This window comes from Telluria sp. GW821-FHT07G12 (genome assembly GCF_059418525.1).
The window spans coordinates 399,776-628,851 of the sequence record NZ_JBWKQA010000001.1 but is presented as its reverse complement, the minus strand read 5'-3'; the positions used below and the strand labels follow the sequence as shown (position 1 = coordinate 628,851).

The 229,076-nt window shown below is 65.9% G+C and carries 202 protein-coding genes, 1 tRNA gene and 1 pseudogene (2 of these 204 running past the window's edge); 115 read left to right on the top strand and 89 right to left on the bottom strand.

What is annotated here, in order from left to right; all coding sequences use genetic code 11:
• Positions 1-32 carry the beginning of an amino-acid N-acetyltransferase gene (argA, locus tag AC07PE_RS02995; RefSeq protein WP_498761438.1) on the bottom strand. The gene continues 1,291 nt to the left of window position 1, outside the view, so only the first 32 of its 1,323 coding nucleotides appear in the window; it begins with the start codon at positions 30-32; its stop codon lies beyond the left edge, outside the window.
• Between the two features lie 46 nt (positions 33-78).
• Between argA and hrpA the strand changes: the two genes are divergently transcribed.
• Positions 79-4,368: an ATP-dependent RNA helicase HrpA gene (hrpA, locus tag AC07PE_RS02990; protein ID WP_498761436.1), complete on the top strand. Its 4,290-nt coding sequence runs from the start codon at positions 79-81 to the stop codon at positions 4,366-4,368.
• Positions 4,365-5,177 (top strand): alpha/beta hydrolase, encoded by an 813-nt coding sequence (locus AC07PE_RS02985; protein WP_498761434.1) that lies wholly within the window; start codon positions 4,365-4,367, stop codon positions 5,175-5,177. The genes hrpA and AC07PE_RS02985 overlap by 4 nt, the downstream gene beginning before the upstream one ends.
• Here AC07PE_RS02985 and AC07PE_RS02980 read toward each other — a convergent pair.
• A complete protein-coding gene (locus AC07PE_RS02980; protein WP_498761432.1) occupies positions 5,164-6,252 on the bottom strand; it encodes a tartrate dehydrogenase in 1,089 nt (362 codons plus the stop codon). The genes AC07PE_RS02985 and AC07PE_RS02980 overlap by 14 nt on opposite strands.
• Positions 6,253-6,348: 96 nt before the next feature.
• Between AC07PE_RS02980 and AC07PE_RS02975 the strand changes: the two genes are divergently transcribed.
• Positions 6,349-7,239: a LysR substrate-binding domain-containing protein gene (locus tag AC07PE_RS02975; RefSeq protein ID WP_498761431.1), complete on the top strand. Its 891-nt coding sequence runs from the start codon at positions 6,349-6,351 to the stop codon at positions 7,237-7,239.
• On the opposite strand, the gene AC07PE_RS02970 is transcribed toward AC07PE_RS02975, so the two are convergent.
• The 6 genes from AC07PE_RS02970 to AC07PE_RS02945 all read right to left on the bottom strand — a co-directional run bounded on the left by AC07PE_RS02970 (position 7,227) and on the right by AC07PE_RS02945 (position 11,151).
• The gene (locus AC07PE_RS02970; protein WP_498761429.1) at positions 7,227-7,793 is read right to left on the bottom strand and encodes a DUF6622 family protein; all 567 of its coding nucleotides are present in this window, start codon (positions 7,791-7,793) and stop codon (positions 7,227-7,229) included. The genes AC07PE_RS02975 and AC07PE_RS02970 overlap by 13 nt on opposite strands.
• 78 nt (positions 7,794-7,871) lie before the next feature.
• On the bottom strand, positions 7,872-8,243 hold the full coding sequence (locus AC07PE_RS02965; protein ID WP_498761427.1) for a hypothetical protein: 372 nt from the start codon (positions 8,241-8,243) through the stop codon (positions 7,872-7,874).
• Positions 8,240-9,100 carry a helix-turn-helix domain-containing protein gene (locus AC07PE_RS02960; RefSeq protein WP_498761425.1) on the bottom strand — a complete coding sequence of 287 codons (861 nt, stop codon included), beginning with the start codon at positions 9,098-9,100 and terminating at the stop codon, positions 8,240-8,242. Before AC07PE_RS02960 ends, AC07PE_RS02965 begins: the two co-directional genes overlap by 4 nt.
• 12 nt (positions 9,101-9,112) lie before the next feature.
• Complete coding sequence (locus AC07PE_RS02955) at positions 9,113-9,955, bottom strand: alpha/beta fold hydrolase (RefSeq protein ID WP_498761423.1); 843 nt, start codon at positions 9,953-9,955, stop codon at positions 9,113-9,115.
• A 10-nt stretch (positions 9,956-9,965) separates the two neighbouring features.
• Positions 9,966-10,325 carry a nuclear transport factor 2 family protein gene (locus AC07PE_RS02950; protein WP_498761421.1) on the bottom strand — a complete coding sequence of 120 codons (360 nt, stop codon included), beginning with the start codon at positions 10,323-10,325 and terminating at the stop codon, positions 9,966-9,968.
• A 112-nt stretch (positions 10,326-10,437) separates the two neighbouring features.
• Positions 10,438-11,151, bottom strand: coding sequence for a PRC-barrel domain-containing protein (locus AC07PE_RS02945; protein WP_498761419.1), 714 nt, complete (start codon positions 11,149-11,151; stop codon positions 10,438-10,440).
• 171 nt (positions 11,152-11,322) lie between these two features.
• On the opposite strand from AC07PE_RS02945, the gene AC07PE_RS02940 reads away from it, so the two are divergent.
• A complete protein-coding gene (locus AC07PE_RS02940) occupies positions 11,323-11,445 on the top strand; it encodes a hypothetical protein (RefSeq protein ID WP_498761417.1) in 123 nt (40 codons plus the stop codon).
• Positions 11,446-11,493: 48 nt separating this feature from the next.
• On the opposite strand, the gene yghU is transcribed toward AC07PE_RS02940, so the two are convergent.
• The 20 genes from yghU to AC07PE_RS02840 all read right to left on the bottom strand — a co-directional run bounded on the left by yghU (position 11,494) and on the right by AC07PE_RS02840 (position 34,404).
• The gene (gene yghU / locus AC07PE_RS02935) at positions 11,494-12,348 is read right to left on the bottom strand and encodes a glutathione-dependent disulfide-bond oxidoreductase (RefSeq protein WP_498761416.1); all 855 of its coding nucleotides are present in this window, start codon (positions 12,346-12,348) and stop codon (positions 11,494-11,496) included.
• Positions 12,349-12,442: 94 nt separating this feature from the next.
• A complete protein-coding gene (locus AC07PE_RS02930; protein ID WP_498761414.1) occupies positions 12,443-12,781 on the bottom strand; it encodes a TfoX/Sxy family protein in 339 nt (112 codons plus the stop codon).
• Positions 12,782-12,828: 47 nt separating this feature from the next.
• On the bottom strand, positions 12,829-13,827 hold the full coding sequence (locus AC07PE_RS02925; RefSeq protein ID WP_498761412.1) for an aldo/keto reductase: 999 nt from the start codon (positions 13,825-13,827) through the stop codon (positions 12,829-12,831).
• Between the two features lie 90 nt (positions 13,828-13,917).
• Positions 13,918-15,012, bottom strand: coding sequence for a protein-glutamate methylesterase/protein-glutamine glutaminase (locus tag AC07PE_RS02920; protein WP_498761410.1), 1,095 nt, complete (start codon positions 15,010-15,012; stop codon positions 13,918-13,920).
• Entirely contained in the window at positions 15,013-15,828 is an 816-nt protein-coding gene (locus tag AC07PE_RS02915; protein ID WP_498761408.1) for a CheR family methyltransferase, read from the bottom strand.
• Between the two features lie 7 nt (positions 15,829-15,835).
• The gene (locus tag AC07PE_RS02910) at positions 15,836-16,324 is read right to left on the bottom strand and encodes a chemotaxis protein CheW (protein WP_498761406.1); all 489 of its coding nucleotides are present in this window, start codon (positions 16,322-16,324) and stop codon (positions 15,836-15,838) included.
• 9 nt (positions 16,325-16,333) lie between these two features.
• Entirely contained in the window at positions 16,334-18,262 is a 1,929-nt protein-coding gene (locus AC07PE_RS02905; protein WP_498761404.1) for a HAMP domain-containing methyl-accepting chemotaxis protein, read from the bottom strand.
• Positions 18,263-18,269: 7 nt separating this feature from the next.
• Positions 18,270-19,913, bottom strand: coding sequence for a methyl-accepting chemotaxis protein (locus tag AC07PE_RS02900; RefSeq protein ID WP_498761402.1), 1,644 nt, complete (start codon positions 19,911-19,913; stop codon positions 18,270-18,272).
• A complete protein-coding gene (locus tag AC07PE_RS02895) occupies positions 19,906-21,891 on the bottom strand; it encodes a chemotaxis protein CheA (RefSeq protein ID WP_498761400.1) in 1,986 nt (661 codons plus the stop codon). The genes AC07PE_RS02900 and AC07PE_RS02895 overlap by 8 nt, the downstream gene beginning before the upstream one ends.
• The gene (locus AC07PE_RS02890; RefSeq protein ID WP_498761398.1) at positions 21,888-22,148 is read right to left on the bottom strand and encodes an STAS domain-containing protein; all 261 of its coding nucleotides are present in this window, start codon (positions 22,146-22,148) and stop codon (positions 21,888-21,890) included. The genes AC07PE_RS02895 and AC07PE_RS02890 overlap by 4 nt, the downstream gene beginning before the upstream one ends.
• A 2-nt stretch (positions 22,149-22,150) precedes the next feature.
• Positions 22,151-22,528, bottom strand: coding sequence for a response regulator (locus tag AC07PE_RS02885; RefSeq protein WP_498761396.1), 378 nt, complete (start codon positions 22,526-22,528; stop codon positions 22,151-22,153).
• Positions 22,529-22,536: 8 nt separating this feature from the next.
• Entirely contained in the window at positions 22,537-23,664 is a 1,128-nt protein-coding gene (locus AC07PE_RS02880) for a methyl-accepting chemotaxis protein (RefSeq protein WP_498761394.1), read from the bottom strand.
• Positions 23,665-23,839: 175 nt separating this feature from the next.
• Positions 23,840-26,695 (bottom strand): Hsp70 family protein, encoded by a 2,856-nt coding sequence (locus AC07PE_RS02875; RefSeq protein WP_498761393.1) that lies wholly within the window; start codon positions 26,693-26,695, stop codon positions 23,840-23,842.
• A gap of 7 nt (positions 26,696-26,702) precedes the next feature.
• Positions 26,703-28,550 carry an Hsp70 family protein gene (locus tag AC07PE_RS02870; protein WP_498762955.1) on the bottom strand — a complete coding sequence of 616 codons (1,848 nt, stop codon included), beginning with the start codon at positions 28,548-28,550 and terminating at the stop codon, positions 26,703-26,705.
• An 8-nt stretch (positions 28,551-28,558) separates the two neighbouring features.
• Positions 28,559-29,149: a DUF2760 domain-containing protein gene (locus AC07PE_RS02865; protein ID WP_498761391.1), complete on the bottom strand. Its 591-nt coding sequence runs from the start codon at positions 29,147-29,149 to the stop codon at positions 28,559-28,561.
• A 73-nt stretch (positions 29,150-29,222) separates the two neighbouring features.
• Positions 29,223-29,687 carry a type VII toxin-antitoxin system HepT family RNase toxin gene (hepT, locus tag AC07PE_RS02860; protein ID WP_498761389.1) on the bottom strand — a complete coding sequence of 155 codons (465 nt, stop codon included), beginning with the start codon at positions 29,685-29,687 and terminating at the stop codon, positions 29,223-29,225.
• Positions 29,688-29,718: 31 nt separating this feature from the next.
• Positions 29,719-30,969, bottom strand: coding sequence for a putative Na+/H+ antiporter (locus tag AC07PE_RS02855; RefSeq protein ID WP_498761387.1), 1,251 nt, complete (start codon positions 30,967-30,969; stop codon positions 29,719-29,721).
• Positions 30,966-32,903, bottom strand: coding sequence for a hypothetical protein (locus AC07PE_RS02850; RefSeq protein ID WP_498761386.1), 1,938 nt, complete (start codon positions 32,901-32,903; stop codon positions 30,966-30,968). Before AC07PE_RS02850 ends, AC07PE_RS02855 begins: the two co-directional genes overlap by 4 nt.
• Positions 32,904-32,968: 65 nt before the next feature.
• Complete coding sequence (locus AC07PE_RS02845) at positions 32,969-33,286, bottom strand: hypothetical protein (protein ID WP_498761384.1); 318 nt, start codon at positions 33,284-33,286, stop codon at positions 32,969-32,971.
• A 104-nt stretch (positions 33,287-33,390) separates the two neighbouring features.
• Positions 33,391-34,404, bottom strand: coding sequence for a GlxA family transcriptional regulator (locus AC07PE_RS02840; protein WP_498761382.1), 1,014 nt, complete (start codon positions 34,402-34,404; stop codon positions 33,391-33,393).
• A gap of 26 nt (positions 34,405-34,430) precedes the next feature.
• On the opposite strand from AC07PE_RS02840, the gene AC07PE_RS02835 reads away from it, so the two are divergent.
• From AC07PE_RS02835 to AC07PE_RS02810, 6 genes are all read left to right on the top strand, one after another.
• Positions 34,431-35,003 (top strand): YdcF family protein, encoded by a 573-nt coding sequence (locus AC07PE_RS02835; protein ID WP_498761380.1) that lies wholly within the window; start codon positions 34,431-34,433, stop codon positions 35,001-35,003.
• A 13-nt stretch (positions 35,004-35,016) separates the two neighbouring features.
• Positions 35,017-35,889 (top strand): S66 peptidase family protein, encoded by an 873-nt coding sequence (locus tag AC07PE_RS02830; protein ID WP_498761378.1) that lies wholly within the window; start codon positions 35,017-35,019, stop codon positions 35,887-35,889.
• Complete coding sequence (locus AC07PE_RS02825) at positions 35,889-36,710, top strand: N-acetylmuramoyl-L-alanine amidase (RefSeq protein ID WP_498761377.1); 822 nt, start codon at positions 35,889-35,891, stop codon at positions 36,708-36,710. The genes AC07PE_RS02830 and AC07PE_RS02825 overlap by 1 nt, the downstream gene beginning before the upstream one ends.
• A 61-nt stretch (positions 36,711-36,771) precedes the next feature.
• Positions 36,772-37,497 carry a translesion DNA synthesis-associated protein ImuA gene (imuA, locus tag AC07PE_RS02820; protein WP_498761375.1) on the top strand — a complete coding sequence of 242 codons (726 nt, stop codon included), beginning with the start codon at positions 36,772-36,774 and terminating at the stop codon, positions 37,495-37,497.
• A complete protein-coding gene (locus tag AC07PE_RS02815; protein WP_498761373.1) occupies positions 37,427-38,917 on the top strand; it encodes a Y-family DNA polymerase in 1,491 nt (496 codons plus the stop codon). Before imuA ends, AC07PE_RS02815 begins: the two co-directional genes overlap by 71 nt.
• Before the next feature lie 93 nt (positions 38,918-39,010).
• Positions 39,011-39,655 carry a YidC/Oxa1 family membrane protein insertase gene (locus AC07PE_RS02810; RefSeq protein ID WP_498761371.1) on the top strand — a complete coding sequence of 215 codons (645 nt, stop codon included), beginning with the start codon at positions 39,011-39,013 and terminating at the stop codon, positions 39,653-39,655.
• Here AC07PE_RS02810 and AC07PE_RS02805 read toward each other — a convergent pair.
• The 3 genes from AC07PE_RS02805 to AC07PE_RS02795 all read right to left on the bottom strand — a co-directional run bounded on the left by AC07PE_RS02805 (position 39,588) and on the right by AC07PE_RS02795 (position 42,214).
• Positions 39,588-40,772 carry an SGNH/GDSL hydrolase family protein gene (locus tag AC07PE_RS02805; protein ID WP_498761369.1) on the bottom strand — a complete coding sequence of 395 codons (1,185 nt, stop codon included), beginning with the start codon at positions 40,770-40,772 and terminating at the stop codon, positions 39,588-39,590. The two genes, AC07PE_RS02810 and AC07PE_RS02805, sit on opposite strands and share 68 nt — an antisense overlap.
• A 10-nt stretch (positions 40,773-40,782) precedes the next feature.
• On the bottom strand, positions 40,783-41,355 hold the full coding sequence (locus tag AC07PE_RS02800; protein WP_498761367.1) for a DUF308 domain-containing protein: 573 nt from the start codon (positions 41,353-41,355) through the stop codon (positions 40,783-40,785).
• A 127-nt stretch (positions 41,356-41,482) separates the two neighbouring features.
• The gene (locus AC07PE_RS02795) at positions 41,483-42,214 is read right to left on the bottom strand and encodes an aspartate/glutamate racemase family protein (protein WP_498761365.1); all 732 of its coding nucleotides are present in this window, start codon (positions 42,212-42,214) and stop codon (positions 41,483-41,485) included.
• An 87-nt stretch (positions 42,215-42,301) separates the two neighbouring features.
• Here AC07PE_RS02795 and AC07PE_RS02790 point away from each other — a divergent pair, with 87 nt between their 5' ends.
• Positions 42,302-43,057 (top strand): alpha/beta hydrolase family protein, encoded by a 756-nt coding sequence (locus AC07PE_RS02790; RefSeq protein WP_498761363.1) that lies wholly within the window; start codon positions 42,302-42,304, stop codon positions 43,055-43,057.
• Positions 43,050-43,700: a CatA-like O-acetyltransferase gene (locus tag AC07PE_RS02785; RefSeq protein ID WP_498761361.1), complete on the top strand. Its 651-nt coding sequence runs from the start codon at positions 43,050-43,052 to the stop codon at positions 43,698-43,700. The genes AC07PE_RS02790 and AC07PE_RS02785 overlap by 8 nt, the downstream gene beginning before the upstream one ends.
• A 4-nt stretch (positions 43,701-43,704) precedes the next feature.
• Here AC07PE_RS02785 and AC07PE_RS02780 read toward each other — a convergent pair whose 3' ends face one another.
• Positions 43,705-44,481: a UCP032817 domain-containing protein gene (locus AC07PE_RS02780; protein ID WP_498761359.1), complete on the bottom strand. Its 777-nt coding sequence runs from the start codon at positions 44,479-44,481 to the stop codon at positions 43,705-43,707.
• A gap of 89 nt (positions 44,482-44,570) precedes the next feature.
• Positions 44,571-46,496 (bottom strand): M61 family metallopeptidase, encoded by a 1,926-nt coding sequence (locus AC07PE_RS02775; RefSeq protein ID WP_498761357.1) that lies wholly within the window; start codon positions 46,494-46,496, stop codon positions 44,571-44,573.
• Between the two features lie 233 nt (positions 46,497-46,729).
• Between AC07PE_RS02775 and AC07PE_RS02770 the strand changes: the two genes are divergently transcribed.
• The 7 genes from AC07PE_RS02770 (at position 46,730) to AC07PE_RS02740 (ending at position 53,625) form a co-directional block, all read left to right on the top strand.
• Complete coding sequence (locus tag AC07PE_RS02770) at positions 46,730-47,200, top strand: Hsp20 family protein (protein ID WP_498761355.1); 471 nt, start codon at positions 46,730-46,732, stop codon at positions 47,198-47,200.
• Between the two features lie 207 nt (positions 47,201-47,407).
• Positions 47,408-48,940 (top strand): Do family serine endopeptidase, encoded by a 1,533-nt coding sequence (locus tag AC07PE_RS02765; RefSeq protein WP_498761353.1) that lies wholly within the window; start codon positions 47,408-47,410, stop codon positions 48,938-48,940.
• 117 nt (positions 48,941-49,057) lie between these two features.
• Positions 49,058-49,720 (top strand): response regulator, encoded by a 663-nt coding sequence (locus AC07PE_RS02760; RefSeq protein ID WP_498761351.1) that lies wholly within the window; start codon positions 49,058-49,060, stop codon positions 49,718-49,720.
• Positions 49,717-51,066 carry an ATP-binding protein gene (locus tag AC07PE_RS02755; RefSeq protein ID WP_498761349.1) on the top strand — a complete coding sequence of 450 codons (1,350 nt, stop codon included), beginning with the start codon at positions 49,717-49,719 and terminating at the stop codon, positions 51,064-51,066. Before AC07PE_RS02760 ends, AC07PE_RS02755 begins: the two co-directional genes overlap by 4 nt.
• A gap of 99 nt (positions 51,067-51,165) precedes the next feature.
• Complete coding sequence (locus tag AC07PE_RS02750; protein WP_498761347.1) at positions 51,166-51,738, top strand: TetR/AcrR family transcriptional regulator; 573 nt, start codon at positions 51,166-51,168, stop codon at positions 51,736-51,738.
• A complete protein-coding gene (locus AC07PE_RS02745; protein WP_498762953.1) occupies positions 51,738-53,045 on the top strand; it encodes an MFS transporter in 1,308 nt (435 codons plus the stop codon). The genes AC07PE_RS02750 and AC07PE_RS02745 overlap by 1 nt, the downstream gene beginning before the upstream one ends.
• Before the next feature lie 106 nt (positions 53,046-53,151).
• On the top strand, positions 53,152-53,625 hold the full coding sequence (locus AC07PE_RS02740) for a GNAT family N-acetyltransferase (RefSeq protein WP_498761346.1): 474 nt from the start codon (positions 53,152-53,154) through the stop codon (positions 53,623-53,625).
• An 8-nt stretch (positions 53,626-53,633) separates the two neighbouring features.
• On the opposite strand, the gene AC07PE_RS02735 is transcribed toward AC07PE_RS02740, so the two are convergent.
• Positions 53,634-55,109, bottom strand: a complete 1,476-nt coding sequence (locus AC07PE_RS02735) for an argininosuccinate lyase (RefSeq protein WP_498762951.1) — start codon at positions 55,107-55,109, stop codon at positions 53,634-53,636.
• Between the two features lie 59 nt (positions 55,110-55,168).
• Positions 55,169-56,269, bottom strand: coding sequence for a porin (locus AC07PE_RS02730; RefSeq protein ID WP_498761345.1), 1,101 nt, complete (start codon positions 56,267-56,269; stop codon positions 55,169-55,171).
• A gap of 110 nt (positions 56,270-56,379) precedes the next feature.
• On the opposite strand from AC07PE_RS02730, the gene AC07PE_RS02725 reads away from it, so the two are divergent.
• Together AC07PE_RS02725 and AC07PE_RS02720 are read left to right on the top strand one after the other, a co-directional pair.
• The gene (locus AC07PE_RS02725; protein ID WP_498761343.1) at positions 56,380-57,291 is read left to right on the top strand and encodes a LysR family transcriptional regulator; all 912 of its coding nucleotides are present in this window, start codon (positions 56,380-56,382) and stop codon (positions 57,289-57,291) included.
• On the top strand, positions 57,292-58,494 hold the full coding sequence (locus AC07PE_RS02720; protein WP_498761341.1) for a cation:dicarboxylate symporter family transporter: 1,203 nt from the start codon (positions 57,292-57,294) through the stop codon (positions 58,492-58,494).
• A gap of 12 nt (positions 58,495-58,506) precedes the next feature.
• Here the strand turns inward: AC07PE_RS02720 and AC07PE_RS02715 are convergent, their stop codons facing one another.
• Together AC07PE_RS02715 and AC07PE_RS02710 are read right to left on the bottom strand one after the other, a co-directional pair.
• Positions 58,507-59,484 carry an alpha/beta hydrolase gene (locus AC07PE_RS02715; RefSeq protein WP_498761339.1) on the bottom strand — a complete coding sequence of 326 codons (978 nt, stop codon included), beginning with the start codon at positions 59,482-59,484 and terminating at the stop codon, positions 58,507-58,509.
• Between the two features lie 172 nt (positions 59,485-59,656).
• Positions 59,657-62,038, bottom strand: a complete 2,382-nt coding sequence (locus tag AC07PE_RS02710; RefSeq protein WP_498761337.1) for a TonB-dependent receptor plug domain-containing protein — start codon at positions 62,036-62,038, stop codon at positions 59,657-59,659.
• 186 nt (positions 62,039-62,224) lie between these two features.
• Between AC07PE_RS02710 and AC07PE_RS02705 the strand changes: the two genes are divergently transcribed.
• The 4 genes from AC07PE_RS02705 to AC07PE_RS02690 are packed head-to-tail and all read left to right on the top strand — an operon-like array spanning position 62,225 to position 64,180.
• Positions 62,225-62,611: a hypothetical protein gene (locus AC07PE_RS02705; RefSeq protein WP_498761335.1), complete on the top strand. Its 387-nt coding sequence runs from the start codon at positions 62,225-62,227 to the stop codon at positions 62,609-62,611.
• The gene (locus AC07PE_RS02700; RefSeq protein WP_498761333.1) at positions 62,604-62,873 is read left to right on the top strand and encodes a hypothetical protein; all 270 of its coding nucleotides are present in this window, start codon (positions 62,604-62,606) and stop codon (positions 62,871-62,873) included. The genes AC07PE_RS02705 and AC07PE_RS02700 overlap by 8 nt, the downstream gene beginning before the upstream one ends.
• A gap of 39 nt (positions 62,874-62,912) precedes the next feature.
• On the top strand, positions 62,913-63,704 hold the full coding sequence (locus tag AC07PE_RS02695; protein WP_498762949.1) for a M15 family metallopeptidase: 792 nt from the start codon (positions 62,913-62,915) through the stop codon (positions 63,702-63,704).
• Positions 63,704-64,180, top strand: coding sequence for a hypothetical protein (locus AC07PE_RS02690; RefSeq protein ID WP_498761331.1), 477 nt, complete (start codon positions 63,704-63,706; stop codon positions 64,178-64,180). The genes AC07PE_RS02695 and AC07PE_RS02690 overlap by 1 nt, the downstream gene beginning before the upstream one ends.
• 1 nt (position 64,181) lies before the next feature.
• On the opposite strand, the gene AC07PE_RS02685 is transcribed toward AC07PE_RS02690, so the two are convergent.
• From AC07PE_RS02685 to AC07PE_RS02675, 3 genes are all read right to left on the bottom strand, one after another.
• On the bottom strand, positions 64,182-65,252 hold the full coding sequence (locus AC07PE_RS02685) for an AI-2E family transporter (protein ID WP_498761329.1): 1,071 nt from the start codon (positions 65,250-65,252) through the stop codon (positions 64,182-64,184).
• A gap of 4 nt (positions 65,253-65,256) precedes the next feature.
• Positions 65,257-68,520, bottom strand: coding sequence for an EAL domain-containing protein (locus tag AC07PE_RS02680; RefSeq protein WP_498761327.1), 3,264 nt, complete (start codon positions 68,518-68,520; stop codon positions 65,257-65,259).
• A gap of 123 nt (positions 68,521-68,643) precedes the next feature.
• Entirely contained in the window at positions 68,644-69,414 is a 771-nt protein-coding gene (locus AC07PE_RS02675; RefSeq protein ID WP_498761325.1) for a DJ-1/PfpI family protein, read from the bottom strand.
• A 97-nt stretch (positions 69,415-69,511) separates the two neighbouring features.
• Here AC07PE_RS02675 and AC07PE_RS02670 point away from each other — a divergent pair, with 97 nt between their 5' ends.
• Genes AC07PE_RS02670 through AC07PE_RS02660 form a run of 3 tightly spaced genes read left to right on the top strand, consistent with a single transcriptional unit; the run spans position 69,512 to position 70,643 of the window.
• Positions 69,512-69,829: an ArsR/SmtB family transcription factor gene (locus tag AC07PE_RS02670; RefSeq protein ID WP_498761323.1), complete on the top strand. Its 318-nt coding sequence runs from the start codon at positions 69,512-69,514 to the stop codon at positions 69,827-69,829.
• On the top strand, positions 69,826-70,260 hold the full coding sequence (locus AC07PE_RS02665) for an SRPBCC family protein (RefSeq protein WP_498761321.1): 435 nt from the start codon (positions 69,826-69,828) through the stop codon (positions 70,258-70,260). The genes AC07PE_RS02670 and AC07PE_RS02665 overlap by 4 nt, the downstream gene beginning before the upstream one ends.
• Positions 70,257-70,643: a DUF1801 domain-containing protein gene (locus AC07PE_RS02660; RefSeq protein ID WP_498761319.1), complete on the top strand. Its 387-nt coding sequence runs from the start codon at positions 70,257-70,259 to the stop codon at positions 70,641-70,643. The genes AC07PE_RS02665 and AC07PE_RS02660 overlap by 4 nt, the downstream gene beginning before the upstream one ends.
• Here the strand turns inward: AC07PE_RS02660 and AC07PE_RS02655 are convergent.
• On the bottom strand, positions 70,640-71,170 hold the full coding sequence (locus tag AC07PE_RS02655) for a hypothetical protein (RefSeq protein WP_498761318.1): 531 nt from the start codon (positions 71,168-71,170) through the stop codon (positions 70,640-70,642). The two genes, AC07PE_RS02660 and AC07PE_RS02655, sit on opposite strands and share 4 nt — an antisense overlap.
• 55 nt (positions 71,171-71,225) lie before the next feature.
• Here AC07PE_RS02655 and AC07PE_RS02650 point away from each other — a divergent pair, with 55 nt between their 5' ends.
• Positions 71,226-71,837, top strand: a complete 612-nt coding sequence (locus AC07PE_RS02650) for an alpha/beta fold hydrolase (RefSeq protein ID WP_498761316.1) — start codon at positions 71,226-71,228, stop codon at positions 71,835-71,837.
• A 20-nt stretch (positions 71,838-71,857) separates the two neighbouring features.
• Here AC07PE_RS02650 and AC07PE_RS02645 read toward each other — a convergent pair whose 3' ends face one another.
• The gene (locus AC07PE_RS02645) at positions 71,858-72,628 is read right to left on the bottom strand and encodes a PhzF family phenazine biosynthesis protein (protein ID WP_498761314.1); all 771 of its coding nucleotides are present in this window, start codon (positions 72,626-72,628) and stop codon (positions 71,858-71,860) included.
• Positions 72,629-72,714: 86 nt separating this feature from the next.
• Between AC07PE_RS02645 and AC07PE_RS02640 the strand changes: the two genes are divergently transcribed.
• On the top strand, positions 72,715-75,903 hold the full coding sequence (locus tag AC07PE_RS02640; RefSeq protein WP_498761312.1) for an error-prone DNA polymerase: 3,189 nt from the start codon (positions 72,715-72,717) through the stop codon (positions 75,901-75,903).
• A gap of 72 nt (positions 75,904-75,975) precedes the next feature.
• Here the strand turns inward: AC07PE_RS02640 and AC07PE_RS02635 are convergent, their stop codons facing one another.
• Entirely contained in the window at positions 75,976-77,685 is a 1,710-nt protein-coding gene (locus AC07PE_RS02635; RefSeq protein WP_498761310.1) for a methyl-accepting chemotaxis protein, read from the bottom strand.
• Positions 77,686-77,901: 216 nt separating this feature from the next.
• Here AC07PE_RS02635 and AC07PE_RS02630 point away from each other — a divergent pair, with 216 nt between their 5' ends.
• Entirely contained in the window at positions 77,902-79,227 is a 1,326-nt protein-coding gene (locus AC07PE_RS02630) for an amidohydrolase (RefSeq protein WP_498761308.1), read from the top strand.
• 65 nt (positions 79,228-79,292) lie between these two features.
• On the opposite strand, the gene AC07PE_RS02625 is transcribed toward AC07PE_RS02630, so the two are convergent.
• The 6 genes from AC07PE_RS02625 to AC07PE_RS02600 form a co-directional block, all read right to left on the bottom strand.
• Entirely contained in the window at positions 79,293-79,802 is a 510-nt protein-coding gene (locus tag AC07PE_RS02625) for a hypothetical protein (protein WP_498761306.1), read from the bottom strand.
• 32 nt (positions 79,803-79,834) lie between these two features.
• Positions 79,835-80,236: a PRC-barrel domain-containing protein gene (locus AC07PE_RS02620; RefSeq protein ID WP_498761304.1), complete on the bottom strand. Its 402-nt coding sequence runs from the start codon at positions 80,234-80,236 to the stop codon at positions 79,835-79,837.
• A gap of 106 nt (positions 80,237-80,342) precedes the next feature.
• The gene (locus AC07PE_RS02615; protein ID WP_498761303.1) at positions 80,343-82,034 is read right to left on the bottom strand and encodes a methyl-accepting chemotaxis protein; all 1,692 of its coding nucleotides are present in this window, start codon (positions 82,032-82,034) and stop codon (positions 80,343-80,345) included.
• A 153-nt stretch (positions 82,035-82,187) separates the two neighbouring features.
• Positions 82,188-83,201, bottom strand: coding sequence for a cupin-like domain-containing protein (locus AC07PE_RS02610; RefSeq protein WP_498761301.1), 1,014 nt, complete (start codon positions 83,199-83,201; stop codon positions 82,188-82,190).
• The gene (locus AC07PE_RS02605) at positions 83,191-83,895 is read right to left on the bottom strand and encodes a SapC family protein (protein WP_498761299.1); all 705 of its coding nucleotides are present in this window, start codon (positions 83,893-83,895) and stop codon (positions 83,191-83,193) included. The genes AC07PE_RS02610 and AC07PE_RS02605 overlap by 11 nt, the downstream gene beginning before the upstream one ends.
• An 84-nt stretch (positions 83,896-83,979) precedes the next feature.
• Positions 83,980-86,991 carry a TonB-dependent receptor gene (locus AC07PE_RS02600; protein ID WP_498761297.1) on the bottom strand — a complete coding sequence of 1,004 codons (3,012 nt, stop codon included), beginning with the start codon at positions 86,989-86,991 and terminating at the stop codon, positions 83,980-83,982.
• A 470-nt stretch (positions 86,992-87,461) separates the two neighbouring features.
• On the opposite strand from AC07PE_RS02600, the gene AC07PE_RS02595 reads away from it, so the two are divergent.
• Positions 87,462-88,730: an ROK family transcriptional regulator gene (locus AC07PE_RS02595; RefSeq protein WP_498761295.1), complete on the top strand. Its 1,269-nt coding sequence runs from the start codon at positions 87,462-87,464 to the stop codon at positions 88,728-88,730.
• 2 nt (positions 88,731-88,732) lie between these two features.
• On the opposite strand, the gene AC07PE_RS02590 is transcribed toward AC07PE_RS02595, so the two are convergent.
• Positions 88,733-89,782: a M48 family metallopeptidase gene (locus AC07PE_RS02590; RefSeq protein WP_498761293.1), complete on the bottom strand. Its 1,050-nt coding sequence runs from the start codon at positions 89,780-89,782 to the stop codon at positions 88,733-88,735.
• A 5-nt stretch (positions 89,783-89,787) separates the two neighbouring features.
• On the bottom strand, positions 89,788-90,909 hold the full coding sequence (locus tag AC07PE_RS02585; RefSeq protein ID WP_498761291.1) for a YjgN family protein: 1,122 nt from the start codon (positions 90,907-90,909) through the stop codon (positions 89,788-89,790).
• Positions 90,910-91,102: 193 nt separating this feature from the next.
• Here AC07PE_RS02585 and pyrG point away from each other — a divergent pair, with 193 nt between their 5' ends.
• The 8 genes from pyrG to AC07PE_RS02545 all read left to right on the top strand — a co-directional run bounded on the left by pyrG (position 91,103) and on the right by AC07PE_RS02545 (position 98,262).
• Complete coding sequence (pyrG, locus tag AC07PE_RS02580; protein WP_498761289.1) at positions 91,103-92,782, top strand: CTP synthase; 1,680 nt, start codon at positions 91,103-91,105, stop codon at positions 92,780-92,782.
• Positions 92,779-93,630, top strand: a complete 852-nt coding sequence (kdsA, locus tag AC07PE_RS02575; RefSeq protein ID WP_498761287.1) for a 3-deoxy-8-phosphooctulonate synthase — start codon at positions 92,779-92,781, stop codon at positions 93,628-93,630. Before pyrG ends, kdsA begins: the two co-directional genes overlap by 4 nt.
• Before the next feature lie 134 nt (positions 93,631-93,764).
• Entirely contained in the window at positions 93,765-95,051 is a 1,287-nt protein-coding gene (gene eno, locus AC07PE_RS02570; RefSeq protein ID WP_498761285.1) for a phosphopyruvate hydratase, read from the top strand.
• A 71-nt stretch (positions 95,052-95,122) separates the two neighbouring features.
• Entirely contained in the window at positions 95,123-95,488 is a 366-nt protein-coding gene (gene ftsB / locus AC07PE_RS02565; protein ID WP_498761283.1) for a cell division protein FtsB, read from the top strand.
• A 13-nt stretch (positions 95,489-95,501) separates the two neighbouring features.
• Entirely contained in the window at positions 95,502-95,744 is a 243-nt protein-coding gene (locus AC07PE_RS02560; protein ID WP_498761281.1) for a helix-turn-helix domain-containing transcriptional regulator, read from the top strand.
• A gap of 169 nt (positions 95,745-95,913) precedes the next feature.
• The gene (locus AC07PE_RS02555) at positions 95,914-96,393 is read left to right on the top strand and encodes a hypothetical protein (RefSeq protein WP_498761279.1); all 480 of its coding nucleotides are present in this window, start codon (positions 95,914-95,916) and stop codon (positions 96,391-96,393) included.
• Positions 96,394-96,448: 55 nt separating this feature from the next.
• Positions 96,449-97,333: a hypothetical protein gene (locus AC07PE_RS02550; protein ID WP_498761277.1), complete on the top strand. Its 885-nt coding sequence runs from the start codon at positions 96,449-96,451 to the stop codon at positions 97,331-97,333.
• A gap of 191 nt (positions 97,334-97,524) precedes the next feature.
• Positions 97,525-98,262 carry a hypothetical protein gene (locus tag AC07PE_RS02545; protein ID WP_498761275.1) on the top strand — a complete coding sequence of 246 codons (738 nt, stop codon included), beginning with the start codon at positions 97,525-97,527 and terminating at the stop codon, positions 98,260-98,262.
• 66 nt (positions 98,263-98,328) lie between these two features.
• Here the strand turns inward: AC07PE_RS02545 and AC07PE_RS02540 are convergent, their stop codons facing one another.
• A complete protein-coding gene (locus AC07PE_RS02540) occupies positions 98,329-98,700 on the bottom strand; it encodes a PAAR domain-containing protein (RefSeq protein ID WP_498761274.1) in 372 nt (123 codons plus the stop codon).
• Positions 98,701-98,969: 269 nt separating this feature from the next.
• Between AC07PE_RS02540 and AC07PE_RS02535 the strand changes: the two genes are divergently transcribed.
• The gene (locus AC07PE_RS02535; RefSeq protein WP_498761272.1) at positions 98,970-99,236 is read left to right on the top strand and encodes a UBP-type zinc finger domain-containing protein; all 267 of its coding nucleotides are present in this window, start codon (positions 98,970-98,972) and stop codon (positions 99,234-99,236) included.
• A gap of 25 nt (positions 99,237-99,261) precedes the next feature.
• Here the strand turns inward: AC07PE_RS02535 and AC07PE_RS02530 are convergent, their stop codons facing one another.
• The 4 genes from AC07PE_RS02530 to AC07PE_RS02515 form a co-directional block, all read right to left on the bottom strand.
• Complete coding sequence (locus tag AC07PE_RS02530; RefSeq protein WP_498761270.1) at positions 99,262-100,032, bottom strand: DUF3108 domain-containing protein; 771 nt, start codon at positions 100,030-100,032, stop codon at positions 99,262-99,264.
• 139 nt (positions 100,033-100,171) lie between these two features.
• On the bottom strand, positions 100,172-100,594 hold the full coding sequence (locus AC07PE_RS02525) for an acyl-CoA thioesterase (protein WP_498761268.1): 423 nt from the start codon (positions 100,592-100,594) through the stop codon (positions 100,172-100,174).
• 9 nt (positions 100,595-100,603) lie between these two features.
• The gene (gene hslO, locus AC07PE_RS02520; protein ID WP_498761266.1) at positions 100,604-101,560 is read right to left on the bottom strand and encodes an Hsp33 family molecular chaperone HslO; all 957 of its coding nucleotides are present in this window, start codon (positions 101,558-101,560) and stop codon (positions 100,604-100,606) included.
• A gap of 3 nt (positions 101,561-101,563) precedes the next feature.
• Positions 101,564-102,088 (bottom strand): gamma carbonic anhydrase family protein, encoded by a 525-nt coding sequence (locus AC07PE_RS02515; protein ID WP_498761264.1) that lies wholly within the window; start codon positions 102,086-102,088, stop codon positions 101,564-101,566.
• Between the two features lie 159 nt (positions 102,089-102,247).
• On the opposite strand from AC07PE_RS02515, the gene AC07PE_RS02510 reads away from it, so the two are divergent.
• The 8 genes from AC07PE_RS02510 (at position 102,248) to bamC (ending at position 109,246) form a co-directional block, all read left to right on the top strand.
• Positions 102,248-103,126, top strand: a complete 879-nt coding sequence (locus tag AC07PE_RS02510; protein ID WP_498761262.1) for an alpha/beta fold hydrolase — start codon at positions 102,248-102,250, stop codon at positions 103,124-103,126.
• A 56-nt stretch (positions 103,127-103,182) separates the two neighbouring features.
• Positions 103,183-104,016: a 3',5'-nucleoside bisphosphate phosphatase gene (locus AC07PE_RS02505; RefSeq protein WP_498761260.1), complete on the top strand. Its 834-nt coding sequence runs from the start codon at positions 103,183-103,185 to the stop codon at positions 104,014-104,016.
• 13 nt (positions 104,017-104,029) lie between these two features.
• Positions 104,030-104,653: an L-threonylcarbamoyladenylate synthase gene (locus AC07PE_RS02500; protein ID WP_498761259.1), complete on the top strand. Its 624-nt coding sequence runs from the start codon at positions 104,030-104,032 to the stop codon at positions 104,651-104,653.
• A 20-nt stretch (positions 104,654-104,673) separates the two neighbouring features.
• Complete coding sequence (locus AC07PE_RS02495) at positions 104,674-105,327, top strand: site-2 protease family protein (protein ID WP_498761257.1); 654 nt, start codon at positions 104,674-104,676, stop codon at positions 105,325-105,327.
• A 15-nt stretch (positions 105,328-105,342) separates the two neighbouring features.
• Positions 105,343-106,545, top strand: a complete 1,203-nt coding sequence (locus AC07PE_RS02490) for a tryptophan--tRNA ligase (RefSeq protein ID WP_498761255.1) — start codon at positions 105,343-105,345, stop codon at positions 106,543-106,545.
• Entirely contained in the window at positions 106,545-107,090 is a 546-nt protein-coding gene (locus tag AC07PE_RS02485) for a class I SAM-dependent methyltransferase (RefSeq protein WP_498761253.1), read from the top strand. Before AC07PE_RS02490 ends, AC07PE_RS02485 begins: the two co-directional genes overlap by 1 nt.
• Before the next feature lie 102 nt (positions 107,091-107,192).
• On the top strand, positions 107,193-108,086 hold the full coding sequence (gene dapA / locus AC07PE_RS02480; protein WP_498761251.1) for a 4-hydroxy-tetrahydrodipicolinate synthase: 894 nt from the start codon (positions 107,193-107,195) through the stop codon (positions 108,084-108,086).
• Between the two features lie 23 nt (positions 108,087-108,109).
• Positions 108,110-109,246 (top strand): NlpB/DapX family lipoprotein, encoded by a 1,137-nt coding sequence (gene bamC / locus AC07PE_RS02475; RefSeq protein ID WP_498762946.1) that lies wholly within the window; start codon positions 108,110-108,112, stop codon positions 109,244-109,246.
• 221 nt (positions 109,247-109,467) lie between these two features.
• Here bamC and AC07PE_RS02470 read toward each other — a convergent pair whose 3' ends face one another.
• From AC07PE_RS02470 to AC07PE_RS02460, 3 genes are all read right to left on the bottom strand, one after another.
• Positions 109,468-109,737 (bottom strand): hypothetical protein, encoded by a 270-nt coding sequence (locus AC07PE_RS02470; protein ID WP_498761249.1) that lies wholly within the window; start codon positions 109,735-109,737, stop codon positions 109,468-109,470.
• A gap of 239 nt (positions 109,738-109,976) precedes the next feature.
• On the bottom strand, positions 109,977-110,447 hold the full coding sequence (locus tag AC07PE_RS02465) for a DUF7931 domain-containing protein (RefSeq protein ID WP_498761247.1): 471 nt from the start codon (positions 110,445-110,447) through the stop codon (positions 109,977-109,979).
• Between the two features lie 4 nt (positions 110,448-110,451).
• The gene (locus AC07PE_RS02460; protein ID WP_498761245.1) at positions 110,452-111,573 is read right to left on the bottom strand and encodes a ribosomal protein uL16 3-hydroxylase; all 1,122 of its coding nucleotides are present in this window, start codon (positions 111,571-111,573) and stop codon (positions 110,452-110,454) included.
• A 79-nt stretch (positions 111,574-111,652) separates the two neighbouring features.
• On the opposite strand from AC07PE_RS02460, the gene AC07PE_RS02455 reads away from it, so the two are divergent.
• Complete coding sequence (locus AC07PE_RS02455; protein WP_498761244.1) at positions 111,653-112,195, top strand: FKBP-type peptidyl-prolyl cis-trans isomerase; 543 nt, start codon at positions 111,653-111,655, stop codon at positions 112,193-112,195.
• Positions 112,196-112,270: 75 nt separating this feature from the next.
• Here the strand turns inward: AC07PE_RS02455 and AC07PE_RS02450 are convergent, their stop codons facing one another.
• The 7 genes from AC07PE_RS02450 to AC07PE_RS02420 all read right to left on the bottom strand — a co-directional run bounded on the left by AC07PE_RS02450 (position 112,271) and on the right by AC07PE_RS02420 (position 122,008).
• Positions 112,271-113,281 (bottom strand): hypothetical protein, encoded by a 1,011-nt coding sequence (locus AC07PE_RS02450; protein WP_498761243.1) that lies wholly within the window; start codon positions 113,279-113,281, stop codon positions 112,271-112,273.
• Positions 113,281-115,980, bottom strand: a complete 2,700-nt coding sequence (mutS, locus tag AC07PE_RS02445) for a DNA mismatch repair protein MutS (protein ID WP_498761241.1) — start codon at positions 115,978-115,980, stop codon at positions 113,281-113,283. Before mutS ends, AC07PE_RS02450 begins: the two co-directional genes overlap by 1 nt.
• Positions 115,981-116,073: 93 nt before the next feature.
• Entirely contained in the window at positions 116,074-116,292 is a 219-nt protein-coding gene (locus AC07PE_RS02440; RefSeq protein ID WP_498761239.1) for a hypothetical protein, read from the bottom strand.
• A gap of 147 nt (positions 116,293-116,439) precedes the next feature.
• Positions 116,440-116,697, bottom strand: coding sequence for a hypothetical protein (locus AC07PE_RS02435; protein ID WP_498761238.1), 258 nt, complete (start codon positions 116,695-116,697; stop codon positions 116,440-116,442).
• A 78-nt stretch (positions 116,698-116,775) separates the two neighbouring features.
• Complete coding sequence (locus tag AC07PE_RS02430) at positions 116,776-117,129, bottom strand: hypothetical protein (RefSeq protein WP_498761236.1); 354 nt, start codon at positions 117,127-117,129, stop codon at positions 116,776-116,778.
• 130 nt (positions 117,130-117,259) lie between these two features.
• Positions 117,260-119,836 carry a cyanophycin synthetase gene (gene cphA, locus AC07PE_RS02425; protein WP_498761234.1) on the bottom strand — a complete coding sequence of 859 codons (2,577 nt, stop codon included), beginning with the start codon at positions 119,834-119,836 and terminating at the stop codon, positions 117,260-117,262.
• A 15-nt stretch (positions 119,837-119,851) separates the two neighbouring features.
• Positions 119,852-122,008, bottom strand: a complete 2,157-nt coding sequence (locus AC07PE_RS02420; protein WP_498761232.1) for a cyanophycin synthetase — start codon at positions 122,006-122,008, stop codon at positions 119,852-119,854.
• A gap of 228 nt (positions 122,009-122,236) precedes the next feature.
• Between AC07PE_RS02420 and AC07PE_RS02415 the strand changes: the two genes are divergently transcribed.
• Both AC07PE_RS02415 and AC07PE_RS02410 read left to right on the top strand, forming a co-directional pair.
• On the top strand, positions 122,237-124,519 hold the full coding sequence (locus AC07PE_RS02415) for a cyanophycin metabolism-associated ABC transporter (RefSeq protein WP_498761230.1): 2,283 nt from the start codon (positions 122,237-122,239) through the stop codon (positions 124,517-124,519).
• A 5-nt stretch (positions 124,520-124,524) separates the two neighbouring features.
• Positions 124,525-124,992, top strand: a complete 468-nt coding sequence (locus AC07PE_RS02410; RefSeq protein WP_498762944.1) for a cyanophycin metabolism-associated DUF1854 family protein — start codon at positions 124,525-124,527, stop codon at positions 124,990-124,992.
• A gap of 16 nt (positions 124,993-125,008) precedes the next feature.
• On the opposite strand, the gene AC07PE_RS02405 is transcribed toward AC07PE_RS02410, so the two are convergent.
• Positions 125,009-125,422 (bottom strand): GNAT family N-acetyltransferase, encoded by a 414-nt coding sequence (locus tag AC07PE_RS02405; RefSeq protein ID WP_498761228.1) that lies wholly within the window; start codon positions 125,420-125,422, stop codon positions 125,009-125,011.
• Positions 125,423-125,477: 55 nt separating this feature from the next.
• Positions 125,478-127,082, bottom strand: a complete 1,605-nt coding sequence (locus AC07PE_RS02400; protein ID WP_498761226.1) for an ATP-binding cassette domain-containing protein — start codon at positions 127,080-127,082, stop codon at positions 125,478-125,480.
• Positions 127,083-127,252: 170 nt separating this feature from the next.
• Between AC07PE_RS02400 and AC07PE_RS02395 the strand changes: the two genes are divergently transcribed.
• From AC07PE_RS02395 to AC07PE_RS02320, 16 genes are all read left to right on the top strand, one after another.
• On the top strand, positions 127,253-128,539 hold the full coding sequence (locus AC07PE_RS02395; protein WP_498761224.1) for a glycosyltransferase: 1,287 nt from the start codon (positions 127,253-127,255) through the stop codon (positions 128,537-128,539).
• 79 nt (positions 128,540-128,618) lie between these two features.
• On the top strand, positions 128,619-129,698 hold the full coding sequence (locus AC07PE_RS02390; protein ID WP_498761222.1) for an SDR family oxidoreductase: 1,080 nt from the start codon (positions 128,619-128,621) through the stop codon (positions 129,696-129,698).
• 82 nt (positions 129,699-129,780) lie between these two features.
• Positions 129,781-132,324 carry an excinuclease ABC subunit UvrA gene (locus AC07PE_RS02385; RefSeq protein WP_498761220.1) on the top strand — a complete coding sequence of 848 codons (2,544 nt, stop codon included), beginning with the start codon at positions 129,781-129,783 and terminating at the stop codon, positions 132,322-132,324.
• Positions 132,325-132,416: 92 nt separating this feature from the next.
• Positions 132,417-135,884 (top strand): response regulator, encoded by a 3,468-nt coding sequence (locus AC07PE_RS02380; RefSeq protein ID WP_498761218.1) that lies wholly within the window; start codon positions 132,417-132,419, stop codon positions 135,882-135,884.
• Positions 135,857-136,714 (top strand): CheR family methyltransferase, encoded by an 858-nt coding sequence (locus AC07PE_RS02375; protein ID WP_498761216.1) that lies wholly within the window; start codon positions 135,857-135,859, stop codon positions 136,712-136,714. The genes AC07PE_RS02380 and AC07PE_RS02375 overlap by 28 nt, the downstream gene beginning before the upstream one ends.
• The gene (locus AC07PE_RS02370) at positions 136,711-137,316 is read left to right on the top strand and encodes a chemotaxis protein CheB (protein ID WP_498761214.1); all 606 of its coding nucleotides are present in this window, start codon (positions 136,711-136,713) and stop codon (positions 137,314-137,316) included. Before AC07PE_RS02375 ends, AC07PE_RS02370 begins: the two co-directional genes overlap by 4 nt.
• A complete protein-coding gene (locus AC07PE_RS02365) occupies positions 137,313-138,530 on the top strand; it encodes a hybrid sensor histidine kinase/response regulator (protein ID WP_498761212.1) in 1,218 nt (405 codons plus the stop codon). Before AC07PE_RS02370 ends, AC07PE_RS02365 begins: the two co-directional genes overlap by 4 nt.
• A 187-nt stretch (positions 138,531-138,717) precedes the next feature.
• Positions 138,718-139,281, top strand: a complete 564-nt coding sequence (gene ahpC / locus AC07PE_RS02360; RefSeq protein ID WP_230025919.1) for an alkyl hydroperoxide reductase subunit C — start codon at positions 138,718-138,720, stop codon at positions 139,279-139,281.
• Between the two features lie 294 nt (positions 139,282-139,575).
• Positions 139,576-141,159 (top strand): alkyl hydroperoxide reductase subunit F, encoded by a 1,584-nt coding sequence (gene ahpF, locus AC07PE_RS02355; RefSeq protein WP_498761209.1) that lies wholly within the window; start codon positions 139,576-139,578, stop codon positions 141,157-141,159.
• Between the two features lie 91 nt (positions 141,160-141,250).
• Positions 141,251-141,715: a hypothetical protein gene (locus tag AC07PE_RS02350; protein ID WP_498761207.1), complete on the top strand. Its 465-nt coding sequence runs from the start codon at positions 141,251-141,253 to the stop codon at positions 141,713-141,715.
• 455 nt (positions 141,716-142,170) lie between these two features.
• A complete protein-coding gene (locus tag AC07PE_RS02345) occupies positions 142,171-143,883 on the top strand; it encodes a RecQ family ATP-dependent DNA helicase (protein ID WP_498761205.1) in 1,713 nt (570 codons plus the stop codon).
• Between the two features lie 9 nt (positions 143,884-143,892).
• Entirely contained in the window at positions 143,893-144,960 is a 1,068-nt protein-coding gene (locus AC07PE_RS02340; protein ID WP_498761203.1) for a ligase-associated DNA damage response exonuclease, read from the top strand.
• Positions 144,953-146,584, top strand: coding sequence for an ATP-dependent DNA ligase (locus AC07PE_RS02335; protein ID WP_498761201.1), 1,632 nt, complete (start codon positions 144,953-144,955; stop codon positions 146,582-146,584). Before AC07PE_RS02340 ends, AC07PE_RS02335 begins: the two co-directional genes overlap by 8 nt.
• Complete coding sequence (locus AC07PE_RS02330) at positions 146,581-149,076, top strand: ligase-associated DNA damage response DEXH box helicase (protein WP_498761199.1); 2,496 nt, start codon at positions 146,581-146,583, stop codon at positions 149,074-149,076. The genes AC07PE_RS02335 and AC07PE_RS02330 overlap by 4 nt, the downstream gene beginning before the upstream one ends.
• 8 nt (positions 149,077-149,084) lie before the next feature.
• Positions 149,085-149,741 carry a ligase-associated DNA damage response endonuclease PdeM gene (gene pdeM / locus AC07PE_RS02325; RefSeq protein ID WP_498762942.1) on the top strand — a complete coding sequence of 219 codons (657 nt, stop codon included), beginning with the start codon at positions 149,085-149,087 and terminating at the stop codon, positions 149,739-149,741.
• A gap of 69 nt (positions 149,742-149,810) precedes the next feature.
• Positions 149,811-150,935, top strand: a complete 1,125-nt coding sequence (locus AC07PE_RS02320; RefSeq protein WP_498761197.1) for a glycine zipper 2TM domain-containing protein — start codon at positions 149,811-149,813, stop codon at positions 150,933-150,935.
• A gap of 73 nt (positions 150,936-151,008) precedes the next feature.
• Here the strand turns inward: AC07PE_RS02320 and AC07PE_RS02315 are convergent, their stop codons facing one another.
• From AC07PE_RS02315 to AC07PE_RS02305, 3 genes are all read right to left on the bottom strand, one after another.
• Positions 151,009-151,803 carry a Crp/Fnr family transcriptional regulator gene (locus tag AC07PE_RS02315; protein WP_498762940.1) on the bottom strand — a complete coding sequence of 265 codons (795 nt, stop codon included), beginning with the start codon at positions 151,801-151,803 and terminating at the stop codon, positions 151,009-151,011.
• Between the two features lie 475 nt (positions 151,804-152,278).
• The gene (locus tag AC07PE_RS02310; protein WP_036232923.1) at positions 152,279-152,923 is read right to left on the bottom strand and encodes a response regulator; all 645 of its coding nucleotides are present in this window, start codon (positions 152,921-152,923) and stop codon (positions 152,279-152,281) included.
• Positions 152,924-153,048: 125 nt separating this feature from the next.
• A complete protein-coding gene (locus AC07PE_RS02305) occupies positions 153,049-153,513 on the bottom strand; it encodes a universal stress protein (protein ID WP_498761195.1) in 465 nt (154 codons plus the stop codon).
• 368 nt (positions 153,514-153,881) lie between these two features.
• On the opposite strand from AC07PE_RS02305, the gene AC07PE_RS02300 reads away from it, so the two are divergent.
• The 24 genes and pseudogenes from AC07PE_RS02300 (at position 153,882) to AC07PE_RS02185 (ending at position 178,379) form a co-directional block, all read left to right on the top strand.
• Positions 153,882-154,745, top strand: a complete 864-nt coding sequence (locus AC07PE_RS02300; protein ID WP_498761193.1) for a protein phosphatase CheZ — start codon at positions 153,882-153,884, stop codon at positions 154,743-154,745.
• Positions 154,745-156,634, top strand: a complete 1,890-nt coding sequence (locus AC07PE_RS02295) for a chemotaxis protein CheA (protein ID WP_498761191.1) — start codon at positions 154,745-154,747, stop codon at positions 156,632-156,634. The genes AC07PE_RS02300 and AC07PE_RS02295 overlap by 1 nt, the downstream gene beginning before the upstream one ends.
• A gap of 209 nt (positions 156,635-156,843) precedes the next feature.
• On the top strand, positions 156,844-158,244 hold the full coding sequence (gene leuC, locus AC07PE_RS02290; RefSeq protein ID WP_498761190.1) for a 3-isopropylmalate dehydratase large subunit: 1,401 nt from the start codon (positions 156,844-156,846) through the stop codon (positions 158,242-158,244).
• Positions 158,245-158,334: 90 nt separating this feature from the next.
• The gene (locus AC07PE_RS02285; RefSeq protein ID WP_109370449.1) at positions 158,335-158,457 is read left to right on the top strand and encodes an entericidin A/B family lipoprotein; all 123 of its coding nucleotides are present in this window, start codon (positions 158,335-158,337) and stop codon (positions 158,455-158,457) included.
• 107 nt (positions 158,458-158,564) lie between these two features.
• Positions 158,565-159,212, top strand: coding sequence for a 3-isopropylmalate dehydratase small subunit (gene leuD / locus AC07PE_RS02280; protein ID WP_498761188.1), 648 nt, complete (start codon positions 158,565-158,567; stop codon positions 159,210-159,212).
• Between the two features lie 11 nt (positions 159,213-159,223).
• Complete coding sequence (gene leuB, locus AC07PE_RS02275; protein ID WP_498761186.1) at positions 159,224-160,294, top strand: 3-isopropylmalate dehydrogenase; 1,071 nt, start codon at positions 159,224-159,226, stop codon at positions 160,292-160,294.
• A gap of 40 nt (positions 160,295-160,334) precedes the next feature.
• A complete protein-coding gene (gene asd, locus AC07PE_RS02270; RefSeq protein ID WP_498761184.1) occupies positions 160,335-161,459 on the top strand; it encodes an aspartate-semialdehyde dehydrogenase in 1,125 nt (374 codons plus the stop codon).
• Positions 161,460-161,734: 275 nt separating this feature from the next.
• Positions 161,735-164,794: a motility hub landmark protein FimV gene (locus tag AC07PE_RS02265; RefSeq protein ID WP_498761182.1), complete on the top strand. Its 3,060-nt coding sequence runs from the start codon at positions 161,735-161,737 to the stop codon at positions 164,792-164,794.
• Between the two features lie 10 nt (positions 164,795-164,804).
• On the top strand, positions 164,805-165,605 hold the full coding sequence (gene truA, locus AC07PE_RS02260; RefSeq protein WP_498761180.1) for a tRNA pseudouridine(38-40) synthase TruA: 801 nt from the start codon (positions 164,805-164,807) through the stop codon (positions 165,603-165,605).
• A gap of 12 nt (positions 165,606-165,617) precedes the next feature.
• Positions 165,618-166,379: a phosphoribosylanthranilate isomerase gene (locus AC07PE_RS02255; RefSeq protein ID WP_498761178.1), complete on the top strand. Its 762-nt coding sequence runs from the start codon at positions 165,618-165,620 to the stop codon at positions 166,377-166,379.
• Positions 166,363-167,607: a tryptophan synthase subunit beta gene (gene trpB / locus AC07PE_RS02250; protein WP_498761177.1), complete on the top strand. Its 1,245-nt coding sequence runs from the start codon at positions 166,363-166,365 to the stop codon at positions 167,605-167,607. Before AC07PE_RS02255 ends, trpB begins: the two co-directional genes overlap by 17 nt.
• A 17-nt stretch (positions 167,608-167,624) precedes the next feature.
• A complete protein-coding gene (gene trpA / locus AC07PE_RS02245) occupies positions 167,625-168,425 on the top strand; it encodes a tryptophan synthase subunit alpha (protein WP_498761175.1) in 801 nt (266 codons plus the stop codon).
• Between the two features lie 109 nt (positions 168,426-168,534).
• Positions 168,535-168,807, top strand: coding sequence for a hypothetical protein (locus tag AC07PE_RS02240; RefSeq protein WP_498761173.1), 273 nt, complete (start codon positions 168,535-168,537; stop codon positions 168,805-168,807).
• The gene (locus tag AC07PE_RS02235; RefSeq protein WP_498761171.1) at positions 168,807-169,610 is read left to right on the top strand and encodes a DUF6624 domain-containing protein; all 804 of its coding nucleotides are present in this window, start codon (positions 168,807-168,809) and stop codon (positions 169,608-169,610) included. The genes AC07PE_RS02240 and AC07PE_RS02235 overlap by 1 nt, the downstream gene beginning before the upstream one ends.
• On the top strand, positions 169,607-169,999 hold the full coding sequence (locus tag AC07PE_RS02230) for an ASCH domain-containing protein (protein ID WP_498761170.1): 393 nt from the start codon (positions 169,607-169,609) through the stop codon (positions 169,997-169,999). The genes AC07PE_RS02235 and AC07PE_RS02230 overlap by 4 nt, the downstream gene beginning before the upstream one ends.
• A 132-nt stretch (positions 170,000-170,131) precedes the next feature.
• Positions 170,132-171,004 (top strand): acetyl-CoA carboxylase, carboxyltransferase subunit beta, encoded by an 873-nt coding sequence (gene accD / locus AC07PE_RS02225; protein WP_498761168.1) that lies wholly within the window; start codon positions 170,132-170,134, stop codon positions 171,002-171,004.
• Between the two features lie 73 nt (positions 171,005-171,077).
• A complete protein-coding gene (folC, locus tag AC07PE_RS02220; RefSeq protein WP_498761166.1) occupies positions 171,078-172,370 on the top strand; it encodes a bifunctional tetrahydrofolate synthase/dihydrofolate synthase in 1,293 nt (430 codons plus the stop codon).
• An 11-nt stretch (positions 172,371-172,381) separates the two neighbouring features.
• Positions 172,382-173,392, top strand: a complete 1,011-nt coding sequence (locus AC07PE_RS02215; RefSeq protein WP_498761165.1) for an SPOR domain-containing protein — start codon at positions 172,382-172,384, stop codon at positions 173,390-173,392.
• A 4-nt stretch (positions 173,393-173,396) separates the two neighbouring features.
• Positions 173,397-173,885, top strand: a complete 489-nt coding sequence (locus AC07PE_RS02210) for a CvpA family protein (protein ID WP_498761163.1) — start codon at positions 173,397-173,399, stop codon at positions 173,883-173,885.
• Between the two features lie 9 nt (positions 173,886-173,894).
• Positions 173,895-175,418: an amidophosphoribosyltransferase gene (purF, locus tag AC07PE_RS02205; protein ID WP_498761161.1), complete on the top strand. Its 1,524-nt coding sequence runs from the start codon at positions 173,895-173,897 to the stop codon at positions 175,416-175,418.
• Between the two features lie 48 nt (positions 175,419-175,466).
• Positions 175,467-176,705, top strand: a complete 1,239-nt coding sequence (locus tag AC07PE_RS02200) for a cystathionine gamma-synthase family protein (protein WP_498761159.1) — start codon at positions 175,467-175,469, stop codon at positions 176,703-176,705.
• A gap of 72 nt (positions 176,706-176,777) precedes the next feature.
• Complete coding sequence (locus tag AC07PE_RS02195) at positions 176,778-176,903, top strand: hypothetical protein (RefSeq protein WP_498761157.1); 126 nt, start codon at positions 176,778-176,780, stop codon at positions 176,901-176,903.
• 33 nt (positions 176,904-176,936) lie between these two features.
• A pseudogene (locus AC07PE_RS02190) lies at positions 176,937-177,560 on the top strand (hypothetical protein); the annotation flags it as partial.
• Positions 177,561-177,623: 63 nt separating this feature from the next.
• Positions 177,624-178,379, top strand: coding sequence for a tetratricopeptide repeat protein (locus AC07PE_RS02185; protein WP_498761155.1), 756 nt, complete (start codon positions 177,624-177,626; stop codon positions 178,377-178,379).
• A 73-nt stretch (positions 178,380-178,452) separates the two neighbouring features.
• Here AC07PE_RS02185 and lexA read toward each other — a convergent pair whose 3' ends face one another.
• Positions 178,453-179,094 (bottom strand): transcriptional repressor LexA, encoded by a 642-nt coding sequence (gene lexA / locus AC07PE_RS02180; protein WP_498761153.1) that lies wholly within the window; start codon positions 179,092-179,094, stop codon positions 178,453-178,455.
• A gap of 280 nt (positions 179,095-179,374) precedes the next feature.
• On the opposite strand from lexA, the gene rpsF reads away from it, so the two are divergent.
• The 8 genes from rpsF (at position 179,375) to pulA (ending at position 187,516) form a co-directional block, all read left to right on the top strand.
• Positions 179,375-179,758: a 30S ribosomal protein S6 gene (gene rpsF / locus AC07PE_RS02175; protein ID WP_036232978.1), complete on the top strand. Its 384-nt coding sequence runs from the start codon at positions 179,375-179,377 to the stop codon at positions 179,756-179,758.
• A 29-nt stretch (positions 179,759-179,787) separates the two neighbouring features.
• Positions 179,788-180,072: a primosomal replication protein N gene (priB, locus tag AC07PE_RS02170; RefSeq protein ID WP_498761151.1), complete on the top strand. Its 285-nt coding sequence runs from the start codon at positions 179,788-179,790 to the stop codon at positions 180,070-180,072.
• Between the two features lie 20 nt (positions 180,073-180,092).
• Positions 180,093-180,383, top strand: coding sequence for a 30S ribosomal protein S18 (rpsR, locus tag AC07PE_RS02165; protein ID WP_056332995.1), 291 nt, complete (start codon positions 180,093-180,095; stop codon positions 180,381-180,383).
• A gap of 33 nt (positions 180,384-180,416) precedes the next feature.
• Positions 180,417-180,869, top strand: a complete 453-nt coding sequence (rplI, locus tag AC07PE_RS02160) for a 50S ribosomal protein L9 (RefSeq protein WP_258845624.1) — start codon at positions 180,417-180,419, stop codon at positions 180,867-180,869.
• A gap of 235 nt (positions 180,870-181,104) precedes the next feature.
• Complete coding sequence (locus AC07PE_RS02155) at positions 181,105-182,490, top strand: replicative DNA helicase (protein ID WP_047823886.1); 1,386 nt, start codon at positions 181,105-181,107, stop codon at positions 182,488-182,490.
• 74 nt (positions 182,491-182,564) lie between these two features.
• Entirely contained in the window at positions 182,565-183,191 is a 627-nt protein-coding gene (locus AC07PE_RS02150; RefSeq protein WP_047823888.1) for a DUF47 domain-containing protein, read from the top strand.
• Positions 183,192-183,212: 21 nt separating this feature from the next.
• The gene (locus tag AC07PE_RS02145; RefSeq protein ID WP_498761148.1) at positions 183,213-184,223 is read left to right on the top strand and encodes an inorganic phosphate transporter; all 1,011 of its coding nucleotides are present in this window, start codon (positions 183,213-183,215) and stop codon (positions 184,221-184,223) included.
• A 206-nt stretch (positions 184,224-184,429) separates the two neighbouring features.
• Positions 184,430-187,516: a pullulanase-type alpha-1,6-glucosidase gene (pulA, locus tag AC07PE_RS02140; RefSeq protein ID WP_498761146.1), complete on the top strand. Its 3,087-nt coding sequence runs from the start codon at positions 184,430-184,432 to the stop codon at positions 187,514-187,516.
• A 66-nt stretch (positions 187,517-187,582) separates the two neighbouring features.
• Here pulA and AC07PE_RS02135 read toward each other — a convergent pair whose 3' ends face one another.
• The 3 genes from AC07PE_RS02135 to AC07PE_RS02125 form a co-directional block, all read right to left on the bottom strand.
• Positions 187,583-187,810, bottom strand: a complete 228-nt coding sequence (locus AC07PE_RS02135; protein WP_498761144.1) for a hypothetical protein — start codon at positions 187,808-187,810, stop codon at positions 187,583-187,585.
• Between the two features lie 35 nt (positions 187,811-187,845).
• Positions 187,846-189,600, bottom strand: a complete 1,755-nt coding sequence (locus tag AC07PE_RS02130; RefSeq protein WP_498762938.1) for a GspE/PulE family protein — start codon at positions 189,598-189,600, stop codon at positions 187,846-187,848.
• A 569-nt stretch (positions 189,601-190,169) separates the two neighbouring features.
• Positions 190,170-191,072 carry an MBL fold metallo-hydrolase gene (locus AC07PE_RS02125; RefSeq protein ID WP_498761142.1) on the bottom strand — a complete coding sequence of 301 codons (903 nt, stop codon included), beginning with the start codon at positions 191,070-191,072 and terminating at the stop codon, positions 190,170-190,172.
• 173 nt (positions 191,073-191,245) lie between these two features.
• Here AC07PE_RS02125 and AC07PE_RS02120 point away from each other — a divergent pair, with 173 nt between their 5' ends.
• The 5 genes from AC07PE_RS02120 to AC07PE_RS02100 all read left to right on the top strand — a co-directional run bounded on the left by AC07PE_RS02120 (position 191,246) and on the right by AC07PE_RS02100 (position 200,949).
• Positions 191,246-192,865 carry a GAF and HD-GYP domain-containing protein gene (locus AC07PE_RS02120; protein ID WP_498761140.1) on the top strand — a complete coding sequence of 540 codons (1,620 nt, stop codon included), beginning with the start codon at positions 191,246-191,248 and terminating at the stop codon, positions 192,863-192,865.
• Between the two features lie 3 nt (positions 192,866-192,868).
• On the top strand, positions 192,869-195,148 hold the full coding sequence (locus AC07PE_RS02115; protein WP_498761138.1) for a CHASE2 domain-containing protein: 2,280 nt from the start codon (positions 192,869-192,871) through the stop codon (positions 195,146-195,148).
• Between the two features lie 149 nt (positions 195,149-195,297).
• Positions 195,298-196,878 (top strand): ShlB/FhaC/HecB family hemolysin secretion/activation protein, encoded by a 1,581-nt coding sequence (locus AC07PE_RS02110; protein WP_498761136.1) that lies wholly within the window; start codon positions 195,298-195,300, stop codon positions 196,876-196,878.
• A 17-nt stretch (positions 196,879-196,895) separates the two neighbouring features.
• Positions 196,896-200,066, top strand: a complete 3,171-nt coding sequence (locus AC07PE_RS02105; RefSeq protein WP_498761134.1) for a two-partner secretion domain-containing protein — start codon at positions 196,896-196,898, stop codon at positions 200,064-200,066.
• A gap of 13 nt (positions 200,067-200,079) precedes the next feature.
• On the top strand, positions 200,080-200,949 hold the full coding sequence (locus AC07PE_RS02100; RefSeq protein ID WP_498761132.1) for a FecR family protein: 870 nt from the start codon (positions 200,080-200,082) through the stop codon (positions 200,947-200,949).
• Positions 200,950-201,027: 78 nt separating this feature from the next.
• Here AC07PE_RS02100 and AC07PE_RS02095 read toward each other — a convergent pair whose 3' ends face one another.
• From AC07PE_RS02095 to AC07PE_RS02050, 10 genes are all read right to left on the bottom strand, one after another.
• Positions 201,028-202,839, bottom strand: a complete 1,812-nt coding sequence (locus tag AC07PE_RS02095) for a PhoH family protein (protein WP_498761130.1) — start codon at positions 202,837-202,839, stop codon at positions 201,028-201,030.
• 217 nt (positions 202,840-203,056) lie between these two features.
• Positions 203,057-203,536, bottom strand: a complete 480-nt coding sequence (locus AC07PE_RS02090; protein ID WP_498761128.1) for a peroxiredoxin — start codon at positions 203,534-203,536, stop codon at positions 203,057-203,059.
• A 19-nt stretch (positions 203,537-203,555) separates the two neighbouring features.
• A complete protein-coding gene (locus AC07PE_RS02085) occupies positions 203,556-204,491 on the bottom strand; it encodes a polysaccharide deacetylase family protein (protein WP_498761126.1) in 936 nt (311 codons plus the stop codon).
• Positions 204,492-204,500: 9 nt separating this feature from the next.
• A complete protein-coding gene (locus tag AC07PE_RS02080) occupies positions 204,501-205,541 on the bottom strand; it encodes a bifunctional UDP-4-keto-pentose/UDP-xylose synthase (protein ID WP_498761124.1) in 1,041 nt (346 codons plus the stop codon).
• A gap of 10 nt (positions 205,542-205,551) precedes the next feature.
• Complete coding sequence (locus AC07PE_RS02075; protein ID WP_498761122.1) at positions 205,552-206,466, bottom strand: formyltransferase; 915 nt, start codon at positions 206,464-206,466, stop codon at positions 205,552-205,554.
• Positions 206,467-206,625: 159 nt separating this feature from the next.
• Positions 206,626-207,609, bottom strand: a complete 984-nt coding sequence (locus tag AC07PE_RS02070) for a glycosyltransferase (protein ID WP_498762936.1) — start codon at positions 207,607-207,609, stop codon at positions 206,626-206,628.
• Positions 207,610-207,620: 11 nt separating this feature from the next.
• Entirely contained in the window at positions 207,621-208,760 is a 1,140-nt protein-coding gene (locus tag AC07PE_RS02065) for a DegT/DnrJ/EryC1/StrS family aminotransferase (protein ID WP_498761120.1), read from the bottom strand.
• Positions 208,761-208,832: 72 nt separating this feature from the next.
• Entirely contained in the window at positions 208,833-209,207 is a 375-nt protein-coding gene (locus AC07PE_RS02060; RefSeq protein WP_498761118.1) for an EamA family transporter, read from the bottom strand.
• A gap of 19 nt (positions 209,208-209,226) precedes the next feature.
• A complete protein-coding gene (locus AC07PE_RS02055; protein WP_498761116.1) occupies positions 209,227-210,894 on the bottom strand; it encodes a glycosyltransferase family 39 protein in 1,668 nt (555 codons plus the stop codon).
• Positions 210,891-211,262: an Mth938-like domain-containing protein gene (locus AC07PE_RS02050; protein ID WP_498761114.1), complete on the bottom strand. Its 372-nt coding sequence runs from the start codon at positions 211,260-211,262 to the stop codon at positions 210,891-210,893. Before AC07PE_RS02050 ends, AC07PE_RS02055 begins: the two co-directional genes overlap by 4 nt.
• A 138-nt stretch (positions 211,263-211,400) precedes the next feature.
• On the opposite strand from AC07PE_RS02050, the gene AC07PE_RS02045 reads away from it, so the two are divergent.
• Entirely contained in the window at positions 211,401-212,627 is a 1,227-nt protein-coding gene (locus AC07PE_RS02045) for a pyridoxal phosphate-dependent aminotransferase (RefSeq protein WP_498761112.1), read from the top strand.
• A 24-nt stretch (positions 212,628-212,651) separates the two neighbouring features.
• Positions 212,652-213,971 (top strand): homoserine dehydrogenase, encoded by a 1,320-nt coding sequence (locus AC07PE_RS02040; RefSeq protein WP_498761110.1) that lies wholly within the window; start codon positions 212,652-212,654, stop codon positions 213,969-213,971.
• Here the strand turns inward: AC07PE_RS02040 and AC07PE_RS02035 are convergent.
• From AC07PE_RS02035 to AC07PE_RS02025, 3 genes are all read right to left on the bottom strand, one after another.
• Positions 213,968-214,204: a hypothetical protein gene (locus tag AC07PE_RS02035; protein WP_498761108.1), complete on the bottom strand. Its 237-nt coding sequence runs from the start codon at positions 214,202-214,204 to the stop codon at positions 213,968-213,970. The two genes, AC07PE_RS02040 and AC07PE_RS02035, sit on opposite strands and share 4 nt — an antisense overlap.
• Positions 214,205-214,406: 202 nt before the next feature.
• Positions 214,407-215,867, bottom strand: coding sequence for a sensor histidine kinase (locus tag AC07PE_RS02030; RefSeq protein ID WP_498761106.1), 1,461 nt, complete (start codon positions 215,865-215,867; stop codon positions 214,407-214,409).
• Between the two features lie 2 nt (positions 215,868-215,869).
• On the bottom strand, positions 215,870-216,562 hold the full coding sequence (locus AC07PE_RS02025) for a response regulator (RefSeq protein ID WP_498761104.1): 693 nt from the start codon (positions 216,560-216,562) through the stop codon (positions 215,870-215,872).
• 176 nt (positions 216,563-216,738) lie between these two features.
• Between AC07PE_RS02025 and AC07PE_RS02020 the strand changes: the two genes are divergently transcribed.
• From AC07PE_RS02020 to AC07PE_RS01985, 8 genes are all read left to right on the top strand, one after another.
• Positions 216,739-217,800 carry a porin gene (locus tag AC07PE_RS02020; protein WP_498761102.1) on the top strand — a complete coding sequence of 354 codons (1,062 nt, stop codon included), beginning with the start codon at positions 216,739-216,741 and terminating at the stop codon, positions 217,798-217,800.
• A 34-nt stretch (positions 217,801-217,834) separates the two neighbouring features.
• Positions 217,835-218,812 (top strand): tripartite tricarboxylate transporter substrate binding protein, encoded by a 978-nt coding sequence (locus AC07PE_RS02015; protein WP_498761100.1) that lies wholly within the window; start codon positions 217,835-217,837, stop codon positions 218,810-218,812.
• 37 nt (positions 218,813-218,849) lie between these two features.
• Positions 218,850-219,950, top strand: a complete 1,101-nt coding sequence (locus AC07PE_RS02010; RefSeq protein WP_498761099.1) for an ABC transporter substrate-binding protein — start codon at positions 218,850-218,852, stop codon at positions 219,948-219,950.
• Between the two features lie 74 nt (positions 219,951-220,024).
• Entirely contained in the window at positions 220,025-221,839 is a 1,815-nt protein-coding gene (locus AC07PE_RS02005; RefSeq protein WP_498761098.1) for an ABC transporter permease, read from the top strand.
• Between the two features lie 25 nt (positions 221,840-221,864).
• Positions 221,865-222,941, top strand: a complete 1,077-nt coding sequence (locus AC07PE_RS02000; protein WP_498761096.1) for an ABC transporter ATP-binding protein — start codon at positions 221,865-221,867, stop codon at positions 222,939-222,941.
• Positions 222,942-224,003, top strand: a complete 1,062-nt coding sequence (locus tag AC07PE_RS01995) for an AbrB family transcriptional regulator (protein ID WP_498761094.1) — start codon at positions 222,942-222,944, stop codon at positions 224,001-224,003.
• A 122-nt stretch (positions 224,004-224,125) separates the two neighbouring features.
• Complete coding sequence (locus AC07PE_RS01990; RefSeq protein WP_498761093.1) at positions 224,126-226,012, top strand: MFS transporter; 1,887 nt, start codon at positions 224,126-224,128, stop codon at positions 226,010-226,012.
• Between the two features lie 48 nt (positions 226,013-226,060).
• Positions 226,061-226,137, top strand: a tRNA-Pro gene (locus AC07PE_RS01985).
• A gap of 62 nt (positions 226,138-226,199) precedes the next feature.
• Here the strand turns inward: AC07PE_RS01985 and AC07PE_RS01980 are convergent.
• Positions 226,200-229,076 carry the 3' portion of an efflux RND transporter permease subunit gene (locus AC07PE_RS01980; protein WP_498761091.1) on the bottom strand. Its footprint extends 243 nt past the window's final position, so the window shows 2,877 of its 3,120 coding nt (coding positions 244-3,120); its start codon lies beyond the right edge, outside the window — the gene reads right to left on this strand; the stop codon is at positions 226,200-226,202.

The following is a 229,076-nucleotide window of genomic DNA, read 5'->3' as shown; positions in this document are numbered from 1 at the left end:
ACGAATTGGGTAGGGTTTTCCATTTGCCGCATTATAATTGGCTGCGCGACTTGCGCACCAAATACCTTGTAAAAATCAATGTCTGAACAGAGTAACAAGCCTTCGCCGAGCCCGGCGCGCGCAGCTTCCCCCGACCGCAATCCGAACCAGCCACGCAAGGATGCCGGCGGCGCCGACATGCGCGCGCCGCTGACTAAGACGCCGGAGCTGCAGGCCAAGCCGGAACGCGTGCACCGCGAGGCGGGCGAGCGCCGTGGCGGCGATGGTCGCCAGGGTGGTGGACGCAGCCCGCAAGGTGCGCTGGCGAACGCGCTCGCGCAGGCGAAGGTGCGTGCGCCGGCCGCCGCGCCGCAAGGCGGTGAACGTGGCCAGCAACGCAAGGCCGGTGAGGGTGAGCGTCGTCCGCGTGAAGAAGGGCGCAAGGAGCAGCCGCGCGGCGAACGCAAGCCGCCGATGCGCACGCCGCTGCCGACGATTACCTTCCCCGAAGACCTGCCGGTCTCCGGCCGCCGCAAGGAGATCGCCGAGGCCTTGTCGAAGCACCAGGTCATCATCGTCTCCGGCGAAACCGGTTCCGGCAAGACGACCCAGCTGCCGAAGATCTGCCTGGAGCTGGGCCGCGGCGAGAAGGGCATGATCGGCCATACGCAGCCGCGCCGTATCGCCGCATCGAGCACCGCCAAGCGCATCGCCCACGAACTGGGCACGCCGCTGGGCGAGCACGTCGGCTACAAGGTGCGCTTCAACGACACGCTGCAGCCGGGCGCCTGGGTCAAGCTGATGACCGACGGTATCCTGCTGGCCGAGACCCAGACCGACCCGCTGCTGAAAGCCTACGACACGATCATCATCGACGAGGCCCACGAACGCAGCCTGAACATCGACTTCCTGCTCGGCTACCTGAAAGAGATCCTGCCGCGCCGCCCGGACCTGAAGATCATCATCACCTCGGCGACCATCGACGCCGACCGCTTCGCGCGCCACTTCGGCACGCCCGAGAAGCCGGTGCCGGTGATCGAAGTCTCGGGCCGCCTGTACAAGGTCGAGGTGCGCTACCGCCCGGTCGACCGCGACCCGGTGGCCGCCGCTCCTGCCAGCGACGGCAAGGCGGTCTCGAAAGCCCAGGCCGCGCGCGACAAGCGCGACCTGATCGACGCCGTGGTCGATGGCGTGGATGAACTGTGCCGCCTGGGGCAGGGCGACGTGCTGGTCTTCCTGCCCGGCGAGCGCGAGATCCGCGACTGCGCCGAAGCCTTGCGCAAGCAGCATCCGCCGCACGTCGAGATCCTGCCGCTGTTCGCCCGCCTGTCGGTGGAGGAGCAGGACCGCGTCTTCAAGACCACCAACGCGCGCCGCATCGTGCTGGCGACGAACGTAGCCGAGACTTCGCTGACCGTGCCCGGCATCCGCTACGTGGTCGACTCCGGCCTGGCCCGTGTAAAACGCTACAGCTACCGCAACAAGGTCGAGCAGCTGCAGGTGGAAAGCATCGCGCAGTCGGCGGCCAACCAGCGCGCCGGCCGTTGCGGCCGCGTGGCCGACGGCGTCTGCATCCGCCTGTACGAGGAAGACGATTTCCTGCAGCGTCCGAAATTCACGGACCCGGAGATCCTGCGTTCCTCGCTGGCCTCCGTCATCCTGCGCATGAAGTCCCTGCACCTGACGGATGTGGAGACCTTCCCCTTCGTCGAACCGCCGCAGGGCCGCGCGATCGCCGACGGTTACCAGTTGCTGCAGGAACTGGGCGCGGTCGACGATGCCAACGAGCTGACCGCCATGGGCCGCAAGCTGGCCAAGCTGCCGCTCGACCCGCGCGTGGGCCGCATGATCCTGGCCGCCGTGGACAACAACTGCCTGACCGAGATGCTGATCATCGCCTCGGCGCTGTCGGTGCAGGACCCGCGCGACCGGCCGATGGAGTACCAGCAGCAGGCCGACGAGAAGCACAAGAAATTCGCCGACGAGAAGAGCGAGTTCCTCAGCTATATCAAGATCTGGCGCTGGTTCGAGCAGGCCATCGAGCACAAGAAGTCGAACCGCCAGCTGATGGAAACTTGCCGCGAGAACTTCCTCTCGCAGCTGCGCCTGCGCGAGTGGCGCGACGTGCACTCGCAACTGCTCACCATCGTCAAGGAGCAAGGCTGGCGCCTGAGCGACGCCGCGGCTACCTACGAGCAGCTGCACATGGCGCTGCTCACCGGCCTGCTGGGGAACATCGGCTACAAGATGGAAGACGATTCGGGCGCCTACCTCGGCGCGCGCGGCATCAAGTTCCACATCTGGCCGGGTTCCTATCTGGGCAAGAAGGCGGGCAAGTGGGTGATGGCGGCGGAGCTGGTTGAGACCACGCGCCTGTATGCGCGCACGCTGGCGCAGATCCAGCCCGAGTGGATCGAGAAGATCGGCGGGCACCTCCTGAAGAAATCCTGGGGCGAGCCGCGCTGGGAAAAGCGCAGCGCCCAGGTGACGGCGAGCGAGCGCGCGACCCTGTATGGCATCGTCGTCTACAGCCAGCGCCGCATCAACTACGCCAACATCAATCCGCAGGAGGCGCGCGAGATCCTGATCCGCGACGCGCTGGTGGCGGGCGATTACGAAACCCGTGCGCCCTTCTTCGCGCACAACCACAAGCTGATCCGCGAAATCGAGAACCTCGAGCACAAGTCGCGGCGCCTGGACGTTTTGGTCGACGACCAGCTGATCGCGGCCTTCTACGACAAGGAGATCCCGGGCGACATCGTGAACGGCGCCGGCTTCGAGAAGTGGTACAAGGACGCCTCGCGCGACAACCCCAAGCTGCTCTTCCTGAACAAGGAGGAGCTGATGCGTCACGAGGCGGCCGGCGTCACCACCGAGCTGTTCCCGAAGACCATGAACGTGACCGGCATCGAGATGGCCTTGAGCTATCACTTCGAGCCGGGCAGCCCGCGCGACGGCGTCACTTTGAGCGTGCCGCTGTTCGCGCTGAACCAGATCCCGCAGGAGCGCCCGGGCTGGCTGGTGCCGGGCATGCTGAAGGAAAAAGTGCAGCTGCTGCTGAAGTCCCTGCCGCAAAAGCTGCGCCGCCACTGCGTGCCGCTGCCGGACTACGCGGCCGGCTTCTTCGAGCGCAACCAGGACCCGGTGCGCTTCGGCCGCGGCGACCTGATCGACGCCCTGATCGCGGACATCCACCAGCACACCAGCGCGCGCGTGCTGACCACCGACTTCAAGCTGGAGACCCTGCCGGCCCACCTGGCCATGAATTTCAAGGTGGTCGACGAGCATGGCCGCCAGCTCGAGATGGGGCGCAACCTGGCGACCCTGCAGGCGGAGCTGGGCGGCCAGGCGCGCCAGAGCTTCCAGCGCATGGCGGAATCGACGCCGGCGGCCGTGGCCAGCGGGCAGGCGCGGGCGCAGGCGGCGTTTGGCAAGCCCGGTGCCGCGTCCGGCTCGGCTGCTGCCCCGGCCCCGGTTGCGAATGCGCCGGCTGCGAAGGGGAAGGAAGCGCCACAGGCTCCGGCCAACACCGGCGTCAGCCAGCACACCAATATCACCAGCTGGACTTTCGGCGAGCTGCCGGAGCTGCTGGAGATCAATCAGGGCAAGCTGACCCTGATCGGCTTCCCGGCCCTGGTCGACAAAATTACCCATTGCGACCTCGAAGTCTTCGACGACCCCAACGTGGCCGCGCGCACCCACCGCATCGGCCTGCGCCGCCTGTTCGCGCTGCAGTTCAAGGACCAGTTGAAGTTCGCCGAGAAGAACATCCCCGGCCTGCAGCAGATGGGCATGCAGTTCATGTCGGTCGGTTCGCAGGACGACTTGCGCGAGCAGATCGTCAACAAGGCCATCGACATCGCCTGTTTGCAGGACCCGCTGCCGATTGATGCCGCCACCTTCAACAAGCGCAAGGACGAGGGCAAGGGCCGCATCGGCCTCTTGATCAACGAGATCGCGCGCCTGGTGGGGCAGGTGCTGGCCGAGTTCCACGGCATGCCCAAGCGCCTGCAGAACCTGCCGCCGGCGGTGGCTGCGGACATGCAGGCGCAGTTGAAGGAGCTGGTGCACAAGCGCTTCATCGCCGAGACCGAGTACAGCCAGCTGGCCCACTTCCCGCGCTACCTGAAGGCGATGAACGTGCGTCTCGAGAAGCTGCGCACGAATACGGCGCGCGACGCCCAGCTGATGGCGGAGTGGCAGACGGCAGCGACCCAGTTCCAGCGCACCATCAAGAACCAGCCGCTGAAAAACCTGGATCCGCGCATGACGGATTTCCGCTGGATGCTGGAAGAGCTGCGCGTGTCGCTGTTCGCGCAGGAGCTGAGGACGCCGATGCCGGTGTCTTCCAAACGTTTGCAAAAAGTGTGGGAGTCGATGCTGCGATGAAGTTACATACCCTGGCGCTGGCCGCGATGCTGGCCTTTGCGAGTACCGCTGCGCCGGCGGCGCCGGTAACGGCATCCGCAGCCGTGCCGCTCTCGATCGGCGACACCTGGACCATCGCCTCCACCGCGCTCGGCGAGATCCGCCGCATCAACGTCTACGTCCCGGCCGGCATCCCGGCAGGCACGCCGCTGCCGGTGCTGTACATGCCGGACGGCGGCATGCTGGAAGACTTCCTCCACGTGGCCGGCCTGCTGCAGGTCGGCGCCGGCAATGGCACCATGCGGCCCTTCCTGTTGGTCGGCATCGAGAACACCCAGCGCCGCCGCGACCTCACCGGCCCCACCGAGGTCGCGAAGGACCGCACGATCGCGCCCGTGGTCGGCGGCTCGCAGGCCTACCGCAACTTCATCCGCACCGAGCTGATGCCGGAAGTGGAAAAGCGCTACCGCGTCACGGGCGAGCGGGCGATCGTCGGCGAATCGCTGGCCGGGCTGTTCGTGGTCGAGACGCTGGCGCTGGAGCCCGACCTGTTCGACACCTACATCGCCATCGATCCCAGCCTGTGGTGGAACGACCGCCAACTGGCGAAGCGCCTGACTGCGCAAGCGCCCAGGATCACGGGCAGGAAGGCGCTGCACATCGCGTTCAGCGCCGATGGTCTGCCGGACGTCGATCCGGCGATGAGGTCCAGTCTCGGCAAGGCGCCGGGCCTGGACTTCAGCTACGAAGCGTGGCCGGGCGAGACCCATGCCACCATCTACCATCCGGCCGCATTGAAGGCCTTCCGCGCGCTGCTCAAGCCTCGCTGAGCAGGTAGCGGCCGATCGCCTCGCCGACTTCGGTGGTGCTGGCCGCACCTTGCATGTCCGGCGTGCGCGGCCCCTCGACCAGACACCACTCGATGGCGCGCAGGATGGCGTCGTGGGCCGCGGTGTAGCGGGCCTCGCCCTGGCCGAGGAAGTCCAGCATCATCGCGCCGGACCAGATCATCGCGATCGGGTTGGCGATGTTCTTGCCGTAGATGTCGGGCGCGGAGCCGTGCACCGGTTCGAACAGCGAGGGGAAGCGGCGCTCGGGATCGAGGTTGGCCGAGGGCGCGATGCCGATCGTGCCGGTGCAGGCCGGGCCGAGGTCGGACAGGATGTCGCCGAACAGGTTCGACGCGACCACCACGTCGAAGCGCTCCGGCGACAGCACGAAGCGCGCGGCCAGGATATCGACGTGGTACTTGTCCCAGGCGACCTCCGGATAGGATTCGCCCATCGCGGCCAGGCGCTCGTCCCAGTAGGGCATCGAGATCGCGATGCCGTTCGACTTGGTGGCGGCGGTCAGGTGCTTCTTCGGACGCTTTTGCGCGAGCTCGAAGGCGTACTTCAGGATGCGGTCGGTGCCGTGGCGGCTGAAGATGGCTTCCTGCAGCACGATCTCGCGCTCGGTCCCTTCGAACATGCGTCCGCCGACCGAGGAGTACTCGCCTTCGGTGTTTTCACGGACCACGTAGAAATCGATGTCGCCCGGCTGCTTGTTGGCGAGCGGGCAGGGCACGCCCGGCATCAGGCGCACCGGGCGCAGGTTCACGTACTGGTCGAACTCGCGGCGGAACTTGAGCAGCGAACCCCATAGCGAAACATGGTCCGGCACCGTGGCCGGCCAGCCCACGGCGCCGAAGTAAATGGCCTCGAAGCCGTCGAGCTGCTGCTTCCAATCGTCCGGCATCATCTGGCCATGTTTGGCGTAGTAGTCGCAGTCGGCCCAGGCGAAGGTCGTGAGTTCGAGCGGGATATCGAAACGGCGTGCCGCGGCTTCCAGCGCGCGCAAGCCTTCGGGCATGACTTCCTTGCCGATGCCGTCCCCGGCGATCACGGCGATCTTATGCGTTTTCATACTGTTTCCTTCCTGGCGATTGAACGAATATGCTCAGGATAGCCAGAAACGCTGCGTTTATAATCGTGCCAAATGTAGCTTCAGGAAACACGAATCGTGAATAATCTGCTCGAAAACGAAGATCTCAGGGTATTCGTGACCGTGGTGCGCAAGGGAAGCTTCGCCGGCGCGGCGGCCGAACTCGGCATGTCGGCCGCTTATGTCAGCAAGCGCATCGGGGTGCTGGAGGGGCTGCTGGGCGTGCGCCTGTTCCAGCGCACCACCCGGCGGGTCGTGATCACGGAAGACGGCGAGCGGGTCTTCGCGCGCGCCCAGGCCATCCTCGAGAACCTCGACGACCTGGTCGACGAAGTCTCGGAGCGCCGCCGCGAGCCGGCCGGGCGCGTGCGCATCTGCAGCAGCTTCGGCTTCGGCCGGAATATCGTGGCGCCGGCGATCGCGAAGCTGGTCGCCGCCTATCCGGCGCTGCAGATCCGCTTCGAGGTGTTCGACCGCCTGGTCGATCCGGTGGCCGAAGGCTTCGACCTCGACGTGCGGATCGGCGACGATATCGCGCCCAAGCTGATCGCGCGGCGCCTGATGGACAACCACCGCATCCTGTGCGCGGCGCCGGACTACCTGGCGCGCCGTGGCGTGCCGAAGAACCTGCAGGAGCTCACGGGCCACCAGTGCCTGGCCATCAAGGAGCGCGACCATCCCTTCGGCGTGTGGCGCCTGCACGGGCGGCATGGCGAGGAGACGGTCAAGGTGTCGGGGCCGCTGTCCACCAACCACGGCGAGATCGCCCTGCGCTGGGCCGTCGAAGGCGCGGGCATCGTGCTGCGTTCCTTGTGGGACGTCCAGCCGCACCTGGACGCCGGCCGCCTGCTGCCGGTGCTGCCCGAGTACACGCAGGAGGCCAATGTCTGCGCCGTGTATCCGCAGCGTTTGGCCGGTTCGGCCAAGCTGCGGGTGTGTGTGGAGTTCCTGGAAGCTCAGCTGGCCTGAGCCGCGGCGCCTGCAGCCACCGGCATGCCGCGCAAACCCGCCACGTCGCGTGCCAGGCGGCCCAGGAAGCAGCCGCTGAAGACGCCGAACAGGGCGCACACGGCGGCTGCGACCAGCGCATCCTGGCGCGCATGCGGCATTACCGCCAGCAGCACCGAGGCCGCGTACTTGGTGAAGAAGATCGCCATCATCATCGCCAGCGGCACCCAGCTGCCGCGCACCATCACGCTGCCGGGCGTGGCGGCAGGCGCGGTGCGGCTGCGGCCGAACTTCCACACCAGCAGCGCGGTGGCGGCTGCAGCGGCGGCCCATGCTCCCAGCGGCAAGGCGTTCGGGCCGAACTTCGCGACCACGTCCTGCAGCGACAGCGCCAGCATGATGGCCGGGACGATGAACAGGCTGCGGACCGTCATCTCGCGGTCGCGCAGGGCGGCCGTGCCGCGCCAGACCAGAACGGCGAGGATGATCCAGACGTAGGCGGGGGTATGGGTCAGGATTTGCTGCAGCATGGCGTTCTCCGTAGTGTGCGTTGAGGTGCGCCCACTTTGCCCCACGCGGGGCAGCGGTGAGAAGCCATGCGACGAAGCGCAGCCGGGCGGCGCGAGTTGCGCACCGGCGGCGCGAGTTGCGTGTCAGGCAGGGCGCACGTCGCCGAGCCGGCGCCAGACCGCGTAGAACACCAGGGCCCCGGCCAGTCCCTTCAGCCCGGCGAGCAGCACACCCTCGCCATCGCCCAGCCACGCCGGCAGCGCCCCGATGACGAAGCCGCCGATGGCGACCGTGGCCCAGCCGAGGCGTCCCGTGCGGCGCAGTAGCAGGAAGAGCGGCACGCCGACGACGAACACGCAGACGGCGGCAAAGGCGAAGTGCATCGCGAGGACCAGGGCCACCGTCGGCGCTTCCAGGACCGACATAAAATAATGGGCATGCGCCGCGGCGTAGATCAGCGGCTGGATCAGCGTGGCCGCCATGCCGGCGATCCAGAGGCGCAGCGGCGTCTTCATCGTCCGAACCTTTCACGGAACCAGTCGCCGGACGTCGCATCGGCCGGGAAGAAGGACTCCAGCCGCAGCTCGTGCACCGTGACGTCGTGCGGCGTGCCTAGGGTGGTGATGGTGGTGAACAGGTTCAGGCGCACGCCCTCGTGCGCGATCTGCAGCGGCAGGAAGGGTAAAGCGCGCCGCTCCAGGTTCGGAACATGGCCGACGGAAGGCATGCCGGGCAGGCCGGACAGCTCGGCCAGCAGCGCGGTGGCTTCGCTGCCCGGGCCGTCGGCCATGGCCTCCCTCTGGATCCACAGCAGGCTGTCGGCGCACACGGCTTCCCAGTTGAGGAGGCGCGGGCGCAGGCCGTCGGGGCTGAGCATCAGGCGCAGCACGTTGATCGAGCCGTCGCGCGGGATCGCGGCATCCGCGGGCATCCCGAGCAGCCACTTCATCATCCCGGCGGCGGGCTCGTTGAACATCACCAGGTTCCACAGGCGGTCGACCACCAGCGCGGGGAAGGGCGCCTGCTGGCGCAGCATGAATTCGAGGGCCTGCATCACGCTGGCCAGCTCGGGGTCGGACAGGCTGCGTTCCTGGTAGGCGGGCGCGAAGCCGGCCGCCAGCAGCATCGCGTTGCGCTGGCGGAGCGGGACGTCGAGCGCAATGCCGAGCTTCAGGATCAGGTCGCGGCTGGGCTGCGAACGGCCGCTCTCCAGGAAGCTCAGGTGGCGCTGCGAGACCCCGCTGTCCGCGGACAGCCGCAGCTGGCTGACGCCGCGCCGCGTGCGCCAATAGCGCAGCGCGGAGGCGAAGTCGCTGAAGTAACCACTCCCATAGCCGGCGCCGCTGCCGGCGCGGCCGTCCATGTCGTCCATGTGCGCTCCTGTTCAGTCGCGCCCAATGTAACCGGGCTCCTTGATGAACTCAAGCAGATCCGCATTCACGCGCTCCACATGGGTCAGGAACATGCCGTGCGCCGCGCCTTCGATCACGTGCAGGCGCACGTTCGGGATCAGGGCCGCGCTGCGGCGCGCGGTCAGATCGAGCGGGGCCGAGACGTCGCGGTCGCCGGCCACGATCAGCACCGGCACGTCGATCGAGCGTAGTTCATCGGCCATGTCGGCGCCCTGGACCGCGGCGTGGCAGTCGTGCAGGGCCTGCAGCGAGGTATCGAGGGCCATCGCGGCCAGCCAGGCCCTGGTGGTGGCGTTCGCGCCCGGTACGAAACGCTCGATGTTCTCCTCGATCCAGAGCGGAAAATCGCGCAGCAGCTGCAGGCTGCGGAACTGCTCCAGCAAGGTCGGGTCGACGCCCTCCGGGTTGGCCTGCGACAGCGTCACACCCGGCGTCATCGGCCCGAGCAGGGCGATGCGCTCGACGCGGCTGCTGCCGAAGCGGCTCAGGTAGCGGACGATCTCGTTGCAGCCCATCGAGTGGCCGACCAGCGTCACCTTGCGCAGGTTTAGCGCGTCGATGACGGCGGCGATGTCGCCGGCCAGGGTATCGAAGTCGTAGCCGCCGCCCGGATCGCTGGAGCGGCCGTGGCCGCGGCGGTCGAAGGCGATGCAGCGCAGCCCGCGCTGGTGCAGGGCCATCATCTGGTAGCCCCAGGAGCTCGATGCCATGGACCAGCCGCCGACGAACAGGACGGTGCCGGCCTGCGCCTGGCTGCCGGGCCAGTCGCGGTAGAACAGGTGGACGCCATCCGGGGTGGCAACATGTGCATTCATGGCCGTCCCCTCAGGCAGCGTCGAGGAAACCGGTCACCTTGACCAGGCGCCCGTGACCGTCGACGTAGGCGACATCGCTGCCCTTCGCGACCGGCGCGCCGGGACCTTCCGGGGCCAGCGTCCACGAGAAGCGCACGACGTCGTTGTGCCCGTCCGGCGTGCCGTGCAGGCAGAAGCGGTGGCCGGGGAATTGCCGCTGGGCGGCGGCGATCATGCTGTCGATGCCTTCGATGCCGCTGCCGCGCATCATCGGATCGGTGTAGGTGGCGCCGGCCGCGAACAGCTGGGCGATGCGGGCGCGCCGGGTGATGTCGTCGCGCTCATTCCAGACGGCGAGGTAGCGGTCGGCGATGATGGTGGCGTGGTTCATGCTGGTCTCCTGTGGGTGGTGAATCGATGGAGACCAGTGTGCCGGGCAAAGCGCCGCGCGGCGATTACGTCCCAGGTAATCACCGCCGCGCGGCGCCGCCGCGGTTGGCGTGTCAGCCGATATTGCTACCGCGGATCTTGCTTATATCCTTGTCGCCGCCCACGTTGCCGGCACGCGGATCGGTGCTGATGCCGGCACCACTGCCAGCGCTACTCCCGCTGCCGCCGGCGCTGCCGGCCCCGAGATCGCCCGCACCGGCGCCGCCGCCCACGCCCGAGGCAAGGCCCGCGCCCGTGGTACCGGTGCCGCCCGCATGGCCGGCGCCCAGGCCGCCCATGCCCGCGCCCGTCCCGGACATCGAGCCGGCGCCGCCCGGCGTGCCGCGCATGCCGACGTCAGGGCCCATGCTGGGCGCGCCGCTGCGGGTCGGGTCGGTGCCGTAGAAGCTGTGGACCGAGCTGGCCCACCGTTCGTCGGCCATGTCGGGCCAGGCGTCCTTGTTGAAGCCGGGCGCGTTCTGCAGGCTTTCCTTTTCGACGTCCAGCACGAAGCGTTTGTTGACGGTGTCCAGGTGGAGTGCCTGCCAGGGCACGGCGAACAGCTTTTCGCCCATGCCGAGGAAGCCGCCGAAGGACAGTACCGCATAGGCGACCTGGCCGGTGTTCATGTCGAGCATGATTTCCTTGATGTCGCCCAGGTCTTCGTTGGCGGCATTGACGACGCCGTCGCCGAGCAGGGTGTCGGCACCCATCAGCGAGGGGCCGGGGCCGGCGCGGCCGGTGGTGTCCTTGTACATGCCGTATTTGTCGCGTTCCGAATAGGTCATGACAGTTCTCCTGGTGGTGTGGTTGTCGGTACAACCCAATCAGGGTAAGAGGCAGGACTTAAGCGTATCTGAGGAGGATCAATTGTGCCGGGTTGATCTCCTTATGCGAGGTGGCGCACAGAAGGCCTCATGCAGTGTGATTATTCTGATAAGAAATTGGAGACAATCAACATGCCCATCACCCAGCGCTGCAACTACGCCGGCCCACTCGGCCAGGCGATCCCGACCCGTTCGTTCGCCCATACCCTGTACACCCGTCTGCTCGGCGCGCTGATGCCGCGCCGATCCCGCTAGGCCCGCCCAGGACTGCCCGCGAACCCAGCCGGAAACGGGACCGGAAAATCAGTCCAGGTCGGACGCGTCGTGGCGCTCGGCCACCTGCTCCTCGGGCTTGCCGCGCACCCGGTTGACCCTGCGGCCGCGGGCGACCGCCGGACGCTGCGCTACCTCGTCGGCCCAGCGCCGCACCTGCTGGTACTTGTGCACGGACAGGAATTCGCCGGCCTCGTACAGCTCGCCCATCACCATCAAGCCGTACCAGGGCCAGATCGCCATGTCGGCGATGGTGTACTCGTCGCCGGTGATGAAGCGGCGCTCGGCCAGCAGGCGGTCCAGCACGTCGAGCTGGCGCTTGGTTTCCATCGCGTAGCGGTTGATCGGGTACTCCAGCTTTTCCGGCGCATAGGCGTAGAAGTGGCCGAAGCCGCCGCCCACGAAGGGCGCCGAGCCCATCTGCCACATCAGCCAGTTGAAGGTCTCGGTCCTGGCCGGCAGCTCGGTCGGCAGGAAGGCGCCGAATTTCTCGGCCAGGTAGACCAGGATGGAGCCGGATTCGAACACACGCACCGGTTTGTCGCCGCTGCGGTCGACCAGGGCCGGGATCTTCGAGTTCGGGTTGATCTCGACGAAGCCGCTGCCGAACTGCGCACCCTCGTTGATCTTGATGAGCCAGGCATCGTATTCGGCGCCGCTGTGGCCGGCGGCCAGCAGCTCCTCGAGCATGATCGTGACCTTCTGCCCGTTGGGCGTGCCCAGCGAATACAGCTGCAGCGGATGCTTGCCGACCGGCAGTTCCTGCTCGTGGGTGGCGCCGGCGATCGGGCGGTTGATGTTGGCGAAGGCGCCGCCCGACGGCGTGGCGGGCGACCAGACGCGCGGCGGGACATAGGTCGAGAAGGGGTTCGAGCTGCTGGTCATCGATTTCTCCTTGTTGGTGTGCTATCGAGGAGATAAATGATGCCGTAAATCCGGCACGCTTGCCGGAGGCGGCTACGGTGCACGCCTTGTCGTCTCAAGCTGCAGCCTTCCCGGCCTTCTTCTTCGGCTTTGGCAGCGGCATCAGCGCGGCAGTCTCCTCGATCAGGCGGCGCAGCTGCGCGGGATCGTCGAGCAGTTCGTCGGCGATCGGGTAATCCTTGGCGCCGGGGTAGGGCGGACCCTGCGGCAGGTCCGGCGCCAGGCTGGCCACGGCCTTCGAGGGCTTGATGAAGAGGCTGTTGTCGCAGGCGAAGGCGACGACTTTTTCGTCGAGGTAGAGCGCGTATTCGCCGAACAGCTTTTTGTACGTCAGGCGTTCGCCGAGACGCGCGGTTTCAAGGACGTACTCGACGAAACTCAGTTCGGTTGCCATGCTTGCTCTCAAGGATATCGATCCCGAAAGCGTAGCAGATAGCCGGCCTAGGCAACAGCTTTCCGCGGCGGCAGCGGCGCCTCCTGCGGCACCAGCCCCTCGGCGCGCAGCTCTTCCCAGAACGCCGCCGGAATCTCGGTGTGCATCAGGGTCGCATTGCGGCGCAGGTGCTCCGGACTGCTGGCGCCGGGGATGGTCGCCGCCACTACGGGATGCGCGACGCCGAACTGCAGCGCCGCCGCGGCCAGGTCGACGTGGTGGCGGCTCGCGACCTGGCGCATGTGCTCGCGGCGCTGGCGCTGCTCAGGGCTGGCCGGCTGGTAGTCGTAGTGCTCGCCGCCGGCCAGGAAGCCGGAATTGAAGGGACCGCCCAGCACCACGTGGGCGCCTCGTTGGGCGCACAGCGGGAACAGTTCCGCCAGCGGCGTGGTTTCCATCAGCGTGTAGCGGCCGGCCAGCAGGAAGATGTCGGGATCGGAATCGCGCAGCGCGCGCAGGCAGGGTTCGACCGTGTTCACGCCCAGGCCCCAGGCCTTGACGATGCCTTCTTCGCGCAGCTTGACCATGCCCTCGAAGGCGCCGCCCTTGCCGGCCGCGACCCGGTAGTGGCGCTCGAATTCGCTGCCGAACATGTCGGGCGAAAGGTCGTGCACGTAGGCGATGTCGATATGGCCGAGCGCCAGGCGCTGCAGGCTGTCCTCGACCGAGCGGCGCACGCCGTCGGCCGTGTAGTCGATCACGCGTTTGAAGGGCAGGGCGCCGACAAAGGGCGCCTCGATTTCGCCGGGCAGGTGAGGCGCCAGCAGGCGCCCGACCTTGGTCGACAGCGTGTACTCGTGGCGTGGATGGCGGCGCAGGGCCTGGCCGAAGCGGTGCTCGGACAGGCCGGCGCCGTAGTGCGGCGCGGTGTCGAAGTAGCGGATGCCGGCTTCCCAGGCGGCGTCGACGGTCGCATGGGCCGCGGCATCAAGGGTGGTGTGGTACATGTCGCCCAGCCCGGTACCGCCCAGGCCCAGGCGCGTGATCGGTCGATAGCGCTGGTTCACGGTGGATCCTTTCTCGTTCGTCGCCTGCGGTGCATGCTACACCGCGGGCGCGGCCGCACGATTGAAAGGATTTGCCGGGCTGCGCCGGCGCTAGCGCAGTCCCAGCTGCTGCAGGATCTCGCGGCCGATCGCACCCAGCGGCATGCTCTTCTCGACGCCGCCGCGCTTCACGGCTTCCTTCGGCATGCCGTAGACCACGCAGCTTTCCTCGTCCTGGGCCACGGTGCGGGCGCCGGCCTTGCGCATCTCGAGCAGGCCGGCGGCGCCGTCGTCGCCCATGCCGGTCATGATGATGCCGAGGGCATTCGCGCCGGCTTGCTTGGCCACCGAGCGGAACAGCACGTCGACGGAAGGACGGTGGCGGTTCACCAGCGGGCCGTCGATCACGTCCACGTGGTAGTTGGCGCCGTCGCGGCGCAGCAGCATGTGGCGGCCGCCGGGGGCGATCAGGGCGCGGCCCGGGTGCACGCGGTCGCCGTGGCGGGCTTCCTTCACCTCGAGCTGGCAGATTTTGTTGAGGCGCTCGGCAAAGGCGGCGGTGAATTTTTCCGGCATGTGCTGGACGATGACGATGCCGGGCGTGACGCGCGGCAGCGCAGTCAGCACTTCCTCGAGCGCCAGGGTGCCGCCGGTGGAGGTGCCGATGGCGACCACGCGCTCGGTGGTCTTCAGCGGCACACGCGTGTCGGCACCGGGCGGCAGGATCGCATCCGCGCTCAGCTTGGCCGCAACGGCAACCGGCGCCGCCGAAGCCGAGGGCACGCGCACAGCCAGGCGCCGCACGTTGACGTGGCTTGCGGCGCGCACCGCGGCCACCAGTTCGTCGGCGCTCTCGTTGAGGAAGTCCTTCAGGCCCAGCTTGGGCTTGGTGATGATGGACACCGCGCCGGCAGCCATCGCCGCCATGGTCGTCTCCGCCCCTTTTTCGGTGAGCGTGGAGCAGATCACCACCGGGGTCGGGCGCTCCGCCATGATCCGCTTCAGGAAGGTGATGCCGTCCATGCGCGGCATCTCGACGTCCAGCACGATCACGTCCGGCCACGCCTGCTTCATGCGCTCGATCGCCAGCAGCGGATCGGACACCGCATGCAGCAGCTTGATATCGGGCGCGCTTTCGAGGATTGCGCCCACGACCTTGCGGACGACCGCGGAGTCGTCCACCACCATCACATTGATTGTCTTCATTTACTTACGATATACCGAGGGCATCACGGTGGTCAGCGTGTCGTTGATCTCGTGCAGGCTTTCCGAGTGGCCGATGAAGAAGGTGCCGCCGGGCTTGATGTGCGAGGTCACGCGCGCGACCACCTGGCGCTTGGTGTCGCCGTTAAAGTAGATCATCACATTGCGCAGGAAGACGACGTCGTAGCTTCCCAGGTCGGAGGGCAGGTCGGTATTCAGGTTCACCTGGCGGAACTGCACGCGCTGGCGCAGCGCTTTATGTACCAGCAGCGTGCCGGCCTGCTCGCGGATGCCCTTCAGGCAGAACCGGCGCAGGTAGTCCTGCGGCACGTGGGTGGCGCGTTCCATCGGATAGTGGCCGGTCCGGGCGCGCTGCAGCACGCGGGTGCTGATGTCGGAGGCCACGACTTCCCAAGGGGCGTTGCCCAGCACGTCGGCCAGCACCATCGCGATGCTGTAGGGCTCTTCGCCGGACGAGCAGGCCGCGCTCCAGACCCGGAACGGCGCGCCGGCACGCAGATTCGGCCGCGCGCTTTCCGCCGCGTCGCGCAGCAGGTCGAAGTGGCGCGACTCGCGGAAGAAATAGGTCTCGTTGGTGGTCAGGAGGTCAACCGCCAGCTGCACCTCGTTCGCGTGCTGGCCGCTCTGCAGCAGCTTGAAATAGGCGTCGTAGGTCTGCAGCCCGTAGTGCTGCAGGCGCTTGGCGAGGCGGCCGCTGACCAGCGCCTTCTTCGAGTCCGACATCGTGATGCCGGCCATGTCGAAGATGAAGCGTCGGAAGCTGGCGAACTCGCTCTCGTTGATGGCGCAGTGCTGCACGCTGTCCTCAGGCGGCTGCCATTGCGGCTTCGGTGGAGGCCAGGTCCGGCAGGCCGTCCAGCGCCAGTACCTGTTCCACGTTCAGCAGGATCACGAACTTGCCGTTCAGCTTGCCCATGCCGGCGATGAAGTCGCCGCGGATGCGCGTGCCGAACGAAGGCGCCGGTTCGATCTCGGACGCGGGGATGTCCAGCACCGCGCTGACCGCATCGACCACGATGCCGGTCACCTGGCGCTCGCCCTCAAGCTCCAGTTCGACGATGACGATGCAGGTGCGCTTGCCTGGCACCGATTGCGGGCGGCCGAAGCGCGCCGCCAGGTCCATCACCGGCACCACCGCGCCGCGCAGGTTGATCACGCCGCGGATCGAGTCCGGCATCATCGGCACGTCGGTGATGCCGCCGAATTCGATGATCTCCTTCACCGCCATGATGCCGATGCCGAAGGACTCGCCGCCCAGCATGAAGGTCAGGTACTGCTTGATCGATTGTTCCATGTCCAACCCTCAGAAATGGGTGAAGTTGTTTTCGTCAGGCTCGGCCTGGGTGGCGAAGCTGTCGGCCAGGCGCAGGGCGCTGCCGCGGCGCACCGGGCGGACCACGGGCTGGCGCGCTGCGATGACCGGCTTGCGCAGGACATTGGCGGCGGCGTTACCGTCGATGCGGAAGAAGGCCATGGCGGCCTGCAGTTGCTCGGCCTGGCTGCTCATCTCTTCGGCGGTGGCCGCCAATTCTTCCGAACTGGAGGCGTTCTGCTGCGTGGTCTGGCTCATCTGGCCCACCGCGGCATTGATCTGGCCGACGCCGGCCGACTGCTCTTCCGAAGCCGCCGTGATTTCCTGCACCAGGTCCGAGGTCTTGCGGATGTTCGGCACCATGCGGTCCAGCAGCGAACCGGCGCGCTCGGCCAGCTCGACGCTGCTGGTCGCCACTTCGCCGATCTCCTGCGCCGCCACCTGGCTGCGTTCGGCCAGCTTGCGCACTTCGGCCGCAACGACCGCGAAGCCTTTGCCGTGGTCGCCGGCGCGCGCCGCTTCAATGGCCGCGTTCAGGGCCAGCAGGTTGGTCTGATACGCGATGTCGTCGATGATGCCGATCTGCTTGGCAATCTGCTTCATGGCCGTCACGGTCGCCTTGACCGCTTCGCCGCCTTCGGCCGCTTCGCGCGCGGCCTGGGACGCCATGCCGTCGGTGACGCGGGCGTTCTCGGTGTTCTGGGCGATCGAGGCTGTCATCTGTTCCAGCGAGGCGCTGGTCTCTTCGACGCCGGCGGCCTGCTCGGACGCCGCCTGCGACAGCGACTGCGCGGTGGCGCTGACTTCTTCCGATGCCGAGGCCAGCGACTGCGCGCTGCCGTTGACTTCACCGACCACCTGGGACAGCTTGTCCATGGTGTCGTTCGAATAGTCCTTCAGCTGCGCGAAGGCGCCCTGGTATTCCTTGTCGATGCGCTTGGTCAGGTCGCCCTCGGCCAGCGCGGACATCACGCGCACCACGTCGTCGACGCTGGCGCCGGTGGTCGCCACCAGCTGGTTCAGGCCATCGCCCATCTCTTTCTGGAAGCCCTGCATGCCCACGGTGTCGACGCGGACCTCGAAGTTGCCGCGGTTGGCGGCTTCCACCACGGCCCGCTGGCCGGCGATTACCTGGCGCAGCTTGCCGACCATCTGGCCGACCGCGAACAGCATGCTGCTGTCGTCGCCCTTGCGCGTGCTGACTTCGCCGGACAGGTCGCCGTCGGCGATGCGCTTGAGCAGTTCGGCTGCGTAGGCCGGCTCGCCGCCCAGGGTGCGGGTCAGGCTCAGCGTAATCCAGAAGGCCATGACGATGCCGATCAGGACAGCCGCCGCGCCCAGCACGATCAGCTCATTGCGGATCTCTGCGTATTCGATGGTGGTGGCCTTGCCGGTCTGTTCCATCGAGGAGTGCTGGTAGGCGATCAGTTTTTCGATCGCGCGGATGTAGGCGATCTGCTGGCCCTCGATCTGGTTCACCAGCAGCTCGCGCGCTTCCTGCGTCTTGCCTTCGTTGGCAAGGCGGATGAACTGCTCCTGGCCGCCCAGGTATTTATTGCGTTCGTCGACGATGGCGGCAAACAGCTGCTTGCCGTGTTCGGAACGGATGCGCTGCTTCAGCTGGTCCATGCCGTCGACGATTTCCTTGCGCGATTCTTCGATGCGCGCCAGTTCGCGGCGGCTGGTGTCCGGGCTGCTGGACACCACGATATTGCGCATGGCGATGGCGATGTCGTGGAGGTCGCCGATCAGATCGTAGCTGAGCACCACTTTCGGATACTTGTCGCCGACCATTTCGTCGACATTGTCCTTGACGTTGGCCAGGCTGCGGATGCCCAGCAGGACGACGGCCGCCAGCAGCAGGCTGACGACGCCGAAGCCCAGCGCCAGCCGGGTGCTGACTTTCAGATTACGGAACATGCTGTCCTCAGAAATGGGTGAAGTCCGATTCGTCGACCGAGGATTCGGCGGCGAATACCGGATTCTGCATCGCGATGCCCTGGCGCTTCGGCGCCGGATTCGCGCGCGGGGCGTGCAGGCGGGCGGCCGGCTTGCGCGCTGCGCCGCCGTTCGCGCCGTCGATGCGGAAGAAGGCCATGGCGGCTTGCAGTTGCTCGGCCTGGCTGCTCATCTCTTCTGCAGTCGCTGCCAACTCTTCCGAGCTGGAGGCGTTCTGCTGCGTGGTCTGGCTCATCTGGCCGACCGCGGCATTGATCTGGCCGACGCCGGCCGACTGCTCTTCCGAAGCCGCCGTGATTTCCTGCACCAGGTCCGAGGTCTTGCGGATGTTCGGCACCATGCGGTCCAGCAGCGAACCGGCGCGCTCGGCCAGCTCGACGCTGTTGGTCGCGACTTCGCCGATTTCCTGGGCCGCCACCTGGCTGCGTTCGGCCAGCTTGCGCACTTCGGCCGCAACGACCGCGAAGCCCTTGCCGTGCTCGCCGGCGCGCGCCGCTTCGATGGCCGCGTTCAGGGCCAGCAGGTTGGTCTGGTAGGCGATGTCGTCGATGATGCCGATCTGCTTGGCGATGCGCTGCATCGCGGTTACCGTGGCTTTCACCGCTTCGCCGCCTTCGGCCGCTTCGCGCGCGGCCTGGGCCGCCATGCCGTCGGTGACGCGGGCGTTCTCGGTGTTCTGCGAGATCGAGGCCGTCATCTGTTCCAGCGAGGCGCTGGTCTCTTCGACGCCGGCAGCCTGCTCGGAGGCGGCCTGCGACAGCGACTGCGCGGTGGCGCTGACTTCTTCCGAGGCCGAGGCCAGCGACTGCGCGCTGCCGTTGACCTCACCGACCACCTGGGTCAGTTTCGCGATCATGTTCTTCATCGCGGCCAGCAGCAGGCCGGCTTCGTCACGCGAATTGGCGTGGATGTCCACGGTCAGGTCGCCGGCGGCAAGGCGGTCGGCGGCGTCCACCGCCTGGCGCAGCGGGCGGGTGACGGACAGGGTGATCATGGTGGCGATCAGCACTGCCAGCAGCGCGGCGCCGGCAGTGATGCCGATCACCAGCTGGCGCGTGTCGGCATAGGTGCGGTCGGCTTCGTCGGCCAGCTTCTTCATCTTCTCGCTCTGGTGCTTGGCCAGCTCGTTGATGGCTTCCGTGAATTCGCGGTTGGCAGGCATGACGTCCTTGCTGACGAATTCGGCGGCGCGCTGGCGGTCGCTGTCGACCAGGCCGTAGAACTGGGCGTAGGTCGGCTCGAGGGCCGCATGCTTGTCGACGATCTGCTTGAGCAGCTTCTTGCCGCTCTCGCTGGCGACCAGCTTGGTCAGGTCGGCGATGCGGCCGTTGGCATCCGCGCGCAGCTGCTCGATCTGCTTGCGGTAGCGCTGGTGTTCGGCCGCGTCGCTGGTCAGCAGCATGCCGCGCATCTGGCGCGGGATGTCGACCGCATCACGGATCAGGTCCTTGGCCAGCACGACCTTCGGATAAGCGTCGTCCGTGATGTTCTGGGTGGCGTCGTTCATCGACGACATGCGGTTGATGCCCAGCATGGCGATCGCCACCAATAACAAGAGTACCGCGCCAAAGCCAAGGCCCAGGCGGATGCCGATTTTCAGGTTCTTAAGCACGATGGCTCTCCAGGTCAGATAAGGAAGTAAAAAGTGCTGCAATGTCGAGGATCAGGGCGACGTCGCCATTGCCCAGGATCGAGGAGCCGGACAGGAAGCGGGCGCCGGCGAACACCTTGCCGAGCGGTTTGATCACGGTCTGGAATTCGCCGAGCAGGTTGTCGACCACCAGGCCGGCCCTGCTGCTGCCGTAGCGCACCACGACGATGCTCTGGCGCCGCGCCGGCGCGCCGGCCAGGTCGAAGCGTTCGCGCAGGCGCACGTAGGGCAGGGGCTTGCCGCGCAGGTCGACCCAGTCGCAGCCCGGCTGTTCGCGGAATTCGATGCATTCCTCGACCATCTCCATCGGGATCACGAAGGTCGACTTGCCGACACCGACCTGGAAGCCGTTGATGATCGCCAGCGTCAGCGGCAGGCGCACGGTAACCGTGGTGCCCACGCCTTCGCTGCTGCTCATTTCGACGCTGCCGCGCAGGGCGAGGATGTTGCGCTTGACGACATCCATGCCGACGCCGCGGCCGGACAGGTTGGTCACCTGTTCCGCGGTCGAGAAGCCGGGTTCGAAGATCAGGCTGAAGATTTCCTTGTCGGTGTAGCTGCGGCCGGGCTCCGCCAGGCCGCGTTCGATGCCCTTGGCCAGGATGCGGTCCCGTTTCAGACCGCCGCCGTCGTCGGACACTTCGATCACGATGCTGCCGGAGTCGTGGTAGGCGTTCAGCGAGACCAGGCCCTGGGCCGGTTTGCCGCGCGCGGCGCGCACCTCGGCCGGCTCGATGCCGTGGTCCATTGCATTACGCACCAGGTGGGTCAGCGGGTCGCCGATCTTCTCGACCACGGTCTTGTCCAGCTCCGCGTCCTCGCCGTTCACTTCCAGGCGGATGTCCTTGCCCAGCTCGCGCGAGACGTCGTGCACCACGCGCTGGAAGCGCTGGAAGGTGGCGCCGATCTTCACCATGCGCAGCTGCAGCGCGCTGTCGCGCACTTCTTCGACCAGGCCGGACAGGGTCGAGGCGCATTCGAGCAGCTCGGCGTCATGCACGCGGCGCGCCACCACGTTGGTGCTGGCGCCGGCGATGATCAGTTCGCCCACCAGGTCGATCAGGCGGTCCAGCTTGTCGGCGTCGACGCGGACCGTGCGCTTTTCCTGCTGCGGCCTGGCTTCCTGGGCCTGGCGCTGGCGCGCAGGCGGCGCTTCGGCGGCGGGCATGGAAACAGGTGCGGGAGCCGGTTCCGGAGCAGGAGCGGGCGCGGCGGGCTGCTCGGCCGGCGCGACACGGATCTCGCAGTCGTCGCGCACGAAGTCGAACACGCCGTCGATCGTGGCCTGGGTTTCAGTACTGGCAAAGCCGATCTCGAAGCCGAGGTAGCAGGATTCGGGATCGAACTCGTCGGCCGCCGGCAGGCGGTCGGCCAGCAGCTCGATGGAGGTGATGCTGCCCAGCTGGGCGAGGTAGCGGATGAAGGACAGCGGGTCCATGCCGTTGCGCAGCACGTCCGCGCCGAAGCGCAGCGAGATGTTCCATTGCTGCGCGCCGGGTTCCGCCGATGCCGCCGCGGGCGCGGCCTCGGCCTTCGCGGCCGGAGCGGCATCGCCGTCCAGGTAACCCTGCAGCGCGGCGACCAGCGGGCCGCCCGCATCGGCGAGCGCAGCGTCCTGGCCCAGCGTGCCGGTTTCGACGGCATCGACCAGCGCGCCGATGTGGTCGCAGCAGGCCAGCAGCAGCGCCACCAGTTCGTCGCAGAGGGGCACGTGGCCGTCGCGCACCTTGTCGAGGACGCTCTCGGCCACGTGGGTGAAATCGACCACCGGATCCAGGCCGAACATGCCGGCCGAACCCTTGATCGTGTGCGCCGCGCGGAAGATCGCATTGACGGCGTCCGGGCCCTCGTGGGCCACGGCCAGCAGGGCGTTCTCCATCTGCTCGAGCAGCTCTCGGCTCTCGGCGATGAAGGTGTGCATCACCTGGTCGATGTTCATGCCGGCGCTCCCTCGAGATCCATGCCGAGCAGGGCGCATACGTCGCGCACGGCGGGGCTGGCGGCGCAAACGCTCAGGCGGCGGCCGAGGCGGGCCGCTTCCTGGCGCGCCATCAGCAGCAGCTGCAGGCCGGCGCTGTCGAATTCGGTAACGGCCGACAGGTCGAGCGCCGGCGCTTCATGCGCGCGCACGGCGTCCAGCAGCGCGGGCTTGAGCTCCGCGGCGCGGTAAATCGTCATCTCGCCTTCGACCCTCATGATCAGCCCATCGTCAGCTTCTGGACCGCCGCCAGCAGGGCTTCCGGCTTGAAGGGTTTGACCATCCAGGCGCGCGCGCCGGCGGCCTTGCCCTGTTCCTTCTTGTCTTCCTGCGACTCGGTGGTGAGCATCAGCACCGGCGTGAACTTGTAGGCTGGGCGGGTCTTCAGCTCGCGCACGAAGCTGATGCCATCCATGTTCGGCATGTTGACGTCGCTGATGATCAGGTTGATCTTCTGGCCGGTCAGCGCGTTCAAGCGGACCAGGGCATCGTTGCCGTCGCAGGCTTCGATGACTTCATAGCCGGCCTGCTTGAGGGCGATGCCGACGACCTGGCGGATCGAGATCGAATCGTCCACCACCATGATGGTTTTTGCCATTGTTATTCCTAGAAAAAGGTGATTTCTTCGGCCTGCTGCTGGGCAGGCTGCGCGTGGGTTCGATGGAGGCTGCGTTCTTCGGCCATCGCGTAGGTGCTTTCGAGTTCGGCCAGCAGCGCGCGCGCATCGATGGGCTGCAGCGATGCGCCGGACTGGCGCGCATGCTCGTCCAGGTAGGACGGCAGGCGCGCGATGTTCTGCTGGACGTGCGACAGGATCTGGCTGACGCGGTCCTGGAACTGCAGCTGCACCAGGGCTTCGCCCACTTCCGACTGGATGCCGGCGCTCTCGCGCTGCAGCAGGTCGGAGGACTGCACCAGCGCTTCGGTCACGCCGCGCAGCGAGGACAGCACGCTGCCGATCTTCGCTTCCGACGCCTGCACGGCGCAGGTCTCGGCGCGCATCGATTCGCCGGCGGCCTTGCAGGTCGCTTCGATCGCCGCGCTGATCTGGCCGACCTGCTGGGCGATGTGCTTGCCGGCGTCGGCGGAGCGGTTGGACAGGGTGCGCACTTCGTTGGCGACCACGGCGAAACCGCGTCCCGCCTCGCCTGCGCGCGCCGCCTCGATGGCCGCGTTCAGCGCCAGCAGGTTGGTCTGCCAGGCGATGCTGGCGACGTCCGCCGCCATCTTCTGCAGCTGCTCGGTGATCTGCTGCAGGCCTTCGATCTTGCCCAGCATTTGCTGCTTGCTGGCGGCGGCGCTGGCCAGCATGTCGAGCAGCGAGCGCAGTTCCTTCTCGCTGGCCGCGAACACGTCGACCAGGTCGCCGCCTTCATGGCTGCGTGCGGCGCCCGAGGCGGCCAGCGCCTGTTCGAGCTTGACCACGATGCCGGAGAAGCGCTCCACCAGAGCCACGACCGCCGTTTCCATCTGCGAGCGCGAGGCGTCGATGTGCGAAGCCCACACGCCGGCGACTTCTTCGCCGAACTGCTGGCGGCTGGAGAGGTAGCCGTCCGACGAAGCGGCCGGGATAGCACCCTTGGGCGCGAAAGCGACGGCCGCGGCGCCGGCAGCCAGGAGGGCAGCGCCGATCAGCCAGCCATGCCACTGCCAGCCGGCCAGCGGCACGATGGCGCAGGCGGCGAGCAGTGCCACGAACAGGGGGGAATACGAGTGCAGGGAGTGTTGGCGCATGGCGGTCACAATTATCTTTTCTCGTAGGAAATGTCCTACGGAAGAGATCATTGCAGATGGCGTTGCCGTAGCGCAAGCTTTTAGAAAATGATTTGTGGCGCGCGCTGCAAATACGCGACACATTTCTTAGCGATGAGCTAACACATTGTTTTATTTCGAATTTTTTTCGACAACTTCAGCGCAGCAGTTTCAGTCCCGGCGGCAGCGCATCGCCGAACATGCGCGTGGCGCTGGCCTGGTCGAGTTCCACGACCTCGCGCACCATGGCCGCCCAGCTGGCCGGCGCGCCGCTGGCGGCCAGCTTGTGCAGCACCTGCTGGCGGAGTAGTTCGCCGATGTCGCGCGAGCGGTCGCCCGTCTTGCGTGCGATGTGGGCGGCCGCGAAGCCAGCCGGCTCGATGCGTTTCCAGTCCAGCTGCAGCAGGATCTCCAGCCAGCGCTCGGCGGCCGCTATGGTCGCCACCTCATGCGCGCTGGATTGCAGCGACTGGCGCGCGCCGACGCGGGCCAGGGCTGCTAGGAACCGCGCATAGGTGGCGGCGGTCTTCGGATCGGGCTTGGGCATGCTTGGGATGGCCATGATCTGCTGCAGCATCCAGTCGCCGATCTCGACCTTGTAGGCCGAGGGGATGCGCTCCAGCGAGGCGCCCAGGCGCAGCATGTCGTCCTCGCTGCCGTCGACCAGGGTGATGGGACGCTTCGCGCGGTCGGCCGGCTCGGCCTGCAGGTTGAAGGCGAAGTCATCGAGCAGGCGCAGTTGCGACTCGGTCGACAGGCCGCCGGCCACGCGCCGCCACAGGGTCCACCACTCGGCGCGCACCTGGCTGTCCTTTTGGTACTGGACGCCGGTGTCGAACAGGGCCCACAGCTGCTCGATGCGCCATTCGTCGAGCGGGTGGCCGAAGCCCGGCCGCAGGCACCAGCCGGCCAGGTTGAGCCAGACTCTTTCATGTTCGCTGCTGCGGCGCCGGCCTTTCGCGCGCTCCATCAGGGCGTCGAACAGGCGGCGCAGCAGCGGCGTCTCCCAGCGTTCGCGCGCGCCTAACAGGTGTTCCAGCGTGCCGCGCAGCTGGCGCACCTCGCGGCTCTCGACCTGCTGGTTGCGGCTGCCGAAGATGCGGTCGATGCGCTGCAGGGCTTCGTCGAGGCGGGCCGGCAGGGCTGCGTTGTCTTCATCGTTGTCCGGCGTATCGGCATCGAGGCCGCGCAACTGGAATTCCAGCTTCCAGCGCTGGCCGCTGCCGTCTTCGGCCACGCAATGCACCTCCAGCGTGCCGACCTCGGACAGCGAGGCCGCCAGCTGCACCGGCATCTCGGTTTTTGCGCCTGCCGTTTGGGCGCGCAGCACGGTTGCGATGGCCGGCAGGCGCACGACCTCCGCCGGGTCCAGCGCCACCAGGTCGCCGGGCCGCGGCGGCTGGCCTTGCGGATCGGCGGTCGCCGACACCAGATGGAAGCGCACTGGCCTGCCCAGGCGCAGGCCGAAGCTGCGCTCCGTCAGGCGCACTTCGACACCGGGCTTTTCGCCGCGCGGCAGCAGGCAGACGGCGTTCAGCCGGCCGCCCTGCAGGGCGTCGTCCAGCAGCAGGAAATAGCTGCGCGCAGAGCCGCTTTCGATGGCCGGGGCCTGGCCCTGGCGCGCCAGCGAGTAGGCAACCGCGCCGCGCGCCACGGCGACGTCCGGGTTGAGGTTGTGCAGCACGCGGATGGCGGCGCCGCGCCATGCGGACAAGGTATCGGTCAGGCGCTGCGCCAGCGCGGCGCCGCGGAACACGCCGCCGTTCAGTAGCAAGGTGTCGGGGATGGGCAGGCTGCCATCGTCATCGATGACTAGCGCTTCGCGGGCCGCCTGCGCGTGCTGGCGCAGGAAGTCGGCCAGGTGGCGGGTGATGGCCGGATCGCTGGCATAGGGCAGGCCGAATTCGACGATGCCGGCGCGTGCGCGTTTCGCGCCGTCCTGTGTTTCGTTGAGCGGGAAGAAGCCGTCCAGCACGATGCGCGCCATGTCGTCGCGCGTGAGCGGGACCGTGCGGCTGGACCCGATCAGGCGCGAGCCGGCGCCCAGCAGGGTCACGTTGACCTGGTCCGGCGCATCCGGTGCCAGCAGCTGTTCCTTGGCTGCGCGGCAGCGTTCGGTCAGCTGGGCGAGGCGCGCGGCGGACAGGCGCGCCTGCGGCGCCTGCTGGCCGTCCTGTGCGGCCAGGCGCGATTCGACCAGGTGGGCCAGCGCCAGGTCCATGTTGTCGCCGCCCAGGATCAGGTGGTTGCCGACGCCGATGCGGGTCAGTTTGGGGATGCCGTCTTCGAGTTCGACCTTGACCAGGCTGAAGTCGGTGGTGCCGCCGCCGACGTCGGCCACCAGCACCAGGCGCGAGCCCGCCAGTTCGTCGGTGAGGGTATCGCGGTGGCGCTGCAGCCAGTCGTACAGCGCGGCCTGCGGTTCTTCCAGCAGGCGCAGGGAAGGCAGGCCGGCCAGGCGCGCCGCCGCCAAGGTAAGGGCGCGCGCGCCTTCGTCGAAGGACGCGGGCACGGTCAGGACCAGGTCCTGGTTTTCCAGAAACTGCGAGGGATGGCGCGCGTTCCACGCTGCCCGCAAATAAGCGAGATAGCTGGCGCTGGCGGCCAGCGGCGAGACCTTGGGCACGTCCTCGGGCGCGCCCCAGGGCAGGATGGGGGCGGTGCGGTCGACGCCATGGTGGGACAGCCAGCTCTTGGCAGATGCAACTAACCGACCAGGAGTATGGGCGCCCAGCAGGCGGGCAAGCCGGCCGACCACGGCATCCGGCACGCCGGCCAGGTCGGCAGCCTGCCAGGGCAGCTGCAGCGCGCCTGGCGGCAGCTCGCCGGGGGCCGGGTGGTAGCGGCTTGATGCCAGCAGCGGCGCGGGCGCGACTTCACCCGGCGCCACCAGCTGCTCGATGGCGAAGGTCTCGACCTGCTGCGTATTCGGCGCCGCATAGGCCAGCACCGTGTTGGTGGTGCCGAGGTCGATGCCGACCAGCCAGGCCGGCGCTGCTGCCGATGAGCCCACGAGCGCTTTACTGCTGCTCGGTGGCGCGGACGTCGAATTCGACCTTCCAGCGCTGGCCTTCGCGCGAGACCGCGATCAGCTCCAGCGTGCCAGCCTCGGTGGCCAACGCGTGCAGCTTGACCTGGGCGACGTCGCCCGGGGTGCGGCCTTCCGCCGGCAGCTCGGCCTGGATCTCGTTCAGTTCCTGCAGCTCGTCCGGGCCCCAGAACTCCAGCACGTCGCCGATGCGGTCCTGGCGGCGCACCGTCGAACCGAAGAAGCGGAAGTGCACCGGCTCACCGACCACCAGGCCGAATTCCTGGCCCGGCAGTTCCAGCTCGCTGCCTTCTTCCATGCCGAAGGGCGCAACGCACAGGGCCGTGATCGGCGGGGCCAATCCGGGGATGGCCGGCATCGACGATTCCACGCCGACGTAGTAGGAACGGGCCGTGCCGCCGCGGATGCGCACGCCGCCGCCGCGCCGCGCATAGCCGTAATAGGCCGCGCCGCGCGCCACTGCCAGGTCGAGGTCGGCGCCTTCCAGCATGCGCGCCGGCTCCGCGCCCTCCATGTACAGCCAGTCGTTGATGGTGTCCATCACGCGCCGGGACAGGATCTCGGACTTGAACACGCCGCCGTTGAACAGCACCGCAGTCGGGTGCAGGAAGCTGTGCTCCGGATTCACCTGCCCATTGAAGCCTTCCAGCTCCGCGGTGGCGCCGGCCTGGCGGGCCAGGAAGGCGGCCAGGTGGCGGGTGACCGCGGCGTCCTGCGCGTAGGGCAGGCCGAGCTGGGTCAGGCCGGCGCGCGTGCGCACGGCCGGGCGGGCGGACGCTTCCACGCGCGGGAAGAAGCCGTCGGTGATGAAGGCGGTGACTTCGTCGCGCGTGAGTTCGGTGCGGATCGAGCCGCCGATCAGCTTCGAGCCACGGCTTGGCACCACGATCGGCCAGGTCGTGGCATTCGCATCGGCCAGCAGGTGCTCCTTGGCGCCGCGGCAGGCGTAGGTCAGGGCACGCATCTGCCAGGCGTCGAGCTGGGTGCCGCTTGCCTGCAGCTTGCGGGCGACCAGGTGCGCCAGTGCCAGGTCCATGTTGTCGCCACCCAGCAGAATATGGTCGCCGACCGCCACGCGGTGCGGTTCCAGCTTGCCCTCGCGTTCGAGGATGGCGATCAGCGAGAAGTCGCTGGTGCCGCCGCCGACGTCGACCACCAGCACGATGTCGCCTGCCTTGACCTGCTTGCGCCAGCGGCCTTCGCTGCCCTGGATCCAGCTGTACAGGGCCGCTTGCGGTTCTTCGAGCAGGGTCGGCGCGTTGTAGCCGGCGTCGCGGGCGGCTTCGGCGGTGAGTTCGCGCGCCACCGGATCGAAGGAGGCCGGGATGGTGACGGTGACGGCTTGCTGGTCGAAGGGCGCTTCCGGATGCGCGGCGTTCCAGGCGTTGCGGATGTGCTCGAGGTAGCGGGTCGATGCGGCCAAGGGAGAGACGCGTTCGACTTCTTCCGGTGCATCCGGCGGCAGGATCGCGGCGCGGCGGTCCACGCCCGGATGCGAGAGCCAGCTCTTGGCCGACGAGACCAGGCGGATCGGGGTGCCGGCGCCGCGCGAGCGCGCCATTTCACCGACCACCGGGGCGGCCTGGCCATCGGTCCAGGGCAGGGCCAGCTCGCCCGGCGCCAGTTCGTCCGGGTGCGGCAGGTACATGAAGGAGGGCAGCAGCGGCAGCGCCTCGACGGTGCCGGGGGCGCTCAGCTGCGGAATCGGCAGCACGCCCTGGTCGGCCTTTTCGCCGTCGCTGGCCTGCAGGTCGACATACGAGAGGGCGCTGTGGGTGGTGCCGAGGTCGATGCCGATGGCATAGCGCGCGGTTTCCATATTGGCGCTCACAGCTCCACCTCCGCCGGCGCGATGATGCTGGCGTCGTGCTTGTCGGCCAGCTGCGGCAGGCTCACCTTCGAGGCGCGCCAGCCGCGGTGGCTCAGGGTGCCGGTAAAGGGCGCCTTGCCGACTACGTTGCCGGTCAGGCGCACGCTGGCGGCATCGAAGCCTTCCGGCAGGGTCAGGCGCGCGCCTTCGAGCTCGGCGCGCACCGGTTCGATGGTGAAGTGCTCGCGCAGCACGCGGGCGCAGCCTTCGTGCACGACGCGCGCGGCGGCGCCGATGTCGGCGTCGCTGTACACGGTGATGTTTTCGTTGGCGAAGTCGATCAGGCGGGCTTCGCGCTGCAGCAGGGACAGCAGCTGCAGGGCGGCGTCGGGCGTTGCCACGCGCAGCGGGGCAGGTGCGGGCGCCGGGGCTGGTGCCGGAGCCGGGGCGGGCGCGGGTGCAGGCGCCGGGGCAGGCGCGGCGATCGGGCCGATCTGGTCATCGCGCACGCGCGCGGCGAATTCGGCGTCGCCCAGGGTCTTGAATAAGGCGCCGAAGGCGAGGGAAAGCCGGCTCCAGAAGGAGGGCAGGTTGGTCGGTTGGCTCATGTTCTTGTGTTGTCCGGTCCATGAAAGCGCGCATGATACCAGTTAGGCAAACATCGATGGCGCGCTGCGGCAATCAGATGGCAGGGTCGCCTGCAGCCGGCACGTCTGCCTCGGGCGCCGATGGCGTCTCGGCCGCCCTGGCCAGCAGCGCGCGCGCATAGGCGTCGAAGTCGTCGAGCCCGCGCTTGATGATGGTGACCAGGGCCGGCAGCGGCGAGGCCTGGTAATCCCAGTCGGCGCGGCAGAATTCGCCGGTGCGCTTCAGGTCCTCGCCCAGCGCCGGGTCGATCCAGCCATTGTCTTCGAGCAGCGAGATCACCTCGCGCTCGTCGTGGGCCGGGCCCAGGCCCGCGTGGGCGAGCACGTAATCGCCCATCTCCACCGCCGCTTCCCAGGCGCGGATCACGTTCAAGGTGGCCGCGTCCTGGCGCGTGATGTCGCCCACGAAGGTGGTCGGGTCCTTTTCGTACTCGTCGCGGGCACGCTTGATGCAGCGCTCGATGGTGCCCGTCTTGCTGACCAGCAGATCGTTGTCCATCGCTCTTTTCCTTGTTGTCCGACGCTTTACGTTACAACAAGAACATGATGGCTGCCGCACAGGTGGGGCCGAGCGCACCCAGCAGCAGCCAGACGGCGCCGATGGACTCGTCGGCGAAGCCGTGGCGCAGCAGGGCCGCGCCGGCCGGATTCGGGGCGTTGGCGATCACCGTCAGGCCGCCGCCGCCCACCGCCCCGGCCATCAGCATGTACTTCTCGTGCTCGGACAGGCCGGTGATCAGCGAGCCGAGGTAGGTCAGGGCGGCGTTGTCCGTCACGGCCGTCAGGCCGAGGGCGCCGAAGAACAGGGCGGTCGGGCCGAGGCTGGAGACGATGGGCTGCAGCCACCACTGCTGCATGCCGCCCAGTACCACCAGGCCGGCCAGGAAGAAGCCGACCAGCAGGCCTTCCTTCAGGATCAGCGGCGACTGGTAGCGCTCGTAGGCCTGGGTAAAGCCGAGGAAGAGCAGGAACAGGCCGAGGAAGAGCACCGGATGGTGGGCCAGCAGCACGACGGCCGCCAGGAAGGCCAGGTGGATCAGCGCCACCAGCGGCGGCACCGGCGCCGATTCGCCGTCGACGGAGGCATCCAGCGGGCGCAGGTGGGCGCGCAGCAGCAGGGTGATGACGGTGGCGTTGAGCAGCACCGCGAGCAGGGCGCGCCAGCCGAAGTGCGTCAGCATGTAGAGGCTGTCCCAGCCCCAGGTGCCGGCGACCATCAGCACCGGCGGCGCGGCATAGGAGGTCAGGGTGCCGCCGACCGAGACGTTCACGAACAGCACGCCCAGCGCACCGTATTTCAGCCATTCGGGCATACCCTGGCGGAACACGGTGGGCGCCAGCATCAGCGCGGCCAGGGTCATCGCGGCCGGCTCGGTGATCAGCGAGCCGGCCAGCGGCACCAGGGCCAGCGCCAGCCAGGCCTGGGCGACCTCGGATCGCACCGGCGCCAAACGGGCCAGCTTGCGCAGCAGGGCGCGCGCCGCTTCCAGCACGGGGCGCGAAGCGGCCACCACCATCACGACGAACACGAACAGCGGTTCGGTGTAGTGGCGCGACTCGGCGTAGTCGACCGCCGCCGCGCCGCCTTCGACCACGGCCATGAAGATCATCAGCACGAAGGCCCAGAAGCCGAACACGACTTCGACCTCGCCCAGCAGGTGGAACAGGCCGGCATGGCGCGGGTGTTTATGCGCCAGCACCTCGAATAAATGGGTCGAGAAGGTGTGCAGCAGGGCCAGGACGAAGAGGACCAGGCCGATGGTGTGCATGGTGGTGGTCATGGCTGGGCTCCGCTCAGCACGATCCTGGTGACGAAGAATCCGAGCTGCCTGTGATCCGCACTGGCCGGCGCCGGGGCTTTGCCAGGCACCTGGCGCAGCTCGACGATGGATCGTCCTTCCTGGTTCCGCAAAGCGCCTTTCACGGGAATCGGAATGCCGCGGTCCAGGGCAAAGCGTCCCAGGTGGACGCCATTCACCGACACGTCGGTTTCCATGCCGGCGGCGACGTACTGGCCGTGGATGACCAGGGTTTTATAGGGCAGGTTCGAGGGCGGCGTGATGTCGAATGCCGCGACCGGCGCCAAGGTCCAGATGCCGTCCCAGTTGGCGCCGCCGAATTCCACGCTGCCCCAGCCCCTGGTGAATTTGACGGCTGCTGCATCGGCGAAATCCTTGGCGCCATAGACCGCATCTTCGGTCAGGCCCGGCGTGCAGACCGGCGCGGTATTCAGATAAGCCCAGCCATCGTCGACGGGTACAAGGCCTGCGTCGAGGGAGAGCTCCCTGTTCTTGCCGCAGATTGTGAGGGCGGCGTTCTTGTTCTCCAGGTTGAAGGCGATTTTCGTGACCCTGCCTGCGACCGTGTAAAACAGGATGGTGTCCTTGGGCAGCGAGCCTTCGCGGTTGCGCAGGCGCTCCGAAAAGACTTCGAAGACCGGGTTATAGGCTGCCGGGAATTTCGCGAGGAAGAATTTGGCGACGCGGCTGAATTCCACATAACTGTATTGCCGCTCCATCCAGGTGGCCCCGGCCTGCGCCAGCAGCACGGCCAGGATCAGGGCTTTGGGCACCGTGTTTTCCCTGGCGTAGAGCAGGCAGCCGAACAGGATGGGCATGGCGGCCCAGAAAGCGTAGCGCATCATGCCCGATGCGCCGGAATTCCAGTTGGCGGCCGATAGCGCCGGCAGCGCCAGCGCAATCGAAAAGAGTAGGGCGCAGCATGCCAGGAGGCGCATCGATGCGGTGTTCGCGAACAGGACGATCAGCGCCAGCGCGGCAAACAGCGCCGGCACGCCGATGAGCATGCCCTGGTTGAGGTCGAAAAAGAAGGACAGCAGGCGGTTCACGCCGATCAGGCGCGGATCGGTAGCCACCTTCGCAATCAGGCTAGGCACGCCGAATTCGGCCAGGCTGAAGAGAACCGGCAGGGAAAACAGCAGGACGACAATGGCAAGCGAAACGATGTCGCGCGCCGATGGCAGGCTGCGTTGGTGGAAAAACTTGAAGACGGGCGCGAAACCTGCAAACAGCACCAGCGATGGGTTCTGCATGGCCGCGAGTCCGGCCAGCACGGCGGCCGCAATCGGCGATTGCGTGGAATACCGCATCAAGCCTGCGAGGAGGGCCGCGGCCGTCATCGCTTCCGGGCTGCACCAGTCCCAGTAAAGCAGGCCGCCGCAGCAGAAGAACAGCGCAATCGTCAGCGCAGCGCCATTGCGCGACCTGAAAAAGTCGAAGGCAGCCAGGCCGAGAATGAAAATGAAGGCCAGGTTGACGAACTGGTAGCACTTGAAAGGCGGAATGCCGAGTTTGTCGAACACCGCGAACGGGACGGCGGCCAGGGCCGAGTAGGCAAAGAAATGCAGGGAGTAATAGCCGCCATCGTGGCCGCGATACATGGCGGGCGCGGGATTGTCGGCGTTCTTGCGGATGCCGTCTTCGAGTTGCTGGTAGAAGGCGGAAAACGTGGGCTCCGGATTCAGGCGTTTTGCTTCCTGAATATCCGACAGGCGGATCGCTGGCGTGCCATGCGATGCCAGGGCGATGGTCATGACGCCGTATTCGGCAAAGTCGCCGGTCTTGTTTGGCGGCCTGAGACAGAACAGCAGCAGGAAAACGGCGAACAGGGCGATGCCGAATAGGCGCCGCCCGGAAACGGATGGGTGCTCGAGGACTGGGGATGTCTGGTACTGCCTGCTGAGGGTCTTGAACATGGCCTGTGATGACGAAACTGATGCCGTCATCATAACCCGGCAGGGCGGCAATCCCGCCGGAAAGCTTACCTGGCCTGTTTCGGCTGCAGGGTGGCGCCGGCGCCGAGCATCGCCGGGTCGTATTTCGGCACCTGCTTCAGGAATTTGCGCTGGAATTGTTCCTGCGCCGCGATGCAGGCCTTGCCGAAGTGGTCGCGCGTGCAGATCTCATTGATCTTCTGGGTCTCGTCCAGCATTTCCTTGAATGCCGCCTTTTGCTGGCTCTCGGCGCCCCTGGCGGCCGGCGGCGCTTCCTGCCTGAGGGGGGCGGCTTGCGCGGCGGGCGCGAGTGTCGGGTTCAGGCCGAGGAAAGAGGCTATCAGCAGATTGATCAGGGAGGTCATGGGGGATGGGTCCAGGTTGCACGAGGGGATTGCGGCAGTCTAGCCATCCGCTGCGGCGCCGTGCAGCCCCACGGATGGGGGAGCACGATGCTCACATACGATCCTCAGCCCTGGAACTGCTGATCGCGGAGTAATTTGGCCGGCGTGCTGCCGTAGCGGCGCTGGAACGCCTTTGCCAATTGCTGGGGATTGGGATAGCCGCAGGTCGTTGCAATGATCTTTGCAGATAGGCCCGATGACAAGAGCCCATGCGCATGTTGAAGGCGCAAGGTCTCGACAAAGCGCGCCGGCGGCTGACCAAGGCAAGCATTGAACTTTCTTTGGAAGTTACGCGGCGACATCATGGCGCGCGCCGCCAGGGATTCGACGCTCATCGGCTGCGACAGGTGCGCCTTGATCCAGCCGATCAGCTCGGAAAAATCGCTGTCAGCCTTCTTGAGAGCGGCAACCACGCCGCTGACCTGCGTTTGATAGCCGGGCCGCCGCGTATCGAGCACGAGGCGCCTCGCGATTTCATTGGCGACGCTTTCCCCGAGGTCGCGGGCCACCATCTGCAGGGTCATGTCGATGCCGGTGCTGACGCCGGCGGACGTCCACAGCCGCCCATGCTCGATATAGATCGCATCGGCGACGACGCTGATGCCAGGTACGTCGCGGGCCAGGCTGGCGCATGCCGACCAGTGGGCCGTGACACGCGCCCCGTCGAGTAAGCCGAGCCGGCCCAGGGCCAGGGTTGCCGGGGCGCTGCTCGAGCCAAAACGGCGGCAGGCGGCAATCGCGCGGAGCGACCACTCGCGCATGGCCTCGTGTTCGAAGGCGTCGGCCGCGGCATGGTCTCCGCTGCCGGTAAATAACAGGGTGTCGACGCTGTCGGGATCGAGGGTGGCAATCGACTCGGTCGAAATGGTAATTGCCGACATGCTTTTTATCGGCCCACCCGTCGGTGAAAGGATGTGGATGCTGTAGACCGGCTGCTTTACGACGTTATTGGCAGCGGCAAAAACCGCCGCGGAACCGGTGATGTTGAGAATTTGGGCGCCCTCGAAGACCAACAGGGCGATTGTTCTGGGCGACTGCGACATGGCGCAATTTGACCAGAATTTGTCGTTTTTGGCCATCGCCTATGAGGGTTAGACTAAGCGCGATGAAAACAGATCTGTCGGCGATAGCGGATTACGTCATGCCGGACATTCCCGAGAAAAGAGCGGATCTCGGGTTTTTGTTCGGGACGCGCCAGGGCGTCGAGGAATTCTGTTTGACGGCGCATTCGCTCTGGCAGCGCAAGATGTTCGACAGGCTGTTGATATCGGGCGGTGCGACGCATGGAAAACCTGAAACCGAGGCCGAGGTGATCTGCGAGAGGCTGCTCCAGCTGGGCCTTCCCCGGGACGTGATGATCCTGGAGACATCGGCGACGAATACGGGAGAGAACGTCGTGTTCTCGCGGCAGAAGCTTTCCGAAACCATGGCGCTGGACGACATAAAAAGCGTTCTCGTGATCGGCAAGATCTGTTCGCTGCGGCGTTACCTGATGACCCTGGAACGCCATTGGCCCGGCCTCGTGCTGTCTGCCTCACCCGTCAATTTTTTCGGGGTCGGCAAAGAGCACTGGCACACGCATGCGGACTTCCGTGCGAGGGTGCTCGCCGAATTCGAAAAAATACCGGATTACCTGAAACGCGACTTCCTGCGCGAACTTGCAAGCCTTAACCAGTGAAAGAAAGCTCGATATGTTGAAAAGGAATTCCACCATCGCAGTGATTGCCCCGGCGGGCATTCCGGAGATGGAGCAGGTGCAAAAAGGGATAGCGTTGCTGCGCGACTGGGGCTACCGGGTCCGGGAGGGCAGGCACCTGCGCGAGCGCTTTCGCTATAACGCGGGCACTGGGGCGCAAAGGACCGAGGATTTGCAATGGGCGCTGTCCGATCCGGAGATCGACGCGGTATGGCTGGCCCGCGGCGGTTTTGGTTGCATCCACTGCCTGGCGGGGCTTCCCGATACGCTGCCCAGGGAGCGGATCGTGATCGGCTTTTCCGATGCGACGTCCTTGTTCGGCGCCTTGCATCGCAAGGGCCACGTCAGGCTGGTTCACGGGCCAACGCTGGAGAATCTCGCGACCACGATCGACGACCTCAGTCGGCAAAGCGTCCTGGCATTGCTGGCTGGAGAGGAGCGCGTGCCACTTCGCGGCACCCATGTCTGGGGGCCTGCACACGAGATCGCGGCGCCTGTCATCGGCGGTAACCTGACCGTGTTTGCCAGTATCGCGGGGACCGGCTCGGCCATCCGCGCCAAAGACGCGATCCTCGTTCTGGAGGACGTCACCGAGCTCGCGTTCCGAATGGACCGGTCGGTTCACCAGCTGCTCGCCAGCGGATTCTTTGACGGGGTCAAGGCGATTGCGTTCGGGGAGTTCGTCCGGTGCCCCGTGCCTCCGGGCAGCGATTTCACCGTCGAGGAGCTGCTGACGGATCTGCTGAAGCCTCTGGGCGTGCCGATCGTCGCGGGACTGGGTGTGGGGCACGGCGAACGTAATCTTTCGTGGGTCATCGGGGAGCGTGGCACCCTGCGCGACGGCAGCATCTACTTTGAAGAGGCATAATGAAAATTCTTGTATCGCGACTCTTGATTGGCCTCGTTACCGGGGTCCTGCTTGTCGCTTGCGCCAGCGGTCCGCGCATCGACCGTTCGTTGTCCACGCCCGACCAGCGCAGCCGTGTGAAATACCTGGTCCTGCATTACACCGTCACCGACACGCCGCAATCGATCCGTATTTTCACCCACCAGGCCGGGGTCGAAGCCAGCATCCATTACCTGCTCAGCAACGATCCGGAACCCGTCATTTACGGCATCGTGGATGAAAGCCGCGCCGCCTACCAGGCAGGATCGGATTCGGGCTGGAAGGGAGACCGCAATCTGAACAATATCTCGATCGGCATCGAGATCGTCAATGCCGGCTGGGTCGACGGACCGAATGGGCGCAGCTGGGCGCCTTATCCGCAAAACCAGATCGAGACACTGATCCCGCTGATCAAGGACATCATGGCGCGCCACCACATCGCACCCGAGAACGTGGTCGGCCACGCGGACGTCGCCCCCCAGCGTAAGGAGGACCCTGGCGCCCTGTTCCCGTGGAAGCGCCTTGCTGCAGAGGGCATCGTGCCATGGCCGGACGAGGCCCTGGTCGCGCTCAGGCGGGCCGAGTACGAATCGGCGCTGCCCGATATGGCCTGGTTCCAGCGCAAGCTGGCAGCCATCGGCTACGTCGTGCCGCAGGATGGGCTAGCCAGCCAGGAAACGCGCAATGTCCTTATTGCGTTCCAGACCCGCTATCGGCCTTCGAAGATCGACGGCGAGCCGGATGCGGAAACTGCGGCGCTGCTGGATAGTCCCATGCGGGTAGCCGTTCATTACAAAAGATAAACCTTGTCAAAACCTGATGAGAAGAGTACTGTATAAACATACAGTATTTCTTCGCATCACCATGATCAACTGCTCAGATTCCACCTCAGCAGCGCCGGAATCGTTGCATCCGTCGCTCTGGCGCGCCTCGCAGCTGGCGCGTTCTTCAAACCGCTGCGTCGACACCGGCCATGCGGCCCTGTCGGCGCAGCTGCCTGGCGGCGGCTGGCCGACCGGCGCCCTGGTCGACCTGCTGCTGCAGCAGCCCGGCATCGGCGAGATGCGCCTGCTGCGTCCCGCCCTGGCTGAGGTGGCGGCGCGCCGCATCGTGCTGCTGCAGCCGCCGCATCCGCCGCAGGCGCTGGCCCTGGCCGCGCTGGGCGTGCCGCCTTCGCAGCTGATCTGGCTGCGCGCCAGCCGCACGGCGGATGCGCTGTGGGCGGCCGAGCAGGTGCTGCGCAGCGGCAGCTGCGGCGCCATCCTGTTCTGGCAGAACCAGGTGCGCAGCGACAGCCTGCGCCGCCTGCACCTGGCGGCGCAGGGCGGCGAGACCCTGTTCTTCATGATGCGTCCGCTGGCGGCGGGGCAGGATGCCTCGCCGGCGCCGCTGCGCCTGGCGCTGCGGCCCCAGGCCGGCGGCATCGAGATCGACTTCGTCAAGCGCCGGGGGCCGCAGCGCGATGCGCCGCTGTTCCTGCCGCTTTCCTCCAACCTCATTCAAACGCACATTCACCGCCATGCGCCTGTGGATCGGCCTGTCACTGCCCCGGCTCCCGCTGGAAGTATTCAGCCCCAGCTGGTGCACTGACGCCGGCAGCGTCGTGCTCGAGCAGGAGCGCGTGCTGGCGGCGTCCCCGGTGGCGCGTGCCGCCGGCGTGCAGCCCGGCATGCGCCGCGGCGGTGTGCTGATGCTGATGCCCGAGGCCCAGGTCCACGAGCGCTCGCCGCCGCGCGAGGCCGAGGCTCTGTACGCGGTGGCGATGGCGATGCTGCAGTACACGCCGCAGGTGACCGAAGCCGAGGAGGGCACGCTGCTGATGGACGTAGGCGCCAGCCTGCGCCTGTTCGGCGGCGTGCGCGCGCTGTGCCGGCGCGTGCGCGAGAACGTGCGCGCGCTGGGTTTTTCCGCCTCGCTGGGCTGCGCCCCGACGGCGCGCGGCGCCTGGCTGCTGGCGCGCGCCGGTAGCGGGACCATGCCTTACCGGCGCACGGTCAAGATGCCCTCGCTGGTGCGCCGCCTCGACCTGCTGGAGGTGCTGCTGGCGCCGCCGGCGCGCCCGTACGCGGCCTGGTTCGAGGGCATCGGCTGCATCAGCTTCGGCGAGCTGCGGCGCCTGCCGCGGCCCGGCCTGCAGCGGCGCTGCGGGCGCGCGCTGCTCGACCTGGTGGATGCCGCCTATGGCCTGAGCCCGGAGCTCTACGAATGGATCGCCGCGCCCGAAACCTTCAGCGCGCGCATCGAGCTGTTCGACCGCATCGACGACGCCGAACTTTTATTGGCCGGCGCCCGGCGCCTGCTGCTGCAGCTGACCGGCTGGCTGTGCGCGCGCCAGCTGGCGGTCGAGCGCATCGTGCTCAAGCTGGAGCACGAGCGGGGCAGGGAAGCGCGCCCGCCGACCAGCGTCGAGGTGGCGCTGGCCGAACCGGCCTGGCGCGACGAGCACCTGGTGCGCCTGCTGAAGGAGCGCCTGGCCAAGCTGGTGCTGGAGGCGCCGGTGATTGGCATCGGCCTGGAAGCCAGGCAGCTGCAGCCGATGGCGCCGCCGAACGAGTCGCTGTTCCCGGAACCGGGCGGCACCGAGGAAGACCGCATGCGCATGCTGGAGCTGCTGGTGGCACGCCTGGGCGCCGAGAACGTGCTGCAGGCCTTGCCGATGGCCGACTACCGCCCGGAGCAGGCCAACATGTGGGTGCCGGTGCAGCAGAAGGTCAGCGACCGCGCGCGCAATGCGCAGATGCCGCCCGACGTGATGAGCCTGCCGCGTCCGACCTGGCTGCTGGCCAAGCCGATCGCACTGCTGATGCGCGACCACCGGCCCTTCTACGGCTCGCCGCTGCGCATGGCCTCGAACCCGGAACGCATCGAGGCCGGCTGGTGGAACGGGCCGCAGACCCGCGACTACTTCATCGCCGAAGGGCAGGACCATGCGCTGTACTGGGTCTACCGGGAGCGTATCGGGGCCGACGAAGAGGAGCCGCGCTGGTATCTGCATGGCTTGTTTGGCTAAGGAAAAACCGAAGCAAGCTATCGAGAAAAGCTGATAAATTCTGAGCAATTCGTCATTAGAATTCCGGACAGACTTCATCACCTCTGGAACGATATGAACCTTGAAACCCTGATGTCCTTTCTCGCTTCACTGTTCGACGGCAGCATGGGCTGGGCCATCCTGTGCCTGGCGCTGGCGCTGCGGTTTGCCCTGCTACCGCTGACGCTGCACATGGCGCGCAAGGCGCTCGCCAACCAGCAGAAAATGAAAGCCCTGCAGCCGCAGGTTGAGGCGATCAGGGCGCGCCTGAAGGACAAGCCGCAGGAGGCATTCGCAGCCGTCGCCGTGCTGTACAAGGAAAACGGCGTGCGCCTGCTCGACCGTTCCACGCTCCTCGGCGCACTGGTCCAGCTTCCCGTGTTCGGGCTGCTCTACAGGACGGTCAGCCATGCGAGCGCAGGCAGCGGGCCTTTCCTGTGGATGCGTAGCCTGGCATCGCCCGATGCCGCGCTCACGGCGCTCATCCTGCTGCTGACGGGCCTCGCGGCCTGGTACTACCCCTCGGCCTCGGATCCGTCCATGCTGATGGTGGCAATGCAGGTGACGGTGATGGCCTTCATGGTGTGGAAGCTGTCGGCCGGCCTGGGCCTGTATTGGGCGGCATCGTCCGGCGTCAACGCCGTGCAGACCCTCATGCTCCGCCGGGAGCGGAGCCGTTCGCAAGCGCTTGCAGACAGCCGGCAAAGCGCTCGCCGATAAGCCGATGGCTGGCCGCGTCCGGATGCAGTTCGTCCGGCAGCGGCAGCCGCAGGTTGTCGTTCGGGCCGTACAGCTCGAGACCATCGACGTAATGGAGGTTGATGTCGGAGGCGCGCCGCTGTTCGACGATCGCGCGCAGCTGCTCGCGGATCACGCCAAGCGTCAGCTTGCCCTGCCGGACCTCGTCCGCATTGCCGCCCGCCTTGAACAGCAGGCGCCCTTCGGCCAGCGCATCCATGTCGTACACCGAGGGACCGGGCAGGGTTTCGTGGATGGGACAGAAGATCGGCGACATCACAAGCAGCGGCGTGTCGGGATGGCCTTCGCGTATCGTGTCGAGAAAGCCGTGCACAGCCGGGCCGAAGGCGCGCAGGCGCATCAGGTCCTTGTTGACCAGGTTGATACCGATCTTGAGGCTGATGAGGTCCGCCGGCAGCTCGCGGATGCCGCGGGCGACGAAGGGATCCAGCAGGGCGTTGCCGCTGTAGCCCAGATTCAGCAGGTCGTAGCCGGTGCGCAGCGCGGCCACCGCCGGCCAGGTGCCAGAAGGGTGCGTGGTGTTCGAGCCCTGGCTGATCGAGCTGCCATGATGCACCCAGCGCCGCCGTCCCGCCGTCGGTACCGAAGACAGCGGCGCGTCCGAACGCAGGAACACGAGTTCCGTCACTTCGTCGTGCGGCAGCCAGATCTCGATCGTCTTCTGCTTGGGCGGCAGGCCCTCGAAGCGCAGGGTCTGCACCTCGCCTTCGGTGACGCTCGTCGCGCCGGTGGCCATGTCGATCTGCAGGGTCCGGCCGCCCTGCACGCTGCCCTGGCGCGCCAGTTGGCCGCCGATGAACAGGTCGTAGATGCCATCCGGGCGCGGACCCAGGCCGCTGTAGACGCGCTTGGTCGCGAGCACGCCCAGTTCCACGGCCGTCGCCGCGGTCTGGAACAACAGGCGCACGCCGGACGGCTGCGATTCCGCCATCGCCAGCTGCGCATCCGGGCATTGCGCGCGCGCCCAGGCGGGCAGGCGGTGCGGCAGCAGCCCGGCTGGGGTCTGCTCGATGTCGAGCGCGCCGTGGATGAAGTCGCGCGTCAGCGGGGTACCGATAGGAAGAGTGGTCTCATGCATGGATGGCATTCTACGCATTCTTGCCGCGCCACGCCGCCGCGCTCAGCCACAGGGCCGACACCAGGAAGTAGAAGGCGCCGAAGCCGGCATAGCCGATGACGGTGGCGATCGAGGGCATCATGGGCGTACCGGCCTGGTAGATGAAGAAGGCGCCCGCCAGTGCCGACTGCGCGCCGCTCAGGACCATCGCCCATTGCGCGCCCACGCTTTTCCAGCGGCCCAGCGCCGCGCCCAGCTGCAGCAGGCCGGAGAGGATGGCCCAGGCGCCGAACACGGCCAGCACCCGGTGCATGTCCGGCAGCGCGAAGGCCACCGCGGCGGCGACCGCCAGGCTGACGACGACGTTGAAAGCCTGGCTGCGGTTCTTCGCAAGGCCGCCGCTGCGGCTGCCGTCGGCCAGGTTGGCCAGCGCGTCCCAGACCGGGTAGCCGACCAGCAGAATCGCCGCCAGGCTTGGCGACTGTCGTCCCGGCCCCAGGGCCGCAAGCACCCAGACGATCGAGAATGCCGCGCGGGTAAAGTAGTAGCGCTTCAGCCAGGCTTCCTGGGCGGCGTGGTCGATGGCGGTGGAGGAGGTGTTCATGTCGTTTCCTTTGTGGACGAGTATTCTATCTACTAGTTGGTAGATATCTGGCGTAAAAAAATGCGCAAGCCGAGGATGAAGCTTGAGAGACAATGCGCTCCAATCCTACCGACTGGTAGGTTGGCTGTCAAGCGGGGATGCCGAGCGAACGCGCGACCGCCGCTTCCGCATGCAAACCGGTGGTGTCGTACAGCGGCACCGGGCTGTCTTCCGGCCCTATGAGGAGCATGATTTCGGTGCAGCCGAGGATGATGGCCTCGGCGCCGCGCGCGACCAGGCCGGCGATCACCTCGCGGTAAGCCTGGCGCGAGGCGTCCACGATCTTCCCCTGCACCAGCTCTGTATAGATGATGCGGTGGACCGTGGCCCGATCTTCCGCTTCCGGCACCAGCACCTCGAGGCCGTGCTCGTCCTTCAAGCGGCCCTTGTAGAAATCCCGTTCCATCGTGAAGGCCGTGCCGAGCAGGCCGACCCGGCGCAGCCCGGCCGCCTTGATGCGTTCGGCAGTGGGGTCGGCGATATGCAGCAGCGGCAGGCTGGTCGCCGCCTGAACCTGGGGCGCGGCGATGTGCATGGTGTTGGTGGCGATGACGAGGAAATCGGCGCCGCCGCGCTCCAGGCGCTGCGCCGCGTCGACCATCAGGGCGGCGGCTTCATCCCAGCGATCGAGGCGCTGCAGGACCTCGATGTCGGCGAAGTCGAAAGACCACATCAGGCAGCGCGCCGAGTGCAGGCCGCCGAGCCGCGTGCGCACGTCTTCGTTGATCAGGCGGTAGTATTCGGCGGAGCTTTTCCAGCTCATGCCGCCGATCAGGCCGATGACTTGCTGGTTCCTGGTCGATTCGCTGTGTGAGGACATGGCGCATTTCCTGTCAGGGATGGGCTCATGAGTATAGCGCGCGTCGCCAACTTGCACAGGCGGCCGATCCGGTGCAAAGTGGCGCTTATGATTACTGAACGCATGGATTTCCAGGGGCCGCACGGCACGATCTCGGCCAAGCTCGACGCGCCGGACGGCACGCCGCGCGCCTACGGCCTGTTCGCCCACTGCTTCACCTGCAGCAAGGACGTGCTGGCCGCAACCCGCATCTCGCAGGGCCTGGCCGATCTCGGCATCGCCGTGCTGCGCTTCGATTTCGCCGGGCTTGGCGACAGCCAGGGCGAGTTCGCAGACACGAATTTTTCGTCGAACGTGGACGACCTGGTCGCCGCCGCCGACTTCCTGCGCGATAAATTCGCGGCGCCCAAGCTGCTGATCGGCCACAGCCTGGGCGGCACCGCAGTGCTGGCCGCGGCCCACCGCATCCCGGAATCGACCGCAGTGGTGACGATCGCCTCGCCGAGCGAGCCGCACTACGTGGTCGACAAGCTGCTGTCCGAGCACCTCGACACCATCGCGGAGCTGGGCGAGGCGCGCGTAAAACTGGCCGGCCGCGATTTCGACATCCGTCAGCACTTCGTCGAAGACGCGGCCAAACACCAGCTGCACGAGCGGATCGCCAATCTGGGCCGCGCGCTGATGGTGATGCATGCGCCGCAGGACGGCACCGTCGACGTCGACAACGCCGGCCGCATCTTCGGCATCGCCCAGCACCCGAAAAGCTTCGTGTCGCTGGACGGCATCGACCACCTGGTGACGGGCAGGCAGAACGCAGCCTACGTGGCCGGCGTGATCGCGGCATGGAGCGCCCGCTATGTTTGATCATTCGAGTTTTGAACGCCGGCGCGACCGCTTCGATTTCTTCGACCGCATGCAAAGCCCGGCGGTCAACCTGTGCTTCCGCCTGGACCTGCCGGATTTCCGGCCCTGGTGCAAGGAGCAGGGCTTGGCGCCTTTCCACGTGCTGCTGTGCAGCGTGCTGCGCGCCACCCTGCAGGTCGAGAACTTCCGCTACCGCGTGCATGAAGGAGAGGTGATCCGCATCGAGCGCCTGCAGCCGTCCTTCACGGTGGTCAACCAGCACTTCGACCTGAATTTCGCCCAGTTCGACTGGTCCGACGACGTGCGCGAGTTCGTCGCCAGGGGCCTGGCAGCCCGCGAGGCAGCGGGGAACATGCTGGCGCTGAACGAGCATTACCTGCGGATGTCGCCGCGCGACGCCAAGGACCAGGTCTTCGTCACCTGCATGCCATGGCTGGACTTCACCTCGATCCAGCATCCGATGGCCTCGCTGGCCACGCCGGACATCCCGTCCCTGGCCTGGGGCAAATTCCGCGATCGCCCAGATGGCGGCCTGCAGCTGCCGTTCTCGGTGCAGGCTCACCACGGCTTCGTCGACGGCTACCACATCCACCTGCTGGCGCAGCAGATCGCCGCCGAGCTGTCGGCAATCATGGCGAGCTGACGATCTAGTCGCCGCCTCCGCCGCAGCCGCCGCCGCAGGAACTGCCGCAGCTGCTGCCGCCGTCGCCCCCGCCGTCGCCGGCAAAGGCGAAGCCCCCGTCCGCGGAGGAACCGCAGCTGCTGCCGCTGTTTGCCAGCGCGGCCTGCCGCAGCTGCATGTGGGCCAGCACCATGTCGGCATCGACCAGGCCGGCCGCGAGCAGGGCTGAGGTGAGCAGTTCGGGATGGGCCTGGGCCCGCTGCAGGCACAGGCCACGCTTGTTCAACCTGGCGTAGACGATCTCGTCGCCGCGATTCCAGTAGCCATGCCCGCCCGGCATGCGCAGCCGCGCGTCCAGCCCGAACAGCTGCGGCAGGCGCGGACCCAACGGGGTAATCCCTTCCAGCCTGCGGCCTTTCAACAGGGTGTTGCCCAGCGCGCCCGAGCCCAGGCCGGCGCGCTCAACGTGCGGGATCGTGCGTCCGAAGTGCCTGCGGCAGTAGCGTTCCAGGCCGATCGGGTCATGCCGCAGCCAGGCGTGCCAGACCGAGTCCGCCGCTTCCGAGGGAAGGGCGCAGGGCGCTTCGCTGTGCGAGACCGTGTCGAAGAAGCGCAGCAGGCCGTCGGCCGCGCGGACGAAAAAAAAGGCATCCGTGCGGATGCCTGGGTATTCTTGCGGTGCGCTGTCCCGCCAGCTGCGCTCCAGGCCTTCCGGCAGGCCTTCGAGCGCAGTGCAGTACGTTGACGCCCGCATGAAGCGGCGGGCGAGCATTTCCTTGATGCTCCTGCTGATCCAGTTCATTGATGCCTCCTGTCTTGTTATGGTTTTGTCGGCAGCGTCAGCTTACGGTTTCCATATGACAGTTCGATGACATGGATCAGCGCCAGGTGTCACTTCAATGCGGAGTAGATATTCTCCAGGCGATCCTTGGTGCCCGGGATGCGTTCCAGGCGCGGATAGCGCAGGCCGCCGTGGTAGTCGAGCGGGATGGTGCGCAGCACATTGCCCTTTTTGACCAGCAGCTGGATCGGCGCCGATGAGTCCTTGGCCTCCTTGATCGCCTTCTTCAGCAGCTCCGGCTTGAAGGCGCGGTTGTTGACGGCGACGATGCTGGTGTTGGCGGCCAGGCCGGCGCGGAAGCCCGGACCGTCCCAGATCACGTTGCGCACATTGCCTTCCGCGCTCACGGTGAAGCCCACCGAATAGCTCAGGTCCGCGACCTTGTTGCGGTCGTCGGCGCCCTTGATGTAGTCGGTCGGGGTGTCGGTGTAGACCAGCTTCCAGCCGGCGCGCGCCAGGCCGTCCAGCGGTGCGCCCGGGCCGTGGCCGTCGACGCGGGCGCGCAGGAAGCTGGCCCAGTCGTAGGGTACGATCTTGTTGAGCGTCGCGACCACGTCCTCGAAGGTGTAGAAGGCCGGCAGGAAGCTGCCGTCGTTGATGCCATAGAACGCCTTGGCGAAATCGTCCAGCGATTTCTTGTCGCCCGATTTTTCGCGGATCAGGGTGTCGACGTCCAGCCAGATCAGCTGGCCTTCCGAATAGTAGTCTTCGCTGCGCTGCCAGTTGGCCCAGCCGAGCGGACGGCGGGCATTCAGGATCGGGTCGTTGACCGTGTCCTGCATCGCGCGCCAGCTGCGGCCGGCGATGCTGTCGTAGCGCGCGGCGGTGGCGGCCAGCGCATCGCGCGCACCCGCCATCGACACCAGGGTCGAGCGCGCGCCCAGCACGCTGCCCCAGTACTGGGTCTGGCCTTCGTAGACCCACAGCAGCTCGTTCTGCAGCGGGGTATTGAAGTTGGGGACGTTCTGGCCGGCCGGGCGGCGGAACTTGCCGTCCCACGAGTGGGTGTACTCGTGCGGCAGCAGATCGCGGCCCGACTCGCCCTTGGCCCACTCGGTAAAGTAGCCCGGCTTGACGCCGTTCTCGCTCGACTGGTGGTGCTCGCGGCCGATGCCCCCGAATTCGTCGGACAGCGCGAACAGGAAGTCGTAGTGGTTGTAGTGGTGCGAGCCAAACAGTTTATACGCTTGCTTGACCAGCTTGCGGTGGGCTTCGATCTGCTCCGGTTTCGCTTCCAGGCTTTCCGGCGAGTCGGCGAAGACGTTCAGGCGCACCGGCACCTTGGCGCCCGGGTCGAGGTCGAACTGCTTGTAGTAGTGGCCGGCGAACAGCGGCGAGTCCATCAGGGTCTCGAGGTCGTGGGTCTTGAAGTGGACTTCATCGCCCTGGCGGTCATTGGTTTCCAGCGCGGTGGCGTACTGCCAGCCTGCCGGCAGCTTCAGGTTCGGCTGCACGTTGATGCCGCGCGCGACGTAGCCGGCCGGGTACAGCGCCACCGACACCCATTGCACGCCGAGGATCTCGTCGGTCATGGTGATGCGGCCCTGCGAGCTGTCCAGCGGCGACAGGTACTGGTACTCGGCTTCGAGCACGGTCGCGCCTTCGGGCACGTTCACGTGGAAGGCGAACACCTGCACCGGGTCGCGGGTCCATTCGACCGGCTTGCCGTTGGCCGTGAACTTCAGGCCGGCCAGCTGGGTGATCGGGCCGTTCGGGCCGTGATTGGCCGGCAGCCACTGCGGATACAGCAGGGTCAGCGGGCCCGGCTTGACCGGAATGCTCATGCGCATCTGGAAGATCTGCTGCGTCAGATTGGTCGCGTCGACGTTCAGGACGATGGTGCCGGGATAGCTTGGTTGGACAGGCGCAGGGACGTCGGCACGGGCCGGGAAGGCGAGCGTGAGCGCCAGTGCGACGGCAGTGGCGGAACGGGTGGCCAGGGTCTTGAAACGACGATGCGAATGGTGTGCGGTCATGGCTGAGGAAGCGGTCGATGGTGAATCAAAAATGCAACAAACGGCGAGTGTAGCACCCGCTGTGAATTGAAAATGCTCAGCCGCATGGATGCAAATAAAATTTGCAAAACGAGATTAAAAACGATATTTCGTATGCCTTGAAAACGAATGAGGCGGGCATTAGATTGGTCCCAACGGATGCTCACGATGAGGTCCGTCAACTTATCGCTTAACTTTGAAAAGGATATTTCATCATGCGTACTTTTGACCTGACTCCCCTGTATCGTTCCGCCATCGGCTTCGACCGCCTGGTGAATATGCTCGAGCAGCGCGCCGAAACCGCGCCGAGCTACCCTCCGTACAACGTCGAACTGGTCAGCGAAGACAAATACCGTATCGTGATGGCGCTCGCCGGCTTCAGCCGCAGCGAAATCGAGATCGTCGCCGAACGTGACACCCTGCACGTGACCGGCCGCAAGCAGAAGGACGAGGTCCAGCGTCACTACCTGCACCGTGGTATCGCCCAGCGCGATTTCGAGCAGCGCTTCCAGCTGGCCAACCACGTGAAGGTCGTCAGCGCAGGCTTCGACAACGGCATCCTCACCATCGAACTGGTGCGCGAAGTGCCCGAGGCCCTGAAGCCGCGCAAGATCGCGATCGCCGATGCGAACGGCAACACCGACAATGTGCAAGTGCTGGAGCAGCCGCAACAGCAAGCTGCATAATCGGGTAGGGTGGGCTCTCCAAGCCCACGATAAAAAGGCGCCGAGGCGCCTTTTTTTACGTCCGTGGGCACGGGGGTGCCCACCCTACTTAAGTCCGCTGTAAGCATCAATAAGCTCGTCCTTAAGAGTGATTTAAGGGTCTTGCGAGAAACTAGCTACATCAAAAAAGCAGTCATTAAAAACCACTTTCCCAATCTAGGAGTACGTATGGCTAACGAAGGTGCAGTCACCGCCATCACCGCAAAGCGTCTCACCCTGGCCCTGTGCGCGGCCGGTGTCATTGGCGGAGCGGTTGGCGCGGTCGCAGTCAATCACAATAACGCCACCGCTGCCGCCGAAGCTGCCGCGCTGGCGGCGCAGGCCCCGGCCCCGGTGGCAGCTGCCCCGGCCCCGGTGGCGGGCAATCCGGTCGGCACAAGCCTGCCCGACTTTACCAAGATCGTCTCGCACAACGGCCCGGCCGTGGTGAACGTGCGGGTCGTCGGCAGCCACAAGGTGGCGCAGCGCCAGATGCCGCAGTTCGACGAGGACGATCCTTTCTATGAATTCTTCCGGCGCTTCCAGCCGCAGCAGCCCCAGCAGCCGCGCGGCAACGGAGGCGGCCGGGAACTCGTTTTCGGCGCTGGATCGGGCTTCATCGTGAGCCCGGACGGCGTCATCCTGACGAACGCGCACGTGGTGCGCGATGCCGACGAAGTCACGGTCAAGCTGCAGGACCGCCGCGAATACCGCGCCAAGGTCCTGGGTTCGGATCCGAAGACCGACGTCGCCGTGCTGAAGATCGACGCCAAGAATCTGCCGGTGGTCCCGATCGGTAACACTCGCAACCTGCAGGTGGGCGAATGGGTGCTGGCGATCGGCTCGCCCTATGGCCTGGAAAGCAGCGTGACGGCCGGCGTGGTGAGCGCGAAAGGCCGCAACATCGACACCAACGGCGTGCAGTTCATCCAGACCGACGTCGCCGTTAACCCCGGCAACTCGGGCGGCCCGCTGTTCAACACGCGCGGCGAGGTGGTCGGCATCAACTCGCAGATCTACAGCCAGACCGGCGGCTACCAGGGCCTGTCGTTCGCGATCCCGATCGACGTCGCGGTGCGCATCAAGGACCAGATCGTCAGCACCGGCAAGGTGCAGCACGCCAAGCTGGGCATCGGACTGCAGGATGTCGGCCAGGACTTCGCGGATTCGTTCAAGCTGGACTCGCCGGACGGCGCGCTGGTCAGGAACGTCGAGCGCGGCAGTTCGGCCGACAAGGCCGGTCTCAAGTCGGGCGACGTGATCCGCAAGGTCAACGGCCAGCCCATCATCTCCGGCGGCGACCTGAGCGCCATCGTGTCGGTGGCCAAGCCGGGTGACAAGGTGCAGCTCGACGTCTGGCGCGATGGCCGCGCCGTCCAGCTGAACGCGACGCTGGCGAACGCCAACGACAAGCCGGAGCCGGGCGATCGCGACAACCTGGCCAGCGCCGACAAGGGCGCCAAGCTGGGTCTGGCCCTGCGCGCGCTGGACCCGCTGGAACGCCGCCAGTCCGGCATCATGTCCGGCCTGCTGGTCGAGGATGCGGGCGGTCCGGCCCAGGTGGCCGGCGTGCAGCCGGGCGACGTGCTGTTGTCGGTGAACGGCAAGCCGGTGACCTCGGTCGAGCAGGTGCGCGAGATGGTCGGCAAGTCGAGCAAGTCGGTTGCCTTGCTGATCCAGCGCGGAGATGACAAAATCTTTATTCCCGTGCGGATTGGCTGAGAAGCGGGTTAAGGATGGCCTAAGGGTATGTTTAAGGGGAGTTTAAGCTCCCCTTAGTACACTAAAAGCTCGAAAGATTCTTCTATCCGCATGGTTTTCTGAGAATCGGGGGATTTGATGCGGCTGTTGCTGGTGGAAGACGATACGATGATCGGCGAAGTGGTGCTCGACCTGCTGAGGGCCGAGCACTACGCCGTCGATTGGGTCAAGGACGGCGAGATGGCCGACACGGCCCTGATGCAGAACCAGAACTACGACCTGGTCCTGCTCGACCTGGGCCTGCCGCGCAAGGACGGCCTCGAAGTCCTCCGCTCGATGCGGGCCCGCAAGGACCGCACCCCGGTACTGGTCGCCACCGCACGCGATTCCGTGGCCCAGCGCATCGCCGGGCTCGATGCCGGCGCCGACGACTACGTCCTCAAACCCTACGACCTCGACGAACTTCTGGCGCGCATCCGTGCGCTGCTGCGGCGTTCCGCCGGGCGCGCCGAACCCATCTTCGAATACAAGAACATCTCCATCAATCCCGCCACCCGCGAGACCCTGGTCGACGGCCAGCCGGTCGTGCTGTCGGCGCGCGAATGGGCGGTGCTGGAAGCGCTGGTGGCCCGCCCGGGCGCGGTGCTTTCGCGGGCCCAGCTCGAAGAAAAGCTGTACAGCTGGCGCGATGAAGTCAGCAGCAATGCGGTGGAAGTCTACATCCACGGGCTGCGCAAGAAGCTGGGCAGCGACCTGATTCAAAACGTGCGCGGCGTCGGCTACATGGTGCCGAAGGTATGAGTCCCAAGAAGGCGAGATCCCGGCTTACTCACTCCTTGCGCGGCCGCCTGCTGTGGTACCTGATGGCCGCCATCACCATCGCCGCCGTGGCCCAGGCCTCGATCGCCTACCGCACGGCGCTCGCCGACGCCGACCAGATCTTCGACTACCACATGCAGCAGATGGCGCTGTCGCTGCGCTCGCGCGTCCCGCTGGCCAACAGCGAGGAAGCCGGCAACGTCGACACGCCGCTGAGCGGCAGCGACGACCTGGTGGTGCAGGTGTGGTCGCCGGACGGCGTGCAGGTGTTCCGCAGCGCTTCGCATGCGCGCCTGCCGCAGCGCGCGGTGCTCGGCTTTTCCAACGTGCGCGCCAACGGCACGACGTATCGCATCTTCTCGATCCAGACCAGCGCCCAGACCGTGCAGGTGGCCCAGGACCTGGCCGTGCGCAAGAGCATGGCCAGCAACCTGGCCTTGCGCACGCTGGGGCCGATCGCGGTGATGATGCCGATCCTGATGCTGGTCGTGTGGTGGGTGATCAGCGGTTCGCTGGAGCCGGTCGCACGCGTGCGCAAGCAGCTGGCCTCGCGCCAGGCGGACGATCTGTCGCCGGTGTCGGACGCCGGCCTGCCGGACGAGGTGCGCCCGCTGGTGCAGGAACTGAATCTGCTGTTCGGGCGCGTGCGCACGGCCTTCGACACCCAGCAGAACTTCGTCGCCGATGCCGCCCACGAGCTGCGCACGCCGCTGGCCGCGCTCAAGCTGCAGGTGCAGAGCCTGGAGCGTTCCGAGCAGCGTGCCGACAGTCTTGACGCGCGCAAGCTGGCGATCTCCCGCCTGTCGGCCGGCATCGAGCGCGCCACCCGCCTGGTCGAGCAGCTGCTGGTGCTGGCGCGCCAGGAAGCCAGCGCCGCGCCGCGCCAGCCGGTGGTGCTGGCCGACCTGGCCAAGCGCGCGGTGGCCGACCTGATCGGGGTCGCGCAGAACAAGCATATCGACCTCGGCCTGCAGCGCGCCGACGGCGGCGAGGTCGAAGGCCAGCCGGAAGCGCTGATGATCCTGTTGCGCAACCTGATCGACAACGCGATCAAGTACACCCCGACCGGCGGCACGGTCGACGTCTCGGTGCTGGCGGACCAGGGCGGCATGAGCGTCACGGTCGAGGACAGCGGTCCCGGCATCCCGGCGGAAGAACGCGAGCGCGTGTTCGACCGCTTCTACCGCGTGCCCGGCAGCGAGGCCGCCGGCAGCGGCCTGGGCCTGGCCATCATCAAGTCGATCGCCGAGCGCCATGGCGCCGTGCTGGAGCTGGGCGCATCCGAGCGCCTTGGCGGCCTGGCAGCCACCGTGCGCTTCCCTGCCTGAATCCGAAAAACCGGCCCGTTTGCATTTGGATGTCGACCGACATATAATCGCCTGAATAGATGTCGATCGACATCTAAATCAGACAGGGCGGAGGTCGTCATGCGGGTCAGTCGTGAACAAGCCGAGGAAAACCGGCGCAAGGTGGTGGAGGCCGCGGGGCGGCTGTTCAAGGAACACGGTTTCGACGGCGTCGGGCTGAACGAGCTGATGCAAGCCGTCGGCCTGACCCGGGGCGGCTTCTATAAACAGTTCGCGTCGAAGGAAGACCTGGTGGTCGAGGCCTGCGAGTGCACGCTCGCCGCCGGCGCCGAGCGCTGGCGCCAGACCGCGGACGCCAATCCCGCCGATCCCTTCGAGGCCTTGGTCGCGCGCTACCTGACGCCGTCCCACCGCGACCGCATCGGCGAGGGCTGCGCCTTCGCCGCCCTCGGCTCGGATACCGGCCGCCACAGCGAGGCCTTGCGCGCCAGCTTCGGCGCGGGTGTCAAGGAACACCTGGCGATCCTCCAACAGGCGGCCGGGGCTTCGCCACCCCATCCCGGCGCACCGGATGCGCTGGCCGCATTCTCGACCATGGTCGGCGCCCTGGTCCTGTCGCGCATGGTCGACGATGAAGCGCTGTCGCGCCAGCTGCTCGATTCAGCCGCCGCCAGCCTGCTCGGGAGCCCATGATGCTCTCACATCGTCTTGCCAGATGGATGGCGGCGCGCGGCCTGCACTACGGCTGGGTCGTGGTTGCGGTCACCTTCTGCACCGCCTTGTCCTCGTCGGCGGCGCTGGGCCTGCCCGGTGCGCTGCTGCAGCCCTTGAGCCGCGAATTCGGCTGGAGCGTCGACCAGATCTCGACCGCGCTGGCGGTGCGCTTCGCCCTGTTCGGTCTCCTCGGTCCCTTTGCCGCGATCCTGATCGAGCGCTTCGGTCTGCGCCGCGTGATGGCGACCGCGCTGGCGCTGATCGCCACCGGCCTCGCGGCCGTACGCCACGTTCAGGCCTTCTGGCAGCTGGTGCTGCTGCTCGGCGTGGTGCTGGGCATGGGCTCCGGCATGACGGCGCTGGTGCTCAACGCGGTGGTTGCCAACCGCTGGTTCGAACAGCGCCGCGGCCTGGTGATGGGATTGCTGACCGCGAGTTCGGCGACGGGCCAGCTGATCTTCCTGCCGGTCGGCACCTGGCTGATCGAACACGCCGGCTGGCGCATGGCCCTGCTGCCGGTCATGGCCAGCTGCCTGCTGGTCGGCATACTGGCGCTGCTGCTGGTGCGCGACCATCCGCAGGAGCTGGGACTCGCTCCCTTCGGCGCCGCGCCTTCGCCGGCTCCGGTCACGCTGCCGGCGCGCGCCCCGGTTTCGGCCTGGACCCCGTTCGCCGTCCTCGCCAAGGCGCGCGGCGACCGCGTGTTCTGGGTACTGTTCGCCAGCTTCTTCATCTGCGGCCTGAGCACCAATGGCCTGATCCAGAGCCACTTCATCTCCCTGTGCGGCGACGCCGGCCTGGGCCCGGTGCCGGCGGCCTCGGTGCTGGCGATGATGGGCGCCTTCGACCTGATCGGCACCATCCTGTCCGGCTGGCTGTCCGACCGCTACGACAGCCGCTACCTGCTGTGCTGGTACTACGCGCTGCGCGGGCTGTCGCTGGCCTGGCTGCCGTCCGCCGACTTCACCCTGTACGGCCTGTCGATGTTCGCCGTGTTCTATGGCCTGGACTGGATCGCGACCGTGCCGCCGACGGTGCGCCTGGCCGGACAAGCCTTCGGCAAGGAGCGCGCGCCGATGGTGTTCGGCTGGATCTTCGCCGGCCATCAGCTGGGCGCGGCGGTGGCGGCCTATGGAGCAGGGCGGATCCGTACGCTGACCTTGAGCTACGATCCGGCGGTCTACGCCGCGGCCGCAGCCTGCGCAGTCGCCGCGTTGCTGGTATTGATGGCGCGGCGCCGCGCGACTGGCGCCGCGGCAGTGGCCTCGGGCGCCCTGCAACCCTGATGGCATCGGCGTCACACCACGGGTGGGGGAAAGGCCGGCAGCGGTGTCCGCCCAGGGAAAAGCGGCCGTAGAATCGCGCCTTTCCCTGAACCGAACCAGTACAGCCATGACCATCCACCGCTACCGGCGCGAACTCGCCCATCCCCTCGCCGACACCACTTCCATCCAGCCTTACGTGCTGCGGACCTTCCGTTCGCGCGCCGACGTGCCGGCCCTGCATGCGCTGCTGCAGGAGAGCTATGCGATGCGCGGCGCCATCCTCGGACCCTGCGACGAGTGGTGGCAGATCCTGTCTTCCGATCCGGAATTCGACGTGCGCCTGGTGTTCCTGGCCGAGACGCCGGCCGGCACGCTGGCGGCCGCCGCCATCGCCTGGAACTCCGGCTTCGTCAAGGACCTGGCGGTGGCGCCGGCATTCCGCCGCCAGGGCCTGGGCACGGCGCTCATGGGGCACGTCTGCCGCGTCTTCGAGCGCCAGGGTGCGCATGCGGTGGACCTGAAGGTGGAGGCGGGCAACCAGGCCGCGATCGCGCTGTATGAGGCGATCGGAATGCGGCGCGTGGAGACCATGGCGGCCTGAGGCGGCTGTTATTTTGCTTGCGGAGCCGCCTTGCGCTCCTGCGGCAGGAGCTTGTCGAAGTCGCTGTCCAGCCTGGCCAGGGAAGCGTCGATCCGGCTGCGCTTTTCCTTGATCCATGCATCCTGCTGCGCCAGCCTTTGCTGCGCCTCCTTGCGCATGCGCGCCATTTCGGCGGGCTGAGGCCCACCGGCGGTAGCGCGGTGGCTGACGATGGCAACCGGATCCAGCGCCGCACGGAATTCCTTTTCGCTCATCGGCAGTTCGCCGCTCGCGTAATCCCTGGTCGCCTCCTTGTAGATGCGGCGCGCCTGAGCATACGGAAAATCGCTGGGCCGGAAGTTGTGCGCCTTGGCGTAATCGACGATCTCCGACGCAAAATGGTGGCCCTCGCGGAAGGGCAGCTTGTAATTGCGCATCAGCAGATCGGCGAGTTCCTGCGATGCGGTCCAATCGCTGTTCAGCTCTTCCAGCGCGCGGTCCTTGTCGATGACGAGCGACTTCAGGATCCTGTCCCAGTTGGCCAGGACCTTGACCGCGCTGTCCACCATCTCCGCGTTCGGCTTCACCTCCTTGGCGTCGCTCATGCCCGGCGGGATGTTGTGCGCTTCCAGGACCGGCGCCATGGCCAGCGTGATCGCCATCGATGCCTCGCGGCGGGTCGAATTGAGCAGGCCCGGATTGCGCTTCTGCGGCATCGCGCTCGACACATAGGTGTTGCCGCCGCCTTCGCGCAGCAGGATCCAGGGCCTGGCCTGGCCGTATTGCGCCATCACGTCCTCGATGAAGCTGCCGGCATGCAGGGCGATGCCGGTGACGATGGAACCCACCTCCACCGGATAATCGGCGGCCGCGATCTGGTGCGCATCGTAGGCGTTGTCGACGATGCCTGCGAAGCCCAGGTAATCCGCCATCCTGCCGCGGTTCAGGGGCCAGCTGCTGCCATTTAGTACCGTGGTGCCCATCGGCGACTGGTCGATGCGGGCATAAGCCTCGCGGATGCGCTGGGCGTCGCGATCGAGGCCGGCGGCATAGCCGAGCAGGTAATGGCCGTAGCTGTTCGGCTGCGCCGCGACGCCGTTGGTGTAGTTGGGGACGACGGTCTTTTCATGCTGCCCGGCCAGCTGAACGATCGTGCCGGCGGTCCGGTACAACTGCTCCGCCAGTTTCAGCATGTTGTCGCGCATGATCGCGGCGCGGTAGGTCGCATGCATGTCCTGGCTCGAGCGGCCGGCGTGCAGCAGGGTCACGTCCGGGCCCGCGGCCTTGATCATCAGCGGCTCGAAGCTGATCACGGTCGACGGCCGCTTGGCGCCCGGCTGCTTGCCGGCTTCGATCACCTCGTTCAGGCCGGCGGCAATGCCCGCCACCTTCGATTTATCCAGCAGGCCTTCCTGCGAATTGATGACCGCCGAGGCCTTGTTGATCTCGCCGAGCCAATAGAACTCGTCGCGCTCGTTCTGCTGCTGCGCCTGCGCCTGCGCCATATTGGCAAGCAGCAGGACGGCGATGGGAAGAATCTTCAGTTTGAACATGGTGGGCTGTCTTAGAACATGTGCATGATGCCGGCCGCCATGCCGCTCTGGCGGGTCTGGTTCAGCTTGGTCGTGCCGCCGGTGGCGAAGCCGCCTTTCAGCTTGGTGCGGTCGACTTCGGCGTACAACGTGGTGCGCTTGGACAGCAGATAGGTAATACCGGTGATCAGCATATCCTTTTGCGCATCGCCGAGCGCCGCCGCGGCGCTCGCCTTGGCGTTATACGCCTTGTTGCGGTACCAGGCGGCGGTCAGGTCGAAGCGCGGCGTGAACTGCCAGCTGCCGCCGAACCAGTCCCAGGTCGAGGTCGTGTCGCGCGTGGTCGTTTCCTGGGTCTGCTTGATGTGGCCGACCGCCAGCGACAGGTCGCCGAAGTCGTAGGACGCGCCGAGCGCCACGTGGTCGTAGTCGCGGTAGTTCGGCGCGCTGCTGGTGCCGACGTTCTGCTTGGCGATCGAATAGCTGGCGCCAGCCTTCAAGCCGCCGTGGGCGTAGTTGGCGCCCACCGCCTTGGTGGTGCCGTAGTCGGCGTCGCCGGCGACTTCGCCGAGCGCCCATTCGGCGCGCGCGGTCCAGTCGCCGAAGCGGCCGGTGTACTGGACATCGTTGTCCTTGCGGATGCCGTTGGTGGAGGACAGGACGTAAGTGATGCTCGGGTAGCGGAACTTGAAGGGATCGAAGGCGAGAATCGTGCGGTAGGCCACCGTGTAGTTGCGGCCGGCGTCGAGCGAACCCCATGCCCCCGACATGCCGACGTGCGCTTCGCGCTGGAAGATCACGTTGTTGGTGTTGTTCAGCGCGCCGGTGCCGGAATTGAAGCCCATCTCCAGCACGTAATTGACCTTGTTGCCGCCGCCGATGTCCTCGCTGCCTCGGAAGCCCAGGCGGTTGGAGCGGAAGGTGCCGTTCGAGCTGATGGTCGTGTCGCTGTTGCCCTCGGGGTCGACATTGGTTTCGTGGCGCAGGCCGCCATCGATGGAACCGTAGATGGTGACGGCGCTGCTGCCGGCGCCGGCGCCCGTCTTGGGCGTTTCGGCCGTGCCTTCCTCGGACTGGGCATGGGCGTGCAGGGACAGGGCGGCCAGGGCGGCCGCCAGTAAAGTGTGTTTCATGGATGTCTCCGGGTTGTGATTATTTGTGTACGAAGATGCTACCGAGAAGCTTCTTCAATGTAAAATATCTCGAAACAGCATTCTCAATACTTAATAAATATAGACATTGCATGGAACTGAGACACCTGCGCTACTTCGTCGTCGTCGCCGAAGAAGGCCATTTCACCCGCGCGGCCGAACGCCTGGGCATGCAGCAGCCGCCCTTGAGCCAGCAGATCCGGGCGCTCGAGCAGGAGCTCGGCTTCGAGCTGTTCCGCCGCCACCCGAAAGGCGCGACGCTGACCGCGGGCGGCGAAGCCTTTCTGCTCGAAGCGCGCGCCATCCTCGACAACGTCGATGCGGCCGTGGTGCGCGCGGAGCGCGCCAGCAGCGGCACCGTCGGCCGCCTGTCGGTCGGGCTCACCAGTTCGGCGGCCGCCCACCGCTTCATCCCGGAAGTGATGCGCGCCTACCGTGACGCCTGGCCGCAGGTCGAGCTGGAATTCCGGGAAGGGAATGCGGCCGAGCTGACCGATGCGCTGGTACAGAACCAGCTGGACGTGGCCTTTCTGCGGCGCCCCGTCAGCCAGCCCGAAGGCTTGTCCTTCGAATGCCTGCTCGAAGAAGAACTGCTGCTGGTGCTGCCGGTCGGCCATCCGGCGCTGCCGCGCAAGCCTGGCCGCGGCCTGCCGGCGGTGCCGCTGTCGGCCTTGCGCGACGAGCGCTTCATCCTGGTGCGGCGCAGCGGCGCGCCCGGCATGTACGCGAACCTGGTCGAAGCCTGCGTACAGGCCGGCTTCGTGCCGAACGTGGCGATCGAGGTCGAGCGCATGCTCACGAATATAAGCCTGGTCGCCGCCGGCGCCGGCGTATCCGCGGTGCCGGCGTCGATGCAGGGCTTCCATGCCGACAATGTCGTGTATTGCTCGATCAAGAATGCGCCGCCTGCGCTCTCCGCGCCCTTGACGCTGGCCTGGCGCGCCGAAGCGGAACGGCCCACGCTGCGCCACTTCATCGCGCTTGCACGCAAGGGACAGGCATAGGTGAAGGGCTTCCTGCCGCTGGCAATGCCAGTCGCTGCGGGCCTGGGCCTGGGCTTGTTCGCGCCCTCGCTCGCGGTGCAGATGCAGCCCCTGGCCCAGGCATTCATTCACCTGCTGGGCTGGCTCACTTATCCGCTCATTTTCTGCATGCTGGTGTCCAGCGCCTCGACCCTCGGCCGCCATCGCGAACTGGGACGCATCGGCGCGCTGGCCTTTGCCTATTTTGCGGCGTTGTCCGTGTTGTCGATGCTCTTCGGGCTGGCTGCCGGCTGGGCGCTCGAACCGGGCGCCGGCGCGGTGTTCGCGAGCGGCCCTTTGCCGGCCACGGCGCCGCCTGCAGAAACGTCGGCCTCCATGCTCGGCTGGCTGGACCGGCTGCCCGCACTCAAGGCCAACAACCTGCTCCTGCTGGCAGCAGCCTTGCCCGCCGGCCTGCTGCTCGGCCGCTTTCCGGGCACACGCGCGCCGGCATTGGTAGAGCGTTGCCGCTTCCACCTGTTCGGCGCCATCAAGCTCCTGCTGATGCTTGCGCCGCTGGCAGCCTTCGGCGCCATGGCGGCCGCGGTGGGGCGCCATGGCCTGGCGCCGCTGCTGCCGCTGCTGAAGTTCATTGCCGCCATCAACTTCGCCAGCGCCTTGTTCGTGCTGGTCGTGCTGGGCGGCGCGGCCTGGCTGGCGGGCATGTCGCTGCTGCGCTTCATCGCCTACATCAGGGCCGAACTCTATCTCGTCTTTTTCACGAGTTCCTCGCTTGCCGGCCTCGTGCCCCTGAGCGAAAAGCTCGAAGGCCTGGGCTGTCCGCGCCCGGTCACCGACGTGGTGCTGCCGTTCTCGTATTCGCTGAACCTGGCCGGCACCTATCTCTACATCGCCATGGGCCTGACTTTCCTTGTCCAGGCTGCGCAAGTGCGGCTGGGCTGGCAGGAACTGGCGTGGATGCTGGGTGTGGCGCTTATCAGCAGCAAGGGCGCCGTCGGCGTGGCGGGATCGGGCGCGGCGACGCTGGCGGCAACCGTCGCGCTGCTTCACGTGGTGCCGCCGGAGATGATGGCCATCCTGTTCGCGATCGACAGGACCATGAAGTGCCGGCTGCTGACGAACGTGATCGGACATGGCGTCGCCTGCGTCGTGGTCGCCGCCGGCGACAAGAGCCTGGACCGCAAGGCGCTCGCGCAGGCGCTGTCGGCGCCACGTTCGCTGTGATTCAGGCTGGCATCAGGCGACGAAGCCGCGTTCACGCAGCCAGCGTTCGAACCAGGCGGGCCATTCTGCGCTCGGCGCACCAGGCTTGCCCATCCCGAATCCGTGCCCGCCAGCCGATAGCGGATGTGATTCGATAGTCACACCCGCCTGGCTGGCCGCTTGCGAGAGGATGGCCAGGTTCGCAGGATCGGCGATCGGATCGTCCTGGGCCTGCACGGCGAACAACGGGGGCATCTGCTTGCCGATCCAGGTTTCGACCGACCAGTCCGCGCTTTCCCTGGCGGTCGGATGATTACCGATGAGTACACGCCTTGTGGATGTGCGGTCATAGGGCGGGCGCAGGGTCACGACCGCATAGATCAAGGCCGCCGCCGACACCTGGGCCGACAGCTTGTCGATATCGTCTTGCGGGGGATAGGCGGCGAAGTCCGGACGCGCAGCCGCCATGCCCATCAAGTGGCCGCCGGCCGAAAACCCGAGCGCCAGGATCCGGGATGGATCGAGTCCATCTGCGTGCGCACGGGCGCGGATCACACGAATGGCGCGCTGGGCATCCTGTAAAGGCGCAATCGGCCCGGCAGTCCAACCGTCGCCGGGCAAGCGGTAATCGAGCACGAAGGCAGTAATGCCTCTTTGCGCCAGCCAGCGCGCGGCCGGATACGCTTCCGACTCCATCTGGATGCGCTTGTAGCCGCCGCCGCCCGCGATCAGGGCCGCGCTGCCGTTCGGCCGCGCCGGTTTGAATACCTCGAGCATCGGCGTCACGACGTGGCTCAAGGCTCCCTTTGCCGAGCGCTCGGACGCGCCGGCGATCGTTTCGCCGCCGGGCATGCTGTGGTCCCACAGCGGCAGGGTAAAGGTGGCGGCTGCAGGCGCAGTCGCTTCGGCTGCGGCAAGGCGCAGCGGTCGCGCGAGGGTCAGAGCCGAACAGGCAAGGAGATGGTGAATCAGAATGCGGCGCTTCATGATGTAGTCCAGGAGACGTGTCACATCATGGTATGAGGAGAGTTCATATATGTAAAATATTTAAAACTATAGTTTTTAATACTTTTTGTATATCGGACTTCCCGGTGATCGCCGCGTGTGTGCAGGGCTAAAAGAAACAGGCGGGATAGTGCGGGACACTATCCCGCCTGCGCGGGTGGCGATAGAGCGGGGCAGCTTAGAACTTGTGCGACACGCGCGCAAAATACGCCGCGCCATTCAGGCCGAACTGCACGCTCTCATACTTGAAGCCATTGTCCGTCTCGTCCGGATTCTGGGCCGTCGGATGCACGTTGAAGATGTTCGTGCCGCCCACGGTCAGCTTGGTCTTGTCCGTGAAGGACCAGGTGAAGGACAGGTCGGCCGAGGTTTTCGATTCGTAGTGCTGGTTCGGCACCGGCGGACCCGAGAAGGTGCCCAGGGTCTGCGGACCGTAGTGAACGATGCGGAAGTCGGTTTCCAGCTTGCCCTGGGTGTAGTCGAAGTCCAGCGTGGCCTTGCGGCGCGGGCCGCCCTGTTCGATGAACAGGCGCTCGCGCTCGGACAGCAGCACGTCTTCGAAGCCGGCCAGCGCGCTGGGTGCGTGCACGCCGGTCACTTCGGTGCGGCTGAAGTTCATCGCCAGGTAGGTGGCCAGCTTGCCGGCGCCGAGGCTCATGCGGTGCGAGGCGGTCAGGTCCAGGCCCTGGGTGCGGGTGTCGATCGAGTTCACGAAGAACTGCGCCTGGCCCACGCCCAGCTTCTGCAGGGTGGCGCCGAGGGCAGGGTAGTTGTCGGCGTCGAAGCGGCCCGACAGCACGATGCGGCCGTCGATGTCGATGTGGTACAAGTCGGCCGTCACCGAGATCGATTTGTCCGGGGTCCAGGTCAGGCCAAAGGTGTAGCTCTTCGACTTCTCTTCCTTCAGCTGCGGGATGCCGGCTGCGTTGGCGACCGGGCCGCCGTTCGGCGCCAGCACCACGTCCATCGGCACGCCGCTGATGAAGTCGGTGAAGGTGGACGAGAAGAAGACCTGCTGCAGCGAAGGCGCGCGGAAGCCGGTGCTGGCGGAGGCGCGCAGCAGGACGTCCTTGTCGACCTTGAAGGAGCCGGCCAGCTTGCCGGTGGTGGTCGAGCCGAAGTCGGAGTAGCGTTCGTGGCGGAGGGCGGCCTGCAGCTTGGTGCGCTCGTTCAGGTCGGCCTCGAAGTCGAGGTAGGCGGCGCTGCTGTGGCGGTTGCGGTCGGCCGCATCGCCCGGCTGGAAGCCCGGGAAGCCCTGGCTGCCGGCATTGCCGCCCACGCCCACGCCGTCGGCGTCGATGTAGGAGCCCGGTTCACCGGCGAAGATCTTGTAGTTCTCGGCGCGGTATTCGAAGCCGAAGGCCGCGTTCAGGCCGCCCAGGACTTCAGGATAGTAGCGGCTGAAGTCGGCGTTGGTGGTCAGCTGGCGGAAGGAGAAGCCGCCGGCGTCGAACTGCGAGGGGCTGATGCCCTTCGGGTCGAGATCCGCGATCGAGGCGTTCAGCGTGTGCGCGATGGTGTAGCGCATACGGTTGTAGCCGTAGGTCTGCGAGAAGTCGCCGGCCCATTCGCCGAGGCGGGTGCGGTAGCCGATGATGCCGTAGCGGTCGTCGATGTCGCCGTTGATGTAGGGGACGAAGCCGGCCGGGTACATGGCGGCCGAGTTACGCGAGGGGATGTCGTCGGAGCCGATGCCGCCGCGCGCCCAGGCGGCCGAGGAGGCGTCGCGGGTCTGGGCGCCGGCCGTCAGGTACAGCTTGCCCGGACCGGCCGGGAATTCGCCGTTGACGTAGACGGTCTTGTTCTGGCTCTTGGTGTCGCCGATGGTGCGCGGGTTATCCGGCTCGGCGCGGTTGGAGCGGCCGCGGTCGTAGTATTCGCCGGTGATGCCCAGCACGCCATCCGCCACTGCGACGCCGCAGTAGGCCGAGGCCAGCCAGTTCTTGCCGTCGTGCTTGGAGTACTCGCCGAAGCCGGCGATCGATTCGCAGCCCAGGCTCTTCTTCAGTTCGACGTTGATCACGCCGGCGATGGCGTCGGAGCCGTATTGCGCGGCGGCGCCGTCGCGCAGCACCTGCACGTCCTTGATGGCCAGCAGCGGCAGCGCGTTCATGTCGGTGCCGGTGTTGCCGCGGTTGCGCGCGCCGAACAGGTTCACCAGCGCCGTCGTGTGGCGGCGCTTGCCGTTCACCAGCACCAGGGTCTGGTCCGAGCCCAGGCCGCGCAGCGCAGCCGAGTCGACCAGGTCGGCGCCGTCGGCGCCCGTCTGGCGGGTCGAGTTGAACGAGGGCGAGATGTTGGTCAGGGTCTGCGCCAGGTCGAACTGGCCGCCTTGCTCGGCCGCCTTGTTCAGCGGGATGTAGTCGACCGGGACCGGGGTGTCGGTGGACGAGGTGTTGCCAACGCGGCGCGAGCCGACGATGTTCACGCTCTGGATGCTGCTGTCGGCGGCGCTTGCGGGCGCCGTGGTCTGCGCGATTGCGCCGGACGGGAAGGCGGCAAGGGCGGCGCTGCCGTACAGGGCGAGCAGAAGGGATTGACGGATCGCGGTGGGTTTCAAGTGCTGGCTCCTAGGGGGAAAATGTCACTTCCATGAATTTACCAGTTGGCAACCTTGTACAAGAAGTTAAACGTCTCATAACTACAACATTGATAACCATAATCGGTATTCATACGTAGAGACACCATAGTATTGACGTTATTTTGGTACATTGGTAACATGCGCAGCCATATTCAGAGGTATGCCATGACCGACCAGGAATTCATCGCCGCGTTCACCGCCGGACGTCTCGCACCCGACGGATTCGACCATCGCGCCCACCTGCGCGCCGCCTTCATGCTGCTGCGCTCGCGCCCCTTCCTCGAAGCCTGCATCGCCATGCGCGATGGCCTGCAACTGCTCGCGGCCAGGCTGGGCAAGCCGGACCTGTATCACGAGACCGTCACGGTGGCTTTCATGGCGCTGGTGGCGGAACGAATGCCCGCGGGAGACTGGGATAGCTTCATCACCGCGCATCCGGAGCTGTGCGAGCGCGGCCTGCTGGACGGCTGGTATTCGAAAGCGCTGCTGGCTTCCGGCGCCGCGCGCAAGACCTTCGCCATGCCGGATTTGAATGGAGGACGCCATGGCTGAAAAGCTGACGGTAGAGCGCGTGCAGACCGGCCTGCGCATCGAGAAGCAGATGCTGAAGGTGCTGAAGGGGCTGGCCGAGTACCACGACATGAGCCTGGGCGACCTCGTGGAGGGGATCGTCCTGCACGCCTTCGAAGGGAAGAGCGCGTTCGGCGAGGAGAGCCTGGCGCGCATTCAGGATTTGAAGCGGATCTACGGGATGAAGCTGGAGGCGAAGGATGCGCACCGGCTGCAGGAAAGCATTCGCCTTGCAAAACCATGATCCGCCGCTAAGCTGATTAGTGGAAGGAGTCTTCAAGTGATGACACCACTGAGCGCACCGGTCGGCCGAGGCGGCATGAACCGCCTTGACGACATCATCCGGGTACAGCGGGTTCTATTGCGCCGAGGTTTTCGCATTGGCACGGCGGATGGGAAATGCGGACGCCGGACCCAAGCTGCCATCGACACCTTCCAGCGGGGATTCATGCAAGCCCCGGACGGCCGGATCGACCCCGACGGTGTCACCTGGCGACGCCTCAGCGACGAGCCGGAGCCCATTGCACCTGTCGACGCCAGCCTCACGCGGCTGGTTCCCACGCCGGACAAGTCCACGCTCAATAAGGGGCTGACACCGGTCAGCAATGCTTTGATGACCCGCCTGCTCGGCAATCCTCGCGACACGTACAGCAGCAACTGCCAGTCCATTACGGAGCCGCGTCTGCGACGCAGCATGCAGCGAGCGAACGTCGGTCCGTTCACGGTGACCGGGCTGCGACCCGCGGTGGAGAGCCTGGCGACGGTCCTGTCCGATGTAAGGTCTCTGCTGCCCGATGTGTATCAGGCGCTCGGTACAGCGGGGATGTTGTGTTGCCGCTATGTCCGTGGATCGAGCTCTACCATCTCCAACCACTCATGGGGAACCGCCATCGACCTTACGCTCAATGGCAAGCTGGACATACGAGGCAACGACATGGTGCAGCATGGGCTGTGCCTTATTGCTCCCGTATTCAACAAGCATGGCTGGTATTGGGGAGCCTCGTTCCGCACCGAGGATGCGATGCACTTCGAGGCCGGCAGATCTCTTGTGGAAAAATGGAGCGGCTCCCTTTGATGGCGCTCGCCCGCGCCGCAGCCCGATCGCTGGCAGTGGTCGCCGCGGCTGCGGCCTGCAGCCTTTCGGCCGCGGCCGACACACCGTTCTCGGCCGCGCCCTGCGATTTCAGCGCACCCGCCGAATGGCAGGGGTACAGCGTGCGCTGGGCCGGCACATGTGCGAACGGCAAAGCAGAGGGCTTGGGCGTCCTGCGCGCCTATCGCGACGGGCAGGTCCAGCAGATCTACTTTGGACGCTTTGTCCAGGGCGAACCCACCTCCGGCGTCATCGACCATCCCGAGGGCTTCATCGCTGGCCGTTTCAAGAACGGAAAGGTGGTCGCTAACGAGGAGCGACAGGACGTGATCTCGGCCTTCCGGGCCGGCGAAGCCGCCGCCATCGCCTTTGCACAGCAACTAAAGCGCAACGGCAACGCCGCATCGGCCCGGTTCTACCAGGACAAGGCTCACCAACTGGCGACACAGATGGAGTGAGCTATTCCTGATGAAACTCCTCCGCCGAAGCGAACAAATCCCACGAGGCGATAAATAAAGCCGCAATCACCGGCCCGATCACGAAGCCATTCAAGCCGAACAAGGCCATGCCGCCAACGGTCGACAGCAGCACCACATAATCCGGCATCTTGGTGTCCTTCCCGACCAGCACAGGGCGCAGGATGTTGTCGACCAGGCCGATCACGAACACGCCGAACAGGATCAGCACCACGCCCTGCCACACCGAACCGGTGACGAGGAAGTAGACCGCCACCGGCGCCCACACGATGGCGGCGCCGACCGCCGGCAACAGCGACAGGAAGGCCATCACCACCGCCCACAGCAGCGGCGCCTGCACGTGCAGGATCCAGAAGATCAGGCCGCCCAGCGCACCCTGCGCGATCGCCACCAGCACATTGCCCTTCACGGTGGCGCGGATCACGGTGGTGAAATTGCTGAACAGGCGCTTCTTGTAATTCATGCTCAGCGGTACCGCGGTCTTGATGCGTCCCGCCAGCGAATGGCCGTCGCGCAGCAGGAAGAACAGCAGGTAGAGCATGATGGTCATGCTGACCAGGAAGTCGAAGGTATTGCTGGCGAAGTTGATGGCGTACTTGGCCGCGACCTGGCTGACCTGCGACGCGGTGCTGGTGAGCTTGGCCTGCAGCGAGGCGATGCTGGTGAGGTCGAAGCGTTCCAGCAGGCCGACCAGCCAGTTCGGCAGCGCGCCCATGATCTGGCTGAAGTAGCGGCCGAAATCGATGTGGCCGGACTTCATCATGTCGTAGACCCCCACAGCCTGCTGCACCAGCGAGGCGCTGATCAGGGCCACCGGAATGATCACCATCACCACGATGGACAGCAGCGTGAGCAGGGCCGCGACGTTGGGCTTCTGATTCGTCGCGCGCAGCAGGCGCCGGTACAGCGGAATGAACAGGATCGCCAGCACGATGCCCCAGAATACGGCGCCGGAATAGGGCGTCAGGATCCAGAGGAATCCAATGGTGACGATCGTCAGGAGAAAGAGGAAGACTTTTTGCTGGAGGGTGTATTGGCTGGCAGGTGGGTTCATGTTTTCATGATAACGCCAACTGCCTTTCGATGTAATCCTCGAAAGCGTCGCGCGACAGCGCCTTCGAGTAGTACCAGCCCTGGATGAAGTCGCAGCCGAAGGCCGCCAGCGTGTCGCGCTGGGCGCCGTGCTCGACGCCCTCGGCAATCACTTCGATGCCGAGGCGGTGCGCCAGGCCGATGATCGCTTCCGTCAGCGCCTTGTCGCTGCCGTCCTCGGCCAGGTGCTTGATGAAGGATTTGTCGATCTTGAGGTAGTCGACGTCGAAATGCTTCAGGTAGGCCAGCGAGGAGAAGCCGGTGCCGAAATCGTCGATCGAGACCTTGGCGCCGACGCTGCGCAGCGCGCCGAGGCAGCGCGCGACCTGGTCGGCGTCGCTCACCAGCACGCCCTCCGTGATTTCGATCGTGAGGCTGTTGCTCGTCGGGCCCGTGTGCAGGATACGGTCCAGCCAGGCGAGACGGCCCTGCCGCTCGAACTGCATCGGCGAGATGTTCACGCTCAGTTCGATCGTGCAATCGTATTTCTGGCGCCAGCGCTCGATGCTGGCGATGGCTTCGCTCAGCACCCATTCGCCGAGTTCGTCGATCAGGCTGCTTTCCTCGGCCAGCGGGATGAAGCTGGCCGGACTGATCGGGCCGAGCTCGGGATGGTTCCAGCGCAGCAGCGTCTCGGCCTTGCGCAGGCGCCCGGTGGCCGCCTCGACGATGGGCTGGTAGAACACCTGCAGCTGCCGGCGCGCCAAGGCGGTGCGCAGGTCGTTGCTGAGCCGCAGCTTGAGGGAAGCCTGCTGCTGCAGGTTGGCAGTGAAGTACTGGAAGTGGCCGCGCCCGGCGCGCTTGGCCAGGTACATGGCTTCCTCGGCGTGCGCCAGCAGCTCCTCCGCTTTGACGTCCGTGGCATCGGCCACATCCTCGGGATACAGGCTGATGCCGATGCTGGCGGACGGGTAGGCCAGCGCGTCGGCGCCGAGCCGCAGCGGCGCCGCCACCGCCTCGATCAGCGCGCCGGCGATGGTCTCGAGGTGCAGTCCCTGTTCGCCTTCCGCAATCGCGATCGCAAACAGGCCGCCGCCCAGGCGCGCGACGGTGGCGTCGGCCGGGACGCAGCTCGCCATGCGCCGGGTCAGCTCGACCAGGGCCTCGTCGCCTCTGGCGTAGCCGTAGCTGTCGTTGATGTCCTTGAAGCGGTCGATGTCGAGCAGCAGCACGCCCAGCCGGCGGCCGGCGCCCTGGGCTTTCTTCATGTCCTGCTGCAGGCGGTCGAGGAACAGGCGGCGGTTCGGCAGCCCGGTCAGCGGGTCGAAGTTGGTCTGGCGCCAGATCACCTCGTCCTTTTGTTTCTGCTCGCTGATGTCCTGGAACTGGATCACGTGGCGGTAGATCCGGCCGTCCGGATGGCGGATCACGCGGACGTTCACGAACTTGGCCGTGAAGCGGCCGTCCTTGTTGCGGTCCTGGATCTCGCCCTGCCAGTGGTCGTGGTCGGCCAGGGCCTTCTGTATGGCTTCGTAAAAACCGCTGTCGTGCATGTCCGAATCGAACAGGCGGGGCGAATGGCCGCTCACTTCTTCCAGCGTGTAGCCGGTCTGCGCGGTGAAGGCCGGGTTGGCGTCGACGATGCGGTTGTTTTCGTCTGTGACCATGACCGCTTCCGAGCTGGTCCGGTAGATCAGATTGGCCATCCGCATCGATTCTTCGAGGTCTCTGCGCTGGGTCACATCCTGTACGGTGCCGCTCAGGATACGCCGGTCATCGACCACGATGGGATTGCAAAGCATCCTGATCCACTTGCGCTTGCCGGCCGGCGTCACGATCTGGATCTCCAGGTCGAAGGTTTCGCCATGGAGCGTCGCCATGCGCAGTGCATGCTCGGCTTCGTCACGGTCTTCGCCCAGGCAACAGTCCAGGCAGTCGCTCATCACCAGCGCCTGCGATGGCGGAAAGCCGTAGATCTGCAATACCTCGTCGGTCCACTCCAGACGGCCGGCGGCGCAGTCCAGCTCCCAGGCGCCGATCTGCGCCAGGGCGCTCATATCCTTCAGCATCCGCGCCTGCTGGCGCATCATGCGCTCCTGCTCGATGCGCGCGGTCAGGTCGCGGGCCACGCCCAGTACGCCCAGCACCTTGCCATCCGGCTGGGCAATTGCGGTCTTGATCGATTCATACACGTGCAGCCTGCCATCGCCCGGCTTGGTCAGGCGCTGTTCATGGGCCAGGGGCTTGCCGCTCCTGAGCGCCGCGAGGTCGGAATCGCGCATGTGTTCGACGTGGGCAGGCGCAAAAAAATCTGCGTCATGCTTGCCGATAATCTCCCGTCGCGGCTTGCCTACCAGCTCTTCAAAGCGCGCATTGCAGGTAAGGTAGACGCCATCCGGATCCTTTAGCCAGATCACGTCGGGGCTGCTTTCGACCAGGGTGCGCAGATGGACCTTCTCGCGCTCCAGCTCGGCAGTGCGTACGCGAACGGCCTTGCGCACCGAGCGCAGCCAGACTGCCAGCAGCAAAACCACCACGCCCAGGACGAGCAGAGCTTCCAGCAGCCGCTCGGTGTAGCGCAAGAAGGGCAGGGGCTGGCCCATCCATTTGTCGCGCAGCGCATCGAGCTCGGCGGGTTCGATTCTGTCCATGCCTTCTTCGACCATGGCGAGGGTAGCGCTGTCGCCTTCGCGCACCGCGCGCCTCAGTTCATTGTGCGTAACCTCGAAGGCCTTCACGTATTGGCGTTGCAAGCCGAGCTGGTAGAGACGGTAATCGGCCGAGTTCTGGTCCATGCACAGCAGCTTGACCGACTGGCTCGCGGCGGCGTCGACGAGGGCTCGGTAGGTCGGGTAGATGCGCACGCCGGTAATGCCTGCGCGTAGCAGCTCTTCGGCACAGGCGTCGCCGGCCTGTACGGCCACTTCGAAGCCTTTCAGGTTGGCAATGTCGTGGATGCCGCGCAGCGAAGCGTCGGCATAGACGGCGGTGGCGACCGTGCCGTAAGGTGCGGAGAAATCGAGGGTCGCGGTGCGCCCCGGCGTACGGAAGATCGGATCGATCACGTCGGCCCGGCCGCTGATCAGCATCGGCTGGACCTCGGACCAGTTGGCGGCGATGAGCTCCACCGGCCGGCCGGTTTTTTTCTCCCACAATCGCCAGAGGTCGACCGTATAGCCTTCCAGCTTGCCGTCCGGGTTGCGGTAGACGTAGGGCGGGTAGTTCTCGTCCATGACAACGCGCAGCGGTGCAGCCCCGGCAAGCAGCGGGACGCACAGAAGCACGAGCATCAGAACGCGCACGACAGGCATGAACATGACTCCGATGGGAGGGTCGTTAGCAAGATATCACGAAGTGTTTGGAGCGGTCCGGCGCACGCGCGCGCAAGCGCTTCGGACACATAATTGCCACGCTCAATTGTCCTGGACGGCTTCCAGCGGACCCGATGCGCTGTCCTTGCCACTTCGTTTGCGCAGGCTGCGATTGGCGGCCACCACGCCCACGCCGACGATCGCCAGGCTCAGCATGGCGCCGAGCGAGGGCGCGGCCAGCCAGCGCAGCGACTGGTCGGGCAGTTCGGACGGCGCCTGCTGGGGCGGGTCGGAATCGGCCTGCAGCACGGGGTCGTCTTCGTCGAGCTCGCCGGCAAGCAAGGGCAGCAGGGCGCGCACGAAGGCGGCGGCGTCCTGCGGGGTCCGGCTGGTCAGGACGCGGCCGTCGCGCACGGCTTCCTGGTTGCACCAGACCGCGCCGGCGTTCACCAGGTCGTCGCGCACTCCCGGCCAGGAGGTCAGGGTGCGTCCGGCTGCCAGCCCGCACGACACCAGCACCAGGGCCGCGTGCGACATCGCCGCGATCGGCTTGCCGGCGGCGTCGAAGGCGCACACGAAGGCGCGCGCCTGGGCCGACTGACGCAGCAGGTCGGGCGCGATGTAGCCGCCGGGAATGAGCAGGCCGTCGTAGTCGGCCGCCTGGACATTGTCGACCTTGCTGTCGACCTTCACCAGGTCGGACGGCTGGTGACCGTGCATGCTGCGTATCCGGCCCGGGCGCAGGGCGATCAGTGCGGCCTGTGCCCCCGCATCCTTCAGCGCCGCCAGCGCGGCGTCCAGTTCCGTCCCCTCGACACCGTCCGCCGCCAGCACGGCAATCCGCTTGCCGGCGAGTTTTCCGGTTGCGCTCATGGTGATCTCCCTTCGACAGCCTTCTGCTACCAGAGTCGGCAAGCCTGGCTTTAGTTCCGCTTGACCGATTCATAACCGGTTGGTTATACTTTTTTTCATGACACCTGACATCATCTTCAGGACGCTGGCCGATCCCACCCGGCGCGCCCTCTTCGAACGCCTCTGCCGCGAAGGCGAGCAGACGGTCGGCGCCTTGACGGCCCAGGCCGGCATCTCGCAGCCGGCCGTGTCGAAGCACCTCGGCATCCTCAAGCAGGCCGGCCTCGTCAGCGACCGGCACGCAGGACGCCAGACCCATTACACCGCCCAGCTGGATGCGCTTGCCCCCCTGGTTGGCTGGACCCAGCAGATGGCCCGGTTCTGGGAGAGCCGGTTCGACGATCTCGATGACCTCTTGAAAAGGATGGACCAATGAACGCTTCTTCTCAGCAGCAGCTCGCATCACAGCTCCGTACCGTCACCGTCGAACGCGAGTTCGCGCATCCGCCGGCAAAGATCTGGCGCGCGCTCACCCAACCGCACCTGATCGAAGCCTGGCTGATGAAGAACGACTTCGTGCCGGCCCTGAACCAGCGCTTCACGCTGAGCGGCGACTGGGGCTCGGTCGACTGCCAGGTGCTGGAAATCGAGCCACAGCGCAGCCTTTCCTACACCTGGGCCGCGATGGGCCTGGACAGCGTGGTCACCTGGACCCTCACGCCCACCGCCGCCGGCACGCACCTGCGCATGGAGCAGAGCGGCTTCCGTCCGGACCAGGACCAGGCCTTCCACGGCGCCCAGTATGGCTGGAACAAGTTCTTCGGCGGCCTCGAGCAGGTGCTGGCCGGGCTGGAGGCGGCGGCATGAACGAAGCCTCCGTCCTGATCGACCAGCGCATCGCCGGCCTCGGCGACTGGCGCGGCGCCACCCTGGCCCGGATGCGCGGGCTGATCCGGGAAGCTATCCCCGACGTGGTCGAAAGCTGGAAGTGGATGGGCACGCCGGTCTGGGAGCACGGCGGCATCCTGTGCACCGGCGAGTCCTATAAATCCTGGGTCAAGCTGACCTTCCTGAAGGGCGCCTCGCTGGCGGATCCAGCCGGCTTGTTCAATGCCAGCCTGGACGGGAATGCGCGGCGCGCGATCGATATCCGCGAGGGGGAAGAGGTCGATGCCGAAGCCTTCAAGGCCCTGATCCGGGCAGCGGCGGACCTGAATGCCGCCGGCAAGGCGAAGCCGAAGAAGCGCTAGCTTTTCCTGGGCGCCGCCGGAATCTCGGGCAGCGTGCAATGCTGGGAAACGGCCAGGCCTTTCAGGAAGGCGCGCCGCACCGAGCCGGCCGTGACGCATGCCGACACGTGCTTCGAATGCCGCTCCGCGCCGCTGAGCTTGCGGATCCAGCTGCGGAAGGGGAGCAGGCCCTCCGCGGTCCGCTGCACCGCGCCGACGGCCTGGTCCTCGGCGACGTCCGAGGCCTTGTCCATGAAGGATGCTTCCTGTTTGGCGGCGGCCGCCTGCACGTCGTAGTCGGGTCCGAGCACCTTGTCGAGTTCGTGGAGTTCCTGCGCGATCGCCACGCAGCTCTGCCCGGCCGGCATCAGATAGGGATTTTGCTGCGCCTTTTCGAGCACGGCCGGAACTTCCTCTTTCCGAATGCCGAGGTCACTGAGCGGGGCCGTGGCGGCCGTGCCCATGCGCGAGGCCGTGCGCGAGGCGCAACCGCCCAGCGCAAATACGGCAAGTGTCGGAACCAGCAGGAATTTGAGGATGGAATGCATTTTCGAATTATTCTACTGTGTTCGGAGGGAGAATAATGAACAAAACGGTGATTGCATGAGCGCTGCGCGGAATGTGCTGTTCCTGCCCGGCGTGACCGGCGATGGCGGCTTCTGGAAAGGCGTCGGCGACCTGCTGCCGGCGTCGTGGACCAGGCGCTACCTCGATTGGCCGGGCCTGGGCAGGCAGCCGGCGTCGCCGGACGTGAATGGCTTTGCAGATTTGCTGGCGCTGGCGCAGGCGGCCCTGGATCGTCCCTCCGCCATCGTGGCCCAGTCGATGGGCAGCATCATCGCGACCCAGCTGGCCTTGCAGCATCCGCAGCTGGTGACCCACCTGGTGCTGGTGGCCACCTCGGGGGGCATGAACGTGTCGGCCTTCGGCGCCGCCGACTGGCGCGAGGACTTCCTGAAGGCATTTCCGGGAACGCCGGCCTGGGTCCTGAACGAGAGGCCGGACCTGGGCCGGCAGTTTGCGGAGGTGGCGGCGCCGACCCTGCTGGTCTGGGGCGACGCGGATCCGATCAGCCCGGTCGCTGTCGGGCAGCACCTGGCGGCGACGATGCCGAAGGCCGAGCTGCATGTGGTCCCTGGCGGCACGCATTCGATGGGAGCGGAGCTGCCGCAGCTGCTGGCGCCGCTGATCGAGGCGCACATCGCGGGCGCCTGAGCGAGGCGGGGACTGTCCCCTCAGGCCGGTTCGGCCGCGCCGCCGACCAGGATCGCACCACCCTCGACCCGGGCCCTGATCAGGCAATCGTGCCCGCTCGCGCGGCCCTGGCGCACTATCAGGCTGCGTTTCAGCGCCACGGCCAGTGCGCCCGCCGCGACGCCGGTGGCGCCGTCTTCCAGCGCCGGATCGAGGTGGTTGAAGTTGCGGCCTTCGACTGTGTCCTCATCCACCCGGGTGTAGACGTAGAAGCCGTTCACGCCGTGCGCCTTGCCCCAGGCGACAATGCCGGCCAGGTCGGGCTTCAGCGCGTACAGCGCGTCCGTGTCGCGCACCTCGACCAGCAGCTTGGGGCTGCCGACCGAGGCCACTTGCGGCTTTGACGCCAGGACCAGGCCGGGAGCGCCGAGCAGTTTTTCGATCTGCTCGTCGGCGATTGCCACTTGCTCCGCCGGCTGGGACGCCAGCCGCACGAAGTAGTCATCGCCTTCGCGCGACAGCGTGAGCAGCTGCTTCTTCATCGCCGTGCGCACGTCTATCGTGCCGGCGCCCGGATCGCGGCCGAACAGCTTTGCTGCCACTGCCAGGGTCGCGTGCAGGCACAGCGGACTGCGCGTGTGCGGGTAGAAGTAATCGACCTCCTTGTCGCGGGACAGGAAGACGCAGGTCGTGTTGCGTGCGGCGGTGAAGGCCTGGCGCGCGGCCTGGTCCATGCCGTCGTCCTCGATCACCAGCGCCGGGTTCCCATCACCGGGCTGCGCCCCGAAGCAGTTCAATGTTTGTACGTGCATGTTTCGCGATTGTCGAAGTCGTCAGTTATACTGTGTTTTTATACAGTATTGTCTTTTGTTAAGACAATTGTAGACCTATTTGCACGATGCCATCCGACCCACCGCCAGCGCCGCCAAATTCGCAGCCAAACACGCAGCTCGGCCTGCATCTGGGCCTGCCCCAGTATGCGGAGCTGTTCTGCCTGTCGAACTTCTCCTTCCTGCAGGGAGCCTCGCATGCGGAGGAACTGGTGGCGCGGGCGGTGCAGCTGGGTTATGCGGCGCTGGCGATCACCGACGAGTGTTCGCTCGCCGGCGTGGTGCGTGCGCATGCGGAGGCCAAGCAAGCCAGGCTCCCGCTCATCATCGGCGCCCATTTTCATCTGGAGAAGGCGGACGGCAGCCATGCGCTGTCCTTGATCCTGCTGGCGCAGAACCGCAACGGCTACGGCAACCTGTCCGAGCTGATCACGCTCGGCCGCACCCGCAGCGAAAAGGGCACCTACCTGCTGCGTCCCGACGACCTGGAAAGCGGCGTACCGGACTGCCTGGCGATCCTGCTGCCTGCCTACCCGGGCCACGACCAGGAAGGCGTCGACCGCCTGCACGCGCAGGCGGCGTGGATGGCGCTGACCTTCCCGGGCCGCGCCTGGATCGGCCTGAACCTGCTGCACCGCGCCTTCGACGATGCCCATCGCGCCACCGTCGAGGAAGTCGGCTGGCAGCACGGCATGAAGATCGTCGCGGTCGGCCATGTGGTGATGCATGTGCGTTCCAGGAAGCCGCTGCAGGACACCCTGAGCGCGACGCGGATCGGCAAGCCTGTGGCCGAATGCGGCTATCTGCTGGCCCAGAACGCCGAGCAGCACCTGCGCTCGCGCGTGCGGCTGGCGAACATCTATCCGCGGGCGGCGCTGGACGAAACCTTGCGCATCGCCGCCCTGTGCACATTCTCGCTGGACGAGCTGCGCTACGAGTACCCGGACGAAGTGGTCCCGGTTGGCCACACGGCCGCCAGCTACCTGCGCAACGAGACCTATATCGGCGCGCACCGGCGCTTCCGCGACGGCATCCCGGCGAAGGTGCAGGCCCAGATCGAGCACGAGCTGACCCTGATCGCCGAGATGCGCTACGAGCACTACTTCCTGACCGTGTACGACATCGTGCGCTTCGCGCGTTCCCAGCACATTCTCTGCCAGGGCCGCGGCTCGGCGGCCAATTCGGCGGTGTGCTACTGCCTGGGCATCACCGAGGTCGATCCGAGCCGGGCCAGCCTGCTGTTCGAGCGCTTCATCTCGAAGGAACGCAACGAGCCGCCCGACATCGACGTCGACTTCGAGCACCAGCGGCGCGAAGAGGTCATCCAGTACATCTATCGGAAATATGGCCGCGACCGCGCGGCGCTGGCGGCCGTCGTCATCAGCTACCGCCCCAAGAGCGCGCTGCGCGACAGCGGGCGGGCGCTCGGCATCGACCTCGCCATCGTCGAACGGGTCTGCAAGCAGCACCACTGGTTCGACAGCAAGGCCGATCTGCTGAACCGCCTGGCCGAGAGCGGGCTCGATCCGGACGCGCCGCTGTCGCAGCAATGGGCTTCGCTGGCGCAGCGCCTGCTCGGCTTTCCGCGCCACCTGTCCCAGCATCCGGGCGGTTTCGTGATGGCGCGCGGGAAGCTCTCGCGCCTGGTGCCGATCGAGAACGCGACCATGGCGGAGCGCAGCGTGATCCAGTGGGACAAGGACGATCTCGAGGAGCTGGGCCTGATGAAAGTCGACGTGCTGGCGCTGGGCATGCTGTCGATGCTGCGAAGGGGGCTCGAGCTCGTGGGCCAGCGCCACGGCACCGTGTTCGAGATGCAGGACATTCCGCCCGACGATCCGGCCACCTACCGCATGATCCGCGCGGCCGACACAATCGGCGTATTCCAGATCGAGTCGCGCGCACAAATGAGCATGCTGCCGCGGATGAAGCCGCGCGCGTTCTACGACCTGGTGATCCAGGTGGCCATCGTGCGCCCGGGGCCGATCCAGGGCGGCATGGTCCATCCGTATTTGAAGCGGAGGGAAGATCCGCGCCTGGTGAGCTACCCGAGCCCCGACATGAAGGTGGCGCTGGAGCGCACACTGGGCGTGCCGATCTTCCAGGAGCAGGTGATGCAGGTGGCGATCCTGGCAGCCGGCTTCACGCCCGGCGAGGCCGACCAGCTGCGCCGCGCGATGGCGGCCTGGAAGCGCAAAGGGGGCCTCGAGAAGTACTACGAGCGCATCGTCGGCGGCATGCTGGCGAAAGGCTACGACATCGGATTCGCCGAGCAGATCTTCAGCCAGATCCAGGGCTTCGGCGAGTACGGTTTCCCGGAATCGCATGCGGCCAGCTTCGCGCTGCTGGCCTACGCCAGTTCCTGGCTCAAGTGCCACGAGCCGGCGGCGTTTTTATGCGCGCTGCTGAACAGCCAGCCCATGGGCTTCTACAGCCCCTCGCAGCTGGTGCAGGACGCGCGCCGCCACGGCATCGAGGTGCGCGCGGTGGACGTGACGGTGAGCGGCTGGGAATCGGTGCTGGAAGAGCTGGACGATGCGTCGCGCGCGCAGCCGGCGGTGCGCCTCGGCCTGCACATGCTGCGCGGGATGAGCAAGGAGGCCGCCGAGCGTATCGAGCTGGCGCGTGCCATCCGTCCCTTCGTCGACGTGGCCGACCTGGCCCGCCGCGCGAACCTGGACCGCGGCGACCTGCAGGTGCTGGCCGGCGGCAATGCGCTCGCGCTGCTCGCCGGGCATCGCCGCCAGGCCCTGTGGCAGGCGGCGGGTTCGGTGCCGGACAAGGATTTGCTGCGCCCGGCCGGACTGGAAGAAGAGGCGCCGCTGCTGGCCGCGCCCAGCGAAGGGCAGGAGATCGTCGGCGACTACCGCGCGCAAGGGCTCACGCTGGGCCGTCATCCGCTGGCGCTATTGCGGCCGCAGCTGCTGGCCAAGCGCTTCCTGCCGGCCGAGGTGCTGATGGATTTCGCCAACGGCCAGCTGGCGCGCGCCTGCGGCATCGTCACCGTGCGCCAGCGTCCCGGCACGGCCAAGGGTGTGCTCTTCCTCACCATCGAGGACGAGACCGGGAACGTGAACGTGATCGTGTGGGCCAGCCTGGTCGAACAGCAGCGCCGCGAAGTGTTGAATTCGCACCTGCTGGGCGTGTACGGGGTGTGGCAGAGGGAAGGGGAAGTGCGCCACCTGGTGGCCAAGCGGCTGGTGGATATGTCGCACCTGCTGGGGAGCCTGGATACGCGGAGCAGGGACTTCTGCTGAGGAGTAAGCGTGGGTACGGGGTGCCCACCCTACAACGAAGGTAGGGTGGGCTCACCGAGCCCACGGTGCAGCTTAGAACTCTTCCCAATCCGCTTCCACGGTCTGCTTCACGGCCTTGGCCGGCTTCGCGGCAACGCGAGGCGTCGGCGCGGCGGCACGCGGCAGGGCAGTGCGCACCGGCGCCGCCTTCACGGGCGCACGCGGCGCAGCCATCGCGCCCAGGTCATGCGCGCGGTCCAGCTTGAACACGCTGACTACTTCGGCCAGCTTGGCCGCCTGGTCCTGCATCGAGGTCGCAGCAGCGGCAGCTTCTTCGACCAGCGCCGCGTTCTGCTGGGTCACATGGTCCATCTGGGCGATGGCGCTGTTGACCTGCTCGATGCCGCCGGTCTGTTCCTGGCTGGCGCTGGTGATCTCGGCCATGATGTCGGTCACGCGGCGGATGCTGCCCACCACCTGTTCCATCGTGGCGCCGGCCTGGTCGACCAGCTTGGTGCCGGCGTCGACGTTGGCCACCGAGGCGCTGATCAGTTCCTTGATTTCCTTGGCGGCGGCCGCCGAGCGCTGCGCCAGGTTGCGCACTTCCGAGGCCACGACCGCGAAGCCGCGGCCCTGTTCGCCGGCGCGCGCCGCTTCAACGGCGGCGTTCAGCGCCAGGATGTTGGTCTGGAAGGCGATGCCGTCGATCACGCCGATGATGTCGGCGATGCGCTGCGAGCTGTCGTTGATCGCGCCCATGGTGGTGATGACTTCGCCGACCACGGCGCCGCCCTGGGTCGCCACTTCGGACGCGGCGATGGCCAGCTGGTTGGCCTGGCGCGCGTTGTCGGCGTTCTGGCGCACGGTGGTGGTCAGTTCTTCCATCGAGGCCGCGGTCTCTTCCAGCGCGCCGGCCTGCTGCTCGGTGCGGGAGGACAGGTCGAGGTTGCCGGCGCTGATTTCGCGCGAGGCGGTGGCGATGGTGTCGGTGCCGCCGCGGACCTGGCTGACGATGCCCACCAGGCTGTCGTTCATGTGGCGCAGGGCGCGCAGCAGGGAACCGGTTTCGTCGCGCGAGGTGGCTTCGATCGTGTGGGTCAGGTCGCCGCCGGCGACCGTCTCGGCGACGGTGACGGCGTCGCGGATCGGCAGCACGATGCCGCGGGTGAGCAGCCACGAGATCGCGGCGCCCAGCAGCACCGCGCAAAGGCACAGTCCTTCGATCAGCAGGCTGCTGCTGGTCGCGTTGTCGTCGATGCCGTTGGCGGTCTTGTCCATGCTGTCACGCTGCATGGTGACCAGTTCCTGCAGCAGGTCCTGGTACTTCTGCGCCGCCGGCGTGAATTCCTTCTCGAGGATGCGCGCCGCTTCCTCGGCATTGCCTTCGGCCTTGGCCTTGACGGTGCCGTCGCGCGAGGCGCTGTAGACCTTGCGCTGTTCGAGGATCTTGGCGAACAGTTCCTTTTCAGGACCGCTGGCGGCGATCAGCGGCTCGATCTTCTTGAGCAGCTCGGCGGCCTTCTTGACCGAGGCGGCCGAGTCGTCCTTGAAGTAGGCGCCCAGCGACGGGTCGGAGCTCTTGGCGATGGCCGCGGTGCGGCGGATCGACGCGAAGTTCAGGCTGTACCAGTCGGTGATCAGGCGCTCTTTCGCCAGCGGCACCGCCATCATGGTCTTGGCCGAGTCGGCGACTTCGGTCATGCGCCAGGCGCCAACCGCTGCGATGACCACGGTCATCGCGAGAATGAGGGCAAAGCCGAGTCCAAGGCGCTTGCCGATCTTGATGTTTGCAACGAATCCCATCGATATTCCTTTTTAAAACATAGGCCGGAGAATGCCCGGGATTGTACTGTCCGAGCATTTCTAAAAGGAATGAAAAAATGCATCATGGAAATTTTTATGCAACATTTTGTAGGGTTAATCCGACAACCGAAGGGAGAATTGTTAAATATTCATTGTTGCAAATGGAGTGGCCTGTTAGTCTAAAAAAGTAGTGATCAACCTGAAAACTCTTCCCCCATGAAGCCTTCCAGCATTCTCCGCAACACCCTTCTCCTGTCCGGACTCATCGGCGGCACAGCCGGCGCCGCGGCATTGCCGGCACCGTTCACCGAGCAGCTCAACGCCAACTATCCGGCGATCGAGACCCTGTACCAGGACCTGCACCGCAACCCGGAACTCGGGTTCGCTGAACACCAGACCGCCGCCAAGCTGGTCGAACGCGTCAAGGCGCTGGGTTATGAAGTCACGACCGGCGTCGGCGGCACCGGTTTCGTCGCGATCCTGAAGAACGGCCCTGGCCCGACCGTGATGCTGCGCACCGAACTCGACGCGCTGCCGGTCCAGGAAAAGACCGGCCTGCCGTTCGCCAGCAAGGCCACCGGCAAGAATGCCGCCGGCGAACCCACCCCGGTGATGCACGCCTGCGGCCACGACCTGCACATGTCGGCCTGGTACGGCACCGCCAAGCTGATGGCGGACAACCGCAAGGCCTGGAGCGGCACTCTGATGCTGATCGGCCAGCCGTCCGAAGAGACCGTGCACGGCGCCGAAGCGATGCTGAAGGACGGCCTGTTCAAGCGCTTCCCGAAGCCGGACTATGCGCTGTCCTTCCATGACGACGCCACCATGCCGTCGGGCACGATCATGTACCACGCCGGCCCCTTCCGCGCCTCGTCGGACGTCGTCAACATCACCGTCTACGGCCAGGGCGGCCACGGCGCCGTGCCGCACGAAGCGCGCGACCCGATCGTGATCGCCGCGCGCCTGGTGCTCGGCCTGCAGACCCTGATCTCGCGCGAGAACAATCCGCTCGACCCGGTCGTCATCACCATCGGCAGCATCCAGGGCGGCACCCAGGCCAACATCATCCCCGACCAGGTCAAGCTGTCGCTGTCGGTGCGCACCTTCAAGCCGGAAGTGCGCAAGCGTGTCCTGGCCAGCATCGCGCGCGAAGCCAAGGGCGAGGCGCTGGCCGCCGGCGCGCCGAAGGAGCCGCTGGTCGACGTCCAGCCGGGCACCGATTCGGTCTACAACGATCCGGAGCTGGTCCAGCGCATGGCCAAGGTTGCCGAGGGCGCGGTGGGCGCCGAGTTCGTGAAGGAGATGCCGGCCAAGATGACCTCGGAAGACTTCTCGCAGTACGGCCAGCAGCCGGGCGTGAAGGCGATCCTGCTGCACGTCGGCGCAGTCGACGCCAAGCGCCTGGAAGCCGCGAAGAAGGCCGGCCAGCCGCTGCCGGGCACCCACTCGCCGCAATGGGCGCCGGACTTCAAGCCGACCGTGGTCAACACCATCAAGGCCGAAACCGCGATCCTGCTGGATCTGATGGCGCCGAAGAAATAAGACCGGACGCTGTCGAACGAACGCCGCTCCCGCTGCTTGCGGGGCGGCGTTTTTTTTGCCCGCGCTCAGGCGCTGAGGTACTCGGTTACGGAGATCGTCGTGGACTTGCGGCTGCGTTTGACGGAGATCGTGTAGCCACCGAGGCTGTCCCAGGAACACTCGCCGGCGTCCGCCGCCGAGCCGTCGCGGCAGATCGCGCGCTCGCCCTTGCGCTGGGCTTTGACGAGGAAGGCGTCCAGCTCCTTGAAGCGCTGCGGCTCGAGGACTTTCAGGCCGGCGATCTCGGCGCGCGCGTAGGCAATCCATTCGTCATCGCGCCGTTCGCGTTCGCCGCCCCGCGCAACGGTCAGCGTGAAGCGGGTCGTGACGAAGTCTTCGCAGGCGTCCTGGCGGATGTCGACGCGCAGCCCCGCATGCGGGCTGGCGCTTTCCAGGAAAGTGTGTTTGCTGCGCCGGTTCAGGGCCTGGCCGGAATAGGCCTGCGGGCGCAATACCGGACCCGGTACCATGAGCGAGCAGCTGACCTCGGCAAGCGCGGACGCTGCGGCCGAGAAGAACAGTGCAGATGCAAGCATGGCGCGGCCTGTGCCCAGCGGTGGCCGCGCGCTCATGCCGGCTGCGTGCCGTAGTAGCCGTGCACCGCGCCGGCCCATTCGAGGTCGGCCATGTCCGGCCAGTGGTCGGAATCGAATCCCGGCGCATTCTCGATGCGCTCTTTCGGGATGTCCATCGTGAAGCGCTTGTGCTGCGGGTCCAGCGTGAGGGCCTGCCAGGGCACCGCGAACAGCTTCTCGCCGAGCCCGAGGAAGCGGCTGGAGGACATCACCGCATAGGCGATGGCGCCGCTGCGCATGTCGACCATGAATTCCTTGATGACGCCCAGGTGCTCGTTCTGCAGGTTATGGACGTGATCGCCCAGCAAGGTATGCGCGCCCATCAGTTCCGGGCCCGGCCCCTTGCCGTGCTTGTTCTTGTACATACCGTAGTCGTCTCGTTCCTCGTAGGACATCTTTCGTCTCCTTTATTCGGAAACGCAAGAATAACCCGAGTCCGGCGAAACCCGGTTTGGACGCGCACGTTTGTGGATTCAGGTGGGCTCGGAGAGCCCACCCTACTTAAAACTCTTCCCAGCCGTCGCCGACCGTGGCGGTAGCCGCAGGGCGCTTGGCCGCGGCAGCACGCGCCGGTTGCGGACGTACGGCAGGCAGGCCGGCCGTCGGCTCGATCCTGGCAGGTGCGGCGGCAGCGACAGCGCTCTGGCGCTCGACCTTGAACTGGTCGACTGCGTGGGCCAGCTTGGCCGCCTGGTCCTGCAGCGAGCCGGCGGCGGCCGCCGATTCCTCGACCAGGGCCGCGTTCTGCTGGGTGGCCTCGTCCATCTGGGCGATCGCCTGGTTCACCTGCTCGATGCCGCCGGTCTGTTCCTGGCTGGCGGACGCGATCTCGGCCATGATGTCGGTGACGCGCTGGATGGAGTCCACCACCTGGCCCATCGTGTCGCCGGCCTGGTCGACCAGCCTTGCGCCGGCGTCGACCTTGCTGACCGAAGCGGTGATCAGTTCCTTGATTTCCTTGGCCGCCGCAGCCGAGCGCTGGGCCAGGGTGCGGACCTCGCCCGCCACCACGGCAAAGCCGCGGCCCTGCTCGCCGGCGCGCGCCGCTTCGACGGCGGCGTTCAGCGCCAGGATGTTGGTCTGGAAGGCGATGCCGTCGATGACGCCGATGATGTCGACGATCTTCTTCGAGGATTCGTTGATCGAACCCATGGTCAGGATCACTTCGCCCACCACGTCGCCGCCCTTGGTGGCGACGGTGGAGGCGGTGATGGCCAGCTGGTTGGCCTGGCGCGCGTTGTCGGCGTTCTGGCGCACGGTGTCGGTCAGGTGGGCCATCGAGGCCGCGGTCTGTTCCAGCGATGCCGCCTGCTGCTCGGTGCGCGAGGACAGGTCGAGGTTGCCGGCCGAGATCTCGCCGGCCGCGCCGTGGATGGACGAGGTGCCGCCGCGTACTTCGTTGACGATGCCGACCAGGCTGTCGTTCATGTGGCGCAGCGCGCGCAGCAGGGCGCCGGTTTCATCTTTGGCCGTCGATTCGATATGGCGCGTGAGGTCGCCGGCGGCCACGGTTTCGGCCACCGCGACCGCTTCCCGGATGGGTCCGACGATGCCGCGCGTGAGCAGGATCGAGCTGAGCGCGCCCAGTGCGACCGCGCAGACGGTCAGTACGGTCATCAGGGTTTCGCTGGAGCGGGCGCTTGCCAGGATCTCACCGGAGGCGGCGCCGATGTGTGCGTGCTGCATGCTGACCAGCTGCTGCACCGATTCCTGGTAGGCCTTGGCGGCCGGGGTGAACTGGTCGTTGAGGATTTTCGCGGCCAGTTCGACGTCGCCGTCGGCTTTGGCCTTGACGGCGGCGTCACGGGCGCTCGAATAGGCCTTGCGCTGGTCGCCGATCTTCTTGAACAGGGCTGCTTCTTCGCCCGGCGCGATGAGCGGCTCGATCTGCTTGATCAGCTCGGTCGAGCGCGCGCCGGTGGCCGCGGCGTCTTCCTTGAAGTAGGCGACCAGCGAGGTATCGCTGCTCTTGACGATGGCGGCGGTGCGGCGCACGGCCGCGAAGATCTGCATGTACCACTCGGTGATCAGGCGCTCCTTGGCCAGCGGCGCGGCCAGCACGCCGGCGGCCTGGTTCGCCACATTGCCCACGCGCGAGATGCCGACGCCGGCGATCAGCACGGCCATTACGAGGGTTAGCGAAAACCCGGCCGCGAGGCGTTTACCGATATTGAATTGACTGAAGAAGCCCATGACTGTCCTTTGAAAGCAAATCCGGATGAAAAAACGCATCCAAAATTGTACTTTCAGAACAGAAAATTTTGTTGCTTTTGAGAATATTTAAGCAACAATTACCATGTTTACGCAACAGTTAGTTGACGGATAATTACTGTTTCTAACGCTTTCTTATCGATTCAACCTGTTGAGCAACTGGATGCGCAGCGCCCGCGCGCCGTTCTCGTCCAGCGGCGCCAGCATCCCGCGTGCGCCCGGCGGAATGTGGGCGGCTTCAGCGCCATCGCTTTCAAACACGTAGTGGCGGAACAGCTCTTGCCAGGCGGTTCGCTGGGCCGGCGGGAGTTCGCGCATGGTGAGCAGCGCCAGCATCAGCGCGGTGGCCGGCGAGTCCATGTGCGGCGGCGACTGGCGCCACCAGTAGTTGACCAGCGCGTTGAAGGGCTCGAGCGCCTCGATGTGGTGCCACCACATGGAGGGAATGAAGATCGCGTCGCCCGGTCCCAGCTCGGCGACCTGGGCGTTCTGCATGGCCCGGGCGAAGCGCGGGAAGCGTTCGAGGTCGGGCTGGGCGAAGTCGACCAGGCTGATCGCCTGTCCGGCCGGCGTGAAATCGAGCGGCCCGACGTACAGGTTGGCCACCTGCTCCGGCGGGAACAGGGTAAAGCGGCGGCGCCCCGCGGCCACCACGGCGATGTTGTCGGGCACGTCGTAGTGGGCGGCGATGCGCGAGCGGTTGCCGATCCAGATGCTCACCAGGGGCACGCGTTGGCCGAGGTCGAGGTCGTTCTCGGCGCGGAAGCCCGGCAGGTAGTGGTCGAGCATCGTCGAGCCGACATAGACCGAGGGCGGACGGACGTCGTCCTTGTGGTCCTCCAGTTCTTCCAGCACCTTGTCGAGCGGCGCCTTGATGGCGGCGTAATTGAAGCCGGTCAGGCTCTCGTTGTAGAAGTAGCGGCCCGCCATCTCGGGCGCGCCCAGGAAGGCCAGCACCTGTTCGCCGCGGTAGAAGCGGCGCAGGTAGGCGCCCGCTTCCTGCTGCGATTCGCGGGCTTTGCCGACCATCGGCCAGGAAGACGCCAGTCCGCGCAGCACCACGGGTTCGGTCGAGGTGAGCAGCTCGTCGCTCAGGACGCCCGGCGCGAGGCCGGACAGTTCGCGCATGGGGGCAGGTTCAGGCAGCATGGCGGCGTTCGCGGCGCGCGATCAGGTCACGGATGTGCGCGAACGAGGCCACCACCATGTAGATGGCTTGCAGATGGCCGTCGCGGCTCAGGCGTTCGAGCGCGGCGCCGGGCAGGGCGTGCAGGCGCTCCTCGTTGATCGTGTGGTAGCCCATCAGGCGGTGCCGGGAGCCGTCCTTCAGCTCGATGTCGGCGACGAAGGATTCGAGCAGTTCGTGCTCGACCAGCGCCTGCACGAAGGCCGGCATGGCTTGCAGGCCCTGGTGCAGGGTAAGCAGCACCGAGTGGATGCGCTCCAGGTAGGGACTGGTGCCGCCGTAGGACAGGAACAGCTTCTCGCCCATGGTGTTGCTCACGCGCGGGTGGGCCAGGTCGATGTGGACGTTCAGCTCGTCGCCGTGGCGGCCGATCAGGAAGGGGTGGCGCTCGACGGCCAGCGGGATGTAGTGCGCGTCCCAGCCCTGCGGGGCCAGGAACAGGTTCTCGCCGGGTTCGAAGCCGAACAGCGCCAGCGCCTCGTAGCCGGTGGCATCGGAGGTAGCGCGGAAGACGATCGGGTAGTGCGCCTGGACTTCGCGGAACTCCTGCGGGAAGGTCAGGCTGAACATCACGTCGTCGCCGTAGGCAGCGGCGTGGTCCGCGATGACGCGCAAGTCCTTGTGTTCCAGATTGTGCAAGGGGACGGGTTGGCTCATGGTCTTCTATGATGTGAGAAAAAACAGGCCGCCCGAGGACGGCCTGTATAAAAGACGGCGCCGAAGCGCCGCCGGCACCAAGAATCAGAACTTGTACCGTGCGCCCAGCATGTAGCGGCGGCCACCGGTCGATATCGACAGCACCTGCATGTCGGAACGGCCATGCGTGCGCTGCGACTCGTCGGTGAGGTTGATCGCCTCGAGCGACAGGCTCAGGTTCTTGTTGACGTTGTAGCCGATCGACAGGTCCACCTGGCCGTAAGGCTCGACATAGCTCGGGTTCGGCTTGCCGTTGTCCGCGGTCGAGGACAGGAACTCGCCGCGCCAGTTGTAGGCTGCGCGCACCGACCAGTTCTTGTCTTCGTAGATACCGACAAGGTTGGCCGAGTTCGACAGACCCACCAGCGCGAACTGGTTGCCGACACTCAGGTTGTCATAGGTCAGGTCCGACTTCACGTAGGTGTAGTTGGCCTGGAAGCCGAAACCATTCGAGAACATGTGCTGCCAGTTGATCTCGGCGCCCTTCAGGTTGGCGCCCTCCGAGTTGGCCAGGGTGGATACGGTGTACGGCAGCGCCGGATCGCCCGGGATACCGGTGATCGTGCCTTGCGCCACGCCTTCCGAGTTATTACCGGTGAAGGTCACGCCCGGCTGGCCGTTGAAGTTACGCAGGATGTAGTTGCGAATGCAGATACGGTTGGATGCCGAGCAGCCGGAACCCAGGGCCGCATTCCAGTACTTGCCGCCCACCGGGGTGGTCGCGTTCGGCGAGTTCTCGTTCACAACGGACGAGCCCGTATAGTCGGTCAGTTCCTTGTTGAACACACCTACCGAGAACATGCTCTGCTTGTTGTAGTACCACTCGGCGGACAGGTCCAGGTTCTTCGACTTCACCGGCTCCAGCGCCGGGTTGCCGCGGCTGACCGTGTCGCCGGTGACGCTCGCGGTGGTGCCGTAGGTGGAGCCGCCGGCGATCTGGTCATAACGCGCACGGCCGATCGAGACGCCATAGCTGGCGCGAATCTTCAGGTCGGGGCGCAGGTCCATGTCCCAGTCCACGCTCGGCAGGAAGTTGTTGTACTTGCCGTGCAGGGTCTCGTAGACCTGGGAGCCGAAGTCGACCGGGAACTCGTTTTCGGAGATCCAGCGGATGGCGGTGGGAACCTTGGTCAGGCCGGTCGAATCGACCTTGGTCCGCTCGTAACGGAAACCGACACCGGTGTGCATCGGCAGTGCGGTATCCCACTCGGTATTGAACTGGGCGTAGATCGACTGGGTCTTTTCGACCGTTGTGCGGTCGTAGGCCGGGTTGGCCAGGCTCGGGGTGTAGCCGGCCTTGTCGCCGGTGATGGCGATGGCGGCGTTACGCACGGCGACGAAGTCGAACGGGCGGATCTGGTTGAACAGGGCCGGATCGTCCGCGCCACCCAGCTTGCCGAAGTACTTGCGCAGGTCATCCAGGTGCCAGTTGCTCTGGTCGTAGGCGGCCGAGGTGGTCGGTACCGTACCGCCCCAGGTATCGCGCTGCACCTGCTGGAAGATCGAGTGGTTCTCGTTCTTGATGTGGGCCAGGCCGAAATTCAGGTTCGAACGTTCGAGCAGCTTCAGGCTGCCGCCTGCCTGGATCTGGTCGATCTTCATCTTGTTCTTGCCATCCTGGAACCAGGAGCCCGCGACCTGGTAAGGCTTGGCCACGACGTCGACGCCCTGGACCGACAGCACCGGCATTTCGTGGGTGAAGTCGGCACGGGTGGTGCCGCGGCTGAAGCTGGCGGTGCCCAGGTCGTTGTTAATGCCGTAGGGGCTGTCGGACTTCGCTTCGGCCACCGAGTGGTGGGCGTCGAGGGTCAGACGCAGGGACGGCGAGGCCTTCCACTGGGCGTTGAAGCCGAGCGAATTCAGGGTCGACTTCTGGGCCGAGTCGCCGCCGTTCATCGAGATGTCCTGCGGGCTGGTGTAACGCTCTTCGTAGTACAGCGGCGATGCGAGCGGGCCCTTGGTGAACTCGGCGCCCTGGATGTCCGTGTTATGGCCGAACCAGGCCGACAGCTCGCTGTAGCGCTGCTGGATCTTGTTCTCGGCGTAGGTGTAGTCCAGGGTGGTGGTCAGTTCCTTGACCGGGCGGAACTGGAAGGTCAGCTGGCCATTGGTACGCTGGCGCTGGTAGCCGTTCATCTTGTACGACATGTTCTGCGGGGTCAGATACAGGTCGTTCGCGCCCGGCGGGTTCTTGATGTTCACATAGTTCTTGTCGCCAGCCTGGGTGATGAGGCCTTCGCCGCTGGTGGCATTGCCGCGCAGCGGGCCCAGCCAGCCGTTGATGACCGCGGCCGAATTGATGCCCATGTTGCGCTCCTGGTAGCTGCCAGTAGCGGCCAGGCCGAACATGCCGTCGTTCCAGGTGGTGCTGTACAGGCCCGACACTTCCGGCGTGTAGGAGCGCTTGGCCTTGACGTCGCCGGGCAGGTTGTTGTTCGACTCGTCGTACATCATCTTGGCGCCGAAGCTGGCCTGCTTGCCCAGGTCGAGCGGGCGGCCCGTCATGACGTTCAGGCTGGCGCCGATACCGCCCGGGGTGACGTCGGCGCGAACGCTCTTGTACACCTGGATCTGCGACACGGATTCCGCGGCCAGGTTGCTGAAATCGAATGCACGGCCCGACTGGTCGCCCAGGCGCGCGGTCGGCATCTGGCGACCGTTGAGCAGCACCAGGTTCAGGTCGGGGCCGACGCCGCGCACGGTGACGAGGGCGCCTTCGCCGCGGTTACGGTCGATCGACACGCCGCTGATGCGCTGCAGCGCTTCGGCCAGGTTGGTGTCCGGGAATTTACCGATGTCGTCGGCCACGATGCCGTCGACGAAGCCGTCCGAGTTGCGCTTCATGTTCAGCGTCGACTGCATGCTGGCGCGGATACCCTGCACGACCACGGTATTCGGGTTGGTCGGATCGGCCGCGCTCGCGGCGGCCCCGTTATTCGCTTCCTGTGCGTGGACCTGGCCGACCAGGGTGGCGCAGGCGCTCGCCACGGCAAGGCTGATCAGCCTGTGTCGGGTAGTCAGGTGAAGCGAATGTCCCTTCTTTTTCTGTTGCAGCACTGTGTCTCCTCTCGTCTACAAATATGGCGCCGCACCCGGGAGGGAACGTGCCGCTGGTGGTGGTGCCGAAAGACACCTCTTTTGATCTTTTGTAGTGGAATGCGTCCGTTTTAATGTTGCTACTCGGACTTATTGTATTGATCAGAGATTAAAGGCTAAGTTTGAATTAGTCAATTCGTCGAACAAACCAAAATCGGGCCATTTTCAGAGCGAAATTCGAATGAAAACGCCGGCTCGGCGGCGGTCCAAGCGCGCTCGAAATCCGGCGGAAATGGTCGTCAGCGCGGAGGCTTTGAAATCGATTTCATAGAAAAATCAATGACTTCGCGTTTTTTTGTGGACCGCGGATGCTTGCGCAAAGAGAGGGTTATACTTGCAATTTTTTATCTGTCCATGCATACGCAGCACGGCTTCCCGGTGCCATACTGGTGTTGCATATTCATCACACTTATCTGATTTTTTTTTCATCCATGCCAGTCACCGGTGACCACCAATTACTAAAACAGCTCAATCGGATGGCCCTGGTGCGCCAGGTCAGCACCCAGCCCGGGTTGTCGCGTGCCTCCCTGGCCGAGGTGCTGGGGCTGACCAAGTCGACGGTCAGCATGCTGGTGCGGGAACTGATGGACGAGGGCTGGCTGACCGAAAGCGAACTGGTTGCGACGGGTGAAGTGGGCCGGCGCGCGACGCCGCTGCACCTCGATCCGGACCGCATGGCCCTGCTTGGCGCGGAAATCGGCGTGGATGAAGCGCGCGTGGTCGCCACCAACCTGCTGGGCGAGGTGCTCGACACCCGCGTGGTCACCTACGACGACGCGCGCGATCCGGCCTCCTGCATCAAGTTGGTGGCTGCCGGGCTGGTGCGCGTCGCACGCCGGCTGGGGCGCGCAAACAGCGCGGGCGGCGCGCGCCAGGTGCTGGGCGTCGGCGCCGGCCTGCACGGCGGGGTGGACGAAACGCTGGGGGTGCTGCGCTACGCACCGCACCTGGGTTGGCGCAACGTGGACGTGGACAGCCAGCTGCGCTCGCACTTCGCGGGCACGCCGCTGGAAGACTTGCCGCTATACCTGCAGAACGAGGCGAACGTCGCCGCGCTGGCCGAATTCGAATTCACCGGGCAGTCGGGCACGGACCCGCTGGTCTACCTGTCGATGGGCTATGGCGTGGGCGCCGGCGTGATCGTCGGCGACAGCCTGCTCACCGGCCTGAACGGTTTCGCGGGCGAGGTCGGGCACGCGATCCTGCAGGCCGGCGGGCCGCTGTGCTCGTGCGGGCGGCGCGGCTGCGCGGATGCGCTGATCGGGCTGGGATCCCTGCTCGGCGCCGAGAAGCCGAGCCGTGTGGCGCTCGAGCGCCTGTTCGACAAGGTGGCGCAGGGCGAGCCGCAGACCTGCGCGGCGGTGAAGGCGGCCGGCGGGCAGCTCGGGGTGTTGCTGAACAATCTGTGGGCCGCGTTCGACCCGATGGCGATCGTCATCGGCGGACCGGCACTGCGCCTGGGCGACACGCTCATCGAGCAGGCGCGGCGGGTGCTGGACGGCTATGCGGCGGCGGCCATGCTGACCGCGCCGGAGATCCGTACCTCGCGCTTCGGCGTCGATGCGGTCGCGGTGGGCGGCGCCGCGCTGGCGCGCCACCGGCTCACGCGGCCGCTCGACCTGCAGAGCATGGCGCGGCGCGTGGACAAGGCCGGGCGCCAGGTGCGGGCGCCGAACGGCGAACTTGGCCTGGCCTACTAGGCCTACTGGTCCTCCATCAGCGCGTCCAGGCGCTGGATGCGCTCGGCGGTATCCGGATGGGTCGACATATAACTCATCGTGGTCTTCAGCCAGCGCGGGGTATCGGCTTCGCCCGGATGCTTTTTTTCCAGGGCTTCCAGCGCCTGAATGAAAGCGGCCGGCGACCGGCCCTGGCGGCGTAGCAGGGCGACCGCATAGTTGTCGGCATCCAGTTCCATCGCGCGCGAATACTGCATCTGCGTCAGCACCGCCGGCACGCCGGCCGCCACCGCGCTGAAATCGCCGAACAGGGCGGCCGACAGCGCCGCCATCAGCGAGGAGCTGCTCATCGCGTGTGCCGCATGGCGGTGCTCGATATGCCCGACCTCGTGCGCCAGTACGGCGGCCAGTTGCGCCTTGCCGGCGTCGTCGAGCTGGTTCTTCTTGTTCTGCATCAGCCGGACCATCCAGTCGGTGACGACGATGGTGCCGTCCGGCAGCGCCATCGCATTCGCGCCGAGCTCGCGCGAATTGCGCACCAGCAGCCGGATCGGCACGCGCGGATGCGCCGGCAGTACGCCAGGCAGCAGCGCCTGGACTTCGGCGATGCGCTGCTCGCTCAGGCGCGAGGGTTCCAGCAGGCCGTGCGACTCCAGGCTGGCCAGCGCGGCGCGGCCGAGGCGGATGTCGACCGAGGGCGGCAGCTTCTCGGCGATGCGCTCGGCGGCGACCGGCAAGCCGCGGAAGTAGAGCAGGGCCAGCAACCCCGCCAGCAGGACCAGCGCCAGCAGCGCGGCCGGCCAGCGCTCCTGCCAGCGCACCACGGCGCTCTTGCGGTAGCCGAGCGCATCGAGCAGCTGCTGGCGGCCGTCGCCGGCGACTTCGCAGCTGGCGCCGTCGTCGAAGCGCAGCACGGCGGGCGCGGCGGCAAAGGGCTCGGACAGCGTCACCGCGCCGAGCGGATAGCTGCGTTCGAAGACGGGAGAGCTGATCTGCAGCATGCCGGCATCCACGTGCAGCCGGACCGGGTGCAGGCGCGCGCTGCGCCCGTCGAAGTAGAGAGCGGTCGTCATGTTCGTCACCAGGAAAGGTCGAGGCCGAGGAATTCCGCGCTGCCGTCGCCGGCCGCCGTGGCGGCGCGCCGGCTCGCCTGTCCGGTCGCGGCTTCGAAACCGTCGGGCGCCTCGACCTGCACGTGGGCGAGGCGGTAGCGCCAGGTCCGCACCGCCGCGAACGGACGGTACAGGCCCAGGCTCAGCAAGGTGAGCAGCACGTTGACGGCCTGCAGGCGAAAGTACGAGCGCAGCCGCATCGCGGATTCGATGCGGACCCCGGGGAAGCGGGTCTCCGACCAGGCGATATTGTTCATCCGCACCATGACGAACAGGGCGCTGAGGATGAAGAACAGGTAGACCAGCAGGACGCCGCCGAACAGCACGAACGGGGAGGCGGCGCTGCGCGAGCTCGCGTACATGGCGATGCCGAAGACGACGATGACGACGATGCCGCCCACGAAGCTCACCACGTAGGGCGCCGCCAGTTCGGTGGTGGTGGCCGCGAACTCGGCGCGCTGGTCGCCGTACATCAGGCTGCTGTGCTGGTAGCGCTTCATGGCCCCGTGCATCAGCGGCCAGCACAGGTAGAGCAGGAAGATGGCGCGCACCAGCGGCTGGTCCGGCAGCAGCGTGACCAGTGCGCCCGGCAGGATGAAGGTGGCCACCGGCAGCGCGTAGACGCGGTAGGCGGGCGGGATCTCGCCGGCAAAGCCGAAGGGCAGGCCGCGATACCAGGTGTTCGAGAGCCGGAAGCGCAGCGCCGAGCGCATCATGAAGGGCAGGCCGGCCACCAGCAGCGTCACCGTCATTGCCCCGGCCATGGCCGAGAAGCCGAAGGCGTAGTGGTAGGCGGCGAGCAGCACGACCGCCAGCAAACGGCCGCGCAGGATCGCCGCCGGATTGCCGCGGAAGTCGAAGCTGGCGCCGGCAAGGTGGGTGTTCCGGTAAAAATACTGGAGGCGGCGGGTCTTGGCCCAGGCCGAATAGATGCCGAGCGTGGCGACCGTCAGCAGCAGGTTGACGATCCAGATGCGGAAGTATTCGCCGCCGCTGCCGCTGAAGCCGAAGGCCAGCGGCGCCGGCGCGTCGGCGGGAATGGCGTCGTCGGGCAGGGCAGTCGCCAGGGCGGAATCGTGCTCGATCATGGATGGGCTCGATGTTGACATGAAGGAAAGATGCCAAGTGTAGCCACGCTCCACGTGCATTGGCAATTTTTATAAGCGCATGGCGTCAAAGCGACTCCCTCGCCGGCTATTGCCAAGTTGTAATGAAGAAGTATTTGCAGCTTTAAGGTATAATTTCAATTTCCCGCGCGTGCCGTTCGGCACCTTCAGCACAATGACCAAATTCGTATTCGTCACTGGCGGCGTCGTGTCTTCCCTGGGCAAGGGAATCGCGGCCGCTTCCCTCGCCGCGATCCTCGAATCGCGCGGTCTCAAAGTCACCATGCTCAAGCTCGACCCGTACATCAACGTGGACCCGGGCACCATGAGCCCGACCCAGCACGGCGAAGTCTTCGTGACCGACGATGGCGCCGAGACCGACCTCGACCTCGGCCACTACGAGCGCTTCATCAGCACCCGTATGCGCAAGGTGAACAATTTCACCACCGGCCAGATCTATGAATCGGTGATCCGCAAGGAACGCCGCGGCGAGTACCTCGGCAAGACCGTGCAGGTGATTCCGCACATCACCAACGAGATCCAGGACTATATCCGCCGCGGCGCCGAAGGCGTGGACGTGGCGCTGGTCGAGATCGGCGGCACCGTCGGCGACATCGAATCGCTGCCTTTCCTGGAAGCCGCGCGCCAGCTGTCGCTGCGCCAGGGCCGCAAGGGCGCCGCTTTCGTGCACCTGACCCTGGTGCCTTACATTTCGTCCGCTGGCGAGCTGAAGACCAAGCCGACCCAGCACTCGGTGCAGAAGCTGCGCGAGATCGGCATCTCGCCGAACGCGCTGCTGTGCCGTGCCGACCGCCGCATCCCCGACGACGAGCGCGCCAAGATTTCGCTGTTCGCCAACGTCGAAGAGCAGGCCGTGATCTCGGTGTGGGACGTCGACACCATCTACAAGGTGCCGCAGGTGCTGCAAGACCAGGGCCTGGACGACATCATCCTGGAAGCGCTGGGCATCGATGCGCCGCCGGCCGACCTGTCGATGTGGACCAAGCTGATCCACACGCTGGAAAACCCGAAGCACGAAGTGACCATCGGCATGGTCGGCAAGTACGTCGACCTGATCGAGTCCTATAAATCGCTGACCGAGGCGCTGCGCCACGCAGGCATCCACACCGAGAGCCGCGTCAACATCGAGTACATCGACTCGGAAGAGATCGAGAGCACCGGCTGCGCCCACCTGGCCAAGTACGACGCCATCCTGGTGCCGGGCGGCTTCGGCAAGCGCGGCGTGGAAGGCAAGATCATGGCCGCGCGCTATGCCCGCGAAAACAAGATCCCTTACCTCGGCATCTGCCTGGGCATGCAGGTCGCGCTGATCGAATACGCGCGCCACGTGGCCGGCCTGCCGAACGCCAATTCGACCGAGTTCGATCCGGAAACCGACCAGCCGGTCGTCGCCCTGATCACCGAATGGCAGAACCATGACGGCAAGGTCGAGAAGCGCGACCTGAACTCCGACCTCGGCGGCACCATGCGCCTGGGCGCCCAGACCTGCGCGGTGAATCCGGGCACGCTGGCCGCCGAAATCTACGGCAACGTCGTGACCGAGCGCCACCGTCACCGCTACGAAGGCAACAACTACTACCTGCCGAAGATCGAAGCGGCCGGTCTGGTGGTGTCGGCCCGTACCCCGAACGAAGACCTGCTCGAAATCATGGAACTGACGCGCGACGTGCACCCGTTCTACATCGGCGTGCAGTTCCACCCGGAGTTCAAGTCGACCCCGCGTAACGGCCACCCGCTGTTCACCTCGTTCATCCAGGCGGCCCTGAAGCACCAGGCCGAAAACAGCAACCAGCAGGCAGCGAACACGCCGGCCCTGCAAGGAGATGCAGCATGAAACTTTGCGGATTCGATGTCGGCCTCGACCAGCCGATCTTCCTGATTGCCGGCACCTGCGTGATCGAATCGCGCCAGATGGCGATGGACACGGCCGGCACCCTGAAGGAAATCACCAGCGCGCTGGGCATTCCCTTCATCTATAAATCGTCCTTCGACAAAGCCAACCGCTCGTCCGGCAAGACCTTCCGCGGTCCCGGCATGGAGAAGGGCCTGGAGATCCTGGCCGACGTGCGCAAGGAGATCGGCGTGCCGGTCCTGACCGACGTCCACACCGAGGAAGAGATCCCGGTCGTGGCCAGCATCGTCGACGTCCTGCAGACGCCGGCCTTCCTGTGCCGCCAGACCGACTTCATCAACGCCGTCGCGCGTTCGGGCAAGCCGGTCAACATCAAGAAGGGCCAGTTCCTGGCGCCGGGCGACATGAAGAACGTGATCGACAAGGCGCGCGCCGCCGCAGCTGAAGCCGGCCTGCCGGACCAGTTCATGGCCTGCGAACGCGGTGTCTCGTTCGGCTACAACAACCTGGTGTCGGACATGCGCTCGCTCGCCATCATGCGCGAATCGAACTGCCCGATCGTGTTCGACGCGACCCACTCGGTGCAGCTGCCGGGCGGCCAGGGCACCTCGTCCGGCGGCCAGCGCGAACACGTGCCGGTGCTGGCGCGCGCCGCGGTTGCCGCGGGCGTCTCCGGCCTGTTCATGGAGACCCACCCGAACCCGGCCTGCGCACTGTCGGACGGCCCGAACGCCGTGCCGCTGGGCCGCATGAAGGAACTGCTGACGACGCTGGTCGATATCGATCGCATCGTTAAAAAAGCCGGCTTTATCGAGTCGAACTTCGAGTAATACAAATACCGGCGCTGTAGGGTGGGCGCCCTGCGCCCACGCGTAAGCTTCGCGTCATGCCTGCTTCCGCGTGGGCGCGGGGCGCCCACCCTACGCACGTCCCAATCGATTTACTTTCTGGAGACTGAAAAACCATGAGTGCTATCGTTGATATCATCGGCCGCGAGATCATCGACTCGCGCGGCAATCCGACCGTCGAGTGCGATGTTCTGCTGGAATCTGGCGTGATGGGCCGCGCCGCCGTGCCGTCGGGCGCTTCGACCGGTTCGCGCGAAGCGATCGAACTGCGTGACGGCGATCCGAAGCGTTACTTCGGCAAGGGCGTGCTGCAGGCCTGCGAGAACATCAACACCGAAATCAGCGAAGCCATCATGGGCCTGGACGCCAACGAACAGGCATTCCTGGACCGCACCCTGATCGACCTGGATGGCACCGAGAACAAGAGCCGCCTGGGCGCGAACGCGATGCTGGCCGTCTCCATGGCCGTGGCCAAGGCAGCCGCCGAAGAAGCCGGCCTGCCGCTGTACCGCTACTTCGGCGGTTCGGGCGCAATGCAGATGCCGGTGCCGATGATGAACGTCATCAACGGCGGCGCCCACGCCGACAACAACCTGGACATCCAGGAATTCATGATCATCCCGGTCGGCGCGCCGTCCTTCAAGGAAGCGATCCGCTACGGCGCCGAGGTGTTCCACACCCTCAAGAAGATCCTGCACTCGAAGGGCCTGAACACCGCGGTCGGCGACGAAGGCGGCTTTGCGCCGAGCGTTGCGAACCACGAAGAAGCGATCAAGCTGATCATGCAGGCGATCGAGCAGGCGGGCTACGAAGCCGGCACCCAGATCGCGATCGGCCTGGACTGCGCAGCGAGCGAGTTCTACAAGGATGGCAAGTACGTGCTGGAAGGCGAAGGCGGCATCCAATTGAGCGCCACCGACTTCACCAACATGCTGGAAACCTGGTGCGACAAGTACCCGATCATCTCGATCGAGGACGCGATGCACGAGGGCGACTGGGACGGCTGGAAGATCCTGACCGACCGCCTGGGCAAGCGCGTGCAGCTGGTGGGCGACGACCTGTACGTCACCAACACCAAGATCCTGAAAGAGGGCATCCAGAAGGGCATCGCCAACTCGATCCTCATCAAGATCAACCAGATCGGCACCCTGACCGAGACCTTCGCCGCCATCGAGATGGCCAAGCGCGCCGGCTACACCGCCGTGATCTCGCACCGTTCGGGCGAAACCGAAGACTCGACCATCGCCGACATCGCGGTAGGCCTGAATGCCCTGCAGATCAAGACCGGCTCGATGTCGCGTTCGGACCGCATGGCCAAGTACAACCAGCTGCTGCGCATCGAGGAAGATCTGGGCGACATCGCCACCTATCCGGGCCGCGACGCGTTCTACAACCTGAAGTAATGTAAGATCGCAGCAACAGAAGATTCCCGTCGGCATCGGCTGGCGGGAATTTTTTTATATACTCTTCATTCATGCGCCTCATCACCCTCGCTCTTGCCGCCTTACTGCTGCTGATCCAGTACCCGCTATGGCTGGGCAAGGGGGGCTGGCTGGATGTCGGCGAGCTGGAACGCCAGCTTGCGGCCAGCCACGCACGTACCGACCAGCTGAAGGCGCGCAACGCCAAGCTCGAGTCCGAAGTGCGCGACCTGAAGGACGGCACCGAAGCCGTCGAGGAACGCGCCCGCTACGAACTCGGGATGATCAAGCAGAACGAGATCTTCGTGCAGGTGCTGCGCAAGGACGAAAAGCCGGCCGTCATGATGACGCCGCCGCCACCGCCGCGCGAGCCGAAAGGCGCGAAGGGCGCCAAGCCGCAAAAGCCGCCCGAAGACTGAGCCTGTTTCCGATATGGACCAACCACTGAACACGCTGGAAGACGTCGCCGCCTATCTGGCCGCGGCTTTCGAGAGCGGCAGCGCCGACGCCATGCGCGCCGCGCTCGCAAAGGTCGCTCGATCGGACGGCCTGGCTGCGCTGGCCGCTGCCGCCAGCCTGCCGCGCGAGCAGCTTGCCGAGGCCATGCTGGCCGGCGAGATGAGCCTCGACACCACCCTCGCCATCATGAAGGTCATCGACCTGCACATGCCCTGAGCACGAAGCGCTCCGGCGCCTCTACGGCCTGCAAGGCCGTGTCCTATTCAATAATAATTTTGTAACAATGTGTCGTCATACTGATGAGCAGGACTAATATCCTGTTCTGCCCTTCGCTGCGCCGGGGCAGGGAGTTCACACCCATAACGACAGATAGGACAACGGAAAAATGAAAAAGAATCTGCTTGCGATCTTGCTGTTTGCTCCACTGTGCGCGTTCGCTACCGAGCAATCGACGTGCACCGCCAACAAAGGCACTTACCTGACCGGCACCATTACCACCAGCGCAAAGTTCCAGGCCGCCAGCCAGACCATCCAGGGCGTGCAGGTATCGCACACCATCATGTACATCAAGGCCGACCAGGACGGCCGTTCCTATCAGGTGGCGATGGACAACGTCTACGCCACCGACTACGTGAAGAACTCGACCTCGATGCCGCCTTCGCTGGCCGCCCTCACGGCCGGCAAGCGCGTCGAAGCCTGCGGCCAGAAATACTCGGACGGCAGCGGCATCCACTGGGTGCACTCGAACTGCGGCGCCACGCCGACCACCTCGGCGCCGAACGGCTTCCTGAAGACCATCTCGACCAGCGGCTCGATCAGCGCCAACCTGGAACGCAGCCAGACCTACTGCTACCTCTGGAACTGAGATAGCCCTGCCAGCACTGCGCCGGCGCCCGGCGCAGTGCTGCTAGGATCGAACGATGCAGACCCGAACCGCCGCCATTCTCGCCGCTGTAACCGCCGCAGGCATCGCCGCCGTGCTGGCGCTGCGTCCTGCGCCCGCGCCAGCCAACGCGCCGGCGCCGGCAAGGGCAGCCGACACCGCGGCCGCGCCGGCCAGAGGCAGCTGGATGGATCCGCGCATGCTGGCCACGCGCGCGTCGGTGCCGGCCGAGGACTTCGTCGCCGCGCCGGTCCAGGTCTTCTACGGCCGCAATGGCCGCCCGGTGGATTTCGGCGGCAAGGACGCCGCCGCGTACATCGGCGAACGCGCCGCGCGCGCCCGCACGGGCGACCTGAAGGCCGCTTACGAGGCCTACCAGGCCGCATCCGGCTGCGCTGCGGCCGAGGATCCGCTCCCCGAATTCTTCAGCGCCGACGAAGGCCGCGCCGCTGCGCGCGAGCAGGCACGCATGCGCAAGCTGTGCGCGAACGTCTCGCCGGCCCAATTGCAGGAACGTATGCGCTTCCTGGGCCAGCTGGCGGACGCCGGCAATCGCGATGCGCAGGTGGACTTTTTCATGGAAGGGCCGGGCGGCAAGCCGGTCGACCTGGAGGCGCGCGCCGACGACCCGGAAGTGCAGCTGTGGAAGCAGCAGGCCGTCAGCTATCTGCGCCAGGCCGGGGCGCAGTGCGACCAGTTCGCTCTCGGCCTGCTGTCGAATGCCTACGATGCCGGCCAGGTCGTGACGCGCGATCCGGCCAGCTCGATGATGTATGCGATCGCGTCGAACGCGGCGCGGCACCATCCGCTGAGCGAGCAGCAGCTGCGCGAACGCTTCGGCGAAGAACTCGCCCCTGGCGCATTCGACGCCGCGCTGCAGGCGGGTGCGCGGCTGGCCGCGGCCTCCTGTCCACGCGGCTGAAGGAAGGCTCCGCTTATCATTATTTTAAGTCGCAATTAAGTTACCCTCAGGGAATTTGCTAATACAATTGTTTCCCATAAGCTAACTGTCTTGGGGAACTCTTGTATTCCTTGTCTGTGTGGACCACGTCCCGTCTCGTCCCTGGATTCGCCGCCCTACCTGCCGGGCCGGACATGAGCCGGTCCAGGGTCTTGCCCGCGTTCGCATTCGCACTGGCCTTCTGGTGGGCGCCGCATGGGAATGCACAAGACCAGGCGCCGGCCGCCCCGGCCACCGTGCCGCTCACGGTCAAGGTCACCGACTCGAAGAAATTCGGCGAGCTGCCCTACCGGCCCGTCATCGAGAGCTTCAGGCTGCTTCAATCCTACCAGCCGCCCGAGCCAAGGCTGATGGATGTGCTCGTGCGCGCAAAGTACCCGTTCATGTCGGACGCCGAACAGGATGCCTATATGCCGCAGCGCTGGGGTGTCGCGATCGTCAGCCCCTCTGTGGATCTGACCGTGCCGGTGCGCCGCGGCGGCTATTTCGTCCTGCCCGACGTGGACGGCGCCTACCGGGAGCAGGGCAGCATCCTGTTCAGGGAGCCGACCACGAAGCCGCTCTATCTGTATTTCGCATTGCGGGTGGGACCCGGCCAGCGCATCCGTTACGCCGACCTTGGCAAGGCATCGCAGCAGATCGATAGCCTGCTGGGGAAGATTTCCTACTTCAACCAGCGCTTGCGGCACTTGAAGCGCGACAAGCACGATGTCATCAAGGCCTGCTTCCTCGATGCCAGCGGCGACATCCTCATCGACGGGCAATCGGTGGCCGACGGCAGCATCGGTAATTGCAGGCTCCTGAGGATCGATCCGGCGCGCGTGAAGGGCGGCGAGGTGATCGAATTTTCCGGACCGCTCGACATCGTCACCTTTGCCGAGAGCGGCTAGCCGGCGAATACGGCCTGGGCCGCCGGCCGGCGGAGCGCGGCGCCGGCAGCCCAGGCGTCGACATGCTCAGGCAGCGCTGCCCGCCGCCGGCGGCATATAACCCGGCTCGAGCAGGCCCGGCACGGGTTCGCCTTCCAGCACGATGATTTCGCCGATGCTCTGCGCGCGCATGACGATGCGGTCACCGTTGGCGACGTGGCTGCCGACCAGCGCGATCGGACGGTTGCCGATGGTCGAGGCGTGGCCGGCGCCCGAGGTGATCACGCTCTCGCTGCCGTCCGGGTAGCGGACGCGGTCGCCGACGCAGGCGACATGATAATCGTCCGCGAACTGGTCATTCGATGCCAATACCACCTGGCCGCCGCGGCTGGTGCGCGAACCGACGGTCGCGATCGGATAACGGGCCAGCACCTTGCGCGGCAAAATATTTTCATTCATTCCCTAATCTCCAAACGACGGATTTGACTGACCGGAACAATGACGCCTTTTTGTACAAAAGCGACATTGTCCCGGCACCGTGTGTACGCTTCCATACACTGGACGACATTGGACCGCGCCGTTGATGTACGCCAATTGATGCCGCTCAACTTGGCAATACGCAAGACTGGGATTCAGGGAATTCCGACAGGAATCTTTCCGGTTTGCGCGCCGCCGCATTTCCTCGACTGCTATGATCGCCGCGTATCTGCGGGCACCGAGGAGAGATCATGAGCAATGACTGCGCGCACTTTCATGAAGTGGGCAAGCAGGCCGGCAATACCGCCGGCTGCGAAGAATGCCTGCAAAGCGGAGACAGCTGGGTGCACCTGCGCGTGTGCCTGGTTTGCGGCCATGTCGGCTGCTGCGACGACTCGAAGAACAAGCACGCCACCAAGCACTTCCACGCGAGCGGCCATCCAGTCATACGTTCCGCCGAGCCGGGGGAGAGCTGGGGCTGGTGCTATGTCGACCGGGTATTCAAGGACCCGGTCTGAGCAGCGGAACTAAGCCTTAGAGCTTCTAGTCGATCAGGGTCTTGACCAGCACCTTACCGTCCCGCATCGCGCTTTCCTGGCGCAGCATCAGCTGGCTGCCCTTGGCGAACCAGAATGTCGAGTCCGCACCCGGGGTGCCGTAGTCGGTCGTGACGATCCAGCAGTCGACCGGACCGCTCGGGCCCGCGATGGTCGCGGAACCGGCTACCTTGAAGCTGTAGCGCTTCGGCGCAGATCCGCCCGGATGGTAGAAGTTGATGCTGGCCTCATAACCCTCGGCCAGCGGCAGCGCCTGCAGGAATTCGATGTCGGTCTCGAAGTTGAAGGTCGGCTCGGGCGATTCCACCGACAGCGCCTTCTGCGTATTGTCCGCCAGGTCCGGCATGCCGCTGACGCGCTCCGGCGCGAACACGAAACCTTCGACCACCTTCTTGCCGTCCCGCTCGGTGATGCGTACGTGGCTCAGCGGGCGGAAGGTGGCGGTCTCGAACCAGGAATCGATGCGCTTGATGGAGCCGGGCGAGGTCGGGGCCGCCATCGCGCCGTCCCAGCGCTGCACGATGTGCATTGCCTGCTTGCCGTCGCGCTGCTCGAAGCGCACTTCGCGGGCCCAGATGTCGAGCGGGATATTGCCGCCGTCCGCGGTGCGGAAATAGCGCAGGTAGTGGTGGGTGCCGGGTTTTAGCAGGCTGAAGCGCGGCAGCGGGGTGCCGACGTCGACCTTGGTGGCGGCCTGGGCGGAGATGCACAGGCAGGCGAGGAGGGCGGGAAGGGCGAGGTGACGCAGAGGCAGCATGGCGGCTCCAGAAAGAAGGTCTGCCGCCGAGTATGCTGATTATGTATGTGTCAATGCAACAACAAACGGATATGTATGTGTACGCGGGCACGGAGTGCCCGCCCTACGTAGGGTGGGCACCCCGTGCCCACGCACCAGATTACGCCAAGGTCGCCAGCAAAGCCCGGGTGTCTTCGGGTATCGGCACCGGCCGATTCGTCTCCCGGTCCACGTAAACATGCACGAAATGCCCGGCTGCGGCCGGCAGCTCGTCGTCGTTGCGGTACAGGCCGATCTCGTAGCGCACGCTGGAATTGCCCAGCTTGGCCACGCGCACGCCCACGTGCGCGGTGTCCGGGAAGGCGATCGAGCGGAAGTAGGAGCACCCCGTCTCGACCACGAAGCCGACCGTCTTGCCGCCGTGGATGTCGAGCACGCCCCGCTCGATCAGGAAGCGGTTCACCGCCGTATCGAAGTAGCTGTAGTAATGGACGTTGTTGACGTGGCCGTAGACGTCGTTGTCCATCCAGCGGGTGGCGATCTCGCAAAAATGCGGGAAGGCAGAGCGGGGCGTGTCGCGCATGCGGACCTTTTAGTGTTTGACGTCCGAAGCTGGCGCGATCGCGTCGGCCGCGATGTCGGCCGCGAACAGCTGGGCGCAGTCGACCGCGTCGAACTCGTAGTGCTTGCCGCAGAAGTCGCAGTTGATCGCCAGCTGGCCGAGGTCGTGCAGGGCCGAATCGACTTCTTCCTTGCCCAGCATCTTCAGCATGTTGCCGACCTTCTCGCGCGAGCAGCTGCAGTGGAATTCCGGATGCAGCGGATCGAACACGCGGATCGTCTCTTCCCAGAACAGGCGCTTCAGCAGGGTCTCGACGTCGACGGCCAGCAGCTCTTCCTGCTTCAGGGTGCCGCCCAGCGCCAGCGCGCGGTTCCAGGTCTCGGCGTCTTCCTCTTCGCTTGCCTGTTCCACCTGGCCTTCGACGGCACTGTTGCGCGGCAGCTTCTGCAGCAGCAGGCCGCGGGCGACATTGTCGTCGGCCGCCAGCCACAGCTTGGTGTCCATCTGCTCGGAACGCAGCATGTAGTTCTCGATGACGGTGGCGATGTCCTCGCCGTGCAGCGGCACCACGCCCTGGTAGGGCTGCTGGCCCGGGACCTTGTCCTTCGGGTCGAGGGTGATCACGAAGCGGCCCTGGCCGCCCGCGTTCAGCAGCTGGCTCACCGAAGCGTCGTCGGGTACCACGGCGCCCGGGCTCAGCTTGGCGGTGGCGCGCAGGTGCAGCTCGGCGTCGCACTCGACCACCAGCAGCTTGACCGGACCGTCGCCGAAGATCTGCATCACGATCGAGCCGTTGAACTTCAGGTTGGCCGACAGCAGCGCGGCGGCGGCGACCATCTCGCCCAGCAAGCCCTTCACTGCTTTCGGGTAGACGTGGCGCGACTGGATCTCGCGCCAGGCGTTTGAAATCTCGACCAGCTCGCCGCGCACGGCGGCGTTGTCGAAGATGAATTTTTGCAGGATGTCCTTGCTGGTATCAGTCGTCATTCTTTATCCGATTTTCTTGAGCTCCGCCTTGAAGCGCTGGCCGCGCTCGACATAGCTGGCGGCATTGCCTTGCAGGCGGAGCAGGTCTTCTTCCGTGAGGGTACGCACTACCTTGGCCGGGGTGCCGAGGATCAGCGAGTGATCCGGGAATTCCTTCCCCTCGGTCACCAGGGCGCCGGCGCCGACCAGGCACCCCTTGCCAATCCTGGCGCCGTTCAGCACCACGGCCTGGATGCCGATCAGCGAGCCGTCGCCGACGGTGCAGCCGTGCAGCATGGCCTGGTGGCCGATGGTGACGTTGCTGCCGATCACCAAAGGAAAGCCCATGTCGGTGTGCATCACCGTGCCTTCCTGCACATTGCTGTTTTCACCGACCGTGATGCGCTCGTTGTCGCCGCGGATCGTTACCCCGTCCCAGACCGATGCCCTGGCCGCGATGGTCACCTTGCCGATCAGGCTGGCGGAATCGGCAATATAGGCCGACGCGTCGATCTCGGGCGCATGCTCGCCCAGCTGGTAAATTGCCATGGATGTGCTCGCGGAAGATTGTAAGTGTCGCTATTTTACGCTCTCACGCCAGCTGTCGTCCGGCAAGGGGCTGAGATGGGGACGCCCTCCAGCAAATCAAGCCGCTTGTGCTTATAATGCGAACGGTCGTTCGATTTTATTTTCTTAACCAGGCAAGCCATGACTCCTTCCCGTTCCGAATTCCTCACCATCCGCGGTCTGCGCACCCATGTCCGGCACTGGGGCAGGGAAGGCGCGCCGAAGATCTTCATGGCGCACGGCTGGATGGACATGTCGGCTTCCTTCCAGTTCGTGGTCGATGCCCTCCAGGGCGACTGGCACGTGATCGCCCACGACTGGCGCGGTTTCGGCCTGACCGAGCGCCCGGGCACGGACACCTACTGGTTCCCGGATTACTTCGCCGACCTCGACGCCATCCTCGACCATTACGCGCCGGGCGAGGCCGTCAACCTGCTGGGCCACAGCATGGGCGGCAATATCGTCAGCGTGTATGCCGGCGTGCGGCCGGAGCGCGTTGCGCGCCTGATCAACCTGGAAGGCTTCGGGCTGGCGGCAACCAGGCCGGAATCGGCCCCGGACCGCTACACCGGCTGGCTGGACGAGCTGAAATCGCCGCCAAGCATGCAGGCCTACGCCAGCCTGGAGCAGGTGGCCTCGCGCCTGCAGAAGACCAATCCGCGCCTGCCGGCCGAGCGCGCGGCCTTCCTGGCGCCGCACTGGGCCGCGCAGAACGACGCGGGACAATGGGAAATCCTGGGAGACCCGGCCCACAAGATGCGCGGCCCGCTGCTGTACCACGTCGAGGAGATCATGGCCTGCTGGCGCCGCATCACCGCGCCCGTCCTGTGGGTCGAGGCCGAGCACACCAACATGTGGATGTGGATGGGCCCGAAGGAGCAGGCGCGCAGCGAAGTCGAGCGCCGCATGGGGCACCTGGCGAAGGTGACGCCGCGCATGATGCCGGACGCGGGCCACATGCTGCACCATGACCAGCCGGCCTTGCTGGCGGCGATGATTGAAGAGTTCCTGGCGACGTGAGATAAGGCGTGGGCACGGTACGCTCGTGATCGATGGTATGCGGTTACAATGTCCGCATGCTCAAAGTCGACCTCCATTGCCATTCCAACGTCTCCGACGGCGTGCTCGCACCGGCAGCCGTGGCGGCCTACGCCCGCAAGGGCGGGGTCGACGTCTGGTCGCTGACCGATCATGACGAGATCCGCGGCACCAAGGCCGCGCGCAAGGCGGCAGAGGATCTCGGCATGCGCTTCGTGCCGGGCGTCGAGATTTCCGTGACCTGGGGCGGCGAGACCGTGCACGTGGTCGGCCTGCAGCTGAACGAGGACGAGCCGGCGCTGGTGCAGGGCCTGGCGGCTACCCGCGCCGGGCGCGATGCGCGCGGGCGCGAGATCGCGGCCCAGCTGGAACGGGCCGGCATCCCGAATGCCTACGAAGGCGCGCTCAAGTATGTCGGCAACCCGGACCTGCTGTCGCGCACCCACTTCGCGCGCTACCTGGTCGAGATCGGCGCCTGCAACACCACTTCCGAAGTCTTCCGCAAATACCTGACCGAAGGCAAGCCGGGCTACGTGCCGCACCGCTGGGCCACCCTGGCCGAGGCGGTCGGCTGGATCCGCGCGGCCGGCGGCATTCCCGTGATCGCCCACCCGGGCCGCTACCGCTTCACGCCGGTGGCGGAAGGGGCGATGTTCGACGAATTCAAGCAACTGGGCGGCAAGGCCATCGAGGTGGTCACCGGCAGCCACACGCCGGACCAGTACGAAACCTATGCCGAAGCGGCGCGCCGCTACGGCTTCCTGGCCTCGCGCGGCACCGATTTCCATGCGCCCGGCGAGGCGCGGGTGGAGTTCGACAAGCTGCCGCCGCTGCCGGCAGGCCTTACGCCGGTGTGGCACGACTGGTTTTGAACAAGGGCCGACGATGACCCAATACTTCGAGATCCATCACGAGAACCCGCAGCCGCGCCTGGTCCGCCAGGCCGCGCAGATCATCCAGTCGGGCGGCATCGTCGCCGCCCCCACCGATTCGGCCTATGCGCTGGTCTGCCGCCTCGACGACAAGGCGGCGGTCGAGAAGCTGCGCCGTATCCGCGGCGTCGACGAGAAGCACCACCTGACCCTGCTGGTGCGCGACCTGTCCGAAATCTCGACCTATGCGCGCGTCGACAACCGCCAGTACCGCCTGCTGAAGGCGGTCACGCCCGGCCCCTATACCGTCATCCTGGATGCCACGCACGAGGTGCCGCGCCGCCTGTCGCACCCGTCGCGCAAGACCATCGGCCTGCGCGTGCCCGAAAACGCCATCCTGCTGGCGCTGCTGGAAGAGCTGGGCGAGCCGCTGATCGGCACCACCCTGCAGCTGCCCGGCGACGACCACATGCTGTCCGATCCGGAAGAGGTGAGGGAGCGCCTCGGCAAGCAGCTCGACCTCGTGATCGACGGCGGCGCCGGCACCCTCGAGCCGACCACCATCGTCGACCTGACCGGCGACGACCCGGTGCTGCTGCGCGCAGGCCGCGGCGACCCGGCAGCGTTCGGGCTGTAGCGTCTGTTAAAATCCATTTTATGGATGAACAAATACGTAACCTCGCAGTCTATGCACTGCCCGTTCTTTTTGCGATCACGATGCACAACGCCGCCCAGGCGTATGCCGCAAAATACTTCGGTGACATGACCGCCTTCGCGGCCGGACGCGTCACCACCAACCCGCTGGCCCACATCGATCCCTTCGGCACCGTGATCCTGCCGGCGCTGCTGTACCTGACCACTGGTTTCGCCTTCGGCTATGCCAAGCCGCTGCCGATCGATTACGGCCGCCTGCGCAAGCCGAAGCGCGACATGGCCTTCGTGGCGCTGGCCGGCACCGCCGCCAACTTCGGCATGGCGCTGCTGTGGCTGATTTTCGGGATGCTCCTCGAACGCTTCGGCGTCACCGAACCATTCCCGAACCGCGTTGCCCAAGCAGGTGTGATCACCAACCTGGTGCTGCTGGCCTTCAATCTGCTGCCGATCCCGCCGATGGATGGCGGCCGCGTGATGTTCAGCCTGCTGCCGAACAAGCTGGCCTATAAATATGCGCGCATCGAGCCTTACGGCTTCTTCATCCTGCTGGGCCTGATGCTGCTGAAGCTGCTGCCTTACTGGGTGATTCCGGTCATGATGGCGGCCGAGGTGTTGCTGCATGTGATCGTCTACCCGCTGAGCGCCATCCTCACCTGATTGCATCCCTGAGCCATGTTCCCTGATCGCGTCGTTTCCGGCATGCGCCCGACCGGGCTCATGCATCTCGGCCACTACCATGGCGCCCTGAAGAACTGGATCCGGATGCAGTCCGAGCTGCCCTGCCTGTTCTTCGTGGCCGACTGGCACGCGCTGACCACGCACTACGACGACCCGGCCATCATCGAAAAGAGCACCTGGGACATGGTGATCGACTGGCTGGCGGCCGGCATCGACCCCTCGCAGGCCACGATCTTCATCCAGTCGCGGGTGCCGGAGCACGCCGAGCTGCACCTGCTGCTGTCGATGGCCACGCCGCTGGGCTGGCTGGAACGGGTGCCGACCTATAAAGACCAGATCGAGAACCTGGCCAGCCGCGACCTCGCCACCTACGGCTTCCTCGGCTATCCGCTGCTGCAGGCGGCCGACGTGCTGATCTATCGCGCAACCCAGGTGCCGGTGGGCGAAGACCAGGTTCCGCACATCGAGATGATGCGGGAGATCGCGCGGCGCTTCAATCACCTGTACGGCAAGGAGCCGGGCTTCGAGCAGAAGGCCCTCGACGCCGTGAAAAAGCTGGGCAGCAAGCGCGCCAAGCTCTACACCGAGCTGCGCACGGCCTACCGCCAGGAAGGCGATGACGCCGCGCTGGAGCAGGCGCGCGCGATGCTGGACGATGCCGGCAGCCTGTCGAACATCGACCGCGAACGCCTGTTCGGCTACCTCGAAGGCAGCCACAAGATCATCCTGGTCGAGCCGCAGGTGAAATTGACCGAAGCCTCGCGCCTGCCGGGCCTGGACGGCCGCAAGATGAGCAAAAGCTATGGCAATTCGGTGTCGCTGCGCGAAGATCCGGCCTCGGTCACGAAGAAGATCCGCACCATGCCGACCGACCCCGCGCGCGTGCGCAGGAGCGATCCGGGCGATCCGCTCAAGTGCCCGGTGTGGCAGCTGCACGAGGTCTACTCGGACGGCAATACGAAGGATTGGGTCATGAAGGGCTGCACCAGCGCCGGCATCGGTTGCCTGGAGTGCAAACAGCCGGTGGTCGACGCCGTGCTGGCCGAGCAGGAGCCCATGCACGAGCGCGCCCAGCAATACCTGGACGACCCCACGCTGGTGCGCGCCATCGTCGCCGACGGCTGCGAGAAGGCGCGCCGCCTGGCCCAGGAGACCATGCGCGACGTGCGCGAAGCCATGGGCCTGAGTTACAGCTGATGCATAGCCTTGACACCGTCTCTTCCTGGGTGGCGCGCTGGGCGCCGCTGATCCCGCAGGGCGCGGCCCTGGACCTGGCTTGCGGCAGCGGCCGCCATGCGCGCCTGCTGGCCTCGCTCGGCCATGCGGTGACGGCCCTGGACCGCGACGCCCAGGCGCTGGCCGCGGCCGCGGGGCAGGGCATTACGGCCGTGCAGCACGACCTGGAAGCGCCGGGTGCCGAATGGCCCTTCGTGCCGGGCAGCCTGGCCGGCATCGTCGTCACCAATTACCTGCACCGCCCGCTGTTCGGGCAGATTGCCGCGGCGCTGGCGCCGGATGGCGTGCTGATCTACGAAACCTTCGCCCGTGGGAACGAAATCTTCGGCAAGCCGTCGAATCCGGACTTCCTGCTGAAGCCGGGAGAATTGCTGGAACTGGCCGCGCGCGGCGGCTTGCGGGTGGTGGCTTATGAAGACGGCGTCATCGACTCGCCGAACCCGGCCCGTGTGCAGCGCCTGTGTGCAGTGGGGCCGGGTTTCGACCTGGCTTCCGCCAATTTGTAACCGAGCTGTAACCGAGCCATTTATCTAAAGTGGAATGAACCATAACCTCGGGCTATCCAGTACAATCGAATTTTTATTTATTAACGGCACGGTCCACTGATTATGATTAAGGGCAGCATAGTAGCAATCGTCACTCCGATGTTTGAAGATGGCAGTCTGGATAAAGACAGCCTCCGAAAACTGATCGACTGGCACGTTGCGGAAGGCACGGACGGCATCGTCATCGTCGGTACGACCGGCGAATCCGCGACCGTCAGCCCGGAGGAGCACTGCGAACTGATCAAGCTGACGGTCGAGCACGTCGCTGGCCGTATTCCGGTGATCGCCGGCTCGGGTGGCAACTCGACCGCGGAAGCGATCGCACTGACCCGCCATGCCAAGGATGTCGGCGCCGACGCCTCGCTGCAAGTGGTTCCGTACTACAACCGTCCGACCCAGGAAGGCATGTACCGGCACTTCAAGGCGATCGCGGAAGCGGTCGACCTGCCGGTGATCCTGTATAACGTGCCGGGCCGTACCGTGGCGGACATGAGCAACGAGACCGTGCTGCGCCTGGCGCCGGTGGACAACATCGTCGGCATCAAGGACGCGACCGGCAACATCGGCCGCGGCGCCGAGCTGCTGCGCGAGATCGACCGTTCTTTCGCCGGCGGCAAGCCTTTCGGCGTGTATTCGGGGGACGATCCGACCGCAATGTCGCTGATGTTCATGGGCGGCGCCGGCAATATCTCGGTGACGGCCAACGTCGCGCCGCGCGCCATGCACGAACTGTGCGAGGCGGCGATGGCGGGGCAGGTTGCCCGTGCCGTGGAAATCAATAATCGCGTGCTGTCGCTGCACGCGAAGCTGTTCGTAGAACCGAATCCGGTCCCGGTCAAATGGGCGCTGGCTGAAATGGGCAGGATGCCGGCAGGCCTGCGTTTGCCGCTGGCGCCGCTGTCCGCGCAATACCACGACACCGTACGCGCTGCACTGCGCGAATCCGGCGTCCTTTGATAGCTTCAGACTCAGAACACATGATGAATCGTAAGATCAAGACTCACCACGCTACCCGCACCGTCGCCCTGACCGCACTGGCACTCAGCCTGGCAGCGTGCACGACCGTGTTCGAATCGGACAAGGTGGACTACCGCTCGGCCAAGAAAGCAGCTCCGCTCGACATCCCGCCGGACCTGACCCAGCTCCAGAAGGACAACCGCTACGCCGTGCCGGATGGCCGCGGCATCGCCACCGCGTCCGGCTTCCAGCAGGCGCGCGGCACCCAGGCGGCGCCCGTCGTGGCCGGCGGCACTGTCGGCCCGGTCTCGACCGACGCCGTGCAGATCGAGCGCGCCGGCAACCAGCGCTGGCTGGTGGTCAAGCAGACCCCGGAACAGCTGTGGCCGCAGCTGCAGGCCTTCTGGCCGAGCGTCGGCTTCGCGGTGGAAACCGAGAACGCCCAGACCGGCACCATGGAAACCAACTGGGTCGAGAACCGCGCCAAGATCCCGCAGGACATCATCCGCCGCACCATCGGCAAGGTGTTCGATGCGGCCTACTCGACCGGCGAGCGCGACAAGTTCCGCACCCGCCTGGAGCGCCGCGCCGACGGCTCGACCGAGATCTACATCAGCCACCGTGGCGCCGAGGAAGTCCTGGTCGGCCCGCAGAAGGAAACCACGACCTGGACCGTGCGTCCGACCGATCCTGGCCTGGAGGCCGAATTCCTGGGCCGCCTGATGGCCCAGCTGACCGGCGCCACCAAACCGGCCGAAGTCAAGCAGGCCACCGCCGCCGTCGCCAACGCCGCGCCGGAAGCCCAGCACGCCAAGCTGGAAAACGGCAAGGTCGTCGTCGACGAGGGCTTCGACCGCGCATGGCGCCGTGTCGGCCTGGCGCTCGACCGCGTCGGCTTCACGGTCGAAGACCGCGACCGCGTGCAGGGTATCTACTTCGTGCGCTATGTCGATCCGGACAAGGTTGCCAAGGATGGCTTCTTCAGCAAGCTGTTCGGTAACGAAGACAAGAACAAGGAAGCCCAGCGCTACCGCGTACTGGTCTCGGCAGTGCCGAACGCGACCACGACCGACGTCAGCGTGCAGACCAATGACGGCAAGCCGGAAACCTCGGATACCGGCGCGAAGATCCTGAAGCTGCTGGCGGACGAGCTGAAGTAATCGGGTTTGACGCTTAAAAGAAAACCGGCCTTCGCGGCCGGTTTTTTTATGTTGTCGTTCCCGGCATTGCCGGAAACGACTTCCCGCGGAGGCGGGAATCCATACGCCGCGTGATGAGTGGCTCAGTCTGGGTTCGCGCTTTCGCGGGAACGACGACGTTCTGAAATCAACAGGCGTAAAAAAACCGGCCCGCAGGCCGGTTCTTTTTGAAGTAATACAGATTACTTCGAAGCAGCCGGAGCAGCAGCAGCGGCAGCAGCGTCAGCAGCAGCCGAAGCGGCCGAAGCAGCAGCCGAAGCGGCCGAAGCAGCAGCGTCAGCAGCAGCCGGAGCAGCCGGAGCGGCGGTAGCGTCAGCCGGAGCGGCCGGAGCAGCAGCCGGAGCGGTAGCTTCAGCAGCCGGTGCCGGAGCAGCAGCAGGAGCTTCTTCTTTCTTCGAGCAAGCAGCCAGAGCAACAGCCAGCAGGGAGACGATCAGCAGAGATTTTTTCATGGTTTTTCCTTAGTTAATTCAAAAGGTAAGTACGTCTAATGCGATGAATAATTACCGGTAATTATCGCTCGTTAGGAATTACCGTAGCGGAATCTTCCTAACCCGATATTATAGCCAAATTTATTGAATCGCAATAGAAAACACATGCTATCCTGAAACTATTGTAGGTAACAACAACATTCATATTGTTACAACTTGTAACGATACCATATGTATAAGTTTCATAGGGAAACTCGGTATCAGAGTCCGGTCACAGTAGGGTGCAAACCCGGCTGTGAATCTTCCCAGATAGCAGCAAAACGCTCACGCGGCACTTCCGTTTCTTGCGGCGCATCAAATGCCGCTTCACCTCGCAGATGATCGCTGTGAAAGCGCCGCACGATGTGCAATTCATCTGCAATGCAAAACGAATCGGTGAGCTGGCGGATCCCGCGATTCGTCACCCGACACTCGGTCCGATGGCTGTGATCGCGCAGCAGGCGCAGAAAGCGCGGCGCATTGCGTTCGATATGTTTCACTTCATGCATCGCAAGTCGCATTGTGCCGCCACCTTGCAGGAAGCGGCGCACCATAGCGTCGATATCGGCATCGCCCAGCATGAACAGCGAAAAATCCGGATCGAACATGTCGAGCGAGACCTGCGCCCGCTCCATTGCCGCGCGTAGCTGGCGCTGGAATTCGGCCCGGGTATCGAAGCGCAGGATCTCCATCTGCTTACGCCAGTTCGAGCCAGCCGTCGGAATACCAGGTGTAGAGCGCTTCCAGCACATCGTCGGAAGCCTGCTCGAGCATGGCGCCGTCCAGGCCGCGCTGGTTGGCCAGCGCGTCGAGCACGGTCTTGTCGGCGCGGCCCACGGCAAAGGACTCGCCATTGATGAACACGTGCTTGCCGCGGTAGAGCATCAGGGTCTTGGGCGACAGCTTCAGCCCGCGCTTGGCGGCCTGTTCCATGAAGCGGCCGACGGTGAGCGGCTTGGCGACCGGCGTGAAGAACACGTTGTGCTTGGGCTCGGACAGGTATTCGCCCATGAAGATGGTGATGTCTTCCTCGTCCCAGCGTACCTTGTTCAATTCCTCGGTAATGCTGGTCAGCATCTCCTTCGGGATCTCGGCCGGGTTTTTGGCCGGCTGCAGGTCGGGGTCGGCGTAGCGGCCCGGCAGGTCGATCGCATCGGCCATGAACTGCAGGAAGGCTTCGCCCAGTTCCTGGAAGGACGGCGAGCGGAAGCCGATCGAATAGGTCATGCAGTCGCCCTCGGCCACGCCGTCGTGGGCGTAGTGCGGCGGCAGGTAGAGCATGTCGCCCGGCTCCAGCACGAATTCTTCTTCCGGCTCGAAATTGGCGAGGATCTTCAGCGGCAGGCCTTCGACCAGGCTCAGGTCCTGCTGGGCGCCGATGCGCCAGCGGCGCCGGCCCTGGGCCTGCAGCAGGAACACGTCGTAGGAGTCGAAGTGGGGACCGACGCCGCCACCGTCGGTGGCGAAGCTGACCATCAGGTCGTCCAGGCGCGCGTCCGGCACGAAGCGGAACTCGCGCAGCAGCTCATCGGCCTTGGGGTCGTGCAGGTTGATGCCTTGCACCAGCATGGTCCACTCGCGCTGGCTGCGCGGCGGCAGTTCCTGGAGCGGGCCGTGCTGCATGTCCCACTGGCCGTCGGCAAGGGTCACCAGGCGCGATTCGACGTGGTTGAGCTTGGCCAGTTCGGCCAGCTTGTCGAACTTGAGCAGGGGCTTGAAACCGGGGATCGCCTGGCGGATCAGCAGCGGCTTCTTGTGCCAGTAATCGCGGAGAAACTGGGCGGGCGTGATGTTCCCGAGGAGCTGTAATTTTTTCATGCGACATTATAACCAGCGCCCGGCGGGGATCGGCGTTGGCAGGAGTATAATCGGCGCCTTAATTACGAAAGGAAGCGCAATGAAGATTGCCCAGAACACGGTGGTATCGGTCAACTACAAGCTGTCCGACGCCCAGAACAACCTGATCGAAGACGGCGCTCAGCCGATGGTGTATCTGCACGGCGGCTACGAAAACACGCTGCCGAAGATCGAAGAGGAACTGGACGGCAAGGAAGTGGGCTACTCGTCGACCATCCAGATCGAGCCGGAAGACGCCTTCGGCGACTACGACCCGAGCCTGCTGAAGGTGGAAGAGCGTTCGCGCCTGCCGGAGCCGCTGGAAGTCGGCATGCAATTCGAAGGCGTGGCCGACGGCAGCGACGAAGAGCCGACCATCTTCACCGTGACCGAAGTCGCAGACGACAAGGTCGTGCTCGACGGTAACCACCCGCTGGCCGGCATGGCTCTGCGCTTCGAACTGTCGGTGATCGACGTGCGCGCCGCCACCGAAGAAGAAATCGCCCACGGCCACGTGCACGGCGCCCATGGCCACCATCACGGCCATGACGACATGGACGACAGCGACGAAGGCGACCACTTCCGTAGCCAGCCGCTGAACTGATTCTGCGGCGGTAAAAAACGGGCCGCTTGCTGCGGCCCGTGCTCAATTGCGCACTCCAATGTGCTCATTTGAGCGCTATTTGCTCGCCTTCGGATGGCGGGATTCTTCCTGTTTTTCCTGCTTGTCCTGCTCTTCCACTTCACCGACCTTGAACAAGGCCTTGGCCGCCGGGTCCACCGTTACCTCGATCTCTTCCTTGCCCACCGACAGATGGCCGAGATTGCCGCGCCATTCGATTGCCGGCTTCGCGCCCTTGGCCAGCGGTGCGCTGTCGACCAGCAGCACCTTGCCCGGGAATTTCTGCGCCAGCGTCAGCACCTGGCGGCGCGTCTCGGCAAAGCCGTCGCTGTCCGGCACCGGCACCGCGCGGCGCAGCAGGGCTCGCAGGCCGGTCGGCTGCGACATCGCCTTCAGATCGCCTTCGGCAAACAGCACGATCGCTTCCAGCTTGTCGCGCCTGGCGATCGCGAACAGGCGGTTCAGCCAGAAGCGGTTGGCCACCATCCGGTCTTCGTACTCGCTGTTGCGGCCCGCTTCCGTCAGGTAGTGGTTGTTGTTGGCCGGCAGATTCAGGGCCGCATACAGCACCTTGCCGACCGACCAGTGGGCGTTCTCGGCATAGCTGCGGAAACGCGGGCTCGTCGACTGGCGCGTGAGCGGCAGCTTGTGCGCGCCCAGCGATTGCGGCTCGGCGTAGAACAGCTCGCGTATCCGGTTCAGGCGTTCGATGGCGTTGGTGCGGCCGGCGCTGTTGCGGCACTCGGTCCAGTCGCTGGCGGCCGGCACCACGATGGCGGGCCGGCGCGCATCGCCGACCAGTTCGCGGCGCTGCTGGTACAGCTTGTCGCTGCAGGCTTCCCTGGCGCCCTTGATGCCGGTGACGACGACGAAGGCGGTCGCCTTGTCGTCGGCGCCATCGATGGCCTGCTTGAGGCGGGCCTCGCCACCGTCGGCCAGGCTGTGGCCGATGACGGCGAAGCGGTGGACTTCGTCCTCATCCTTCGCATCCTTTGCCGCCAGCGCGCCGTTCGCGAACAGGGCAGCGGCGAGCAAGGCGCCGAGGCGCAGGCGCACGGACAAACGCATTATGCGCTGGCCAGTCGCTTGAGCTCGTACAGCCGTTCGAGCGCTTCGCGCGGGGTCAGTGCATCCGGGTCGATCGCATCCAGCAGGGTGAGAGCGGGCGATTCTTCCGCCACCGCCTGCACCGCGGCCGCGGCTTGCGGCGCGTCTTCCAGCGTATCGCCAAGGGCATCGTCGTCGCAGGGCGCGGCGGCGAACAGGTCCAGCTGCGGCGTCGCATCCAGCGCCTGCGATTCGAGGCGCGCCAGGTGCTTGCGCGCGGCACGGATCACCGCAGGCGGCACCCCGGCCAGCTGGGCCACCTGCAGGCCGTAGCTCTGCGAAGCCGGGCCGTCCTGCACCGCGTGCAGGAACACGATGCTGTCCTTGTGCTCGACCGCCGACAGGTGCACGTTGGCCGCGCTCGGATGCGATTCCGGCAGCTGCGTGAGTTCGAAGTAGTGGGTCGCGAACAGGGTGAAGCTGCGGCTGGTGTCGATCAGGTGGCGCGCGATCGCCCAGGCCAGCGCGAGGCCGTCGAAGGTCGAGGTGCCGCGGCCCACTTCGTCCATCAGCACCAGCGAATGCTCGGTGGCGCCGTTCAGGATCGCCGCCGATTCCGTCATCTCGACCATGAAGGTGGAGCGGCCGTTGGCCAGGTCGTCGGACGCGCCGATGCGGGTGAAGATGCGGTCGATCGGGCCGATCGTCGCACTGGTCGCCGGCACGTAGCTGCCCACATAGGCCAGCAGCGTGATCAGCGCCACCTGGCGCATGAAGGTCGACTTACCGCCCATGTTCGGGCCGGTGATCAGCAGCAGGCGGCGCTCGTTGGAGAGCTTGCAGTCGTTGGCGATGAAGCGCTCGATCTGGTTCTCGACCACCGGATGGCGGCCCTCGACGATCGTCAGGCAGGGCGCGTCCACCAGCTGCGGCCTGCACCAGTTGTTGCGCACCGCGTGGGAGGTCAGCGCCACCAGCGCATCGATCTGGGCGAGGCCGCGCGCGACCGTCTGCAGGCAGGCGATGTGCGGGGCCAGGTCTGCCAGCAGCAGGTCGTACAGCAGCTTCTCGCGCGCCAGCGCGCGGTCCTGCGCGGACAGGGCTTTGTCTTCGAAGGCCTTGAGTTCCGGCGTGATGTAGCGCTCGCAGTTCTTCAGGGTCTGGCGGCGGCGGTAGTCCTCGGGCACCTTGTCGGCCTGGCCGTTAGTGACCTCGATGTAGAAGCCGTGCACGCGGTTGTACTCGACGCGCAGGTTGGCGATGCCGGTGCGGGCGCGCTCGCGCGCCTCGAGCTCGACCAGGAACTGGCCGGCGTTCTCGGACAGCGCGCGCAGCTCGTCCAGCTCGGCGTCGAAGCCGCGTGCGAACACGCCGCCGTCGCGCACCATGGCGGCCGGTTCCTCGGCGACCGCGCGCGCCAGCAGGTCCAGGCAGTGCTCGGGGATGGCGATGGCTTCATGGATGTCGCGCAGCAGGCAGGAGTCGCCCGGGATGAAGCAGTTCGCGACCTGCTCGCGCAGCGCCGGCAGCTGTTTCAGGCCGTCGCGCAGGCATGCGAGGTCGCGCGGACGCGCGGTGAGCAGCGCGATGCGGGTGGTGATGCGCTCGACGTCCGGCACGTGGGCCAGGGTGCTCGAGAGGCTCGCTGCGGCATCGTGTTCGGCCAGCGCGGCGATCGCCTCGTGGCGGCCGCGCGCCACCGACTGGTCGCGCTTGGCGTGGTGGATCCAGTGGCGCAGCAGGCGCGAACCCATCGCGGTGCGGCAGCCGTCCAGCAGCGAGAACAGCGTGGGCGCTTCGGTGCCGCGGATGGTCTCGGTCAGCTCCAGGTTGCGGCGCGTGGCGGCATCCAGGCCGATGAATTCGGACTCCGATTCGACGGCCAGGCTCTTCACGTGCTGCAGGCCGCGGCCCTGCGTGGACTGGGCATAGCGCAGCAGCGCGCCGGCCGCGCCGAAGGCGGCGCCCATGCCGTCGCAGCCGAAGCCGGACAGGGTCGACACGCCCAACTGGTCGAGCAGCGCCTTGTGGCCGTGCACGACCTCGAAGTGCCATTCCGGCACGCGCTGCTGGTGGCCGATCGCGTTCTCTTCGAACATGTCGCCGCCATTGGCATCCGCGCGCAGCACTTCGGCCGGCGCGATGCGCTCCAGCTCCTGCACCAGGCGCAGCGCGGCGTTCTTGGAGTCGGCGGTGAATTCCATCAGCTTCAGCGCGCCGCTCGCCAGCGACAGCCAGGCCAGGCCGGTGGTGACATGCTTGCGGTTCGGGACCGTGCACACGGCCAGCAGCGGGCGCTCGGCCTTCTCCGGCAGCAGGTCCGAATCGGTCAGGGTGCCCGGCGTGACCACGCGCACCACCTTGCGCTCGACCGGGCCCTTGGACAGGGCCGGATCGCCGATCTGCTCACAGATCGCGCAGGACTCGCCCAGTTTCACCAGCTTGGCCAGGTAGGGATCGAGCGAATGGAAGGGCACGCCCGCCATCTTGATCGGATTGCCGCCCGAGCTGCCGCGCGCCGTCAGCGTGATGCCCAGGATGCGCGCGGCCTTCTCGGCGTCTTCGAAGAAGAGTTCGTAGAAGTCGCCCATGCGGTAGAAGACGAGCATGGTCGGGTACTCGCCTTTGATGCGCAGGTATTGCTGCATCATCGGCGTGACTTTTTCGGCGGAGGCAAGCGCCTTGGCCGCGGCGGCGTTGATTTCGTGTGGGACGTTCATGGCTATTCAGTCGAAGCCCGGCAGGGGGCCGGGCTTGAAGTTGCCATTTTACCGCGTTAGGGCGGGGCGGGGAGAGGGAGATGGGTCGGTTTATCAACACGCACGCCGCCACTCCGGCTTTGCCAGCACCCGCAGCGCCGTCGCCAGATCGACCTGCTGATGCTCCAGCGCCTGCGCCGCCGCATGAACGCTGCGCGCTCGCAGCGCATCGCGGATTTTCTCGGCAGTCTCCTGGTCGGTGCGGCGGTCGCCCAGGGTTGCGGGGCGGGCGTTGGAAACGTGGGGCTGATCGTCGATCCACTGGTAGCTCATATGGTCCTCCGTTATTGAAATGTCATGATCTCGCCTTGCCGAGTTGGCAACTTAGCGAAGGTCAACGTAACAGGGGGCGGTGAGCAACGAAGTCCTGGCCGGCAAGACCGGCGCAGGACTGGAGAAGGGAAACGCGGAAAGCTTGATCTAGGCGGCGGTCTGCAGGTCCTGGTCTGCTTGTCGCCGCTTCTTGCCCCGGTCGTCGTTTTTGCCGGCCAGTACGCGGAGCGCCACGTCGACATCGACTTGCAAGTGGTCCATTGCCATCGCCGCCGCCTGGACGCTGTCAGCGCGCAGGGCGTCGCCGATGTCGCTGGCCGTGTGTTGGTCGATGCGCCGTTCGAAACGGCGCTTGCCGGGGGAGAGACGGGGAACTTCCAGCATGCTGATGCGCAGGTAAGTCATGATTGCCTCCTTGGTGGTGTGGGTAGCGGCAATCATCCTGTATTTGCGATTAAGAAATTTTAGTTGGCATCAAGAAATTCACGAGAGTCTGGCGTGCGTCAAGATGAGCCAGGCTACCGTGATCACCACCATGCCGGTCAGCGTGACGCAGGTCCATGTGAAGAACCAGGCTGACAGCAGGCCGGCCTGCAGCACTCGTTCGAACAGCACGCCGAGCGCGAAGTCGAAGGCGGTGAGGAAGGACCAGCGGCGCAGGTAGACCGGCAGGTAGCGGCTCATCCGGCGGTTGTGCTGGAAGGCAGCGTGGCGCTCGATGCGGTCTCTGGCGGCGCTGACGTCGCGGAACAGCCAGTCGAAGAACAGGAAGCGGTAGAGCAGGGAGCGGAAGGGGAGTTCTGGGGCTTCTTCGCTTGTTTGCTTGTCAATGCTCATGATCACTGCCCTGCGATGTCGTGACCGTTCATGGTAAGGCATGAGCCGCCTGCAGCGTGTGCGATGGCTAACTGTGACAAAAGAAAATGGGCGCCGAAGCGCCCATCGTTCAACCGGCGTCAAACCGGATTCAAGCCTTGGCCTCGGCCACCCGCTTGGCAATATGCGCCAGCGCCTCATCGACCTGGTCGATCAGGATCAGCGACAGGTCGCCCGGCTGCAGGCGCTCCAGAGCGCGGTCGATGGCGACGAATTCGCCCTTGATCTCCTCGATGTGGCTGGTACGCGGCGCGCCTTGCAGGCCTTCGCGCAGCAGGGCCACGACTTCACCTTCCGAGCGGCCGCGCTGGCACTGGTCTTCGTACAGCAGCACGTCGTCGAAGGCCTTGCCGAGGATGCGCGTCTGGTCGCGGATGTCTTCGTCGCGGCGGTCGCCGGCGCCGCTGATCAGCACCGAGCGGCGCTTGGCCGGCATCGCTTCCACGGCCTGGGTCAGGGCCTGGATCGCGTCCGGGTTGTGGCCGTAATCTGCGATCACGGTCGCGCCCTTGTAGTCGAACACGTTGAAGCGGCCCGGCGCGTTGTCGCTCTCGCCGACGAAGGTCTTCAGACCGGTGCGGATGGTGCTCCACTCGATGCCGACGGCCCAGGCCGCGGCCACCGAGGCCATCACGTTTTCGACTTGGAAGCCGATCACGCCGCCACGGGTAATCGGTACTTCCTTCAGGTCGATGCGTTCCTCGACCTTGCCCTGCGCCGCCACCAGCTTGCCGTCCTGGACGTAGACGATGCGGCGGCCCTGCGCGCGGTGCTTCTGCATCAGCGGCAGCGAGCCGTCCAGTGCGAAGTAGGTGACGTCGCCGCGGGTGTTCTCGGCCATCGCGGCCACGATCGGATCGGCGGCGTTCAGCACCGCCATGCCGCCCGGCGCCACGTTCTGCACGATCACGCGCTTGAGCACGGCCAGGTCTTCCAGCGTGGTGATGTAGTTCAGGCCGAGGTGGTCGCCGGCGCCGATGTTGGTCACTACCGCGACCTGGCAGCGGTCGAAGGCCAGGCCTTCGCGCAGCATGCCGCCGCGCGCCGTTTCGAACACGGCGGCGTCGACGTCCGGGTGCAGCAGCACGTTGCGCGCGCTGCGCGGACCGCTGCAGTCGCCGCTGTCGATGCGGCGGCCCTGGATGTAGACGCCGTCGGTGTTGGTCATGCCGGTGCGCAGGCCGGAGGTCGCCAGCAGGTGCGCGATCACGCGCACGGTGGTGGTCTTGCCGTTGGTGCCGGTCACGGCCACCACCGGGATGCGGCCGTCGTCGCCGGGCGCGTACAGGGTGTCCATGATGGCTTCGCCCACCGCGCGGCCCTTGCCGAAGGATGGCGAGATGTGCATCCGCAGGCCCGGCGCGGCATTCACTTCGACGATGCCGCCGCCTTGCTCTTCGATGGGTTTGAGCACGCTGTCGCAGACCAGGTCGACGCCGCAGATGTCGAGGCCGACCATGTGCGCGGCAGCGATGGCGCGTGCCGCCACTTCCGGATGCACGTCGTCGGTGACGTCGGTGGCCGAGCCGCCGGTGGAGAGGTTGGCGTTGTTGCGCAGGGTGACGCGCTGGCCTTTCGGCGGCACGGATTCGGCGTCATAGCCCTGTTTTGCCAGCGAGGCGAGGGCGATGTCGTCGAAGCGGATCTTGGTGAGCGCGGTACCGTGGCCAGTGCCGCGGCGCGGGTCCTGGTTGACGGTGTCGACCAGCTGGCGCACCGTGTGCACGCCGTCGCCGACTACGTGCGGCGGGTCGCGGCGCGCCGCTGCGATCAGCTTGTTGCCGATCACGAGCAGGCGGAAGTCGTGGCCCGGCAGGTACTTTTCGACCAGGATGTCGTCGCGGAATTCGGAGGCGGCGTGGAAGCCGGCCGTCAGCTGCTCGCGGGTGTTGACGTTGACGGTCACGCCCTTGCCCTGGTTGCCGTCCTTCGGCTTGATCACGACCGGCAGGCCGATCTCCTGGGCCGCGGCCCAGGCATCGTCCGGGTCGGTGACGACGCGGCCCAGCGGCACCGGCACGCCGGCGGCGTCGAGCAGCTTCTTGGTCAGTTCCTTGTCCTGGGCGATAGTCTCGGCGATGGCGCCGGTGGCGTCGATCTCGGCGGCCTGGATGCGGCGCTGGCGGCTGCCCCAGCCGAACTGCACGAGGCTACCCTCGGTCAGGCGGCGGAAGGGAATGCCGCGGGCCACGCCGGCGTAGACGATCGAGCCGGTCGAGGGGCCGAGGCGCACGTCTTCGTCCAGTTCACGCAGCTGGTGCAGGGCGCCGTCGAGGTCGAACGGCTGGTCGGCGCGCGCGGCCTGGAGCAGCTGCTCGGCCAGGGTCAGGGCCAGGCGGCCGACGTCTTCCTCGCTGTACTCGACCACGACCTGGTAGATGCCGCGTTCGATGGTGGCGGTGCTGCGGCTGAAGGTGACCGGGCAGCCGGCTTGCGCCTGCAGGGACAGGGCCGCCACTTCCAGCACGTGGGCCAGCGGGATGGTGTCGTCATGACCCATCGGCTGCAGCTCGCCGATCTGCGGGAACAGGGCGCGCAGGCGGGCTTCGAAGCCGGGCAGCTGCTGGATCGATTCTTCCTCCGGCGTGCAGGAGACGATCGCCTCGACCGATGTGTGGTGGCTCCAGAGGTTGGGACCACGCAGGGCCCGGACGCGAGATACTTCCATAAAAACTTCTATCCTTTATTTGTTCTCGAAGCTGCGCAGGCCGGCGCAGATCAAATCGGTCGGCACGTCCAGCGCCCAGCCGGCGGCGGCGGCGGCCAGCACGGCTTCAGGCTGGGCGGCCACCGAGGGGTGCAGCTTGGCCAGGCCCAGCAGCGGCGCATCCTCGTTGCCTTGCGCGAGCACGATGTGCTTGTCGCGCAGGAAGGCGATGCGCCCGCCGGCGGCGCGGTGCTGCTTCAATACGTCGTTGTTCTCGTCCAGCGCGTAGAAGATCACGCCGCCGTCGGACAGCTCGGCCAGTTTCACGACTTGCGGATCGGCTGCGTTCAGCACCGCCGCGCCTTCCGACAGTACGACGTCGATCTGGCTGCGGACCACGTTGAACAGGGCGTCTTCGTCGCGCACGTACAGGTCCTGCACGTCCGCCACCTGGCCCATGCCGGTCACCACGCCCACCAGGCAGCGGTCGTAGGGCAGGCCTTCCGTCAGGATGGCGCGCGCGTTCGATTCGAACACGGCGGCCTGCACGTTACGGTTGATCAGCAGACGCTGGGCGGCGTCGAAGCGGGTGCAGTCGGCGCCGGTGACGCGGCGCTGGTCGAGGAAGAGGCCCTTGCGGTTGGCCACACCCACGTGCTTGCCGGACTGGTAGAGCACCGTGCCGATCAGGTTCGCCACCAGGCTCGCGCCCTCCGAACCGGTCACGCCGACCAGCGGGATGCGCGCCGGCTGGCCGTCCGCGAACAGGTGCGCGACGATGGCCTTGCCAACTTCACGCGGCTTGCCGGTGGCCGGCTTGATGTGGGCCAGCAGGCCCGGGCTGGAATTGACTTCGATGATGGCGCCGCGCTGTTCTTCCAGCGGGCGCGAGATGTCTTCGCACACCAGGTCGATGCCGGCGATGTCGAGGCCGACCACGCGCGCGGCCAGCGCCGCCACGTAGGCCACGTCCGGGTGCACTTCGTCGGTGACGTCGTCGGCGACGTTGCCGTTCGGCTGGATCAGCACTTTCTGGCCCGCTTGCGGGACCGAGGAGGGAGTCAGGCCCTGGCGCTGCAGGTCGAGCTTGATCTCGTCATCGTCCGGGGTAACCAGGCTGAGCGGGTGTTCCTCGCTGGTGCCGCGGCGCGGGTCGGTGTTGATCTGGCTGTCGCACAGCTGGGTCACGGTCGACTTGCCGTCGCCCGTCACGAACAGCGATTCGCCCTTGGCGGCGGCGACCACTTTCGAGCCGACCACCAGCAGGCGGTGCTCGTTGCCGGGCACGTAGCGCTCGACCAGCACGGCGCTGGAGTCGCCGGCTTCGGCGGCGATCGCATACGCGGCCTTCACGTCCGCTTCGTTCATCAGGTTCAGGGTCACGCCGCGGCCATGGTTGCCGTCGACCGGCTTGATCACCACCGGCAGGCCGATGTCCTCGGCTTCTTCCCAGGCGGCGTCCGCGCTGCGCACCACGCTGCCTTCCGGTACCGGCACGCCGCAGGAGGCGAGCAGGGTCTTGGTCAGGTCCTTGTCGCTGGCGATGCTTTCGCCGATGGCGCTGGTGCGGTCGGTCTCGGCGGTCCAGATGCGGCGCTGGGCCGCGCCGTGGCCGAGCTGCACCAGGTTGCCTTCGGTCAGGCGGATCGACGGAATGCGGCGATCGGTGGCGGCATCGACGATGTTCGCGGTCGAGGGGCCGAGGCAGTAGCGGTCGACCAGTTCGGTCAGCTGCGCCACCGTGGCCTTCATGTCGAAGGGCGTGTCGTTGATGGCTGCCATCAGCAGCGCGTGGCCGGCCTGGAGCGCAGCGCGGCCGACGACTTCGTCGCGCGTGCGGAATGCCATTTTATAGATGCCATGGTCGCCGGTGGAGCGGGTCTTGCCGAAGCCGGTCTTCATGCCGGCCATGTTCTGTAACTCTAGGACCACATGTTCAAGAATGTGGCCGGCCCAGGTGCCGTCGCGCAGGCGCTCCAGGAAGCCGCCGCGCTCGCCGACGCCGCAGCGATGTTCGATCAGTCCCGGCAGCCAAGTGGTCAAGCGGTCGTTGAAGCCGGGGAGGGTGTTCGAAGGACATTCTTCGAGTTCGCCGATGTCGAGCCAGGCCTCGATGACAGGGCGGTAGGTCCAGATGTTCGGGCCACGCAGGTGGGTTACACGAAGAATCTTAATGTCTTTCTTGTTTGTCATGAAAAATATCTTGCCCCGCGGTGACCGCTCTCTCACCCCGCAGCGTTGCCTTATGTTTGTGCCGAATTGCTGCAGCGCACATGTTGTATACTTGCCGAAACGAAGCTTACCGTGCTGAACCGAATTCTGCCAGTCTCGCCCCCGCCGATAGAATACCGTACGCCTGTCAACCAGCGTGCCCTGCTCAGCGTTCCATACTTTTGGCGCATTTCGAATTCCTGATAGCACATGACGACTCAACAACTAGTTCCTTCCGCACCGCTGGCAACAGCCAGTTTCCTGCCCGAGCAATGGCAGGCGGACGTCCAGAAAAAGCTTGCGCCAGGGGAAAACGTTTTAAGCGCCCTCGAGGTTGACCTCGACGCGAAATTACGTTTCACCAAAGGGATACTGGTTGTTACCAACATCCGTCTACTGACACGCAGCCCCGGCGACACCCACTGGCGCGACTGGCCCTACCGCGCCGGCCTGGCCATGCGCCATTACGATCACGCCGGCGTCGGCCACCTCGAGCTGGTCGACGCCAACGGCCTGCTGGCGTCCTGGCGCTTTACCCTGGGCCAGAACCTGCAGGCGATCCGCCTGGTCGACCAGTTCCACGACCAGGTCCAGAGCTACCTGACTGGCGTCGCCGTCCAGCCGCCGGAGCAGCACACCTGCCCGAGCTGCAAGGCGCCGCTCGACGCCGACCAGGAAGATTGCCCGATCTGCACCAAGGTCCTGCACACCCCGCCGTCCACCTGGACCCTGTTCCGTTTGTGGCGTTTCGCCAAGCCGTATCAGGGGCAGCTGTTTCTCGGATTCTTGCTGATGTTGGCCAGTACCGGCGCGCATTTGATTCCGCCCTATCTGACGATGCCGCTGATGGACAACGTCCTGATCCCTTACCAGAACGGCAAGACGATCGACACCTCGCTGGTCTACATGTACATGGGCGGCCTGTTCGGCTCGGCCATCGTGGCCTGGGCGCTCGGCTGGGGCCGTACCTATATCCTGGCGCTGGTGTCGGAACGGATGGGCGCGGACATGCGCTCGGAAACTTATGAGCACCTGCTGCGGCTGTCGCTGGAATTCTTCGGCGGCAAGCGCACCGGCGACCTGATGAGCCGCATCGGCAGCGGCTCGGATCGCATCTGCGTGTTCCTGTCGCTGCACCTGCTGGACTTCCTGTCCGACGTCCTCATGATCATCATGACGGGCGTGATCCTGTTCAGCATCAACGCCAAGCTGGCCCTGATCACGCTCGTGCCGCTGCCCTTCATCGCCTGGATGATCCACGTGGTGCGCGACAAGCTGCGCACCGGCTTCGAGAAGATCGACCGCGTCTGGGGCGAGGTCACCAACGTGCTGGCCGACACCATTCCCGGCATCCGCGTGGTGAAGGCCTTTGCCCAGGAAAAGCGCGAAGCCGCCCGCTTCCGCGACGCGAACAAGCACAACCTGGCCGTGAACGACAAGTTGAACAAGGTCTGGTCGCTGTTCTCGCCGACGGTCTCGCTGCTGACCGAGCTGGGCCTGCTGGTGATCTGGTGCTTCGGTATCTGGCAGATCAGCCGCGGCGAAATCACCGTCGGCACGCTGGCCTCCTTCATCGCCTACAGCGGCCGCTTCTACGTGCGCCTGGATTCGATGAGCCGCATCGTGTCGGTGACGCAGAAGTCGGCTTCGGCCGCCAAGCGCATTTTCGACATCCTCGACCACGTCTCGAGCGTGCCGGACCCCGTGAATCCGGCCAGGATCGACAAGGTCGAGGGCAACATCGAGCTGCGCGAAGTCGGCTTCCGCTACGGTAACCGCGCGGTCAACCGCGGCATCTCCCTGAAGATCAAGGCCGGCGAGATGGTCGGCCTGGTCGGCCATTCCGGTTCGGGCAAGTCGACGCTGGTGAACCTGATCTGCCGCTTCTACGACGTGGCCGAGGGCGCGATCCTGCTGGACGGGAAGGATATCCGTTCCTTCGCCGTGGCCGACTACCGCCGCCACATCGGCCTGGTGCTGCAGGAGCCTTTCCTGTTCTTCGGCACGATTGCCGAGAACATCGCCTACGGCAAGCCGGACGCCACCCGCGAAGACATCATCGCCGCCGCCCGCGCCGCGCACGCCCACGAATTCATCCTGCGCCTGCCGCAGGGCTACGACTCGATGGTCGGCGAGCGCGGCCAGGGCCTGTCCGGCGGCGAGCGCCAGCGCATTTCGATCGCGCGCGCACTGCTGATCGACCCGCCGATCCTGATCCTGGACGAAGCGACGTCCTCGGTGGACTCGGAAACCGAGAAGGAAATCCAGAAGGCGCTCGACAACCTGGTACAGGGCCGCACCACGATCGCGATCGCGCACCGCCTGTCGACCCTGCACCGCGCCGACCGCCTGGTCGTGCTGGACCGCGGCGTGGTGGTGGAAGAGGGCAACCACGACCAGCTGATGGCCGCCGAGGGCGCCTACTACCGCCTGTACGAAGCGCAGGCGCGCAACGTCGACGAAGGTCCGGACGACGAAGGCAAGGAAGATTAAGAATGATGACGACTGCTTTTAACTTACGCCGCGACAGCTTCGGCAAGCTGGTGCTGACCAATGCCGAAGGCGAGGAATTCGTCGGCGTGGCGCCGGTGCGCTCCTTCCCGGTTCAGGCGCCGACCCGCGGCATCTCGCTGGTGCGCGACGGCGGCAAGGAAGTCGCCTGGATCGACGACCTGTCGGAAGTGTCCCCCGAAGTCCGCGCGCTGGTGACCGAGGAGCTGGAAGGGCGCGAATTCATGCCCGAGATCCAGTCGATCAAGGGCGTGTCCAGCTTTGCCACGCCATCGACCTGGACCGTCAAGACCGACCGCGGCGATACCGAGTTCGTGCTGAAGGGCGAGGAGGATATCCGCCGCCTGGGCGCTTATTCGCTGCTGATCGCCGACAGCCATGGGATTCACTTCCTGATTCGCGATATGTTCGCGATCGACAAAGGTAGCCGGAAGATTCTGGACCGCTTCCTGTAAGCGGACCTGCCGCGCCTCAGCGATTGAGCCACTGCGCCATGCCGATCGAGGCGGGCGCCGTCGGCACGAATCCGTACTGGGCGTACAACTCGTTCGCGCGGCCGTCCGCGATCAGGCTCACATAGGCTTCGGCAGGCGCGAGCTGCTGCAGCTCTTCCATCAGGCGGCTCACGATCATCTTGCCCAGGCCCTTGCCTTGGTGCGCGGGTTCGACGGCGATGTCCACGATCTGATAGAACAAGCCGTCGCCGACCGCCCGGCCCATCCCCACCGCGAGCGCCCCGTGCCTGACGACGACGCCGGCTACCGTATTCGGCAGCCCGGCTTGCGCGGCAGCGGCGCTGCGCGGCGTCAATCCTGCATGAAGGCGCAAGCGAAGATAGTCGTCGACCGACGGGATCTCGAGGCGGCAATCGTAATTCTGGTCCATAGGCTTGTCCTTGAATGTGCAAGCTTCATCTTACCTCGCCCTCAGCGGCAAATGCTCAGCTGGCAATCCACCGTCCCGCATGCCAGTCCAGCCGATGGGTGAGTCCCAGTCTGTCCAGGAAGCGCTCATCGTGCGACACGACGACCAGCGCGCCTTCCCACGACGCCAGCATCGATTCCAGCGCCTCGACCCCATGCAGGTCGAGGTGATTGGTCGGCTCATCCAGCAACAGCAAACGCGGCGCCGGCTCGCGCAGCACGGCGCACAGCAGCGCGCCGCGCATCCTTTCTCCGCCGCTCAAGCTTCCCGACGGCCGCAGCACGCGGTCCGGCTTGAGGCCGGCCAGGGCCAGGTATTGGCGCAGGCGTCCCTCGTCGTGCTGCGTGGCGGCGCTGCGCAGCTGTTCCAGCAGGCTGCGTGCAGGATCGAGCATGGCCAGGTGCTGGTCGAGCAGTACCGAGGGCAGGGTGCGGCAGCGGCCCGACAACGGTGCGATTTCGCCGGCGATCGTGCGCAACAGGGTCGATTTGCCGCAGCCGTTCGGCCCGCGGATCGCGATCCTGGCGGCGCCGCTCGCACCCCAGTCCAGCGGCTGCGACGGTCCCCAGGGCGCCACCAGCTCTTCCAGCACCACGGCCGCCTGGCCATCCGGGATCTGCAGGTCCAGCATCGGAAAGCTGGGCCGCTCCAAAGCGCCGTCCAGCGCATCGAAGGCATCGAGCACATCCTGCTGCAGGTCCTGGCGCCGCTGCGCATGGCGCTCGGCGCGCGCACCGTCGGTCTGCTGCGCGCGTTGGGGCAGGGCGTTGAGGACGATCCTGGGCTGGCCGCCGGCCGCTTTCGCACGTGCGCCGCGGGCGCTCTTGCGCGCGGCGCGCTCGGCTTCTTCCCGCATCGCCGCTTCCGTGCTGCGGCGCTCGACACGTGCACGCTCCAGCCGCGATGCGGCCGCCGCCAACTCGGCGCCGCGCTGGGCCTCCACCAGCGACCAGCCGCCGCCATAGCGCCGCAAGCCGTGTGCGTGGACTTCCAGCGTGCGGTCGGCGTGCTCCAGCAGTTCGCGATCGTGGCTGATCAGCAGCAGCCCGCGGCCCGCTGCGCGCCAGGCCTGCATCTGTTCGATGAGGAAGCGCCGCCGTTCGCGGTCGAGATGGTTGCTGGGTTCGTCCAGCACCAGGAAGCCGGCTTCGCTGCAGAAGGCGCCGATCAGGGAGAGCAGGGTGCGCTGGCCGCCGGACAGCGATGCGGGCGCCATGGCTTCCGTCAGCCCGGCCTGTGACAGCATCGCCTGCCAGCGCGCTTCGAGGTCCCAGCGCTCGCCGATGGTGTCGAAATCGTCGTCGCGGGCATCGCCTGCAGCGAGCCTGCGCAGGGCGCTCAGCGGCGCATCGAGGCCGGCCAGTTCGGCCAGGCTGGATGCCGCTACCTGCCCGGTCTGCTGCTCGACATAATGGACGGTGACGGCACGTTCGACGCGGCCATGCAGCGGTTCCGCCAGCCCGGCGAGGACGCGGCCGAGCGAGGACTTGCCGCTGCCATTGGGGCCGATCAGGGCGACGAGTTCTGCACCGAGCGTTTCATGCAGGTCGTGGAACAGGATGCGCCCGTCGGGAAGGGCGATATCGAGCCCGTGCAGGGCCAGGAGGTAGGGATGCGCCATGTGTGATCCTTATAATGCCAGTCGAAGCCGCGCCTGCCTTCGTGCGAAAGCGGCGGTGGGAATTCTGTGCTGTCGCGGTGTTCGCGAGAGCGGGCATTACAGGCGCATGGGTGGAATCCTCCGTGTGTACTGAGCAGCGATTCTAGCAGGATTGGCGTAGAGTGTTCCACATGAGCGACACCCCAGTACTGTCAGCCCGCACGCACTTCGTGGTCGTCACGATCGGCTCGGCCGGCGACCTCTTTCCCTTCATGGCGATGGCGCTGGCCCTGCGCGAACGCGGCCACCGCGTCAGCTTCCTCGCGCCCGAACAGCACGAGCCCTACGTCGCCGGCTCCGGACTGCCTTTCGTCGGCCTGCCCGCCGACCCGGCCGTGCTGGCCGACCCCGATCTCTGGCATCCGACGCGCGGCTTCGGCGTGGTCTGGCGCGCGACCCGGCCGGCGATGGCGCAGATCCTGCCCTTCGTCGACGCCTTGCCGCAGGACGAGCCGCTCGTGCTGCTGGCGCATCCGCTGGCGCTGCCGGAAGCAGATTTATGTCGGGCGCAGCGTCCCGGCCTGAAGGTGGTCGCGGCTTACCTCGCGCCACAGAACCTGCCGACCGTCCACGATCCGCTGATGTTCGGTCCCTGGCCGGTGCCGCGCTGGGTGCCGCTCGCCCTGCGGTGCTGGCTGCTGCGGCGCCTGGCCGCGGCCTTCATCGATCCGGTGGCGATACCGGACGTGAACGCGGCGCGACAGGCGCGCGGCTTGCCGGCGGCAGGCAGCCTGCTCGATCACATCTTTGCCGTGCCCGAGCTGTCGGTCACGCTGTTCCCCGATTGGTTCGCACCGACCCAGCCGGACTGGCCCCAGCCCTTGTACCGCGCCGATTTTCCGCTGTTCGATCCGAAGCTGGATGCGGCGATGTCGCCCGAGCTCGAAGCCTTCCTGGCGACGGAGCAAGGCGGCAAGCCGCTCGCATTCACCCACGGCACCGGCAACACCCAGGCGCGCGCCTACTTCGAGCACGCGAGCAGGGCAGTACAGCAGCTCGGCCTGCGCGCCATCTTCCTGACCCCGCACCGGGAACAACTGCCGGCCGCGCTGCCGCCGGGCATCCTGTGGCAGGAGTATGTGCCGCTGCGCCGCCTGCTGCCGCACCTGTCGCTACTGGCCCACCACGGCGGCATCGGCACCACGGCGGAATGCCTGCGCGCAGGCACGCCCCAGCTGGTGGTGCCGCTGGCGCACGACCAGTTCGACAACGCGGCGCGCGTGAGGGCGTTGGGTGCCGGTGGCAGTTTGCCGGCGTCGAAGCTCAACGAAGAAAGGCTGACGCGGGCCCTGCAAGGCATCCTCGGCGATGACACCCTGGCCCGGCGCAGCCGAGAGATCGCCAGGCGCTTCGCCCCCGAGCAGGCGCTGCAGGACCTGTGCGCGCAACTGGAAATCCTCGCCGCCAGCCGTAATTGATGAGCCAGGGCAACGGCGCGCCGGCCGCCGCCGAAAGCGCGCAAGAATGGCGTTTTCCCGCGATTTCCCTGGAGAGCACATGCAACGAAGCGCACTGGTCGTCGGCGCGAGCGGCATCGGCGGCCGCTACACCGCCCGCGAGCTGCTGGCCCATGGCTGGACCGTCTACGGCCTGGCGCGCCATCCGCCGCGCGACCTGCCGGGCCTGATCCCGGTGGCGGCCGACCTGCTCGAAGTGGTCGGACTGGAAGCGGCGCTGGCTGAAGCGATGGGCAACGATGCGCCCACCCACGTCTTCATCACGACCTGGATGCGCCAGGCCACGGAGGCCGAAAACATCCGTGTCAACGCACTGCTGGTGCGCAACCTGCTCGATGCGCTGTCCTCGAAGAAATCGCTGCGCCACGTGGCGCTGGTGACCGGCCTGAAGCACTACCTTGGCCCCTTCGAAGCCTATGCCAGCTCCGGCACCCTGCCGGACACGCCGCTGCGTGAATCCCAGCCGCGCCTGCCGCTCGACAATTTTTACTATGCCCAGGAAGACGAGGTCTACGCCGCCGCTGCACGCGACCGCTTCACCTGGAGCATCCACCGCCCGCACAGCATCATCGGCATGGCGGTCGGCAACGCCATGAACATGGGCACCACGCTGGCCGTGTACGCCTCGATCTGCAAGGAAACCGGGCGCCCCTTCCAGTTCCCGGGATCGGAAGCGCAGTGGAACGGCCTGTGCGACGTCACCGATGCGCGCATGCTGGCAAAGCAACTGCGCTGGGCCGCGGACACGGACGCCGCGCGCAACGAAGCCTTCAACATCACCAACGGCGATTATTTCCGCTGGAGCTGGCTGTGGCGCCGGCTCGCGGCCTGGTTCGGCGTGCAGGCCGAAGGCTGGAGCGGCACCGTGCAGTCGCTGGAAGCCGCGATGGCGAACGACGCCGAACTCTGGGCCGACATGGCGCGCCGCCACGGCCTGCAGGAGGCCGACCTGAGCCGCCTGGCCTCGCCCTGGCACACCGACCTCGACCTCGGCCGCCCGATCGAAGTGATGACGGACATGGCCAACAGCCGCCGGCTGGGATTTGCCTGCTGGCAGGCTACCGAGGATTCCTTCTTCGACCTGTTTGCGGCTTTGCGGGCGCAGCGCCTGATTCCCTGACCGCATGGGTGCGCCACCGCACCGCAGGAAACAGCCCGCTGCGATGTAATGCCCCCATCCCGACAAGCTCACCGGAGGGCCAATGCGCCGCAAGCAGGAAGCTGAGACACCATCGACTCACGCCGACCACGGCCGCGTGCGCGTGCGTGGCGCGCGCGAGCACAACCTCAAGAACGTGAACGTGGAGCTGCCGCGCGACGCCCTGGTCGTGTTCACCGGCGTCTCCGGCTCCGGCAAGTCCTCGCTGGCGTTCGGCACCCTGTACGCGGAGGCGCAGCGGCGCTACCTGGAATCGGTGTCGCCCTACGCGCGCCGGCTGTTCCACCAGATGCCGGTGCCGGAAGTCGACGAGATCGACGGCCTGCCGCCGGCGGTGGCCCTGCAGCAGCAGCGCGGCACGCCTACCGCGCGCTCCTCGGTCGGCAGCGTCAGCACCTTGTCGAACTCCCTGCGCATGCTGTATTCGCGCGCCGGCGACTATCCGCCGGATCAGCCGCTGTTGTATGCCGAGTCCTTTTCGCCGAATACCGCGGAAGGCGCCTGTCCGCAGTGTTCGGGCCTGGGCCGCGTGTATGAAGCGACCGAGGAATCGATGGTGCCGGACGATACGCTCACCATCCGCGAGCGCGCCGTCGCCGCCTGGCCGCCGGCCTGGCATGGCCAGAACCTGCGCGACATCCTCGTCACCATGGGCTACGACGTCGACACGCCCTGGCGCGACTTGCCGAAGAAGGACCGCGACTGGATCCTGTACACCGACGAGACACCGACGGTCCCGGTCTACGCCGGCCTGACGCCCGAGGAGACGAAGCGCGCGCTGAAGCGCAAGGAGACGCCCAGCTACCAGGGCACCTTCACCGGCGCGCGCCGCTACGTGCTGCAGACCTTTGCCAACACCGAAAGCGCGTCGATGAAAAAGCGCGTGGCGCGCTACATGGTCAGCACCGAGTGCCCGCTGTGCCGCGGCAAGCGGCTGCGCCAGGAAGCATTGTCGGTGACCTTCGCCGGCCTGGATATCACCGAGCTGTCGCGCCTTCCGCTCGAACGCCTGGCGCAGCTGATGAAGCCTTTCGCCAAGGGAGACGTGCCCGCGCACACCGCGGCCGCCAAGCACCCGGAGCAGCTCATCGTCACCAAGCGCATCGCCGCCGACCTGTGTGCGCGCCTTGGGGTCCTGCTCGACCTCGGCCTGGGCTACCTGGCGCTGGAGCGCAGCACGCCGACCCTGTCGCCGGGCGAATTGCAGCGCCTGCGGCTGGCGACCCAGGTGCGTTCCAGCCTGTTTGGCGTGGTGTATGTGCTGGACGAGCCCTCGGCCGGCCTGCATCCGGCGGATACCGAGGCGCTGCTGGCGGCCCTCGACCAGTTGAAGGGCGCCGGCAATTCCCTGTTCGTGGTCGAACACGCGCTGGACGTGATCCGCTGCGCCGACTGGATCGTCGACGTCGGCCCGCAGGCGGGCGAGGGCGGCGGCGAGATCCTTTACAGCGGCCCGCCGGAGGGACTGAAAAAGGTCGAGCGTTCGCACACGCGGCGCTATCTGTTCGATGAAATCAAGACGGAACCGGGCACCCTGCGCGAGCCCAGTGGCTGGCTGAAGCTCGAAGGCGTCACCCGCAACAACCTGCACGATCTGCAGGTGGCATTCCCGCTCGGCGTGATGAGCTGCGTGACCGGCGTGTCCGGTTCCGGCAAGTCGAGCCTGGTGAGCCAGGTGCTGGTCGATCTGGTCACCGAGGCGTTGGGGCAGGGCGCGCCCGAGGAGGAAGCGGAGCTGGAGCCGGGCCTGGAGCAGGAGCCGCAGATCGAAACCGAAGGCCGCATCGCGAGCGGCATGGAGGGCGTAAAACGCCTGGTGCGGGTCGACCAGAAGCCGATCGGACGGACGCCGCGCTCCAACCTCGCCACCTATACCGGCCTGTTCGACCAGGTGCGCAAGCTGTTCGCGGCCACCCCGGCGGCGAAGAAGAAGCGCTACGATGCCGGGCGCTTCTCGTTCAACGTCGCCAAGGGCCGCTGCGAGCATTGCGCCGGCGAGGGTTTCGTGATGGTCGAGCTGCTGTTCCTGCCCAGCGTCTACGCGCCTTGCCCGACCTGCGAAGGTGCGCGCTACAACGCCGACACGCTGAAGATCACTTATAAAGAGAAGAACATCGCCGACGTGCTGCGCATGACGGTGGACGAAGCCCACGCCTTTTTCGAAGACCAGGAAGCGGTCGCGCGGCCGCTGCAGGTGCTGCGCGAAGTCGGTCTGGGCTATTTGCGCCTGGGGCAGAGCGCGACCGAGCTGTCGGGCGGCGAGGCCCAGCGGATCAAGCTGGCGACGGAATTGCAGCGCGCCACCCGCGGCGGCGCTCTGTACGTGCTGGACGAGCCGACCACCGGCCTGCATCCGCTCGACACCGACCGCCTGGTCGCCCAGCTGAACCGCCTGGTCGACGCCGGCAATACCGTCATCATGGTCGAGCACACGATGCGGGTGGCGGCCGCCTGCGATTGGGTCATCGACATCGGTCCCGGCGCCGGCGAGGCGGGCGGCACCGTGGTGGCCTCGGGGCCGCCGAAGAAGGTGGCTGGCGTCCGCGCGAGCCGAACTGCCCCCTATCTTGCCCGGTATTTACGCTAACATCACGGTACAAAGCGGGTTCAACAGAACGCGGCGGGTTTTGCAATTGCGTTACACTTAGGATATTTTTTTCCTAAAGTTAGCGAATAAGCATGACCGGATCGAGTATCGACAGCAGCCAGTTCCGCCGCATCCTGTCCCGTAACGTCGCCATGCCGCTGGGCATGGGGGTGTTGAGCGCACTGGTCTTCGTAGGCATCATCGCCTACCTGATCAATGTGCTCAGCTGGGTCGAGCATTCCGAGCGGGTGATCGGCAAGGCCAATGAAGTGAGCCGCATGTCGATCGACATGCAGGCGGGCCTGCGAGGCTATCTTTTGGCGGGTGACGCCGATTTGCTGGTGCCTTACCAGACAGCCAAGAATCAACTCGCCGATGAGCTTGCCGGTCTGGACAAGCTGGTCGTCGACAATGCTTCGCAGCTCGGGCGCATTGGCCGGATCCGCGCTGCCCTTCGCCAATACGAGGCCTACGCCGAGGACATGATCGCGCGCCGCCGCAACAATGTCGATTTCACCGAAGTGCTGAAAAGCGGCCGCGGCAAGGTCATTACCGATGAAGTGAGGCGTCAATTCGCCGACTTCATCGCGGAGGAGGAGCGACTGCTCCAGGACCGCAACAGCTCGTCGCGCTCGGTGATTGCCTGGTCGGTCGGTGCTTTCCTGCTGTTCAGCCTGACAGTGGCCGGCCTGCTGGCCCTGTTCGGCCGCCGCGAACTGGTTAAACTGTCGAACTCTTATGGCGAAATCCTGGCGCACGAGGCCGAGCACAATGCGCTGCTGCGCCACCAGGACTGGCTGCGTACCGGCCAGGCCGAGCTGGCGACGAAAAGCGCCAACCTGCACGAACTGGAACCCCTGGCGGAGGCCGTGCTGGACTACGTCACGCCCTACCTGGGCGGTGTCGTGGCCGCCATGTACGCGCGCAGCGACGACGGCACACTGACCCGCATCGGCGCCTATGGCTTCGCGCACCAGGACAAGCATGCCAGGGTGATCCAGCCGACCGAATCGCTGGCCGCGCAAGCCGCCAACCAGGACCGCATCCTCACCCTGCGCGAACTGCCGCCGGACTACATCAAGGTCGGCTCGGGACTGGGCGAAACCGCGCCGCGCGAACTGCTGATCGCACCGATCCGCAACCACGGCAAGATCAAGGGCGTGATCGAGATCGGCTTCCTGCGCGAAGTGAGGGAGCGCGATACCGAATTCATGGAATTCATCGCGGCGGCGGTGGGCGCTTCCGTCGCCTCGGTGGTCTACCGCCAGCGCCTGCAGGTGGCGCTGGAAGAGCAGCAGGCCATGAACGAAGAGCTGCAGGTCCAGCAGGAAGAGCTGCGCACCGCCAACGAGGAGTTGGAAGAGCAGTCGCGCGCCCTCGAGGAATCGCAGACCGCGCTGGAGAACCAGCAGGCGGAACTCGAGCAGACCAACGAGCAGCTGGCCGAGCAGGCCGCCAACCTCGACATCAAGAACACGGCGCTGACCACGGCGCAGGACCAGCTGCGCGAGCGCGCGCTGGAGCTGGAGCGCGCCAGCCGCTACAAGTCGGAGTTCCTGGCAAACATGTCGCACGAGCTGAGGACGCCGCTCAACAGCTCGCTGATCCTGGCCAAGCTGCTGTCGGATAACGCGGCCGGCAACCTGAACGAAGAGCAGGTGCGCTTCGCCCAGACCATTTACTCGGCCGGCAACGACCTGCTGAACCTGATCAACGACATCCTCGACATCTCCAAGGTCGAGGCCGGCAAGCTGGAACTGGTGCCGGAAGAGCTGCCGCTGCGCCGCATGATCGAGGGCCTGGCGCGTACCTTCGAGCCGCTGGCGCGCCAGAAGGAACTGGAGTTCTCGCTGACGGTCGAGCCCAACGTGCCGATGTCCATCCACACCGACCGCCAGCGCCTCGAGCAGATCCTGAAAAACCTGCTGTCGAACGCCGTCAAATTCACGGATGCCGGGCGCGTCCGCCTGACTGTCAGCGCGAATGCCGACGGCTGGGTGCAGTTTACGGTGCAGGATTCCGGCATCGGCATCGCGCCCGATCAGCAGGACAAGATCTTCGACGCCTTCCACCAGGCCGACGGCTCGACCGCGCGCAAGTACGGCGGCACCGGCCTGGGCCTGTCGATCTCGCGCGACCTCACCAGCCTGCTGGGCGGCACCCTGACCCTGGCCAGCACCCTGGGCGAGGGCAGCACGTTCACGCTCAGCCTGCCGCGCAACGGCACTGTCGCCGCCACCCCGCCGGCGCCCCAGCTGGTGCATGCGGCGCCGCCTGTGCGCACCCCCGCGCCGGCGCCGGTCGTGGTCGAAACCGAGGAAGCCCAGCCGGCCGGCCCGCGCTTCGAAGATGACCGCGCCGAGCCTGCCGCCGGCCGCCGCACCGCGCTGGTGATCGAGGACGAGCCGGAGTTCGCGCGCATCCTCTACGGCCTGGCGCACGACATGGACTTCCGCTGCCTGGTCGCGCTGAGGGCGGAGGAGGGCCTGGAACTGGCCACTTCCGAGAACCCGGATGCGATCCTGCTCGACATGCGCCTGCCGGACCGTTCCGGCCTGTCGGTGCTGCAGCAGCTGAAGGAAAATCCGTCGACACGCCACATTCCGGTGCACGTGGTATCGAGCCAGGAAAATGGCGGCGAAGCCCTGCACCTGGGGGCGATCGGCTATGCGCTGAAACCCACCACCCGCGAACAGCTGGAAGCCGTGTTCCTGAAGCTCAAGGAAAAATCGGCCCAGCAAGTGAAACGCGTGCTGCTGGTCGAGGACGACGAGCGCCAGCGCGAAAGCGTGGTCCAGCTGATTTCGGACAACGACGTCGAGATCGCCGCCGTCGGTTCGGGCGAGGAAGCGCTGAACCTGTTGCGCTCGCAGATTTTCGACTGCATGATCATCGACTTGAAGCTGCCCGACATGCAGGGCAATGACTTGCTCAAGGCTATGTCCATGGAGGAACTCTGCTCCTTCCCGCCGGTGATTGTTTACACGGGACGCAACCTGACCCGCGAGGAAGAAGCCGAGCTGCTGAAGTATTCGCGCTCGATCATCATCAAGGGCGCGCGTTCGCCTGAGCGCCTGCTGGACGAGGTGACGCTGTTCCTGCACAAGGTGGAGTCGACGCTGTCCTCCGAGCGCCAGACCATGCTCAAGAGCGTGCGCGGGCGCGACCGCGTGTTCGAAGGCAGGACCATCCTGCTGGTGGACGACGACGTGCGCAATGTGTTCGCGCTGACCAGTGCGCTGGAGCAGCGCGGGGCGCACGTGGAGGTGGGCCGCAACGGCTTCGAAGCCCTTGCCAAGCTCGACGAAGTGGACGCTATCGACCTGGTACTGATGGATGTGATGATGCCCGGCATGGACGGACTGGAAGCGACGCGCAGGATCCGCCAGGACCAGCGTTTCGCGCGCCTGCCCATCATCGCGATCACGGCCAAGGCCATGAAGGATGACCAGGAACAGTGCCTGGCGGCCGGCGCCAACGATTACCTGGCCAAGCCGATCGACCTGACCCGGCTGTACTCGCTGCTGCGGGTATGGATGCCGACCATGGAGCGGATTTGACGAAGCCTCCAAGCGACATCGACATCGAACTGCGGATGCTGGTCGAAGCTGTCTACCTCAAGTACAACTACGACTTCCGCGACTACACCGGCGCTTCGCAAAAGCGCCGCGTGCTGGCCGCCATGCGCGTGATGGAATGCGATACCGTGTCCGCGCTGCAGGCCAGGGTGATGCACGAGCCGGCCGCCTTTGCCCAGCTGCTGCAATTCCTGACCATCCCGGTCACGGAAATGTTCCGCGATCCGGAGTACTACCTGGCGCTGCGCCAGCAGGTCGTTCCCTTCCTCAAGACCTATCCCTCGCTGAAGATCTGGGTGGCCGGCTGCAGCACCGGCGAGGAAGTGTATTCTCTGGCGATCCTGCTGAAGGAAGAAGGCCTGCTCGAGCGCAGCCTGATCTACGCCACCGACATCAACCAGGAATCGCTGGAGGCGGCGCGGCGCGGCGTGATGCCGCTCGAGCGCATGCGCCTGTACACCGAGAACTACCAGAAGTCGGGCGGCACGCAAGCCTTCTCGGACTATTACACGGCAGCTTACGGCGGCGCCCTGTTCGAGCGCTCGCTGGTGGAGAACGTGACCTTCGCCGACCACAGCCTGGCCACCGACAGCGTGTTCGCCGAAACGCACTTCATCAGCTGCCGCAACGTGATGATCTACTTTAACCGGCGCCTGCAGAACCGGGTGCTGGGCCTGTTCCACGAATCGCTGGTGCACCGCGGCTTCCTGGGCCTGGGCAGCAAGGAGAGCATCGACTTCTCCAGCTATGCCCAGCGCTTCGAGCCGCTGGCCAAGCGCGAGCGAGTGTTCCGCAAGGTGGGGCAATCATGAGCACGGATATCCAGGCCGCGCTGGCCGGCCGCCGCGTCGAAGCGGTGGTGATCGGCGCCTCCGCCGGCGGCGTCGAGGCCCTGGGCGCGCTGCTGCCTTCGCTGCCGGCCGATTACAGCCTGCCGGTAGTCTGCATCCTGCATCTGCCGGGCGACCGCGAAAGCCGGTTGGCGGAACTGTTTTCCGAGCGCCTGCCGCTGCCCGTCAAGGAAGCGGCCGACAAGGAGGCCATCGCGCCGGGCACCGTCTACTTTGCCGGTTCCGGCTACCACCTGTCGGTGGAGCAGGACCGCACGTTTTCGCTGAGCTGCGAACCGCCCGTGCATTTCGCGCGCCCGGCCATCGACGTGCTGATGGAATCCAGCGCCGACGCCTACGGCCCCGGCCTGGTGGGCATCCTGCTGACCGGCGCCAACCATGACGGCGCCGAAGGCATGGCGCAGATTCACGCCAACGGCGGCCTGACCGTCGTGCAAGATCCCGATGACGCCCAGGTGGCCACCATGCCGAAGAGCGCCATCGCCCGTTTTTCCCCGCACCTGATCCTGCCATTGGCCCGCATCGGGGCGCTGCTGCCCATGCTGGAGACCCGATTATCATGAGCGCACAAGACCCAAGCAAACTGCTGATCGTCGACGACCTGCCGGAAAACCTGCGCGCGCTGGACGCCCTGATCCGCGACGAGAAGCGCCAGGTATTCCAGGCGCAATCTGGCGAGGAAGCGCTGACCCTGATGCTCGAGCATGAGTTCGCGCTCGCCATCCTGGACGTGCAGATGCCCGGCATGGACGGCTTCGAGCTGGCCGAGCTGATGCGAGGCACCGAGCGCACCCGCAATATCCCGATCGTGTTCGTGTCCGCCGCCGGGCGCGAGCTGAACTATGCGTTCAAGGGCTACGAGCAGGGCGCCGTCGACTTCCTCTACAAGCCGCTCGATCCGGACGCCGTGCGCAGCAAGGTCAACGTCTTTGTGACCCTGGACCAGCAGCGGCGCGAGATGCGGCGCCAGATGGAAGCGCTGGAGCGTAGCCGGCGCGAGCAGGAAACCCTGCTGCGCGAGCTGAACCAGACCCAGGAAGAGCTGCAGCGCTCGCTGCGCATGCGCGACGACTTCATGTCGCTGGTGGCGCATGAGCTGCGTACGCCGCTCAACACGCTGTTCCTGGAAACGCAGATGCGCAGCCTGCAGCTCAAGCGCGGCAACCTGCCTGCCTTCAACCCGGACCAGATGACCGGCATGATCAAGCGCGACGAGCGCCAGATCAAGGCCATGATCCGCCTGATCGACGACATGCTGGACGTCTCGCGCATGAAGAGCGGCACGCTGTCGATCCGCCCGGCCAAGGTCGAGCTGATGGGCCTGCTGGAACGGGTGGTCAACGACCTCTCCCTGCAGGCGGCAGCGGCCAGTTCGACCCTGCAGCTGGCCAGCCACGAGCCGGTGGAAGGCGTGTGGGACGAGTTCCGCATCGAGCAGGTGATCGTCAACCTGCTGACCAACGCGCTGCGCTACGGCGGCGGCGGCACCGTCGAGCTCAGCGTGCACCAGATCGGCTGCAATGTGCGCATCGACGTGCGCGACCACGGCAAGGGCATCGCGCCCGACTTCATCGACCGCATCTTCGAACCCTACGAACGCGGCGCCAAGGCAGGCGAGCCGAAGGGGCTGGGCCTGGGCCTGTACATCTCGCGCCAGCTGGCTACCTCGCACGGCGGCGAGCTGACGGTGCAGAGCACGCCGGGGCAGGGGGCGACTTTCAGCCTGCTGTTGCCGTGCTCGGAAGTGGATGTGCCGGCTGCTGCCGTCTCCGCTTGAATCTCGTGACGTGGGCTCGGGGAGCCCACCCTACATTGTGCGACCGTAGGGTGGGCACCCCGTGCCCACGCAGCCTACTGATAGTTAAAATCAATTGATGAAATCCGTTCAATTAATTTCACATTGAGCGGTGCGCGCGGTATAGTGCGTACCTAACGTTTTTTTTAACCCCGAAAGAGGAGCTTTCATGTCCATCATCAACACCGAAATCAAACCGTTCAAAGCAACCGCTTTCCATGATGGCAAGTTCGTCGACCTGACCGAAGCCGACTTCAAGGGCACCTGGTCGGTTCTGATGTTCTACCCGGCCGACTTCACCTTCGTCTGCCCGACCGAACTGGAAGACCTGGCTGCTTTCCAGCCGGAATTCGCGAAGATGGGCGTCAAAGTCTACGGCGTGTCGACCGACAGCCACTTTGCCCACAAGGCATGGCACGACACTTCGGATGCCATCAAGAAAGTGAACTACCCGCTGATCGGCGACCCGACCGGCACCCTGTCGCGTAACTTCGAAGTCATGATCGAAGAAGAAGGCATGGCCCTGCGCGGTACCTTCGTGATCAATCCGGAAGGCCAGATCAAGGTCATGGAAGTGCACGACAACGGCATCGGCCGCGACGCATCGGAACTGATGCGCAAGGTCAAGGCTGCCCAGTACGTCGCAGCCCACCCGGGCGAAGTCTGCCCGGCCAAGTGGACCGAAGGCGCCGAAACCCTGAAGCCGTCGCTGGACCTGGTCGGCAAGATCTAATCGACATGTGGCGTGGGCACGGGGTGCCCACCCTACAATTGGCGATACGGTAGGGTGGGCTCCCCGAGCCCACGAGCAGTATAAGTAATACCTGTAGCACAGGAGACCGTCCGCGAGGGGCGGCCGGTCTCCCACCCCTCCCCGAAATGCCGCCCGCGTATGCCGGCTGGCCATTGAATGACAGGCGATCAAACTGGTCGATCTGCCGGTACAGATTTACGACTTTGATTTGAAGGATGCGCCCGCATGTGCGTCGCATCGGCCTGAACACGTTTGAACGAAAAGGAAAACACCATGAGCGCTCTCGACAATGACCTGAAAACCCAGCTGGGTGCCTACCTGCAACGCGTCCAGCAGCCGTTCGAGATGGTGGCGTCGCTCGACGACAGCGACACCTCGAAGCAGATGCTCGACCTGCTGCAGACCATCCAGGGCCTGCGCAGCGACAAGATCACCCTGCGCACCGACGGCAACGACGCCCGCAAGCCCTCGTTCACCCTGCAGCGCAGCGGCACCGATACTTCCCTGCGCTTCGCCGGGCTGCCGCTGGGCCACGAGTTCACCTCGCTGGTGCTGGCCCTGCTGTGGACCGGCGGCCACCCGCCGAAGGTCGAGCAGGACGTCATCGACACCATCAAGACCCTGGACGGCGACTACACCTTCGAAGTCTACATGTCGCTGAGCTGCCATAACTGCCCGGACGTGGTGCAGGCCCTGAGCCTGATGGCGATCCTGAACCCGCGTGTGAAGACCACCGTCATCGAAGGCGGCGCCTTCCAGAAAGAAGTCGAGGAGCGCCAGGTGATGGCGGTGCCGATGGTGTTCCTGAACGGCGAGATGTTCGGTTCCGGCCGCATGATGATCGAAGAGATCGTCGCCAAGCTGGACAAGGGCGCCGGCGAGCGCGACGCCGCCAAGCTGAACGCGAAAGAGCCGTACGACGTGCTGATCGTCGGCGGTGGCCCGGCCGGCTCGGCGGCCGCCGTCTACGCGGCCCGCAAGGGCATCCGCACCGGCATCGCCACCGGCCGCATGGGCGGCCAGGTGAACGACACCATGTCGATCGAGAACTACATCTCGGTGCTGGAAACCGACGGCCCCAAATTCTCGGCCGCGCTGGAAGCCCAGGTGCGCCACTACGGCGTCGACATCATGAACCAGCAGGAAGCGGCGCAGCTGATCGCACCGTCCGCCCCGGGTGAGCTGGTCGAGGTGAAATTCGCCAACGGCGGCTCGCTGAAGTCGAGCACCGTGATCCTGTCGACCGGCGCGCGCTGGAGGAACGTCAACGTGCCGGGCGAGGAGCAGTACAAGAACTTCGGCGTGAACTACTGCCCGCACTGCGACGGCCCGCTGTACAAGGGCAAGCGCGTGGCCGTGATCGGCGGCGGCAACTCGGGCGTGGAAGCGGCGATCGACCTGGCCGGCATCGTCCAGCACGTGACCCTGATCGAGTTCGCCAACCAGTTGAAGGCGGATGCGGTGCTGGTCAACAAGCTGAACAGCCTGCCGAACGTGACGGTCCACGTGAATGCCCAGACCACCGAGATCACCGGCGACGGCAAGAAGGTCAACGGCATCTCGTTCAAGGACCGCGTGTCCGGCGAAGACAAGCACGTCGAGCTGGAAGGCGTGTTCGTGCAGATCGGCCTGGTGCCGAACACCGAATGGCTGAAGGGCAGCGTGGAACTGTCGCGCTTCGGCGAGATCGTGGTCGACGCCCACGGCCGCACCAACATCCCGGGTGTGTTCGCCGGCGGCGACGCCACCACCACGCCGTTCAAGCAGATCGTGATCGCGGCGGGCGACGGCGCCAAGTGCGCACTGTCGGCCTTCGATTACCTGATCCGCATGCCGGTGGCGGTCGAAGCGGCGTAAGCCCGGTCCGGGCCTGCCGGTAAAGCGTCCCTCGGATGAGGGGCGCTTTTTTTTCGCCATGTTATTCGAATTGCATTGCTATAATGTAATTTTGAACATCCGGCGGGAGCGTATCACGCGCGAGACCGCCGCCGACCGAGTCCAGCACCTGATGGGCTACCAGATCGACAACAATGGCGTCGGTCCGGCGCGCGTCGAGTGGGTGGAGATGCGCTTCAAGGGCCAGCCGGTGCAGGACATCACAGGATTGGTCGACGCCTGCTGCCAGGCGCAGCCACACAACTACGACGGCTTGAGCCGCCGCGCCGACATCGACGGCGCCCTGGTCCGCGCCGGTGCGTCGGTGCAGCTCTTCACATGGAGCGACAAGGGCGCGCCGAACAAGGATCTTGAAGCGCTGTACCGTCAGATGGATGACATCGAATGGTCGGTCTGCTATTGCTCGGTGTTCGACGAATGCTATGTGCGCTCGTCCGCGTCACGCAAGCCCGAGCCGGTCAAGCAATGCAAGGCGCCGGCGGTGAAGTTCCGCCCCGCACAAAGGGGAGACAAGTAGGGAGCTGGAGGAGGGAAAACGGAAAGCGCGCCGACCGTGATTTCTCAGGGTAGCGTCGCCTGACATGCGCAGGGCATGCCGATGGAGATGAGCGGGAACTGCAAGTCCTGCAGCATCGCTCAGTGGAAGAACATCGGCGCCATGCCGTTCAGTGCGTCGGTTTCGACCAGCAGCCAGGTGGCGATGCTGATGAGTCCGACATGGAGGGCGGTCCAGGTGGCGGGGAAGATGCGGATCATGATCGAGCTCCAATTGTGTGCCGGTTGCGGGAGAATATGGTTCCATGATAGGTCGACTGCAAAATGGCAACTATCGGCGGGGATTCCGCCGCATTGTAGGAAAACACCTTGTCGACCTGTCTGAGCGCTGGCAGAAAGCTCTAGTGGGGCTCCTACGGTAACTGTAGGTTGCGTCCTATAGCGGTTCAGTTCGGCCTTATTTAGAGTGGGGTCACCATGACCCGACACGAACCCAAACTCCTGCACAAAGGCCTGCTTGCGGTACGCCGCAACACCATCCGCCGCCTGCTCGATACCGTCTTCGGTATTCAGCAGCTGCGCGACGGCCAGCAACGCGTCATCGACAGCGTCCTCGACGGTAAGGACACGCTGGCGATCATGCCCACCGGCAGCGGTAAATCGCTGTGCTACCAGATCCCCGCCCGCATCCTGGACGGGATGACCGTCGTCGTTTCCCCGCTCATCTCCCTGATGAAGGACCAGCTCGAAAAGCTGCACGAGATGGGGATCCGCGCCGTGCAGGTCAACAGCAGCCTCTCCGCCGAAGAGGAGCGCGAGTCGCTCGCCGCCATCGCCGAGAACCGCTGCGAGATCGTGTTCTGCACCCCCGAACGCCTGGTGATGGCGGAGTTCGTCGAGGTCCTGAAGGAAGTGAAGATCGCCCTGGTGGTGGTCGACGAAGCCCACTGCATCTCGCAATGGGGCCACGACTTCCGCCCGGCCTACCTGGAGATGGCCGGCGCCATCGAGGCCCTGGACCGGCCGCCGGTGCTGGCGCTCACCGCCACAGCCACCGAGGAGGTGGTCGACGACATCGGCCGCCAGCTCAACCGGCCGCGCATGAACGTGGTGAACACCGGCGTCTACCGCCCGAACCTGCACTACCGCGTGCAGCAGGTGACCAACCCCGACGACAAGCTGCAGGAGGCGCAGCGCCTGGTGCGCGAGACCGAAGGCAAGGGCATCGTCTATGCCGCCACCGTCAAGGTGGCCGAAGAGGTCTATCACCTGCTGGCGGAAGCCGGCGAATCCGTCACCATCTACCATGGCAAGCTGCCGGCCGCCGAGCGCAAGGCCAACCAGGACCTGTTCATGAACGACGAGCGGCGCGTGATGGTCGCGACCAACGCCTTCGGCATGGGCATCGACAAGCCGGACACGCGCTTCGTGATTCACATGCAGATTCCCGCCAACCTGGAAGCCTATTACCAGGAATCCGGACGCGCCGGCCGCGACGGCAAGGATGCCGAGTGCACGCTGCTGTTCCTGCAAGACGATAAAAGGGTGCAGCAGTTCTTCCTGGTGAAGCACTACCCGACCGCCGAGGAGATCCGCGCAGTCTACGAGGCGGTGCGCGAGCTGACGGAGAACGAGACCGCCACGCCCGAGCGTGTCGAGGATGTGGCCGGCGATCTGGCCGGTCCGCACCTGAAGGTCTGCCTCAAGCTGCTGAAGGACGCCAAGCTGCTGCGCCAGTCGCGCAAGCTGGCGTACAACGTGACCGCCCAGCTGCCGAAGGACAGCCTGTTCGAGGCGATGGCCGAGGTGTACCGCCGCAAGCAGGAGCACGACAAGGAAGCGCTGGAGCAGATGGTGAGCTATGCCGTCAGCGGTTTCTGCCGCTGGAAGCTGCTGCTCGATTACTTCGGCGACGAAGTCGAGGGCTTCGAGAAGTGCTGCCGCTGCGACAACTGCCTGAATCCGCCGGCGGCCGTGCTGGAGGATATCGAGATCCGCGACGACGAGTTCGACCGCGAACCTGCGCCGGCACCCGATCCCTCGTCCACCTTCGAACCCGGCGCGCGCGTGAAGGTGCCGAAGTATGGCGAGGGCGTGGTGTTCTCGGTGGCCGGCGACCAGGTTTGTATCGAGTTCCCGGACGGCGAGCAGCGCTCGTTCGTGAAGGATTTTGTCGAACATATCGCATAAGGAGAATGCATGGGTGACATGGTCGTCGTAAGGAAGGAGGGCCTGTACTGCGTACCTGGCGATTTCTACATCGACCCCTGGCGGCCGGTGGACCGGGCCGTCATCACCCATGCCCACGGCGACCATGCACGCTGGGGCCACAAGCACTACCTGGCCTCGGATGCGAGCGTCAACATCCTGAAGTCGCGGCTGGGCGCCGACATCAACATCGACGGCCTGGCCTACGGCGAGCGCATCGTCCACAACGGCGTGGCGATCTCGCTGCACCCGGCCGGCCACGTGCTGGGATCAAGCCAGGTGCGCATGGAATTCGAGGGCGAGATCTGGGTCGCTTCTGGCGACTACAAAGTCGAACCGGATGCCACCTGCGCGCCCTTCGAGGCGGTGCGCTGCCATACCTTCATCACCGAATCCACCTTCGGCCTGCCGATCTACCGCTGGGACCCGCAGCAGGAAGTCTTCGACGGCATCAACGCCTGGTGGCGCCGCAATGCCGACGAGGGCCGCACCAGCGTGCTCTACGCCTACGCCTTCGGCAAGGCGCAGCGCGTGCTGTCCGGCCTGGACACGTCCATTGGCCCCATCGTCTGCCATGGCGCGGTCGAGCCGCTGAACCGCGTCTACCGCGAAGGCGGCGTCGAGCTGCCGCCTACCCAGCTGGTGAGCGAGACCGGCAAGGATGAGATGAAGCGCGCGCTGGTGTTGGCGCCGCCCTCAGCCGCCGGCTCGACCTGGACCCGCCGCTTCGGCGACTACAGCGACGCGTTTGCGAGCGGCTGGATGCTGCTGCGCGGCGCGCGCCGCCGGCGTGGCGTCGACCGCGGCTTCGTGCTGTCCGACCACGCCGACTGGCCCGGGCTGCTGGGCGCGATCGAGGCCACCGGCGCGCACCAGGTGGTCGTGACCCACGGCTCGATTCCGGTGATGGTGCGCTGGCTGCGCCAGATCGGACTGGATGCGAAAGCCTTCGATACCGAGTACGGCGACGAAGACGACGATGCGACCGGATCCGCCGCGCCGGAAGAGGGCGAGGCGCACAAGGGAGGCGCAAGCAAGGAGGAAGCGAAGGATGCGTGAATTCGCCCAGCTCTACGCCGAACTCGACGAGACCACCGCCACCAACCGCAAGCTGGAAGCGCTGCAGAACTACTTCGAGCACACGGCGCCCGAGAACGCCGCCTGGGCCGTCTACTTCCTGGCCGGCGGCAAGCCGCGCCAGGCGGTGCCGAGCAAGGTGCTGCGCGAAGCGGCCATCGAATACGCCGGCCTGGACGAGTGGCTGTTCGAGGAATCGCACGCCGCCGTCGGCGACATGGCCGAGACCATCGCCCACATCCTGCCGGCGCCCAAGCGCCACAGCGACATCGGCCTGGCCGTGTGGATGGAAGAGCGCATCGGCCCCTTGCGCGGCGCCGACCCCGGCTTCATCCGCGAGAAGCTGTTCGAGTACTGGGACGAGCTGACCTGGCGCGAGCGCTTCCTGTTCGTCAAGCTGATCGGCGGCGGCTTCCGGGTCGGGGTGTCGAAGCTGCTGGTGACGCGTGCGCTGGCGGCCATCGCCGCGGTCGATGCCAAGCTGATCGCCCAGCGCCTGATGGGCTGGACCGATGGCCGTGTGCGGCCGACGGCAGCCGGCTTCCTGCAGCTGATCGCGGCCCAGTCCGAGGACGAGCACAAGCTGCGCGGCGGCCAGCCTTACCCCTTCTTCCTGGCGCACCAGCTGAACGGCGACCCGGCCGAGCTGGGCGCGTTGTCCGACTGGCAGGTCGAGTGGAAGTACGACGGCATCCGCGCCCAGCTGGTGCGGCGCGGCGCCCAGAACTATCTGTGGTCGCGCGGCGAGGATCTCATTACCGAGCGCTTTCCCGAGCTGGCCGCCCTGAGCCTGCCGGAAGGGACGGTGGTGGATGGTGAGGTGCTGATCTGGACCGGCGGGGATGCTCCCGCGCCCTTTGCCGACCTGCAGAAGCGCATCGGCCGCAAGACCTTGTCGAACAAATTGCTGGCCGAGCTGCCGGCGGTCCTGCTGGCCTACGACCTGCTGGAGCTGGACGGCGTCGACCTGCGCGCTTTGCCCCAGCACGAGCGTCGCGCTTTATTGGAGACCCTGGTCACCGGTGTCGCGAAACCGCAGCTGCGCATCTCGCCGCTGGTGACGGCCGATACCTGGGACGACCTCGGCAAGCTGCGCGAAGAGTCGCGGGCGCGCGGCGTCGAGGGGATGATGCTGAAGGCGCGCAATGCCCAGTACGGCGTGGGCCGCACCAAGGACGTCGGCACCTGGTGGAAGTGGAAGATCGACCCGTATGCGGTGGATGCCGTGCTGATCTACGCTCAGCCGGGCAGCGGGCGCCGCGCCTCGCTCTACACCGACTACACCTTCGCCGTGTGGGACGGCGAGGGCGAGCAGCGCCGCCTGGTGCCCTTCGCGAAAGCCTATTCGGGCCTGACCGATGCCGAGATCCGCCAGGTGGACGCCACCATCCGCAAGACCACGGTCGAGAAATTCGGGCCGGTGCGTTCCGTGAAACCGACCATGGTGTTCGAACTGGGCTTCGAGGGCATCGCGCTGTCGCCGCGTCACAAAGCAGGCATCGCGGTGCGCTTCCCGCGCATCCTGCGCCGGCGCGACGACAAGCCGGTGGAGGAGGCGGATACACTGGATACCCTCAAGGGATTATTGGAAGCGGCGCAACCATGAGCAAGTCGCAGGCAGAGCAGGCGGTCGACGCCTGGTTCGCGGGCCGCGGCTGGAAGGTGTTTCCCTTCCAGCGCGCCGTGTGGAAGGCCGCGCTGGCCGGCCAGTCCGGTCTGCTGCACGCGAACACGGGGGCAGGCAAGACCTATGCCGTCTGGTTCGCGGCGATGCTGCGCGGCGCCAACCGCTCGCGCCGCGACCGCACCGGCCTGCGCGTGCTGTGGATCACGCCGATGCGCGCGCTGGCCGCCGATACCCAGCGTTCGCTCGAAGTCTCGGCCGCCGAGCTGGGCGCCGCCAGTCCCGATGTCATCGGAGAGTGGACCCTGGGCGCCCGCACCGGCGACACCGGCTCCGCCGAGCGTGCGCGCCAGTCGAAGAACCTGCCTGGTGCGCTGATCACGACGCCGGAATCGCTGTCCCTGCTGCTCTCGCATGCGGGCGCGCGCGACCAGTTCAAGCACCTCGACATGATCATCATCGACGAGTGGCACGAGCTGATGGGCAGCAAGCGCGGCGTGCAGGTGCAGCTGGCGCTGGCGAGATTGCGGCGCTGGAATCCGGAACTGGTCGTGTGGGGCCTGTCGGCCACCATGGGGAATCTGCAGGATGCGCGCAACGTGCTGCTGGGGACCGGCGCCGATGAAAGCAGGAGCGTGCTGGTCGAGGGCGACCTGAAGAAGCAGATCGTGGTCGACTGCCTGATTCCGCAGAACGTCTCGCGCTTTCCCTGGGGCGGCCACCTGGGCCTGCAGATGCTGCAGCCGGTCATCGAGGAGATCGAGAAGAACGGCGCGACCCTGGTGTTCACCAATACCCGCTCCTCGTCGGAAGTCTGGTATCAGAACCTGATCGAGGCGCGCCCGGACTGGGCCGGCACCGTGGCCCTGCACCACGGCTCGCTCGACCGCGAGGTGCGCGACTGGGTCGAGAAGGGCCTGAAGAACGGCGAGCTCAAGGCCGTGGTCTGCACCGCCAGCCTGGACCTCGGCGTGGACTTCCTGCCGGTCGAGCGCGTGCTGCAGGTCGGCAGCGCGAAGAACATCGCGCGCCTGCTGCAGCGGGCGGGGCGCAGCGGCCATGCACCGGGACGGATCTCGCGCGTAACCCTGGTGCCGACCAACAGCCTGGAGCTGCTGGAAGCGGCCGGCGCCAAGCGCGCGGTGGCCACCCGCCGCATCGAGGCGCGGCAAGTGCCGAACAAACCCTTCGACGTGCTGGTGCAGCACCTGGTGACGATCGCACTGGGCGGCGGCTTTCGCTCGGACGAGCTGTATGAAGAGGTGACCACCGCCTGGTCCTACCGCCACCTGACGAAGGAGGAATGGCAGTGGGCGCTGGACTTCGTCGCGCGCGGCGGCCAGAGCCTGTCCGTCTATCCCGAGTACCGGCGCGTGCTGCCGGACGAGGAGGGCGTCTACCGCGTGCCCGACGCCACCATCGGCCGCCGGCACCGCATGAGCATCGGCACCATCGTCTCTGATGCGCAGATGCAGGTGCAGTACGTGAGCGGCGGCCGGATCGGCAGCGTCGAGGAATCCTTCGTCGGGCGCCTGAAGCCGGGCGATCACTTTCTGTTCAGCGGGCGCATCCTGGAACTCGTGCGGGTGCACGAGATGACTGCCTATGTGAAACGCAGCGCCAGTACCAAGGGCGCGATCAGCCGCTGGGGCGGCACCAAGGTGCCGCTCAGCGCCGAGATGGCGCGCGCCGGACTGGAGGAACTGGAGCGCGCCTCGCGCGGCATCTTCGAAGGGCCGGAAATGCAGGCCGTGCGGCCGCTGCTGGAGGTGCAGGCGCGCTGGTCGGCGCTGCCGACAAGCGAGGTGCTGGTCATCGAAAGCATGAAGAGCCGCGAGGGTTACCACCTGTTCGTCTATCCCTTCGGCGGGCGCTCGGTGCACACGGGCCTGGCCTCGCTGGTGGCTTTCCGGGTCGGCAAACTGATGCCCTCGACCTTTTCGATAGCCGTGAACGATTACGGCTTCGAGCTGCTGTCGCCGGAGCCGGTGGATTGGGCCCGCATGTTCGATGCGCAGCTAGGTGCCGACGTCGGCCTGTTCGATACCGGGCGCCTGCTGGAGGACGTGCTGGACAGCCTGAACGCGACCCAGCTGGCACAGCGGCGCTTCCGCGAAGTGGCGCGCATCGCCGGGCTGGTGAACCAGGGCTTCCCGGGCCAGCGCAAATCGATGCGCCAGGTGCAGGCATCGTCGGCGCTGTTTTACGAAGTCTTCCGCAAGCATGACAGCGGCAACCTGCTGCTGACCCAGGCCGAGCGCGAGGTGCTGGAGCAGGAGCTCGAGTTGACGCGCCTGCGCGATACGCTGACCGAGCTGCACGCGCGCCGCATCTCCTTCCATGAGGTCAAGCGCGCCACGCCCTTCGGGTTCCCGCTGATGGTTGAAAGGTTCCGAGAAAAGGTCTCGACCGAGAAGCTGTCCGACCGCGTGGCGCGCATGGTGCGCGAACTGGAAAAGGCGGCCGCGGCGTGAGCGCAGTGATGATCCCCGGCGCAGTAGCGGCCGAACTGGGCGGCGAACAGCTGATCCTGCTGCCGCAGAAGGCCGCGTTCTGGCCGCGCGAGCGCATGCTGATCATCGCCGATATCCACTTCGGCAAGGCGGCGGCCTTCCGCTCCTTCGGCATCCCGGTGCCGAAAGGGACGACCACCGAGAACCTGCTGGCGCTGGACGAATTGATCGGGCTGACCGGCGCCAATCATATCCTCTTCCTCGGCGACTTTTTGCACGCGCGCGCGGCGCATGCGGCCTCGACCCAGGCGGCGATGCTGGCCTGGCGCCAGCGACGCTGCGAGCTGATCCTGACGCTGGTGCGCGGCAACCACGACAAGCATGCGGGCGACCCGGCCGCGCAGCTCGGCATCGATCTGGTCGACGAGCCCTATACCGTCGGCCCGTATTCCTTTTGCCACCATCCGGACATCGCCGCGCCGGGCTATGTGCTGGCCGGACACGTGCACCCGGTCTATGTGCTCGCAACACGTTCCGACGCCTTGCGGCTGCCATGCTTTATTGCTGGGCCGCAGCGCATGATCCTGCCGTCCTTCGGCGCATTTACCGGTGGCCATGCGCTGCGGCCCGAGCCCGGCGAGCGCATCTGGGTGAGCTCGGGCGAGGCGGTGCACAGCGTACGTTAGCGCACCGAGATACGGCCGTGTGCGGCGTAAGCTGGCCATATTGATAATTCGCGTACGCAGGAGGACATCATGGCAACAACCCGACAGACACTCGCCGCGGCAGTGGTTGCCGCGCTGCCGCTCTTCACGGCCACCGTGCCGGCACCGGTGCAGGCACAGGAACATCCGCGTGCCCGCCAGCTGGAGCCGCGCATCGAAGGTTTCAACGTCAACGAATTGCGCCGCATCGAGCCGGGCGCCGAGCTGAACTTCGAAGTCTTCGGCACGCCGGGCGGCAACGCCTCGGTGCGCATCGACGGCGCCACCCGCAACCTGCACCTGAACGAAACCCGCCCGGGCACCTACGTGGGCACCTACACCATCGGGACCCACGACCGCATCCGTCCGGACAGCTCGGTCACCGCCAACCTGCGCGTGAACGGCATGGTCAAGACCCAGGCCCTGGCCGCCACCATCGTGCGCGTGCCGGAACGCATCGACGACCGCATGGTGGCCGGCACCCCGCGCGTCCAGACCTTCGACGTGCGCGGCAGCGACGACCTCGGTCCGGGACACGAGCTGCGCTTCACCGTGGCCGGCACGCCGGGCGCGCGTGTGGAAGTCCAGATCGCCGGCACGTCCGGCATCTTCACGCTGCCGGAAGTGCGGCCGGGCCAGTATGACGGCGTGTACACGATCCGCCGCGGCGACAATATCGCACCGGACGCATCGGTGACCGCGACCATCAAGGCCAACGGCCGCTATTCGACCGCGACCCTGGGCCAGCCGCTGCTGGCGGGCGGACGCATGCCTGGCGACCGCATCGACGACCGCCGCGACGCACGCCGTGACGATCGCCGCGCCGACGACAGCCAGCGCGTGGCCCGCTCCTGCACGAGTTGCGCCACGGTGCAGTCGGTGAACGTGATCGAAGCCGACGCCGGCGCAGCCGGTACGCTGGGCGGCGCCGCGGTTGGCGGCCTGCTGGGCAACCAGGTGGGCAGCGGCAGCGGCCGCACGGCCGCGACCGTGGCCGGCGCCGTCGGCGGTGCGCTGGCAGGACGCGCGATCGAGCGCAACGCCCGCGCGCCGCGCTACGAAGTGGTGGTGCGCTATGAAAACGGCGCGACCCAGGCTATCCGTTACGACAACGACCCGGGCTTCCGCGTAGGCGAGCAAGTCCGCGTCGCCGATGGCGTGCTGACGCGGGACTGACCGATTCCAACGTCAGAAAGGACAAGCCGGCTCCGCAAGGGGCCGGCTTTTTTACGGCCGCTCCACGGCCCGCTCAGACCGTGGCCAGCACCGCGCCGTCGCCCGAGGATTCGGCGTCGGCCTTGTGCTTGGCGTTCTGCTTGGCGCGCGAGCGCGAGGGCGGCAGGCGGCGCAGGGTCTTGAGCGCTTCCGGATCCTTGATGCCGATGGTGCGCTGGTCGACGGTGATCAGGCCGATCTCGTTGAAGGCCGACAGCGTGCGGCTGACGGTTTCGAGGGTCAGGCCGAGGTAGCTGCCGATCTCGTGACGGGTCATGCGCAGGTTGAACAGCTTGCTCGAGTAGCCCATCGCGGCAAAGCGCTCGGCCAGCGAGATCAGGAAGCGGGCCACGCGGGCTTCCGCCGACAGGGCGCCGAGCATGCCGATCATGGCCTGTTCGCGCACCAGTTCGCGGCTCATCACACCGTACATCAGGTTCTCCAGCTCGGCATGCACCCTCCCCAGGGCAGTGAGCTTTTTGAACGGTACGAGGATCAGGTCGCAGTCGGACAGCGCGACGGCTTCCGAAGCGTAGTGGCGCGTGTGGATGCCGTCGACGCCGAGCATGTCGCCCTTCATCGGGAAGCTCAGCACCTGTTCGTTGCCGAATTCGTCGATCAGCACCGTTTTCAGGAAGCCGGAATTGACGATGTACAGGGTGTCGAAGGCCTGCCCGATCGTGTGCACGCGCTGGCCCGTCTTGAACTGCACGTGCTGGAACAGGAGTTCCTCGGTATTCATCGATACGGCGGCCGGGATATGGAGCAGGTCGCAGACCTCTTTCAGGTTGGACCACAGGCGACCCTGGCGCTGACGCCCGGCCTCCATCTGTGACGAGTGCAGGGTCGAAGGGGAGGCGTTACGCTGTTCTGACATTGGCTGGGACTGCATACTCATCTCCAGGTTTAGGAAAACAAGGTTTTAGAGCGCCTAACAAAACCTCCATGGCGGCGTTGCATCGTCTCGCCGTACTGACGTACTGTCTTCGACGATGCGCCTTGCCCTGAAGGTTTTCTTAGACGCTCTCAGGCGGCTCAATGCGGAGAATGGACCGCAAGCAAGTCGAAACGCTGAAGTCAGTATGCCAACACGAGTTCGGCATTCATATCAGCAACGGCTGAATGTGTAGGTAGGAAGGGGAGTCAGACTGTAGGATTATTCTTACTGACTGCTGCCGCTTCCGAGGGAGAGCGGGGCATATCCGTGTAGGATAGCTGCGGTGATGGGGCCGTCTCCTGGGTAGCACGCACAGGGCGTGGAAACCACAGTCAGGCCACGATGTCTAAGACGAATTAGGCTGCGCTCATGCTTTCATCGGCGCCAGCAGGCGGTGGGCCACGGCGTATTGCACCATTTCGGACAGCGAGGTCATGCCCATTTTCTGCATGATGCGCGTCTTGTGAGTGCTCACTGTCTTGACGGACAGGTGCAGGTTGTTGGCGATCTCGGTGATCGACTTCCCGCCCACTAATAAGGAGAAGACTTCGAACTCGCGGTCCGAGAGCTGCTTGTGCAGCAGCTGTTCGTTCGGCGCCATGATGTTCAGCGCCAGCTGCTCGGCCACTTCGGTACTGATATAAGGACGGCCCGAGGCCACCTTGCGGATCGCTCCGACCAGCTGGGTGCCGGCGCTCTCCTTGGTCAGGTAGCCCTGGGCGCCGGCGCGGATCGCGCGCACCGCGTACTGTTCTTCCTCGTGCATGGTGAGGATCAGGATCGCCAGCTTGGGCGCTTCGCTGCGGACCTGGCGGATCAGGTCGACGCCGCTGCGGCCGGGCATCGACAGGTCGAGCAGCAGCAGGTCGAAGCCGCCCTGGCGCACCAGCGACAGCACTTCGAAACCGTTGATGGCCTCGCCGACGATCTCGATGTCGAGCGCGCCGTCGAGGATGCGCTTGAGGCCTTCGCGCATGATGGTGTGGTCGTCAGCGATGACTATGCGAATCATAGGAGTTCCCCAGAATGCAATGCGGAGCAGAGACTACACGCTAGCACATTGCTAACAGATAATTGTATTTATTTGCCATGCAATTCCGCCGGCAGAAAGCACCGGCGGGACTGGAACAGATGGGCTCAAGTGCCGGGTTCACGGATCAGGCGGTGCACCAGCACGGGCTTGCTGGTCTGCGACAGCACTTTGTTCGTGACGCTACCGAGCAGCAACTGGCCCCATCCGCTGCGGCCGTGCGAACCCATGAAGATCAGGTCGCAGTGTTGTTGTTCTGCCACGTCGGCGATCTTCAGCGCCGCCGAGTCCGAGAATGCCGTCATGCAGGAATGCTTCAGCCCGGCCTGGTCCGCCGAACGCATGATCTTGCCCATGTACTCCTCACCCATGCGGCGCATCTGCGCCAGGTATTCCTCTTCGCTGGGGTAGGAAGGCGGGATGATTTCGACATACACCGGGTACTGGTACTCGGGGGCGACGAAGAGTGCGAGCACTTCGGCCCCCATCTGTTGCGCGAACTGGACGCCGGCGCAGGCGGTGTGCTGGGACACCGCGGAACCGTCGGTGGTGATCAGAATTTTCTGGTACATGGTGAGCCCTCCCTCACGTCACGTTACCTGCTTATTGTAGTCCTCCTGTTCATCCTCGGCAGATGGTAAATGCTTGATCTTGCTCAGTGATGTGTTTGCTTTCTGGCCCGAAAACATTGACTGACATAAATGCCGCGATAAAAAAATACAACACTTGCTTTGTGAAAATATTCAGAAACAGTTGGAAATGATGGTCGATTGACTAAGTTTACTGCGCCAATGAACAACGGTCCGTTTTCCGAGATTTACCTACGGCAACCACGCTGCTACACTCCCTGCAATACCCTTACCGTCAACGTATTGACGGCCGCAAGCACAGCACAGTACAGATCATCGCGACATTTACACATTATGGAGAAGCAGGGACTATGACCGACGCCGCTGACGATTTCGACGCATTATTCGAGGAAGTGGCAGCGCAGCGAGCCACCGCGCCCGCTCCGGCTCCGGCGCCCGAACCCGCCACCGGTGGCGACAGTGACGACACTGACGACCTCGAGGCCCTGTTCGACCAGGTGGCGTCAAGCGCCGCGCCCGCCGCCGCACCGGCTGCAGCCGCACCTGCGCCGGCCCCGGCCGCCGCAGCCACCGAAGCCACAGAAGATCCGGATGGACAGGTGATGTACGCCCGCCTGGGCAGCATCGTGCGCATCATGCACGACTCGCTGCGCGAACTGGGCTACGACAAGGCGCTCACCGAGGCGTCCTCGCAGATCGTGGACGCCCAGGACCGCCTGGAATACGTCGCCAGCCTGACCGAGCAGGCCGCCAACAAGGTGCTGAACACCCTGGACGACGGCATGCCGGCCCAGGACAAGCTGTCGAAACAGGCCAAGGACATGGAAGGCCGCTGGGCCGACCTGTTCGCCGGCAAGCTGTCGATCGAGCAGTTCAAGGCGCTGGCCGGCGACTCGCGCAGCTTCGCCCAGGCCGTGTCGGAAGCGACCGAAGCCGAGAAGGCGCGCCTGCTCGAAATCATGATGGCGCAGGACTTCCAGGACATCACCGGCCAGCTGATCAAGAAGGTCGTCAAGATCACCCAGACCGTCGAGAACGAGCTGGCCCAGCTGCTGCGCGACAGCGCCCCGGCCGACGTCAAGGAAAAGCTGGCGCAGAAGCAGGCCGTGCAGGAGCAGGAAAAGCCGGCCGAGCTGATGTCGGGCCCCTCGGTGCCGGCTGCGGCGCTGGACCAGGATAGTGTCGATGACCTTCTTGCCGATCTGGGATTCTAATGGATGAAATGCTCAAGGATTTCGTCATCGAGGCGTTGGATCTGGCGACCAACGTCGAGGAGCATTTGCTCCGCCTCGAACGCGATCCGGATAACAAGGAAACGCTGAACGCGGTGTTCCGCTCGTTCCACACCATCAAGGGTGGCGCGGGCTTCATGGGACTGCCCGCGCTGGTGACCGCCTGCCACCTGACGGAAAACCTGTTCGACGCGCTGCGCACCGGCGCGGCCCCGGTCACGCCCTCGGCGATCGAGGCGTCGCTGCAGGCATCCGGCTTCGTCGCCGACCAGCTCAACGACCTGAACAACGGCACCGCGCCGGAACAGCTGGCGCCGATGCCGGCCGACCTCGAGCGCTTGCTGAAGGATGCGATCGACGGCAAGGATGCCGCGCCGAAGGCTGCGCCTGCTGCTGCGCCGGCCCCCGCGCCCGCCGCAGCTGTCGCTGCACCGGTCGCCGCCGCCCCGGTTGCGGCACCGGCCGCCGCCGGCGCCGATGGCCTGGACTGGGAAGCGATGTACATGGCGGTAGTCCCGCCGGGCACCTACACGCCGGCCGCGGCCGCACAGGAAGCTGCCCCGGCCGCCGCGGTGGATGCGCCGGTGGCTGCTGCCGCTGCTGCGCCTGAAGCCGCGCCGGCCAAGCCGGGCTGGGACGGTGTCGAGCGCCGTGGCAACGAGAAGCCGGCGCCGGCCGCCGCCGCCAAGGCCGACGAGAGCATCCGTATCGACGCGGTCAAGCTGGACGCGCTGCTGGAAGTGGCGGGCGAATCGGTGCAGGCCGCGAACCAGGCCGCCGTGCTGCTGGAGCGCCTGTCGCAATTCAAGTTCGAAGGCCAGGCCGCCACCCTGATGGCGACCCTGACCGAGACCCTGGAGCGCGCGTCGCGCTACTCGGCCGAGCTGCAGCGCGCCACGCTGGCGACCCGCATGCAGCCGGTGGGCCGCCTGTTCCAGAAATTCCCGCGCCTGGTGCGCGAACTGGCCAAGGACCTGGGCAAGGAAGTCGAGCTGACCATCGAAGGCGCGGAGACCGAAGTCGACCGTGTGGTGGTGGACAGCCTGTACGATCCGCTGGTGCACATGCTGCGCAATGCGCTCGACCACGGCGTCGAAGGTCCGGAAGACCGCCTTGCCAACGGCAAGCCGGCCAAGGCCTACATCCTGCTGAAAGCCTGGCAGGAAGCCAACAGCGTCATGATCGTGCTGCAGGACGACGGCCGCGGCATGGACCCGTCCAAGCTGCGCAAGAAAGCGATGGAGAAGGGGCTCATCACCGAGCACCAGGCAACGTCCGACGACGAAGCCTACCAGCTGGTGTTCCTGCCGGGCTTCTCGACCAAGGAAGTGGCGTCGTCGGTGTCCGGCCGCGGCGTCGGCATGGACGTGGTCAAGACCGCCGTCGAGAAGAACCGCGGCGCGATCCGCATCGACTCGAACCTGGGCACGGGCACCAAGTTCTCGATCCGCCTGCCGATCGAACTGTCGATCGTGCCGACCATGCTGGTGTCCACCTCGGGCGCGCAACTGGCCCTGCCGATGGCGGTGGTCGAGCGCGTGGTCGAGCTGCCAGAGACCTTCATGCAGGTCGGCGGCGCCCCGGTGCTGAAGGACCAGGGCCGCCCGCTGCCGGTACGTTCGCTGGCGCTGTCGCTGGGCTACGAGGAATGCTCGGAGCGCGTCGGCATCGTCATCAATGCGCCGCAGCCCTACATCATCGCGGTGGAAGCGGTGGACGGCACGGCCGACCTGGTGATCAAGCCGATGACGGCGCTGCACGTCGAAGGCATCACCGGTACCGCGCGCTCCGCCGAAGGTTCGCTGGTGCTGGTCGTGGGCCTGTCCTTCCTGATGGATGGCTGCCGTTCCAGCGTGCGTCTGGCGGCATAAAAACCACAAAGCAACAAAGCCAAGAAAAGCCTGCACGGAAACGGTGCAGGCTTTTTTTATTTGCATTTTTGATTAACCATGCAAATAAAATTTGAATGCGCAGCAATCCATTGAAATAATCGTGCAAGCCGCCCGGGGTGACGCAGTGCACAAATATGGCATAATCAAAGACCACACTCGCATAAAGCGAGGGTTTGAATGGATTGGTCATGTTAAAAACGCTCTACGACAAACTCTGGGATTCGCATGTCGTGCGTGCCGATGCGGATGGCACCACCGTGCTGTATATCGACCGACACCTGGTCCATGAAGTGACCAGCCCGCAGGCCTTCGAAGGCCTGCGCGTGGCGGACCGCCCGCTATGGCGCACGTCCGCCAACCTTGCCGTAGCCGACCACAACGTGCCGACCACGGACCGCAGCCACGGCATCGCGGACCCGACCTCGCGCCTGCAGGTCGAGACCCTGGACGCGAATGCGAAGAGCTTCGGCGTCACCTACTTCAACATGAACGACAAGCGCCAGGGCATCGTCCACGTGATCGGCCCGGAGCAGGGCGCCACGCTGCCCGGCATGACCGTGGTCTGCGGCGACTCGCACACCTCGACCCACGGCGCCTTCGGCTGCCTGGCGCACGGCATCGGCACCTCGGAAGTCGAGCACGTGATGGCCACGCAGACCCTGCTGGCGAAGAAATCGAAATCGATGCTGGTGCAGGTCGACGGCGCGCTGCCGGCCGGCGTTACCGCCAAGGACATCGTGCTGGCCGTGATCGGCAAGATCGGCACCGCCGGCGGCACCGGCTACGCGATCGAATTCGCCGGCTCGACCATCCGCTCGCTGTCGATGGAAGGCCGCATGACCGTCTGTAACATGGCGATCGAAGCGGGCGCGCGCGCCGGCATGGTGGCCGTCGACGACACCACCATCGACTACGTCAAGGGCCGTCCCTTCGCACCGGTGGGACCGCAGTGGGAACAAGCCGTCAGCTACTGGCGCACCCTGCACACCGACCCGGGCGCGAAGTTCGACATGGTCGTGACCCTCAACGCTGCCGAGATCCGCCCGCAGGTCACCTGGGGCACCTCGCCCGAGATGGTGACGACGGTGGACGGCCGCGTGCCGGATCCGGACAAGGAACGCGACCCGGTCAAGCGCGACGCCATGGAAAAGGCGCTGGTCTACATGGACCTGAAGCCGAACACCCCGATCGAGGACATCCGCATCGACAAGGTCTTCATCGGCTCCTGCACCAACTCGCGCATCGAGGACCTGCGCGCCGCCGCCGCCATCGTGCGCGGCCGCCAGCGCGCCTCCAACGTGAAGCTGGCGATGGTGGTGCCGGGCTCGGGCCTGGTGAAGGAACAGGCCGAGCGCGAAGGCCTCGACCAGATTTTCAAGGCCGCCGGCTTCGAATGGCGCGAACCGGGCTGCTCGATGTGCCTGGCCATGAACGCCGACCGCCTCGATCCGGGCGAGCGCTGCGCCTCGACCTCGAACCGCAACTTCGAAGGGCGGCAGGGGCAGGGCGGGCGTACGCACCTGGTGTCGCCGGCGATGGCGGCTGCCGCGGGCATCGCGGGCCACTTCGTCGACGTGCGCGCACTATAAAATTGAATTCGTCGGTGCTACCAGCGCCGCAAATATCTTGGCCGGGGTCGATCATCCTGGCCGATTCATGACTGACAAACTAGGGAAACCATGAAAAAAGCACTCGCTCTCGCACTCATCGCATTCGTTGTCACTGGCTGCAACACCATTTCCGGCGTCGGCAAGGACGTGCAGAAGGTTGGCCAGGTGATTACCGGGGCGGGCGGCAAGTAACGATTAAATGGATTTGCAAACGCCGCGAACTTCGGGGTCAGAGCCCTTTTAAAGGCAACACCGGGCTCTGACCCCTGCGGCAAAACCGGGCTCTGACCCCTGCGAACATGGAAAAATTCACCGTACAAGAAGGACTGGTGGCGCCGCTCGACCGCGCCAACGTCGACACCGACGCCATCATCCCCAAGCAGTTCCTCAAGTCGATCCGCCGGACCGGCTTCGGTCCCAACCTGTTCGACGAGTGGCGCTATCTGGACCATGGCGAACCGGGCATGGACAACAGCAAGCGCCCGCTGAACCCGGACTTCGTGCTGAACCAGCCGCGCTATGCCGGCGCCTCGATCCTGCTGGCCCGCAAGAACTTCGGCTGCGGCTCCTCGCGCGAGCACGCGCCCTGGGCCCTGCAGCAGTACGGCTTCCGCGCCATCGTCGCGCCGAGCTTCGCCGACATCTTCTTCAACAACTGCTACAAGAGCGGACTGCTGCCGATCGTGCTGAACGAACAGCAGGTCGAGAAACTGTTCAACGAGGTGAAAGCCTTCCCCGGCTTCAAGCTGGTGGTCGATCTCGAGCAGCAGGTCATCCGCACGCCGGACGGCCAGCTGGCCTTCGAATTCGCGATCGACGACTTCCGCAAGTACTGCCTGCTGAACGGCCTGGACGACATCGGCCTGACCCTGCGCCACGCCGACGAGATCCGCGCCTTCGAGGAGCGCCACCTGCGCGCCCAGCCCTGGCTCGCCAACACCATCTGAGAAAGCCTGACATGAAGATTGCAATCCTGCCGGGCGACGGCATCGGTCCGGAGATCACGGCGCAGGCCGTCAAGGTCCTGAAGGCGCTCGGCGAACCCTTCGAGATGGAGAGCGCGGAAGTCGGCGGCGCCGGCTATGCGGCGCATGGCCATCCGCTGCCCGAGAAGACCCTGGCGCTGGCCAAGGCCGCCGACGCGGTGCTGTTCGGCGCCGTCGGCGACTACCAGTACGACAAGCTGGAGCGCGCGCTGCGCCCCGAGCAGGCCATCCTCGGCTTGCGCAAGGAACTCGGCCTGTTCGCCAACCTGCGCCCGGCCATCCTGTATCCGGAACTGGCGGGCGCCTCGACGCTCAAGCCCGAAGTCGTGTCCGGCCTGGACATCCTGATCATCCGCGAGCTGACCGGCGACATCTATTTCGGCAAGCCGCGCGGCGTGCGCGAATGCCCGGACGGTCCGTTCGCGGGCCAGCGCGAAGGCTTCGACACCATGCGCTATGCGGAAGGCGAGATCCGCCGCATCGCCCACGTCGCCTTCCAGGCCGCTAGAGTCCGCGGCTCGCGCGTGACCAGCGTCGACAAGGCCAACGTGCTGGAGACCTTCCAGTTCTGGCGAGACATCGTCACCGAGGTGCACAAGGAATACCAGGACGTCGAGCTCGAGCACATGTACGTCGACAACGCGGCGATGCAGCTGGTGCGCGCGCCGAAGAAGTTCGACGTCATCGTCACCGGCAACATGTTCGGCGACATCCTGTCGGACGCGGCGGCCATGCTGACCGGCTCGATCGGCATGCTGCCCTCGGCCTCGCTGGATGCGAACAACAAGGGCCTGTACGAGCCTTCGCACGGCTCGGCGCCGGACATCGCCGGCAAGGGCGTGGCGAATCCGCTGGCGACCATCCTGTCGGCCGCGATGATGCTGCGCTTCTCGCTCGGCAAGGTCGAGCAGGCCGACCGCATCGAGAACGCGGTCAAGGCCGTGCTGGCGCAAGGCCTGCGCACGCCGGACATCTTCGAGGAAGGCACCACGCGTGTCGGCACCGAACAGATGGGCGATGCGGTGGTCAACGCACTGGCGTGATCAGGCGTTAAACGAATTCACAAGATCAAGAGGGATGAAAATGAAATTAGTAGGTCTGGTTGGTTGGCGCGGCATGGTCGGCTCGGTGCTCATGAAGCGCATGCAGGATGAGGGCGATTTCGACCACATCGAGCCGGTGTTCTTCACCACCTCGAACCCGGGCGGCGCCGCACCAAGCATGGCGAAGAACGAGACCAAGCTGAAAAGCGCCACCGACATCGCCGAGCTGTCCAAGTGCGAGATCATCATCTCGTGCCAGGGCGGCGACTACACCACCGAAGTCTTCCCGCAGCTGCGCGCAGCCGGCTGGAACGGCTACTGGATCGACGCCGCCTCGACCCTGCGCATGAACGACGACGCCGTCATCGTGCTGGACCCGGTCAACCTGAACGTCATCAAGGATGCGCTGACCCGCGGCGTGAAGAACTTCATCGGCGGTAACTGCACCGTGTCCTGCATGCTGATGGGCCTGGGCGGCCTGTTCAAGAACGACCTGGTCGACTGGATGAGCTCCATGACCTACCAGGCCGCATCGGGCGGCGGCGCCCAGCACATGCGTGAACTGCTGACCCAGTTCGGCACCATCAACGCGTCCGTCAAGCACCTGCTGGACGACCCGGCCTCGGCCATCCTGGAAATCGACCGCACCGTGCTGGCGACCCAGCATGGCCTCTCCAGCGACGAGACCAAGCAGTTCGGCGTGCCGCTGGGCGGCAACCTGATCCCCTGGATCGACAAGGACCTGGGCAATGGCCAGTCGAAGGAAGAGTGGAAGGCCGGCGCCGAGACCAACAAGATCCTCGGCCGTGGCGCCGGCTTCGGCACCGTGGTCCCGATCGACGGCCTGTGCGTGCGCATCGGTGCGATGCGCTGCCACTCGCAGGCGCTGACCATCAAGCTGAAGAAGGACGTGCCGCTGGACGAGATCAACGACATCATCGCCAAGGACAACCAGTGGGTGAAGTTCGTCCCGAACACCCGCGAAGCCTCGATGCGCGACCTGACCCCGGCCGCCGTCACCGGCAGCCTGAACATCCCGGTCGGCCGTGTGCGCAAGATGTCCATGGGCCCGGAATACATCTCCGCCTTCACCGTCGGCGACCAGCTGTTGTGGGGCGCCGCCGAGCCGCTGCGCCGCATGCTGCGTATCGTGTTGGACAAGTAATTCTGGCAAGTGTCAGGGTAGAATGAAGGCGGCCATGTGCCGCCTTTTTTCTTTGTGGTTTCTTTGTGGTTGCCAATGCAAGAGGTGCTAACGAAATGTTATGGTTTAATCCAAAAAACATCAGTTGGCTGAATAGACCGTCTACATATCTCACGGATGGTGAATGTTTCTCCCCGTAGAGCTTGCGTGCCATAGTGCATGATGCTATGTTGCCGAGACCACCGGGCTTGCCTCCGGGCTTATCACAGCTCCCGCTAAACTCATTCAGTCGAATTATGCATTCCACTCACCGTCCCTCGATGAAGTCGTCCGCGCTGAAGAAGCTCACCGCGGCGGTTGCCAGTGCGTTGGTCCTGAGCTCGGCCGTCCACGCGGCAGGCCTCGGCAAACTCACCGTGCTGTCTGCGCTCGGCCAGCCCTTGCGCGCCGAAATCGAGTTGACGGCGGTGTCCAGCGACGAGGCCAACGGCCTGGTGGCCAAGCTGGCCTCGCCCGACGCCTTCCGCACCGCGAACATCGAATTCAATCCGGCCCTGCTGTCGCTGCGTTTCGCGGTCGAGCAGCGTAACGGCCGCCAGTTCATCCGCGTGAGCTCGACCCAGCCGCTGAACGAGCCCTTCGTCGACATGCTGCTGGAGCTGAGCTGGAATAACGGCCGCCTGGTGCGCGAATACACCTTCCTGCTCGATCCGGCCGAGCTGCGCGCGACCCAGTCGGCGCAGGTGGCCTCGAGCGAAGCCCCGCCGGCCGCGCGTCCGCGCGCGGAAGCGCCGGCTGCAGCGGCTGCGGCGGCCCCAGTTGCAAGCGAAGGTCCGCGCCGCGGCAGCCGCGCACGCGCCGAAGAGGGTGCTGCGCCGGCCCCGGGCGCCGCGTCCGCAAGTGGCTCGTCCAAATACCGCGTCAAGCCGGGCGACAGCCTGGGCCGCATCGCCGGCCAGCTGAAACCGGTCGACGTCTCGCTCGACATGATGCTGGTGGCGCTGTACCGCGCCAACCCGGACGCCTTCATCGGCAACAACATGAACCGCCTGAAGTCGGGCCGCATCCTGTCGGTGCCGGACACCGCCAGCATACAGTCGCTGAACGAGGGCGAGGCGCATGGCGTCGTGGTCGCCCACGCGGCCGACTTCAACGCCTATCGCAACAAGCTGGCCGGCCAGGTCGGCAATGCCGAGCCGACCAAGGTCCCGCAGGCAGGGCAGAGCGCCGGCGGCAAGATCACCGCCAAGGTCGAGGAACGCCCGACCGCCGCCAACGAGTCCCAGGACCAGCTGCGCCTGTCGAAGGCGCCGGCTGCGGGCGCCGCGGCCGGCAAGGGCGCGACCATGAGCACCGAGGACACCATCGCCAAGCAGCGCGAGCTGGAAGAAGCCCAGAAACGCGTGAAGGAACTGGAACGGAACGTCAACGACCTCGAGAAGCTGGCGACGGTGAAGAGCAAGGGCGGCGCCGAGGCCCAGCAGAACGCCACTGCACCCGCAGCGACCCCGGCCGCAACCACGGCGCCGGCCGCGCAGCAGGACAAGCCGGCCCAGAAGAAACTGGCGACGATCAAGCCGGCCACCAAGCCGGCCACGGCGCCGGTGGCGGAGCCGGGCATCTTCGACTTCCTCATGGAGAACCTGCCGCTGGTCGGCGGCGGCGCGGCCGTACTGCTGCTCGGCGGCCTGCTGGCTGCCCAGCGCCGCAAGAAGAAGGAAGTCAAGGCCGTCGCCGAACCCTCGATCCTGGGCGTGCCGACCGAACCGGCGCACTCGCTGTTCGCCGAGACCGGCGGCCAGAGCGTCGACACCAACAACAGCGTGTTCAACTCCAGCTTCGCGCCGTCGGCCAGCCAGCTCGACACCAATGAAGTCGACCCGGTGGCCGAAGCCGACGTCTACATCGCCTATGGCCGCGACGCCCAGGCCGAAGAGATCCTGAAGGAAGCGCTGCGCACCCATCCGGAACGTTATCCGGTGCGCCTGAAGCTGCTCGAGATCTACGCCGCCCGCAAGGACCAGCGCGCCTTCGAGACCCAGGCCGGTGAGCTGTACAGCATGACCCGCGGCCAGGGCGACGAGTGGGCGCAGGCCGCCGCGCTGGGCCTGTCCATCGATCCGCTGAACCCGCTGTATGCGGCAGGCAGCCCGCAGGCCGACGCCGTGCCGGCGCCGGGCGAGGCGCAGCGCCCGCTCACCTCGAGCGACTTCGACGATGCCTTCGGCGCCGACCAGACCGCGATCCCGGCCGCCGCTGCCGCCGCTGGTGCCACCGCCGCCGGCGCCGTCGCCGCGCACGAGGCGATGAGCTTCGACCAGCACTTCGCCGGCGCGATGAGCACCGCACAGCCGGCCATCCAGCCGGAAGCGGCAGCAAGCCCCGCCAACGACGAACACACCCTGGACTTCGACCTGGGCGGCCTGGCTTTCGAGCCGGTGCAGGCCGAGGAGCCGAAGCCGGCCCAGGCCGCACATGACGAGCACGTGCTCGATTTCGACATGGGCGGCTTCGATGCGGCACCAAGCGCCGCACCGGTCGAGCCGGTGGCGGCGCATGCCGAAGCAGCCGCAGCGCCGGCCGCCGCCGAGGAACCGCTGGACTTCTCCTTCGACATGGACTTCGGCGCCCCGGCTGCCAATCCGGTTCCGCAACCGGCCGTCCAGCCAATGGAGAGCGTGGACGACCTGAGCTTCGGCGACTTCGACCTCGGCGATACGATCCCGGGCGCGGGCGCGGCTTCGGAGATCGCGGCCGCACCGGCTGCCGAATTCGCCAACAGCGACTTCGACATGGCCAACCTCGCCAAGGAATTCGACCTGCCGGCCATCCCGGCCGCACCGGAAGAGACCAGCCCGGCTACCGAGCTGAAGGACCCCTTGTTCGACCTCGACGCCATGGACTTCGGCCTGGCCGACGACGTCAAGCCGGCAGCGGTGGCGTCAAGCACCCCGGCGGCCGACCCGGCGCCGGCGCTCTCGCTGGAAGACGAGCTGTTCGGCCTGGAGGAACTGCCGGTCGCGACCCCGGCGCCGGTCGAAACCGCGGATTATGCGCCGCACGACATGCTGGAACCGGCAAAAGTCGAACCGGCCTTCGATCTCGGCGGCTTCGATCTCGACCTGCCGGGCGACAGCAATGCGCTGCCGGAGTTCGAGACCGTGGCGGCGCCTGCCGCGGCCCCGGCCGAACTGACGGCCACGCACATGGAAATGGAAACCAAGCTGGACCTGGCGATCGCTTACCAGGAAATCGGCGACAAGGAGGGCGCGCGTGAGCTGCTCGAAGAAGTCATCAAGGGCGGCAACAGCGAACAGGTCAGCAAGGCCAACGCGATGCGCGCGCAGCTCGCGTGAGGCCGGCTGAGTGACAAGAATCGCATTGGGTGTCCAGTACATCGGCACCGCCTGGAACGGGTATCAGAAACAACCATCGCGCGACACGGTCCAGGACCGGCTCGAAATCGCGCTCGAAAAATTTGCCTGCACGCCGATCGCCACTGCCTGCGCCGGCCGCACCGACGCCGGCGTGCACGCGATCGAGCAGGTCGTCCACTTCGACACGGATCTCGACCGCCCGCCGCAATCCTGGGTGCGCGGCACCAACGCCTTCCTGCCGGATTCGATCGTGGTGCGCTGGGCGCACGTGGTCGCGCCGGATGCGGAAGGCCAGGACTTCCACGCGCGCTTCTCGGCCAGGTCCCGCACCTACCACTACGTGCTGTACAACCATCCGAACCCGTCGGCCCTGCTGGCCGGCCGCGCCGGCTGGGTGTTCCGTCCGCTGGACGTGGAGCGCATGGTTGATGCCGCGCAGCACCTGATCGGCACGCATGATTTCAGCAGCTTCCGCGCCTCCGGCTGCCAGGCGAATACACCCATCAAGCAGATGCATGAGCTGAACATCGTGCGCCAGGGCGACGTGATTGTCTTCACGGTGCGCGCCTCGGCCTTCCTGCATCACATGGTGCGCAACATCGTCGGCTCGCTGATCTACGTGGGCACCGGGCGCAACGAGCCAGGCTGGATGGCGGAGGTGCTGGAGGCCCGCTCGCGCGACGCCGCCGCGCCGACCTTCATGCCCGACGGTTTGTATCTTGCTACAATCGACTACGATCCGAAGTGGGGGCTGCCTCAAGAGCCGGTTCCGCCACTTCCCTGGCTGTAGGGTGGGCACCACGTGCCCACGCGGCGGCCGGCATCACGCAAACGCCATACGTGGGCTCGGAGAGCCCACCCTACGATAATGTCACGTACTCGCATTAAAATCTGCGGCATCACCCGCGAACAGGACCTGCGCGCGGCAGTCGATGCCGGCGCCGACGCCCTCGGCTTCGTGTTCTATCCGAAGAGCCCGCGCTACATCGCGCCCGCCCGGTTCGCGGCGCTGGCGCCCGCCATGCCGCCCTTCGTCAGCGGCGTCGGCCTGTTCGTCAACGCGGCGCTGGAAGAGGTGCGGGATGCGGTGAACGCCGGCCCGATCGCGCTGCTGCAGTTTCATGGCGACGAAACGGCCGAGCAGTGCGCAGCCATTGCTGCGGCGGTGCAACGCCCCTTCGTGCGCGCCTTTCGCGTCAAACCTGACACAAGCGCCGCCGATTTGCTAGAATCGGAAGCTCAATACCGCGCCGCCAGCGCCTGGTTCTCGGGTCTTCTGCTCGATACCTGGGTCGATGCCTACGGTGGCGCAGGAAAGGTTTTCGATTGGTCTCTTATTCCAAAAGAGCTCGCGCCTCGGGTCGTTTTGAGTGGTGGCTTGAGCGTGCAAAACGTGACTAGCGCGGTGATGCGCGTACGCCCCTTTGCGATCGATATCAGCAGTGGTGTCGAGGAAAGCAAGGGGATCAAGGATGCCCGCAAGATTGCCGCGTTTGTCGACGCGGTGCGGGTTGCCGATGCATCACCCGATATGAGCGAGTCACACCATGGAGAACACCCCTAAAGGTCTGTTCAAGACCCCGGAATACCAATTGCCGGACGCCTCCGGCCACTTCGGCCCCTACGGCGGCAGTTTCGTTGCCGAGACCCTCAGCCACGCGCTGGCCGAGCTGAATGAAGCCTATTCCCGCTACAGCCAGGATCCCGAGTTCCTGGAAGAGTTCCGCTACGAGCTGGCGCACTTCGTCGGCCGCCCCTCGCCCGTGTACCACGCCAAGCGCTGGTCGCAGCAGGGCGCACATGACGGCCTTGGCGCCCAGATCTACTTCAAGCGCGAAGACCTGAACCACACCGGCGCCCACAAGATCAACAACGTGATCGGCCAGGCGCTGCTGGCAAAACGCATGGGCAAGCCGCGCATCATCGCCGAGACCGGCGCCGGCCAGCACGGCGTCGCCACCGCCACCATCTGCGCGCGCTTCGGCCTCGAATGCGTGGTCTACATGGGCGCCGAGGACGTCAAGCGCCAGGCCCAGAACGTGTATCGCATGAAGCTGCTGGGCGCGACCGTGGTGCCGGTGGAAAGCGGCTCCAAGACCCTGAAGGACGCGCTCAACGAAGCGATGCGCGACTGGGTCACCAACATCGAGAACACCTTCTACATCATCGGCACCGTGGCCGGCCCGCATCCTTACCCGATGATGGTGCGCGACTTCCAGTCCGTGATCGGCGAGGAGTGCCGCGTGCAGATGCCGCAGATGACCGGCCGCCAGCCGGACTACGTGGTCGCCTGCATCGGCGGCGGCTCGAACGCGATGGGCATCTTCTACCCGTATATCGACGAAGCCGGCGTGAGGCTGGTCGGCGTCGAGGCGGCGGGCGAAGGCATCGACAGCGGCAAGCACGCGGCCTCGCTGACCCAGGGCTTCCCCGGTGTCCTGCACGGCAACCGCACCTACCTGCTGCAGGATGCGAACGGCCAGATCATCGAGACGCATTCGGTGTCGGCTGGCCTGGACTACCCCGGCGTCGGCCCCGAGCACGCCTGGCTGAAGGACATCGAGCGCGCCCAGTACGTCTCGATCACCGACGACGAAGCGCTGCAGGCCTTCCACGACTGCTGCCGCATCGAGGGCATCATCCCGGCGCTGGAATCCTCGCACGCGATCGCCTACGCGGCCAAGCTGGCGCCGACGCTCCCTGAAGACCAGATCATCCTGGTGAACCTGTCCGGCCGCGGCGACAAGGACATGCACACCGTGGCGCAGCGCGCCGGTCTGAATTTCGGCTGATCGGGGAGAACAAGAACATGTCCAGAATTGAAAGCACCTTCACCTCCCTGAAAGAGCAGGGCAAGACGGGCCTGGTGACCTTCGTCACCGCCGGCGACCCCGGTCCCGACGTCACCGTCCCCATCATGCACGCGCTGGTCGAAGGCGGCGCCGACGTGCTGGAACTCGGCGTCCCGTTCTCCGATCCGATGGCGGAAGGCCCGGTGATCCAGCGCGCCTGCGAACGTGCTCTGGCCTTCGGCATCAGCATGAGCGACGTCTTTAACTATGTGAGCGAGTTCCGCAAGACCAACCAGCACACGCCGGTGGTCCTGATGGGCTACGCGAATCCGATCGAGCGCATGGGGCAGAGCGAATTCATCCGCCGCGCCAAGGCCGCCGGCGCCGACGGCGCCATCGTGGTCGACTATCCGCCCGAGGAGTGCGAGGCCTTCGCCACCGAGATGAAGGCGAACGACCTCGACCTCATCTTCCTGCTGGCCCCGACCTCGACCACGAAGCGCGTGCAGCAGGTGGCGCGCCACGGCAGCGGCTTCTCGTATTACGTGTCGCTGAAGGGCGTCACGGGCGCGGGCGGCATCGACACCGAAGACGTGGCGCGCCGCGTGGCCGCGATCCGCGAGCACGTCAAGCTGCCGATCGGCGTCGGCTTCGGCATCCGCGATGCGGAGACTGCGAAGTCGGTGGCGGCGGTGGCGGACGCGGTGGTGATCGGCAGCCGCATCATCCAGGAGCTGGAGAACACGCCGAAGGAGCAGGGGCCGGAAGCAGTGCGGGCCTTCGTGGCGGGGATCCGCTCGGCGCTGGACGCCCGGTAAGCGGAGCGCTTACTGCAGCATCTCGACCGGGGCCATGCGCCCCGGTTTTCATTTTCTTTATTGCAATTATCAGCTACATTGTCGCCAGTGCAACTAAAGTCATGTCGACATGAAAACCCAGATCGTCCACGTTTCGAAACTGCAGACCTCAAAAGTGATGGCCGTGCTTTACCTGGTCATTTCGCTTCCCATGATGCTGATGGCAGCCGTGCCGATGCTGCTCGCGCACCAGCCGGTGCAGTGGGGCATGCTCTGGTGGATGCCCCTGCTGTACGCCATTTTCGGCTTTATCTTCACTTTCATCGGCGCCTGGATTTATAACGGCATCGCCGGCCTGATGGGCGGCATCGAGTTCACCCTCGCCGAGCGCGGAGAAGACTGATGCGCAAAGCCGCCGGCTTCGCGGTCATCGCGTGGATGCTCGCCGCGCCCGCGTTCGCGGTCGAATTGTCCGGCGCCATCCGCAGCGCGAGCGGCACGCTGCCGCCATCGATCGAGATGTTCGGCGACCGCCAGGACAATCTGCCTGCGATCGTCGGCAAGGTCGAGCACGGCCGCTACCGCATCGTGCTGCCGGATGTCGGCGTGTTCCGGCTGCGCCTGAAGGCGCCGGGCTGGGACGCCGCGCCGAAGACGGTCTGGGACCCGAAGACCTTCGGCGACCTTGACTTCCTGCTCTATCCGGCCAGGGTCCCGGAGCCGGAACTGGCGGCCGAGCTGATCGCGCTGGGCAAGCAGGACCAGGCCGTCCGTCCGAACGTCAACGGCACGATCGACCCCGAACTCATCAAGCGCATGAACGAGGAAGACGCCAGGCGTGAGCAGCGCCTGGGCGCCATCCTCGAGGCGAAGGGCTGGCCCGGCATCTCGATGGTCGGGCACGAGGCGGCTAGCAGTGCCTGGCTGATCGCCCAGCACGCCTCGCCGGCCTTCCTGAAGCGCTGCGTGCCGCTGATGAAGGCGGCGGTGGAGAAGGGCGAGATGGTGCCCAGCCAGCTGGCGCTGTCGGTGGACCGCGACCTCATGAACGACGACAAGCCGCAGATCTACGGCAGCCAGCTGCGCTGGAGTACGGGCAGCAAGCCTGCGCTGCATCCGATCGCCGACCGAGAGCACGTCGACGGGCGCCGCGCGGCGATGGGCCTGGAGCCGCTGGCGCAATACCTGAAGCACTTCGAACAATGAGCCGCCTGAAACGCCTGACCTTCTGGGGTGCCGACGAAGACGACGACAGCCTGCCGCGCGCCGTGATCGAAGGCCGCAAGACCGTCACCGCCGACACCGTCGAGGACTACTACAAGCCCTACGGCGAATACGGCGACGGCAGCTACGCGGCCGGCGACCTGATCGAAGTCTACGACCTGAAACAGCGTCTGCGCTGCCTGATCCGCGCCACCAAGGTGCAGACCATCCGTTTCGGCGATATTCCCGAGGACGTGTGGCGGGGCGAGGGCTTCGCCAGCGCCCGCGAATTCCAGCAAGTCCACATAGCCTGCCTGCCGCAATACCAGCTGCACGACAATTTCGAATTCGTTACCTTGCATTTCGAGCTGGTCGAAGCCATTCAGCCTTGATAGGCGTGAAAGCCGCATCTGGCCTGGCTTTCAAGCTTGTCCAAATGGCAAAAGAATTAGAGCAAGCATTCGACAAGAGGGACTTGACCGGCTACACTACCGCCAATTCTGAATAGCCGCAAAGGAGAACACATGAGTTGGTTGGAAAAACTGCTGCCCCCACGGATCCAGCGCTCCGATGCCGCCAAAAAACAGACGATGCCCGAGGGCCTGTGGGTCAAGTGCCCGTCCTGCGAAGCGGTGCTGTACCGGACCGACCTCGAGTCCAACCTGCACGTGTGCCCGAAGTGCAGCCATCACATGCGCATCCGCGCCCGCGCGCGCCTCGACGCGCTGCTGGACGAAGGCGGCCGCTATGAGATCGGCCAGGACGCGCTGCCGGTCGACACCCTGAAGTTCAAGGACAGCAAGAAGTATCCGGACCGTCTCAAGCAGGCCATGGAAGCGACCGGCGAAACCGACGCCCTGATCGTGCAAGGCGGCTCGATCATGAGCCTGCCGGTGGTCGTCGCCTGCTTCGAATTCGAATTCATGGGCGGCTCGATGGGTTCCGTGGTCGGCGAGCGTTTCGCGCGCGGCGCCCAGGTGGCCCTGGAGCAGAAGGTGCCCTTCATCTGCATTACCGCCACCGGCGGCGCACGTATGCAGGAAGGCCTGCTGTCGCTGCTGCAGATGGCGAAGACCACCGCGATGCTGACCAAGCTCTCCGAAAAGAAGCTGCCTTTCATTAGCGTGCTGACCGATCCGACCATGGGCGGCGTGTCCGCTTCGTTCGCCTTCATGGGCGACGTCGTGATCGCCGAGCCGAAGGCCCTGATCGGCTTTGCCGGTCCGCGCGTAATCGAGAACACCGTGCGCGAAAAGCTGCCGGAAGGCTTCCAGCGCGCCGAGTTCCTGGTCCAGAAGGGCGCCGTCGACATGATCGTCGACCGCCGCAAGATGCGCGAAGAAATCGCGCGCCTGCTGGCCCTGCTGCAAAGCCAGCCGGCCGACGTTCTCGCTTAATCCATCGAATAAAGGGCGGCAAAAGGGATGCTGTTCCAGCCGCCCTTTGCCGCCTTTCCGCCCTCTCATACCTATGCTCCCCACCACCTTGCCCGACTGGCTGGCGCTGCTCGAGTCGCGCCATGCCGAGACCCATATCGACATGGGCCTGGACCGCGTCCGCGCCGTCAAGGAGCGCCTGAACCTGGCCTTCTCCTGCCCCGTGATCATGGTCGCCGGCACCAACGGCAAGGGCTCCACCTGCGCCATGCTGGAAGCGATGCTGCTGCAGTCGGGCTACCGCACGGGCCTGTACATCAAGCCGCACTTCCTCGACTTTAACGAGCGCGCCCGCATCAACGGCGAGATGGCCAGCGACGAAGCCCTGGTCTCCGCCTTCGACGTGGTCGAGAACGCGCGCGGCGACATCGACCTGACCTATTTCGAGTTCACCACGCTGGCGATCTGCCAGCTGCTGTCGACCAGCGAGATCGACGTCGCGATCCTCGAAGTCGGCCTGGGCGGACGCCTGGATGCGGTCAACGTGATCGACGCCGACGTCTCCATCGTCACCAGCATCGACATCGACCACAAGGACTACCTGGGCGACACGCGCGAAGAGATCGGCTTCGAGAAGGCCGGCATCTTCAGGCCGGGCAAGCCGGCAATCTGCAGCGATCCGCAGCCGCCGGCCTCTCTCATCAAACATGCCGAAGACGTCAAAGCCGATCTGTGGCTGATCGGCCGCGACTTCAACTACCAGGGCGACAAGCAGCAGTGGGCCTACGGCGGCCGTTCGCAGCGCCGCAACTCGCTGGCCTATCCGGCCCTGCGGGGCGCGAACCAGCTGCTGAACGCCTCGGCCGCGCTGGCCGCGCTCGAAGTGCTGCGCCTGCGGCTGCCGGTGGGCGCCCAGGAAGTACGCGCCGGCCTGGCGATGGTCGAGCTGCCGGGACGCTTCCAGGTACTGGCAGGCCGTCCGACCACGGTGCTGGACGTGGCCCACAACCCGCACGCCGCGGCGACCCTGGCCCAGAACCTCAGCAACATGGGCTTCCACCGCTTCACCTATGCGGTGTTCGGCATCATGCAGGACAAGGACATCGACGCCGTCATCGAGCACATGGCGCCTTACGTGGATCACTGGTGCGTGGCGGCGTTGCCGTCGCCGCGCTCGGCGAATCCCGACGAACTCGCGAAGAAGCTCGAAGCGAAGAAGCCCGCAGGGGCCAAACCGGACGAATTTTCGGTGACGACTTTCGCCGATCCGGGCGCCGCCTTCCAGGATGCAACTAGCCGCGCCGGACAGGATGATAGAATAGTGGTCTTTGGCTCCTTCTATACCGTGGCCGGCGTGATGGCGGCCCGTAAATCCTCTCTTCATTGACCTGACAACGCATGGGCTTGTTCTCGTTCTTCGGTAAAAACAAGCAAGGCCGCGCTGCCGAGGACAGCGGCCGTTTCTACAGCAAGGACGACGACGCCCCCCTCGGCGAGCGCGCCCGTTCCAAGCGCGCCTCGAGCGCGGGCGCTGTCGCCGGCAGCACGCGCGGCCGCGGCACCGGCAACGACCCGCTGCTGCCCGAGAAGAAGCGCGCGCGCCGCCGCCTGGTGGGTGCTATCGCGCTGGCGCTGGCGGCCGCGGTCGGCCTGCCGATGCTGCTCGATTCCCAGCCCAAGCCGCTTGCCGGCGACATCGCGATCCAGATCCCGGCCAAGGACAAGGCGGCGCCGCTGCCGGTGCCAGCCGAGCCTTCCGCTGCGCCGGCTGCCGAAGCCGCCCGCGGCGTGAAGGCCGTGGCAGCCGAAGACAGCGTCGACAAGGGCGAGGAAGTGTTGAGGGATGAGCCGAGCGTGACGACGGTGGCCAGGCCTGCCGCCAAAGCGCCCGCCGTCGTGGCCAGCGCGAAGCCGCCGGCCGCGATCGACCTGCCGAAGCCCGAACACAAGCTGGAAGCGCCGAAACCCAAGGCGGAGCCCAAGCCGGAACACAAGCCCGAGACCAAGCCGGATCACAAGGCGGACAGCAAGGCCGAGCACAAGCTGGCGGACAAGACCGACAAGGCCGACAAGGCCGAGAAACCGGTCAAGCCGAAGAGTGAAGACAAGCCGGCCAAGCCGCACGACGAGTCGCGCGCGCTGGCCATCCTCGAAGGGAAGGCCGACAAGGCCGAGAAGCCCGCCGAAGCCGCTTCGCAGAAGGTCGTGTTGCAGGTGGCCGCCATGTCGAGCCAGGAAAAGGCCGCCGAACTGCAGGCCAAGCTGCAAGGCGCCGGCATCAGCTCGTACACGCAAAAATCCGGCGAACTGGTCAAAGTTAAGATCGGTCCGCTCAGCAAGGAAGAAGCCGAGAAAGTGCGCGCCAAGCTGGGCCGCATCGGCCTGTCGGGCTTCCAGACCCCCGCTTGAAGCCGTGACGATTTTCGATTACATCGTCCTGTTCATCCTGATCTCGTCGGTCGTCATCAGCACCATGCGTGGGCTGGTGAAGGAAATCCTGTCCCTGGTGGGCTGGGTTGCGGCCTTCGTGGTGGCGAACGCCTTCGGCGCGAAACTGGCGCCCATGCTACCATCGGTGATTCCGGGCGAGTCGCTCAGGCTGATCGTTGCCTTCATCGCACTGTTCCTCGGCGTGCGAGTACTGATGGGTCTGCTGGCGCTGGCGATCGGCGCCCTGATCGAGGCCACCGGCCTGTCGCTGGCCGACCGCGGACTCGGCGGCCTGTTCGGACTCGGCCGGGGCATTGTAATCGTGCTGGCTGGCGTCATATTGTGTGGAATGACTTCCATCCCCCAACAAGATTTCTGGAAAAACGCGTTGCTCTCTCCCATGGCGGAAACCGGGGCGCGCACAGTCAAGCCTTTTTTGCCCGCTGCCTTTGCGCAGCACGTTCAGTTTTAGGAGCACTCCATGTGTGGCATCGTCGGCGTCGTCTCGCAAGCCCCCGTCAACCAGTTGCTGTATGACGCATTGCTGCTGCTGCAGCACCGCGGCCAGGATGCGGCCGGTATCGCAACCAACCACAGCAGCATGTTCTCGATGTACAAGGCCAACGGCCTGGTGCGCGACGTGTTCCGCACCCGTAACATGCGTTCGCTGCAGGGCAATTCCGGTATCGGCCACTGCCGCTACCCGACCGCCGGTTCGTCCAGCGAAGAGGAAGCGCAGCCGTTCTACGTCAACGCGCCCTTCGGCATCACCCTGGCGCACAACGGCAACCTGACCAACCAGGAACAACTGAAGGACGAGCTGTTCCGCATCGACCGCCGCCACGTCAACACGGGCTCCGATTCGGAAGTGCTGCTGAACGTGCTGGCGCACGAGATCCAGACCGCCGCCAACGGCTATTCGCTCGATCCGGAAGCCGTGTTCAAGGCGGTCGCCATGGTCCACAAGCGCGTGCGCGGCGCCTATGCCGTGATCGCGCAGATCGCCGGCCACGGCCTGCTGGCCTTCCGCGACCCCTTCGGCATCCGTCCGCTGTGCCTGGGCGTGAACGAAACCGAGAACGGTCCGGAATACCTGGTCGCCAGCGAATCGGTGGCGCTCGAGGGCCTCGGCTTCCGCTTCGTGCGCGACATCGCGCCGGGCGAGGCGGTCTTCATCGACGACGCCAGCCAGCTGCATGCGCGCCAGTGCGCCGAGAACCCGTCGCTGAATCCCTGCGCCTTCGAATACGTGTACCTGGCGCGTCCGGACTCGGTCATCGACGGCGCTTCGGTCTACGCGACCCGCCTGCGCATGGGCGAGTACCTGGCCGACAAGATCCGCCAGGAGATCCCGGTCGAGGAAATCGACGTCGTGATGCCGATCCCGGATTCCTCGCGCCCGGCCGCTATCCAGCTGGCGCTCAAGCTCGGCGTCGAGTACCGCGAAGGCTTCATCAAGAACCGCTACATCGGCCGCACCTTCATCATGCCGGGCCAGGGCATGCGCAAGAAGTCGGTGCGCCAGAAGCTGAATGCGATCGCGTCCGAGTTCAAGGACAAGAACGTGCTGCTGGTCGACGACTCGATCGTGCGCGGCACCACCAGCCGCGAGATCGTGCAGATGGCGCGCGAAGCCGGGGCCCGCAAGGTGTTCTTCGCCTCGGCCGCGCCGCCGGTGCTGTACCCGAACGTGTACGGCATCGACATGCCGACCCGCGACGAGCTGATCGCCCACGGCCGCACCGTCGAGGAAGTCTGCCGCGAGATCACGGCCGACCGCCTGGTCTACCAGGACATCGAGGCGCTGAAGAAGTCGATCATGGACGTGAACCCGGCGCTGACCAGCGTGGAGGCGTCCTGCTTCGACGGCGTCTACATCACCGGCGACATCTCGCCGGAGTACCTGGACAAGCTGGAGAGCCATCGCCACAAAAGCTCGGGCAAGTCGTCCGAGGACCTGGTGCGGACCCAGCTGAATCTGAACCCGCCGGTAGCGGCTGAATAATTCCTGCGCGGGCGCTCTGGCGCCCGTTTTCATTTGTACGGTACGAACATGAGCGACAAGAACAACTACGGCTTCACCACCACCATCCTTCACAACGACCGCCGCAAACCCATCGAGCAGGGCTCGCTGCACAAGCCCATCCACACCTCGGTGGCCTTCGGCTACGGCGATGCGCGCCAGCTGGCCTCGGTCTTCCAGGGCAAGGAGCCGGGCTTCCGCTACGGCCGCCAGGGCAACCCGACGGTCGCCGCGCTGGAAGACAAGATCAGCAAGATGGAAGATGGCGTGGCCACCCTGTGCTTCGGCACCGGCATGGCGGCGATCGGCGCGCTGGCCCAGGCGCTGCTGAAGGATGGCGACCATGTCGTCTCGTCCTCCTTCCTCTTCGGGAATACCAACAGCCTGTGGAATACGGTGGCGGGGCAGGGCACCGAGGTGTCCTTCGTCGACGCCACGGACGTCGCCAAGGTCGAAGCCGCGCTGCAGGACAACACGCGCCTGGTGTTCGTCGAGACCATCGCCAACCCGCGCACCCAGATCGCGGACCTGGCGCGCATCGGCCAGCTGTGCCGCGAGCGCGGCATCCTCTACGTGGTCGACAACACCATGACCACGCCCTGGCTGTTCCGTCCGAAAGCGGTGGGCGCCGGCCTGGTGGTCAATTCGCTGACCAAGTCGATCGGCGGCCATGGCATGGCCCTCGGCGGCGCCCTGACCGATACCGGCCTGTTCGACTGGAGCACGTATCCGAACATCGCCGCGAACTTCCGCAAGCAGGCGGCAAGCGCCCAGGGCATGGCCCAGCTGCGCGCGAAATCCCTGCGCGACTTCGGCGCCTCGCTGGCGCCGGAAGCCGCCCACCACATCGCCGTCGGCGCCGAGACCCTGGCGCTGCGCATGGACCGCACCAGCGCCAACGCGCTGGCGCTGGCCCGGATGCTGGAAGCGGACGAGCGCGTGGCTGCGGTCCACTACCCGGGTCTGGCCTCGCACCCGCAGCACGGCCTGGCTACCGATCTGTTCCGCGCCTACGGCTCGCTGTTCAGCTTCGAGCTGAAAGAGGGCATCGACTGCTTCGACTACCTGAACCGCCTCAAGATCGCGATTCCGGCATCGAACCTGGGCGATACGCGCACCCTGGTGATTCCGGTCGCGCACACGATCTTCTTCGAGATGGGCCAGGAGCGCCGCGCCAGCATGGGCATTGCCGAGTCGCTGATCCGGGTGTCGGTGGGCATCGAAGATACCCCCGATCTGGTGGAAGATTTCCGATCGGCATTACCCTGATTGCATTGTCATAAAGTAATCACACATCTATCATCGTCTTACCTACATATCTGTATCCAGTGAGGAGAGACGATGAAACGACTTGTATTTACCCTGCTGATGCTGGCGGCCGGCGCGGCCTTCGCCGACGACCTGGGTGACGCGGAAAAAGCCTTGCGGGCGAAGGATTACGGCAAGGCATTCCCGATGTATACCTAGCTCGCCAATGCCGGCAATACCGAAGCACAGTTCCGGCTGGGCGAGATGTACTGGTATGGCGACGGTACCGCCGTCGACATGGCCAAGTCGCAGAGTCTGCTGCAGAAAGCTGCGGCAAGCGGCCACAACGGCGCCAAGGAGGCGCTGGCCGTCCTGCAGAAGCGCGAGCAGCGCGCCGCCGATCTCGCTTACTGGACCAGTGGCTACAAGGGCGAAGACCTGGTGTCGGGCAAATACGCCTGTCCCATGCCGACGATCCCGGCCGTGTCCAAGACCAATGCCGAAATCAAGGCCGTCAGCGAAGCCATCGCGAATTGGGAAACCTGCTACAACGACTTCGTCGCCGGGGTCAACCAGCTGCCGCCGGCCAACAAGCGCATTCCGGCCGACGTCCTGCAGCTGATGAGCCCGCGCGAAGCGGAGCAGGCGATTGCCCACGTCGACGATACAACGGTTGCCGTCATCACCCGCCGCCAGAACGATGCGCTGAGCTTCAGCTCGGAGCGTGACGCCTGGCACAAGGCGACCAATGAGTTCGTCCTTGCCGCGAATTCAAAGCAGGCGTCGAACAAAATGCTGATAGAAGCCGAGAACAGGCAATTCGAGGAAAACAACCGCAAGTTTAATAACGCCTCGCCCAGCGTCATGAAAAAGTGAGTCGGGTTGAGCTGGCAGGGCTGTGCGGGTATGATGAATTTCCTTTTTCACAGCCCTGTTTCCATGAAGACTCTCCTGTTTTGCGTGGCCCTGCTGGCGGCCGGCGGCGCCTGCGCCGATGAGCTGGCCAATGCGGACGCCCTGTTCGCCAAAAAGGCTTATCCCGAAGCCCTGCAGAAATACACCAAGCTGGCGAACGCCGGCAATGTGACGGCCCAGCAGCACGTGGGCGAAATGTATTTTTATGGAGAGGCAGGAACCATCGACGAAGCCCAGGCCGAGGCCTGGTTCCGCAAGGCGGCCGCCAAGGGCAATCCCAGCGCCATCGCTTCACTCGAGCTGATCGCCAAGCGCGTGGAGCGCCGCAAGGACATCGACTACTGGATCACCCAGTACGACGGTTCCGAATTCCGCACCGGCCAGTACCGCTGCCCTGTGCCGCGCTTCCCGTCCGTCTCCAAGCAGAACGAGGAGATCGACCGGATCTGGGCCAACATGAAAGCATGGCAAGATTGCCATAACGCCCTGGTCCAGGCGCTCGTCGACGCCAATCCAGGCACCAAGCTGATCCCCGCCGACATCGTCAAGCTGATGACCAAGCCCGAGATCGAAAACGCCGGCAAGCACCTGAATCAGGTGATCGAGAATCTCGCGGAAACTGTGCGGGTCAAGGGCAAGCTGGTGGTGGCCGATTTCGGCGCATGGCGGGATGCCACCGACGCCTGGATCAAGGAGCACAACAACATCGTCAACAGCACGCCGACGCCGGAACGCCAGCACGAGCTCGAAGAGCGGCGCCAGAACCGCGGAAACCTGTAGGGAAGATGTCAGGAACGCCCGGTGCAAGACCGGGCGTCTGAAGAGAGGTGCTTAGTGCCAGCTTAGTGCCGGCTTAGTGCCACGACCGCAGAAGGCCGACAGCCAGGCCTTCCAGCGCGAACTCGTCGCTGTGCGGATCGACCGTGATCACGGAGAAGTCCGGGTTTTCCGGCAGCAGTTCGATGGTGGCGCCGTTCTTGCGGTAGCGCTTGACGGTGACTTCATCGCCGATGCGGGCAACCACGATCTGGCCGTTCTTGGCTGAATCCACTTTCTTGACAGCCAGGAAGTCGCCATCGCAGATGCCGGCATCGCGCATCGACCAGCCTTTTACCTTCAGCAGGAAGTCGGGCTTGGCCGAGAACATGGCCGGGTCCACCGAGTAGGTGGTCTCGACGTGTTCCTGGGCCAGGATGGGCGAACCGGCGGCGACGCGGCCGACCAGCGGCAGCGACATCAGCAGGGCAGCCGGGACGACCGGTACGGGGACGGTGTCCGCCGCCGCGCCGACCAGGCGGATGCCGCGCGAGGTGCCGGGAGAAATTTCGATCGCGCCCTTGCGCGCTAGGGCTTGCAGGTGTTCCTCGGCGGCGTTGGCCGAGCGGAAGCCAAGCTCCTGCGCGATTTCGGCGCGGGTGGGCGGAAAGCCGGTATTGTCGATGGCTTCCTTGATCAGGTTGAGGATCTGTTCTTGCCGTGCGGTGAGCTTAAGCATGTTCGATAGGTGTAAGTAAAGGAGCGTCTCGAGCGACACCCGACACCCTGTATTTTTGTACAGTATTGCGCCGGGCGCAAGGGGAATCCGTCGCTTTTGCCGCTTTTTTTTGCTTGGCGGGCACAGCCGATAACAACAGGGCAAGCGGGCAAGCTGGCGGGCACCGCAGATGGTGATTGAGCTCTTGACGTTTTTGCGGTTATAATGTCGGGCTTTCCCTTCCCACACTCGTCTTGACGCCGAGGTGGGCATTTGTTTAAACGTCCTTAAGGAGTGTTGCATGCGTCATTATGAAATCGTGTTTATCGTCCACCCGGACCAGAGCGAGCAGGTCCCGGCGATGATCGAGCGCTACAAGACCACCGTCACCTCGCGCGGCGGTAACATCCACCGCGTCGAAGACTGGGGCCGCCGTCAAATGGCTTACCAGATCCAGAAGCTGCCGAAGGCACACTACATCTGCATGAACATCGAGTGCGACAACGAGACCCTGGTCGAGCTGGAAACCGCATTCAAATTCAATGATGCCGTGCTGCGTCACCTGACCGTCAAGATGAAGAAGGCCGAAACCGCACCGTCGCCGATGATGAAATCGGTCCAGCGCGAAGACGCAGCCAAGAGCCATCGCGCCGAGCAGGCAGCCGCTCCGGCCGCAGCCGCTTAATTTCTTCGGAAAGTGAAGCGCAGAGGGCAGTGAACGAGCTGTTGCTGGTCGCAAGCATCGCGGAACGCGATACCTTGCGGTATACCCCGGCCGGCATCCCCATCGTCAGCGGCATCCTGTTACATGGATCGCAGCAGCTGGAGGCAGGGATTGCCAGGCAGGTCGAGTTTGAAATCGCCGCGCTTGCCGCGGGAGATATTTCAGGCCGGTTTGCCGATGCCGAACTTGGTGCCGTGTACCAGTTCAAGGGCTTCCTCGCGAGGAAGAACCGCAACAGCAAAGCCCTGGTGTTTCACATCATTGAATTCATTTAGATTAGATACAGGAGCCAAAAATGGCATTCGGTAAAAAGTTCGACAAAAACAAGGCCAAGGAAAAACTGAAGCGCAAACAGCAGAACCCGCTGTTCAAGCGTAAGAAATTCTGCCGCTTCACCGCAGCAAACGTGGAACAGGTTGACTACAAAGACGTCGACACCCTGAAGGACTTCGTCCAGGAAAACGGCAAGATCATGCCGGCACGCCTGACCGGTACCAAGGCGCACTACCAGCGCCAAGTGGACACCGCCATCAAGCGCGCCCGCTACCTGGCCCTGCTGCCGTACACCGACCTGCACAACGCTTAATCGTCGGTCACGACACGTATACTGGAGAATAATATGCAAGTCATCCTGCTGGAAAAAGTCGTCAACGTCGGCAACCTGGGCGACGTGGTCAAGGTCAAGGACGGTTACGCACGTAACTTCCTGATCCCGCAAAAGAAAGCCCGCCGTGCAACCGAATCGGCCGTGGCCGAGTTCGAAGTCAAGCGCGCCGAACTGGAAAAGGCAGCCGCCGAGAAGCTGGCAGCCGCACAAGGCCAGGGCGAGAAGCTGAACGGCATGACCATCACCATCGCCCAGAAAGCTGGCGTCGATGGCCGTCTGTTCGGTTCCGTGACCAACTTCGACATCGCTGAAGCCCTGAGCAAGCAAGGTTTCGCCGTCGAGAAGGCCAACGTCCGCATGCCGACCGGCCCGCTGAAGACCACCGGCGAGCACCCGGTTGCCGTCGCTCTGCACACCGACGTCGTCGTCGACGTGACCGTGGCAGTCGTGGGCGAAGCTGCCTAAGAAGCTTCGAGGAACCTACTGCGCGTCGTAGGTCCGGTTTGCGATGCTCCGCTACGGCGGACCGGCTGTACTGTTCGTACAGCTGCGCTTCTCAACCAGACCTCCTTCCGCTCGCTACGGTTCCTCTCGCTTCTTGTTGCTGGAATGAAAAAAGCCGGGTTCGCCCGGCTTTTTTTATGCTTGGAAAATCACCAATCATTTCAGCGGTCGATGCGGAAAAGGTATAATGTCGGCCATGAACACCCCAGCAGACCCGCAGATCGAGTCGCTCCGCATTCCCCCGCATTCCATCGAAGCAGAACAGTCCGTCATCGGCGGCCTGCTGCGCGATAACGCGGCGTGGGACCGTATTGCCGACTTCATGCATGCGGAGGACTTCTACCGCTACGACCACCGGATCATCTTCGAACAGATGGTCCGCCTGATCAATGCCGGCAAGCCTGCCGACGTGATCACCGTATACGAGTCGCTCGTCCAGCTCGGCAAGGCCGAGGAAGTGGGCGGGCTGCAGTACCTCAATGCGATGGCGCAGAACACGCCGTCCGCCGCTAACATCCGCCGCTACGCCGAGATCGTGCGCGACCGCGGCGTGCTGCGCCAGCTCATCACCGTGGCCGACGAAGTCTCGGCCAAGGCCTTCAATCCGCAGGGCGCCGAGGTCAAGCAGATCCTCGACGAAGCCGAATCGCGCATCTTCGCGATTGCCGAGCAGGGCGCCCGCGGCGCCCAGGGCTGGCTGCCGGTGCAGCCGCTGCTGACCCAGGTGGTCGAGCGTATCGACGAACTCTACAGCCGTGAAAACCAGGGCGAGATCACCGGCGTCCCGACCGGCTTCATCGACCTCGACAAGATGACCTCCGGCCTGCAGCCGGGCGACCTGGTCATCGTTGCCGGCCGTCCATCGATGGGCAAGACCGCGTTCTCGGTCAACATCGGCGAAGCCGTCGCGGTCGAGGCCGGCCTGCCGGTCGCGATCTTCTCGATGGAGATGGGCGGCACCCAGCTGGCCATGCGTATGCTGGGCTCGATCGGCCAGCTCGACCAGCACCGCCTGCGTACCGGCAAGCTGATCGACGAGGACTGGCCGCGCCTGACGCACGCCATCCAGAAGATGAACGACGCCCAGATCTTCATCGACGAGACGCCCGCGCTGAACCCGATCGAGATGCGCGCCCGCGCGCGCCGCCTGGCCCGCCAGTGCGGCAAGCTGGGCCTCATCATTGTCGACTACCTGCAGCTGATGCAGGGTTCGAAACCGGGCGACAACCGTGCGTCCGAGATTTCCGAGATTTCGCGTAGCCTGAAGGGCCTGGCCAAGGAGCTGGGCTGTCCGGTGATCGCGCTGTCCCAGCTGAACCGATCGCTGGAACAACGCCCGAACAAGCGCCCGGTCATGTCCGACCTGCGCGAATCGGGCGCTATCGAGCAGGATGCGGACGTCATCATTTTCCTGTATCGCGATGAAGTCTATAACCCGGACTCGCCCGACAAAGGTACCGCCGAGATCATTATCGGTAAACAGCGTAACGGCCCGATCGGGGCGGTGCGACTGACCTGGATGGGTATGTATACCAAGTTCGGGAATTACAGCGGCAGTCTGTCCATCTACCAGGGCGACTAAGCCGATAACGACCGCGGTGCGACCTGCGCCGCGGCCCTTAAAGAAGTTCCAAGAGATTTACAACGGAGAACCATATGTTTGGACGCCTGATGCCCACCGAGGGCAAATTTTTCGATCTGTTCAACCAGCACGCGGCGCTGTGCGTCAAGGGTGCACAGGAAATGGTCGGCCTGATGACCAACTTCGACGACCTGGAAAACCGCACCCACGCTGTGGAGAGCATCGAAAAACAGGCGGACAAGATCACCTACGCATGCGTCGACCTGCTGCACAAGACCTTCATCACCCCGCTCGACCGTGACGACATCCACAAGCTGATCACCCGCATGGACGACATCCTCGACATGATGGAAGACGCTGCCCAGACCATCTCGCTGTACGACCTGCACGCCGTGACCCCGGAAGCCAAGCGCCTGGCCGAGCTGTGCCTGGCCTGCTGCGAAAAGGTCCAGCAGGCCGTCGGCATGCTGCACAACATGGATAACGCCCAGAAGATGGTCGCGATCTGCGAAGAGATCGACCGCCTGGAATCGGACGCCGACCACGTGATGCGCGCCGCCATGTCCAAGCTGTTCCGCGACGAGCCGGACGTCCGTAACCTGATCAAGATGAAAGCCATCTACGAGATCCTGGAAACCGTCACCGACCGCTGCGAGGATGTCGCGAACATCATCGAAGGCATCATCGTCGAAAACGCGTAAGCCCAAAACAATAAAAACAATATGGATCATCTTCATATCAGCATTTACGTGCTGGGCCTGCTCGTCCTTTTAGCGCTGGTCTTCGACTTCATGAACGGCTTCCACGATGCCGCCAACGCGATCGCGACGGTGGTGTCGACCGGGGTGCTGAAACCCCAGACCGCGGTGGCCATGTCCGCGCTGTTCAACTTTGTCGCCATCTTCACCGTCGGCGTGCACGTCGCCTCCACGGTGGGCAAGGGCACCGTCGACCCGCACATCGTCGACCAGTACGTGATCTTCGGTGCGCTGATCGGCGCCATCGTCTGGAACGTCATCACCTGGTACTACGGCATCCCGTCCTCGTCCTCGCACGCCCTGATCGGCGGCCTGGTGGGCGCGGCCGTGGCCAAGTCGGGCACTGGCGCGCTGGTCGGCGGCGGCCTGCTGAAGACCGTCACCTGGATCATCCTGTCGCCGCTGCTGGGCTTCCTGCTCGGTTCGCTCGTGATGCTGGCCGTGTCCTGGATCTTCGTGAAGACTCCACCGCGCAAGGTCGACACCTGGTTCCGCCGCCTGCAGCTGGTTTCGGCCGCGGCCTATAGCCTGGGCCACGGCGGCAACGACGCCCAGAAGACCATCGGCATCATCTGGATGATGCTGATCTTTGCCGGCGTCTCGCAGGCCGGCGATGCCGCGCCGCCGCTGTGGGTGATCATCTCCTGCTACACGGCGATCTCGCTGGGCACCCTGTTCGGCGGCTGGCGCATCGTCAAGACCATGGGCCAGAAGATCACCAAGCTGAAACCGGTGGGCGGCTTCTGCGCCGAATCGGGCGGCGCCATCACCCTGTTCCTGGCCAGCGCGATCGGCGTGCCGGTCTCGACCACCCACACCATCACCGGCGCCATCGTCGGCGTCGGCTCGGCGCAGAAGGCGTCGGCGGTGCGCTGGGGCGTGGCCGGCAACATCGTCTGGGCATGGGTCTTCACGATCCCGGCCTCGGCCTTCATGGCGGCGATCGCCTGGTGGATCGGTACCCACATCCTGTAAGCGGACATCGCTTCCCATGAGAAGGGCAGGGTGAAAACTCTGCCCTTTTTGTTTGTGCACGCCACGCAACAACGTTCCCTTACTTTTTTGTTATCGTAAGTAGTAATATTACACAGTGGCTCTTGCCACCGATAATAATCAGAGGGGACGATATGCTAACCAGACGTAGTTTAACTTCACGGCTGCGCTTTGCTGCAGCCGTTTGTGTGTCCACGGTACTTGCCGGCGCATTTTCCGGATGTGGAGCAGGGGACAGCACGCAACAGGCCACCAGCTCCGGCACCCGCCTGCTGGCAGCGGCACCGAGCGCATCCGCCGCGCCGGTGGCGCCCGGCAGCATCCGCATGCACTTCCACCGCATCCAGAACGACACCGCGCAATGGGGCGTGTATTCCTGGGACGGCCCGCAGCACCCCAGCTCGGCCTGGATCACCGACCGCTTCATGTTCGCGAACACGGACGCCTTCGGCGGCTACGTCGACATCCCGCTGGCTGCGGGTAAGAGCGCGATCTGGTTCCTGGTCACCGACGGCACCGGCTTCAAGAACTGCGGCAATGACCAGCACGCCGACCTGAACGCGGATGTCACTACCAAAGGCCAGGAAGTCTGGCTGATGGAAGGCGATTGCACGGTCTACAGCAGCGCGCCGGCGCTCAGCTACGGTAACCTGGGCAACGCCAGCGCACACTGGCTGTCCGCCACCACGCTGGCCTGGCCGGGCGTGCCGGCCTCCGGCGCCAGCTATAAACTGTTCTACGCCGCGAACGGCGGCTTGAGCGCCACGCCCGATGCCGCCAGCGGCCTGGCCGGCGCCGGCGGCAGCTTCGCCCTGAACCCGGCGCCGCTCACGGACGCCCTCCGCCAGAAGTATCCGCACTTGCAAGGCGCGACCGGCTTGCAGCTGTCCAGCGTCGACGCCGCGAAAGCCGCGCAGCTGGCCAGCGGCCAGTTCGCGATCGCCCAGTACGACGGCGGCGGCAATCTGGTGCAGGTGACCTCGCTGCAGATGGCGGGCATGCTGGACGAGGTGTTCGCCCCGGCAGCAAGCAACGCCCAGCTGGGCCTGAGCTTCGACCGCAGCGGCGCACCGACCTTCCGCGTGTGGGCGCCGACCGCCAAATCGGTCTCGCTGAACGTCTATCCGAATGCGACTGCGGCGGCCACCGGCACCGTGGCGATGACGAAGGATGCGGCCAGCGGCGTGTGGCGCTACACGGCGCCGGACGCCTCCTGGACCAACCGCGCCTACTACACCTACACGGTGCAGGTGCTGTCGCGCTGGGCGAACAATGCGCTCGTGACCAATACCGTCACCGACCCGTATTCGCTCAGCCTGAACGCCAACAGCACGCGCTCCTTCGTGGCGAATCTCGACAGCCCGGCGCTGAAACCGGCCGGCTGGGACGACCAGCGCATTCCGAAGCTGGACGCCCCCACCGACATCGCGCTGTACGAGCTGCACATCCGTGACTTCTCGGCGCTGGACAAAACGGTGCCGGCCGCGCACCGCGGCAAGTACCTGGCCTTCACCGACGTCGACGCCAACCCGATGCGCCATTTGAAGTCGCTGCAGAAGGCCGGCATGACCCACGTGCACCTGCTGCCCAGCTTCGATTTCGCCAGCGTGAACGAAGCCGGCTGCGTGTCGCCGACGATCCCGAACGCCGGCGCCGACTGGACCGACCAGCAGGCCGCCGTCGCGCAGGTAGCGGACAGCGACTGCTTCAACTGGGGCTATGACCCGGTCCACTACAACGCGCCGGAAGGCAGCTATGCCAGCGATGCCAACGATGGCGCCGCGCGCGTGCGCGAGTTCCGCGCGATGGTGCAGGGCCTGCACGAGACCGGCCTGCGCGTGACCATGGACGTGGTCTACAACCACACCAGCCAGTCGCAGCAGGGACCCTTGTCGGTGCTGGACCGCATCGTGCCCACCTATTACTACCGCCTGGGCGCCAACGGCAACATCCTGAACGACAGCTGCTGCGCCGACACCGCCCAGGAAAACGCGATGATGGGCAAGTTGATGATCGACTCGGTCTCGCTGTGGGCCAAGCAGTACAAGGTCGACAGCTTCCGCTTCGACATCATGGGCTTCACGCCGCTCGATCTGCTCAAGCGCCTGCAGGCATCCGTGAACCAGGCCGCCGGCCGCGACATCTACCTGTACGGCGAAGCCTGGAACTTCGGTAACGTCGCCAACGACGCCCGCTTCGTGCAGGCGCGCCAGGCCAACATGGCCGGCACCGGCATCGGCTCCTTCAACGACCGCATGCGCGACGCCGTGCGCGGCGGCGGCTGCTGCGACAATGGCGGCGCCCTCGTCAGCCAGCAGGGCTTCATCAATGGCGTGTGGTACGACCCGAACGGCCAGGCCAACCAGAGCCGCGACGACGCCCTGCGCCTGGCCGACATGGTGAGGGTAAGCCTGTCCGGCACCCTGCGCGACTACCGCTTCACCGACCGTTTCGGCTCCCTGCGCACCAACGCCCAGATCGACTACTTCGGCCAGCAGGCGGGCTTCGCCGCGCAGCCGTCGGAGACCATCAACTACATCGAGGCCCACGACAACCAGACCCTGTTCGACATCAACGCCTTCCGCCTGCCGCAATCGACCTCGCTGGCGGACCGTGTGCGCGTGCAGAACCTGGGGGCGTCCATCGTGCTGCTGGCGCAGGGCGTGCCCTTCATCCACGCGGGCCAGGAGATCCTGCGTTCGAAGTCGCTCGACCGCGACAGCTACAACGCCGGCGACTGGTTCAACCGCCTGGACTACAGCTACGCCTCGAACAACTTCGGCGTCGGCTTGCCGATGGCGGGACCGAACCAGGACAACTGGGGCATCATGGCGCCGATCCTGCGCAATCCGCTGATCAAGCCGGACACGCGCGCCATCCTGTCCGCCAAGGCGGCCTTCGAAGACCTGCTGGCGATCCGCAAGGACAGCAGCCTGTTCCGCCTGCGCACGGCCCAGGACGTGATCGATCGCCTGAAGTTCCACAACGTCGGCCCCGACCAGGTGCCGGGCGTGATCGTGATGGAAATCGACGGCAACGATCCAGGGAAGTATGCGGGCGCCCAGTACAAGGGCGTGGTGGTGGTGTTCAACGTCGACAAGACCACGAAGACCATCGCCGTGCCGGCCTTGAGGGGCCGCAAGCTGCAGCTGCACCGCATCCAGCGCAACGGCAGCGACGAGGTGGTGAAGGCGTCCGACTTCGAGCGCAACGGCGGGACCTTCAGCATCCCGGCGCGCACGACGGCGGTGTTCGTCCAGAACGCCGGCGACTGAGGCGGACCGCGGCAATGAAAAGGGCCAGGGGTTCAAGCCTGGCCCTTCGTTTCCGGTGGCGCCGGCTTATTTGCCGCCCGGCCCGTTGTTGACGCCGCTATTCATGATGCGGTCGTTCTCCATCGCCTGCCGGTCGACCGTCTTGACGTTCTCGGACGGCGCGGCCTTGCGTGGAATATAGGTGCCGAGCGTGTAGCCATGATCGGTCTCTTGCGAGCCCTTAGCCGTGCCTTCGGTGGCACATCCGGACAACAGGGCGACGCCGGCCAGCGCCGCCAGGGTGAAACGTTTCATTGCTTCTCTCCTCGGTTGAACTACGGTTGAGTTAATCATTTTACACATACTGCGCGCACCATCTTGATGTCGGTGATCCCGGCCAGCACCTTCTCGATGCCGTCCATCTTCAGCGTCAGCATGCCGTCTTCCAGCGCCTGGGCGAGCAGCGCGGCCACGCGCGCGTGCTCGGTCAGCAGGCGCCTGGTCTTGTCGCTGCCGAGCATCAGCTCGTGCAGGCCGACCCGGCCGCGATACCCCTTGGTGCACTCCGCGCAGCCGACCGCGCGGTAGAGCGTGAAGCGGCCGTCCGGACCGGCGTAGCGCTGGCGCCAGGTGGCCAGAACCTGTTCGCGCCCGGCATCGGGATCGCGCCTGAAAGCTTCGGTCGCCTGCAGCTCCTCGCAGAATTCCGCCAGCAGGGCCTTCACTTCGTCCTCGTCCGGCGCATAGGCCTGGCGGCAGTGGATGCACAGGCGCTTGGCCAGGCGCTGGGCCAGGATGCCGATCAGCGCGTCGGCAAAGTTGAACGGGTCCATGCCCATGTCCAGCAGGCGCACGATGGATTCCGGCGCGCTGTTGGTGTGCAGGGTGGCGAACACAAGGTGGCCGGTCAGCGAGGCTTCGATGCCGGTGCTGACGGTCTCGCGGTCGCGCATCTCGCCGACCATGATGATGTCCGGATCGGCGCGCAGGAAGGCCCGCATCACGGTGGCGAAATCCATGCCGGCCTTGCGGTTCACCTGCACCTGGCGCAGGCCCTTTTGCGTGATCTCGACTGGGTCCTCGGCGGTCCAGATCTTGGTCTCCGGCGTGTTCAGGTGCGACAGGATGGAGTGCAGGGTGGTGGTCTTGCCGGAGCCGGTCGGGCCGCAGACGAAGAACAGGCCGTAGGGCTTTTCGATCGCGCTCTTCAGCCGTTCCAGGTTGTGCGGCAGGATGCCCAGCTGCGCCATCGGGATCGGTTCGCCGGCCTGCAGGATGCGCATCACGATGTCTTCGACGCCGCCGGCGGAGGGCACGGTGGCGACGCGCAGCTCGATGTCGAGCGGGCCGTATTTCTTGAACTTGATCTTGCCGTCCTGCGGCTTGCGGCGCTCCGAGATATCGAGATCGCACATGATCTTGATGCGCGCCACCAGCGCGTTGCGGTAGCTGGCGGGGATCTCGATATAGGGCACCAGGGTGCCGTCCTTGCGGAAGCGCACGCCGGTCTTGCCCTTGCCCGGCTGCGGTTCGATGTGGATGTCGGAGGCGCCCTGGCGGTAAGCCTCGACGATGATCTTGTTGACCAGCTTGACCAGCTCGTTCTCGACCGCTTCCGAGACTTCGGCGCCGCCGTCCTCGTGCTCCTCGTCGCCCTCGTCCAGGCTGGACAGCAGCTCGCCGACCGAGGCGTTGTCCTCGCCGGCGCTGGCGCTGCCCTTGCCGAACCACTCCTCGATCGACAGCCGCAGGTCGTGGCGCGTGGTCACGCGCAGGGACACGCGGGCGCGCTGGAACACCTGGCTCACGATGCGGCTGCTGGCGACGCGCTCCGGGTCCAGCGCCATTACCACCAGGCCATCCTTGCCGTCTTCCAGCGGCAGCCAGCCGTTCTCCTCGATGTACTGCTGCTTCAGGTTGCGCAGCAGCTCGACCGGCTTGATGCGGTCCTGGCGGAAGGGCTCGTAGGGCAGTCCGAAATAGCTGGACAGGGCCTGGCCGATCAGCGATGGGCGCAGGCGGTAGTCTTCCTGCAGCACCGCCTCGATGTCGCGGTCCTTGTCGCGCGCGGTGCGCGTGGCCCGTTCCAGCTCGGCGGCCGACATCACCGCCTCCTGCACCAGCGCATCGTACTTGCCGCGCGGGCGGCGCGGCTGCAGCCGCTGGAACAGGGCCACCGACAGGGTCTCGCCCAGCTGCTTCACGCCTTCCACGCAGATGGCGGGGAAGGGACCGCCGCCCTGGTGGTTGATGAACTGGACCACGCCCAGCAGCTCGCCGTGCTTCGAGACCAGCGGCGCCACCAGCATCTCGCGGGTACGGTAGCCGGTGCGCTGGTCGACGCCGCGCTGGAACTGCAGCTCCGGCGAGAGCCGGCGCAGTTCGGCGTCGTCGTAGACGTCGGCGATGTTGACGGTCTGGCGCGCTTGCGCAACGAAGCCGGCCACCGAGCTCGGGCCGACCGGCAGCTTGAGGTCGCGGAAGGACGACAGCCCGGTCTTCACGCGCGCGACGATGCTGTCCTTTTCCGGCGAAACCGCGTACAAGGTAAAGCGGTCGCTGTGGAACAGCTCGCAGAAATCCAGCCCGAGGTCGAGCATGATCTCGTCCAGGTTGGCGGTGGCGTGGATCTTGGTGGTGACTTCCTGCAGCTTGCGGAAGAAGGCCTCGCTGCTCACAGCTCGACCTCCAGCCCTTCGCTGGCCAGCACCACGCGCAGGCCGTTCAGGCGGCCTTCGAAGCGTGCCAGGGCCTGGGCAAACACGGCTTCCAGCTCGTCGTCGCTGCGCGTCGGTTCGTGGTGGGTGCAGTACAGCGCCTTTGCGCCGACCCGCAGCGCCATCTCCAGCGCGCCGTCGAAGGTGCCGTGGCCCCAGCCCTGCTTGGCCGGGTATTCCTGGATCGTGTACGAGCAGTCGACGATCAGCGCGTCGACGCCGGCCATGGCGGCATCGATCTCCTGCTGGCGGCGCGCGATCTCCTGCGCCATCGCCGCGTGCTGCGGATCGTCCGCCGCGCATGGGTTGTAAAAGGCTTCGTGGTCGCCGGTGAAGAATACCGACTTGCCGTCGCAGCCGATGCGGTAGCCGAGGTTGGTGACCGGATGGTTCATCACCACGTTGTCGATGCGGACTTCGCCAACGTGGTGCGGCTCGCCAATCTCCAGGGTGCGGTAATCGATGGTGGCGTCCATCCGTTCTTCGCTGACCGGGAAGTAGCTGTTCTGCAGCTGCACCGCCATCACGTGTTCGATGCCCTTGCCGGTGACCGGATCGTGGGCGCCGTGCAGGCAGACCCGCGTGCCCTTCACGAACAGCGGCGTGAAGAAGGGCAGGCCGTGGATGTGGTCCCAGTGGCTGTGGGTGATGAAAATGCTGGCGCGGATGTCGCCGCCGCCCGCTGCACGGCGCGCCATCAGGTCCTGCGCCAGCGCGTAGATGCCGGTGCCGGCGTCGAGGACGATCAGCTCGCCGGCCTTGCTGCGAACTTCGATACAGGTGGTGTTGCCGCCATAGCGGACGGTGCGCGGCCCGGGGGAGGGGATCGATCCCCGCACGCCCCAGAATCGGAATTTCATAGCGTTCCCTAGTTATTCTGTGTTCTTTTTACAGCCTGTGCAGCTGTGAATAATAGCCCCAATGAGGAGGGGATTTCTGCAAATTTGCAATTACGCATCACCAGGTGTACAGGCCGCGGCAACAAGGATAAACTGTTTGTCATTACACACCGGCAACAATCAATTCCGCCCCCATGCAAGAGCTCACCCCGTCCAATATCGCCGAGCGGCTGCACCTGCTCACCGAAGTCAGCGTCGCCCTTGGCGAGAACCACGACATCGAGGCCTTCCTCGAGCGCATCCTGCGGGTGGCGAAAGGCATGACCAATGCGGACGGCGGCACGCTGTACCGCCCCAGCGCCGACGGCCAGAGCCTGTGCTTCCACATCTCGCTGAACGATTCGCTGGAGATCCACCAGGGCGGCATCAGCGGCAACAAGATCGACCTCCCGCCGATCCCGCTGTTGGATGCCTACGGCAGCCGGAACCTGGCCTCGGTGGCGGCTTATGCGGCCAACTTCAACCAGTCGGTCAACATCGAGGACGTCTACAAGGCCGACGTCTTCAACTTCTCCGGCATGCGCCTGTTCGACCAGACCTTCGGCTACCACTCGCAGTCCTTCCTGACGGTGCCGATGACCGACCACGAGGGCGAGCTGGTGGGCGTGCTCCAGCTGATCAACGCGATGGATGCCGAGACCGGCGCGATCCGCAGCTTTTCCAGCACCGACCAGCGCTTCATCGAGGCGCTGGCGTCGCAGGCCGCGGTGGCGCTCACCAGCGAGCAGCTGATCCAGCAGCTGGAGAACCTGCTGGAGGCGCTGGTCAACCTGATCAACATCGGCATTGACGAGAAGTCGCCCTATACCGGCCGTCATTGCCAGTTCGTGCCCGAGCTGACCATGATGCTGGCGGAGGCCGTGCACAAGACGGACAAGGGACCGCTGGCCGACTTCAGCATGAGCGACGCCGACCGCAAGGAACTGTGGCTGGCCGGCCTGCTGCACGACTGCGGCAAGATCACGACGCCGGTCCACGTGGTCGACAAGTCGACCAAGCTGGAAACCATCTTCGACCGCATCCACATGGTCGACACCCGCATCGAGGTGATGCTGCGCGACGCCGAGATCCGCGCGCTGAAAGCCAAGCTGGAGCCGAACGCCAACGTCGCCGCCATCGACGACCTGCTGGCGGCCGAGCAGAAGCGCCTGGTTGACGACCGCGAGTTCCTGCGCCGCGCCAACGTCGGCGGCGAGGGCATGCTCCCGGCCGACCAGGAGCGCGTCTACCGCATCGCGCGCCAGCGCTGGACCGGGCCGAATGGCCAGGAGCGCGACCTGCTCGACGAGGAAGAAGTCCGCAACCTGACCGTGCGCTTCGGCACCCTGACCGACGACGAGCGCAAGATCATCAACAACCACATCTGGGTCACGATCCGGATGCTGGAATCGCTGCCCTGGCCCAAGCACCTCAAGAACGTGCCGGAATACGCGGGCGGCCACCACGAGCGCATGGACGGCAAGGGCTATCCGAAAGGCCTGACCCGCGACCAGATGTCGGTGCAGGCGCGCATCATGGCGATCGCCGACATCTTCGAGGCCCTCACCGCCGCCGACCGCCCCTACAAGAAGGGCAAGACGCTGTCGGAGTCGCTCGCCATCCTCGGCAAGTTCGCCGAGAACGGCCACATCGACCCGGACCTCTTCGACATCTTCGTGCGCGAGAAGGTCTACCTGAAGTTCGCGCAGCAGCACATGGATGCGCACCAGGTCGACGCCGTCGACGAGAGCAGGATTCCGGGTTATCGGGCGTAAGCTGTGAGGGAAAAGTTTCGCAACGGGTTTCGCAAATTCGGGGCGCGCTGGGCCGCCGGCCTGGCACTGACCCTGGCGGCCCTGCTGCAGGTTTCGGGCGACCTGCGCCTGGATGCCGTCGACCGTCTCGATACCTTCATCGCCGGCCTGCGCATGCGCCTGACGCCGGCCGTGCACGACCCGCGCATCGTGATCGTCGACATCGACGAAAAGAGCATCGCCAGACTGGGCCACTTTCCCTGGAACCGCAAGGTGATGGCGCAGCTGACGTCCGGGCTGACCGACCATTACGGCGTCGCCGCGGTCGGCTACGACATCGTGTTCGCGGAAGCGGACGAGAGCTCGGGCTATGGCGTCCTCGATGAACTGGCACGCAAAGAGTTGAAGGACGTGCCGGGCTTCGCGCAGAAGGTCGGCGGCCTGAAGGAAGCGCTCGACTACGACGGCCTGCTGGTCAAGGCCCTGCGGGACAAGCCGGTGGTGCTGGGCTACACCTTCACGGATTCCGAGCGCAAGGGCAAGCTGCCGGCGCCGGCCTTCCGTGTCGAGGACCTGAATGGACGCGTGGTGCCGGCCATCGGCAACGACGGCTATATCGCCAACCTGGCGCGCCTGCAGGACGCCGCCGCCGGCGGCGGCGTGTTCACCGCCATCCTGGATGCGGACGGCATCCTGCGCAATGCCGCGCTGCTGGTCAGGATCGGCGATGCCTACTACCCGACCCTGTCGCTGGCGACAGTGGCGGCGGCGCTCGGCGCCAGCCCGCCAAGGCCGGTGTTCCTCAAACCCGCCGACCAGCTGTCGGCACGCGAACTCGCGACCGCCGCGCCCGAAGCGATCGGCATGTGGGTCGGCAGCGGCAAGGAACGCCGGCAGCTGCAGGTCCGGGTCGGCGAGAAGCTGACCGACGCCATCGAATTCCGCGGACCGGGCGGGCGCGACGGCGGCGCCTTCACCTACGTTTCGGCCAGCGACGTGATCGCCGGCACGGTGAGCAAGCCTGTCCTCGAGGGGAACATCGTGCTGGTCGGGACCACCGTGCCCGGCCTGAACGACTTGCGGCCGACGCCGGTGAACCCGGAATATCCCGGGGTCGAAGTCCACGCCAACATGATCAAGTCCATCCTCGACGACACGATCAAGTTCAGGCCCGACATGGCGGACGGCGCCGACGCCGCGATCCTGGTGCTGGCCGGCCTCGTGCTGGCGCTGGCGCTGCCTGCCCTGGCGCCGCTGCCTGCCGTGCTGCTGGCGGCGGCGGTGGCGGCCGCGGTCTGCGGATTGAACTACTACGTCTACCACGCCCTCGACTGGATGCTGCGCCTGGGGATGTCGCTGAGCCTGATCGCCCTGCTGTTCGTCCTCAACCTCGCCTGGGGCTACCTGTTCGAATTCCGCAAGGGCAGGGCGCTGGTCTCGCGCTTCGGCGAATACGTGGCGCCGGAGCTGGTGGCGAAGATGGCCGAGAACCCGGAAGCCTACAACATGGACGGCGAGAGCCGCGAGCTGTCGGTGATGTTCGTCGACGTGCGCGGCTTCACCACCATCTCCGAGGGCCTGAGCCCGAAGGCGCTGCGCGAGTACATCAACCTCTATCTGACGGCGATGTCCGAGGACATCCGCTCCAGCCACCAGGGCACGCTCGACAAGTACATCGGCGACGCCGTGATGGCCTTCTGGGGCGCGCCGGTGGCCTTTCCCGACCACGCCAGCCGCGCGGTCGCGACCTCGCTGCTAATGCAGGCCTCCGCCGAGCGCCTGAACCGCGACTTCCTGAAGCGCGGCTGGCCCGAGCTGAAGATCGGCATCGGCATCAACACGGGCCACATGCACGTCGGCGACATGGGGTCGAGCATCCGCCGCGCCTACACCGTCATGGGCGACGCCGTGAACCTGGGTTCGCGCCTGGAGGGCATCACCAAGGTCTACGGGGTCGGCATCGCGGTGGGCGCGGCCACCCGGCTGGCGGCGCCGGAATTCGCCTACCGCGAGCTGGACCTGGTGCGGGTCAAGGGCAAGAACGAGCCGGTGGCGATCTTCGAGCCGCTCGGCAAACCGGTCGAGCTGGCGTCCACGATCATCGACGAGCTGCGCGACTGGGACGAAGCCCTGGCCTTGGTGCGCGCCCAGCGGTGGAATGAGGCCGAGCGCCGCATCGAGGCCCTGCGCGCGGCGCATCCGGCGCGTGGTCTGTACACGCTCTATCTGGAGCGGATTGCCGTCTGGCGCGTACAGCCGCCGGGCGAGGGCTGGGACGGCGTCACGACCTTCGAGACCAAGTAAGCGCGCGACCAGCCTGTATCGCTCGTGCAACGCCGGCGCCGCCCAATCCCCCCACCACGAGGGGAAGATTCCCTATTTTCATGAAATTTTCTCCTAGGCAAGTGATCCATGTTTACACTTGCGCTCACAGGGGTTTCTTCCACGACAAAATGAACAAGAATATGACGCATCACCTGGCACGCCTGTTCGCAGCGACCGTGCTGGCCGCCGCCGTCGGCGCAGCGTGGGCGGACGACGAGGTCCGTTTCCAGATCAGCCGCTTCGAGGTCAGCGGCAATACCTTGCTGGCGCCCGCCGAGGTGCAGGCCGCGGTGGCGCCCTTTACCGGGCCGGGACGCGATTTCGGTGATGTCCAGCGTGCCCTCGAAGCGCTCGAGGCGCTGTACCACGCGCGCGGCTACCAGGTCGTCACCGTCCAGCTGCCCGAGCAGGAACTGAACGGCGGCGTGGTGCGCCTGAACGTGATCCAGACCCGTTTATCCCGTGTGGCGGTCGGCGGCAACCGCTACTTTAGTGAGGCGAACATCCGTGCAGGCCTGCCGACGCTGCAGCCGGGCCGGACCCCGAACCTGCAGGAAGTCTCCGCCAATCTCCGCCTGGTGAACGAGAACCCAGCCAAGAAAGTGAAGCTGAACCTGGCCGGCGCGGAAGCCGACGACGAAGTCGAAGCCCGCGTCGAGGTGGTGGACGAGCGCCCGTGGAAAGTCATGGTCAGCCTTGATAACACCGGCACCGAAGCCACCGGCGAAACCCACGCCGGCGTGATGCTCCAGCATGCCAACCTGTGGGGCCGCGACCATGTCGGCTCGCTGCAGTACACCACCACCGCCGAGCGTCCCGACCGCGTGGCCGTCTGGTCGGCCGGCTATCACATCCCGCTGTACAGCCTCGGCGATGCCGTCGACCTGTTCGCCAGCTACTCGAACGTCGACTCGGGTACCGTCAATGCCGGCATCTTCGACCTGGCCGTGAGCGGCAAGGGCGCGGTCTACGGCGCCCGATACACGCATGCGCTGGCCAAGCGCGGCAGCCTGGAGTCGCGCCTGGTCTATGGCGTCGACTACAAGGCATTCAAGAATAACGTCGTCTTCGGCGGCCAGAACTTCGGCAACGACGTCACCGTGCACCCGCTGAGTTTTGGCTGGGCCGGCAATGCCGTCACCGCCGACGGCGAAGCCAGCTTCGCGCTGACCGTCCTGCAGAACATCGCAGGCGGGTCGCGCGGCGGCACCCGCGATTTCGCGTCGGTGCGGGCAAACGCCAAGGCCAGCTACAGCATGCTGCGCTTCTCGGCCGCGATCTCGAACGTGATCGCCGGCGACTGGCAGACCCGCGTGCTGCTGAACGGCCAGGCCACCGGCGACGCGCTGGTGCCGGGCGAGCAGTTCGGCGCCGGCGGCTCGACCACGGTGCGCGGCTTCGGCGAGCGCGACCTGGCCACCGACTCCGGCTTCGTCACCAACGTCGAGCTGTACACGCCCAACCTGTGCACGCGCGCCTTCTGGCAGTGCCGCCTGCTGGGCTTCTACGACAGCGCCTGGGGTCAGCGCAACCACATCTTGCCGGGCGAACTGCGCCGCACCGCGATCTCCAGCGTGGGCCTGGGCCTGCGCTTCGCGGCCGGCGACAAGGCCAGCGTGCAGCTCGACTACGGCCACGGCATCCACACCGGCCAGGTCCAGGCCACCAGCAAGAACAAGCTTCATGTCCGCGTAGGCCTGGCCTATTGATGGAACGGGGAACGACAATGACGACGACTATCGAACAAGGCAGCTTCCGGCGCAAGGCGAGCGCGCTGCTGCTCGCCGCCTGCTACCTGGGCGGCCCCGCCGCGCAAGCCGCGCCGACCCTGCCGCAGGTGGTGGCCGGCCAGGCCAGCTTCAACCAGCAGGGCAACGTGTTCTCGATCACGAACACGCCCGGCACCATCATCAACTGGCAGAGCTTCAATATCGGGGCCGGCGAGATCACCCGCTTCATCCAGCAGAGCAGCGACAGCGCGGTGCTGAACCGCATTGTCGGCCAGGACCCGACGAAGATCCTCGGCGCCCTGCAATCGAACGGCAAGGTCTTCCTGATCAACCCGAACGGCATCCTGTTCGGCCAGGGCGCGCGCGTGGACGTGAACGGCCTGGTGGCCTCGACCCTGAACCTGTCCGACGCCGATTTCCTGGCCGGGAAGAAGAACTTCCAGGCCGGCGCTGCCGCGGGCACGGTGCGCAACGACGGCGCCATCACGACGCCGAACGGCGGCAAGGTCTTCCTGATCGCGCCGAACGTCGAGAACAACGGCATCGTCAGCGCCCCGAACGGCGAGGTGGTGCTGGCGGCCGGCCGCAGCGTGCAGCTGGTCGATTCCTCCGACCCCAACCTGCAGGTGGTGGTCTCGGCGCCCGGCGACCAGGCGCTCAACCTCGGCAAGCTGGTCGCCGAGGGCGGCCGCATCGGCATCTTCGGCGCGCTGGTGAACCAGCGCGGCCTGGTGAACGCGGACAGCGCCGTGGTCGGCGCGAACGGCAAGATCGTCCTGAAAGCCAGCGGCATGACGACGCTGGGCGCCGGCAGCGCGACCAGCGCAAGGGGCGCGGGCCAGGGCGGCGAGATCCAGGTGCTGGGCGGCCAGGTCGCCATCGAAGGCCAGGCCAGCGTGGACGCCGGCGGCAAGCAGGTCGGCGGCAGCGTGCTGGTGGGCGGCGACTATCAAGGCGGCGGCAGCGTGCAGCGCGCGCAATCGACCCGCATGGACGCCGGCGCAAGCATCAGCGCCGACGCCACCGGCGAGGGCCAGGGCGGCAAGGTCGTGCTGTGGTCGGATGGCGAGACCCGCGCGGCCGGCAGCATCTCCGCGCGCGGCGCGGGCAGCGGCAACGGCGGCCTGGTCGAGACCTCGGGCCATCTGCTGAGCGTGGACGGCGTGAGCGTCAGCGCCGCCGGCGGCAAGGCCGGCAAGAACGGCAGCTGGCTGCTCGACCCCTATGACATCGAAGTCGTCGCCAGCGGCACCGCCAGCGCGAAGGACGTGGCTTCCAGCGCCAACGGCGCGCAGACCGGCGTCACCCGCATCGCCCCGGCCACCTTGACGGCCGCCGGCACCGACGTGGTGCTGCAGGCCCAGCACGACCTTACCATCAGCAATACGATCGAAGCCGCGGGCAGCGTGCGCGCCCAGGCCGGCAACGACATCAGCGTCAACGCCCGCGTCGCCAGCCGCGACGGCGACCTCGATTTCCGCGCCGGGAATGCCTTCATCCTCGGCGCCGGCGGCTCGCTCGCCACCGGCAATTACATCGACATCGCCGCCAACAAGGTGACGCTGTCCGGCAGCATCGACAAGGGCACCAGTGCCCAGCTGCCGATCCTCAGCTTCACCTCCTACGACCCGGGCCGCGCCATTGTCGTCGGCGCCGGCACCGCGGACCCCGGCGTACTCTGGCTCGACGCCGCGACCCTGGGCCGCCTGAGTTCCGGCCTGTTCGAGATTAATCTCGGCAACAGCCGCCATACCGGTCCCATCACCATCGATGCGAACCTGACGGCGTCGAGCAGCCTGGTCCTGGAAAATACCGGAAACATCTCGGTACCTGGTTCGATCAACCTGAGTTCCGGCCCGAACAGCCAGGTACTGGCCACGCTGTACACGACGGGAAGCGGTTCCGATAGCCGGATCAAGGTGAGCGGCAGCATAACGGCATCGAAAGCGATCGCGCTTGACGGCGGCAGCGGCACGGTGGAAATCAGCCCAGGCGCCAGTGTCTCCTCCATCAGCGGCGCGGTGAGTATTGCCGCGGCCACGACGCAGGTCGCGAGTGGCACGGTTTCGGACGTGAGCTCACCGCCACCACCGCCGCCTGCACCGCCGACTCTGGAAGCCTGCCTTGTCACCCCGGGTGCGGCCGGCTGCGCCGACCTCATCTCGAAAGCGGTGCAGGCCTGTACGATAGACCCGAACGGCGCCAACTGCGGCAAGGTGCTGCCGAAGCTCGAGACCTGCCAGGCCAACCCGGCGGCCCCGGGCTGCAGCGTGGTGCTGGCTCAGCATGAGATCGACGTCTGCCTGGCCGATCCGAAGCAGCCGGGTTGCGCGGCCAAGATCCCGAGCTACGACAGCTGCCAGGCGAATTCGTCCGGCTACGGCTGCGGCACGGTGATCCAGCGCCACGATGCGGTGACGGCCTGTATCGCCAATCCGGCTGCACCGGCTTGCGCCCAGACCCTGCCGACCCTGGCCGAGTGCCGTGCGGACACCGGCATCTACGGCTGCGCACCGGTGCTGGCGCGCGACCAGTTCCTGAACTGCGTGGCCCATCCGGAAGGCGCAGGCTGCCTGGAGGACGTGCTGCCCAAGCTGCCAGTCTGCAAAGTGACGCCGTCGGCCGAGGGCTGCGCCCAGGTGCTGGAGGCGACCTTCCAGTCCTGCCTGAGCAAGCCGAACGACGCCAGCTGCAGCGGCGTGCTGCCGACCCTGTCGCAGTGCGTGGCCAGGAGTTCCGAGCGCGGCTGCGACGCCGTGCTGCCGACGCTGAGCCAATGTATCGCCAGCCCGAGCCTGCAGGGTTGCAGCGTGCGCCTGCCAAGTCTGCAGGCCTGTGCGGCCTCGCCGGCCACGCCGGGCTGCGAAGCCGTGCTGCCGCGGCCGGACTTCTGCGGCACCCATCCAGGCGACGCGAGCTGCGTCATCTTCAACGGCAACGGCGGCGGTGCGCAGAATACGGACGGCAAGCAGGTATCGCAAGCGGTCCAGAGCACGGTCCAGCTGATCAACTTGGGCACGGCGGGCGCCACGCCGCCGGGCGCGGGGCAGGGCGGGGCACAAGACGACAAGAATCCTGGCCAGGGCGGCCGCGCCGCTGGTCCGGCGCAAGCGGAAAACACGGGAGCAAAGAATGAAAAACCAGCCACCAAAATGTACTGCAACTAAGGGCGTGGCGAACATGCTGAAATCCCTGCTGTGCGCGGTGCTGCTGCTGGCCGGCGGTAGCGCCTGGGCTGCTCAAGTGGTCGGTGTGGTTGCTCATTTGAGCGGCCCGCTGCTCGACCGCAAGGCCGACGGCAGCGTCAAGGTGCTGGGCATGAAGTCGGAAATCGAGAACGGCGATACCCTGGTGTCCGAGAAGAACACCTATGCCCAGATCCGTTTCGTCGACAACAGCGAGATCACGCTGAAGCCCGGCACCACCTTCCGCGTCGACAACTTCAACTACGACGCCGGCAAGCCGGACGCCGACAGCGCCGCCTTCGACCTGGTCAAGGGCGGCCTGCGCTCGGTCACGGGCCTGCTGGGCAAGCGCAACAAGGAGAAGTTCTCGCTGAAGACGCCGAGCGCCACCATCGGCATCCGCGGCACCACCTTCATCGTGCAATACGTGCCGCCGCCGGCGCCGCAGCCGCAGGGGATGGCCGTGGTGGACCACGTCGACAGCCTCGAGGGCCTGTCCGCGCCCGGCAAGAATCCGCCGCCCGGCTTTGGCGAGGGCAAGCAGGCGCGCGGCGCCGACGGTCCCGCCGCCATCGGCAGCAAGCCGGATCAGAAGACGCCAGTCGGCGCACCGGTGCTCGCGCCCGGCCTGCACCTGCAGGTCACCGACGGCGCCATCATCGTCACCAACAACGGCGGCGCGCTGGGCTTTCAGGCGGGCCAGTTCGGCTACGTCCCGGGCGTGAACCAGCCGCCGGTGATCGTGCCGCCGAATACCGGCCTGCAGTTCGCGCCGCCGCCGAGTTTCAACGGCGGGTCGGGTGGGCCGCAGGCCTCGGCGGGCGGTTCCTCGGATAAAGCGACGGTGGATTGCATCGTGCGCTGAGCATCGTCCGGTGCGACAAATAAAAAAGCCTGCGTCCCTTCCGGGATCGCAGGCTTTTTGCTACGTGCGGTCTGAAATTTAGAGCACGTCGCTGGCGTGATCCGCCAGGCGCGAACGCTCGCCGCGCGCCAGGGTCACGTGGCCGCCATGGCTCCAGCCCTTGAAGCGGTCGACCACGTAGGTCAGGCCGCTCGAGCCTTCGGTCAGGTAAGGCGTGTCGATCTGCGCGATGTTGCCGAGGCAGAGGATCTTGGTGCCCGGACCGGCGCGCGTGACCAAGGTCTTCATCTGCTTGGGCGTCAGGTTCTGGGCCTCGTCGATGATCAGGAACTTGTTGACGAAGGTGCGGCCGCGCATGAAGTTGAGCGACTTGATCTTGATGCGCGAACGGATCAGGTCCTGGGTGGCGGCGCGGCCCCAGTCGCCGGCGTCGCTGTCGCCCTTCATGAGCACTTCGAGGTTGTCGTCGAAGGCGCCCATCCATGGCGACATCTTCTCTTCCTCGGTACCCGGCAGGAAGCCGATGTCTTCGCCCACCGGCACCGTGACGCGGGTGACGATGATCTCGTTGTAGACCTTGGTCTCCAGCACCTGCGCCAGGCCCGCCGCCAGCGCCAGCAGGGTCTTGCCGGTACCGGCCTGGCCGAGCAGGGTGATGAAGTCGACCTCCGGGTTCATCAGGAGGTTCAGGGCGAAGTTCTGCTCGCGGTTGCGGGCGGTGATGCCCCACACGTTGTTCTTGTTGTGGCTGTAGTCGCGCAGGGTCTGGAACACGGCTGTCTTGCCGTTGATTTCCTTGACCTGGCCCTGGAAGGGCGCCTCGCCGTTGTTCGGCTCGAAGAACACGAACTGGTTCACCAGCAGCGAAGGGATGAAGGGGCCGGTGACGCGGTAGTAGGTCGACGAGTTGCCGCCCTTGATCTCCTGCCAGGACTCCATGTTCTTGCCATGCTTGTCCCAGAAGTCGTCCGGCAGCTGGACGATGCCCGAGTACAGCAGGTCGGTGTCTTCCAGCACGTGGTCGTTGAAGTAGTCCTCGGCGGCCAGGCCCAGGGCGCGCGCCTTGATGCGCATGTTGATGTCCTTCGACACCAGCACGATCGCGCGGCCCGACTGGTCGCTTTCCAGCGCGCGGACCACACCCAGGATCTGGTTGTCGGCCTTGCCGGACGGGAGGCCTTCCGGCAGCGCGGCGGCGTTCAGGCGGGTCTGGAAGTACAGGCGGCCGCGCGCATCCTTGTTGCCCAGCTTGGCCAGCGGGATGCCGGTCTCGATGGCGTCGTCGTCGGTGTTGGCGATCAGGGCGTCCAGCGTGCGCGACACCTGGCGGGCATTGCGCGCGACTTCCGACATGCCCTTCTTGTGGTTGTCGAGCTCCTCGAGCGTCATCATCGGCAGGTAGACGTCGTGCTCCTCGAAGCGGAACAGCGAGGTCGGGTCGTGCATCAGCACATTCGTGTCGAGCACGAACATCTTGGTGGCGCCGGCGCTGTCGGCCTTGCGGCTGGCCGAGGACTTGACGTTGACCTCGACCGGCTTGTGCTTGACCGGATGCGGCTCGTTCATGTCGGTTTCGCGCAGCTTCGCAGTCACGCCGTTCTTGCCGCTCTTGTCAGCGCGGGCAGGGGCGGGTGCAGGCGAGGGCGCAGCCGTTGCAGCGCGGCCGGCGGGCGTGGCTTCGCGCGACGGCGCTTCGACCAGCAGTGCGGCCTTGGACTTGCGTGCACGGGCAGGCTTGGCCGGCACGGCTTCGCCGCTGATCAGGTCTTCGACAGGATCGTTCTCCGCCTTCGCGGCTGCGCGGACAGGCGATTTGCCGGGTTCGGCTTTGGGGTAATCTTTGGCCAGCAGAATGGTCGCCGGCTTGCTTGGTATTTTCGGTAGTGGCATCAGGCTCTCAATCGTAATGAAGTCGGAAAAATGCACCGTGCGGGCATGTGCGCCGCCGGGCCGGACAGATGCAACCGTGGGGGGAGCTGCGCGGCTACCGGCCGTCTCGATATGAGAGCGGGGCCGGTGGCCAGATTGGAAAGATGCGTTGAGGTAAAACTGGGACTCAAAATAGGCGACGTAATGGCTTCAGGTTAGCGATAACCGAGCCATCCGTTCAGGGCTGGCTCTTCAGAAATTCCAGCACTTCATTGACGTGATCATTGACTTTCACGCCACGCCATTCTTTCACCACTTTGCCGTTAGCGTCAATGACAAACGTACTGCGCTCGACCCCTCGTACTTTCTTACCGTACATGTTTTTCATCTTCATGACATCGAACTGGTTGCAGACCGCTTCCTCGGGGTCGGAAATCAGTTCGAAGGGCAGGCCGAGCTTGGCCTTGAAGCTCTCGTGGGAGCGCAGCGAGTCGCGGCTGAGGCCGTAGATGGAAGCGCCCAGCCCGGTGAACTCGTCATGGTGGTCGCGGAAGGCCATGGCTTCGGTAGTGCAGCCGGGGGTGTTGTCCTTCGGATAGAAATACAGCACCGTGTACTTGGCCGGGCGGCCCTGCAGTTCGAAGGTCTGCTCGCCCGTCATCGGCGCACTGAAATTGGTCAAGGGTTCGGTGGGTGCTGCGCTGGGGCTGTCGGCCACGGGTGTTCTCCTGTCAGGATCAGGTATCAAGGACGATCAGCTCTCCCGACCGTCCCGGTAATTCGCCCCACTGAACCGGGTATTCGGGCAGCGGGTCATGCTTTATCTTCTCATAATAGTCCGCCATCGAGACAAGCCGGTAGCCTTGAGCTTTCCAACCTGACAACAGCTGCTCGAAGATGGGGGCAAGTTTCTGTCCTTCAAGTTCTGCGTGCAGGGTATACACGTGATCGCGCCGGTTTTCCGCCGTCAGCTTGAGCAGGTGGGCGGCGATATTCGCCGTCGTCAGCTCGGCGCCGTCGACTTCGCGGCCCAGCAGCTCGTCCAGCGTGGGCAGCGTGGTCGGCATCTGGATGTGGCGCATGCCCTGGAAGCGGTAGGGGCCGGCCTGCGGGTGGGCCAGGGCGCCGTTTTCGAGCAGCATGGCGCGGCCGTCCGAGGCATAGGCATAGCCCTGGCTGTCGTGGCGGCGGAAGGCGTGCTCGTTCATCTGCCAGCCGGCCGCGCCATGGGTATGCGGCGCCTCGCCGAAGACCTGGGCGTAGCGCTGCTCGCACTTCTCCATCATGGCGTCGGTCCACCGGGCGTGGCGGGCGCGGACATTGTCCTGCCAGCGCACGTGGTCCCAGGTGTGGATGCCGCATTCGAAGCCGGCGTCGCGCGTGGCGCGCATCTCGGCCGCGCCCTTGACGCCGATATCCGGTCCGGGCAGCAGCACGCCGTACATCAGGGTCTTGAAGCCGTAGTGCTCGACCACCGAGGTGCGCGAGACCTTCTGGAAGAAGCCGGGACGCAGCGCGCGCCGCATTGCCCGGCCGGTATGGTCGGGGCCGAGCGAGAACAGGAAGGTCGCGCCGGCGGCGTGCCTGGTCAGCATGCGCACCAGGTTCGGCACGCCTTCGAGCGTGCCGCGGTAGGTGTCGACGTCGATTTTGAGAACGAGCAGGGGTGCCAAGATACGCCCTTAATCCATCAGCGCCTGGGCCGCCGCCACCTGGCCGCGGTAAGCATCGAAGATGTGGCGCAGCGCGTCGGCCATGCTGGTGGTCGGCGCCCAGTCCAGGTCCTGCTTGGTGTTGTCGATCTTCGGCACGCGGTTCTGCACGTCCTGGTAGCCGGCGCCGTAGTAGGCGCCCGAGCTGGTCTCGACGATCTGCACCTTCTGCGCGCCGGCCGCGTATTCCGGGTACTCGGCGGCCAGCTTCAGCATCATGTCGGCCAGTTCGCGGATCGAGTAGTTGTTGACCGGGTTGCCGATGTTGTAGATCTGGCCCGTGGCCTTGCCGTCCTTGTTCTCGATGATCTTCATGAGGGCCTCGATGCCGTCATCGATGTAGGTGAAGGCGCGCTTCTGCGCACCGCCGTCGACCAGCGAGATGGGCTCGCCGCGCACGATGTGGCCGAAGAACTGGGTCAGCACGCGCGAGCTGCCTTCCTTGGGCGTGTGGATCGAGTCCAGGCCGGCGCCGACCCAGTTGAAGGGGCGGAACAGGGTGAAGTTCAGGCCTTCCATGCCGTAGCCCCAGATCACGCGGTCCATCAGCTGTTTGGAGCAGGCATAGATCCAGCGCGGCTTGTTGATCGGGCCGTAGACCAGTTCCGAGTTCTCCGGATCGAACTCGCCGTCGTGGCACATGCCGTAGACTTCCGAGGTCGACGGGAACACCAGGTGCTTCCCGTACTTGGCGGCCGAGCGGACGATGGGCAGATTCGCCTCGAAGTCCAGCTCGAACACGCGCAGCGGCTGCTGCACATAGGTCGACGGCGTGGCGATCGCCACCAGCGGCAGGATCACGTCGCACTTCTTGACGTGATACTCGACCCATTCCTTGTTGATCGTGATGTCGCCTTCGAAGAAGTGCATGCGCGGATGGGCGAGCAGGTCGCCGATGCGGTCCATGCTCATGTCCATGCCATAGACCTCCCAATCGGTGGTCTCGAGGATGCGCTTGGACAGGTGGTGGCCGATGAAGCCGTTGACGCCGAGGATAAGGACTTTTTTCATAGGGTGGTCTTCAAAGCGAGGCTTTCAGTTCGGCCGGCGAGATTCGCAAGCCGTCGGCCAGCAGGCTGTGGATGATGAGCGCGCGGCCGTCGCCGCACACGCCGAGGATCGCATTATCCACCACTGCCAGACCGGGCGGCAAACCGGTGATTTTCCCGGCCGGATCGCCGCGGTAGAGGCGGGCGCGTTCGATCACGTAACGGCGCGGGCCGATGTCGGTAAAGGCGCCGGGATAGGGCGGGGCCACCGCACGGTGCAGGTTGTAGACCTGCTGGGCGGGTTTGGTCCAGTCGATGCGGCCGTCTTCCGGCTTGCGCCCGCCGAAGTAGCCGCCTTTCGTGAGGTCGTTCGGCGTGCGCGGCGCGGTGCCGGCCAGCAGCTGCGGCAGCACATTGTAGAGCGCCAGCTCGGCCGCCACGGTGACCTTGCCGAAGACTTCGAAGGCGGTGTCGTCGGGCAGGATGGGCACGGCCTGCTGGGCCACGATGGCGCCGGCGTCCGGCTTGGCGGTCATCTCGTGCAGCGTGGCGCCGGCCTGGGTCGCGCCGTGCAGCACCGCCCAGTTGGTCGGCGCGCGGCCGCGGTATTCCGGCAGCAGCGAACCATGCATGTTGTAGGCCGGGGCGACGTCGAGGATGGCCTGCGGCAGCATGTTGCGGTAGTAGAAGCTGAACATCAGGTCCGGCTGCACCGCTTTCACTTGCGCCAGCAGCTCGGGCGACTTCGGGTCGTCGGGCGTGATGAAGGGGATGCCTTCGGTTTCGCACAGCGACTGCACGGACTCGAACCAGATGTTCTCGGTGGCGCTGTCCTGGTGGGTGACGACCAGGGCGACGTCGACGCCGCCGGCGAGCAGGACTTTCAGGCAGCGGACGCCGACGTTGTGGTAGGCGAAGACGACTGCGCGTTTTTGTGGGTTGTTCATGTGAGGATGCAGATTCGTCGGAATGAAGTTATCGTCATTCCCGCGAACGCGGGAATCCATACTGAGCATCGGAACTCGCACACTCAGCGCAGTGCCTGTCTTGCCAACTTCGGCGCTTCAGCATGGATCGCCGCTTTCGCGGGGATGACGTATCGGGTTTCAGCGCACCACGTGCCGCTTCTCGACCTCGCCGGTCTCCGCCTCGGAAGCCGGCAGGCCCTGCAAGATGGTCGCCACCACATAGCGCGGCCGCGCGCGCACCTGCTGGTAGATCCGGCCGACGTACTCGCCCACCAGGCCGATGCCGAACAAAATCACGCCCATGAAGAAGAAGGCGATCGCGAACAGGGTGAACACGCCTTCGGCTTCGGCGCCCAGGATGAAGCGGCGCACCAGCAGGAACAGCACCAGCAGGGCCGACAGCAGCGACATCGTGATGCCCAGCAGCGAGAAGATCTGCAGCGGCACCAGCGAGAAGCCGGTCATCAGGTCGAAGTTCAGGCGGATCAGGCTGTACAGCGAATACTTCGATTCGCCGGCCGCGCGTTCCTCGTGTTCGACCACGATCTCGGTCGGCTTGCGCGAGAATTTATAGGCCAGCGCCGGCACGAAGGTGTTCACCTCGGCGCACTGGTTGACCAGGTCGATCACGTTGCGGCCGTAGGCGCGCAGCATGTTGCCCTGGTCGGTGATGTGGATGTTGGTGATGCGCTCGCGCAGGCGGTTCATGGCCTTCGAGGCCACCGTGCGCCATGCCGAGTCCTGGCGCTTGCGGCGGATCGAGCCGACGTAGTCGTAGCCTTCGCGCATCTTGGCGACCAGCTTGTGGATCTCTTCCGGCGGGTTCTGCAGGTCGGCGTCGAGGGTGATCACGATGTCGCCGCGGGTCTGCTCGAAGCCGGCGAGGATGGCCATGTGCTGGCCGTAGTTGCCGTTGAAGAGCACCACGCGGGTTACGTCCGGACGCTTGCGGTACTGCTCGGCCAGGATGGACACCGAGTTGTCACGGCTGCCGTCATTGATGAACACGACCTCGTAGGGAATCCCCAGCTTGTCCATGGCCGGGTAGAGGCGCGCGAACAGATTGCCCAGGCCGGCTTCTTCGTTGTAGACCGGAATGACGATCGACAGTTCCGGTTTCATGCCCATGGCCGTCATTTTGCCAGCACCGATTTGACTGCCGCCACGGCGCGCTCGACGTCGGCCTTGGTCATGGCATAGAACATCGGCAGGGTCACGTTCAGGCGGCCGATCTTCTCGGCCACCGGGAATTGCCCGTCGGTAAAGCCGCGCTCGCGGTACATCGTGAACAGGTGGATCGGCCGGTAGTGGTAGCCGGTGCCGACATTGTGTTCCTTCTGCAGGCGGGTCATGAACTCGGCGCGGGTGTCCGGGCCATTGTCCGGCAGAACGATCTGGAACAGGTGCCAGTTGGTGGCGCCGAAGGCCTTCACCGGCAGCGTGACGCCGGTCTGCGCCTCGAAGTCGGGGCCGAAGCAGTCGAAATAGTGCTGGGCCAGCATCGCGCGGTGGGCGGTGATCTTTTCCAGGTTCTTCATCTGGCCCAGGCCGATGGCGGCCAGGATGTCGCTCAGGTTGTACTTGCCGCCGAGCACGTCGACGTCGATGCCGTCCACGCCGCTGCGGGTCACGCCCTGCAGGCGGTATTTCTCTGCCAGGCGCGCTTCTTCCTCGTTGTTCAGGACCAGGCAGCCGCCTTCGCCGGTGGTGATGTTCTTGTTGGCCTGGAAGCTGAAGGAGGCGAAGTCGCCGAAGGAGCCGATCGGCTTGCCCTTCCATTGCGAGCCCAGGGCCTGGGCCGCATCTTCGACCACGCGCAGATTGTGTTTTTTCGCGATCGCGTACAGGCGGTCCATGTCGACCGGCAGGCCGGTCAGGTGGACCGGGATGATGGCCTTGGTACGCGGGGTGATCGCCGCTTCCATCTTGTCGAGGTCGATGTTGCGGGTGAGCGGATCGATGTCGGCGAACACCGGGGTCGCGCCCACTTCGATAATGACATTGGCCGTCGCAACCCAGGAATTCGGGGTGGTGATCACCTCGTCGCCCGGCCCGATGCCGGCGATGCGCAGGGCGATCTCCATCGTGCAGGTGCCGGAATTGAAGGTGCGCACCGGGCGCCCGCCAAAGTAGGCCGAGAGCAGGGCTTCGAGCGCCTGGTTCTTCGGACCGGTGGTGATCCAGCCGGAGCGCAGCACTTCGCCAACGGCGGCAATGGTGTCTTCGTCGATGGTGGGCCGGGAAAACGGCAGGAAGGGCAGCTCGGCAGTCATGGGTAACTCGATCGGAATGTTATTGATGGAAATGCGGATGTCATTTTATCAGCCTGCTCGGCTGCAGGACGCTCAGGAACGCGCCAGAAGGAACACGCCGACCATGATCACGGCGATGGCCAGCAGGCGCTGCGGCGAGATGGTTTCGCCCAGGAACAGCCAGGCGCCGGCCGCCGCCACCACGTAGCCCAGCGAGAGCATCGGGTAGGCGATGGTCACGTCGGTGCGCGACAGGCCCATGATCCACACCACCAGCGACAGCGCGTAGCAGGCCAGGCCGCCGAGGATGGGCAGCTGGCTGGCGACCCGGATGAAGGTCTCGAAGGCGTTGCTGAACGTGAGATGGATGGCGCCGCCGAGGGCGTTGGTGCCGGCCTTGAGCAGCACCTGGGCGACGGCGTTCAGCAGCACGCCGGAAATGATGAATGCGAAAGTAGAGAGGTTCATGACTTCGTGTAAATGGGGATCAGCGGGTGGCGATCACGGTGCGGCGCGCATCGCCGGCAATGACCCGCAGCGGCACGCCCTGGGCCTGGAACTGGGCCACGAATTCCGGCCGGACGATGGCGATGCTCTTCACGCCGGCGGCAGCGTCGGCACGCCAGCGTTCCAGGAAGGCCGGGATGGTCGGGATGGCGAGTTCCGGCTGCTGTTCCAGGCCGAAGCTGAATTCGTCCGTGTAGTCGACCAGGGTCACGGTGCGGCCCAGGTAGAAGGTCAGCGACTGCTCGTAGATGCCGACCGAGTACACGCGGGTGGCCGGATTGCCGGCGCCTTCCGCCTGCATGGCGGGCAGCAGCCTGACGCCGGCGCGCACCTGGCCGATCGGCTCGAAGCCGGTGAGCAGCAGCTCGGTGCCGGCGAAACCGGCAATCGCCAGTACCAGCACGGTCAGGTCTTTCTGCATCTGGCGCGCGTACAGCATGGCCAGCGCGCCGCCGATCAGCAGCACCAGGCCGGCGGCCAGCGCCCACGGTTGATAGGCCGCGTACAGCACGTCCTCGCCCGGATGGCGGGCCAGCTTCAGCATGAAGGGCACGAAGCCGAGCAGCGCGGCGCCCAGAAGGACGGTCAGGCCGGCGGTCAGCATGCGGCCGCGGCGCGTGCCGCCTTCCAGGTAGTTCGCCACCAGCAGGGCCACGGCCGGGAACACCGGCACGATGTAGCCGGGCAGCTTGGAATTCGACTTGGTGAAGAACAGGACGATGAAAGCGACCCAGACCAGCAGCATCAGGCGCGGCTTGAAGCGGGTCGGTTCAAGGCTGGGCTTCGCGCCCAGGATCAGGCCCTGCACAAGCACGCCCGCCCAGGGCACGCTGCCGGCGGCCAGCAGGACGAAGAACACGTACCAGGCGGCTTCGCGGTGGTGCTCGGTCTTCAGGAAGCGGTCGAAGTGCTCGTGGATGAAGAAGAAATGCGGCTGCTCCGGGTTCTTCAGGCCCACCAGCACGAACCAGGGCGTGGCGATCAGGAAGAACAGCAGCAAACCTTTGACCAGGTGCAGCCGGGTCCAGATCTTCCAGTCGCGCGAGAACAGGGTATAGAAGACCAGCACGCCGCCCGGCAGCACCAGGCCGATCAGGCCTTTCGCCAGCACGGACAAGGCCATCCCGGCCCAGCACAGCAGCATCCAGTTGCGCTGCTCCGACGGCGTGGCGGTGTCGCGCTGGGCCACCAGCAGGGCGCACAGGGCGATCGTCATCATGCCGGACAGGCTCATGTCGAGCGAATTGACCTGGCTGCAGGCGACCCAGTAGAAGGAGGAAGCCAGCACCAGGCCGGCGTAGAAGCCGACGCGGCTGCCGAACACGCGCATGCCCGTGTAGCCGGTCAGGCCGACGCCGAGCAGGCCGCACAGGCCGGTCCAGAGGCGCGCCTGCCAGTCGCCGAGCCCGAACAGCTCGAAGGACAGCGCGTTCATCCAGGTCTGCAGCGGCGGCTTCTCGAAGTACTTGATGCCGTTCAGGCGGGTGGTGATCCAGTCGCCGCTGGCGAACATCTCGCGCGCCATTTCGGCGTAGCGCCCTTCGTCGGGAGGGACCAGGGTACGCGCCTTCAGCACGCCCAGCAGGACGGCGGCAAACGCGAGGAACAGGGTCCAGACGAGCGTCTTGTTCTTGTGGAGTTCTCTCATTCGATGATCAGCGCCAGCGTTACCTTCCGGCCTTCGCCCATCAGGATATTGTAGGTGCGGCAGGCGGCATGGCTGTCCATGCTTTCCACGCCCACGTGCTTGCCGGAGAGGCTGGCGATCAGGCGCGGGTGCACGAAGCGCTGGCGCTCGCCGGTGCCCAGCACCACCACGTCGGGCGCATCAAGAGCGATCTGTTCGAAATGCTCGGCCGTCAGGTCTTCGAAGCGGGTCACGTTCCAGGCGCGCGGCGGCGTCTCGGGCATCACCAGCACGCTGTAGTCGTAGCGCTTGGCATTGATCTCGACCCCGGCCTGGTCGTAGCCGGTGACGGTCTGGTATTTTTCGGTATTGCTGGAATGGAGCTTCATAGTGAACTTTGAAAGCGCGAGCCGCGTATTGTAACTGGGTTTAATGACAACGCCAGCCGTAGGTTGCTTAATCCCGGCGCTTTGGGCAGAATGGGATTTTTCGCATTGCAACAATTCATATTTTGGCAGGGTGACATTTTGCGACCGATTCTGAAATCGAACAAGCTGGATGACGTGTGTTACGAAATCCGCGGCCCCGCGCTCGAAAAAGCGCGCCAGATGGAGGACGACGGCCACAAGATCATCAAGCTGAACATCGGCAACCTGGCCGTGTTCGGTTTCGACCCGCCGGACGAAATCGTGCAGGACATGATCCGCAACCTGCACGGTGCGGCCGGCTATACGGACTCGAAGGGCATGTTTGCACCGCGCAAGGCGGTCATGCACTATACCCAGGAAAAGAATATTTCCGGGGTCAAGATCGACGACATCTACCTGGGCAACGGCGCCTCCGAGCTGATCGTCATGGCGATGCAGGGCCTGCTCAACAACGGCGACGAGGTGCTGGTGCCGGCGCCCGACTACCCGCTGTGGACGGCGGCGGTCAGCCTGGCCGGCGGCAATCCGGTGCACTACGTGTGCGACGAGCAGGCCGGCTGGATGCCGGACATTGCCGACATGCGCAAGAAGATCACGCCGAACACGCGTGCGATCGTCGTCATCAACCCGAACAACCCGACCGGCGCGCTGTATTCGCGCGACGTACTGCTGGAGATCGTCGAGCTGGCGCGCCAGCACGGCCTGATCGTCTACGCCGACGAGATCTACGACAAGACCCTGTACGACGGCGAAGAGCACGTGTCGATGGCCTCGCTGGCTGACGACGTGCTGTTCGTGACCCTGAACGGCCTGTCGAAGAACTACCGTTCCTGCGGCTACCGCGCCGGCTGGATGGTGGTGTCCGGCGAAAAGCGCCATGCGAAAGACTATATCGAAGGCCTGAACATGCTGGCCTCGATGCGCCTGTGCGCGAATGCGCCGGGCCAGTTTGCGATCCAGACCGCGCTCGGCGGCTACCAGAGCATCGCCGACCTGGTGGCGCCCGGCGGCCGCCTGGCGCGTCAGCGCGACCTCGCGCACAAACTCCTCACCGATATTCCGGGTGTGTCCTGCGTCAAGCCAAAAGCGGCGCTGTACATGTTCCCCCGCCTCGACCCCAAGATCTACCCGATCGCTGACGACCAGCAATTCATCTGCGAGCTGTTGTCCGAGGAAAAAGTCCTGCTGGTGCAAGGCACCGGCTTCAACTGGATCGCCCCGGATCACTTCCGGTTGGTGTTCCTGCCCAATTCCGACGACCTGACCGACGCGTGCGGCCGCATCGCGCGCTTCCTCGACGGCTACCGGCGCCGACATACGCGCTGAGAACGACAGAACAGAACTGAACATATGAAACCCATCAAAGCAGGCTTGCTAGGCATCGGCACCGTCGGTGCAGGCACCTATCACGTCCTCCAGCGTAATCAGGAAGAAATCCGCCGCCGCGCCGGCCGCGGCATCGAGGTGGCGATGGTCGCCGCCCGCAATCTCGAACGCGCGCGCCGCATCGTCGGCGAGCAGGTCGAAGTCGTGACCGACCCGTTCGCGGTCGTGAACAATCCCGAGATCGACATCGTCGTCGAGCTGATCGGCGGCTACGAACTGGCGCGCGAGCTGGTGCTGCAGGCGATCGCCAACGGCAAGCACGTGGTTACCGCCAACAAGGCCCTGCTGGCCCTGCACGGCAACGAGATCTTCGAAGCGGCCCAGGCCAAGGGCGTGATGGTGGCCTTCGAGGCCGCCGTGGCCGGCGGCGTGCCGATCATCAAGGCACTACGCGAAGGCCTGTCCGCCAACCGCATCGAATCGGTGGCCGGCATCATCAACGGCACCACCAACTTCATCCTGTCCGAGATGCGCGAAAAGGGCCTGGACTTCGGCACCGTGCTGAAGCAGGCCCAGGAGCTGGGCTATGCGGAAGCCGACCCGACCTTCGACATCGAAGGCGTGGACGCTGCCCACAAGCTGACCATCATGGCAGCGATCGCCTTTGGCATTCCGATGCAGTTCGCCAGCAGCCACATCGAAGGCATCAGCCAGCTGCAGGCGGTCGACATCCGCTACGCCGAACAGCTGGGCTACCGCATCAAGCTGCTCGGCATCACCCGCCGCACCGTGGTCGACGGCGCCGAAGGCATCGAGCTGCGCGTGCACCCGACCCTGATTCCGTCCGCACGCCTGATCGCCAACGTCGAAGGCGCGATGAATGCGGTGCTGGTGAAGGCCGATGCGGTCGGCACCACGCTGTATTACGGCAAGGGCGCCGGCGCCGAGCCGACCGCCTCCGCGGTGATTGCCGACCTTGTGGACGTGACCCGCCTGGCGACCGTCGATCCTTACCAGCGCGTGCCGCACCTGGCTTTCCATCCGGGCGAACTGGCCGATCTGCCGATCCTGCCGATGGAAGAGATCCGCACCGCCTACTACCTGCGCGTGTACGTGCAGGACCAGCTGGGCGTGATGGCCGACCTGACCCGCATCCTGGCCGAAGCCGGCATTTCGATCGACGCCGTGCTGCAGAAGGAACCGGGCGAGAAGGCCCGCACCGACATCGTCATCATCACCCACCAGACCCGCGAAAAGTACGTCAATGCGGCGATTGCGAAAATCGAGGCGCTGTCGACGGTGGTCAACAAAGTCGTGCGTATCCGTCTCGAGACCTTCGCTTAGTTCGGTAATCCCGAAGGCCCGGCGCGCTCCCTGGCGCCGCCGGCCGTATCGGGCAGCGTGCTCCAGCAACTGAAAAAGTCGTCGGCGAACTCGTCGACGCACTGGGGCGGCTCCGCGCTACGGCTGTCGAGCGGCGCAGTCGTGAGGGTGAGCAGGTCCTGCTCGATCTGGTCGAACAGCGCATCGGCGGCGCTGTACTCCAGGTGGCTGTAAGCGTGACGGGTCGTGTTCATGGGCGAATTCTAACCGCGTTGCAGCGCACAAGAATGCGTGTCCGGAACAGGACTTGTGCTGGCTCAAGCGCTCAAAGTTTTGCCGTCTCGCATATTTGTCGGCCCGCAATATGGGTTGCCAAACAGCTCCTGTTTGGCAGCATTTGCCGATACTAAAGGGACTGTCTGGCAGTCCTTCCCATGCTCCGCGCCGGGCGCCCGCTCAGGTTTGAGAAAGCACAAACTCGTCCGTGTGCGCGCCCGACATCGCCGCAGCCGCAAACATCACGCTCACTTTCAGACCGCGGCCATCGTCCGTGCTGTCCATGGCCAGGGTCGCACCGTGCAAGCTGGCAATATCCCGCACGATCGCCAAGCCCAGCCCGGTCCCGCCGGGATTTGTTTCCAGCGCCGCCTGGGCGCGGTAGAAGGGCATGAACACCTTGTCGACTTCCGCCTCGGCGATACCGGGTCCGCTGTCCTGCACTTCCAGCAGCACGTTGGCGTTCACCCGGCGCACCCGCAGCAGCACGCTGCCGCCGGCTGGCGTGTACTGGATCGCATTGTCGGCCAGGTTGCTCAGCATTTCGTGCAGCAGCAGTTCCTGGCCCAGCACGGTGCTGTCCTCGCCGTCCTCGGCCTCCAGCGCCAGGTCGATACCTTTCTGTACCGCCGGCAGCGCCAGCTCGAGGCCGACTTGCTGGGCCAGCGCCGCCAGCGACACCGGTTCGGTCCGCGCGCTGCCGCTGCCATGCTCGATGCGCGCCAGCGTCAGCAGGCGGTTCGCCAGGTGCACGGTCGAATCGGTGGTGGCCGCGATCGAGCGCACGATGGCCTGCATCGCGGCCGGGTCGTTTTCGCGCAGTGCCAGCTCGGCCTGGGTCTTGAGCACCGTGAGCGGGGTGCGCAGCTGGTGTGAGGCGTCGGCGATGAAACGGCGCTGGCTGGCAATCAGGGTCTGCATGCGCGCCATGGTGCCGTTCATCGCCGCCACCAGCGGCCGCACTTCGCGATGGACCATGCTCGCATCGACGTCCGACAGGTCGGATACCGCGCGCGTCTCGACCACCTGCTTCAGGCGCATCAGCGGCTGCAGCACCAGGCGCACCGCGAACCACACCAGCGTCGCCACCGCCAGCACCAGCAAGGCCTGGCGCAGCAGGGTATTCACCAGGATCCGCCGCGACAGGGCGCGCCGCGCATCCAGCGTCTCGCCGACCTGGATCAGGGCGATGCCGCGCATGGTGTCGTCGTACACCGGCTGCAGCAGGGCGGCGATGCGCACCGGCTCGCCGTTGTAGTCGGCGTGGTAGAAGCGCACCAGGGCCGGATACAGCTCCGAGCGCGGCACGTTCTTCGGCACCGCCGGCAGGTCGTCGTAGCCGGACACGGTCTCGCCCTGCAGGCCGCCGACGCGGTAGTAGATGCGGCCCAGGGTGTCGGTCTCGAAGCTGTCCAGCGCCACATAGGGCACGTCGGCCACCACCTTGCCGTCGCGGACCGAAACCCGCTCCGCCAGCGCGCGGGTGGAGGCCAGCAGCGAGCGGTCGTAGGCGATGTCGGCGGCCTCCAGCGCATCGCGATAGAGCGACACCGCGTTCAGCGCCACCAGGATCACCAGCGGCACGATCAGCCAGCGCAACAGCTGGCCGCGCAGGCTGCCGGGAGAGCGGGGCGGCTTCATCGCTAGGCCGCCGGCCGTTCCTGCAGCAGGTAGCCGATGCCGCGCAGGGTCGCGATGGCGGCGCCGCCGTCCGGGCGGCGGTCGAGCTTCTTGCGGATGCGGTGGATGTACAGCTCGATGGCGTCGAGGTTGGCCTCGTCGTCGAGCGCAAACACTTCGTCGAACAGCTTTTCCTTCGACATGGCCTTGCCCGGCCGCGAAATCAGCGCTTCCAGCAGCGCATGCTCGCGCGGCGTCAGCGCCAGCGGCTCGCCGCAGTAGGTGAACATGCGGCCGACGGTATCGAAGCTGAGCTGCCCGCACTGGTGCACCACCGCCTCGTTGCCGACGCTGCGGCGCAGCAGCGCCTTCACGCGCGCTTCCAGCTCGGCCAGCTCGAAGGGCTTGGCCAGGTAGTCGTCTGCGCCCAGGTTCAGGCCCTGCACCCGTTCTTCCAGGCCGCCGCGCGCGGTCAGGATCAGCACCGGCGTGCGGCCGCGCGTGCCGCCGCGTGCGCGCAGGCGGCGCAGCACGTCCAGGCCGTCCATCTTGGGCAGGGTCAGGTCCAGGATCACCTGCGCGTAGTCCTGGGTATGGAGCAGGGCGTCGGCGTCGGCGCCGGTGGCTGCGCATTCGACGGTGAGTTTGGCGTCGCGCAGCGCCTTCGACACCCAATGCGACAGTTCGACGTGGTCTTCGACTAACAGGATTCTCATGCCGCCAGTGTAAGCGCAAAGCCGGCGCCGGGAAAAGCGCCATGGCCGGCGCCGTTGGCTACGTGTTTTCCACAGTCGGGCATTGAAAGCTGATTGAAAGCTTGGCACGCATATAGTTGTTCCAAACACAGCAGTCGCTAAAAAGCACTGCAACGATTACAACAACCGGAGACACCATGAAGAAGTCGGCCCTCGCGCTCGCCGTCCTGGCAGCGCTTTCCCTGAATAATTCCGCCAACGCCCAGAGCAACGTCCAGGTCTACGGCCTGATCGACGCCGGCGTCGAAGCCGTCAACCATGCCGGCGCCAACGACGGCAGCGTGGTGCGCGTGGTCTCGGGCGGCAAGAACACCTCGCGCTGGGGCTTCCGCGGCAGCGAAGACCTGGGCGGCGGCCTGAAGGCGGTCTTCAACCTCGAAGGCGGCATCCTGATGGACACCGGCGCCTCCGACGGCAACCTGTTCAAGCGCCAGGCCAACGTCGGCCTGGAAGGCAGCTTCGGCCGCGTGGTAATCGGCCGTTCCTTCACCACCACCTATGACCTGGTGATCAAGTTCGACCCGCTGGGCTTCGCGCCCAACTATTCCTGGGCCACCAGCGGCGGCGCCACCGGCCCGTCGAAATACGGCATGACCACCGCCTTCGACAACCTGATCAAGTACACCGGCACCAGCGGCGGCTTCACCTACGGCGCCACCGTCGGCCTGGGCGAACAGGCCGGCAGCACCGCCGATGGCCGCAAGTACGCGGTGGGCGGTTCCTGGTTCGGCGGCGGATTCGGCGTGATGGCCGCCTATGAACAGGTGAACGGCAACACCGTCGCCGCCACCGGCAACCGCGACGAGACCACCGCCTACCACCTGGCCGTCGACTACAAGACCGGCCAGTGGCGCTACGTCGCCGGCATGCGCGGCTACAAGCTCCAGTCCGGCAAGGCCGCCACGGTCGACCTGCGCGGCGATACCTTCTGGGGCGGCATCACCTACGTGACCGGCCCGGTGACCCTGACCGGCGCGGTCTACCACATCAATACCAAGGAACTGCCGGCGGCGAAGGATGCCGATCCGACCATGTACGTGGCGCGCGCCATGTACGCGCTGTCCAAGCGCACCGACCTCTACCTGTCGGCGGCCCACGCCAAGGCGGACCACGGCCAGCTGGTCGGCCTGTCGCGCGACGATGCCGGCACCGGCACCACGCAGACCGGTGTCACCGCCGGCATCCAGCACCGCTTCTGACGCGCGGCCGGCCACGCACCGTATGATGGGCGCCATGAATACACTGCGCACCTTCCTGCTCCCGCTCCTCGCGCTGGCCTGCCTGCACGCCGGCGCGGCCACCCCCGGCGAAGTCGAATGCATGATCCCGTCCAAGCCGGGCGGGGCGATGGACCTGACCTGCAAGCTGGCCCAGAAAGCCCTGCAGGACAAGTCCGGCTCGCCGAAATTCAAGCTGAGCTATGTGCCGGGCGGGATCGGTGCGGTGGCCTGGCACACGATGGAATCGTCGCAGCGCCGCGCCGAGCCGAACACCCTGGTCGCGTTTTCCGGCGGTTCGCTGCTGAACCTGGCGCAGGGCAAGTTCGGCAAGGCCAGCGCCGACGACGTGCGCTGGGTCGCGGCGCTCGGCGCCGACTACGGCATGATCGCGGTGCGTGCGGATTCTCCCTATCGCACCCTGGGCGACCTGGTCGAGGCGCTCAAGCAGGATCCGCAAAAGGTCCTGATCGGCATGTCCGGCACCATCGGCAGCCAGGACTGGATGAAGATGGCGCTGCTGGCGCGCCTGGCCGGCGTCGATCCGCGCAAGCTGCGCTTCGTCGCGCTGGAGGGCGGCGGCGAGGAATTCACGGCGATGCAGGCCGCTTACGTGCAGGCGATCTCGGGCGACGCCTCCGAGGCCGCGCTGTACGCCGGGCGCGGCCAGGTGCGGGTGCTGGCGGTGCTGTCCGAGCACCGGCTGCCCGGCGTGCTGGCCGCGGTGCCGACCGCGCGCGAGCAGGGCTACGACCTGGTCTGGCCCGTCATCCGCGGCGTCTGGATGGGCGCGGGCGTGCCGGACGCCGACTACCGGCGCTGGGTCGCGGCCTTCGAGCGCATGAAAGCCAGCCCCGAATTCGCCCAGCAGCGCGCCCAGGCCGGGCTGTACCCGTTTTCGCTCACCGGCGACCAGTTGACCCGCTATATCAAACAGGCAGTCCTCAATTACAAGCAGCAGGCCAGGCAGTTCAAGCTCGTGCGCGAGCCTTGACGCCTGCCCCACACGAATACACCCAAGGAGACAAGACATGCAAGCCACCAAACACATCCTGCGCGCCACCGTCACCGCTGCCATCGCCCTGTGCGCCGGCCAGGCCCTGGCCCAGGTACCCGCCGGCTATCCGGCCGCCTACCAGCAGATCGTCGACGGCGCCAGGAAGGAAGCCAAGCTGGTGATCTACGGCGCCACCGACAGCAAGGCCGTCGCGCCGCTGGTGAAGGACTTCAACACCCTGTACCCGGGCATCACGGTCGAGTACAACGACATGAACTCGACCGAGGTGTATAACCGCTTCATCTCCGAAGCGGCAGCCGGCGGCGACACCGCCGACGCGCTGTGGTCCTCGGCGATGGACCTGCAGATCAAGCTGGCCGCCGGCGGCTACGCGATGGCCTACAAATCGGTGGAAGCATCGAAGATTCCGGCCTGGGCCTCGTGGAAGGACATGGCCTACGGCACTACCTTCGAGCCGGCTGTCTTCGTCTACAACAAGCGCCTGGTGACCGGCGCCGACATCCCGCAGACCCACGCCGACTTCGTGCGCATCATCAGCCAGCCGAAGTTCCAGGACAAGGTCACCACCTACGACATCGAGAAGTCCGGCGTCGGCTTCATGTTCATGAGCCAGGACGAGCGCGACTTCGCGCAATTCAAGCAGCTCGAGCAGGCCTTCGGCACCGCCAAGGTGCGCGTGCAATCCTCGACCGGCACCATGCTGGAGCGGATCTCCTCGGGTGAGAACCTGATCGGCTACAACGTCATCGGCTCCTACGCCCTGGTGCGCGCCAAGACCGACCCCTCGCTGGGCGTGGTGCTGCCGAAGGACTACACGCTGGTGATGTCGCGCGTCCACTTCATCAACAAGTCGGCCAAGCATCCGAACGCCGCCAAGCTGTGGACCGACTACATCCTGTCGCAGCGCGGCCAGACCGTCATCTCCAACGCCTCCAAGCTGTACGCGATCCGCGCCGACGTCACCGGCGAGACCACTTCGAGCGAGTTGATCAAGCAGATCGGCGAGAAGAACATCAAGCCGCTGCCGGTCAGCCCGGCCGTGATGGAGTACCTGGACCCGGCAATCCGCATGGCCTTCCTGAAAGAGTGGAAGGCCACCGCCGGCAAGAAGTAACGCTGTACGAAGCATCCGCGGCGGGGCAGGCCCGCCCGCCGCGCCCCGTTTTCGCCGCCTGATCGGACTCAAACATGCCTACCTTCTCACTTCCCGGCGCCCGCCTGAAATCGCAGGGCGCGGACGGCTTGCCCGCCGCGCGCCGCTCCCGCTTCAACTGGCCGCGCGCCATCGTGGTGGTGCTGGCCTGCCTGGCGATCTTCCTTCCGCTGTTCCTGATTTTCTACCAGAGCGTCCTGACGGCGCCTTTCTTCATGCCCGACAAGCAGCTCGGGCTGGACGCCTTCCGCTTCGTCTTCGACGACCCCGATTTCTGGATGGCCTTCAAGAACGGCATGCTGCTGGCCTCCGGCCTGGCGGCGATCGCGGTGCCGCTGGGCGGCATGCTGGCCTTCCTGATGGTGCGCACCGACCTGCCTGGCCGCAGCTGGATCGCGCCGCTGCTGCTGGTGCCGATCTTCGTGTCGCCGATGGTGATGGGCTTCGGCTATGTGGTGTCCATGGGGCCGGTGGGCTTCTACACGACCTGCGTGCACCAGCTGCTCGGCATCGTGCCCTGGAACGTGTATTCCTTCACCAGCATCGTCGTGATCGCCGGCCTGACCCACGTGCCGCACGTCTACCTGTACGCTTCCTCGGCGCTGAAGAGCCTGGGCTCGGACGTCGAAGAGGCGGCGCGCACCACCGGTGCCTCGCCGTGGCAGGTGATGTTCAACGTGTCGCTGCCGATGATCATGCCGGCCCTGGCCTATGCCGGCGTGCTGGTGTTCTTCCTCGGCTTCGAGGTGTTCGGCCTGGTGCTGGTGCTGGGCGATCCGGAAGGCCACCTGGTGCTGGCGACCTACCTGTACAAGCTGACCAACAAACTCGGTACCCCGTCCTACCACCTGATGGCGGCGGTGGCCGTGTGCCTGGTGGCGGTGACCATGCCGCTGGTGATGCTGCAGCGCTGGCTGCTGAAGTCGGCCAATAAATACGTCTCGATCAAGGGCAAGGGTGCACGCCAGAAGCCGCTCCCGCTGGGCAAGTGGAAATGGCTGGCGATGGCCGTCATCGGCGCCTGGATCATGGTCACCATCGTGCTGCCGCTGTCCGGCATCGTGCTGCGCTCCTTCGTCCAGTACTGGGGCGAGGGCGTCAAGCTGGCCGACGTGCTGACCCTGCAGCACTTCCGCGACATCTTCGAGCAGCCATCGCTGGTGCGCGGCATCGTCAACACCATCCTGATCGGCGTGGTGGGCGGCGGCCTGGCCGTGGCCTGCTACACCGCCATCGCGCTGGCCATGCACCGCAAGCCGGACGGCGTGACCCGCCTGCTGGACTACAGCGTGCTGGTGCCGCGCGCCGTGCCGGGCCTGCTGGCCGGCCTGTCCTTCCTGTGGGTCTTCCTGTTCGTGCCGAGCTGGCTGGATACCATCCTGAAGGGCATGGACGCCGGCTGGGCCACCTGGCTGTCCGAGCACTTCATCCCGCAACTGCGCCAGCTGCGCTCGACCATCTTCGCGCTGTGGCTGGCCTATTCGGTGGTGTGGCTGGCCTACGGCATGCGCCTGGTCTCGACCTCGCTGCTGCAGGTCGGCCCCGAACTGGAAGAGGCGGCGCGCGCGGTCGGCGCCAGCCGCGGCCGCGTCACCCGCGACGTCACGCTCCCGCTGATCAAGTTCGGCATGCTGGGCGGCTGGCTGATGGTCTTCCTGATCTTCGAACGCGAATACTCGACCGGCGTCTACCTGCTGTCGCCCGGCACCGAAGTGATCGGCGCGATGCTGGTCTCGCTGTGGGCCGGCGGCTCTACCGACCTGGTGGCCGCGCTGTCCTTCATCAATATCACGCTCGTGGCCATCGGCCTGGGCATCGCGCTGCGCTTCGGCGTCAAGCTGCATAACTAACCACACGAATACGCGAGACATGACCATGAACGTTTTGACCGTCAACGACCTGCACCTCGACTACGGCAGCGGCGCCTCCGCCAACCCGATCCTGAAAGGCGTGTCGATGCACCTGCAGCGCGGCGAAGTGGTGGCGCTGCTGGGCCCTTCGGGCAGCGGCAAGACCACGCTGCTGCGCGCCGTGGCCGGCCTGGAAAGCCCGAAAGCGGGCACCATCGACATCGGCGAACGCCGCGTGTTCGAAGGCGGGGCCAAGGGCGGCCGCACGCTGGAGCTGCCGGCGGAAGAGCGCAACCTCGGGCTGGTGTTCCAATCCTATGCGCTGTGGCCGCACAAGACCGTGTTCGACAACGTGGCCTACGGTCTCAAGCTGCGCAAGATGGCCTCGCGCGAGATCAAGGAGAAGGTCAACGAAGTGCTGTCCCAGCTCGGCCTCGGCCACCTGGGCGAGCGCTTCCCGCACCAGTTGTCGGGCGGCCAGCAGCAGCGTGTGGCGATCGCCCGCGCGCTGGTCTACAACCCGCCGGTGATCCTGCTCGACGAACCGCTGTCCAACCTCGACGCCAAGCTGCGCGAGGAAGCCCGCGCCTTCCTGCGCGAGCTGATCGTGCGCCTGGGCCTGTCGGCCCTGATGGTGACCCACGACCAGGCGGAGGCGATGGCGATCTCGGACCGCATCCTGTTGCTCAACAACGGCAAGATCGAGCAGCAGGGCACGCCGCAATCGATGTATGAGGCGCCGGACACCCTGTTCACGGCCGAGTTCATGGGCAGTAACAACCGCCTGCCGGCGCAGCTGGTGCAGCGCAACGGCACGGGCGCGCGCCTGCAGGTGGGCGGCCGCGAGCTGAACGCGACCGCGCGCGGCCTGGGCGAGGGCAAGGATGCGTCCGCCCTGATCCGCGTCGAGGAAGTCAAAATCGGCCGCAGCCCGGTCGCCAACGGCATCGAGCTGCCGCTGCTGACTTCCATGTACCTGGGCGACCGCTGGGAATGCCTGTTCAAGAGCGGCGATGCCCATGTGCGCGCCTACTCCAAGCACCGCCTCGACCCGGGCCAGTACTGGCTCGAAATGCCGGCCGAGAAGCTCTGGGTGTTCTAAGTGTCTCAACTGCGCCGTTTCCTGCCGGCGCTCGCGCTGGCGCTGGCGGCGGCGCTGCTATGCATTGCGCTCGACACTCCGCTGCCCTGGATGATCGGCCCGCTGTTCTCGACCGCGATCGCCTGCATGCTGGGCGCGCAACTCGGGGCGCCGGTGCAGGCGCGCGAAGCAGGGCAGTGGGCGATCGGCACCGCGCTCGGGCTCTATTTCAGCGCGCCGGTGCTGGCGGCCCTGGCGCGTAACGCGGTCTGGATCGCACTGGCCGTCGCCATGGCGATCTGCCTCGGCATGGCGGCCGGCGCGCTGCTGCGCCGCCTGTCCGGCTGCGACGACGCCACTGCCTTCTTCGCGATGGCGGTCGGCGGCGCCTCCGAAATGGCGGTGCAGGCCGAGCGCCATGGCGCCGTCGTCGAACGCGTGGCCGCTGCGCACAGCCTGCGCATCATGATGGTGGTGGGGACGATTCCCTTCGCGGTACGCTGGCTGGCAAAGCACGGCTGGGGCGATGGGCTCGACATGTTCGTGCCGCTGGCCGCCAGCGTCGACATAGGCGGGCTGGCGCTGCTGATCCTGATAACGGGCGCCTGCGCGCTGGTCCTGAAACGCCTCGGCGTGCCGAACGCCTGGGTGATCGGCCCGCTGGCGGCGGCGCTGGCGCTGACCGCGGCCGGCATCCAGCTTTCGCGCCTGCCCGAGTGGATGATCCGCACCGGCCAGCTGTTCATCGGCGTCTCGCTCGGCACCCGCTTCACGCCTGCCTTCGTGCACACCGCGCCGCGCTACCTGGCCAGCGTGGCCGCCTGCAGTGCGGCGACGATGCTGGTCGCCGCCCTGTTCGCCCTGCTGCTGGCCCAGGTCACCTCGCTGCATCCCGGTACCATGATCCTGGCGACCTCGCCGGGCGGCATTGCCGAGATGTCGCTCACGGCGCGCGTGCTGCACCTGGGCGTGCCGGTGGTAACGGCCTTCCACGTGTCGCGCATGGTGATCGTGGTGCTGGCGATCGGACCCTTGTACCGGGGCTGGAGGTCGCTTCAGGAGCGACTTCGATCCACTGGATAGCGAAAGACAAGGCCAGCGGTATCGGAATCCGATGCCTATGCTTAACGTTTAGCAACATTCTATGTTCAAGGTCCGTCTTGTGTTGTAGATTGTGGCATCCAATCACACGCCACGATCTCCGCATGAGCCACTCGAGCCAGTTTTCCTTGCTGACCCAGCGCCGCTTCGGTCCCTTCTTCTGGACCCAGTTCCTGGGCGCCTTCAACGACAACCTGTTCAAGACCGCGCTACTGGTCGTGCTGACCTACGACGCGCTGTCCTGGACCAGCATGGCCCCGGCCCTGCTCAACAACCTGATCCCGGGCCTGTTCATCCTGCCCTACGTCGTGTTCTCGGCCACCGCCGGCCAGATCGCCGACAAGGTCGAGAAGGGCAGGCTGGCGCGCTTCGTCAAGCTGCTCGAAATCGTGATCATGGCGGTGGCGGGCATCGGCTGGTACACGCATACCTTGTGGCTGCTGGTCGCCGCCGTGGCCGGGATGGGCGTGCACTCGACCCTGTTCGGCCCCGTCAAATATGCCTACCTGCCGCAGCACCTGAAGCCGGAAGAGCTGGTGGGCGGGAATGGCGTGATCGAGATGGGCACCTTCGTCGGCATCCTGCTGGGCGAGGTGATGGGCGCGGTGCTGGCCGGCCGCGGCGCCTGGGGCGTGCACATGGTGGCGATCGGCACCGTGGCCATCGCGGTGCTGGGCCTGGCCACCAGCTGGCGCATCCCGGTGTCGCCGGCGCCGGCGCCCGACCTCGTCATCAGCAAGAATCCGATCGCTGAATCGCTGCGCAACCTGGGCTACTCGCGCCAGAACCGCACCGTGTTCCTGTCCATGCTCGGCAATTCCTGGTTCTGGTTCTACGGCGCGCTGGTGCTGTCGCAGTTCCCGCTCTACGCCAAGGACTACCTGCACGGCGACCACAGCGTGTTCGTGCTGCTGCTGACCATTTTCTCGCTCGGCATCGGCGCCGGCTCGCTGCTGTGCGAGAAGCTCTCGGGCCGCAAAGTGGAGATCGGCCTGGTGCCTTTCGGCGCGATCGGCCTGTCGCTGTTCGGCATCGACCTGTATTTCGCCAGCCTGGGCTACACGAATACCGCGACCGTCGATTTCATCGGTCTGCTGCACCAGCATGGCACCTGGCGCATCCTGCTGGACCTGCTGCTGCTGGGCGTCTTCGGCGGCTTCTTCATCGTGCCGCTGTTCGCGCTGATTCAAACCCGCTGCGACCCCAAGCATGTCTCGCGCACCATCGCCGGCATGAACATCCTGAATGCGCTGTTCATGGTGGCCGCGGCCGGCGTCGCCGTGTTCCTGTTCAAGCAGGGCTTCACGATCCCCGAGATGTTCCTGACCACGGCGCTGCTGAACGCGGTCGTCGCCATCTACATCTTCTCGCTGGTGCCGGAATTCCTGATGCGCTTCCTGGCCTGGCTGCTGATCCACACCATCCACCGCGTCTCGACCGTGAATGCCGAGCAGATTCCGGAAGAGGGCGCCGCGGTCCTGGTCTGCAACCATGTGTCCTACGTCGACGCGATCGTGATCATGGCCGCCAGCCCGCGCCCGATCCGCTTCGTGATGGACCACCGCATCTTCAAGACCCCGCTGCTGGGCTTCATCTTCCGCACCGCGAAGGCGATCCCGATCGCCCCGGCTAAGGAAAACCCGTGGCTGATGGAGAAGGCCTTCGTCGACATCGCCCAGGCCCTGCACGAAGGCGAGCTGGTTTGCATCTTCCCGGAGGGGAAACTGACCCGCGACGGCGAGATCGGCGAGTTCCGCGGCGGCGTCGCCAAGATCGTCGAGCGCAGCAAGGTGCCGGTGATCCCGATGGCGCTGCGCGGCCTGTGGGGCAGCGTGTTCTCGCGCGACCCGTCGAACGTGTTCGAGCGCTCCTTCGCGCGCGGCTGGCGTTCCAGGCTGGCGCTGGCGGTGGGACGGCCGGTGCCGCCGCAGGAGGTCACGCCGGAGGGCTTGTACGAGCAGGTACTGGCGCTACGTGGTGAATGGAAGTAACAAAATACTTATCATTCCAGCCGCCTCTGATATAATTGCAGGCTGAGTCGGGGCGTAGCGCAGCCTGGTAGCGTACCTGCATGGGGTGCAGGGGGTCGGAGGTTCGAATCCTCTCGCCCCGACCAATGAATTTGATGAGATTGGCCAGCTTTCGAGCTGGCCTTTTTCGTTTATATTCCCGCCATTCTCAGTCCTCGCGCCGGTGAGCCCAGGTGTACAGGGCCGGCAGGATCAGCAGGGTCAGGGCTGTCGACGACAGAATGCCGCCGATGACCACGGTCGCCAGCGGCCGCTGCACCTCGGCGCCGGTACTGGTGGCCAGCGCCATCGGCAGGAAGCCCAGCGAGGCCACCAGCGCCGTCATCAGCACCGCCCGCAAGCGTACTTGCGCCCCCTCGCGCATGGCCTGCTCGGGCCTGTAGCCCCGATCGCGCAGCGAGCGTACGAAGGCAATCATGACCAGCCCGTTCAGCACCGCCACGCCGGACAGCGCAATGAAGCCGATCGCCGCCGAAATCGACAGCGGCAGACCGCGCAGCCACAGCGCCAGCACGCCGCCGCTCATCGCGAACGGAATCCCGCTGAACACCAGCAGCCCATCCTTCACGCTGTTGAACATCAGGTAGAGCAGGGCGAACACGATGGCCAGCGCCGCCGGAATCACGAGGGCGAGGCGTTGCGCCGCCGCCTGCAGGTTCTCGAACTGGCCGCCGAGGCCGAGCCATACGCCTGCCGGCAGCTTCAGCCTTCCCAGCTCCACCTGCAGGGAGGCGACGAAGGAACCGAGGTCGCGCCCGCGCACGTTGGCGGTGACGACGATCCTGCGCTTGCCGTTCTCGCGGCTGATCTGGTTCGCCTCCGGCACGAAGCCGAGGGTAGCGATCTCGGATAGCGGAATGCTGGCTGCATGGCCGTTCCGCGCCGGCAGCGCGATCGGCAGTTGGCGCAGGCTGGCGATGTCGTTGCGGGCGTCTTCCGGCAGCCGCACCGTGATGGCGAAGCGGCGGTCGCCCTCGAACATCATGCCGACCTCGCGCCCGCCGACCAGGGTGCCGAAGGCTTCCTGGACGTCGGCCACGTTCAGGCCGTAGCGCGCGGCCTTGATGCGGTCGACCTCCAGCGTCAGCGCCGGCAGCCCTTCGGTCTGTTCGACCTTGATCTCCGTGGCGCCCCTTACCTTGCCCAGTACCTGGGCGACCTGCTGGGCGGCGGCCGTCATCGCCGCGGGCTCGTCGCCGATGACCTTGACGGCGATGTCGCTGCGTACGCCGGATATGAGCTCGTTGAAGCGCAGCTGGATCGGCTGCGAGAACTCGTAGCTGTTCCCGGGAATCCGGTTGGCCGCCGCCGTGATGGCGGCCACCAGCGCCGCATGCGACTTGCGCGGCTTCGGCCACTGGCTTTCGGGACGCAGGATGATGTAGCTGTCGGCGGCGTTCGGCGGCATCGGATCGGTCGCTACTTCGGACGTGCCGATGCGTGCGAACATGCGCTCGATCTCCGGGAACTGCTTCAGCAGCGAGGCTTCGAGATGCTGCTGCATCGCCACCGACTGCTGCAGGCTGGTGCCGGGCACGCGCATGGTCAGTACCGCCAGGTCGCCTTCGTCCAGGTTGGGCGCGAATTCGTTGCCCAGCCTGGTCGCCAGCAGGCCGCTCAGGAGCACGCACAGGACGGCAAAGCTCAGCGCCACCGGACGGTTGCGCAGGACCCGGTCCAGCATCGGCGCGTACAGCTCCCTGGCTTTGTCCATCAGCCGGCTTTCATGGCTGGCTGCCTGGCTGCCGGCGAACAGCGCGACCGCCGCCGGCACGAAGGTCACGGACAGCAGCATCGCCGCCGCCAGCGCCATCACGACCGTGATCGCCATCGGGTGGAACATCTTCCCTTCGATGCCGGACAGGGCGAAGATCGGCAGGTAGACGGTCATGATGATCAGCTGGCCGAACAGCAGCGGACGGCGCGCCTCGGCGGCTGCCGCGGCGACTTCCGCGAAGCGCTCCTCGCGCGTCAAGGGACGGCCGGCCGCGGCCTGGGCGAGGCCAAGGCGCCGGATGCAGTTCTCGACGATGACCACGGCGCCGTCGACGATGATGCCGAAGTCGAGCGCGCCGAGGCTCATCAGGTTGGCGCTGACGCCGGCCTTGACCATGCCGGTGAAGACCATCAGCATGGACAGGGGAATCACCAGGGCCGTCACCAGGGCGGCGCGCAGGTTGCCGAGGAAGAGGAAGAGGATCGCGACCACCAGCAGGGCGCCTTCGAGCAGGTTCTTGCGCACGGTGGCGATGGCCTTGTTGACCAGCACCGAGCGGTCGTAGACGGGCAGGGCCTGCACCCCCGGCGGCAGCGAACGGCTGAGCTCCGCCAGCTTGCGCCGCGCGCTTTCAGCCACCGTGCGGCTGTTCTCGCCGACCAGCATGAAGACCGCGCCGAGCACCACTTCGCGCCCGTTTTCCGTGGCTGCGCCGGTGCGCAGTTCGCGTCCGGGCATGACTTCGGCAACGTCGCGCACGCGCACCGGCGCGCCCTGCACGACGTCGAGCACGATGTTGCGGATCTCCTCCAGCGACTTGACCTGGCCGGGCGTGCGCACCACGAACTGCTCGCCGCCGCGCTCGATGTAGCCGGCGCCGGCGTTCATGTTGTTGCGGTCGATGGCGTTCACCAGCACCGCCAGCGACAGGCCGTGGGCCGACAGCCTGGCCATGTCCGGAGCGACCTGGTACTCCTTCAGGTAGCCGCCGATGGTGTTCACCTCGGTGACGCCGGCCACGCCGCGCAGCTGCGGCGCCACGATCCAGTCCTGGATCTCGCGCAGGTCGGCCGGCGTGTAGGGACTGCCGTCCGGCTTGCGCGCATCTTCCTTCGCCTCGACGGTCCAGTAGAAGATCTCGCCCAGCCCGGTCGCGGTCGGCCCCATGGCCGGTTCGACGCCGGCGGGCAGCCTGGCTTTGGCGCCCTGCAGGCGTTCGGCCACCAGCTGGCGCGCGAAATAGAGGTCGGTGCCTTCCCTGAAGACCACCGTGACCTGGGACAGGCCGTACTTCGACAGCGATCGGGT

Bases quoted from the DNA above. Each gene is read 5' to 3' on its own strand.
- cphA (WP_498761234.1), bottom strand. From the start codon at position 119,836: ATGGAAGTATCTCGCGTCCGGGCCCTGCGTGGTCCCAACCTCTGGAGC.
- AC07PE_RS02695 (WP_498762949.1), top strand. From the start codon at position 62,913: ATGACACCACTGAGCGCACCGGTCGGCCGAGGCGGCATGAACCGCCTT.
- AC07PE_RS02390 (WP_498761222.1), top strand. From the start codon at position 128,619: ATGCAACGAAGCGCACTGGTCGTCGGCGCGAGCGGCATCGGCGGCCGC.
- AC07PE_RS02300 (WP_498761193.1), top strand. From the start codon at position 153,882: ATGACCGACGCCGCTGACGATTTCGACGCATTATTCGAGGAAGTGGCA.
- dapA (WP_498761251.1), top strand. From the start codon at position 107,193: ATGATTAAGGGCAGCATAGTAGCAATCGTCACTCCGATGTTTGAAGAT.
- AC07PE_RS02675 (WP_498761325.1), bottom strand. From the start codon at position 69,414: ATGAGCGCAACCGGAAAACTCGCCGGCAAGCGGATTGCCGTGCTGGCG.
- AC07PE_RS02885 (WP_498761396.1), bottom strand. From the start codon at position 22,528: ATGGCAAAAACCATCATGGTGGTGGACGATTCGATCTCGATCCGCCAG.
- yghU (WP_498761416.1), bottom strand. From the start codon at position 12,348: ATGACCAGCAGCTCGAACCCCTTCTCGACCTATGTCCCGCCGCGCGTC.
- AC07PE_RS02645 (WP_498761314.1), bottom strand. From the start codon at position 72,628: ATGCACGTACAAACATTGAACTGCTTCGGGGCGCAGCCCGGTGATGGG.
- AC07PE_RS02670 (WP_498761323.1), top strand. From the start codon at position 69,512: ATGACACCTGACATCATCTTCAGGACGCTGGCCGATCCCACCCGGCGC.
- AC07PE_RS02055 (WP_498761116.1), bottom strand. From the start codon at position 210,894: ATGAGAGAACTCCACAAGAACAAGACGCTCGTCTGGACCCTGTTCCTC.
- AC07PE_RS02985 (WP_498761434.1), top strand. From the start codon at position 4,365: ATGAAGTTACATACCCTGGCGCTGGCCGCGATGCTGGCCTTTGCGAGT.
- AC07PE_RS02040 (WP_498761110.1), top strand. From the start codon at position 212,652: ATGAAACCCATCAAAGCAGGCTTGCTAGGCATCGGCACCGTCGGTGCA.
- AC07PE_RS02050 (WP_498761114.1), bottom strand. From the start codon at position 211,262: ATGAAGCTCCATTCCAGCAATACCGAAAAATACCAGACCGTCACCGGC.
- AC07PE_RS02370 (WP_498761214.1), top strand. From the start codon at position 136,711: ATGAGCACGGATATCCAGGCCGCGCTGGCCGGCCGCCGCGTCGAAGCG.
- AC07PE_RS02680 (WP_498761327.1), bottom strand. From the start codon at position 68,520: ATGCTCGTGCTTCTGTGCGTCCCGCTGCTTGCCGGGGCTGCACCGCTG.
- AC07PE_RS02690 (WP_498761331.1), top strand. From the start codon at position 63,704: ATGGCGCTCGCCCGCGCCGCAGCCCGATCGCTGGCAGTGGTCGCCGCG.
- AC07PE_RS02070 (WP_498762936.1), bottom strand. From the start codon at position 207,609: ATGAAACCGGAACTGTCGATCGTCATTCCGGTCTACAACGAAGAAGCC.
- AC07PE_RS02640 (WP_498761312.1), top strand. From the start codon at position 72,715: ATGCCATCCGACCCACCGCCAGCGCCGCCAAATTCGCAGCCAAACACG.
- AC07PE_RS02705 (WP_498761335.1), top strand. From the start codon at position 62,225: ATGACCGACCAGGAATTCATCGCCGCGTTCACCGCCGGACGTCTCGCA.
- AC07PE_RS02490 (WP_498761255.1), top strand. From the start codon at position 105,343: ATGTTCCCTGATCGCGTCGTTTCCGGCATGCGCCCGACCGGGCTCATG.
- AC07PE_RS02265 (WP_498761182.1), top strand. From the start codon at position 161,735: ATGCATTCCACTCACCGTCCCTCGATGAAGTCGTCCGCGCTGAAGAAG.
- AC07PE_RS01990 (WP_498761093.1), top strand. From the start codon at position 224,126: ATGAGCCACTCGAGCCAGTTTTCCTTGCTGACCCAGCGCCGCTTCGGT.
- AC07PE_RS02945 (WP_498761419.1), bottom strand. From the start codon at position 11,151: ATGACCTATTCGGAACGCGACAAATACGGCATGTACAAGGACACCACC.
- AC07PE_RS02740 (WP_498761346.1), top strand. From the start codon at position 53,152: ATGACCATCCACCGCTACCGGCGCGAACTCGCCCATCCCCTCGCCGAC.
- AC07PE_RS02725 (WP_498761343.1), top strand. From the start codon at position 56,380: ATGGAACTGAGACACCTGCGCTACTTCGTCGTCGTCGCCGAAGAAGGC.
- AC07PE_RS02380 (WP_498761218.1), top strand. From the start codon at position 132,417: ATGACCGGATCGAGTATCGACAGCAGCCAGTTCCGCCGCATCCTGTCC.
- AC07PE_RS02650 (WP_498761316.1), top strand. From the start codon at position 71,226: ATGAGCGCTGCGCGGAATGTGCTGTTCCTGCCCGGCGTGACCGGCGAT.
- AC07PE_RS02930 (WP_498761414.1), bottom strand. From the start codon at position 12,781: ATGGCAACCGAACTGAGTTTCGTCGAGTACGTCCTTGAAACCGCGCGT.
- hrpA (WP_498761436.1), top strand. From the start codon at position 79: ATGTCTGAACAGAGTAACAAGCCTTCGCCGAGCCCGGCGCGCGCAGCT.
- AC07PE_RS02005 (WP_498761098.1), top strand. From the start codon at position 220,025: ATGCCTACCTTCTCACTTCCCGGCGCCCGCCTGAAATCGCAGGGCGCG.
- AC07PE_RS02965 (WP_498761427.1), bottom strand. From the start codon at position 8,243: ATGAAGACGCCGCTGCGCCTCTGGATCGCCGGCATGGCGGCCACGCTG.
- ahpF (WP_498761209.1), top strand. From the start codon at position 139,576: ATGAGCGCTCTCGACAATGACCTGAAAACCCAGCTGGGTGCCTACCTG.
- AC07PE_RS02505 (WP_498761260.1), top strand. From the start codon at position 103,183: ATGCTCAAAGTCGACCTCCATTGCCATTCCAACGTCTCCGACGGCGTG.
- AC07PE_RS02805 (WP_498761369.1), bottom strand. From the start codon at position 40,772: ATGCATGAGACCACTCTTCCTATCGGTACCCCGCTGACGCGCGACTTC.
- AC07PE_RS02590 (WP_498761293.1), bottom strand. From the start codon at position 89,782: ATGACGACCGCTCTCTACTTCGACGGGCGCAGCGCGCGCCTGCACCCG.
- AC07PE_RS02890 (WP_498761398.1), bottom strand. From the start codon at position 22,148: ATGAGGGTCGAAGGCGAGATGACGATTTACCGCGCCGCGGAGCTCAAG.
- AC07PE_RS02865 (WP_498761391.1), bottom strand. From the start codon at position 29,149: ATGAGCCAACCGACCAACCTGCCCTCCTTCTGGAGCCGGCTTTCCCTC.
- AC07PE_RS02785 (WP_498761361.1), top strand. From the start codon at position 43,050: ATGTTTGATCATTCGAGTTTTGAACGCCGGCGCGACCGCTTCGATTTC.
- AC07PE_RS02615 (WP_498761303.1), bottom strand. From the start codon at position 82,034: ATGGGCTTCTTCAGTCAATTCAATATCGGTAAACGCCTCGCGGCCGGG.
- AC07PE_RS02415 (WP_498761230.1), top strand. From the start codon at position 122,237: ATGACGACTCAACAACTAGTTCCTTCCGCACCGCTGGCAACAGCCAGT.
- AC07PE_RS02840 (WP_498761382.1), bottom strand. From the start codon at position 34,404: ATGGCCAAAAACGACAAATTCTGGTCAAATTGCGCCATGTCGCAGTCG.
- AC07PE_RS02920 (WP_498761410.1), bottom strand. From the start codon at position 15,012: ATGAAGACAATCAATGTGATGGTGGTGGACGACTCCGCGGTCGTCCGC.
- AC07PE_RS02625 (WP_498761306.1), bottom strand. From the start codon at position 79,802: ATGCTTGCATCTGCACTGTTCTTCTCGGCCGCAGCGTCCGCGCTTGCC.
- AC07PE_RS02470 (WP_498761249.1), bottom strand. From the start codon at position 109,737: ATGAAAAAATCTCTGCTGATCGTCTCCCTGCTGGCTGTTGCTCTGGCT.
- AC07PE_RS02125 (WP_498761142.1), bottom strand. From the start codon at position 191,072: ATGAAATTCCGATTCTGGGGCGTGCGGGGATCGATCCCCTCCCCCGGG.
- AC07PE_RS02700 (WP_498761333.1), top strand. From the start codon at position 62,604: ATGGCTGAAAAGCTGACGGTAGAGCGCGTGCAGACCGGCCTGCGCATC.
- rpsF (WP_036232978.1), top strand. From the start codon at position 179,375: ATGCGTCATTATGAAATCGTGTTTATCGTCCACCCGGACCAGAGCGAG.
- AC07PE_RS02430 (WP_498761236.1), bottom strand. From the start codon at position 117,129: ATGAGCATTGACAAGCAAACAAGCGAAGAAGCCCCAGAACTCCCCTTC.
- AC07PE_RS02825 (WP_498761377.1), top strand. From the start codon at position 35,889: ATGAAAATTCTTGTATCGCGACTCTTGATTGGCCTCGTTACCGGGGTC.
- AC07PE_RS02950 (WP_498761421.1), bottom strand. From the start codon at position 10,325: ATGAACCACGCCACCATCATCGCCGACCGCTACCTCGCCGTCTGGAAT.
- AC07PE_RS02500 (WP_498761259.1), top strand. From the start codon at position 104,030: ATGACCCAATACTTCGAGATCCATCACGAGAACCCGCAGCCGCGCCTG.
- AC07PE_RS02185 (WP_498761155.1), top strand. From the start codon at position 177,624: ATGAAGACTCTCCTGTTTTGCGTGGCCCTGCTGGCGGCCGGCGGCGCC.
- AC07PE_RS02435 (WP_498761238.1), bottom strand. From the start codon at position 116,697: ATGACTTACCTGCGCATCAGCATGCTGGAAGTTCCCCGTCTCTCCCCC.
- AC07PE_RS02035 (WP_498761108.1), bottom strand. From the start codon at position 214,204: ATGAACACGACCCGTCACGCTTACAGCCACCTGGAGTACAGCGCCGCC.
- AC07PE_RS02635 (WP_498761310.1), bottom strand. From the start codon at position 77,685: ATGGGATTCGTTGCAAACATCAAGATCGGCAAGCGCCTTGGACTCGGC.
- AC07PE_RS02305 (WP_498761195.1), bottom strand. From the start codon at position 153,513: ATGTACCAGAAAATTCTGATCACCACCGACGGTTCCGCGGTGTCCCAG.
- AC07PE_RS02310 (WP_036232923.1), bottom strand. From the start codon at position 152,923: ATGATTCGCATAGTCATCGCTGACGACCACACCATCATGCGCGAAGGC.
- AC07PE_RS02760 (WP_498761351.1), top strand. From the start codon at position 49,058: ATGCGGCTGTTGCTGGTGGAAGACGATACGATGATCGGCGAAGTGGTG.
- AC07PE_RS02800 (WP_498761367.1), bottom strand. From the start codon at position 41,355: ATGAACACCTCCTCCACCGCCATCGACCACGCCGCCCAGGAAGCCTGG.
- AC07PE_RS02285 (WP_109370449.1), top strand. From the start codon at position 158,335: ATGAAAAAAGCACTCGCTCTCGCACTCATCGCATTCGTTGTCACTGGC.
- AC07PE_RS02095 (WP_498761130.1), bottom strand. From the start codon at position 202,839: ATGCCACTACCGAAAATACCAAGCAAGCCGGCGACCATTCTGCTGGCC.
- leuD (WP_498761188.1), top strand. From the start codon at position 158,565: ATGGAAAAATTCACCGTACAAGAAGGACTGGTGGCGCCGCTCGACCGC.
- hslO (WP_498761266.1), bottom strand. From the start codon at position 101,560: ATGACGACTGATACCAGCAAGGACATCCTGCAAAAATTCATCTTCGAC.
- AC07PE_RS02100 (WP_498761132.1), top strand. From the start codon at position 200,080: ATGCTGAAATCCCTGCTGTGCGCGGTGCTGCTGCTGGCCGGCGGTAGC.
- AC07PE_RS02385 (WP_498761220.1), top strand. From the start codon at position 129,781: ATGCGCCGCAAGCAGGAAGCTGAGACACCATCGACTCACGCCGACCAC.
- AC07PE_RS02345 (WP_498761205.1), top strand. From the start codon at position 142,171: ATGACCCGACACGAACCCAAACTCCTGCACAAAGGCCTGCTTGCGGTA.
- AC07PE_RS02735 (WP_498762951.1), bottom strand. From the start codon at position 55,109: ATGGCGCAGGCGCAGGCGCAGCAGCAGAACGAGCGCGACGAGTTCTAT.
- AC07PE_RS02400 (WP_498761226.1), bottom strand. From the start codon at position 127,082: ATGGCGCATCCCTACCTCCTGGCCCTGCACGGGCTCGATATCGCCCTT.
- asd (WP_498761184.1), top strand. From the start codon at position 160,335: ATGAAATTAGTAGGTCTGGTTGGTTGGCGCGGCATGGTCGGCTCGGTG.
- ftsB (WP_498761283.1), top strand. From the start codon at position 95,123: ATGCGCCTCATCACCCTCGCTCTTGCCGCCTTACTGCTGCTGATCCAG.
- eno (WP_498761285.1), top strand. From the start codon at position 93,765: ATGAGTGCTATCGTTGATATCATCGGCCGCGAGATCATCGACTCGCGC.
- AC07PE_RS02375 (WP_498761216.1), top strand. From the start codon at position 135,857: ATGGATGCCGACCATGGAGCGGATTTGACGAAGCCTCCAAGCGACATC.
- AC07PE_RS02130 (WP_498762938.1), bottom strand. From the start codon at position 189,600: ATGTCGGCCGCCGAGCTGGAACGGGCCACGCGCACCGCGCGCGACAAG.
- AC07PE_RS02340 (WP_498761203.1), top strand. From the start codon at position 143,893: ATGGGTGACATGGTCGTCGTAAGGAAGGAGGGCCTGTACTGCGTACCT.
- AC07PE_RS02145 (WP_498761148.1), top strand. From the start codon at position 183,213: ATGGATCATCTTCATATCAGCATTTACGTGCTGGGCCTGCTCGTCCTT.
- AC07PE_RS02460 (WP_498761245.1), bottom strand. From the start codon at position 111,573: ATGAAAAAATTACAGCTCCTCGGGAACATCACGCCCGCCCAGTTTCTC.
- AC07PE_RS02120 (WP_498761140.1), top strand. From the start codon at position 191,246: ATGCAAGAGCTCACCCCGTCCAATATCGCCGAGCGGCTGCACCTGCTC.
- AC07PE_RS02495 (WP_498761257.1), top strand. From the start codon at position 104,674: ATGGATGAACAAATACGTAACCTCGCAGTCTATGCACTGCCCGTTCTT.
- AC07PE_RS02880 (WP_498761394.1), bottom strand. From the start codon at position 23,664: ATGCGCCAACACTCCCTGCACTCGTATTCCCCCCTGTTCGTGGCACTG.
- lexA (WP_498761153.1), bottom strand. From the start codon at position 179,094: ATGCTTAAGCTCACCGCACGGCAAGAACAGATCCTCAACCTGATCAAG.
- AC07PE_RS02510 (WP_498761262.1), top strand. From the start codon at position 102,248: ATGACTCCTTCCCGTTCCGAATTCCTCACCATCCGCGGTCTGCGCACC.
- AC07PE_RS02365 (WP_498761212.1), top strand. From the start codon at position 137,313: ATGAGCGCACAAGACCCAAGCAAACTGCTGATCGTCGACGACCTGCCG.
- AC07PE_RS02850 (WP_498761386.1), bottom strand. From the start codon at position 32,903: ATGTTCAAGACCCTCAGCAGGCAGTACCAGACATCCCCAGTCCTCGAG.
- AC07PE_RS02335 (WP_498761201.1), top strand. From the start codon at position 144,953: ATGCGTGAATTCGCCCAGCTCTACGCCGAACTCGACGAGACCACCGCC.
- AC07PE_RS02830 (WP_498761378.1), top strand. From the start codon at position 35,017: ATGTTGAAAAGGAATTCCACCATCGCAGTGATTGCCCCGGCGGGCATT.
- AC07PE_RS02605 (WP_498761299.1), bottom strand. From the start codon at position 83,895: ATGAGCCAACCCGTCCCCTTGCACAATCTGGAACACAAGGACTTGCGC.
- AC07PE_RS02200 (WP_498761159.1), top strand. From the start codon at position 175,467: ATGAGCGACAAGAACAACTACGGCTTCACCACCACCATCCTTCACAAC.
- AC07PE_RS02525 (WP_498761268.1), bottom strand. From the start codon at position 100,594: ATGCGCGACACGCCCCGCTCTGCCTTCCCGCATTTTTGCGAGATCGCC.
- AC07PE_RS02105 (WP_498761134.1), top strand. From the start codon at position 196,896: ATGACGACGACTATCGAACAAGGCAGCTTCCGGCGCAAGGCGAGCGCG.
- AC07PE_RS02530 (WP_498761270.1), bottom strand. From the start codon at position 100,032: ATGCTGCCTCTGCGTCACCTCGCCCTTCCCGCCCTCCTCGCCTGCCTG.
- trpB (WP_498761177.1), top strand. From the start codon at position 166,363: ATGGAGAACACCCCTAAAGGTCTGTTCAAGACCCCGGAATACCAATTG.
- AC07PE_RS02555 (WP_498761279.1), top strand. From the start codon at position 95,914: ATGAAAAAGAATCTGCTTGCGATCTTGCTGTTTGCTCCACTGTGCGCG.
- bamC (WP_498762946.1), top strand. From the start codon at position 108,110: ATGAATCGTAAGATCAAGACTCACCACGCTACCCGCACCGTCGCCCTG.
- AC07PE_RS02230 (WP_498761170.1), top strand. From the start codon at position 169,607: ATGAGCCGCCTGAAACGCCTGACCTTCTGGGGTGCCGACGAAGACGAC.
- AC07PE_RS02440 (WP_498761239.1), bottom strand. From the start codon at position 116,292: ATGAGCTACCAGTGGATCGACGATCAGCCCCACGTTTCCAACGCCCGC.
- folC (WP_498761166.1), top strand. From the start codon at position 171,078: ATGCTCCCCACCACCTTGCCCGACTGGCTGGCGCTGCTCGAGTCGCGC.
- AC07PE_RS02660 (WP_498761319.1), top strand. From the start codon at position 70,257: ATGAACGAAGCCTCCGTCCTGATCGACCAGCGCATCGCCGGCCTCGGC.
- imuA (WP_498761375.1), top strand. From the start codon at position 36,772: ATGATCAACTGCTCAGATTCCACCTCAGCAGCGCCGGAATCGTTGCAT.
- AC07PE_RS02080 (WP_498761124.1), bottom strand. From the start codon at position 205,541: ATGAAAAAAGTCCTTATCCTCGGCGTCAACGGCTTCATCGGCCACCAC.
- AC07PE_RS02075 (WP_498761122.1), bottom strand. From the start codon at position 206,466: ATGAACAACCCACAAAAACGCGCAGTCGTCTTCGCCTACCACAACGTC.
- trpA (WP_498761175.1), top strand. From the start codon at position 167,625: ATGTCCAGAATTGAAAGCACCTTCACCTCCCTGAAAGAGCAGGGCAAG.
- purF (WP_498761161.1), top strand. From the start codon at position 173,895: ATGTGTGGCATCGTCGGCGTCGTCTCGCAAGCCCCCGTCAACCAGTTG.
- AC07PE_RS02980 (WP_498761432.1), bottom strand. From the start codon at position 6,252: ATGAAAACGCATAAGATCGCCGTGATCGCCGGGGACGGCATCGGCAAG.
- ahpC (WP_230025919.1), top strand. From the start codon at position 138,718: ATGTCCATCATCAACACCGAAATCAAACCGTTCAAAGCAACCGCTTTC.
- AC07PE_RS02685 (WP_498761329.1), bottom strand. From the start codon at position 65,252: ATGAACCCACCTGCCAGCCAATACACCCTCCAGCAAAAAGTCTTCCTC.
- AC07PE_RS02410 (WP_498762944.1), top strand. From the start codon at position 124,525: ATGACGACTGCTTTTAACTTACGCCGCGACAGCTTCGGCAAGCTGGTG.
- AC07PE_RS02485 (WP_498761253.1), top strand. From the start codon at position 106,545: ATGCATAGCCTTGACACCGTCTCTTCCTGGGTGGCGCGCTGGGCGCCG.
- AC07PE_RS02015 (WP_498761100.1), top strand. From the start codon at position 217,835: ATGAATACACTGCGCACCTTCCTGCTCCCGCTCCTCGCGCTGGCCTGC.
- AC07PE_RS02595 (WP_498761295.1), top strand. From the start codon at position 87,462: ATGCCAGTCACCGGTGACCACCAATTACTAAAACAGCTCAATCGGATG.
- AC07PE_RS02315 (WP_498762940.1), bottom strand. From the start codon at position 151,803: ATGGAGGCCGGGCGTCAGCGCCAGGGTCGCCTGTGGTCCAACCTGAAA.
- AC07PE_RS02775 (WP_498761357.1), bottom strand. From the start codon at position 46,496: ATGACCGCACACCATTCGCATCGTCGTTTCAAGACCCTGGCCACCCGT.
- AC07PE_RS02955 (WP_498761423.1), bottom strand. From the start codon at position 9,955: ATGAATGCACATGTTGCCACCCCGGATGGCGTCCACCTGTTCTACCGC.
- AC07PE_RS02060 (WP_498761118.1), bottom strand. From the start codon at position 209,207: ATGAACCTCTCTACTTTCGCATTCATCATTTCCGGCGTGCTGCTGAAC.
- rpsR (WP_056332995.1), top strand. From the start codon at position 180,093: ATGGCATTCGGTAAAAAGTTCGACAAAAACAAGGCCAAGGAAAAACTG.
- AC07PE_RS02540 (WP_498761274.1), bottom strand. From the start codon at position 98,700: ATGAATGAAAATATTTTGCCGCGCAAGGTGCTGGCCCGTTATCCGATC.
- AC07PE_RS02215 (WP_498761165.1), top strand. From the start codon at position 172,382: ATGGGCTTGTTCTCGTTCTTCGGTAAAAACAAGCAAGGCCGCGCTGCC.
- AC07PE_RS02405 (WP_498761228.1), bottom strand. From the start codon at position 125,422: ATGGACCAGAATTACGATTGCCGCCTCGAGATCCCGTCGGTCGACGAC.
- AC07PE_RS02795 (WP_498761365.1), bottom strand. From the start codon at position 42,214: ATGTCCTCACACAGCGAATCGACCAGGAACCAGCAAGTCATCGGCCTG.
- AC07PE_RS02420 (WP_498761232.1), bottom strand. From the start codon at position 122,008: ATGACAAACAAGAAAGACATTAAGATTCTTCGTGTAACCCACCTGCGT.
- AC07PE_RS02780 (WP_498761359.1), bottom strand. From the start codon at position 44,481: ATGAACTGGATCAGCAGGAGCATCAAGGAAATGCTCGCCCGCCGCTTC.
- kdsA (WP_498761287.1), top strand. From the start codon at position 92,779: ATGAAACTTTGCGGATTCGATGTCGGCCTCGACCAGCCGATCTTCCTG.
- AC07PE_RS02585 (WP_498761291.1), bottom strand. From the start codon at position 90,909: ATGATCGAGCACGATTCCGCCCTGGCGACTGCCCTGCCCGACGACGCC.
- leuC (WP_498761190.1), top strand. From the start codon at position 156,844: ATGTTAAAAACGCTCTACGACAAACTCTGGGATTCGCATGTCGTGCGT.
- AC07PE_RS02235 (WP_498761171.1), top strand. From the start codon at position 168,807: ATGCGCAAAGCCGCCGGCTTCGCGGTCATCGCGTGGATGCTCGCCGCG.
- AC07PE_RS02330 (WP_498761199.1), top strand. From the start codon at position 146,581: ATGAGCAAGTCGCAGGCAGAGCAGGCGGTCGACGCCTGGTTCGCGGGC.
- AC07PE_RS02905 (WP_498761404.1), bottom strand. From the start codon at position 18,262: ATGTTCCGTAATCTGAAAGTCAGCACCCGGCTGGCGCTGGGCTTCGGC.
- AC07PE_RS02730 (WP_498761345.1), bottom strand. From the start codon at position 56,269: ATGAAACACACTTTACTGGCGGCCGCCCTGGCCGCCCTGTCCCTGCAC.
- AC07PE_RS02835 (WP_498761380.1), top strand. From the start codon at position 34,431: ATGAAAACAGATCTGTCGGCGATAGCGGATTACGTCATGCCGGACATT.
- AC07PE_RS02550 (WP_498761277.1), top strand. From the start codon at position 96,449: ATGCAGACCCGAACCGCCGCCATTCTCGCCGCTGTAACCGCCGCAGGC.
- AC07PE_RS02010 (WP_498761099.1), top strand. From the start codon at position 218,850: ATGCAAGCCACCAAACACATCCTGCGCGCCACCGTCACCGCTGCCATC.
- AC07PE_RS02155 (WP_047823886.1), top strand. From the start codon at position 181,105: ATGAACACCCCAGCAGACCCGCAGATCGAGTCGCTCCGCATTCCCCCG.
- AC07PE_RS02560 (WP_498761281.1), top strand. From the start codon at position 95,502: ATGGACCAACCACTGAACACGCTGGAAGACGTCGCCGCCTATCTGGCC.
- AC07PE_RS02515 (WP_498761264.1), bottom strand. From the start codon at position 102,088: ATGGCAATTTACCAGCTGGGCGAGCATGCGCCCGAGATCGACGCGTCG.
- AC07PE_RS02020 (WP_498761102.1), top strand. From the start codon at position 216,739: ATGAAGAAGTCGGCCCTCGCGCTCGCCGTCCTGGCAGCGCTTTCCCTG.
- AC07PE_RS02745 (WP_498762953.1), top strand. From the start codon at position 51,738: ATGCTCTCACATCGTCTTGCCAGATGGATGGCGGCGCGCGGCCTGCAC.
- AC07PE_RS02870 (WP_498762955.1), bottom strand. From the start codon at position 28,550: ATGGAAACCGCGCGCTATGCCATCGGCATCGACCTCGGCACCACCCAC.
- AC07PE_RS02630 (WP_498761308.1), top strand. From the start codon at position 77,902: ATGAAGCCTTCCAGCATTCTCCGCAACACCCTTCTCCTGTCCGGACTC.
- AC07PE_RS02030 (WP_498761106.1), bottom strand. From the start codon at position 215,867: ATGAAGCCGCCCCGCTCTCCCGGCAGCCTGCGCGGCCAGCTGTTGCGC.
- AC07PE_RS02025 (WP_498761104.1), bottom strand. From the start codon at position 216,562: ATGAGAATCCTGTTAGTCGAAGACCACGTCGAACTGTCGCATTGGGTG.
- AC07PE_RS02455 (WP_498761244.1), top strand. From the start codon at position 111,653: ATGAAGATTGCCCAGAACACGGTGGTATCGGTCAACTACAAGCTGTCC.
- AC07PE_RS02765 (WP_498761353.1), top strand. From the start codon at position 47,408: ATGGCTAACGAAGGTGCAGTCACCGCCATCACCGCAAAGCGTCTCACC.
- AC07PE_RS02770 (WP_498761355.1), top strand. From the start codon at position 46,730: ATGCGTACTTTTGACCTGACTCCCCTGTATCGTTCCGCCATCGGCTTC.
- rplI (WP_258845624.1), top strand. From the start codon at position 180,417: ATGCAAGTCATCCTGCTGGAAAAAGTCGTCAACGTCGGCAACCTGGGC.
- mutS (WP_498761241.1), bottom strand. From the start codon at position 115,980: ATGAACGTCCCACACGAAATCAACGCCGCCGCGGCCAAGGCGCTTGCC.
- AC07PE_RS02810 (WP_498761371.1), top strand. From the start codon at position 39,011: ATGAACCTTGAAACCCTGATGTCCTTTCTCGCTTCACTGTTCGACGGC.
- AC07PE_RS02195 (WP_498761157.1), top strand. From the start codon at position 176,778: ATGAAACGACTTGTATTTACCCTGCTGATGCTGGCGGCCGGCGCGGCC.
- AC07PE_RS02450 (WP_498761243.1), bottom strand. From the start codon at position 113,281: ATGCGTTTGTCCGTGCGCCTGCGCCTCGGCGCCTTGCTCGCCGCTGCC.
- AC07PE_RS02620 (WP_498761304.1), bottom strand. From the start codon at position 80,236: ATGTCCTACGAGGAACGAGACGACTACGGTATGTACAAGAACAAGCAC.
- AC07PE_RS02910 (WP_498761406.1), bottom strand. From the start codon at position 16,324: ATGGAACAATCGATCAAGCAGTACCTGACCTTCATGCTGGGCGGCGAG.
- AC07PE_RS02110 (WP_498761136.1), top strand. From the start codon at position 195,298: ATGAACAAGAATATGACGCATCACCTGGCACGCCTGTTCGCAGCGACC.
- AC07PE_RS02665 (WP_498761321.1), top strand. From the start codon at position 69,826: ATGAACGCTTCTTCTCAGCAGCAGCTCGCATCACAGCTCCGTACCGTC.
- AC07PE_RS02655 (WP_498761318.1), bottom strand. From the start codon at position 71,170: ATGCATTCCATCCTCAAATTCCTGCTGGTTCCGACACTTGCCGTATTT.
- leuB (WP_498761186.1), top strand. From the start codon at position 159,224: ATGAAGATTGCAATCCTGCCGGGCGACGGCATCGGTCCGGAGATCACG.
- hepT (WP_498761389.1), bottom strand. From the start codon at position 29,687: ATGGACAACGATCTGCTGGTCAGCAAGACGGGCACCATCGAGCGCTGC.
- pyrG (WP_498761289.1), top strand. From the start codon at position 91,103: ATGACCAAATTCGTATTCGTCACTGGCGGCGTCGTGTCTTCCCTGGGC.
- pdeM (WP_498762942.1), top strand. From the start codon at position 149,085: ATGATCCCCGGCGCAGTAGCGGCCGAACTGGGCGGCGAACAGCTGATC.
- AC07PE_RS02855 (WP_498761387.1), bottom strand. From the start codon at position 30,969: ATGACCACCACCATGCACACCATCGGCCTGGTCCTCTTCGTCCTGGCC.
- AC07PE_RS02960 (WP_498761425.1), bottom strand. From the start codon at position 9,100: ATGGACGACATGGACGGCCGCGCCGGCAGCGGCGCCGGCTATGGGAGT.
- AC07PE_RS02535 (WP_498761272.1), top strand. From the start codon at position 98,970: ATGAGCAATGACTGCGCGCACTTTCATGAAGTGGGCAAGCAGGCCGGC.
- AC07PE_RS02610 (WP_498761301.1), bottom strand. From the start codon at position 83,201: ATGCTGCCTGAACCTGCCCCCATGCGCGAACTGTCCGGCCTCGCGCCG.
- AC07PE_RS02000 (WP_498761096.1), top strand. From the start codon at position 221,865: ATGAACGTTTTGACCGTCAACGACCTGCACCTCGACTACGGCAGCGGC.
- AC07PE_RS02895 (WP_498761400.1), bottom strand. From the start codon at position 21,891: ATGAACATCGACCAGGTGATGCACACCTTCATCGCCGAGAGCCGAGAG.
- AC07PE_RS02750 (WP_498761347.1), top strand. From the start codon at position 51,166: ATGCGGGTCAGTCGTGAACAAGCCGAGGAAAACCGGCGCAAGGTGGTG.
- AC07PE_RS02755 (WP_498761349.1), top strand. From the start codon at position 49,717: ATGAGTCCCAAGAAGGCGAGATCCCGGCTTACTCACTCCTTGCGCGGC.
- AC07PE_RS02465 (WP_498761247.1), bottom strand. From the start codon at position 110,447: ATGGAGATCCTGCGCTTCGATACCCGGGCCGAATTCCAGCGCCAGCTA.
- AC07PE_RS02065 (WP_498761120.1), bottom strand. From the start codon at position 208,760: ATGACTGCCGAGCTGCCCTTCCTGCCGTTTTCCCGGCCCACCATCGAC.
- accD (WP_498761168.1), top strand. From the start codon at position 170,132: ATGAGTTGGTTGGAAAAACTGCTGCCCCCACGGATCCAGCGCTCCGAT.
- AC07PE_RS02295 (WP_498761191.1), top strand. From the start codon at position 154,745: ATGGATGAAATGCTCAAGGATTTCGTCATCGAGGCGTTGGATCTGGCG.
- AC07PE_RS02320 (WP_498761197.1), top strand. From the start codon at position 149,811: ATGGCAACAACCCGACAGACACTCGCCGCGGCAGTGGTTGCCGCGCTG.
- AC07PE_RS02395 (WP_498761224.1), top strand. From the start codon at position 127,253: ATGAGCGACACCCCAGTACTGTCAGCCCGCACGCACTTCGTGGTCGTC.
- AC07PE_RS02940 (WP_498761417.1), top strand. From the start codon at position 11,323: ATGCCCATCACCCAGCGCTGCAACTACGCCGGCCCACTCGGCCAGGCG.
- AC07PE_RS02240 (WP_498761173.1), top strand. From the start codon at position 168,535: ATGAAAACCCAGATCGTCCACGTTTCGAAACTGCAGACCTCAAAAGTG.
- AC07PE_RS02815 (WP_498761373.1), top strand. From the start codon at position 37,427: ATGCGCCTGTGGATCGGCCTGTCACTGCCCCGGCTCCCGCTGGAAGTA.
- AC07PE_RS02790 (WP_498761363.1), top strand. From the start codon at position 42,302: ATGATTACTGAACGCATGGATTTCCAGGGGCCGCACGGCACGATCTCG.
- AC07PE_RS02845 (WP_498761384.1), bottom strand. From the start codon at position 33,286: ATGACCTCCCTGATCAATCTGCTGATAGCCTCTTTCCTCGGCCTGAAC.
- AC07PE_RS02150 (WP_047823888.1), top strand. From the start codon at position 182,565: ATGTTTGGACGCCTGATGCCCACCGAGGGCAAATTTTTCGATCTGTTC.
- AC07PE_RS02135 (WP_498761144.1), bottom strand. From the start codon at position 187,810: ATGAAACGTTTCACCCTGGCGGCGCTGGCCGGCGTCGCCCTGTTGTCC.